At 46.5% G+C, this 230,686-nt stretch carries 223 protein-coding genes, 3 tRNA genes, 1 pseudogene, 1 CRISPR repeat array and 1 riboswitch (2 of these 229 only partly in view); of the genes and pseudogenes, 82 read left to right on the plus strand and 145 right to left on the minus strand.

Translation table 11 applies throughout. From position 1 onward, the window contains the following. Positions 1-286: the final stretch of a 2,3,4,5-tetrahydropyridine-2,6-dicarboxylate N-succinyltransferase gene (dapD, locus tag J9B83_RS00255; protein WP_211534665.1), read on the plus strand. The gene continues 749 nt to the left of window position 1, outside the view; only the last 286 of its 1,035 coding nucleotides appear in the window; the start codon falls outside the window, past its left edge; it ends in the stop codon at positions 284-286. A gap of 76 nt (positions 287-362) precedes the next feature. Further along, positions 363-707, plus strand: coding sequence for an ArsC family reductase (locus J9B83_RS00260; RefSeq protein ID WP_211534666.1), 345 nt, complete (start codon positions 363-365; stop codon positions 705-707). A gap of 22 nt (positions 708-729) precedes the next feature. Here J9B83_RS00260 and J9B83_RS00265 read toward each other — a convergent pair whose 3' ends face one another. Then, the gene (locus J9B83_RS00265) at positions 730-933 is read right to left on the minus strand and encodes a hypothetical protein (protein ID WP_211534667.1); all 204 of its coding nucleotides are present in this window, start codon (positions 931-933) and stop codon (positions 730-732) included. Positions 934-1,012: 79 nt separating this feature from the next. Between J9B83_RS00265 and dapE the strand changes: the two genes are divergently transcribed. The 4 genes from dapE to panD all read left to right on the plus strand — a co-directional run bounded on the left by dapE (position 1,013) and on the right by panD (position 3,282). Next, a complete protein-coding gene (gene dapE, locus J9B83_RS00270; protein WP_211534668.1) occupies positions 1,013-2,158 on the plus strand; it encodes a succinyl-diaminopimelate desuccinylase in 1,146 nt (381 codons plus the stop codon). 33 nt (positions 2,159-2,191) lie between these two features. After that, on the plus strand, positions 2,192-2,458 hold the full coding sequence (locus tag J9B83_RS00275; RefSeq protein WP_211534669.1) for a hypothetical protein: 267 nt from the start codon (positions 2,192-2,194) through the stop codon (positions 2,456-2,458). 4 nt (positions 2,459-2,462) lie between these two features. Beyond that, positions 2,463-2,840 (plus strand): hypothetical protein, encoded by a 378-nt coding sequence (locus tag J9B83_RS00280; protein ID WP_211534670.1) that lies wholly within the window; start codon positions 2,463-2,465, stop codon positions 2,838-2,840. Positions 2,841-2,901: 61 nt separating this feature from the next. Further along, entirely contained in the window at positions 2,902-3,282 is a 381-nt protein-coding gene (panD, locus tag J9B83_RS00285) for an aspartate 1-decarboxylase (protein ID WP_211534671.1), read from the plus strand. 108 nt (positions 3,283-3,390) lie between these two features. On the opposite strand, the gene tpx is transcribed toward panD, so the two are convergent. Both tpx and J9B83_RS15970 read right to left on the minus strand, forming a co-directional pair. Beyond that, the gene (tpx, locus tag J9B83_RS00290) at positions 3,391-3,888 is read right to left on the minus strand and encodes a thiol peroxidase (RefSeq protein WP_211534672.1); all 498 of its coding nucleotides are present in this window, start codon (positions 3,886-3,888) and stop codon (positions 3,391-3,393) included. A 36-nt stretch (positions 3,889-3,924) separates the two neighbouring features. Then, positions 3,925-4,419 carry a cold-shock protein gene (locus tag J9B83_RS15970; RefSeq protein ID WP_328797679.1) on the minus strand — a complete coding sequence of 165 codons (495 nt, stop codon included), beginning with the start codon at positions 4,417-4,419 and terminating at the stop codon, positions 3,925-3,927. 287 nt (positions 4,420-4,706) lie between these two features. On the opposite strand from J9B83_RS15970, the gene J9B83_RS00300 reads away from it, so the two are divergent. Then, positions 4,707-4,919: a SlyX family protein gene (locus tag J9B83_RS00300; protein WP_211534673.1), complete on the plus strand. Its 213-nt coding sequence runs from the start codon at positions 4,707-4,709 to the stop codon at positions 4,917-4,919. A gap of 11 nt (positions 4,920-4,930) precedes the next feature. Here J9B83_RS00300 and J9B83_RS00305 read toward each other — a convergent pair whose 3' ends face one another. From J9B83_RS00305 to cysM, 9 genes are all read right to left on the minus strand, one after another. After that, positions 4,931-5,725, minus strand: a complete 795-nt coding sequence (locus J9B83_RS00305; protein ID WP_211535107.1) for a class I SAM-dependent methyltransferase — start codon at positions 5,723-5,725, stop codon at positions 4,931-4,933. A gap of 77 nt (positions 5,726-5,802) precedes the next feature. Then, a complete protein-coding gene (locus J9B83_RS00310; RefSeq protein WP_211534674.1) occupies positions 5,803-6,603 on the minus strand; it encodes an undecaprenyl-diphosphate phosphatase in 801 nt (266 codons plus the stop codon). Positions 6,604-6,607: 4 nt separating this feature from the next. Continuing rightward, positions 6,608-7,315: a tRNA (adenosine(37)-N6)-threonylcarbamoyltransferase complex dimerization subunit type 1 TsaB gene (gene tsaB / locus J9B83_RS00315; RefSeq protein WP_211534675.1), complete on the minus strand. Its 708-nt coding sequence runs from the start codon at positions 7,313-7,315 to the stop codon at positions 6,608-6,610. 7 nt (positions 7,316-7,322) lie between these two features. Next, positions 7,323-7,979 carry an adenylate kinase gene (adk, locus tag J9B83_RS00320; RefSeq protein ID WP_211534676.1) on the minus strand — a complete coding sequence of 219 codons (657 nt, stop codon included), beginning with the start codon at positions 7,977-7,979 and terminating at the stop codon, positions 7,323-7,325. Between the two features lie 235 nt (positions 7,980-8,214). Further along, positions 8,215-10,845 carry a phosphoenolpyruvate carboxylase gene (gene ppc, locus J9B83_RS00325; protein WP_211534677.1) on the minus strand — a complete coding sequence of 877 codons (2,631 nt, stop codon included), beginning with the start codon at positions 10,843-10,845 and terminating at the stop codon, positions 8,215-8,217. Positions 10,846-10,955: 110 nt separating this feature from the next. Continuing rightward, positions 10,956-11,768, minus strand: a complete 813-nt coding sequence (gene mazG, locus J9B83_RS00330) for a nucleoside triphosphate pyrophosphohydrolase (protein WP_211534678.1) — start codon at positions 11,766-11,768, stop codon at positions 10,956-10,958. Then, a complete protein-coding gene (gene relA / locus J9B83_RS00335) occupies positions 11,765-14,014 on the minus strand; it encodes a GTP diphosphokinase (protein ID WP_211534679.1) in 2,250 nt (749 codons plus the stop codon). The genes mazG and relA overlap by 4 nt, the downstream gene beginning before the upstream one ends. Positions 14,015-14,030: 16 nt before the next feature. Continuing rightward, positions 14,031-15,374, minus strand: a complete 1,344-nt coding sequence (rlmD, locus tag J9B83_RS00340; protein WP_211534680.1) for a 23S rRNA (uracil(1939)-C(5))-methyltransferase RlmD — start codon at positions 15,372-15,374, stop codon at positions 14,031-14,033. 103 nt (positions 15,375-15,477) lie between these two features. After that, a complete protein-coding gene (cysM, locus tag J9B83_RS00345) occupies positions 15,478-16,371 on the minus strand; it encodes a cysteine synthase CysM (RefSeq protein ID WP_211534681.1) in 894 nt (297 codons plus the stop codon). A 421-nt stretch (positions 16,372-16,792) separates the two neighbouring features. On the opposite strand from cysM, the gene J9B83_RS00350 reads away from it, so the two are divergent. After that, positions 16,793-19,549, plus strand: coding sequence for a response regulator (locus J9B83_RS00350; RefSeq protein WP_236037026.1), 2,757 nt, complete (start codon positions 16,793-16,795; stop codon positions 19,547-19,549). Here the strand turns inward: J9B83_RS00350 and acpS are convergent. From acpS to glgC, 8 genes are all read right to left on the minus strand, one after another. Next, on the minus strand, positions 19,546-19,929 hold the full coding sequence (acpS, locus tag J9B83_RS00355; protein WP_211534683.1) for a holo-ACP synthase: 384 nt from the start codon (positions 19,927-19,929) through the stop codon (positions 19,546-19,548). The two genes, J9B83_RS00350 and acpS, sit on opposite strands and share 4 nt — an antisense overlap. Positions 19,930-20,035: 106 nt before the next feature. After that, positions 20,036-20,773: a DNA repair protein RecO gene (gene recO, locus J9B83_RS00360; RefSeq protein ID WP_211534684.1), complete on the minus strand. Its 738-nt coding sequence runs from the start codon at positions 20,771-20,773 to the stop codon at positions 20,036-20,038. 5 nt (positions 20,774-20,778) lie between these two features. After that, positions 20,779-21,687, minus strand: a complete 909-nt coding sequence (era, locus tag J9B83_RS00365) for a GTPase Era (RefSeq protein ID WP_211534685.1) — start codon at positions 21,685-21,687, stop codon at positions 20,779-20,781. Next, positions 21,680-22,363, minus strand: a complete 684-nt coding sequence (gene rnc / locus J9B83_RS00370) for a ribonuclease III (protein WP_211534686.1) — start codon at positions 22,361-22,363, stop codon at positions 21,680-21,682. The genes era and rnc overlap by 8 nt, the downstream gene beginning before the upstream one ends. 18 nt (positions 22,364-22,381) lie before the next feature. Beyond that, positions 22,382-23,206, minus strand: a complete 825-nt coding sequence (gene lepB / locus J9B83_RS00375) for a signal peptidase I (RefSeq protein WP_211534687.1) — start codon at positions 23,204-23,206, stop codon at positions 22,382-22,384. Between the two features lie 50 nt (positions 23,207-23,256). Next, positions 23,257-25,062, minus strand: coding sequence for a translation elongation factor 4 (gene lepA / locus J9B83_RS00380; protein ID WP_211534688.1), 1,806 nt, complete (start codon positions 25,060-25,062; stop codon positions 23,257-23,259). 181 nt (positions 25,063-25,243) lie between these two features. After that, entirely contained in the window at positions 25,244-25,876 is a 633-nt protein-coding gene (locus J9B83_RS00385) for a riboflavin synthase subunit alpha (protein WP_211534689.1), read from the minus strand. A 362-nt stretch (positions 25,877-26,238) separates the two neighbouring features. Next, positions 26,239-27,492, minus strand: coding sequence for a glucose-1-phosphate adenylyltransferase (gene glgC, locus J9B83_RS00390; RefSeq protein WP_211534690.1), 1,254 nt, complete (start codon positions 27,490-27,492; stop codon positions 26,239-26,241). Positions 27,493-27,585: 93 nt separating this feature from the next. Here glgC and glgA point away from each other — a divergent pair, with 93 nt between their 5' ends. Continuing rightward, entirely contained in the window at positions 27,586-29,019 is a 1,434-nt protein-coding gene (glgA, locus tag J9B83_RS00395) for a glycogen synthase GlgA (protein WP_211534691.1), read from the plus strand. A gap of 9 nt (positions 29,020-29,028) precedes the next feature. Here glgA and J9B83_RS00400 read toward each other — a convergent pair whose 3' ends face one another. Continuing rightward, entirely contained in the window at positions 29,029-29,856 is an 828-nt protein-coding gene (locus J9B83_RS00400) for a substrate-binding periplasmic protein (RefSeq protein WP_211534692.1), read from the minus strand. A 146-nt stretch (positions 29,857-30,002) separates the two neighbouring features. Continuing rightward, positions 30,003-32,195, minus strand: a complete 2,193-nt coding sequence (locus tag J9B83_RS00405) for a transglycosylase domain-containing protein (RefSeq protein ID WP_236037027.1) — start codon at positions 32,193-32,195, stop codon at positions 30,003-30,005. Positions 32,196-32,517: 322 nt separating this feature from the next. Here J9B83_RS00405 and J9B83_RS00410 point away from each other — a divergent pair, with 322 nt between their 5' ends. From J9B83_RS00410 to J9B83_RS00430, 5 genes are all read left to right on the plus strand, one after another. Continuing rightward, positions 32,518-32,847, plus strand: a complete 330-nt coding sequence (locus J9B83_RS00410) for a Rieske (2Fe-2S) protein (RefSeq protein WP_211534694.1) — start codon at positions 32,518-32,520, stop codon at positions 32,845-32,847. A 70-nt stretch (positions 32,848-32,917) separates the two neighbouring features. Next, positions 32,918-33,667 carry a molybdate ABC transporter substrate-binding protein gene (gene modA / locus J9B83_RS00415; RefSeq protein ID WP_211534695.1) on the plus strand — a complete coding sequence of 250 codons (750 nt, stop codon included), beginning with the start codon at positions 32,918-32,920 and terminating at the stop codon, positions 33,665-33,667. 11 nt (positions 33,668-33,678) lie between these two features. Next, a complete protein-coding gene (modB, locus tag J9B83_RS00420) occupies positions 33,679-34,377 on the plus strand; it encodes a molybdate ABC transporter permease subunit (protein ID WP_211534696.1) in 699 nt (232 codons plus the stop codon). Between the two features lie 16 nt (positions 34,378-34,393). Beyond that, the gene (gene modC, locus J9B83_RS00425; RefSeq protein ID WP_211534697.1) at positions 34,394-35,491 is read left to right on the plus strand and encodes a molybdenum ABC transporter ATP-binding protein; all 1,098 of its coding nucleotides are present in this window, start codon (positions 34,394-34,396) and stop codon (positions 35,489-35,491) included. Positions 35,492-35,540: 49 nt separating this feature from the next. Then, on the plus strand, positions 35,541-38,708 hold the full coding sequence (locus J9B83_RS00430; protein ID WP_211534698.1) for a DUF3427 domain-containing protein: 3,168 nt from the start codon (positions 35,541-35,543) through the stop codon (positions 38,706-38,708). A gap of 70 nt (positions 38,709-38,778) precedes the next feature. Here the strand turns inward: J9B83_RS00430 and J9B83_RS00435 are convergent, their stop codons facing one another. The 3 genes from J9B83_RS00435 to J9B83_RS00445 form a co-directional block, all read right to left on the minus strand. Then, positions 38,779-39,882 (minus strand): HNH endonuclease, encoded by a 1,104-nt coding sequence (locus tag J9B83_RS00435; RefSeq protein ID WP_211534699.1) that lies wholly within the window; start codon positions 39,880-39,882, stop codon positions 38,779-38,781. Then, entirely contained in the window at positions 39,879-40,481 is a 603-nt protein-coding gene (locus J9B83_RS00440; protein ID WP_211534700.1) for a class I SAM-dependent methyltransferase, read from the minus strand. The genes J9B83_RS00435 and J9B83_RS00440 overlap by 4 nt, the downstream gene beginning before the upstream one ends. Positions 40,482-40,671: 190 nt before the next feature. After that, positions 40,672-41,283 (minus strand): OmpW family outer membrane protein, encoded by a 612-nt coding sequence (locus J9B83_RS00445; protein ID WP_211534701.1) that lies wholly within the window; start codon positions 41,281-41,283, stop codon positions 40,672-40,674. Positions 41,284-41,565: 282 nt separating this feature from the next. Between J9B83_RS00445 and J9B83_RS00450 the strand changes: the two genes are divergently transcribed. Then, the gene (locus J9B83_RS00450; protein WP_211534702.1) at positions 41,566-42,444 is read left to right on the plus strand and encodes a carboxylate/amino acid/amine transporter; all 879 of its coding nucleotides are present in this window, start codon (positions 41,566-41,568) and stop codon (positions 42,442-42,444) included. An 88-nt stretch (positions 42,445-42,532) separates the two neighbouring features. On the opposite strand, the gene J9B83_RS00455 is transcribed toward J9B83_RS00450, so the two are convergent. After that, positions 42,533-43,252 carry a YccT family protein gene (locus J9B83_RS00455; protein WP_211534703.1) on the minus strand — a complete coding sequence of 240 codons (720 nt, stop codon included), beginning with the start codon at positions 43,250-43,252 and terminating at the stop codon, positions 42,533-42,535. Between the two features lie 358 nt (positions 43,253-43,610). Then, positions 43,611-44,765: a GGDEF domain-containing protein gene (locus tag J9B83_RS00460; RefSeq protein WP_211534704.1), complete on the minus strand. Its 1,155-nt coding sequence runs from the start codon at positions 44,763-44,765 to the stop codon at positions 43,611-43,613. A 374-nt stretch (positions 44,766-45,139) separates the two neighbouring features. Between J9B83_RS00460 and J9B83_RS00465 the strand changes: the two genes are divergently transcribed. Both J9B83_RS00465 and J9B83_RS00470 read left to right on the plus strand, forming a co-directional pair. Further along, positions 45,140-46,081, plus strand: coding sequence for a glucosaminidase domain-containing protein (locus J9B83_RS00465; RefSeq protein WP_211534705.1), 942 nt, complete (start codon positions 45,140-45,142; stop codon positions 46,079-46,081). Positions 46,082-46,224: 143 nt separating this feature from the next. Then, positions 46,225-48,141: a beta-ketoacyl synthase gene (locus J9B83_RS00470; protein ID WP_211534706.1), complete on the plus strand. Its 1,917-nt coding sequence runs from the start codon at positions 46,225-46,227 to the stop codon at positions 48,139-48,141. Between the two features lie 64 nt (positions 48,142-48,205). Here the strand turns inward: J9B83_RS00470 and J9B83_RS00475 are convergent, their stop codons facing one another. The 4 genes from J9B83_RS00475 to J9B83_RS00490 form a co-directional block, all read right to left on the minus strand. Continuing rightward, on the minus strand, positions 48,206-48,622 hold the full coding sequence (locus J9B83_RS00475) for a hypothetical protein (RefSeq protein WP_211534707.1): 417 nt from the start codon (positions 48,620-48,622) through the stop codon (positions 48,206-48,208). A gap of 44 nt (positions 48,623-48,666) precedes the next feature. Then, entirely contained in the window at positions 48,667-49,539 is an 873-nt protein-coding gene (locus J9B83_RS00480; protein ID WP_236037028.1) for an SDR family oxidoreductase, read from the minus strand. A 2-nt stretch (positions 49,540-49,541) separates the two neighbouring features. After that, positions 49,542-50,321 (minus strand): TatD family hydrolase, encoded by a 780-nt coding sequence (locus J9B83_RS00485; RefSeq protein WP_211534709.1) that lies wholly within the window; start codon positions 50,319-50,321, stop codon positions 49,542-49,544. A gap of 106 nt (positions 50,322-50,427) precedes the next feature. Further along, on the minus strand, positions 50,428-51,984 hold the full coding sequence (locus J9B83_RS00490; protein ID WP_211534710.1) for a phosphoenolpyruvate carboxykinase: 1,557 nt from the start codon (positions 51,982-51,984) through the stop codon (positions 50,428-50,430). Positions 51,985-52,486: 502 nt separating this feature from the next. On the opposite strand from J9B83_RS00490, the gene gndA reads away from it, so the two are divergent. After that, complete coding sequence (gene gndA / locus J9B83_RS00495) at positions 52,487-54,010, plus strand: NADP-dependent phosphogluconate dehydrogenase (protein ID WP_211534711.1); 1,524 nt, start codon at positions 52,487-52,489, stop codon at positions 54,008-54,010. A gap of 87 nt (positions 54,011-54,097) precedes the next feature. On the opposite strand, the gene J9B83_RS00500 is transcribed toward gndA, so the two are convergent. Beyond that, positions 54,098-54,817 carry an RNA methyltransferase gene (locus J9B83_RS00500; protein ID WP_211534712.1) on the minus strand — a complete coding sequence of 240 codons (720 nt, stop codon included), beginning with the start codon at positions 54,815-54,817 and terminating at the stop codon, positions 54,098-54,100. Between the two features lie 272 nt (positions 54,818-55,089). On the opposite strand from J9B83_RS00500, the gene J9B83_RS00505 reads away from it, so the two are divergent. Further along, complete coding sequence (locus J9B83_RS00505; protein ID WP_211534713.1) at positions 55,090-55,878, plus strand: inositol monophosphatase family protein; 789 nt, start codon at positions 55,090-55,092, stop codon at positions 55,876-55,878. Between the two features lie 100 nt (positions 55,879-55,978). On the opposite strand, the gene J9B83_RS00510 is transcribed toward J9B83_RS00505, so the two are convergent. From J9B83_RS00510 to J9B83_RS00525, 4 genes are all read right to left on the minus strand, one after another. Beyond that, entirely contained in the window at positions 55,979-57,016 is a 1,038-nt protein-coding gene (locus J9B83_RS00510) for a Gfo/Idh/MocA family protein (protein WP_211534714.1), read from the minus strand. A 73-nt stretch (positions 57,017-57,089) separates the two neighbouring features. Further along, entirely contained in the window at positions 57,090-57,758 is a 669-nt protein-coding gene (locus J9B83_RS00515) for a YceH family protein (protein WP_211534715.1), read from the minus strand. Positions 57,759-57,768: 10 nt separating this feature from the next. After that, the gene (locus J9B83_RS00520) at positions 57,769-58,566 is read right to left on the minus strand and encodes a sterol desaturase family protein (protein ID WP_211534716.1); all 798 of its coding nucleotides are present in this window, start codon (positions 58,564-58,566) and stop codon (positions 57,769-57,771) included. A 24-nt stretch (positions 58,567-58,590) separates the two neighbouring features. Then, positions 58,591-59,748: a MalY/PatB family protein gene (locus J9B83_RS00525; protein WP_211534717.1), complete on the minus strand. Its 1,158-nt coding sequence runs from the start codon at positions 59,746-59,748 to the stop codon at positions 58,591-58,593. Between the two features lie 318 nt (positions 59,749-60,066). Here J9B83_RS00525 and betI point away from each other — a divergent pair, with 318 nt between their 5' ends. The 4 genes from betI (at position 60,067) to choV (ending at position 63,925) form a co-directional block, all read left to right on the plus strand. Beyond that, positions 60,067-60,672 (plus strand): transcriptional regulator BetI, encoded by a 606-nt coding sequence (gene betI / locus J9B83_RS00530; RefSeq protein ID WP_211534718.1) that lies wholly within the window; start codon positions 60,067-60,069, stop codon positions 60,670-60,672. A 131-nt stretch (positions 60,673-60,803) separates the two neighbouring features. After that, positions 60,804-61,739 carry a choline ABC transporter substrate-binding protein gene (locus J9B83_RS00535; protein WP_211534719.1) on the plus strand — a complete coding sequence of 312 codons (936 nt, stop codon included), beginning with the start codon at positions 60,804-60,806 and terminating at the stop codon, positions 61,737-61,739. 143 nt (positions 61,740-61,882) lie between these two features. Then, positions 61,883-62,728: a choline ABC transporter permease subunit gene (gene choW, locus J9B83_RS00540; RefSeq protein WP_211534720.1), complete on the plus strand. Its 846-nt coding sequence runs from the start codon at positions 61,883-61,885 to the stop codon at positions 62,726-62,728. A 3-nt stretch (positions 62,729-62,731) separates the two neighbouring features. After that, entirely contained in the window at positions 62,732-63,925 is a 1,194-nt protein-coding gene (choV, locus tag J9B83_RS00545; protein ID WP_211534721.1) for a choline ABC transporter ATP-binding protein, read from the plus strand. Here choV and J9B83_RS00550 read toward each other — a convergent pair whose 3' ends face one another. The 3 genes from J9B83_RS00550 to J9B83_RS00560 are packed head-to-tail and all read right to left on the minus strand — an operon-like array spanning position 63,926 to position 65,632. After that, positions 63,926-64,339 (minus strand): OsmC family protein, encoded by a 414-nt coding sequence (locus tag J9B83_RS00550; RefSeq protein WP_211534722.1) that lies wholly within the window; start codon positions 64,337-64,339, stop codon positions 63,926-63,928. 39 nt (positions 64,340-64,378) lie between these two features. Further along, entirely contained in the window at positions 64,379-64,615 is a 237-nt protein-coding gene (locus J9B83_RS00555; RefSeq protein WP_211534723.1) for a thioredoxin family protein, read from the minus strand. A gap of 18 nt (positions 64,616-64,633) precedes the next feature. Continuing rightward, positions 64,634-65,632: a permease gene (locus tag J9B83_RS00560; protein ID WP_211534724.1), complete on the minus strand. Its 999-nt coding sequence runs from the start codon at positions 65,630-65,632 to the stop codon at positions 64,634-64,636. Between the two features lie 374 nt (positions 65,633-66,006). Here J9B83_RS00560 and J9B83_RS00565 point away from each other — a divergent pair, with 374 nt between their 5' ends. After that, positions 66,007-67,293 (plus strand): MFS transporter, encoded by a 1,287-nt coding sequence (locus J9B83_RS00565; RefSeq protein ID WP_211534725.1) that lies wholly within the window; start codon positions 66,007-66,009, stop codon positions 67,291-67,293. A 28-nt stretch (positions 67,294-67,321) separates the two neighbouring features. Here the strand turns inward: J9B83_RS00565 and J9B83_RS00570 are convergent, their stop codons facing one another. Then, positions 67,322-67,927, minus strand: coding sequence for a LysE/ArgO family amino acid transporter (locus J9B83_RS00570; protein ID WP_211534726.1), 606 nt, complete (start codon positions 67,925-67,927; stop codon positions 67,322-67,324). A 113-nt stretch (positions 67,928-68,040) separates the two neighbouring features. Here J9B83_RS00570 and J9B83_RS00575 point away from each other — a divergent pair, with 113 nt between their 5' ends. Together J9B83_RS00575 and galU are read left to right on the plus strand one after the other, a co-directional pair. Beyond that, positions 68,041-68,922, plus strand: coding sequence for an ArgP/LysG family DNA-binding transcriptional regulator (locus J9B83_RS00575; RefSeq protein WP_211534727.1), 882 nt, complete (start codon positions 68,041-68,043; stop codon positions 68,920-68,922). A 77-nt stretch (positions 68,923-68,999) separates the two neighbouring features. After that, a complete protein-coding gene (gene galU / locus J9B83_RS00580) occupies positions 69,000-69,836 on the plus strand; it encodes a UTP--glucose-1-phosphate uridylyltransferase GalU (RefSeq protein ID WP_211534728.1) in 837 nt (278 codons plus the stop codon). A gap of 146 nt (positions 69,837-69,982) precedes the next feature. On the opposite strand, the gene J9B83_RS00585 is transcribed toward galU, so the two are convergent. The 5 genes from J9B83_RS00585 to J9B83_RS00605 form a co-directional block, all read right to left on the minus strand. Beyond that, the gene (locus J9B83_RS00585) at positions 69,983-70,930 is read right to left on the minus strand and encodes an AEC family transporter (protein ID WP_211534729.1); all 948 of its coding nucleotides are present in this window, start codon (positions 70,928-70,930) and stop codon (positions 69,983-69,985) included. A gap of 117 nt (positions 70,931-71,047) precedes the next feature. Then, positions 71,048-72,058 (minus strand): ABC transporter substrate-binding protein, encoded by a 1,011-nt coding sequence (locus J9B83_RS00590; protein WP_211534730.1) that lies wholly within the window; start codon positions 72,056-72,058, stop codon positions 71,048-71,050. After that, positions 72,055-72,810 carry an ABC transporter ATP-binding protein gene (locus J9B83_RS00595; RefSeq protein ID WP_211534731.1) on the minus strand — a complete coding sequence of 252 codons (756 nt, stop codon included), beginning with the start codon at positions 72,808-72,810 and terminating at the stop codon, positions 72,055-72,057. The genes J9B83_RS00590 and J9B83_RS00595 overlap by 4 nt, the downstream gene beginning before the upstream one ends. Then, a complete protein-coding gene (locus J9B83_RS00600) occupies positions 72,807-73,595 on the minus strand; it encodes an ABC transporter permease (protein ID WP_211534732.1) in 789 nt (262 codons plus the stop codon). Before J9B83_RS00600 ends, J9B83_RS00595 begins: the two co-directional genes overlap by 4 nt. Before the next feature lie 4 nt (positions 73,596-73,599). Then, complete coding sequence (locus J9B83_RS00605) at positions 73,600-74,208, minus strand: YkoF family thiamine/hydroxymethylpyrimidine-binding protein (RefSeq protein ID WP_211534733.1); 609 nt, start codon at positions 74,206-74,208, stop codon at positions 73,600-73,602. Further along, positions 74,203-74,316: riboswitch (TPP riboswitch) on the minus strand. Its footprint overlaps the gene before it by 6 nt. A 157-nt stretch (positions 74,317-74,473) precedes the next feature. Here J9B83_RS00605 and J9B83_RS00610 point away from each other — a divergent pair. Then, positions 74,474-74,710, plus strand: a complete 237-nt coding sequence (locus J9B83_RS00610) for a ribbon-helix-helix domain-containing protein (protein WP_211534734.1) — start codon at positions 74,474-74,476, stop codon at positions 74,708-74,710. Continuing rightward, positions 74,703-74,993: a type II toxin-antitoxin system RelE/ParE family toxin gene (locus J9B83_RS00615; protein ID WP_211534735.1), complete on the plus strand. Its 291-nt coding sequence runs from the start codon at positions 74,703-74,705 to the stop codon at positions 74,991-74,993. The genes J9B83_RS00610 and J9B83_RS00615 overlap by 8 nt, the downstream gene beginning before the upstream one ends. 24 nt (positions 74,994-75,017) lie before the next feature. Continuing rightward, positions 75,018-78,771: direct repeats of the CRISPR family, unit length 29 nt; unit sequence CGGTTTATCCCCGTGTGCTCGGGGAACGC. A gap of 82 nt (positions 78,772-78,853) precedes the next feature. Here J9B83_RS00615 and cas2e read toward each other — a convergent pair. The 13 genes and pseudogenes from cas2e to J9B83_RS00670 all read right to left on the minus strand — a co-directional run bounded on the left by cas2e (position 78,854) and on the right by J9B83_RS00670 (position 90,718). Continuing rightward, positions 78,854-79,144 carry a type I-E CRISPR-associated endoribonuclease Cas2e gene (gene cas2e / locus J9B83_RS00620; RefSeq protein ID WP_211534736.1) on the minus strand — a complete coding sequence of 97 codons (291 nt, stop codon included), beginning with the start codon at positions 79,142-79,144 and terminating at the stop codon, positions 78,854-78,856. Between the two features lie 2 nt (positions 79,145-79,146). Further along, positions 79,147-80,067: a type I-E CRISPR-associated endonuclease Cas1e gene (cas1e, locus tag J9B83_RS00625; protein WP_211534737.1), complete on the minus strand. Its 921-nt coding sequence runs from the start codon at positions 80,065-80,067 to the stop codon at positions 79,147-79,149. After that, the gene (locus J9B83_RS00630; protein WP_211534738.1) at positions 80,067-80,885 is read right to left on the minus strand and encodes a KilA-N domain-containing protein; all 819 of its coding nucleotides are present in this window, start codon (positions 80,883-80,885) and stop codon (positions 80,067-80,069) included. Before J9B83_RS00630 ends, cas1e begins: the two co-directional genes overlap by 1 nt. 34 nt (positions 80,886-80,919) lie before the next feature. Further along, the gene (cas6e, locus tag J9B83_RS00635; protein ID WP_211534739.1) at positions 80,920-81,624 is read right to left on the minus strand and encodes a type I-E CRISPR-associated protein Cas6/Cse3/CasE; all 705 of its coding nucleotides are present in this window, start codon (positions 81,622-81,624) and stop codon (positions 80,920-80,922) included. 14 nt (positions 81,625-81,638) lie between these two features. Further along, complete coding sequence (gene cas5e / locus J9B83_RS00640; RefSeq protein ID WP_211534740.1) at positions 81,639-82,370, minus strand: type I-E CRISPR-associated protein Cas5/CasD; 732 nt, start codon at positions 82,368-82,370, stop codon at positions 81,639-81,641. A 4-nt stretch (positions 82,371-82,374) separates the two neighbouring features. Next, positions 82,375-83,535 carry a type I-E CRISPR-associated protein Cas7/Cse4/CasC gene (gene cas7e / locus J9B83_RS00645; protein WP_211534741.1) on the minus strand — a complete coding sequence of 387 codons (1,161 nt, stop codon included), beginning with the start codon at positions 83,533-83,535 and terminating at the stop codon, positions 82,375-82,377. 55 nt (positions 83,536-83,590) lie between these two features. Then, positions 83,591-84,094 (minus strand): type I-E CRISPR-associated protein Cse2/CasB, encoded by a 504-nt coding sequence (casB, locus tag J9B83_RS00650; protein WP_211534742.1) that lies wholly within the window; start codon positions 84,092-84,094, stop codon positions 83,591-83,593. A gap of 18 nt (positions 84,095-84,112) precedes the next feature. Continuing rightward, a complete protein-coding gene (gene casA, locus J9B83_RS00655) occupies positions 84,113-85,759 on the minus strand; it encodes a type I-E CRISPR-associated protein Cse1/CasA (RefSeq protein ID WP_211534743.1) in 1,647 nt (548 codons plus the stop codon). Then, positions 85,756-88,542 carry a CRISPR-associated helicase Cas3' gene (gene cas3, locus J9B83_RS00660; protein WP_211534744.1) on the minus strand — a complete coding sequence of 929 codons (2,787 nt, stop codon included), beginning with the start codon at positions 88,540-88,542 and terminating at the stop codon, positions 85,756-85,758. The genes casA and cas3 overlap by 4 nt, the downstream gene beginning before the upstream one ends. 131 nt (positions 88,543-88,673) lie before the next feature. Beyond that, positions 88,674-89,012, minus strand: a complete 339-nt coding sequence (locus J9B83_RS15690; RefSeq protein WP_456238170.1) for a hypothetical protein — start codon at positions 89,010-89,012, stop codon at positions 88,674-88,676. A 9-nt stretch (positions 89,013-89,021) separates the two neighbouring features. Further along, positions 89,022-89,171: pseudogene (locus J9B83_RS16130) on the minus strand (hypothetical protein); the annotation flags it as partial. After that, a complete protein-coding gene (locus tag J9B83_RS15695) occupies positions 89,120-89,482 on the minus strand; it encodes a hypothetical protein (protein WP_236037030.1) in 363 nt (120 codons plus the stop codon). The pseudogene J9B83_RS16130 and the gene J9B83_RS15695, both read right to left, overlap by 52 nt. Positions 89,483-89,524: 42 nt before the next feature. Continuing rightward, positions 89,525-90,718, minus strand: coding sequence for a methyltransferase (locus J9B83_RS00670; RefSeq protein WP_211534745.1), 1,194 nt, complete (start codon positions 90,716-90,718; stop codon positions 89,525-89,527). 191 nt (positions 90,719-90,909) lie between these two features. Between J9B83_RS00670 and J9B83_RS00675 the strand changes: the two genes are divergently transcribed. Next, positions 90,910-92,106 carry an amino acid aminotransferase gene (locus tag J9B83_RS00675; protein WP_211534746.1) on the plus strand — a complete coding sequence of 399 codons (1,197 nt, stop codon included), beginning with the start codon at positions 90,910-90,912 and terminating at the stop codon, positions 92,104-92,106. A 90-nt stretch (positions 92,107-92,196) separates the two neighbouring features. Here the strand turns inward: J9B83_RS00675 and J9B83_RS00680 are convergent, their stop codons facing one another. The 5 genes from J9B83_RS00680 to J9B83_RS00700 all read right to left on the minus strand — a co-directional run bounded on the left by J9B83_RS00680 (position 92,197) and on the right by J9B83_RS00700 (position 96,620). Beyond that, positions 92,197-92,811, minus strand: coding sequence for a UPF0149 family protein (locus tag J9B83_RS00680; RefSeq protein WP_211534747.1), 615 nt, complete (start codon positions 92,809-92,811; stop codon positions 92,197-92,199). A 60-nt stretch (positions 92,812-92,871) separates the two neighbouring features. Next, entirely contained in the window at positions 92,872-94,770 is a 1,899-nt protein-coding gene (parE, locus tag J9B83_RS00685) for a DNA topoisomerase IV subunit B (protein ID WP_211534748.1), read from the minus strand. Between the two features lie 127 nt (positions 94,771-94,897). Continuing rightward, complete coding sequence (locus tag J9B83_RS00690) at positions 94,898-95,476, minus strand: YqiA/YcfP family alpha/beta fold hydrolase (RefSeq protein ID WP_211534749.1); 579 nt, start codon at positions 95,474-95,476, stop codon at positions 94,898-94,900. 38 nt (positions 95,477-95,514) lie between these two features. Further along, positions 95,515-95,997 carry a DUF1249 domain-containing protein gene (locus J9B83_RS00695; protein ID WP_211534750.1) on the minus strand — a complete coding sequence of 161 codons (483 nt, stop codon included), beginning with the start codon at positions 95,995-95,997 and terminating at the stop codon, positions 95,515-95,517. A 2-nt stretch (positions 95,998-95,999) separates the two neighbouring features. Continuing rightward, positions 96,000-96,620, minus strand: a complete 621-nt coding sequence (locus J9B83_RS00700) for an NUDIX domain-containing protein (protein ID WP_211534751.1) — start codon at positions 96,618-96,620, stop codon at positions 96,000-96,002. Positions 96,621-96,671: 51 nt separating this feature from the next. Here J9B83_RS00700 and J9B83_RS00705 point away from each other — a divergent pair, with 51 nt between their 5' ends. From J9B83_RS00705 to pseF, 4 genes are all read left to right on the plus strand, one after another. After that, positions 96,672-97,259 (plus strand): DNA-3-methyladenine glycosylase I, encoded by a 588-nt coding sequence (locus tag J9B83_RS00705; RefSeq protein ID WP_211534752.1) that lies wholly within the window; start codon positions 96,672-96,674, stop codon positions 97,257-97,259. A 130-nt stretch (positions 97,260-97,389) separates the two neighbouring features. Further along, positions 97,390-98,385, plus strand: coding sequence for a UDP-N-acetylglucosamine 4,6-dehydratase (inverting) (gene pseB, locus J9B83_RS00710; protein WP_211534753.1), 996 nt, complete (start codon positions 97,390-97,392; stop codon positions 98,383-98,385). Continuing rightward, positions 98,372-99,580: a UDP-4-amino-4,6-dideoxy-N-acetyl-beta-L-altrosamine transaminase gene (gene pseC, locus J9B83_RS00715; RefSeq protein ID WP_236037031.1), complete on the plus strand. Its 1,209-nt coding sequence runs from the start codon at positions 98,372-98,374 to the stop codon at positions 99,578-99,580. Before pseB ends, pseC begins: the two co-directional genes overlap by 14 nt. Beyond that, positions 99,581-100,279 carry a pseudaminic acid cytidylyltransferase gene (gene pseF / locus J9B83_RS00720; protein WP_211534754.1) on the plus strand — a complete coding sequence of 233 codons (699 nt, stop codon included), beginning with the start codon at positions 99,581-99,583 and terminating at the stop codon, positions 100,277-100,279. It abuts the gene before it with no gap. Positions 100,280-100,297: 18 nt separating this feature from the next. Here the strand turns inward: pseF and pseG are convergent, their stop codons facing one another. The 23 genes from pseG to J9B83_RS00835 all read right to left on the minus strand — a co-directional run bounded on the left by pseG (position 100,298) and on the right by J9B83_RS00835 (position 125,551). Further along, positions 100,298-101,272, minus strand: a complete 975-nt coding sequence (gene pseG / locus J9B83_RS00725; protein WP_211534755.1) for a UDP-2,4-diacetamido-2,4,6-trideoxy-beta-L-altropyranose hydrolase — start codon at positions 101,270-101,272, stop codon at positions 100,298-100,300. Next, complete coding sequence (gene pseI / locus J9B83_RS00730) at positions 101,269-102,288, minus strand: pseudaminic acid synthase (protein ID WP_211534756.1); 1,020 nt, start codon at positions 102,286-102,288, stop codon at positions 101,269-101,271. The genes pseG and pseI overlap by 4 nt, the downstream gene beginning before the upstream one ends. Before the next feature lie 2 nt (positions 102,289-102,290). Further along, complete coding sequence (locus J9B83_RS00735; RefSeq protein WP_211534757.1) at positions 102,291-104,399, minus strand: motility associated factor glycosyltransferase family protein; 2,109 nt, start codon at positions 104,397-104,399, stop codon at positions 102,291-102,293. Then, entirely contained in the window at positions 104,389-104,682 is a 294-nt protein-coding gene (locus tag J9B83_RS00740) for a hypothetical protein (RefSeq protein WP_211534758.1), read from the minus strand. The genes J9B83_RS00735 and J9B83_RS00740 overlap by 11 nt, the downstream gene beginning before the upstream one ends. After that, positions 104,682-105,116, minus strand: coding sequence for a flagellar export chaperone FliS (gene fliS / locus J9B83_RS00745; protein ID WP_211534759.1), 435 nt, complete (start codon positions 105,114-105,116; stop codon positions 104,682-104,684). Before fliS ends, J9B83_RS00740 begins: the two co-directional genes overlap by 1 nt. A 39-nt stretch (positions 105,117-105,155) precedes the next feature. Further along, on the minus strand, positions 105,156-106,826 hold the full coding sequence (gene fliD / locus J9B83_RS00750) for a flagellar filament capping protein FliD (protein WP_211534760.1): 1,671 nt from the start codon (positions 106,824-106,826) through the stop codon (positions 105,156-105,158). Positions 106,827-106,864: 38 nt separating this feature from the next. Then, on the minus strand, positions 106,865-107,287 hold the full coding sequence (locus J9B83_RS00755) for a flagellar protein FlaG (protein ID WP_211534761.1): 423 nt from the start codon (positions 107,285-107,287) through the stop codon (positions 106,865-106,867). A 64-nt stretch (positions 107,288-107,351) separates the two neighbouring features. Continuing rightward, entirely contained in the window at positions 107,352-108,239 is an 888-nt protein-coding gene (locus J9B83_RS00760; RefSeq protein ID WP_211534762.1) for a flagellin N-terminal helical domain-containing protein, read from the minus strand. Positions 108,240-109,293: 1,054 nt separating this feature from the next. Beyond that, complete coding sequence (locus tag J9B83_RS00765) at positions 109,294-110,184, minus strand: flagellin N-terminal helical domain-containing protein (RefSeq protein WP_211534763.1); 891 nt, start codon at positions 110,182-110,184, stop codon at positions 109,294-109,296. Between the two features lie 287 nt (positions 110,185-110,471). Continuing rightward, positions 110,472-112,025, minus strand: a complete 1,554-nt coding sequence (locus J9B83_RS00770; RefSeq protein ID WP_211534764.1) for an HD-GYP domain-containing protein — start codon at positions 112,023-112,025, stop codon at positions 110,472-110,474. Positions 112,026-112,046: 21 nt separating this feature from the next. Next, positions 112,047-113,357 (minus strand): flagellar hook-associated protein FlgL, encoded by a 1,311-nt coding sequence (flgL, locus tag J9B83_RS00775; protein ID WP_211534765.1) that lies wholly within the window; start codon positions 113,355-113,357, stop codon positions 112,047-112,049. Positions 113,358-113,361: 4 nt separating this feature from the next. Further along, entirely contained in the window at positions 113,362-115,341 is a 1,980-nt protein-coding gene (flgK, locus tag J9B83_RS00780; protein WP_211534766.1) for a flagellar hook-associated protein FlgK, read from the minus strand. Between the two features lie 112 nt (positions 115,342-115,453). Next, positions 115,454-116,434, minus strand: a complete 981-nt coding sequence (gene flgJ / locus J9B83_RS00785; protein WP_211534767.1) for a flagellar assembly peptidoglycan hydrolase FlgJ — start codon at positions 116,432-116,434, stop codon at positions 115,454-115,456. 21 nt (positions 116,435-116,455) lie between these two features. Then, positions 116,456-117,544 carry a flagellar basal body P-ring protein FlgI gene (locus J9B83_RS00790; RefSeq protein ID WP_211534768.1) on the minus strand — a complete coding sequence of 363 codons (1,089 nt, stop codon included), beginning with the start codon at positions 117,542-117,544 and terminating at the stop codon, positions 116,456-116,458. Positions 117,545-117,586: 42 nt separating this feature from the next. Continuing rightward, positions 117,587-118,447, minus strand: a complete 861-nt coding sequence (locus tag J9B83_RS00795; protein WP_211534769.1) for a flagellar basal body L-ring protein FlgH — start codon at positions 118,445-118,447, stop codon at positions 117,587-117,589. 14 nt (positions 118,448-118,461) lie between these two features. Beyond that, a complete protein-coding gene (gene flgG / locus J9B83_RS00800) occupies positions 118,462-119,247 on the minus strand; it encodes a flagellar basal-body rod protein FlgG (RefSeq protein ID WP_211534770.1) in 786 nt (261 codons plus the stop codon). A gap of 46 nt (positions 119,248-119,293) precedes the next feature. After that, a complete protein-coding gene (flgF, locus tag J9B83_RS00805) occupies positions 119,294-120,037 on the minus strand; it encodes a flagellar basal-body rod protein FlgF (protein ID WP_211534771.1) in 744 nt (247 codons plus the stop codon). A gap of 188 nt (positions 120,038-120,225) precedes the next feature. Continuing rightward, complete coding sequence (locus J9B83_RS00810; protein ID WP_211534772.1) at positions 120,226-121,929, minus strand: flagellar hook-basal body complex protein; 1,704 nt, start codon at positions 121,927-121,929, stop codon at positions 120,226-120,228. Positions 121,930-121,942: 13 nt separating this feature from the next. Continuing rightward, on the minus strand, positions 121,943-122,647 hold the full coding sequence (locus J9B83_RS00815; protein ID WP_211534773.1) for a flagellar hook assembly protein FlgD: 705 nt from the start codon (positions 122,645-122,647) through the stop codon (positions 121,943-121,945). A 10-nt stretch (positions 122,648-122,657) separates the two neighbouring features. Further along, the gene (flgC, locus tag J9B83_RS00820; protein ID WP_211534774.1) at positions 122,658-123,107 is read right to left on the minus strand and encodes a flagellar basal body rod protein FlgC; all 450 of its coding nucleotides are present in this window, start codon (positions 123,105-123,107) and stop codon (positions 122,658-122,660) included. Between the two features lie 5 nt (positions 123,108-123,112). Continuing rightward, positions 123,113-123,505 (minus strand): flagellar basal body rod protein FlgB, encoded by a 393-nt coding sequence (gene flgB / locus J9B83_RS00825; protein ID WP_211534775.1) that lies wholly within the window; start codon positions 123,503-123,505, stop codon positions 123,113-123,115. Positions 123,506-123,721: 216 nt separating this feature from the next. Then, a complete protein-coding gene (locus J9B83_RS00830; protein ID WP_211534776.1) occupies positions 123,722-124,558 on the minus strand; it encodes a CheR family methyltransferase in 837 nt (278 codons plus the stop codon). A gap of 60 nt (positions 124,559-124,618) precedes the next feature. Then, a complete protein-coding gene (locus tag J9B83_RS00835) occupies positions 124,619-125,551 on the minus strand; it encodes a chemotaxis protein CheV (protein WP_211534777.1) in 933 nt (310 codons plus the stop codon). A 143-nt stretch (positions 125,552-125,694) separates the two neighbouring features. Between J9B83_RS00835 and flgA the strand changes: the two genes are divergently transcribed. The 8 genes from flgA (at position 125,695) to J9B83_RS00875 (ending at position 130,341) form a co-directional block, all read left to right on the plus strand. Further along, positions 125,695-126,387 (plus strand): flagellar basal body P-ring formation chaperone FlgA, encoded by a 693-nt coding sequence (flgA, locus tag J9B83_RS00840; RefSeq protein WP_211534778.1) that lies wholly within the window; start codon positions 125,695-125,697, stop codon positions 126,385-126,387. 112 nt (positions 126,388-126,499) lie between these two features. Next, entirely contained in the window at positions 126,500-126,814 is a 315-nt protein-coding gene (gene flgM / locus J9B83_RS00845) for a flagellar biosynthesis anti-sigma factor FlgM (protein WP_211534779.1), read from the plus strand. Positions 126,815-126,851: 37 nt separating this feature from the next. Further along, positions 126,852-127,331, plus strand: coding sequence for a flagella synthesis protein FlgN (locus J9B83_RS00850; protein ID WP_211534780.1), 480 nt, complete (start codon positions 126,852-126,854; stop codon positions 127,329-127,331). 38 nt (positions 127,332-127,369) lie between these two features. Beyond that, complete coding sequence (locus J9B83_RS00855; protein WP_211534781.1) at positions 127,370-127,816, plus strand: methyltransferase family protein; 447 nt, start codon at positions 127,370-127,372, stop codon at positions 127,814-127,816. A gap of 180 nt (positions 127,817-127,996) precedes the next feature. Then, on the plus strand, positions 127,997-128,566 hold the full coding sequence (locus J9B83_RS00860) for a sigma-70 family RNA polymerase sigma factor (RefSeq protein ID WP_211534782.1): 570 nt from the start codon (positions 127,997-127,999) through the stop codon (positions 128,564-128,566). Continuing rightward, complete coding sequence (locus J9B83_RS00865) at positions 128,563-129,324, plus strand: anti-sigma factor (RefSeq protein WP_211534783.1); 762 nt, start codon at positions 128,563-128,565, stop codon at positions 129,322-129,324. The genes J9B83_RS00860 and J9B83_RS00865 overlap by 4 nt, the downstream gene beginning before the upstream one ends. A gap of 256 nt (positions 129,325-129,580) precedes the next feature. After that, on the plus strand, positions 129,581-130,210 hold the full coding sequence (locus J9B83_RS00870) for an OmpA family protein (RefSeq protein WP_211534784.1): 630 nt from the start codon (positions 129,581-129,583) through the stop codon (positions 130,208-130,210). 54 nt (positions 130,211-130,264) lie between these two features. Further along, positions 130,265-130,341 (plus strand) — tRNA-Arg (locus J9B83_RS00875). Positions 130,342-130,358: 17 nt separating this feature from the next. On the opposite strand, the gene J9B83_RS00880 is transcribed toward J9B83_RS00875, so the two are convergent. From J9B83_RS00880 to J9B83_RS00910, 7 genes are all read right to left on the minus strand, one after another. Then, entirely contained in the window at positions 130,359-130,766 is a 408-nt protein-coding gene (locus tag J9B83_RS00880) for an OsmC family protein (protein WP_211534785.1), read from the minus strand. Positions 130,767-130,786: 20 nt separating this feature from the next. After that, entirely contained in the window at positions 130,787-131,602 is an 816-nt protein-coding gene (gene trpC, locus J9B83_RS00885; protein WP_211534786.1) for an indole-3-glycerol phosphate synthase TrpC, read from the minus strand. A gap of 20 nt (positions 131,603-131,622) precedes the next feature. Beyond that, a complete protein-coding gene (gene trpD / locus J9B83_RS00890; protein ID WP_211534787.1) occupies positions 131,623-132,663 on the minus strand; it encodes an anthranilate phosphoribosyltransferase in 1,041 nt (346 codons plus the stop codon). A 93-nt stretch (positions 132,664-132,756) separates the two neighbouring features. Next, positions 132,757-133,335 (minus strand): anthranilate synthase component II, encoded by a 579-nt coding sequence (locus tag J9B83_RS00895; RefSeq protein WP_211534788.1) that lies wholly within the window; start codon positions 133,333-133,335, stop codon positions 132,757-132,759. A 356-nt stretch (positions 133,336-133,691) separates the two neighbouring features. After that, a complete protein-coding gene (locus J9B83_RS00900; protein WP_211534789.1) occupies positions 133,692-134,435 on the minus strand; it encodes a DUF3726 domain-containing protein in 744 nt (247 codons plus the stop codon). 10 nt (positions 134,436-134,445) lie between these two features. After that, positions 134,446-136,155, minus strand: a complete 1,710-nt coding sequence (locus J9B83_RS00905; protein ID WP_211534790.1) for a hypothetical protein — start codon at positions 136,153-136,155, stop codon at positions 134,446-134,448. A gap of 186 nt (positions 136,156-136,341) precedes the next feature. Continuing rightward, positions 136,342-137,238 (minus strand): LysR family transcriptional regulator, encoded by an 897-nt coding sequence (locus J9B83_RS00910; protein ID WP_211534791.1) that lies wholly within the window; start codon positions 137,236-137,238, stop codon positions 136,342-136,344. A 93-nt stretch (positions 137,239-137,331) separates the two neighbouring features. Here J9B83_RS00910 and J9B83_RS00915 point away from each other — a divergent pair, with 93 nt between their 5' ends. The 6 genes from J9B83_RS00915 to J9B83_RS00940 all read left to right on the plus strand — a co-directional run bounded on the left by J9B83_RS00915 (position 137,332) and on the right by J9B83_RS00940 (position 145,272). Then, positions 137,332-138,777, plus strand: a complete 1,446-nt coding sequence (locus J9B83_RS00915; RefSeq protein ID WP_211534792.1) for an aldehyde dehydrogenase family protein — start codon at positions 137,332-137,334, stop codon at positions 138,775-138,777. Between the two features lie 12 nt (positions 138,778-138,789). After that, entirely contained in the window at positions 138,790-139,791 is a 1,002-nt protein-coding gene (locus J9B83_RS00920; RefSeq protein WP_211534793.1) for a dipeptidase, read from the plus strand. A gap of 69 nt (positions 139,792-139,860) precedes the next feature. Next, complete coding sequence (locus J9B83_RS00925) at positions 139,861-141,426, plus strand: BCCT family transporter (protein WP_211534794.1); 1,566 nt, start codon at positions 139,861-139,863, stop codon at positions 141,424-141,426. Between the two features lie 112 nt (positions 141,427-141,538). After that, on the plus strand, positions 141,539-142,546 hold the full coding sequence (locus J9B83_RS00930) for an Ldh family oxidoreductase (RefSeq protein WP_211534795.1): 1,008 nt from the start codon (positions 141,539-141,541) through the stop codon (positions 142,544-142,546). A 200-nt stretch (positions 142,547-142,746) separates the two neighbouring features. Next, positions 142,747-144,078, plus strand: coding sequence for a magnesium transporter (locus J9B83_RS00935; protein ID WP_211534796.1), 1,332 nt, complete (start codon positions 142,747-142,749; stop codon positions 144,076-144,078). 78 nt (positions 144,079-144,156) lie between these two features. Then, the gene (locus tag J9B83_RS00940) at positions 144,157-145,272 is read left to right on the plus strand and encodes a mechanosensitive ion channel family protein (protein ID WP_211534797.1); all 1,116 of its coding nucleotides are present in this window, start codon (positions 144,157-144,159) and stop codon (positions 145,270-145,272) included. Here J9B83_RS00940 and J9B83_RS00945 read toward each other — a convergent pair whose 3' ends face one another. Next, positions 145,273-145,953, minus strand: coding sequence for a phosphoglycolate phosphatase (locus tag J9B83_RS00945; protein WP_211534798.1), 681 nt, complete (start codon positions 145,951-145,953; stop codon positions 145,273-145,275). Further along, positions 145,953-146,624, minus strand: coding sequence for a ribulose-phosphate 3-epimerase (rpe, locus tag J9B83_RS00950; protein ID WP_211534799.1), 672 nt, complete (start codon positions 146,622-146,624; stop codon positions 145,953-145,955). The genes J9B83_RS00945 and rpe overlap by 1 nt, the downstream gene beginning before the upstream one ends. A gap of 88 nt (positions 146,625-146,712) precedes the next feature. Here rpe and J9B83_RS00955 point away from each other — a divergent pair, with 88 nt between their 5' ends. Beyond that, positions 146,713-147,699: a DUF3530 family protein gene (locus tag J9B83_RS00955; protein WP_211534800.1), complete on the plus strand. Its 987-nt coding sequence runs from the start codon at positions 146,713-146,715 to the stop codon at positions 147,697-147,699. A gap of 5 nt (positions 147,700-147,704) precedes the next feature. Here J9B83_RS00955 and djlA read toward each other — a convergent pair whose 3' ends face one another. Next, the gene (gene djlA / locus J9B83_RS00960; RefSeq protein WP_211534801.1) at positions 147,705-148,493 is read right to left on the minus strand and encodes a co-chaperone DjlA; all 789 of its coding nucleotides are present in this window, start codon (positions 148,491-148,493) and stop codon (positions 147,705-147,707) included. Between the two features lie 129 nt (positions 148,494-148,622). Between djlA and J9B83_RS00965 the strand changes: the two genes are divergently transcribed. The 8 genes from J9B83_RS00965 to J9B83_RS01000 are packed head-to-tail and all read left to right on the plus strand — an operon-like array spanning position 148,623 to position 156,618. Continuing rightward, on the plus strand, positions 148,623-150,875 hold the full coding sequence (locus J9B83_RS00965; protein WP_236037032.1) for an LPS-assembly protein LptD: 2,253 nt from the start codon (positions 148,623-148,625) through the stop codon (positions 150,873-150,875). Positions 150,876-150,877: 2 nt separating this feature from the next. Further along, positions 150,878-152,128 (plus strand): peptidylprolyl isomerase, encoded by a 1,251-nt coding sequence (locus J9B83_RS00970; protein WP_236037033.1) that lies wholly within the window; start codon positions 150,878-150,880, stop codon positions 152,126-152,128. A gap of 46 nt (positions 152,129-152,174) precedes the next feature. Next, entirely contained in the window at positions 152,175-153,194 is a 1,020-nt protein-coding gene (gene pdxA / locus J9B83_RS00975; RefSeq protein WP_211534803.1) for a 4-hydroxythreonine-4-phosphate dehydrogenase PdxA, read from the plus strand. Beyond that, entirely contained in the window at positions 153,191-153,991 is an 801-nt protein-coding gene (rsmA, locus tag J9B83_RS00980; RefSeq protein WP_211534804.1) for a 16S rRNA (adenine(1518)-N(6)/adenine(1519)-N(6))-dimethyltransferase RsmA, read from the plus strand. Before pdxA ends, rsmA begins: the two co-directional genes overlap by 4 nt. After that, positions 153,992-154,366, plus strand: a complete 375-nt coding sequence (apaG, locus tag J9B83_RS00985; RefSeq protein WP_211534805.1) for a Co2+/Mg2+ efflux protein ApaG — start codon at positions 153,992-153,994, stop codon at positions 154,364-154,366. Between the two features lie 9 nt (positions 154,367-154,375). Continuing rightward, positions 154,376-155,203 carry a symmetrical bis(5'-nucleosyl)-tetraphosphatase gene (locus tag J9B83_RS00990; protein ID WP_211534806.1) on the plus strand — a complete coding sequence of 276 codons (828 nt, stop codon included), beginning with the start codon at positions 154,376-154,378 and terminating at the stop codon, positions 155,201-155,203. After that, positions 155,200-155,517, plus strand: coding sequence for a thiosulfate sulfurtransferase GlpE (glpE, locus tag J9B83_RS00995; RefSeq protein WP_211534807.1), 318 nt, complete (start codon positions 155,200-155,202; stop codon positions 155,515-155,517). Before J9B83_RS00990 ends, glpE begins: the two co-directional genes overlap by 4 nt. A gap of 9 nt (positions 155,518-155,526) precedes the next feature. Further along, positions 155,527-156,618: a tRNA nucleotidyltransferase gene (locus J9B83_RS01000; protein WP_211534808.1), complete on the plus strand. Its 1,092-nt coding sequence runs from the start codon at positions 155,527-155,529 to the stop codon at positions 156,616-156,618. 14 nt (positions 156,619-156,632) lie between these two features. Here the strand turns inward: J9B83_RS01000 and folB are convergent, their stop codons facing one another. Continuing rightward, entirely contained in the window at positions 156,633-156,998 is a 366-nt protein-coding gene (gene folB / locus J9B83_RS01005; protein ID WP_211534809.1) for a dihydroneopterin aldolase, read from the minus strand. 1 nt (position 156,999) lies between these two features. Beyond that, positions 157,000-158,037, minus strand: coding sequence for a tRNA (adenosine(37)-N6)-threonylcarbamoyltransferase complex transferase subunit TsaD (gene tsaD, locus J9B83_RS01010; protein ID WP_211535110.1), 1,038 nt, complete (start codon positions 158,035-158,037; stop codon positions 157,000-157,002). A gap of 416 nt (positions 158,038-158,453) precedes the next feature. On the opposite strand from tsaD, the gene rpsU reads away from it, so the two are divergent. The 5 genes from rpsU (at position 158,454) to J9B83_RS01035 (ending at position 164,985) form a co-directional block, all read left to right on the plus strand. Next, positions 158,454-158,669, plus strand: a complete 216-nt coding sequence (rpsU, locus tag J9B83_RS01015; protein WP_009835737.1) for a 30S ribosomal protein S21 — start codon at positions 158,454-158,456, stop codon at positions 158,667-158,669. Positions 158,670-158,857: 188 nt separating this feature from the next. Beyond that, positions 158,858-159,304, plus strand: a complete 447-nt coding sequence (locus J9B83_RS01020; protein WP_211534810.1) for a GatB/YqeY domain-containing protein — start codon at positions 158,858-158,860, stop codon at positions 159,302-159,304. A 4-nt stretch (positions 159,305-159,308) separates the two neighbouring features. Further along, positions 159,309-161,309, plus strand: a complete 2,001-nt coding sequence (gene dnaG / locus J9B83_RS01025; RefSeq protein ID WP_211534811.1) for a DNA primase — start codon at positions 159,309-159,311, stop codon at positions 161,307-161,309. A 115-nt stretch (positions 161,310-161,424) separates the two neighbouring features. Next, complete coding sequence (rpoD, locus tag J9B83_RS01030) at positions 161,425-163,263, plus strand: RNA polymerase sigma factor RpoD (protein ID WP_211534812.1); 1,839 nt, start codon at positions 161,425-161,427, stop codon at positions 163,261-163,263. 315 nt (positions 163,264-163,578) lie between these two features. Beyond that, a complete protein-coding gene (locus J9B83_RS01035; protein ID WP_211534813.1) occupies positions 163,579-164,985 on the plus strand; it encodes a PhoH family protein in 1,407 nt (468 codons plus the stop codon). Positions 164,986-165,103: 118 nt separating this feature from the next. Here J9B83_RS01035 and J9B83_RS01040 read toward each other — a convergent pair whose 3' ends face one another. From J9B83_RS01040 to J9B83_RS15975, 4 genes are all read right to left on the minus strand, one after another. After that, entirely contained in the window at positions 165,104-165,727 is a 624-nt protein-coding gene (locus J9B83_RS01040) for a bifunctional 4-hydroxy-2-oxoglutarate aldolase/2-dehydro-3-deoxy-phosphogluconate aldolase (protein WP_211534814.1), read from the minus strand. Between the two features lie 19 nt (positions 165,728-165,746). Then, on the minus strand, positions 165,747-167,222 hold the full coding sequence (gene zwf / locus J9B83_RS01045; RefSeq protein WP_211534815.1) for a glucose-6-phosphate dehydrogenase: 1,476 nt from the start codon (positions 167,220-167,222) through the stop codon (positions 165,747-165,749). A 19-nt stretch (positions 167,223-167,241) separates the two neighbouring features. Continuing rightward, the gene (glk, locus tag J9B83_RS01050) at positions 167,242-168,216 is read right to left on the minus strand and encodes a glucokinase (RefSeq protein WP_211534816.1); all 975 of its coding nucleotides are present in this window, start codon (positions 168,214-168,216) and stop codon (positions 167,242-167,244) included. A 101-nt stretch (positions 168,217-168,317) separates the two neighbouring features. After that, positions 168,318-169,382 carry a sensor domain-containing diguanylate cyclase gene (locus J9B83_RS15975; RefSeq protein ID WP_211534817.1) on the minus strand — a complete coding sequence of 355 codons (1,065 nt, stop codon included), beginning with the start codon at positions 169,380-169,382 and terminating at the stop codon, positions 168,318-168,320. A 204-nt stretch (positions 169,383-169,586) separates the two neighbouring features. Here J9B83_RS15975 and J9B83_RS01060 point away from each other — a divergent pair, with 204 nt between their 5' ends. Next, a complete protein-coding gene (locus J9B83_RS01060; RefSeq protein WP_236037034.1) occupies positions 169,587-169,934 on the plus strand; it encodes a hypothetical protein in 348 nt (115 codons plus the stop codon). Here the strand turns inward: J9B83_RS01060 and J9B83_RS01065 are convergent. Further along, complete coding sequence (locus tag J9B83_RS01065) at positions 169,931-170,962, minus strand: DUF3080 family protein (RefSeq protein WP_211534818.1); 1,032 nt, start codon at positions 170,960-170,962, stop codon at positions 169,931-169,933. The genes J9B83_RS01060 and J9B83_RS01065 overlap by 4 nt on opposite strands. Here J9B83_RS01065 and J9B83_RS01070 point away from each other — a divergent pair. Next, positions 170,961-171,374 (plus strand): acyl-CoA thioesterase, encoded by a 414-nt coding sequence (locus J9B83_RS01070; protein WP_211534819.1) that lies wholly within the window; start codon positions 170,961-170,963, stop codon positions 171,372-171,374. The genes J9B83_RS01065 and J9B83_RS01070 overlap by 2 nt on opposite strands. Positions 171,375-171,474: 100 nt before the next feature. Here the strand turns inward: J9B83_RS01070 and J9B83_RS01075 are convergent, their stop codons facing one another. The 15 genes from J9B83_RS01075 to rlmE form a co-directional block, all read right to left on the minus strand. Continuing rightward, entirely contained in the window at positions 171,475-172,071 is a 597-nt protein-coding gene (locus J9B83_RS01075) for an LPP20 family lipoprotein (RefSeq protein ID WP_211534820.1), read from the minus strand. 130 nt (positions 172,072-172,201) lie between these two features. Then, entirely contained in the window at positions 172,202-174,310 is a 2,109-nt protein-coding gene (gene pnp, locus J9B83_RS01080) for a polyribonucleotide nucleotidyltransferase (protein ID WP_211534821.1), read from the minus strand. A 174-nt stretch (positions 174,311-174,484) separates the two neighbouring features. Then, complete coding sequence (rpsO, locus tag J9B83_RS01085; protein ID WP_211534822.1) at positions 174,485-174,754, minus strand: 30S ribosomal protein S15; 270 nt, start codon at positions 174,752-174,754, stop codon at positions 174,485-174,487. A gap of 111 nt (positions 174,755-174,865) precedes the next feature. Next, on the minus strand, positions 174,866-175,792 hold the full coding sequence (gene truB, locus J9B83_RS01090; protein WP_211534823.1) for a tRNA pseudouridine(55) synthase TruB: 927 nt from the start codon (positions 175,790-175,792) through the stop codon (positions 174,866-174,868). Between the two features lie 9 nt (positions 175,793-175,801). Further along, complete coding sequence (gene rbfA, locus J9B83_RS01095; protein WP_067013360.1) at positions 175,802-176,191, minus strand: 30S ribosome-binding factor RbfA; 390 nt, start codon at positions 176,189-176,191, stop codon at positions 175,802-175,804. A 12-nt stretch (positions 176,192-176,203) separates the two neighbouring features. Next, entirely contained in the window at positions 176,204-178,771 is a 2,568-nt protein-coding gene (infB, locus tag J9B83_RS01100) for a translation initiation factor IF-2 (RefSeq protein ID WP_211534826.1), read from the minus strand. Between the two features lie 26 nt (positions 178,772-178,797). Continuing rightward, positions 178,798-180,288, minus strand: a complete 1,491-nt coding sequence (gene nusA, locus J9B83_RS01105) for a transcription termination factor NusA (RefSeq protein ID WP_211534828.1) — start codon at positions 180,286-180,288, stop codon at positions 178,798-178,800. A gap of 27 nt (positions 180,289-180,315) precedes the next feature. Beyond that, complete coding sequence (rimP, locus tag J9B83_RS01110) at positions 180,316-180,777, minus strand: ribosome maturation factor RimP (RefSeq protein WP_211534830.1); 462 nt, start codon at positions 180,775-180,777, stop codon at positions 180,316-180,318. A gap of 254 nt (positions 180,778-181,031) precedes the next feature. Then, a tRNA-Leu gene (locus tag J9B83_RS01115) sits at positions 181,032-181,117 on the minus strand. A gap of 64 nt (positions 181,118-181,181) precedes the next feature. Further along, on the minus strand, positions 181,182-181,535 hold the full coding sequence (secG, locus tag J9B83_RS01120) for a preprotein translocase subunit SecG (RefSeq protein WP_211534831.1): 354 nt from the start codon (positions 181,533-181,535) through the stop codon (positions 181,182-181,184). Positions 181,536-181,538: 3 nt separating this feature from the next. Further along, a complete protein-coding gene (gene tpiA, locus J9B83_RS01125; protein ID WP_211534833.1) occupies positions 181,539-182,288 on the minus strand; it encodes a triose-phosphate isomerase in 750 nt (249 codons plus the stop codon). An 87-nt stretch (positions 182,289-182,375) separates the two neighbouring features. Continuing rightward, the gene (gene glmM / locus J9B83_RS01130) at positions 182,376-183,722 is read right to left on the minus strand and encodes a phosphoglucosamine mutase (RefSeq protein WP_211534835.1); all 1,347 of its coding nucleotides are present in this window, start codon (positions 183,720-183,722) and stop codon (positions 182,376-182,378) included. Further along, the gene (gene folP, locus J9B83_RS01135) at positions 183,722-184,555 is read right to left on the minus strand and encodes a dihydropteroate synthase (RefSeq protein WP_211534836.1); all 834 of its coding nucleotides are present in this window, start codon (positions 184,553-184,555) and stop codon (positions 183,722-183,724) included. Before folP ends, glmM begins: the two co-directional genes overlap by 1 nt. 24 nt (positions 184,556-184,579) lie before the next feature. Continuing rightward, entirely contained in the window at positions 184,580-186,514 is a 1,935-nt protein-coding gene (ftsH, locus tag J9B83_RS01140) for an ATP-dependent zinc metalloprotease FtsH (RefSeq protein ID WP_236037035.1), read from the minus strand. A gap of 69 nt (positions 186,515-186,583) precedes the next feature. Then, complete coding sequence (gene rlmE, locus J9B83_RS01145) at positions 186,584-187,204, minus strand: 23S rRNA (uridine(2552)-2'-O)-methyltransferase RlmE (protein ID WP_211534840.1); 621 nt, start codon at positions 187,202-187,204, stop codon at positions 186,584-186,586. A 99-nt stretch (positions 187,205-187,303) separates the two neighbouring features. Between rlmE and J9B83_RS01150 the strand changes: the two genes are divergently transcribed. After that, the gene (locus tag J9B83_RS01150) at positions 187,304-187,606 is read left to right on the plus strand and encodes a YhbY family RNA-binding protein (protein WP_211534842.1); all 303 of its coding nucleotides are present in this window, start codon (positions 187,304-187,306) and stop codon (positions 187,604-187,606) included. 135 nt (positions 187,607-187,741) lie between these two features. Then, positions 187,742-188,578, plus strand: a complete 837-nt coding sequence (locus J9B83_RS01155) for a hypothetical protein (protein ID WP_211534843.1) — start codon at positions 187,742-187,744, stop codon at positions 188,576-188,578. Between the two features lie 124 nt (positions 188,579-188,702). Here the strand turns inward: J9B83_RS01155 and erpA are convergent, their stop codons facing one another. From erpA to J9B83_RS01185, 6 genes are all read right to left on the minus strand, one after another. Then, positions 188,703-189,050 carry an iron-sulfur cluster insertion protein ErpA gene (gene erpA / locus J9B83_RS01160; RefSeq protein WP_110575191.1) on the minus strand — a complete coding sequence of 116 codons (348 nt, stop codon included), beginning with the start codon at positions 189,048-189,050 and terminating at the stop codon, positions 188,703-188,705. Between the two features lie 68 nt (positions 189,051-189,118). After that, the gene (locus J9B83_RS01165) at positions 189,119-190,705 is read right to left on the minus strand and encodes a peptide chain release factor 3 (protein WP_211534845.1); all 1,587 of its coding nucleotides are present in this window, start codon (positions 190,703-190,705) and stop codon (positions 189,119-189,121) included. 216 nt (positions 190,706-190,921) lie between these two features. Next, the gene (locus J9B83_RS01170; protein WP_236037037.1) at positions 190,922-191,836 is read right to left on the minus strand and encodes a DMT family transporter; all 915 of its coding nucleotides are present in this window, start codon (positions 191,834-191,836) and stop codon (positions 190,922-190,924) included. Between the two features lie 97 nt (positions 191,837-191,933). Continuing rightward, positions 191,934-192,641 carry a helix-turn-helix domain-containing protein gene (locus tag J9B83_RS01175; protein WP_211534847.1) on the minus strand — a complete coding sequence of 236 codons (708 nt, stop codon included), beginning with the start codon at positions 192,639-192,641 and terminating at the stop codon, positions 191,934-191,936. A gap of 63 nt (positions 192,642-192,704) precedes the next feature. Beyond that, on the minus strand, positions 192,705-193,409 hold the full coding sequence (locus tag J9B83_RS01180) for an SDR family oxidoreductase (protein ID WP_211534849.1): 705 nt from the start codon (positions 193,407-193,409) through the stop codon (positions 192,705-192,707). Between the two features lie 197 nt (positions 193,410-193,606). After that, a tRNA-Arg gene (locus tag J9B83_RS01185) sits at positions 193,607-193,683 on the minus strand. 174 nt (positions 193,684-193,857) lie between these two features. Here J9B83_RS01185 and J9B83_RS01190 point away from each other — a divergent pair. After that, positions 193,858-194,187, plus strand: coding sequence for a c-type cytochrome (locus J9B83_RS01190; protein WP_211534851.1), 330 nt, complete (start codon positions 193,858-193,860; stop codon positions 194,185-194,187). Between the two features lie 17 nt (positions 194,188-194,204). Here J9B83_RS01190 and rep read toward each other — a convergent pair whose 3' ends face one another. Together rep and J9B83_RS01200 are read right to left on the minus strand one after the other, a co-directional pair. Then, complete coding sequence (gene rep, locus J9B83_RS01195) at positions 194,205-196,253, minus strand: DNA helicase Rep (protein ID WP_211534852.1); 2,049 nt, start codon at positions 196,251-196,253, stop codon at positions 194,205-194,207. A gap of 93 nt (positions 196,254-196,346) precedes the next feature. After that, positions 196,347-197,858 (minus strand): YifB family Mg chelatase-like AAA ATPase, encoded by a 1,512-nt coding sequence (locus J9B83_RS01200; RefSeq protein WP_211534854.1) that lies wholly within the window; start codon positions 197,856-197,858, stop codon positions 196,347-196,349. Between the two features lie 102 nt (positions 197,859-197,960). On the opposite strand from J9B83_RS01200, the gene J9B83_RS01205 reads away from it, so the two are divergent. Further along, positions 197,961-198,182 (plus strand): TIGR02450 family Trp-rich protein, encoded by a 222-nt coding sequence (locus tag J9B83_RS01205; protein ID WP_211534856.1) that lies wholly within the window; start codon positions 197,961-197,963, stop codon positions 198,180-198,182. 21 nt (positions 198,183-198,203) lie between these two features. Here J9B83_RS01205 and J9B83_RS01210 read toward each other — a convergent pair whose 3' ends face one another. Then, the gene (locus J9B83_RS01210) at positions 198,204-198,443 is read right to left on the minus strand and encodes an accessory factor UbiK family protein (protein ID WP_211534857.1); all 240 of its coding nucleotides are present in this window, start codon (positions 198,441-198,443) and stop codon (positions 198,204-198,206) included. Positions 198,444-198,950: 507 nt separating this feature from the next. Here J9B83_RS01210 and glnK point away from each other — a divergent pair. The 4 genes from glnK to radA all read left to right on the plus strand — a co-directional run bounded on the left by glnK (position 198,951) and on the right by radA (position 203,711). Next, positions 198,951-199,289, plus strand: a complete 339-nt coding sequence (glnK, locus tag J9B83_RS01215) for a P-II family nitrogen regulator (protein WP_211534859.1) — start codon at positions 198,951-198,953, stop codon at positions 199,287-199,289. Between the two features lie 37 nt (positions 199,290-199,326). Next, positions 199,327-200,592 (plus strand): ammonium transporter, encoded by a 1,266-nt coding sequence (locus J9B83_RS01220; RefSeq protein ID WP_211534860.1) that lies wholly within the window; start codon positions 199,327-199,329, stop codon positions 200,590-200,592. Positions 200,593-200,768: 176 nt separating this feature from the next. After that, positions 200,769-202,298: a carbon-nitrogen hydrolase family protein gene (locus J9B83_RS01225; protein WP_211534865.1), complete on the plus strand. Its 1,530-nt coding sequence runs from the start codon at positions 200,769-200,771 to the stop codon at positions 202,296-202,298. A gap of 21 nt (positions 202,299-202,319) precedes the next feature. Beyond that, positions 202,320-203,711, plus strand: coding sequence for a DNA repair protein RadA (gene radA, locus J9B83_RS01230; RefSeq protein ID WP_211534881.1), 1,392 nt, complete (start codon positions 202,320-202,322; stop codon positions 203,709-203,711). Here the strand turns inward: radA and J9B83_RS01235 are convergent, their stop codons facing one another. From J9B83_RS01235 to J9B83_RS01245, 3 genes are all read right to left on the minus strand, one after another. Next, a complete protein-coding gene (locus J9B83_RS01235) occupies positions 203,712-204,017 on the minus strand; it encodes a DUF1289 domain-containing protein (protein WP_211534886.1) in 306 nt (101 codons plus the stop codon). A gap of 25 nt (positions 204,018-204,042) precedes the next feature. Beyond that, entirely contained in the window at positions 204,043-204,651 is a 609-nt protein-coding gene (locus J9B83_RS01240; RefSeq protein WP_211534888.1) for a COG3904 family protein, read from the minus strand. A gap of 128 nt (positions 204,652-204,779) precedes the next feature. After that, positions 204,780-206,270 (minus strand): CoA-acylating methylmalonate-semialdehyde dehydrogenase, encoded by a 1,491-nt coding sequence (locus tag J9B83_RS01245; RefSeq protein ID WP_211534890.1) that lies wholly within the window; start codon positions 206,268-206,270, stop codon positions 204,780-204,782. A gap of 158 nt (positions 206,271-206,428) precedes the next feature. Between J9B83_RS01245 and J9B83_RS01250 the strand changes: the two genes are divergently transcribed. From J9B83_RS01250 to J9B83_RS01265, 4 genes are all read left to right on the plus strand, one after another. Next, positions 206,429-207,334: a LysR family transcriptional regulator gene (locus J9B83_RS01250; protein ID WP_211534891.1), complete on the plus strand. Its 906-nt coding sequence runs from the start codon at positions 206,429-206,431 to the stop codon at positions 207,332-207,334. Positions 207,335-207,445: 111 nt separating this feature from the next. After that, the gene (locus J9B83_RS01255) at positions 207,446-208,558 is read left to right on the plus strand and encodes an efflux RND transporter periplasmic adaptor subunit (protein ID WP_211534893.1); all 1,113 of its coding nucleotides are present in this window, start codon (positions 207,446-207,448) and stop codon (positions 208,556-208,558) included. Positions 208,559-208,560: 2 nt separating this feature from the next. After that, a complete protein-coding gene (locus J9B83_RS01260; RefSeq protein ID WP_211534896.1) occupies positions 208,561-211,650 on the plus strand; it encodes an efflux RND transporter permease subunit in 3,090 nt (1,029 codons plus the stop codon). Positions 211,651-211,742: 92 nt separating this feature from the next. Further along, a complete protein-coding gene (locus tag J9B83_RS01265) occupies positions 211,743-212,723 on the plus strand; it encodes a LysR family transcriptional regulator (protein ID WP_211534897.1) in 981 nt (326 codons plus the stop codon). Between the two features lie 18 nt (positions 212,724-212,741). Here J9B83_RS01265 and J9B83_RS01270 read toward each other — a convergent pair whose 3' ends face one another. Further along, on the minus strand, positions 212,742-212,963 hold the full coding sequence (locus J9B83_RS01270; protein WP_211534901.1) for a DUF1653 domain-containing protein: 222 nt from the start codon (positions 212,961-212,963) through the stop codon (positions 212,742-212,744). A gap of 162 nt (positions 212,964-213,125) precedes the next feature. Here J9B83_RS01270 and J9B83_RS01275 point away from each other — a divergent pair, with 162 nt between their 5' ends. Genes J9B83_RS01275 through astB form a run of 4 tightly spaced genes read left to right on the plus strand, consistent with a single transcriptional unit; the run spans position 213,126 to position 218,097 of the window. Then, on the plus strand, positions 213,126-214,139 hold the full coding sequence (locus J9B83_RS01275; RefSeq protein ID WP_211534902.1) for an arginine N-succinyltransferase: 1,014 nt from the start codon (positions 213,126-213,128) through the stop codon (positions 214,137-214,139). Between the two features lie 21 nt (positions 214,140-214,160). Next, entirely contained in the window at positions 214,161-215,207 is a 1,047-nt protein-coding gene (astA, locus tag J9B83_RS01280; protein ID WP_211534903.1) for an arginine N-succinyltransferase, read from the plus strand. 32 nt (positions 215,208-215,239) lie between these two features. Beyond that, the gene (gene astD, locus J9B83_RS01285) at positions 215,240-216,721 is read left to right on the plus strand and encodes a succinylglutamate-semialdehyde dehydrogenase (RefSeq protein WP_211534904.1); all 1,482 of its coding nucleotides are present in this window, start codon (positions 215,240-215,242) and stop codon (positions 216,719-216,721) included. Positions 216,722-216,750: 29 nt separating this feature from the next. Then, positions 216,751-218,097 carry an N-succinylarginine dihydrolase gene (astB, locus tag J9B83_RS01290; protein WP_211534905.1) on the plus strand — a complete coding sequence of 449 codons (1,347 nt, stop codon included), beginning with the start codon at positions 216,751-216,753 and terminating at the stop codon, positions 218,095-218,097. Between the two features lie 100 nt (positions 218,098-218,197). Here astB and hepT read toward each other — a convergent pair whose 3' ends face one another. The 8 genes from hepT to cbiB all read right to left on the minus strand — a co-directional run bounded on the left by hepT (position 218,198) and on the right by cbiB (position 223,147). Further along, positions 218,198-218,641, minus strand: coding sequence for a type VII toxin-antitoxin system HepT family RNase toxin (gene hepT / locus J9B83_RS01295; RefSeq protein WP_211534906.1), 444 nt, complete (start codon positions 218,639-218,641; stop codon positions 218,198-218,200). Beyond that, a complete protein-coding gene (gene mntA / locus J9B83_RS01300; RefSeq protein ID WP_211534907.1) occupies positions 218,610-218,999 on the minus strand; it encodes a type VII toxin-antitoxin system MntA family adenylyltransferase antitoxin in 390 nt (129 codons plus the stop codon). The genes hepT and mntA overlap by 32 nt, the downstream gene beginning before the upstream one ends. Further along, entirely contained in the window at positions 218,996-219,328 is a 333-nt protein-coding gene (locus J9B83_RS01305; RefSeq protein ID WP_211534908.1) for a DUF1904 family protein, read from the minus strand. The genes mntA and J9B83_RS01305 overlap by 4 nt, the downstream gene beginning before the upstream one ends. A 54-nt stretch (positions 219,329-219,382) precedes the next feature. Then, positions 219,383-219,790, minus strand: a complete 408-nt coding sequence (locus J9B83_RS01310; protein ID WP_211534909.1) for a DUF2914 domain-containing protein — start codon at positions 219,788-219,790, stop codon at positions 219,383-219,385. Positions 219,791-220,021: 231 nt separating this feature from the next. After that, positions 220,022-220,519, minus strand: coding sequence for a xanthine phosphoribosyltransferase (gene gpt, locus J9B83_RS01315; protein WP_211534910.1), 498 nt, complete (start codon positions 220,517-220,519; stop codon positions 220,022-220,024). A gap of 41 nt (positions 220,520-220,560) precedes the next feature. After that, a complete protein-coding gene (cobU, locus tag J9B83_RS01320; RefSeq protein ID WP_211534911.1) occupies positions 220,561-221,085 on the minus strand; it encodes a bifunctional adenosylcobinamide kinase/adenosylcobinamide-phosphate guanylyltransferase in 525 nt (174 codons plus the stop codon). Further along, positions 221,082-222,176, minus strand: a complete 1,095-nt coding sequence (locus J9B83_RS01325; protein ID WP_211534912.1) for an aminotransferase class I/II-fold pyridoxal phosphate-dependent enzyme — start codon at positions 222,174-222,176, stop codon at positions 221,082-221,084. The genes cobU and J9B83_RS01325 overlap by 4 nt, the downstream gene beginning before the upstream one ends. Next, on the minus strand, positions 222,161-223,147 hold the full coding sequence (gene cbiB, locus J9B83_RS01330) for an adenosylcobinamide-phosphate synthase CbiB (RefSeq protein WP_211534913.1): 987 nt from the start codon (positions 223,145-223,147) through the stop codon (positions 222,161-222,163). The genes J9B83_RS01325 and cbiB overlap by 16 nt, the downstream gene beginning before the upstream one ends. Before the next feature lie 86 nt (positions 223,148-223,233). Here cbiB and J9B83_RS01335 point away from each other — a divergent pair, with 86 nt between their 5' ends. Further along, positions 223,234-224,715: a cobyric acid synthase gene (locus tag J9B83_RS01335; RefSeq protein ID WP_211534914.1), complete on the plus strand. Its 1,482-nt coding sequence runs from the start codon at positions 223,234-223,236 to the stop codon at positions 224,713-224,715. A gap of 36 nt (positions 224,716-224,751) precedes the next feature. Here J9B83_RS01335 and J9B83_RS01340 read toward each other — a convergent pair whose 3' ends face one another. The 5 genes from J9B83_RS01340 to J9B83_RS01360 form a co-directional block, all read right to left on the minus strand. Next, positions 224,752-224,934 (minus strand): hypothetical protein, encoded by a 183-nt coding sequence (locus tag J9B83_RS01340; RefSeq protein WP_211534915.1) that lies wholly within the window; start codon positions 224,932-224,934, stop codon positions 224,752-224,754. Next, on the minus strand, positions 224,918-225,508 hold the full coding sequence (locus J9B83_RS01345) for a zeta toxin family protein (protein ID WP_211534916.1): 591 nt from the start codon (positions 225,506-225,508) through the stop codon (positions 224,918-224,920). Before J9B83_RS01345 ends, J9B83_RS01340 begins: the two co-directional genes overlap by 17 nt. 140 nt (positions 225,509-225,648) lie before the next feature. Then, positions 225,649-227,019, minus strand: coding sequence for an MATE family efflux transporter (locus tag J9B83_RS01350; RefSeq protein ID WP_328797681.1), 1,371 nt, complete (start codon positions 227,017-227,019; stop codon positions 225,649-225,651). Between the two features lie 216 nt (positions 227,020-227,235). Continuing rightward, positions 227,236-227,532, minus strand: coding sequence for a type II toxin-antitoxin system RelE/ParE family toxin (locus J9B83_RS01355; protein ID WP_211534917.1), 297 nt, complete (start codon positions 227,530-227,532; stop codon positions 227,236-227,238). Between the two features lie 5 nt (positions 227,533-227,537). Next, entirely contained in the window at positions 227,538-227,795 is a 258-nt protein-coding gene (locus tag J9B83_RS01360; RefSeq protein WP_211534918.1) for a type II toxin-antitoxin system ParD family antitoxin, read from the minus strand. Between the two features lie 245 nt (positions 227,796-228,040). Here J9B83_RS01360 and J9B83_RS01365 point away from each other — a divergent pair, with 245 nt between their 5' ends. Together J9B83_RS01365 and J9B83_RS01370 are read left to right on the plus strand one after the other, a co-directional pair. Then, entirely contained in the window at positions 228,041-228,955 is a 915-nt protein-coding gene (locus J9B83_RS01365) for a lysine exporter LysO family protein (RefSeq protein ID WP_211534919.1), read from the plus strand. A gap of 452 nt (positions 228,956-229,407) precedes the next feature. After that, positions 229,408-230,109: an FKBP-type peptidyl-prolyl cis-trans isomerase gene (locus J9B83_RS01370; protein WP_211534920.1), complete on the plus strand. Its 702-nt coding sequence runs from the start codon at positions 229,408-229,410 to the stop codon at positions 230,107-230,109. Positions 230,110-230,187: 78 nt separating this feature from the next. Here the strand turns inward: J9B83_RS01370 and J9B83_RS01375 are convergent, their stop codons facing one another. Continuing rightward, positions 230,188-230,686: the final stretch of an O-antigen ligase family protein gene (locus J9B83_RS01375; protein WP_328797682.1), read on the minus strand. 755 nt of this gene lie beyond the right edge of the window; the window shows 499 of its 1,254 coding nt (coding positions 756-1,254); its start codon lies beyond the right edge, outside the window; its stop codon occupies positions 230,188-230,190.

A 230,686-nucleotide genomic window follows, 5' to 3' on the forward strand; every position in this document is an offset into this window, starting at 1 on the left:
TAACATTGTGATCGCCGTAGGTGAAAAATGCTTAATTGGCGCGAACGCAGGTATCGGTATCGGCCTTGGTGATCGCTGCATCGTTGAATCCGGTCTGTACATTACAGCTGGCTCCAAAGTGGCTGTACTAGACGAAAACAACCAAGTGGTTTCAACTGTGAAAGCACGTGAATTGTCCGGCCAGTCTGATTTGTTGTTCCGCCGCAATTCCGCCACTGGCGCCATTGAGTGCAAAACCAACAAAACGGCGATCGAATTAAACGAAGCCTTGCACTCTCATAACTAATGGCAAAGGCTAATCATAATTAACTTGTCATTACGCCATGTCATCCTTCTTGATGTGGCGTTTGAGGGAGCAAGATATGATCAAAATATATGGCATAAAAAGCTGTGACACCATGAAAAAAGCGTTCCGTTGGCTCGATGAGCACAAGATTGAATACGTTTTTCACGACTACAAAAAACAGGACTTGGAAGAATCAACCGCAAGCGCTTGGGTAGAGGCTCTAGGGTGGGAAAACGTCATCAACAAACGCGGTACAACCTGGCGCAAGTTAGACGACGAAACAAAAAATTCCATGGACGCCAAACAAGCCGTTCAAGTCATGCTGGCTCAAACGTCCATTATTAAGCGACCTTTGATTGTCGCGGGTGAAACCAAACTACTTGGTTTCAACCCAGATGAATACACTGAACACTTACTTTAATACTGCTAGCTTTAATATTTTTTTAGCGAGGTAGTGGTGTGTAGATAGTCGGTCTGTCAACGCGTCTTATTTGTGGTGCAACAGGCGTTACACTAGGCGTGTATCCGCCAGTTGTCACATCGGATTGAATCACCGGCAAAAAGTACGATTCTTGAATAACCGGCTCAGAAAACAAGCTGCATCCAGTTAAAAGCAAACCTAAAAAAACACCAACGCCTAATTTCATAACCCCACCTTTATATTAATCTCCTGTTATAGTAACGGAGTTTTTCATAAGGTAGCGAAAACTAACATAAAGGTAAAGAATGTCTGATTTATCTCCAACTCTCGACCTCGCCATTGACCTAATGTCTCGCCCTTCTATAACACCAGAAGATGCAGGCTGCCAAGACGTTATGATAGAGCGACTTAAAAACATTGGTTTTGAAGTTGAACTCATGCCGTTTGGCGAGGTGAAAAATTTTTACGCCAAACGCGGCCATTCAGGCCCAAATCTCTGCTTTGCCGGTCACACTGACGTCGTACCAACTGGCCCTGAAAGCGAATGGACAGTCCCCCCTTTCTCTCCTGAGATCATCGATGGCATTTTATATGGCCGTGGCGCAGCAGACATGAAAGGAAGCCTAGCGGCCATGGTGACGGCGGTTGAAGCCTTTGTTGCTGAACACCCTGATCACGACGGTCAAATCTCGTTTCTTATCACCAGCGACGAGGAAGGCCCTTTTGTCGATGGCACAACCCGTGTCGTAGACGCACTCATGGCTCGTAATGAAAAAGTTGATTGGTGTATTGTTGGTGAACCATCTAGCACTAAAACACTGGGTGACATCATTAAAAACGGTCGTCGAGGTTCGTTTAGTGGCGATTTAACGGTATACGGAAAGCAAGGACATGTTGCTTATCCTCACCTAGCGCAAAACCCTATTCATCTCGCCGCCCCTGCTCTGGATGAAATGGCTAATGCTCACTGGGACAACGGCAACGACTTTTTTCCGCCAACCAGCTTTCAAATATCCAACATTCACGCGGGAACAGGGGCAACCAATGTGGTGCCAGGCCAGCTAAATGCACAATTCAACTTCCGTTTTTCTTCCGAACTGGATTTTGACGCCTTAAAAGTTCGCGTCATCGAGATTTTAGAAAAGCACAATTTACGCTACGACATCGAATGGACGTACAACGGCCTGCCCTTTTTAACACGCCCTGGCGAGTTGGTGGACGCCATTGTCGATGCGATACAAGATACTGTGGATATCACCCCTGAATTATCCACATCAGGCGGCACCTCGGATGGGCGTTTTATTGCAAAAATGGGCACCCAAGTGGTGGAACTTGGTCCAATCAACGCCACCATCCATCAGGTGAACGAACACGTTGACGCTGAAAGTCTAAATCAATTGTCCTCGATTTATACACGTATTCTAAAAAACCTATTTGCCAACAACCAATAGAAAGATGAGCAGGCTCAATATCGCAGGTTTACCATGAGAAACGCCATTCACAAACTGGCCATGAAAATGGGCAACAACCCACGAGCCGCTTTGGTCAAAATGATTCAAGGCGGGCTGGTGTTTGTGTTTGGTGTGCTCATTCTGATGGTCGCAGATCGCGTTTTGCTTGAGTCGCTACAACAAGAAATTTTGGCACTCTTTGGGTTAATTCTTGCAGGCTTAGGTGTGATATGGACATTTGTGGGCTACTTGTCCATGAGCGTGTTGCGAATTTACCACATGATTAAAAAGAAGGATTAGCGCAATGCAACAAACAGACATCGAAATTTATGTATTGTCGTGCCCCACAGAAAACATTGTCGCTTGGCTAGCCAAGGCATTTACTTTAGTAGATACCAGCCAGCCCTCGTCGCTCTGTACCAAGCTCACGGTGTTATTAAACAATGCTAACATTGAAGTCACTATTTTAGAGCAAGCCGCTGGCAAGCGATTTACCTCAATCTGGTTTGACTCAGATAAGACGCCATGGAAAGACGATATGGCTTGTGCAAAACAGGCGTTTGATGCACTACAGTGCGAAGTTCGCTGTAACTTCCAAGGATGGGAAGAAGAAGGCGATCAAGACCCAGACCAATGGTGGCGAATCAATAGCCACGGCGAAGGGCCTTTTATTTGGACTTAACCGTTACCTCTGTCTTTCATTCACAGCAGGTCGACATACAATCATTCAAGAGACATTTTATATGAACATTACACTCCTTAAAGGCAAGCTTCACATGGCCAGCGTAACGCAAGCCGAGCTTTGGTACGACGGCTCATGTGCCATAGATAAAGACCTTGTGGAACTGGCAGGATTTAGAGAATTTGAACAAATCGATATTTACAACGTCGACAACGGCGAGCGTTTTCACACCTACGTTATTTTAGCCGAAGCCGGATCTGGTACCATTTCTATGAATGGCGCTGCCGCCCGTAAAGTACAAGTTGGCGACCGAGTAATTATCGCAGCCTACGGACAAATGGACGAAAAAGACGCGGATCAATTTGCTCCTAAACTGGTGTATTTAAACAAAGACAACAGTGTCGAGCGCACCACCAACACCATTCCTGTGCAAAAAGATTAACTCACCGTTCCCTAGAGCAGTCTATTTTCATACTAACTGAACGCAAAAAGCCCCTTCTGCTAACCAAAGCAGAAGGGGCTTTTTAATGCTTAAATCGTAATTTACAGATTAAGCTAAAGCCGCCAGTGCAGCTTCATAATTTGGCTCATCAGCGGTTTCTGCCACCTGCTCTGTGTAAATCACTTTGCCTGCTTCATCAAGAATCACCACTGCACGAGACAATAAGCCTTGCAGAGGACCATTCGCAAAAGCAAGGCCGTAATCATCACCGAAAGTCGAACGGAAGCTTGAGCCTGTATCAAGGTTATCAATGCCTTCAGCGCCACAAAACCGTGCAGCTGCAAAAGGCAAATCAGCAGACACACAGATCACATTGACGCCTTTATGCGCTGCAGCCGACTCGTTAAACTTACGGACAGAAGTTGCACAGGTTGGCGTATCTACTGAGGGAAAGATATTCAGCACTAATTTACTGCCACTGTAATCAGCCAATGTCGCTACAGACAAATCGGTTTTAACCAGCTCAAAATCGGGTGCAGCAGACCCAACGACAGGCAAACTGCCAACAGTGTCAAATGGGTTGCCTTTCAAGGTAACAGTTGTCATAAAAACCTCTAAAATAATAAATTTACGGCAGAGAGATTAGCCGCGAATGATGGATACGTTCTCAGCTTGCTTGCCTTTCTCGCCTTCAGTGACGTAAAAACGCACCAATTGACCTTCTACCAAAAAGCGACGTCCACGGCCGCGAATAGCGCGATAATGTACAAAAACATCGTCGCCATTTTCCATTGTCAAAAAGCCAAAACCTTTTGATGAGTTAAACCATTTAACCGTACCTTGTTCACGGTCGTCGTTTTCATCTTCCTCTTCGTCTTCTTGGTCATCATGGCTGTGACTTTGCGGCGAAGTAGCAACGGCGGATGAACGAACTTGGCTGACCATGGCGCCAACATATACAGACACCAGCACAAAACCAAAATACACAAGAAAATTTGTGCCAACTGACTCCCCTAAAACACCTGCAATAAGAAGGGGGACAACCAAAGCAATAACAAGACTGACAATAAAGGTGCGTAACGAAAATAAACCGGAACCAACAGAAGCCCCATTAACATTATCCTGATGATCATTCATAACAGTATTTCTCTTATTAAATTAAATATTAAAGTGAAGCGAAGCCATTTTTAAATTAGTAGACTTCGTGTAAGTACAAAAGATGAATAAATGAATTTTACTAAATTCTTTCTGAAATCAGCATGTGAAGCTAAAGAAGATAGTAGTAAGATACCCATCTTCTTTATGAGAGCAATTTTCACGCCACTCTTACACAGTAAAGACACTGTAATGAGTGTCCTTATTTGCCTACAATTACTCATAAAATATGAATTTAGCTCGCTTAGGTTAACACACAGAAGGCATCTATGAACACCTCACAAACAGACCAACGTATTGACGAATTAGAGATTAAATTGCAATTCCAAGAAGACACAATTGACAGCTTAAATCAGGTCCTTATTCGTCAGCAAAAGGACATGCTTTTAATGCAAGAAAAGTTGCTATTGTTAGGCAAGCAACTAGAATCTTATCGCCAACAACAGCCGATTCAAGACGGTGACCGTCCGCCGCATTATTAATGGCTTAAGTCTTAACTAACCACCGCGTCTAAAGACTTTAAAACATAAATATCAAAGCGACCAGATTTACCCTCCAGCTGATATGTCGGTTCTTGATCATTTAAAAAAGGCGCGCCTTTTGGTCGCTTCACCACCACACGATACTCGGCTAAAGACAAAGCGTAGGATAATAAGCCATCGGCATCCTCATCTTTTCCTACTAGATCACGAAAAAACGCCATCTCTTTCTTGGCGGCAGCAGAACCTTTGTCGGTATGTGGATACATAGGATCTAAGTACACCACATCAAACAATTCACTGCCTTCTATGCCCGTTATATCGGTTTCTAACAGGGTCATTTTCGACACGATACCAGACACCTCGTGATGCAATGACCCGCGATATAAACCATCTTTAAGCATGGCGCGCACAAATCCTACCCGCTCACACAGAGCAAGGGTACAGCCCAAACACGCCAACACAAAGGCATCTCGACCCAGCCCGGCAGTGGCGTCTAATACTGATAATTGGCTGCGTTTGTTAAGTCCAACGGCTTTGGCGATATCTTGGCCTTTTCCTCCACCAAAGCGGCGTCTGTGATCAACAGCCCCTGACGTAAAATCCACGAAAACAGGCTTTGGCGCTCCTTTGCCAGTTTTCGCCACAGCGACACCTTGCGATGTATTCAGCAGCAGATAGTCGTACTTCGACACCAATTTAATAGGGCCTCGCAAGAACACATAATCCAACTGTAAGCTTTGGGCTAACTTACGAGAATCCGCCTCTAAAAAACCATCCTCTGTCGCAACCGCAATCGAACTAAGCAACACTACTCTCTCCTGAAGAAACGAAAAAGCTCCCTATAAAGGAGCTTTTTCAGCAATAACATGAAAACACATTGCCATTAGATGTAAACAATACACAGTAAAATAGAGCCTAATATCAGCCTATAAACAAAGAATGGAAAAAAGCCAATCTTATTGAGCCATTTTAGAAACAGATAAATACACAGGTACGCACTGATCGCCGAAAGCACTACCCCCATAAAAATACCAACCCAGTCAACGACCAGGTTTGATGCCACCAGCTCCACCGACTTTAATCCACCCGCCGCAAGAATAAGCGGGATGGACAACAAGAAAGAAAACTTTGCAGCACTTTCACGGGTGAAGCCTAATGTGCGAGCTGCTGTCATAGTAATACCAGAACGGGATGTGCCGGGGATCAACGCCAATGCCTGTGCAAAACCAATAAAAAGCACACTTTTGATACCAAACTCAGCCTCTGACTTATCAGATGCACCAAAACGGTCAGATAACCACAACAGGACACCAAACCCGATGGTGGCATAAGCAATGACTTCTAAAGAGCGCAAATGCTCACTGATAAAGTCATCAAACAACACACCAGCAACACCTGCAGGCAAGGTCGCCAAACAAATCCACCAGCCTAAACGACTGTCGGATGTGGATTGACGCGACACAAGCGAGGCAAACCAGGCCACTATGATTTGTATAATGTCTTTTCTAAAATACCCGACAATGGCAATCAAGGTTCCCACATGCACCGCCACATCAAAAGCCAGCCCTTGATCTGGCCAATGCAGCAGTTGCGCAGGAAGAATAAGATGGGCAGAACTGGAAATCGGAAGAAACTCGGTCAATCCTTGAATCACCGACAAGAAAACTATGTGATACCACAACATGTGTTTAGCGCTTTCCTATGCGAGGGGCTTGTTTTTCCCAGCTAATTTCATCTCTTAAGTAAGTAGGAATCGCCTCATAAGACGAAACTGTCTGTCCTTTTTCAAGAGCAATCGCGGCGATTTCAGCAACGCAGGCGGCGCGAGGAGCGAGTTCCGTTAACACTTGTTGTGGGGGCTCAGGCAGCAAGGCACTTAGTACCTCTTCGTAACACCAACCCGATCCAACGCCATTAAAAGGGGTAGTAAACGCCGACAAAGCACCCGGTTTCACCACACATTCATCCACAACAGAGGTGATTTCATAGCGGCCATTGCCTTTATCCACATGATAACCGCCTAAATAAATCTCCCCCATTCGAGCATCTAATGCCGCTAGCCAATGAGCTTGACCGGTTTTTTGAAAGCCTTCTAACGCCAACGCTTCAAGAGTCGACACAGGAATAACCGGTAAATCCGCACCAAAAGCAAGCCCTTGTACCACGCCTGCACTGATTCTTAAACCAGTGAAAGAACCAGGGCCACGACCAAAGGCAATAGCGTCCACGTCGGACAGGGTAAGTCCAGCTTGCGCTAAAATCTGATCCACCATAGGCAAGATCAAATCGTTGTGAAGGCGAGGCGCCATGCGGAAATCTTCCAACACCACGCCATCTATATTCAACGCCACCGAACAGGCTGGCGTTGAGGTATCCAATGCTAAAATAACCGCCATGAACTACTTAAGCCTTTAAAGATGCCAATAGACTTTGTTTGATTTCGTTTAAATCGCCCACGCCGTTCACAGAAACGAATTTCGGCGCCGTTGCACTGTCTGCTTTCAACCAGTCTTGATAGTAACCAATCAAGGGAGCCGTTTGGTCATGGTACACACTCAAGCGCAAACGTACCGTTTCTTCGGTGTCATCGGCGCGCTGTACCAAGTCTTCGCCCGTTACATCATCTTTACCTTCCACTTTTGGCGGATTATAGACAAGGTGATAAGTACGGCCTGATGCTTCATGGACACGACGACCGCTCATACGCTGAACAATTTCTTCGTCTGCAACGCTGATTTCCACAACGAAATCAATGTCTACACCCGCATCTTTTAAAGCGTCCGCCTGAGGAATGGTACGAGGAAAACCATCAAACAAAGCGCCCTTTACGCAATCTTCTTGGGTCAAGCGCTCTTTTACTAAGCCAATAATAATGTCATCCGACACCAACTGACCGGCATCCATTACTTCTTTGGCTTTTAAGCCCATTTCACTGCCAGCTTTAACCGCTGCGCGCAACATATCCCCTGTAGAAATCTGAGGAATGCCAAACTCTTCCATAATAAATTGAGCTTGCGTTCCTTTACCAGCGCCTGGCGCACCTAATAATATTACCCGCATAATGAGTCTCCAAAAGACAGCGTTAAATGAATGAGCAAGGTTGACTGACACAGCAAATCAGCAACGTACAATAAGCACGATAGCAGGGTGCACAGATCGACCAATTGCAAACTTAAAATTGAATGGTCGCCAAGCATACCCAAGCCGTCATACTTTTTGCAAATTTACCTGCTCTTTTTTATTATTTTACTGTTCTATTTGAGCGTTTTTTGATCACACTCGTTGCAATCAGGCATTAGCCTGTGTTTTGCATGCCACTTGAAATACCCGCCATGGTGATCATCAAGGCTTTGTTCACCTCTGGGTTATCGGCGTCTTTACGGCTGCGGTACAAAAGCTCTGCTTGTAAATAGTGCAAAGGGTCTATGTATGGGTTACGCACATCAATAGATTGTCGTATGGTTTTGTTGTCTTCAATGAGACGATCTTGCTGTTTTAGCAGTTTCACCAACTCACTAACTTGTTTGAGTTTACTGCGCAACAAGCGTCCTAAGCCTTGTAAATCCTCACTGACCAAACGCTTTTCATAATACTCAGCAATTTCCGGTTCAGCTTTTGCTAATACCATGTCGAGCATGTCTAAATACGAACCAAAAAACGGCCACTCTTTGTGCATTTCTCGAAGCTTTTCAAGATTACCCGACTCCACACCTTGCTCAAGGGCGTTCTCAGCCCCCAACCAAGCGGGCAACATAAGACGAATCTGCATCCAAGCAAAAATCCAGGGAATCGCACGCAAACTTTCTACACCGCCATCCGAACGACGACGAGCGGGCCTTGAGCCGAGTGGCAACTTGGCCAATTCTTGTTCTGGTGTCGTGGCTCTAAAATATGGTACAAAATCTTCATGACCACGTACAATTGAACGATATTGATTCATCGCCACTTCTGCCATTTCGTCCATAATGGCACGCCATTCTTCTTTAGGCGGCTCATCAGGAATCAAGGTGGCTTCCATCACCGCCGAACAATATAACTCTAAAGAGCGTACAGCAATGTCTGGGATACCGAATTTAAAGCGAATCATTTCACCTTGTTCAGTTACTCGGATGGAGCCATTGACTGACCCTGGAGGTTGGGACAATATCGCCACGTGAGCAGGACCACCACCGCGACCCACAGTCCCACCTCGACCATGAAACAAGGTTAAATGAATACCATGTTTTTGACACAAACGCGTTAAAGCTTCTTGAGCTCGATATTGCCCCCATGTCGCGGCAATTTGCCCCGCATCTTTGGCCGAGTCCGAATAGCCAATCATCACTTCTTGGCGACCATCAATGTAAGATTTATACCAAGGAATAGAGAACAGCTGCTCGATAATGGGCTCAGCGTTGTCTAAATCCGCGAGGGTCTCAAACAAGGGCACGATTCTCATAGGGAAACTCACCCCAGACTCTTTCAGCATTAGCGCAACCGCCAAAACATCAGACGGCGCGCTGGCCATGGAAATCACATAAGAGCCAAAAGAGTTTTTCTGGCCTTGTGCGATCATCGCAAAGGTATCCAGCACTTCTCTCACTTCATCCGTCGGTGACCAATCCAATGGCAATAAGGGCCGCTTTGAATTCAGTTCGGTCAGTAAAAAGGCCTGACGCGACGCTTCGTCCCACTCGGCATAATCCCCCAAACCATAAAAGCGAGTAATGGCGGACAAGGCATCAATATGTCGAGACGCATCTTGGCGCACATCCAAGCGAACCAAGGTACTGCCGAAAGTAGCGGCACAACGAATCAAATCCAACAAAGAACCGTTGGCAATCACTTTCATGCCGCAGTCCATTAAAGATTGATAGCACAAGGTCAAATCGTCTTTTAATTCTTGAATAGATAAAAAAATCGGTTCGTCAGAAACAGGCTTGCCCGCCAAACTGTTTCTTGCCCAATTTTTAGTGGCGAGCATTTTGTTTTCGAGGTGTCTCAACACTTCCCGATAGGGCTGGGTGCTGTCACCAACACGTTTACGCAACGCCTCGTTGCACTGGGTCATGGAAAACTCAGCGCGCAGCACACTCAAGTCTTTAATGTATAAATCCGCCGCCATCCAACGAGCTAACAAGGTCACTTCACGTGTTACCTTGTGGGTAACATTGGGATTGCCATCGCGATCGCCGCCCATCCAGGTAGCAAAATGAATTGGCGCTAAATCCAGTGGTAAACGCTCTTCTTCGGTGTACTCGCTAAATTGTTCGTCCAATTGACGAAAGAACCGTGGTACCGCTTGCCAAAGTGACTGTTCAATCACAGCAAAGCCCCATTTGGCCTCGTCGACCGGCGTTGGTCGCTGATCACGAATCTCGTCGGTGTGCCATGCTTGGGTAATGATTTCTTTCAAACGACGAACGTGTTTGGTTTCTTCTAAGGGAAGAATATTGTCTTTATCTAGGGCTTCTAATTCATTGGAAATGTTGTCGTACTTGCGAATTAAAGAGCGTCGCACAACTTCTGTTGGGTGCGCCGTCAATACCAGCTCAATCGACTGAGATTGCAAGGACGCCAGCATTTGTTCGGCACTAAATTGACGTTTATCGAGTCGTGCTAATAAATCACCCACTGGGTTATGATAAACCCCTAAACTTTCATTGGTACGGCGACGATGGACTCTGTGGTATTGTTCAGCAATATTAGAAAGGTTAAGAAACTGATTAAACGCCCTAGCAACGGGGACAATTTCTTTATCGTCTAAGGCTTCTAATGCGGCAATTAAAGATGCAGGATCGCCAGATTGGCGCCCATCTTTGGAAAGTAATCGGATGTTTTCTACTTTTTCGAGAAATTCTTTTCCTAAATGGTTACTCATGCTCTCGCCAAGACAGTCTCCCAGCAACCTAACATTTTCACGTAATGACGCTTGTCGATCACTCACTTCACCCTCCTCATATTACTGATGGCACGTTATGACGCGCTTTTATTATTTGTCATGCAACCCAAACTGTTCACTCTAAAAAATACCACTACCTTATTAATTGCCGACCCTTATAAGCCTTCTCGTTTAGCCTGATCCCAATAGGCATCTAGCTCTGCTAACGAGCACTCAGCGAGCGTTTTACCTTGCATTGAGACCAGAGCTTCAATCCGACCAAAACGTCGACGAAACTTCACATTGGTTTTGTTCAATGCCACATCGGGCGACACACTAAAATGACGCGCTAGATTGCTGACCGCAAACAACACGTCGCCCATTTCTTCTTCAATATGAGGTCGATCTTGTTCTGTAATCGCTTCTTCTAGCTCATCAAGCTCTTCTCTAATTTTCGCGAACACGGGGCCAATATCAGACCAGTCAAAGCCTACTTTTGACACTTTTTTCTGAATCTTCACCGCTTGCATTAAAGCCGGCATAGAAGCAGGTATTTCGTCAAGGAGGCTTTGATCAAGAGTGCCTTTTTGTGCTTTTTCTTGAGCTTTTATCTGCTGCCATTGGGCAGAAATCTCAGCGTCACTTAAGGCTATCGGCTCACCAAAACGAGACATATCGCCTTCTGGAAACACGTGCGGATGGCGACGCAGCATTTTTTCTACAATGCCGTCTGCGATGTCATCAAAACTAAATCGCTGCTCTTCTTCTGCCATTTGCGCATAAAAAATCACTTGGAACAATAAGTCTCCAAGCTCTTCTTTTAAATGATCAAAGTCTTCCCGCTCAATGGCATCGAGCACCTCATACGCTTCTTCCAGCGTGTAAGGCGCGATACTTTTGTAGGTTTGCTGCTGATCCCATGGACAACCGTGTTGCTTGTCTCGCAAACAAGCCATTAGATGTCGCAATCGCGTGATGGCATCGCTCAAAAATCTCGCTCCCTAAAGACATTTAGCACATTGGGTAACTGGTTGATACGGTGTAATAACTTACTTAACACGCTCAGTTCGCCCACTTCAATAGTGAAGCGAATGCAGGCAGTGTGATTTTCCGTCGCCGATAAGGTATTCATCGACAACAGGTTCACCTTTTCATTCGCCAGCAATCCTGTGATGTCATTCAGCAAGCCAGTGCGGTCGTAGGCTTCCACCTGAATGTTAACCGGATATTGGTTATCCAACTCTTCGCCCCAGCTCACATCGATAATGCGCTCGGGTTCATCTAACCCCAGCTGGACAATGTTGATACAGTCTTGACGATGCACAGACACGCCGCGCCCAAGGGTAATGAAACCCACAATGTCGTCACCCGGAATGGGACTACAACACTTCGCCATTTGCGTCAGCAATTTACCAACGCCCACAATATGCACGTCGTTATCGGAGGATTTATGGAGACTTTTTCTCAGGCGAATCGGTCGCGATGTCGCCGTTTCGCCGTTAAGGTTGTAGAAATCGTCGATCACTCGCAACACGCGAGACAGCTGAATGTCGCCCGCTCCTAACGCCACATAAATTTCGTCGGCGTAAGAGAAGTTAAAGCGTGATGAGATAGCTTGTAAATCAATGCGATTGTCATCGATACCAAGGCGTTTTAACTGTTTGTCTAAAAGGTTTTTACCCGCCTCTAGGTTCTTTTCTCGATCTTCTTTGCGAAACCAGCTTTGAATTTTGGCACGGGCTCGGTTAGTTTGCACATACCCCAAGGTAGGATGCAGCCAATCTCGACTTGGCCCCCCTTCTCGGGTGGTCAATATTTCCACTTTGTCACCGGTTTTAAGCTGGGTAACCAAGGAGATAATCTTGCCATTGACCTTAGCGCCACGGCAGCGGTGACCAATTTCTGTGTGCACGCGGTAAGCAAAATCCACCGCGGTCGCATTGACTGGCAAATCCACCACGTGACCGTCTGGCGTGAACACGTAAATACGGTCTTGCTCTATGTCACTGCGAACCTGTTCTGACAAAGACTCCAAATCGCCCTGCACTTCATGGAAGTCCAGAATGGTTCTGAGCCATTGCAGTTTTTCTTCGTAACTTGAACTGTTCGAACTTAAATCCGTGCCCTTGTATTTCCAATGAGCGCAAACGCCAAGTTCGGCGTCTTCGTGCATTTTATGGGTACGGATTTGAATTTCCAGCGCACGACCTTTTGGCCCAATCACCGCGGTGTGTAACGACTGGTAACCGTTTGATTTTGGGTTACTAATGTAGTCGTCGAATTCTTGCGGGATAGGACGCCACAAGTTGTGCACAACACCTAATACGCCGTAGCATTCCATCGGCTCATCGACCAATATCCGCACGGCACGCACATCGTACACTTCATCGAAGCCGATGTTTTTGCGCTTCATTTTGCGCCAAATACTGTAGATGTGCTTAGCACGCCCCATGAGATCGGCGTGAATGTTAATGGCTTTTAAGCGCTCATCGAGCAAGTTAATCACATCGTCAATGAACTGCTGACGATCCAAGCGTTTTTCGTCTAACCAGGTGGCAATGCGCTTGTATTCAGAGGGGTACAGGTAGCGGAAAGACAGATCTTCCAATTCCCATTTAATGTGTCCGATGCCTAATCGGTGAGCCAGTGGCGCGTAAACGCTTTGCACTTCTAAGGCGACCGCAACACGACGTTCTTCGTTCTGAAATTTGGCTTCTTTGATGGCGCAGGCACGCTCGGCCAACTTAATCAGCACCACTCGAACATCATCAATGATAGACACCAGCATTTTGCGCAGAGACTCTAACTGATTGTCGCTGCGACCTAACACTTCAGCGGCGGTATCGGCGGTTAGGTTCTTTGAGACTTCGCCCATGCGAATCACGCCTTCAACGATCGAAGCCACCTTGCGGCCAAACATATCGGTCACACGGGAAAGCGGCAGCTGGTCTTCTCGAACAGCACGATACAAGGCCGCAGCTACTAAGGAATCTTGATCGGCGCGAAAGCCCGATAGAATCTCTACCATCTCTAAGCCGGCACGAAAGGTACTCGCTTGTGCGCCCCAGTAAGACGGTCGCGCGCATTGTAATTCGGCCTGACGCGCTAATTCACAAGCCATACGTAAAGGAACACGTGCACTGTCGTCAATTAGGTGGGAAAACTGTCCCATCCATGAATCGATATCGACCGTTCCATCCTCTAACACAGGGTGATCTTTTCTTACCGTTACCATTTATCCGCCCTTCAATTTACGTCTTTTTGTGCAATAACATCATGGTTTCTACATGGGACGTTTGAGGGAACATGTCCATCAAACCCACACGCATCACACGATATCCTTTTGCCACCAAATACTCGGCATCCCTAGCTAACGTAGAAGCATTGCAAGAAACATACAATATTTGCGCTGGGGCAATTTTTATTATGCTGTCTAAAAATTCCAGTGCGCCCGCGCGGGGTGGGTCTAACAAAATTTTAGTCACACCCGCTGTTAATAAGGTGCTGGCCGTAGTTTCCAACGCCGCTGGCTGCGTTAAGTCCGCCGCAATAAAGGTCGCGTTATCCACACCATTCATTTCGGCATTGCTTTGAGCCGACGCCACCATGCTGTCTTGCACTTCCACCCCAATGACCGATTTTGCGCTACGCGCTAGGGGCAAAGAAAAATTCCCTACGCCGCAAAATAGATCCAGCACCACATCGTCAAATTGAGGGGCCAACCATGCCATGGCTTGATCCAGCATTTTTTGATTCATGGCCGCGTTCACTTGAATGAAGTCCTGCGGGTGATACTGCAATCGCAGCTTATCTTCCCCATTGTTCACCTCATAGTAGCGCATCTCCTGTGACGCTAATTCGGCTCTGCTCAATTTTGGTGCTTGCCAATATAGCGCAATTTTCGCCTCATGTGCCCAATCTTGCCATTGTTTCTCTAGCTCATCGGATATTACTGAGGTTAAACGTACCAACACAGACACGCCCTTGGTGTCTTCAAGCAATTCAATGTGCCCCACGTTTGGCGCCAAAGGGTCGCCAGCCAGTGCGGTTTTTAACGCTAAGAATACCGTTTGAAGCGGCTTGGTCAGCACCACACAATGATCAATACTTATAATGTCGTTAGACGCTTTGCCACGAAAGCCTAATACCACCTCCCCTTTTACCATATTGACAGAAAGACGTGCGCGACGGCGATAGGCGGTTGAAGTATCCGACAAAGTTTCTAAAGTGTGGGTTCCCATCAGGTTGCGTAGCTGTCCTTGCAGCCAATCGCGCTTCGCTGACAACTGTTTTTCGTCGGCTAAATGCTGAAAGCTACAACCGCCACAACGGGTAAAATGAGGGCAAGGTGGGTCAACCCGATAAGGGCTAGGTTCGAGTAATCGTGTCATCGTCGCTTCATCGAAACGACGACCACTTTTGGTGACTTGAGCGTCGACGGTCTCGCCAGGCAAGGCCCCTTCAATAAAGGTGACCTTACCTTGCAAACGCGCAACGCCTTTTGCTTCGTGTGTCAAACCTTCTACTTGATAGGTTTGCACGGGGCCAATCGGCTGAGGTTTAACGGCTCGACGCTGGGATATTCTTCTTCTCAAAGGAGGCTCTCTTCTTCCTGAGTCTAGGATAAACGCGGCGCTATTCTATCCCATCTGTTTACAGAACTGTACGCGAAAGCCAACCTTAATGACTGTCGCGCCATTAACCATCAAAAATACCCGTGGATAAGTAACGATCCCCACGGTCACACACAATCGCCACAATGACCGCATTATTGAGTTTTTCCGATAACGCCATAGCCGTACCGACGGAGCCACCAGAAGATACGCCACAGAAAATCCCTTCTTCTTTCGCCAAACGACGCATGGTGGTTTCTGCGACTTCTTGTGACACATCCATCACACTATCAACACGGCTTTCGTCGAAAATTGTCGGCAAATAGGCTTTTGGCCAACGACGAATACCAGGAATACTCGCGCCGTCTTCAGGCTGCAACCCCACAATTTGGATCGCTGGGTTTTGTTCTTTCAAATAATGCGACACCCCCATAATGGTGCCAGTTGTGCCCATTGAACTAACAAAGTGTGTCACTGTACCCTGGGTTTGCTGCCAGATTTCTGGGCCTGTGGACACATAATGTGCATTGGGATTATCTTGATTGGCAAACTGATTCAACACAACACCCACTCCTTGGCCTTGCATTTCTTGCGCAAGGTCACGGGCTCTTTCCATGCCTTCTTCTTTGCTGACCAGATGCAATACCGCGCCGTAAGCCGACATGGCCGATTTGCGTTCTTGACTCATGTTGTCGGGCATAATCAGGTGCATCTTGTACCCTTTAATGGCCGCCGCCATCGCCAGGGCAATACCAGTGTTTCCACTGGTGGCTTCGATGAGGCTATCGCCCGGCTTAATATCACCACGCAATTCCGCTTGCACTATCATGTTAAGTGCTGGGCGGTCTTTGACCGATCCGGCAGGGTTCTGGCCTTCTAGCTTAAGCAAGATGGTGTTGCTTGGATTAGGGTTTATGCGCTGCAAACGCACCAAAGGGGTTTGACCAATTAACGACTCAATACTAGGATATTCGATCATAAAAAACTTCGTTGACATTGATGACTTAGAGAATGAAACTTACTGTTAATGTCTATTTAAGAACACTTATGCCAAACAGTACAATAAGAAAGGGTTATAAACTTAGTGTTGGTTTCAACATCAAGGCATTTTAGGGGTTAAAATGCGTATTCTTTGCTTATTTGTCGTGTTTTTTGCCCTCACCAGTTGCGAGAAACCTTTGCATAACACGGACACTATGAGCAATGCAGAACTCAGAGCACAGTGGCGCCAATGCGCTTACCTTTCCTCTCCATCCCACAGCGAACAACGTCAATGTGACCACTATGAAAAAGCATGCCAACTTAGAAAACACTCGGGCGACCTGGCCTGCTACTGACCCACTCATGCCTATGTGCTGCTTGTTACGATGAAAACACCTTTATTAAAAAAGCTCTCGACCATGAACGTGAGACAAACCTTATTCTGGTTCTTGTTCACGCCTGTTTTGCTGATCTCATTATTTGTCGGTATTTTTTTGCTTACTACGCGCTTTCACGACCTTGATCACAACCTACACGAGCGCGTGTCACACATTACCAAGCAAGTGGCCACCACCAGCGAGTACGCCATTGTATTTTCCGATCAAAATATGATGTACCGAATATTACAAAATGCCCTCAACAGCGACGACATCAATGGTATAAGGCTCTTTAACAGCGAGCAAAAACGCCTTGCCGAACTCGGTAAAGCCCCATCAATGCAAGACACTTTTTTTCCTGAAAAAACTCAATTGCGCGAAATAGATGGTTATCTGCAATCCATCAGCCCTATTTACTACACCAGTAATACACCAGACAGTGTGTTCGACATTAATTCGGGCTTATTCAATCCGGTCGATCAACGCAGCCTAATTGGCTGGGTGAAAATAGAAGCCAATACCGCCGCCATACAGATAGATAAGTACCAATACGCCAGCTTGGTGATTTTCATTCTAGTGCTGTTTAATACTGTCATCATCTTGGCTGCGTTTCGCCTTGCAACCTCGTTAACACAACCCATCGATAAATTGTCATCGGCATTAAACAAGCTAGTCAAAGGGCAGTTTTCCAACGTCAAGCTTATGACCCTGCCACCAGAATACGCAAGCCTACAAAAAGATTTACTCGACTTAACCGAACGCCTTGAAAATCACAATGAAGAATTGGTCAGTGGCATTGAGCAAGCCACAGAAGATATCCGTCGCAGCATGGACAGCATGGAAGAGAAAAGCGCCCAACTGCACATAGCCAATCGGGAAGCAATGGAATCGAACCGTTTAAAATCTCAGTTTCTAGCCAACATCAGCCATGAAGTGCGCACCCCTCTTAACGCTATTTTGGGCTACACCAAGACCCTACAAAAAGACATTGAAGATACCCAGCATCGGCTTTATATAGACACCATTGAGCAGTCCACCAACAGCTTATTGGCCATTATTGGCGATATTTTAGACTTCTCAAAAATCGAAGCCGGAAAACTCAGTCTTGAAAACAATCACTTTAATTTGAAGGCACTCATCGACGATGTGTACCAAATATTGAGTATTAACTTACTCACTAAAGAGAAACAAATTGATCTGGTTCCTGAATTTAGCAGCGACACCCCTGAATGGTTTGTTGGCGACAGCACACGGGTGCGTCAAATCCTCACCAATTTAATTGGTAATGCCATCAAATTCACTCATCAAGGCGCTGTACGTACCAAGGTTTCACTGCTTTCAAGCCATCAGCAAGATGTAACCCTGTCCTTCCAAATCATAGATACGGGAATAGGCATTCCTGAACAAAAAATCCACCGGCTTTTTAAACCCTTTTCCCAAGTAGACACCAGCACCACGCGGCAATTTGGTGGCACAGGCCTAGGCTTGGTGATCACCAAAAAGCTTGTCGAACAGATGCATGGTAAAATCGAAGTCAGCAGCGCACCTGATATAGGCTCGACTTTTCGCTTCACCATTAACCTGAAAAATTCCAATAAAAACGCACAAAGCAAAGTCCCCCTAGACTTTGAAGTGGCCTTACTCGAACCTAGTCTAACCTATAAAAATTATCTCGACCGTTACTTGCAAAGCATTGGTGTGCACTGCCAAAGCAGCAGCGATTTAGAACAGATGATTGCCTTTTTAAACCATCATCGCAGCAAGTTAGACTGCCTATTAATCAGTACCGTACCTGGTGAGCAAGGCATTATTGAAACTCGTGAATTGGTGACTTACGCCACCCAGCAATTCGGCATCCCTTGTATTCTAATGATTCAGCCGCCTGGTAAAATCACCCAATATCACGACCTAAAACATCTATGCCGTGACATTTTATTGAAACCTATTAGCCACGAGCGTCTTTATAAAGCGCTGCAACGCCTTAACGCCTCCGACCCGACAACGACGGCACCACAAAAAGCCATCAGCCCACCTTATGAAAAACTTAAAGGGCTAAGTATTTTGGCCGTAGACGATTCCCCAATTAATCTACAACTACTCAACCATTGGCTTACGCCGATTGGTGTCGACATCACCTTGGTATACAGCGGAAGACAAGCCCTAGACATGGCTGAGAGTCAAACGTTTGACCTAATATTCATGGACATTCAAATGCCAGAAATGGATGGTATGGAAACCACTCAACACTTACGTAAATTACCCAACTACCAAGACACGCCGATCATTGCGCTTACCGCTCATGCTTTGGCATCAGAGCAACAGCAAATACTTGCCAGCGGCATGAACGCGTATCTAAGCAAACCCATTGATGAAGAACTACTCCTACACACCATTGAAAAATGGTGCTCGTCGACCGAGACATTACAAGACCAAATCGACGCCAAACTCGTAAATATTTTTGACTTAAATAAAGCACTCACCATAGTCGATGGCAAAACCGACATAGCTAAAGAAATGTTTGACATGTTGGCGGATTCACTCGATGCCGAGAAAAAATTGATACTGCATCACCTTGAAAAGCAGGACACCAAAAAACTCATCGAAGTAGTACATCGCATTCATGGCGCTTCTAAGTACACAGGCACAGTGAACATAGCACGCCAAGCGGGCTTCTTAGAAACCCACTTAAAAGAATTGGGAATGGAAGACGTAGAAGGCGTTGTTGACGATTTCATCGACGCTATTGAAGAATTGCTGGCGAATCGCCAACTCATTCCATGGCCAGCGTTGTCTGTCTAAGCCCTCTCAAGCACCACAAACGCCTGAGCGTAGGCTTTTTCATCGGTTAGGCTAAGATGCCATGACACAGGGTAATCAAAGCGCTCAGCAATGCTCTGGTCAACCGTTAACACTGGTTGACCGCTAGGTAAGTTCGCTACAGAAAAATGCTGAAAACTGACCCCTGAACCAATCCCCGTTCCTAACGCTTTTACCGCCGCTTCTTTGGCAGCAAAACGTTTTGCCACGAACGCATTGGCTTTGTCTAAGCTCGCTAGTTCCAACCATCGAGCCTTTTCGTCCGGGGTAAGAATTCGGTCCACAAAGCGCTCACCCAAACGTTCAATGGATTGAGCTATGCGTGCAATATCCACCAAATCTGTGCCTATACCAATGATCACCTGTTTACCTCGTAATGTTGAATTATATGACTGACTTTTATTCAGTTGCCTTGTTTAAAGTAGGCTGGGATTAAATTAAAAAAATATTGAAAAAAAGAGAGTCGAGTTATAAAACGCGGAAAATAGGCACACCCAAATGCCGCTCCCCTTGAAAAGGTTGCGAAGGCAGCAATCGCCGTGACGCTATGGGTTTGCCATTCAATAGGCTATCGAGCCAATGGCGATGCAGCTCTTTCGCTAAGCTAAGCACTTGTTTATCTGTCCAGTGCCCCGTGTGGTACTTCATCGCCACTTGCCCTTCTACAAACAACATGGGCAGCTGCTTTGGAATGTCACCATAGTACGGCCGCAGGCCAAATTTATAATGAAACTGATACAACTGACGCGGCTCCAGTTCCTCGCCTCGTCCTGTGGACACCATATTAATGGACACACCCAGCTCCGAAAACAAACCCACTTCAAAACGACGCAACAAGGGCGCAATCGGCGCCCCCATGTACAAGCTTTGAATCAGCCACTCGTACAAGGTAAACATATCTGGCAGGGGTAAATTAGCTGGCAATAACTTTTCTAGCAATTCGTGTACATACAAGGCCGCGTACAGAGGCAGTCCTTCTAGGGATTTCGCCGAGGTCACGGATTCCAAGGAGGTCACGGTTTTCAGCTCTCCCCGCCCTGCACACTCGACTTCGTAGCACAAAAAAGGCCCAGGAATGACCCGAGCCTCTTTTTTGGGTAAGCGCCACACGCCTCGCATCAGACCTTGCTCAGGGGTTAATAAATCGAGCAAGATCTTATTGTCCTGAAATGGGCGAGTGTGAATCACATACGCTGAAACGCGCATCCCAGTTACTCTTCTTGATAGCCTAAACTGGCTAGGGCACGTTCATCATCGGACCAGCCAGAGCGCACCTTGATCCACAAGTTCAACATCACCTTGTGCTGAAAGAGATTTTCCATATCAATGCGTGCTTCTTTGCCGATCAGTTTGATCTTGTCACCACGCTCACCGATGATGATGCGTTTTTGGCCGTTTCTTTCTACCAAAATCAGCGCACTAATATGAATGGCAGACTCTTCGTACACAAACTCTTCAATCTGTACCGCCACTTCGTAAGGCACTTCTTGACCCAATTGACGGGTGATTTTTTCACGCACAATTTCTGCTGCCAAAAAGCGTGAACTGCGGTTGGTAATCTGATCTTCTGGGTAAAACTGCGTACCTTCTGGCATATAGCTTTCCACTAAGCGCTCTAGACGGTCAAGATTGTTATTACGCAACGCAGAAATAGGCACAATCTGAGCAAAGTTCATTCGCTCTGACAAGTTAGCTAAGCGGGGCAACAGGTCTTCTTTTTGGTCCAATTGATCTACCTTGTTCACCACTAAAATAACGGGGCAACGGGCGTGTTTTACTTTTTGTAAAACAGATTCATCTTCTTCCGTCCAGCGATCTGCGTCGATCACAAACAGCACCAAATCCACGTCTTTTAAAGCGGCGGCAGCGGTTTTGTTCATAATACGGTTAATGGCTTTGGCTTCTCCAAGGTGTAATCCTGGGGTATCCACATAAATCGCCTGCACATGACCTTCTGTTTTCACGCCCAAAATTTGGTCACGGGTAGTCTGTGGTTTACGAGAAGTGATGGATAACTTCTGCCCCAAAATATGGTTAAGCAGTGTCGACTTACCCACATTTGGGCGTCCAACTATGGCGATATAACCGCAGTGCGTTACTTCAACTTCAACGTCAGACATGTTTCTTTTCCAGTTTTTTCAAGGCTTTCGCCGCGGCGTTTTGCTCAGCAATACGACGACTGTTGCCCTTGCCTTCAATCGCTTCTTCACACAACTCAATAAAGCAATGCACATAAAACAATTGATCATGGGGTTCGCCAACAATGTTCACCACTTCGTATTGAGGCAAAGCATGCTTACGAGCTTGTAGGTATTCTTGAAGACGTGTTTTCGCGTCTTTTGTTACCACTTTTAACGAGGTTGCATCTAGACGCTCTTTGTACCACGCCAAGATGTGTTGACGACAAACATCCATACCGGCGTCTAAATACATGCCGCCAATAATGCCTTCCACCGTATCGGCCAAAATCGAATCACGGCGAAAACCACCGCTTTTCAACTCACCCGCGCCCAATTTTAAGTAGTCCCCAAGCTCAAATTCCCGCGCTAATTCCGCTAAGGTATCACCCTTTACTAAGGAGGCCCGCAAGCGGCTCAACTCGCCTTCTTTGGCTTTGGGAAAACGATGAAAAAGATCTTCCGCAATCACATAGTTAAGAATAGAGTCACCCAAAAATTCTAGGCGCTCATTGTTTTTCCCACCAAAACTACGGTGCGTTAGCGCCAGTTCAAGCAGTCCAAGGTCGGCAAAAAAATAACCAATGCGCCGACTCAGCTTCTGATACGATGAACTCAAAATTTCTCCAAAAAATACTTATTCAATCAAACCGTTATTTTTAAAACTTGGGATACTAAAAAAGTCATCCCAATGCAGCCACACGTAAAACGCACGGCCTTTCATATTCTCGTCTGGTACAAATCCCCAAAAGCGGCTGTCTGCGCTGTTGTCACGGTTGTCGCCCATCACAAAATACTGCCCTTCTGGCACCACCCACTCCCCTTCGTGCGGAGTAAAACGGAAGCTATTATAGATCTCGTGCTGAACATCGCCTAGGGTCTCACTGAACAATTCCACCGGTTCTTGATTTGGATTCAAAGACACGGGCAGTTTTGCCAATAGGGTTTTACTCACAGGCTCGCCGTTGACGGTTAATTGCTTGTTGCGATATTGAATCCTATCCCCAGGCACACCAATCAAACGCTTGATGTAGTTAAGATTAGGATCGAGTGGGTATTTAAATACCACAACGTCACCCCGTTCAGGCTCTGTGGTAGGAATAATCGTCGTATTCAACACGGGCAAACGCACCCCATAGTCGAATTTATTCACCAGAATAAAATCGCCTATTTTCAACGTGGGTAACATGGAGCCAGAGGGAATTTGAAAGGGTTCCACCACAAACGAGCGCAACCCAAAAATCACCGCAATGATGACAAAGTAAGACTTCACTTCCACTACAAAACGAGGTGTTTCGGCTAATCGTTGCTGAGCTTCTTTGTTAATCGCCTTACGTGCTTCTGGCGTCATATTCGCCAACACGACTTTACGTTTTGGGCGGTACACAATGCGATCGTATACCCAAAATACGCCCGTCACAAAAAAGGCAATGGCCAGTATCAACTCGAAATCAAAACTCATACATCATTTCTCCATCTGGGTGCGCCAAAGCGCGCCCATTGATTGCTTGATTAGCTGTCCAGTTGCAATACCGCAAGAAACGCCGACTGTGGAACTTCCACGTTACCGACTTGCTTCATGCGTTTTTTACCTTCTTTTTGCTTCTGTAAGAGCTTTTTCTTACGGCTCACGTCACCACCGTAACATTTCGCGATGACGTTTTTACGCAAGGCTTTTACCGTGGTACGAGAAATAACTTTCGCGCCAACCGCCCCTTGAATCGCCACATCAAACATTTGACGAGGAATCAGATCTTTCATTTTTTCACACAAGGCGCGGCCTTTGTATTGCACGTTGTCTTTATGCATGATCAGCGCCAACGCATCCACGCGCTCGCCGTTAATCAAGATATCCAAACGCACTAAAGGCGCAGGACTAAAATGTGAGAAGCTGTAATCCAAAGACGCAAAACCACGGCTACAGGATTTCAACTTATCGAAAAAGTCCATCACCACTTCGTTCATTGGCAATTCATAACGCAATTGCACCTGACGTCCCACGTAAAGCATGTCTTTTTGTACGCCACGCTTTTCCACACACAGGGTAATCACGTTACCAAGGTATTCTTGTGGTACCAAAATATTGGCTTCAACGATGGGCTCGCGCATTTCTTTGATGGTGCCTGGATCAGGCATTTTAGAAGGGCTGTCAACGTTGATAATTTCACCGTTATTCAACTCCACTTCGAACACCACCGTTGGAGCCGTGGTGATCAAGTCCAAGTTGTACTCACGCTCTAAGCGCTCTTGAATGATTTCCATGTGCAACATGCCCAAGAAACCACAACGGAAGCCAAAACCTAGAGCGTCGGAACTTTCTGGTTCGAAAAACAATGACGCATCGTTCAAGGTAAGCTTATCAAGAGCGACACGGAAATCCTCGTAGTCGTCTGAACTAACAGGGAATACACCCGCGTAAACCTGTGGTTTCACTTTTTGGAAACCGGCCAATTGCGGCACATCAGGGGTGACTACGTGGGTGATTGTATCCCCCACTGGTGCGCCATGAATGTCCTTGATCCCTGCAACCACATAGCCAACTTCACCGGCTTTGAGTATGCCTGTTTCTTTGCGTTTTGGCGTAAAGATACCCGCCATATCAACAGGGTGGGCCTGTTTGGTGGACTTAATGAAAATCTTGTCTTTTTTACGCAAGGTACCTTGCTTGATACGCACCAGCGACACAACGCCTAAGTAGTTGTCAAACCATGAGTCGATAATCAACGCCTGTAGTGGTGCATCTACATCGCCCTCTGGTGGCGGAATAGTGGCCACAAGACGCTCTAATACATCGTCTACGCCCATGCCGGTTTTTGCAGAGCAGGTCACGGCGTTCATGGCGTCGATACCGATGATCTCTTCAATCTCAGCACTTACACGTTCAGGCTCAGCCTGTGGCAAGTCGATTTTATTTAGAACAGGCATCACTTCAAGACCCTGCTCAATGGCGGTATAACAGTTAGCAACCGATTGAGCTTCTACACCTTGAGCGGCGTCGACTACCAGAAGAGCCCCTTCACAGGCCGCAAGTGAGCGAGACACTTCGTAGGAAAAGTCCACGTGCCCTGGGGTATCAATGAAATTAAGTTGATAGGTTTGGCCATCTTTTGCATGGTAATCAAGGGTCACACTTTGTGCCTTGATGGTAATGCCGCGCTCACGCTCAATGTCCATAGAATCAAGAACTTGCGCAGACATTTCGCGCTCGCTCAAGCCTTCACAGGTTTGGATAAAACGATCCGCAAGGGTGGATTTACCATGGTCAATATGGGCAATAATTGAAAAATTGCGTATGTGCTTAAGATTATTGGAAGACACTATTTACTCACACTTTAAAAGCGATATTTGGATGAAAACGGGCGGACTGGCCCGTATTCAGAATAGAAATTGGCGAGCATTCTACCGAAAATCCGCCAAGGACTCCATTTATTTCAGAAGAGGAAGACAATCGACTTGTCTCTATTCAGCGCATCTTGTCACCTGGTCTTAGCCATGGGTTTTACGGAAGCACAATGCCACGCTCTTTAAGAATACGTTCCACTGTATCAACGGTGGCTTGAGTGTGAGCGTCTATTTCAAGGTTTACCTTATCGCCAAGCGATAAATACCCAAAGGTCGTCAGTCGGAGCGTTTCTGGAATCAAAGACACTTCCAACCAATCGTCGCCAATGTCACTGATGGTTAGACTGGAACCGTTCAGACCAACGTATCCCTTGTTAAACAGGTAACGTCTCGCGTCCACTTCGTGCTGTCGATCGGTGGTGAAGCGGATATGCACGCTTTCTTCTATTTTCTCGATACGAGATACGGATACCGACGTCATAATATGGCCGGACATCACATGGCCGCCCACTTCATCGCCCATTTTCGCGGCGCGTTCAAAGTTAACCAGATCACCCGCTTGCAACATGCCAATGTTCGTTAATGCCAAAGTAGTGTCAATCACGTCAAAAGTCAGCACATCGTGACCAATTTCAGATACAGTGAGACAAACCCCATTGATCGCCACACTGGCGCCCAGTTGTTGGCTCAACATAACGCCCGCTGGAAAAGTGATTTCTAAGCGTTTATTACGACCCACATCACTGGCCGATTGAACTTTTGCTGTGCCTTGCACAATACCCGTAAACATACAATGTCCTCATGGATAGGCGAAAATACGCACTATTAAATCAAATACGAGGCGCTCATTCCAAGACTGCAGAAGAAATGAACACCTATGATGGAAGCGGCACAACGACTGCCGTTGCGTAAGTTATCATAGAGTCACTAATAGGGTTATCCACAGGTTACGGGGATAACCCCTGCGCCTCAAAATAAGCCTTCAATCACTAAAAAAATACTATCTTACTAATGCGACCAAATTACAGGTTTTCAAGTCAATGAAGCAGAAGCGCAAGTTATTTCGCATCTTGTGCCGAACAACCACTCAATCATTACGGCCCATAAAAACAAAAAGCCACCCTTCGGCAGCTTTTTTACACTCGATCACGGTTATTTTGCCAAGGCTTCGATCATTTCTTGGGTTACCAAGGTAATACCGTCGCTATTACGATAAAAACGCTCCGCATCAGCAATAGGATCTTCCCCAATAATGGTGCCTTCTGGAATGTGGCAATCTGAATCTACTACCACCTTAGTTAAACGGCAATGTCGACCAATGTCACCACGCGGCAAAATTACCGATTTGGTCACCTGAGAATAGGAATTCACTCGTACGTTATTGAACAATATCGATTGATCCACCGTCGAACCCGATACAATGCAGCCCGCCGACACCACAGAATTCAATGCCGTACCGATGCGCTCTTCGTAGTTGTAATTGAATTTGGCAGCGGGTCGCTGATACTGCATGGTACGAATCGGCCATTCTTCGTCATACAAATCCAGCTCTGGGACAAGGCGTGTCAAATCCATGTTGGCTTCCCAATACGCTGTAAGTGTTCCCACATCGCGCCAGTATGGATCTTCAGGATAACTAGGGTTACCAATCACACTGCGGGAAAAGTGATGGGCTTTGATCTTGCTGCGCCCCACAAACAACGGGATTAAATCTTTACCAAAGTCATGGCTTGAATCGTCGTCACTGGCGTCGGAGCGCAAGTTCTCTGACAGGAATTTGGTGTTGAAAATATAAATTCCCATGCTCGCCAAAGCCACATTTGGCTTACCTGGCACAGTAGGCGGATTCGATGGCTTTTCTTCAAACGCGATGATGTTGTCACCTTCATCCACGTGCATAATGCCGAACTGATCCGCTTCATCAATGGGCACTTCGATGCAGGCCACGGTTACGTCAGCACCACTTGAAATATGGTCTTCTAACATAACGCTGTAATCTTGTTTGTAAACGTGATCGCCCGCCAGAATAAGAATATATTCGCTTTCTAAGCCATCGATCATACTCAAGTTTTGGTACACTGCATCGGCTGTGCCACGATACCAATCGCCACCCGTTTGCTGCTGAGCCGGCCACAACTCGATAAACTCGTTAAAGTCTGAGCGTAAAAAATTCCAGCCTCTTTGTATGTGCTGGTTCAGAGTATGAGAGCGATATTGCGTTAACACGGCAATGCGACGCATGCCCGAGTTAATACAATTCGACAAAGGAAAGTCGATAATTTTGTATTTACCCGCAATTGGAACTGCGGGTTTAGACCGGTTGTCTGTTAATTGCTTTAACCTTGAACCGCGTCCACCGGCCAGAATAATGGACAAAGTTTTCATGCGCGCCGTATTTAGATCCATGTGATGCCCTTAAAATTTTTATCAACACACTCTTTTCGAAGTTCCATTTAGGTATACTCTTATCATATTTCCAAATCAATAAGATGACTAATAATGAAAATATTGTTTGCTGCCTCCGAAATATACCCACTTATTAAAACTGGTGGATTAGCCGATGTTGCCGGCGCACTCCCTGTGGCGCTGAGAAAAAAAGGCCACGATGTCAAACTTATTATGCCCGCCTATCAAGGCATACTTCAGAAGGTAGCGCCAATTCAACTCACGATCAACTTAGGAAACCCATTTGGCGCAGGCGATTTACTCTTACTTGAAACCCATATTCCCCAGAGTGACACTCCCATTTGGCTGGTCCAATGCCAATCTTTGTTCGAGCGCGAAGGCGGCCCTTACGCCGATAAAAACGGCAATGACTTCCACGACAACCATCTGCGTTTTGCCGCGCTATCATGGGCTATCGCTCGGATAGCGCAAGATGGCAAGCTGATAGATTGGCAAGCCGATCTTGTTCATCTAAACGATTGGCAAACGGGATTTACCGCCGCTTATTTAAAAAGCTGGCAACAAGCTCACCCTCCCATTGTAACCACAGTTCATAACTTGCGTTACAACGGAAGTTTTGACATGGGTCAATTCTCAGAGACTCAATTGTCGCCTTCCTTGCTTTCTATGCATGGCATGGAATTTTATGGCCGTTTCTCTGCGCTCAAAGCAGGCTTAGTGTACGCCGATGCCATTACCACGGTAAGCCCAACCTACGCCCGCGAAATTCTCACACCAGAATATGGTGACGGACTGGATGGCACATTAAAAGCGCTAGAAGGCAAACTCGTGGGTATTTTAAACGGTGTGGATTACGAGCAATGGTCCCCAGACCAAGACCCTCTGATTCCTCATGCCTACCAGATTAACAATATTGAGCAAAAGCAAGCCAACAAGCTGGCCTTATTGCAAGAAAACGGCTTATCGGATGACTTAACGCATCCGATATTCGGCATTGTCAGCCGCCTCACCGAACAAAAAGGCCTGGATCTTGTGTTAGCAGCCATGCCATCTTTGCTGGAAAAAGGCGCACGTCTCATCGTACTCGGTTCGGGTGACAAAGCACTAGAGTCCGGTTACCAAAGATTACAAGAAAATTACCCCACACAAGTCTCGGTTCGCATCGGGTATTTTGAGGATTATTCTCATCGCATTCAGGCAGGCATCGACGCGTTATTGATTCCGTCTCGCTTTGAACCCTGCGGACTGACACAGCTCTATGCTTTAAAATACGGCACCTTGCCAGTAGTTAGACAAACAGGTGGGCTGGCAGACACCGTCTTTGAAGAAGGCGATCAAGCGAACGGTTTTGTGTTTCAAGACGCCACCAGCGAAGCATTGGGTGCGGCGATGGAACGTTGTATGGATGCTTTTTATAACACCGATCAATGGCGTAAAAAACAAATTACGGCCATGCAACAAGATCACAGTTGGGAAGCCGTTACAGACCAATGGACAAACCTATATCACTCTCTATTTACTGCTTAGTACGAGAGCTTAGTTTAATAAAGAACGGCTGTGCGCTTCCCAGGCATCAATGCCAAGTTGCATGGCTCGTTCGTGAAAGCCTTCGTTAGACATAGCCGCCAACGCCTCGGCAATCTTCTGCTTCACTTGGTCGTTATTGCACATAGAGCGCTTAGACATGGTCAAATACAAGCCTTCTGAACTGATGTCGGGCGACACAGCAACAATATCCTCCGACAACCCCAATAAGCTTGCATAAGCTGACGCAGGATTCTTTTCATACAAGACATAATCCACACGCCCAGTAGCCAACATACGTAATGCTTGGGACACACTGGCGACCGACAAAATACTTAAATGCCGCTCAGCGTAATGATCAAAGTCTTGACCAAAGCTGTTGTTGATAACGGTCACCCCTAAGCGGTTTTTTAGATCTTCCTTGCGATGAAAAGGAAAAGGGTTACGTTTGTTTTGCCAGACAACGCTCGAAGTTTGAAGCATGACAGGCATAAAATAATCCATGTAACCACTGCGTATGTGGGTGTAAAAAGCGCCGGCCATTAAATCTACACGACCATTCTCCACCTCACTTTGCGCTCGAGACCAAGGGCCAACATGAGCCAACTGAATGTCGATTCCTGTGCGACGAGCTAACTCATCCATAATGATTCGATTCACACCCTCAAGCTGTGAAGAATCCTTGTTTTCACGCCACAAAAAAGGCGGATACTCTGAATTTCCAGACGCAATTAAAGTACGACACTGAGATTCAGATGGCTCTTCGTCGTCTGTTACCGCATGGGCGTTGAAGGAAATAGCCGCCAACACACAGCAAAGTAATGATATCTGTAACCTCATACTTGGTTACCCCCTAGCGAATAATATGGCGTTGACTGGCTGTTTTAAATCGCCACCAACACACGTTAACGCTTTAACCGAATATCAGAGGCTATCTAAGAAGCCAACTATTATCAATGCTGTTTTGTCCGTTACGATTAATAAACTTAGAACCCCCAGAAACAAGAACGGCTGTCTTTTGGCTGTGTGCCCTGAATAAACGTTAGTGTTGTTTTACCTTCGCATCGCTCTGCCGCTATTTCAAATGATTCATCCAACACATCGTGTCGAACCGCGCCTTTTGGCAAGGTGCTTGGCAACGAGCGCTGCGGCACCGCTTGAGTAAAATCGATCCACACTTTCTGCGCGCCGCTGCTGCCAGTAATGCTGAGCGGCACATTGTCGTCGTCACCTAACCAGATAGTGGTGGAATAATCTCCTGTAATACCTATGTACCAGCTGTCTTTTTGCTGATTAGTCGTGCCCGTTTTCGCGGCAAAATTGAGCCCAGGAAACGCCGCCTGTGCCGCACGAGCTGTGCCTATTTTGGGTGTTTTTGTCATGCCATCTAAGGTGACCGCCAACAGGGCGTCGGTAAAAGGCACGCCTTTGTTGTGATTAAAGCGTTTGAGCAGTCGATCTTCTTGATCCATCACCGCCAATACCACACCTAATTCACTGCTTTTACCTTGGGAAGCGATCGGCTGATATAAGCGAGACACTTCAAAAGGCGACAGTTCAATGGCACCCAACGCCACGGCTGGCAGCATGGTGAAAGGTCGTTTCACCCCCAATTGTCTCAGCGTGTCGCCCACTCGATCAAAGCCAATTTGCGATGCCAAAGACACGGTCGCCAAGTTGTAAGATTTAGCCATGGCTTCGTATAAATGCACCACACCATGGGTGCGACGATCGTAGTTTTCCGGTTCCCACGTTTGTCCGCCCACATTAAAACGCAATCGTTTATCCTCAATTTGAGTCCACCAGGTGTAGCGCCCTGTCGCCAGGGCAGACAAATACAAGGGCGGCTTGACCAAAGAACCAATAGGACGAACCGCGCCTAATGCTCGGTTAAATCCCGTGTAGTAATCGCCACTTGAGCCAACGACGGCTCGCACTTCTCCCGATGAACGATCTGTTACCACCATAGCGCCCTGCAAACCGGACAATTTTCTATCACGTTTTTCCAGCAATGCCACTTGGCGTTGCATGGCCACACTCGCCGCCTGTTGCGCTCGAATGTCCACACCCGTGTAAATGCGCAAGTTTTTGGTGGCCAAGGTGGTTTCGTCAAAATCGCGGGACAATTGCATGGCCACAAGATCCAAATAGTCTCCGTAAATTGAGCGTTGTTTTTTCTTATTAGCCAAACGAATGGGCTGTTTAATCAGACGATTGTAGTCCGCCTCCGACAGTCGGCCTTGGTTTTTCAGCACGCCTAAAACAACATTGCGTCGGTCTTTCGCGCGATTAGGGGAGCGTTCTGGGTTGTACAACGACGGCCCTTTAACCATGCCGACAAGCAGCGCAAATTCGTCTATATTTAATTCATCCACAGGGCGACCAAAAAAGTGCTGGCTCGCAGCAGCAAAACCATGCAATGCACTGTTACCCAATTGCGCAAGATACACTTCATTAATGTAAGCCGTGATGATGGCTTGTTTAGAATAGTGGTACTCCAATAGCACACTCATCACCACTTCGGTGAGTTTGCGGGTGTAGGTTCGCTCTGAGCTCAGGTACATATTTTTCACCAGCTGCTGAGTTAAGGTCGAACCCCCTTGACGTCTCGACCCCTGAGTAAAATTCACCACCACAGCACGAGCAATGCCCGTTAATGAAATGCCCCAATGCTGATAAAAATCCTGATCTTCCACCGCCACCAGCACATCCATTAAGGGCTGAGGAATGTCTTCGTAGGTTAAAATTTGTCGGCTTTCGGTGTTACCACCATAAAGATAACCAATACGTTGCGGTTCGACTTTGGCCTCCGCGATTGCATCTCCGTTCAACGACTCAATGCCTAATCGACCATTTTCAAACGAAAAAATGCGCCTTTCACTTTTATGAAAACCCAAATGATCGACATAAGAGCGCAAATGCGCGCTGACTTTGGTTTGGCTCCGTGCCGCCCAACCTACTTTTTGGCTGTTACGACCAAACCGGTAGCCGGCGTCTTCCAGCACTTTTTCTAAATCTTGTTTTTTCCAAGGCGCGCCACTCACCAACGCAATCGGCGCACTGTAGACTTCGGATGGCACCTGCCATTTTTGCCCTTCAAAACGACTGACCACTTGACCGTTCAACCACCATACCCAGCCAGCAAAAGGCAGGCTGGCAAGCAGTCCAAGTATGAACATCCATTTGAAACAGGCACGAAAAAACCGCTTCAATAATGAAGGCTTACGCGTTTTTTTCTTTCTAGGCGACGATTTACGCGGCGACTTACTCGGTGATTTTGCTGGGGGTCTTTTAGGCATAGTGAGTAAGTATAGGGAGCTTATACGGGGCAAGCAACGATGAAAAAATAACTGACTGAATTCTTACATATTGACTCACTTGTCGTTGCGCCTTAGAGTGTTTTGTTGACATATTTTGTACGTAACAAGCCAAACGCATCTGATCACAAACATTGACGCCTTAACGAAACAACGTCAGCATGACAATAAAAGTGGTAATCACGTGTTTAAAAAGTACCTTATTCCCAATGCACAAAATTTGCCCGAAGGCACAGCGTTTACTGTTGAAGCCGAAAAATACAGTTTTTTAGTCACCAAACAACAAGGCCGTATTTTTGCCTATGAAAACCTATGCCCCCACCAAAATAAGCCGCTAAACTGGTCGACTGACAGTGTCATCGACGACGAAGGGGATTATTTGAAATGCCATCACCATGGCGCGCTTTTTTCTATCACTGACGGCACCTGCATCACAGGGCCGTGCCAAGGCCGTCATTTGAGAAAAGCCACCGTAGGCATGGAGAAAGGCGATTGTTACTTACTGCTGCCTTGAGTCATCTGGACGTTTGGCGGTGCATTTTTATGGATATCATATTGAGTGAACACACTTAGGGAATACCACCATGTTTACCACCAGCTTGCGTCTGATTTTTTGCTTAATCACCTTCAGTCTTCCCCTTAAACTGCTGGCGGCTGATCTTAGCGTGGCTGTGGCGTCTAACTTCATTGTTCCCATTAAACAATTAGCACAAGAATTCGAAGCCGAAACAGGGCACACCTTGCAACTGTCTTTTGGTTCTTCTGGTAAGTTCTTTGCGCAAATCAAGAATAACGCACCATACGATTTGTTCCTCTCGGCAGACTTGATAAAGCCCCATGTGTTAATCCAAGAACAACTTGCCCTACCAGAAAGTTTATCTATTTATGCGAATGGTAAATTGGTGCTCTGGTCTGTTAACCCCATCGAAGGCAACACCTTAGAAAGCGCGCTACTCAAAGCCAACCGCATCGCCATTGCCAACCCCAAGTTAGCGCCCTATGGCAAAGCCGCCGAAGAAGTACTCACCCGCTTATCGGCGTGGAACGACACCCAGCGCAAGCTTGTGCAAGGGGAAAGCATTGGTCAAACTTACCAGTTTGTTTACTCACAAAACGCCAATGTGGGTTTTGTCGCTCTATCTCAAGTTCTTAGCGGCAAAACAAAAGGTCATAGCGTTTCAGTGCCAACATCTTTGTACAATCCTATTCATCAGGGCGCCGTTATTTTATCTCGCTCTAAAAAAATTCCTGAAGCAACGGAATTTATGGCATTTTTGCTGCGTCCAGACATTCAAGCTAAAATTGTGACCTTTGGCTACGCCGAAACCAAATAGGCCAACCAAAGATGTTCCTTAGCTCAGCCGACCTAGACGCCATTGTACTGACACTGAAACTTGCCAGCGTGGTCACGGTATTGCTGATTCTGATCAGCACGCCCATCGCATGGTGGTTAGCCAGAACCCAGTCTTGGCTTAAAGGTCCAGTTAATGCCATTGTCGCCATGCCTCTGGTGTTACCGCCGACGGTATTGGGCTTTTATTTGCTGATCTTTCTTGGCCCTCAAGGCGCCATGGGACAAGCGTTAAGCAAACTAGGCATCGACCCTTTACCCTTTAGTTTTAACGGTTTAGTGGTGGCCTCTATGTTGTACTCCCTGCCGTTTGTGGTTCAACCCATCCAAAATGCCTTTGCTGCCATCGGCAAGCTTCCACTGGAAGCCGCGGCGACACTGCGTTCTTCCCCTTGGGATCGTTTTTTGCACGTGGCTTTGCCCTTAGCAAAACCTGGCTACGTGAGTGCTGCTGTATTAGGATTCGCTCACACGGTAGGAGAATTTGGTGTGGTCTTGATGATTGGCGGCAATATTCCCAATGAAACGCGGGTTATTTCGGTACAAATTTATGACCATGTGGAAGCACTGGATTACTCACAAGCGCACACTTTGTCTCTTCTGATGATTGCCTTTGCTTTTGTTGTCTTGGCCTGTTTATACAGCGTGCAAAAACGACAAAAAAACTCAGCCGCTGCCTCTTCTTTTTTATGACAAAAAGCATACGCCCATGAATACACCCAACAAGTCTCTACAGGTTCGTCTTTCACAGCAACATCTTAAGCAATCGACGTTTTCACTTGAGGTGGATTTGACGCTGCCTAATCGTGGCGTTACCGCGTTATTTGGCCCTTCGGGTTCTGGTAAAACCACTCTGCTGCGTTGTATTGCTGGCCTTGAAACCCAGCAACAAGGAGACATCTCCCTTAACGAGGTCGTCTGGCAATCCCCCACGCACTCACTGCCAGCCCATAAACGCCCAATAGGCTATGTGTTTCAAGAGGCCAATTTGTTTCCTCACCTCACCTCTGAAGAAAACCTGCAATTTGCCGTGAAACGCGCCGACACTGAACAGTCGGTCATCACTTACGAAGACGTGGTCAGCCTGCTTAATATAGCCGCCATTTTGCCTCAATATCCACATCAACTATCCGGTGGTGAGCGCCAACGAGTCGCCATGGCGCGCGCTTTATTGGTTCAACCAAGGCTCTTATTGATGGACGAGCCGTTATCCGCGCTGGATGATGGTTTAAAACAAGAAATCCTGCCTTATTTGGAGCAGATCTGTCAGCGCGCTCAAATCCCCATTATCTATGTGAGTCACGCCTTAGACGAAGTGATTCGTTTGGCCGATTACATCGTGGTGTTAGAAAAAGGGCGTGTGATAGAACAGGGCGAAAAGTACACTTTACTGGGTCGGTTAGGGACGTCTTTTTCTCGCCATCAAGACGCCAGCGTGGTGGTGTCGGGCACGGTGACACAACAAGCGGCGCAATGGGGCTTGTCTTGGCTGACACTCAACGATCAAACCATCGCCTTTAAACAGGGAAAAGAACAGATCGGCGATTTGGTCAGCGTGCGCATTCAATCCAGAGATGTGAGCCTCTCGTTAAGCAAGCAAGACGATTCCAGCATACTCAACCGTTTAACCGCCACGATTGACGATATGGATAACGACCCAAAAGACACCAGCATGGTCATGGTACGCCTGCTCGTGGGAGACACGCCGATTCTCGCGCGTATAACCGCCCTATCGGCACATAACTTGGCGTTACACAAAGGCCAAACAGTTATCGCACAAATAAAATCCGTCGCCCTGTTACGCTAGGCGTGCTTTAACGGTTTATATTTAGGTGAAAAAATTAGGGAGTGACTGAATGGAACAGGTAGGGATTTACGAGCAATTAATTACTCAGGTTATTGAAAAGAACCTCAATCGTGATCAATTTTTTGTTGGCGAACGCCAGCTAGAGTCCGCCGAGGCGGCTACTTGGCTCTCGCGTTTTCTCGGTAAGCTTGTTGCCCACTCCATCGACGCCATTCCCCAATCTAACGAACGCCTACAAGAACAAATCACCCTTGCCAATAACCTAGTGCTCTGGCTAAAAGACCATATAAAAGATGATGAGCTGATCTGTGAAAACCTCATCGACAGTCAAGGACGCATATTAACCGCCCTGTTTAATACTAACAATCCAATCGCGGCTAATTTAAAGGACTACACGAGCGATATTTTCCCGCTAACAGGACTCACTCAAAGCGAACTGTTCAGCGGCGCCAATGCAGGTATTTCCCTCGAAACCGAGATCAAGCGTGAGATCAAATCCGCTGACACCATTTACTGGCTGGTTTCATTTATTAAATGGACTGGCCTGCGAATTTTTCAGCACGAATTGGAAGAATTCACCAAAAGCGGCAAACAACTAAAAGTCATTACCACCTCTTATATGGGCGCGACTGATGCTAAAGCGGTGGAGTTTCTCGCCAGCCTGCCCAATACAGAAGTAAAGCTGAGTTACAACAATCAGCAAGAGCGCCTGCATGCAAAATCGTATCTCTTTATGCGCGATACTGGATTCCACACTGGCTATATCGGCTCATCAAATTTATCCCATTCTGCGCTGACCAGTGGCCTTGAATGGAACCTTAAAATCACAGCACAAGAAATTCCGCACATCATTGCCAAGACCAAAAGCACCTTTGAAACCTATTGGCAATCTCCTGACTTCGAGCGCTTTACCGGCGAAGCAGAAAGCAAAGAAAAGCTCAGAACCTCATTGAATGAACAACGCGGCATTGGCCAATCAAACCATCAGTTTTACTTTGATATCACGCCTAAAACACACCAACTAGCGATTTTAGAAAAACTCAGCGCAGAACGACAAGTTCACCAACGATTCAGAAATCTAGTGGTGGCGGCCACTGGCACCGGTAAAACGATTATCTCGGCATTCGACTTTAAGCGAGTGTATGACGCCAAACCCAATGCTAACTTTTTGTTTGTTGCTCATCGTGAAGAGATTCTTAAACAAGCACAAAATGCTTACCGTGGGGTACTCAAAAACAATGACTTTGGTGAGTTATGGGTCGGCAACTACCAACCTCAAAGATACAACCAATTGTTTGCCTCCATTCAAACTCTAAACAGTCAACTTACCGCACTAAAACTCAGCAAGGATTACTACGATTACATCGTCATCGACGAAGTACATCACGTGAGTGCGGCTAGTTATCGAGACGTCTTAGCGCACTTTACACCACACATATTACTCGGCTTAACGGCGACACCTGAACGACAAGACGGCGCCAATATATTAGATGACTTTTGTGGTGTGATCGCCGCAGAAATTCGCTTACCAGAAGCCATTAATCAGCGTCATTTATGCCCATTCCAATACTTCGGTCTAGATGACGACACAGATTTAAGCCAAGTCACATGGCGCAACGGTCGTTACGACATTGCTGAACTGAGTAACCTTTATACGGGTGAGAATCATCGCGCAACCAAGATAATTAGCAGCCTGAGCGACATAGTCACCAATGTTGAGCGCATTAAGTCTCTGGCATTTTGTGTCAGTCAAAAACACGCTGAGTTTATGGCGGCTAAGTTTAACCTTGCAGGTATTCATGCGGATGTTCTGACCAGTAAAAACACCAATGAACGTTCACAGAAACAACAAGCATTGCGCCAAGGGAAAATACAAATACTCTGCGTGGTGGATATTTTTAATGAAGGGGTCGATATCCCAGAAGTGGACACCCTGTTGTTTTTGCGACCAACAGAAAGCTTAACGCTGTTTTTACAGCAACTAGGCCGTGGCCTTCGTCTGCCAGATAACGCTGGTTTATCAGCCAATTCTAAGCAGTGCTGTACCGTTCTCGATTTTGTGGGTAATGCCCGTGCTGAGTACGATTTTGCCAGTAAGTTTCGAGCACTCATTGGTAAAACTAACCAACCCCTTAAAACAGAGATAGAACACAACTTTCCTCACTTGCCATTGGGTTGTCGAATAGAGCTGCAAGCACAAACGCAAAAGACCATTTTGCGCAATATCCAACAAGCCATTAACAGCAAGAGACGCTTACAACAGCTTATCCATGCTTACCCTCAACACACCAACGAAACACTCACGCTAAGTAACTTTTTGCGCCTTAATCCACAAGTCAGTCTCGAAGACATTTATAAACCCAAAGAGAAAAAACTAGGTGGTTGGCATTGGCTAAAAGGTGATGAGATACCAGCTGAACAAGCCGATGTGTATGCGGCCTATTACCGAGCAATCAATACTCAGTTACTTGGTTGTGACTCCCTAAGCTATTTGCAGTTTCTAATTGAACTGTCTCGCCATAATTTCGACTTTGTGAAGACGCCTCAAAATAATCAGTTTGCTCTAATGGCCCATTACAATTTCTGGGACAACACAGGAAATACATTTGGTTTCGACACTCTTGAGCAAAGCTTACGAGCTTTGATCCACCCAGCACTGCAACAGGAACTAGAGCAAGTAATCAGCTTGCTCATTCAACGAATTCACCAACAAGAACGCGACCTCGCCTGCTTGCCCAATCACGCGATCAAATTGCACAGCCGCTATACGCGACAACAAATACTCGCCGCATTTGGCGCCCACTCATTTGAGAAGAAATCCACCGCCCGTGAGGGTGTTTTAGAACTCAAAGAACAGAACCTAGAATTGTTATTTGTTACACTGAATAAGTGTGAAAAGACCTATTCGCCAACGACTCTGTATCACGACTACGCCATTAGCCCGACCCTGTTCCACTGGCAGACTCAAAACAGCGCCCGCCCAGAACACGGCCGCGGCCTAAGCTACATTCAGCATCGCCAAACAGGCAAAACGATACTGTTGTTTGTACGCGAACAAGGAAAGGATGAAAACGGCAGAACCATGGGGTTCGTGAACTATGGCGAAGTAAAATACCAAAGCCACAGCGGCAGCCAGCCGATGAACGTAACGTGGGAATTAACCCACCCCATGCCAAGTGAAATGTGGCATGAGGCAGGGAAATTGGCGGTTGGATAACCTTTTGTAGATTATTAACGAATCCAATTCTGTTTTTTCTTATTTTTTAACAACACCTATATATCTCAACCTAAACCTCATACCCAGCAGGCTTTTCTGCCACTAATCCAATCGGTTCGAACTCTTGTTGCGCCACGACGGCTTGTTCAAATTCATTTATCCCAAGCCAGAGTTTGGCGTTGCTGGATTCTGCCACTTGATACGCCCAGTTGCTGACGGCAAGTGAGGTGTCTGCATTACAGTGAAAGTAGCCGCTAAGTTCTTGGGTAATGGTTTGGTTGTGGGTCACTAGGTTCTGTTCTTGCCAGTGGGCCCGGTGTATTGGCGCGGCAAGAAAGTCTCGCTTGTTGTTATTGCAGGTACGATGAGCGGCGACAAAATTGTGGCCAAGATCGTTGGCGTAACGAGAGAACGGAATAAAGTGATCCACTTCTACGTCACCTTTCATCGGTTTACGACAGTAAAAGCATTGGTTGGTCTGCAGCTCGATTAACACAGGTTTGGCTTTCGTCAGGGCGTTGCGGTCTACGCCAAATAAGAATTCTTGTAGCTGGCTTTGGCGGCCAATTAATACTTGGTTGTGTTTAATACTTTGGATCTTTTGTAGCCATGCATTTTTTGCAAGATAGACAACAAGGTCGTAAAAGCGCCTAAAACAACTGGCGATGCCCGGATTTAGCCTTATGTATTTGGTTTCTCTGCCTAAGCCAAAAAGCTGATGAGGGTATAAGAAGCATTCTTCTTGTCTGGCCAGTATTTGCAGTCGCCACAATGGGCCCGTTTTAAGTGTGTGCATCGCGGCGGTAAAGGCGGGTTTATAGAGTGGACTTTGCTTGAGTTGGCGCATGTTGCGAATGTTGTTTTGTTGGCATTCAAACAAGACACTGATTACCTTGGATTGTGCACCCGTGTTCTGCTTAAGTAAGGCGCTTTCCCCAGTATGCTCCGCTGAAAACGGCATGGCGTGATGCCAATACAAGCTTAGAAGTTTGTCTGCCAATGCGGGCAGCTTTATCTCTAGTGTGTTGTTATCTGATAAAGGGCTCTGCTCCACGCACACATCGGCGATGGCGTGTAACAGGGCAAATTTATAGGTAGCGCTAAAGTCCCCTTCCACCAGCATCCGCTGTATGTAAGCGATAAAGTCTAGTTGCTGCTGGATGGCGTTGATCATTTGTCTGAAGCCGCTTTGATCAAAGCATTTAGCCAGATTTCATGTTCACGGCCCGGTCGTTGATCGGCACTTTGCCAATGCTTAATTAAGCTGAGCTTGGGGCAGGCGTGGATTAAGTCATTTAATCCATCTTCGTCTAGGTCAGTGAATTCACGCCCATTATCAAACCGTTCGCTTGTGCCATATTTAAACGACACATATAAAACCCCATCGGGTTTTAAGGCATTTTGAAGGTTAATAAAGACCGCAGGAAGCTCGTCTTTCGGGACGTGTAATAAGCTGGCGCAGCACCAAATGCCATGATATTGGTTGACGCTATCCAACTGCTGAAAGGTTTTTACCTCGACGGTTTGTTGCAGATGTTGGCTGGCCAACGCCGCCAGCTCTTCGCTCGCATCAAAAGCACTTACACAAAAGCCTTGTTGTTTGAAATAAGCGGCATCACGAGCGGAACCACAGCCTGCGTCTAGAATGTGACCATTTGCTGGTATATTTGGTAAAAATTCACGATAAAGCGCAGACATGTCAACCTGAAGGGTTGAGTCGCTGAAGTGTTGGGCGTTTTGATTGTAAAACGTAAGCGTTGGATTCGACTTCAAACTGACCGCTCCTTGGTGTCTTTGCTCACTGTGCTGCACACAATAATATCTTTTGAATTAACCTGAGTTTCCCACAGCCTTGTGGTTATTACTATGTCATATGAGCTGACATTTGTAGACAAAAAAACAGTATAAAAAAGGCCTTGGTGCGAACACCAAGGCCTTCAAATAGCAAGGTCATTAAAACCGATTAAAAAGTGTAACCCACGCTCGCCATGAAGGTCAGAGGATCGATGTCAGTCTTGATCGCATCCATACCAGTTACGTGAACGTCTGTGCTGATGTCCATGTACCACAAGGAAGCATTGGCAAACCAGTTGTCTGCTACGTTTACGTCTACACCCACTTGAGCTGCCAAACCGAAAGAGTTATCCAAGCTGATATCATAAGTTGCCAAATCACCTTTGCCTTCTTCATCGAAGAAAATAGTGTAGTTCAAGCCTGCGCCAACATAAGGACGCACCTTGCTGTCAGCTTGACCAAAGTAGTACTGCGCCATGACAGAAGGTGGCAAGTGAGAAACTTCTGCCACTTCTGATCCGCCTAAAGAAACGGAATGAGTGAAAGGTGTCGCCGCTAATACTTCCACACCAAATTGATCGGTTACCATGTAGGTAAGCGTCAAACCAATTTGCGTGTCATTATCCAATTCAAGTTCGCCGCTGGTACCAACCTCATCGCTGCTTTCATTAGGCATAACCGTCGCAAAACCTGCGCGAACAAAAATATCACCGGCATCATGAGCCAAGGCAACGGAAGAACAAAGAGCAGAAATAAGGGCAACAGGAAGTATAGCTTTCATCATCGATTCCTTTTTAGGTCAGTAAGTACGTCTGTGGGGCAAAAGGTATCAGGAAATTTTTGAAAACTATTAACCTAGATCAAGGTTTGATGACAGCCATGTCAGCATCGAAAGACACCAATGGGATAGGTCAAGAAAAGCGTAAAAATCTAAAAATAATACACATTCAATACGAGCCAAAAATACACATTAGTAAACCATTAAAAATATGTAAGTAAACTGTTTTACCATTGTGTAAGAAATCGGTAAGATCGGCGGGTATTTTTTCTGGAAGCTTTTAACATGCCAATACTCATTGCCGTCACACTTTTGTGGGCGTTTTCATTTAGTTTAATTGGGGTTTACCTCGCCGGTCAGGTAGACGCGTGGTTTTCTGTGCTGATGCGTGTCAGCTTAGCCACACTGGTATTTTTGCCCTTTCTAAAATGGCGTCAGATTGAAGCCAATATCGCCATCAAGTTAATGGTGTGTGGCGCTTTGCAGCTTGGCATCATGTATGGGTTTTACTACCAATCTTTCTTGTACTTGTCCGTACCAGAAGTCTTGCTGTTCACTGTGATGACACCGTTATACGTGACTTTAATTAACGACATGCTGGATCGTCGGATCAACATTGGCTTTGCGGTCAGTGCCTTAATCGCTATTTTGGGTGCGGTGGCGATCCGTTACCAAGGGGTCGATGAAGGCTTTATTAAAGGTTTGTTGATTGTACAAGGAGCGAACCTTTGTTTCGCCGCTGGCCAAGTGGGTTACAAGCGCCTTATTGCCAAACAACGACCCGATTTGCCACAGCGTACCGTATTCGGCTGGTTCTTCTTGGGGGCTTTAGCAGTGGTCATTCCTTGCTATTTAGCCCTTGGCAACCCAGACAAACTGCCAACCACGTCTCTGCAGTGGGGCATATTGACCTACTTGGGCGTGGTGGCGTCTGGCTTGGGGTATTTTGCTTGGAACAAGGGCGCGACCTTGGTCAACATTGGCACCTTGGCGGTGGCAAATAATTTGCTGATTCCGGCCGGTATTATTGTCAACGTGGTGTTTTGGAACAGAGATGCCGATATTTTACGCCTCAGCATTGGCGGTGGCATTATTTTACTGGCATTGTGGGTGAACGATAAATTCAACCAGCGACTGAACGCCAAGGCGCAAATCGCCAGTTAACCTGCTCTTTTCTTAGAGTAAATCCACATAAAAGCGCGAACTGATTATCCATCAGATCGCGCTTTTTTTTGTAGATTTTGCTGCTCTATTATTCCACTAGCCAAATACGAAACGCTTTTTTGGCGTCGTTATCGGCTTTTTGAAACCAAAACTGCCCCATTTCAAATTGAATGTTAGACATATCTGGTTCGCTAGATTTATTCTCCATCCATATGCGCAATGCTTTGCGCGTGGCGCTGTCGGATTGGTTGTACCAAAATTTCAACATATCCAACGCCACATCGTCCGTGGTTAACGCCGGAGCAGGCACAGGCCCAGCTTTAACAGGATCTGGCGCCAGAGCCGCTAACTTAGCGACCTCTTCGCGATAATCTCGAGTATTCTGGAAGCCAGACTGCGCCTCTAATGCTTGTTGCTGGTAATTCACCGCTTTGCCCGTGGTATTGTCTAAAATCGTAAATTCAGGCTTTTGCGCGTTCGCTTCCGCTTGTCTTTTATTGGCAATATAAGGGGCTTTAAGTGTCAAGGAGGTGTTTTCTTCAAACTGTAAATTCAACACCACAGGTTCAGATTGAAACTCTTGAGTATCGTCACCGATACGCAATAATTTGTTAAAACGCACCACAATTTGATGCTCACCCGCGTCCACATCGACTTTAAAATCGTTGCCAAATTGTCGCGAGCTTTCTAAGTCGACATACATGATCTCATACGATCTTGGCACGTCGAATGTGGCCGCTACAGCGGGCATGGCCAACACACTCGCGCACAAGGCACTCCATGCTACAAAACGATTTTTCACCTTCATCAAACGCTCCTATCATCCTTTGGAATATGGCAGAAGAATGTAGCATATCGTTTTGTTGAATAAGCCTGCGAAAACAGGCTTAGAAGACGGTTACTTGATTTTGTCTTTTTTCCGAAGGTCGATAGGTTAAAAAGCGGGCATAAAAAAAGGGAGCCGAAGCTCCCCATTTCCCCTCGTAACAGAGACCTCAATGACTATAGGCATTCATCATTTAGGCTAACTGTTACACCACGTTGGCACCGTGATTGAGCGATGAGACGACCCCATCCGCTGCAATGTTCTTTGATAATTCAGACATTATAAACAGCTCATTGAGCAGTGCAATAGATAACTGACCGATCGTACAGTTTTTTTACTCTTATGAAGAAATAGGTGAAGGAGAAGTCGACACCCGATTTCGGCCTTTCTTTTTTGATTGGTAAAGAGCGTCGTCAGCGCGCTTGAGTACTACCTCTGGCGACTCCCCCGCCGACGAAAACGCCACCCCAATACTGACTGTCACACTGACGTCTATGTCTTGTTTCTTTTTGGGATCAAACACTTCGACCAGTGCTTCTTCAATATTTATTCTTAAATCATCGAGGGTTTCTTTCGCCTGCGCTAATCCTTTGCCTCGAAACACCACAGTGAACTCTTCGCCACCATAACGAAACGCTTTGCCAGCGCCAGAAAAATGCATCAATTGATAAGCCACATTTTTAAGTACCTTGTCTCCCATGTCGTGACCATAGGTGTCGTTAAACTTCTTAAAATGGTCTACGTCGACCATGGCAAGAGCGTACTCTTTGGGTAAGCCAACCAAATGCTCGTTTAAAGCGCGCCGACCGGGGAGTTTCGTCATGTCGTCCACGTACGCCATGCGATGGCTTTCGAGTAGTAAAAACCAAACCCACAGTAAAAATTGCGCCGACAAAAGGGTATCAAACTGCACCGAAGAGGAGGCAAAATGACTGATGATCAGCAGGCTTAATATGCTGATCAAGCCGCTAGCTCGAAAAGCATCACCACTTAACCACCAAGCCGTGCCAATGGTGCCCACGCTGATCAGCAAGGCCGCACCAAGCAGTACATTAGACCAAGTGTATGAGGTATATAGAAAAGTCGCGTCCAAGAAGGCAAAAGACACCCAGCCGCGCTCAATCGCATAACACCAGGTAATCAGCATGGAAATAAATAAGCCACGGTTTATCGCGTAGCGATTAAAAAAGCCCCGTTCAGGAATCAGCCCAAGCAAGGCAATACAGCAACAAGACACCACCAAATACGCGGTGAAAGACGCCGCCTGACCAAACTCGCCATGCAGTTTGGGTACCAATAAGAGGCACACCAAAATCAGCACTCGGCCTTTGTTAAAATGCCAGGCTAGCAAGATCGCAATGCCTGCCAGTATAAAGGGCATAAAAGGCAATAGACTAAACCACAAAGGCGGCAACAAGCCGACGTACAAGCTTCCATAAACACTCAGCAGTAAAATACAACAGGGTACAAACAAGGAGCCTAAGCGTTCACTCATAGAAGATAATATCCGTCGAATCATTCGATTAAATAGGGTAAGTCGTTCATGTTACGACAAAACATAATCAAGGGGAAACGTCCATCAAATGGCCTTTTTTGGTGATAAACCAGCATAAATGTCAGGCTCTGGAATCTGTCAAGAAGAAGCTAATGCTTTTAGGTATCACTGTAGAAAATGGAACGAATATGCCTTTTACACGTCAATATAGGCGTAAAAAATGGGGTAAATACATGCAGCTTTCTCGATAACCTATTAAACTGACGTTTGTTTGAGGATAATGATACAAATTTTTTACTTTAACGGTTTTGCCTACGGGTCACCTCGCGGGCAAGACCGGCAAAAAATATAACTCTTTTGATTTGTGGTTGTTTATGGAAAATAAAATACTCTGGATTGTTTCTATCGCGTTGATATTCATTTTGTGGATAAAAGCGGGACCCTTAAAAGACGAGCAAGAAACGCCCCAAAATGTGCCCAAACAAAGTACAAATCAAGAAAAGACCAAATCAATAGGCACAGTTCAAGCCAATAAAGTCGAAAAGAACAAAACACAGCCCGCTGAGCAAGACTCAGGAGATGCCACAGCGGATGAGAAAAAATACTATAAATCGCATCCTGTTAACAAAAACACCCCCGACTTTACGGCTATTACCGATGTAAAAGCTCGCAAAAAGGCCTTTTTTGATTTTTTAACGCCATTTGTAAATGAAAAAAACAGTTTAATTTTAAAAGATCGTGAGCGACTGTCCGCTTTATTAAAGAGCAACAAAGCACTGTCGGCTAAGAATAAGAAATGGGTCTCTATGTTGCGTAAAGACCATAGATTGGATGTTCTTGAGTCGTACACAAAAGACGATTTAAACGCGCTACTTAACCGTATGGATATCATCCCTGTATCGCTTGTTTTAGCTCAAGCTGCCAATGAATCGGCTTGGGGAACATCACGTTTCGCCACTCAAGGTAATAATTTCTTTGGGCAATGGTGTTTCCGCAAGGGATGTGGCTTGGTGCCAGAGTCAAGAGACAGCGATGCCGACCATGAAGTGCGTAAATTCAATGACGCACGAGAGTCCGTCTTCGCTTATATCGATAATCTAAACACCAATGCCGCATACAAAAAGCTGCGGGCGATTCGATTAGACATGCGTAGCAACAAACAAACTATCTCCGGCTTAGCACTTGTGCATGGTTTAGAACATTACTCAGAACGTGGACAAGCCTATGTGGAAGAAATCGAAGGGCTTATCAACTACAACAAGTTATGGCGCTTCAATCGTAACCCACCTACTGCAGAGTCACAGCCTGCACAGTAATGCACACACCTTGCGTTAAAAGAATATGCATTAAATACCCGTTATTGTTACGAAATTCCTTTTTCTGGGGGGTAGCTAAGCGCTAGCCCCTTCTTTACAATACTCTGGTATTTTTTTCCCACTCATAGAACGAGGAAATTCAATTGGCCCGTTTACCTGTTATTGTTGGCTTTGGCGGAATCAATTCGGCTGGTCGTACTTCTTCACATCAAGCATATCGTCGAATTGTTTTTGATCTTCTGCCGAACGCCATTCAGCAGGATGTTTTATTGGATCTTGCCACTATTACCAATACGGCCGAACATAAAAATGGCCTTTGGTACACTCGCAGTGGCGAAGCATTAGACGCCGCCTCGTTAGTCGATAGCATTGGCGAGTCTTTATTGGCTCGTACCCTTATCCGTCGTATTCATCCCGACCTATTCGATGTTGATCATGTTGTCTTACACAAATCTACCTCCCTGCATTCCGACAACCCAGATGAAAAGCTCAGCTTCACCATAAAAACGCGCTCTTTACCCAGCGATCGTCCGACTAATTGGCAGGTGACAGCTCTGTCTGACACCCTAAGCCAGGTCGAAGTTGACGGCACACTAGAAGCCTTTATCAAAGACACACGTTCTTTGTCAGTTAAGGCAGCAGGGCAATTACCGACAGGCTTTGATCCGTCTAAGCTTTACCAGAGCCGTAACCATCCCCGCGGCTTACAGATGACGGTCTACGGCGCGTCAGATGCGATTAAAAGCAGTGGCATCGATTGGGAAACCATTCGTAGCAAGGTCGCCCCTGATCAGATGGCTGTGTACGCAGCGAACTCAATCGGTCAAATGGACGATCTTGGGTTTGGCGGCATGCTCAAATCGGCTTTAATGGGCAAACGCACGACATCGAAACATTTACCATTGGGCTATGCTCAAATGCCAGCCGACTTTGTAAACGCTTACTTACTTGGCAGTGTTGGTAATGTAGGCACTTCTATTGGTGCTTGCGCCACTTATTTTTTCAATTTAGAAAAAGCCGTAGAAGGCATCAAATCGGGTAAATTCCGTGTTGCCATGGTGGGTGGCAGCGATGCGCCTATCACGCCAGAGATCATCGAAGGTTTTCGAACCATGGGCGCATTGGCAGAAGACACAGCTCTTTTGGCGCTGGATCAAATAACCAACCAAGCCGAACCTGACCACACACGAAGTTGTCGCCCTTTTGCCCATAACTGTGGTTTTACTATTGGTGAGTCCAGCCAATGGACCTTGCTTATGGACGATGCCTTAGCCATCGAGTTGGGTGCACAAATTTTTGGCGCCATCCCAGTAGTGTTCGCTCACGCTGACGGCCATAAAAAATCCATTTCAGCACCGGGTATTGGCAACTATTTGACCATGAGCAAGGCCATGGCTTACCTACAAAACATCATTGGTAACGAAGGTTTAACCCAGCGCACCTTTATTCAAGCCCATGGCACCAGCACGCCACAGAATCGCATCACGGAATCTCACGTGCTGAGCAAAGCTGCCACGAGTTTTGGTGCCACTGATATACCAGTTGTGGCGATGAAAGCATTTCTTGGTCATTCTCAAGGCACCGCCGGTGGCGATCAGCTGCATTTGTCTCTAGGCGTCTGGAAGGATGGCATATTGCCCGGTATTACTACCTCTCATGCCATTGCTGACGACGTTTACCAGGATGGTTTGTCTTTCCAACTTAAGCACCAAAATTATGGCAAGGACTATTTTGATGCCGCTCTACTGAACTCTAAAGGTTTTGGTGGTAACAACGCCACAGCGGTTTTGCTGTCGCCCAAACAAGCAATGACCATGCTAAGCAAACGCTACAGCAGCGAACAGATGAGCGAATATCAGGCTAAAAACACAGCCGTCGTTGCCACAGCAGAGGAGTATAACCAAGCCATGATACGAGGCGAAATGCTGCCTGTGTATAAGTTTGGCTTTAATGTTTTAGGCGGAGAAGAACTCACCATTACCGACAAGGAAATTCATCTGCCAGGTTACGAACTTGCAGTGAACATTGATGTGGAAAATGAGTTTCAAGATCTGAAATAATCGCACCGTATCGCAAAACGAAAACCAACGTCTGACAATCTGTTCATTCGTTGGTTTTTTTGTTTTAACTTTTAAAAATTAGCCGAGAAGAAGGCCATAAAGGCAAGATTATCGCTGCCAATAGCGCACTAATGGCACCAAACGACAGCAGATAAAGAGCATCGGAGCTATTCATATTTAAATGCACCGCAATGAAAACAAAATTAGGCAATACGGCAAACAGCCAAGTCCCTATTACTAAGAAAAAACCACCAGCAGATGATTTACCCCTTGTTTTCACTAACAGCCAAGCCGAAAAGAACACATACACAAAGGCAGCACAAGCGACCAGCAAGACAATATTTACAGGGGGTTGGCTTAATCCATCTCCTAATAAGGAGCCTGCAGACAAGGACGCTGGCATAGATGCATACCAAGCCACACCCACTGCCAACTGCAAAAAGAAAACCAATAAAATTGCCTTCATATTTATCTTGTTCACACTCACTCCCGCGTTGCTTGTTAATCCTCGACTAGACCGTTTTATTAACTTGCTTGATACAATTCTTTGACTAAATTACGCAATTTAGAACGCCATGGGCGCTGTTTAATACCAAAATGATTAAACACTCTCCGGCACGATAAAGACTGTCTGCGCATCACCATAACTTCCTGAGCTTCTGGGAATTCATCACCAATTGCTTCCACTTCCACTTGTGCCTTAGGATCGAATTGGTTTGAGGTAGCCACAATGGCTTCCACTAAACGCAACCAACTGATTTCTTCCGCACAACAATAGTGGTAAACACCCGTATTTTGAGCGCCATAATGACCTTGATTCACCATGGATAAAATCACTCGAACCAAATCAGACACTGGCGTTGGACTGCCGATCAGATCATCTTTGTAAGCAAGGTTTACGCCATCCTGAATCAAACCAAGGGTTCGACAAACAAAGTCGTCCCCCTTACCGCTAAACAACCAGCCCGTGCGCAATACGATATTTTGTGGCTGCGCTAGCACCAAAGTCTCAGCCTCAATCAATGCTTGCGCATAAGGCTCTGTGCTATCGGGTGTGTCGGTTTCACTGTAAGGTGCGCCCTTATCACCCGCGAAGACTCTTGCACTACTGAGCATAATCAAGGGGGCTTTTTCTTGTTCACTCAAATAGCGCAAAGTAGACAGCAGTTTTCTGTAATCACTTTGTAGAGCATGACGCAGGCTCAAAGCATCAATGATCACATCAAATTCCATGGCTTCCAGTTCCGCTCGACGGCTTTCGTTCAATAACAAGGCTTCATCTGGGCACAACCATTCAAATTCTGTTTTGTTTTTGGACAACGCCAGTAACGACGACCCTACTTCTGTACCGCTTCCTAGAAGAAGAATACGAATCGGATCATTAATATTTTTTGTCATGTTCAAAATAAGACCTCATTCCACTTAGGAAACACTCTTAATAGATTATCATACGTCTGAGCAGCAACCTGTTCGACGCTTTCGCCTCGAATTTCAGCCACACTTTGTGCAACCAAAGGAATCGACAGCGGCGTGTTGAGCTGACCCTGAAACCCACTCAGCGGCATATCAGGGGAATCGGTTTCCAATACAAAAGCCGAATGATGCAGGGCCGCTAAAACGCGCTGGGCTTTTTGAGCTCTTGGATAGGTAATAGTACCACCAACACCAAGCACAAAACCAAGATCTACAAAACGTTCCGCTTGCACCAAGCTGCCGTTAAAAGCATGAATAACGCCGCCCGACTTAAATCCAGTCTCTCGTAAACATTTCAACACCAAGTCATAACTTTTACGAGCATGGACAATTATTGGTAAAGATAAGGCTTTTGCCACTTGGAGCTGGCGACGGAAATAATCCATTTGCACCTTAATCTCGAACGCTCCAGGCCAACAGTCGATGCCGATCTCGCCAACGGCAATCGCCCCATAATGCTCACATTGGTCGCCCAGACATTCAATCTGATCCAAAGTAGCGCTCGTTAAAAAGTACGGATGCAGACCATAAGCCACTCGCCAAGATGAATACTGCTTTGCTAAGGTGGCGAGCCGTGACCAACGGTGAAACTCAGTCGCAGGAACCAAAAATTCAGCGACCCCTCTCTCATAGCAACGGGACATGAGTTCATCTCGCTGAACATCAAACACGTTAAAATCAAGGTGACAATGGCTATCAATAAACATACACAAAAGACTACAGGATTTACGCAAAGATGCGATGAATTATAAACAGACGGACAAAAAAAAGCCGCGCTATTTCAGCACGGCTTTTCATTTTTAGAATTGAAATTTAAAGTGAAGGACCTGCTTTAACGATAGCGTCAGAAACAGTATCAAATTTCTTAAAGTTATCAACGAATTGAGCGATAAGGCCTTTCGCTTGCTCTTCGTAAGCCGCTTGATCAGACCATGTTTTACGTGGATTCAACAGAACGCTGTCAATACCAGGCACTTGCGTTGGAACATCTAGGTTTACGTCGTCTAAATGCTCAGTTTCTGCATTTACCAACACACCAGATTGAATCGCAGAAATCACCGCACGAGTCGTAGGAATACTGAAACGCTTACCGCCTTTACCATGAGCACCACCTGTCCAACCTGTGTTCACAAGGTAAACTTTGCTACCAAACTCTTCGATGCGTTTGATCAAAAGGTCCGCATACACATCTGCAGAGCGTGGGAAGAAAGGCGCACCGAAACAGGTTGAAAAGGTCGACTTAATGCCCGTTCCTGCACCCACTTCGGTAGAACCAACCAAAGCTGTGTAACCACTCAAGAAATGGTAAGCCGCCGCTTCTTTAGACAAGATAGACACCGGAGGCAGTACGCCAGTCAAGTCACATGTCAAAAAGATGATTGCATTTGGCTCGCCTGCGCGGTTGTCATCGGCACGTTTTTCAATGTGTTCACGTGGGTAACCAGCACGGCCATTTTGGCTCAAAGACGTGTCTGCGTAATCGGCAACACGTGTTTCTGGATCTAAAACAACGTTTTCAACGATGGTTCCGAACTTGATCGCGTCCCAAATAATTGGCTCATTTTTTTGAGAAAGGTCGATGGTTTTTGCGTAGCAACCCCCTTCAATATTGAAGACCGTACCTTTACCCCATCCGTGCTCGTCATCACCAATCAAGAAACGCTCTGGGTCAGCAGATAAGGTGGTTTTACCTGTACCTGACAAACCGAAAAACAGAGTCACGTCTTCTTCTGTACCAACGTTAGCGGCACAGTGCATTGGTAATACATCGTGCGCTGGCAGCAAGTAGTTCTGCACAGAGAACATGGCTTTTTTCATTTCACCAGCGTAACGCATGCCGGCGATAAGCACTTTACGTTCTGCGAAGTTTAAAATCACACAACCGTCAGAGTTGGTACCATCACGCTCTGGCTCACATACAAAGTAAGGAGCATTTAAAATCTGCCATTCGCCTTTGCTCGCTGGATTGTAAGTCTCTGGGCGAATAAACAAATTACGACCAAACAACTGATGCCAAGCTGTTTCAGTGCGCATGATAACTGGCAAATAATATTCATCACCAGCACCCACATGCAGGTCAGAAACAAATGATTCTTTAGTGTTTAGATACGACTCGACACGGTCCCACAACGGTGCAAACTTGTCTTCTGGAAAAGAGCGGTTTACAGGGCCCCAATGAATACTGTCTTTGCTGGATGCTTCTTCTACAATGAAACGATCCATAGGAGAACGACCCGAACGAGCACCGGTTTCAACAACAAGTGCGCCATTATCAGCAAGCACGCCTTCGTCGTTTTGCAGTGCTTTCTCAACTAACTGTGGCGTTGTTAGATTTTTATGAATACGAGTTACATCTGATGCGGAGTTCATGTTACTAAATCCTCTGAACTATAAAGATTGTCTGGTCATTTTTATTATTGTGCGAGTTTTTTTAAGGTGAAAAGAATAGTAACAAAACAATCTAAGAAAAAATATTGTTATAACAGTATGTTATTTTATTACTATATTGAAATTAACAAATACAACTTAAGTGGCTGATAAATATATATTTTATTTTAAAATAGGAAGGGATTCGTAATTTTTTAAAGTATTTAGCTCATCATATTCGCATTTTATTGTAGTTTTCTTTCTATTTTGAAGGGTTTCTACTAAACAGGAAACTTATTACTCTTTTTAATGAAATAGTCGGATATAACGCCGCTCTACAATTTCCTTAAAAAAGCCTTGCTAAATCTACGGTTTCTATTAAAAAACATCAAAAAAACACATCTTTTTGAACTTTTCTGTCTCCTAGCATGCTCTGAATGACAAAGCTTCATGGTAAGATTCTTTCTTGAATTTTCCCCCATTTTCAAAAGGTTGATCTATATTTATGTTAAACGCGAATCAGAATTGCAATATTGGATTTGTCGGCCTGGGTGTCATGGGTAAAAACTTGGCCTTGAATCTAGCTGACCACGGCTACCGAGTTGCAGGTTTTGATCTTGACACACATAAAGTACAAGATGTTTTACACACTGAGGAAGCCGAACGCCTCGACAACACAGCGCCTGCACGTATTATTGGCTGCTCAAATTTAGAAGACATGCTGTCCAGCCTTGTAAAGCCCAGAGTCATTGTGGTCTTAGTTCCTGCAGGCAAGCCTGTAGACGCTGTGTGCCATAATTTAATTGCAGCAGGACTCGAACCCGACGACATAGTGGTCGATTGCGGTAACAGTCAATGGACAGACACCATTCGTCGCGAAGCCGAATACAAAGAAAAATTCAAATTCTTTGGCACCGCCGTATCCGGTGGTGAAGTAGGCGCTCGCTTTGGCCCTTCTTTGATGCCTGGTGGTGATGCGGACTCATGGAAGTATCTACAGCCAATGTGGGAAGCCGTAGCGGCGAAAATCGGTAAAGACGGTCAACCAATTGTGAGCAACACACCAGGCAAGCCCGTTACCGAAGGTGAACCTTGTACGGCATACTTGGGGCCAAATGGGGCAGGTCATTACGTGAAAATGGTGCACAACGGCATTGAATACGCCGACATGCAGCTTATTTGCGAAGCTTATCACCTACTTCGCTCTTTGTTGGGTTACGAGCCAGAAGAAATCGGCAAACTGTTCGCAAAGTGGAACCAAGGCATTCTAAACAGCTACTTGGTTGAAATCACCGCAGACATTCTTCAGCAGTACGATCACGCCACTGGCGCACCCTTAGTAGACATGATCCTAGACAGTGCCGGACAAAAAGGCACAGGTCGCTGGACATCCATCAGCGCCACTCAAATGGGCGTTCCTGCCGGCATCATCAGTGAATCCGTCTACGCACGCGCCTTGAGTACACTAACCAGCGAGCGTGAAATAGCGGCAGGCAAACTGACCGCTGATGTGGAAAGTGGTGAAATTGAAGCCGCCGACGTAGAGAAAGCCATTGAAGAAGCCCTGTACTGCGCCAAAATTTGCGCCTACGCTCAAGGTTTTCAATTATTGCGTGCGGCTCAAAAAGAATACGATTGGGTACTGAACTTCAGCACGATTGCAAAAATCTGGCGAGGTGGCTGTATTATTCGCGCGTCTTTCCTACAAAAAATCGCCGATGCGTTTGACGAAAATCACGAGCTTGAAAACTTACTGCTGAACGATTACTTTGCCGACGCTATGGACACAAAACAAGCAGGCCTTCGTAAAGCCGTTGTTTTAGCCGCCCAATCTGGCATTCCAACGCCCTCTTTCTTCTCTGCCTTGGCCTACTTCGACGGTTACCGCTCTGAAGTCTTACCAGCTAACTTGCTGCAGGCTCAGCGCGATTACTTTGGCGCGCACACTTACCAGCGAGTAGATGCAGAGCCAGGTCAGAAATTTCATACTTTCTGGCAAGAAGAAGGTCGACCAGAACGCAAAGTCTAGCCACGCACTGGCTCGACAGTAAAAAGACAAAAAAGGCGCGAAATACTGAAGCATTTCGCGCCTTTTTTTATGACTAACGTTTCAGCGCTATTTCATTTTCTTTTCCATCGAGGTCAACATACCTCTGAGCATGCCAAGCTCTTGCTGATCTAAACGTGAACGCTGGAACAAGCGGCGAAAACGCGTCATCACCTGCATCGGCATTTCTGGATCTAAAAACTCCGTTTGCACTAAGACTTTCTCGAGGTGCTCAAGCAAGTAATCAATCTGCTCCACATTCGCGGCAGGCACATCCCATTTGCTCGCCACCACAGGAGCGTCTTTCATTAGCAGGGATTTCATTCTAAGTTCGTAAGCGATCACTTGCACCGCTGCGCCTAAATTCAAGGAACTAAAAGTCTCAACCGATGGAATATGCACATGATAATTACAACGCTGTAATTCTTCGTTTGTCAGCCCTCTGTCCTCTCGACCAAACACAAAGGCCGTAACCAAGCCTTCATCAAACACCAAATCCGCGGCTTGTCTTGGGTCGACTAATGGCCAAGGAATATTGCGCTCGCGTGCACTGGTACCAATCACCAATTGGCAATCACCAAGCGCTTCTTCTAGCGTGTCTACCACAACGGCATTATCTAGAATATCCGTTGCACCAGACGCTCTACTCACGGCTTCATCGCTTGGATATTGCTTGGGCGCGACCAAGTACAGGTCAGCCAATCCCATGTTTTTCATAGCACGCGCCGCGCCACCAATGTTGCCGGGATGCGAGGTATTCACAAGGACAATTCTTACTTTATTCTGCATTTTAAAAGGTACCCATTAGAGCGAACATATAATCCTAGCCATCTTAACAGATATTTTTCACAAAGCCGTACACTGGTCAGTTTTTCACCAAAACTTCACTGGTAATACCAAGGCCATTAGGCTAGAATTCGCGCTCTTAATTTGGCATCCGGTTTTGTTTTTCTTATAAGAGTAAAGAAAACGGGGTGCACGCTCTTTAACACTTTATTTGGCAACCTGTCGTCTTGCTGACGGCATGTGCATTTTAATGACAGAATAACTGACGGTAAATTATGCAACCTAGAATCAATGTCGCCCTAAAAGCAGCCCGTTCCGCTGCGGAATACATCATCCACTCGCAAGAGAAATTGCTTTTCGATAAAGAGCAAGGTCAATCCGCTGAACAGGTTTACCAAACCGTTTGTTCAGGCGCAGAACGCAGCATTGTTTATCACCTTGAAAAAGCGTATCCAGCTGACACCATCACCACTCGCTTGCAAGGCACTGTACAAAACGGCGAAGAAGGCGAATGGATCATCGATGCGATTCAAGGACAGCATTTATTTTCTCGCGGCCTAACAGGCAACGTTATTACAATGAGCTACCTAGTTGCCGGTAAAGTGGAGCACGCACTTGTGCTTAACCCTCACACAAAAGATGAGTTCTACGCCAGTAAAGGTCGTGGTGCTTACTTAAACAATTCTCGTATTCGCAGCACCTCAGCTCGCACCCTAGACAATGTTACTGTTGCAGCGCAATTCCCTGCGACCGACCGTCTTGCACCTTATTTTTCAGGTCAATTTGCTGTTTTAACTGATATTGCCGAAAAAGGCGCGCGCGTCGTCATGCAAGATGCACCTGCACTTATGCTCGCTAACGTAGCCGCTGGTCGTCTTGATGCGGCTTGGGGTATCAAGCTACAGGAGTGGGAAATGCAAGCACCATTGTTCATCGCGAAAGAAGCAGGCTGCCTATTCGCAGGCTTTGATGGCGCACCAAGCCTAGAAAAAGGCGATGTACTATGCGCCTCACCTCGTTTATTTAAAGTACTATTACCGACGTTGAACAAACACCTAGGTTAATCATTTGCTTCAAAAAAGACGCTTTTCCGGTGTGGGAAAGCGTCTTTTTTGTTTCTAACTCTTTATTTTATTTCTAACTATTGTACTTCGCGCATTGACTTTAATGTTTGTGATGGCTGTGCTCGTGATGATGGTCGTCTACATCAAAATCTGGCTGCTCTTCACCTGGGTAATACAAACCAATGTCTTGACGCACTTCGTCCAGCGTTGCAATTAATTCTAAACTGTCTTGCCAGCTGTAATTCGGGCTTTGTAACAGACCCTCTTGTAAACAGCGATTCACTTCGTCCGCTTCAAACTGGTAGCCATTGCCTGGGAAATCAAACGTCACTGCACGCTCTGCCCCTTGTGCCGTCACCATTCGGCACGATTTGGCCTTAAACCATTCAGAGTCCAATTCAATGTAACCTTTTGAGCCAGACAATACGGCTCGATTTGGATTACAGGAAATCAAAGACGCATCCAAAGATGCTAACTTACCGCTCTCCCAGCCCAGCAAGATCTGTTCAAATACGTCCACGTCTGTGTCGCCGATGACCGCTTGGTTTTGCACAAAATCTGGTTTACCGAACAACAACTGAGCCAAAAAGACAGGGTAAATGCCGATGTCCAATAAAGCGCCACCGCCCATTTCAATGTTCAACAAACGATGGTTGGGGTCTGTCGGTGCGAGGAAATTCAAACTCGCCTGTAAACTGTTCAAGGTACCGATTTCGCCTTCTTCAACCCATTCGATAACCTGCTCAACAGCGGGATTAAATCGTGTCCACATGGCTTCCATTATGAAGACATCGTGCTCAAGTGCCAGATCGTACAAGATTCGAGACTGGGCTTCGTTGATGGTCAAAGGTTTTTCACACAACACGGCCTTGCCGGCCAAAATACAAGCCTTGGCTAAGTCGAAGTGATGAACGTGGGGAGTAGCGATGTAGATAACATCCACTTCGTGGCTGTTAATAAGGGAAAAATAGTCAACAAACGCCCACTCTATGTCGAACTTTTCTGCAAAGGCATCGGCCGATGCCTTGTTACGGGACGCCACCGCACACAATTCACCCGCCTTAACGTGGCTAAAATCGCTGGCAAACAAATGTGCGATCTTTCCGGTTCCAATAATACCCCAGCGTACCTTCTTCATAACTTTCTCCCCGTAGCGATCGTAAATAAACATGAGCGGCTAAAAACGCCGCTAAGTCTGACGGCAAAGCAGATTATAGTCTACTGGCTTTTTCAAGCTGTTGAATTCGCTCGTTTAACACATCAACCTGAGCTTCTAGTTCTCGTACTTTTGCTTCCAATTGCTGAGTATAATCCGCGCTACTCCCTGTCGATGATGGCTCGCTCCAGGTTGCGGTTATGCGTTCTGACTCGGTGCAAAAACACTCTTGATAACGCTGCTCTCGCTTACCCGGTTCCCGTGGCAATTGGCAAACATAAGGCCCGCCTGTTTTGCTTTGAAGAGACGACAAAGCCGCTTCGACGTCTTCACGGGATGAAAAACGATGTAATCGACCGCTCCGTGAGCGTAGTTCACCTGGGGTTTGTGCACCACGGACAAACAACAAGCACACCACGGCGGTTTCCGCGGGTGACAATTGCAAATCGGAAAATTCCGTATTGCAAAAACGATGTTGATACTTACTCACCCGACTGTGAGACCCAGAAATTTCTGTGACCAAGCCTCGTGATTCCAGTGCGTCTACCGCGTCTTGCACTTCTTGTTCTGTCAGTTGAGTGACCGGGTCGCGATTGGATTTTTGATTACAGGCATTGACCAAGGCATTTAAGCTTAGCGGATAATAATCTGGCGTGGTGATTTCCTTTTCCATTAAGCAGCCAATAACACGCATTTCAATGCTATTAATCTGGTGATAGCTCATCTTTTTATTCCTATTCGCTTTTACGAGACTTCTTAAAATTTTTCAGCGGCATCAACAACAAATCGCCCAGGGTATTTGGCTGGTATGCTTTCGTACCTGGCATGCCAATGTTTAGACCTTCGTCTCCATTCATGGCTTCTGGTCGTTTGCTGCCAAAAAACGCGTCCCAAATACTCAAGAAAAAGCCGTAATTGCTGTTGGCTTCTTCGCTGATTCTAGAATGGTGAATACGGTGCATATCAGGCGTCACCACCAGCACCTTCACCCACTTTTCAAGCCGTGGCGATAACCTGACGTTGGTGTGATTGAACATGGCAGAGGCATTCAGCAACACATCAAAGATCAATACCGCCTCGACCGGAATGCCAAATAGCCACACAGCGGTAGCTTTGATGCACAACGACATAACAATCTCAACAGGGTGAAAACGAATCGCCGAACTCACGTCTAATTCAGGGTCTGAATGATGAACCCGATGCAAACGCCACAGCAAAGGCACGCGATGGAATAATCTGTGCTGCCAATAAATCAGACAATCAAGCAGCAGAATACTGATCAGCACCAGCGCCCAAAGCGGCAACCCTAGCTGAGTCAGCCAACCTTCTCCTTGATTAGATAAGGCGACAATAGACAGCAACACAGGTTGAATCAGACGCACACACAAGGCACCCAACATCAATAAAATCAGGTTATGACGCCAACGTTGCCGCCATTGCAATAAAGTACCTCTCGGTGAATACCACTGCCAGGCCATTAACGAGCTAAACGCCACCAAAAAAATACTGATACGAAGGCTAAAATCAATCATGCGTTCCTACTGTTAAAACGTATTTTACCCAAGACATTCTCTGTTTTTCAATGCGCTTTCAATACGCTCAATGGCGTTTAGCAACACAGAACGCGGGCAGCCAAAATTCAATCGCACAAAATTGCCATCGCCAAAGTCTGCGCCATTAGAAACGCCAACTCCTGCTCCGACAAAAAAATCATACGGGTTATCCAAAGACAATGCTGATACATCAATCCACGCCAAATAGGTGGCTTCTAAATGTGCCATTTTTAATGGTGTGGCTGCCAACCGCTGCGACAACAGATCTCTGTTCCCCGCCAAATAAGTCAACAAGGCTTGATGCCATTCCTGTCCTTCTTCATAGGCCGCAGTCGCCGCCACCAGACCAAGCATATTCGCAGACGGAATCAACCCCATGCGCCCTTGATCAAACTGATTGCGCAGCGCTGTGTTTTGGATCACTGCAAAAGCATAACCTAATCCAGCCGCATTAAAGGTCTTACTTGGTGCCATTAAGGTAATGGTTCGATTCGCTGCATCGGCGTTTAGGCTTGCAAATGGTACGTGTGGAACCGCGTCTAGGATGAGGTCACAATGAATTTCATCGCTGATCACCACTAAATCGTACTTTTCGGCCAACGTATGGATGCTCAGCAATTCCGCCTTGGTGTAAACCGTTCCGCCAGGATTATGGGGGTTACACAGCAAAATCATTTTGCTTTTGGGGTCAGCACAGGCCGCTTCGAATTGCGCCATATCTGGCACCCAACGGCCTTCCGTTAATTGCATATCCACGTTAAGAACATGGCGCCCTGTTAGGGCTGGCGCCTTAGTAAGGTGATAATACACAGGGCCTGGCACCACAATGGAATCACCTTCATCAGAAAAAACTCGCACACTGAGATGCAAAGCACAAACAAGTCCAGGTAAATGCACTAAATCGGCAGGAGAAATCAACCAGTTATAACGAGTGGATACATGCACTTGAATAGCACTTTCGAGTGCTTGTGGCGTTTTGGTGTAACCAAACACCCCTTCTTCAACCCGCTTAGCAAGGGCTTTTTTAATGCAATCTGGCGAGTCAAAATCCATATCCGCCACCCACATGGGAATCACTGTCTCAGGAAATTTAGACCACTTATCACTGTGGCTGTTCGTACGATCGATAATGGTGTCAAACGTCGGAAAAGAGGCGTCCACTGAATATTACTCCCATGATAGTTTTGTATTTCCTAGTAAACATAATATCGCCGCTAAACTCCAGCCATAATACATCAGAAACGTCTCAGCAGAGTGGGATATAATGATACCTAGATGCGAGAACACCACACCAGTGACCTATTTCAGTCTATCTCACAAAATATGTAAAAATAATTCAAACCTTAAAAACTCTATTATTATCATACAGTTAAACTACTTAGAACACTAAGTTTTAGTTTTGTCAAGGGTTGACCTAAATCACACAATCAACCTAGTATGGTTTTAATTAAACAGCTGTTTAATAAAAAGGATCAAACAATGCCGAAAGTAGGAATGCCCGCAATACGAAAACCTCAGCTCATCGAGGCCGCAATCAAAGCCATCGACAAATATGGTTTTGCGGGGGCAACGGTCAGTGTTATCGGCAAAAAAGCCGGTGTGTCACCTGCCATTATCAACCATTACTTTGGTGGTAAAGACGGTCTATACGAAGAAACGATGAAAAGCTTAATCCGAGAATTTTTTGACATTTTGGCATCGGAGGCCAGCAAAACAAAAAATCAGTCGGCCCAACAGAAAGTCATGGCCATTGTGAGCGCTGGCTTTAGTCAGTCACAAACGCACCCTCAAGTCGTCAAAGCTTGGATGGGATTTTGGGCATCGGCCATGCATAAGCCATCATTGTTTCGATTGCAAAATGTCTATTCTCGACGTTTGAATACAGCATTGGTTTGTGCATTAAAAGAAGAATTTGCGCCCCAAAAAGCACGCAATATTGCGCTTACGGTAGCGGCACTTATCGACGGTATGTGGTTACGAGGGTCGCTAGCGGGTGGTATCGACAAAACAACGTCGGCCAAGCAAATACAAGATTATTTAGACTTGGTGTTTCAACCACAAGTTGAGACATTGCTAACACACTAATATTTACCATTGTGGAGCTGGCGACAATACACGCTAGGCTCACTGTTTTAGGAGTTCACGTTCAGTACTGGATCGCCAGCGCTGTATTTGCTCATTCATTTTGAGTTCAAAAAAGAGAAGAGGATAAGGGTATGACAAACAAGGCAATAAAAACGGCACTCGCCATCAGTTTAGCCAGTGTAACTGGACTGAGTATGGCGGCAGATTGCTCCACGGTGCGTTTCTCCGATGTGGGTTGGACAGACATCACAGCTACCACAGCCGTCGCCAGCAATCTGGTAGAAGCACTAGGCTATGAGGCCAAAACTCAACTATTGTCTGCTCCTGTTACCTACACTTCTCTTGCCAATGGCGACATCGATGTCTTCCTTGGTAACTGGATGCCCACCATGCAAGCCGATATTGCACCTTACCTAGACGCTGGGACAGTTCAAGATCTTGGCCCAAATCTAGTAGGCGCGAAATACACTCTGGCCGTTAGCAAGAGCGCATTTGATGCCGGCGTGACCGATTTCGCCGACATTGCAAAATTCAAAAAAGAATTCTCTGGTCGTATTTACGGCATTGAACCGGGCAACGATGGCAACCGCATCATTCAAGATATGATCGATTCCAATGCCTTTGATCTGGGCAATTTCAAACTGGTCGAATCCAGCGAAGCGGGCATGTTGTCTCAGGTGAGCCGCAACGCACGTCGCGATAAATGGATCGCCTTTTTAGGCTGGGCACCGCACCCAATGAACGCCAATTTTGATATGGAATACTTGTCCGGTGGCGACGATTACTTTGGCCCCGATTTTGGTGGCGCCAACGTGCACACAAATGTTCGTCAAGGCTACTTAGAGCAATGCCCTAACATGGGCAAGCTGATCACCAATCTTAACTTCTCTTTACCAATGGAAAACGAAATCATGGGCGCAATCTTAAACGATGGCGAAAAACCCCATGCGGCGGCAAAAGCTTGGTTAAAAGCCAACCCGGCTGTACTTACCACTTGGCTTGAAGGCGTTTCAACGGCCTCTGGCGGCAACGGCTTAAACGCAGTGAAGTCTCATTTAGGCCTGTAATCACAGTCTAAACAGCAGCCTAAATAGTTGTTGATCTCCCTTAACAGGCTAGTAAATAACGCGTATTCCTACTTCATATGGAATGCGCGTTCACACACGAAAACAGTACCCAGCTTAGGTACACACATCAGGAAAATACCTATATGAATTGGCTGACGGATAATAAAATCCCTCTTGGCGATTGGATGGAAAACTTTGTCGATTGGCTCGTGACAGCAGCGTCGGTGTTTTTCGATTTTATCTCCTTTACCCTAGAAACCATGATAGTCACCATGGTAGACGCAATCGATGCCATGCACCCAATTGCGGTGATTGCTGTTATTTTGGTCGGCGTATGGTTTCTGCATCGTCAAATAGGTTTGCTTATTTTTATCGCCGCCGCCTTGCTACTCATCATTAACATGGGCTACTGGATAGAAACCGTTCAGACCCTGGTACTGGTCATTTCTGCCACCGCCATCAGTGTCTTGATTGGCGTACCCATTGGTATCGCCGCCGCTCACCGCCCTTGGTTGTACACCACCTTGCGCCCTATTTTAGATTTAATGCAAACCATCCCCACTTTTGTGTACCTTATTCCTACGCTGATTTTATTCGGTTTGGGTTATGTTCCAGGGTTGATTTCCACCATCATTTTCGCCATCGCCGCCCCCATTCGTTTGACCTACCTTGGCGTTAGCAAGGTGCCCAAAGAATTGATCGAAGCCGGCTTGGCATTTGGGTGCACCCGTACCAAACTGCTTTATAAGGTCGAACTGCCTGCCGCCATGCCAAACATCATGGCCGGTATCACCCAATGTATTATGTTGTCTTTGTCCATGGTGGTTGTTGCCGCTTTGGTTGGCGCCGATGGGTTGGGCAAGCCAGTGATTCGCGCACTGAACACGGTGAATATTTCCCAAGGCTTTGAAGCTGGTATCGCCATTGTATTAGTGGCCATCATGTTGGATCGAATCTGTAAGTCACCCAATTCCAAGAGTGAAGGATAATTTATGGCTGTGGTAACCATTGAAAACGTCGATATTGTCTTCGGTGACAATCTAACCAAAACCTTACCCTTAATGGATCAAGGTCACAGCCGAGACGAGATTTTAGGCATAACAGGCGACGTGGTTGGTGTGCAAAATGCCAACATCGAAGTCAACGAAGGGGAAATTTGTGTCCTGATGGGGTTATCCGGCTCAGGCAAATCCACCCTACTGCGCGCAGTTAATGGCTTAAATAAAATCGCCCGAGGCCGCTGTCTAGTAAGAGACGGTGATGACATGGTCGACATGGCAAAATGCGACGATGCTACTCTTAGACACATGCGTACCCATAGAGTGTCCATGGTGTTTCAAAACTTTGCCTTGATGCCATGGCTCACTGTACTGGAAAACGTCGCTTTCGGCTTAGAAATGCAAGGCATGCCCAAAGCTGAGCGACTGGAAAAAGCTCGCGAACAACTCAAAATGGTCAGTTTGGATCAATGGGCCGACAAAAAACCCGACGAACTATCTGGCGGCATGCGTCAACGGGTTGGTTTGGCCCGCGCCTTCGTGATGGACACCGATGTTCTGCTGATGGACGAACCTTTTTCCGCTCTCGACCCCTTAATTCGCTCGCAACTGCAAGACGAATTGATCGAGCTGCAAAAACGCCTCAATAAGACCATTATTTTCGTCAGCCATGATCTTGATGAAGCGCTCAAAATCGGTTCTAAAATCGCCATTATGGAATCGGCTAGAATCATTCAGGAAGACGAACCCGAGCAAATTGTGCTGAATCCAGCAACGGAATACGTGGAAAAGTTTGTCGCGCACACTAATCCGTTGAACGTGCTGTGCGGACGATCCTTAATGACGCCATTGTCAGCGCTTTCTGCGGCCAACGGGCGTTTTGTTATTGATGACGATACTTGGATGGAGCTGAATAACGGCGAGTTAGTATCTGTTGAAAATCAACAAGGGGAGCTTCCAACGCTGCGTTGGTCAGCCGATCAGGTCATCACCAAGGTGCCGAACAATACGGTTTTCATTGTGCCCGCTGATATCAGCATGCGCGATGCCGTAGAGCTTCGCTATCATTCTGATGGCTTTTTAATCTTAGAAGACAAAGGCAAATGCATCGGCATTATGAACGACCATAATATTTACCACGCATTATTGGGCAAACATTTTGGTCGTGAAGACAATAGCGCTGACTGATCAGTCAGCGCGGGTTAGCGTGCCGGTTAATTCGGTACCGGGTGCAATGGTGTTGTACACGGTGCCAAATTTGCGCACATTGTCATGCAACAGTGCTAGGCGCTGATCAGACTCTGAAGTTTTTACCTTAATACTGTATTCCATCGATTCCATCTTCGGTGGCGCGTCCTGTCGAACGCCATGAATCTCCACTTCTAGTCCCTGTAGATCAAACTTCAAAATAGGCGTCACGCGTTCAATTCCTTTGATAATGCAGGCCGCAAGTGCCCCCATCAATAACTCGGCGGGGTTGAAGGCGTCTTTTCGACCTTGCAAATCCGTGTCTATTACCAAGCCTGCGTCTTTGCATGACAAGGTGCTGCCATGGGCATCCACACGACTGGCGTTCACTTTAAATGTCATTTTATTGGTCATCGGCGTTGTCCTAATCCTATGAAAAGAAAAAGAGCGGCCTTATTTCGCCAACCACTCTTTGACAGAAGCTTCTTGTGGTACAGAACCTGTGTGAACCAAGACTTCATCGATCACGACCGCAGGAGTGCTCATCACGCCATAAGACATAATGGTCTGCGGGTCGGTTTCTTTGGATACCGTCACCGCCACACCTTGTTCCGCGGCAACTTTCTCGATCAACTCGGCGGCTTTTTTGCATTTAGTACAACCACTACCTAATACTTTGATAATTTTCATTCTGTTTTCCTTAATCCGTTATAAAAATGGGGTGAAGAAGTTAAATAACCAACCCACTAAGGTAAATGCACACAACAACATAACAAACAAGATTGCCAAGAGTTTCCACTGCATCACTTGTTTCAACAAAATAAACTCAGGGAAACTCGCCGCTACGGTACTCATACAAAAAGCCAGAGTAGTACCGATTGGCAAGCCATTGACGATCAAGCTCTCCATCACTGGTATCACCCCAGTGGCATTGGAGTACAAAGGAATACCCAACAATACCGCCGCTGGCACAGACCACCATTGGCCATCGCCTAAATGTTCTTGAATCCAGCCATCCGGCACAAAACCGTGCAAAGCCGCACCTAGACCAACCCCAACAATAACCCACTTCCACACACGACCAAAAATCTCAAAAGACTCGTCTTTAGCAAATTGATGACGCTCTTGCATGGTCATTTTAGGCGTTTCTACTGGAATAGTACCTGCCGCCGGAGCAGAATTTTGGCCTCTTTCTAAGGCTTTTGCAGCGAATGACTGCAACCAGCGCTCAGCTCTGATCGCATCCAAAAACACACCACCTAAAATCCCCACACCCATGCCGATGATCACGTAAAGCACGGTGAATTTCCAACCGAGTAAACTCATCAACAAGAGCACGGCCACTTCATTAATCAAGGGCGAGGTAATCAAAAACGCCATGGTGATACCGACCGGAATACCCGCTGAGGTAAAACCTAGGAACACCGGAATACTCGAACAGGAGCAGAACGGTGTGATCGCACCGAAGCTTGATCCCATAATATAACCCACACTCCTGTGCTTACTGGCTAAATAGTCCCGCACGGTTTCCACATTTAACGATGCTCTCAATAACGCAATCACATAAATCATCAACACCAATAGGGCAAAAATCTTGCTCACATCTTCGATAAAAAAATGTACCGCATCGCCCAGTTTTGTCTGCGCCGACAAACCCATAACACCGTAGGTTAACCAGCTCGCAAAATCCCCAAAAATCCCTAACATGATAACAACCCTATCCACCTAACAAGATGGTTGTGTGAAACCTTATTGAAAAAACAATATATACTTAAAATCATATATGTTCATTGACATATGTACTGTTTTTCTAAATTAGTCGCTTTTTATCCTATTCCTGTTTGCTAATCGCTCGAAGCACATAACATGGCTTTTTTTTACTTTAGTGACATTTATCCATCCAAAAAAATCGCCTTATATGATGAAAATGTCACAAATAAATGTCTTTTCATCTGCTACCTTTTATTGGGTCGATTAGTGATTGCATTCAAAAATTCAATCGGTATAGTCTGCCGAAATAATGACCAATCCCAGACATTACTCGATTCGCCCTTCTCTCTACGCGCAATAAAGGACACAACATGTTAAAGCAAACCCTATTTCCAATCTGGAGTCTGCTCATAGGTATCGCCATCTTAACCATGGCAAGTGCCTTACAAAGCTCACTGATCGGTATTCGCGCCTCGATTGAAGGGTTTAATACCACGGCCACGGGGTTAATCATGTCGGCCTATTACTTGGGCTTTATTATTGGTTCCCTTTTAGTGCCAAACTGGGTGAAAAACGTCGGTCACATTCGTGTTTTTGCGGCGGTCGCTTCCTTGGCTTCTATTACTATCTTGATGCAGTCCGTGGTGGTCAACTCTTGGTTCTGGATGCTGATGCGTATGGGCACCGGCTTGTGCTACGCCGGCCTATTTATTGTCACTGAAAGCTGGCTCAACGACATTGCCACCAATAAAACCCGAGGCCGCCTGTTTTCTATTTATATTATCGAAATTTGGGCAAGCCAAACCCTCAGCCAATTCTTACTGAACTTATCGTCCCCTAGCGGCTATGGCTTGTTTATATTGACTTCTGTGCTGATTTCTTTGGCGGTTGTACCTTTATTGTTGGTTCGTACGCCATCGCCGACCATTAATGTTCCAGAAAAACTCAATATTCTAGGGCTAATCAAAACCGCGCCCTTGGGGGTAACCGGTGTAACCATTGCCGGTTCCACCGCAGGGGCAATACTTGGCTTGGGAGCCTTGTACGCCAAAAGTATTGGTATGGGAATTGGTGAAATTTCTTTGTTTATCGGTGCCAGTTACGTTGGCGGAATGATTCTACAGTGGCCGATTGGTAAATTATCCGATCGTCAGGACCGTCGAGTCACCATTTTGTGGGTGGGTGTTGTTGGCGCTATCTCGGCGTTTATCGTGCCGCTTGGCAATAGCATGAACAATCAAATCGTAATGATGATAGGTATGTTTTGTGTTGGTGCGTTCACCTTCCCCATGTATTCGTTGGCGTCGTCTCACATGAACGACCAATTAAGACCAGAGCAAATCTTATCGGCCAGTAGCGGTATGATTCTGCTAAATGGTCTGGGGGGAATTTGTGGGCCGCTTGTCGCTGCTGCACTCATGGACACCTTGCGCATCGATGCTTTATTTTGGTTTGTTGCCTCGCTCAATATGTCCGTTGCCTTGTTTGCAATGTATCGCATCAAGCATCAACCAGCCATGATCATCGAAGAGCAAGGGGACCAAATCCCAGTGGCGCTAACGGTCTCTTCAGTAGCAACCGCAGAGATGTTGGTCGAAGCCGATACTTCATCGGCACCTGAAGAAGAAAAACCGCACGAAGTGGAAATCAAACTCTAACGTCTACAAGCCGCCACACAGCTTTTAATCACAAAGGTTGTGTGGCGATTTTCAAAGCGATGCTCCAAATAAGAAGCGCGTTTATACGATTGAACCAGCGCCAAAAGGCCGCTTTTTCAAGCCACTTTGCACACAATCGCCCCACCAAGGCTAGGGTCAAAAACCATACCGCAGACGCCGTTGCACCACCGAGCACAAACGACCATTTATCCTCTTGCCATTGATTCGCCAAGCTGCCCATAAGGATCATGGTGTCTAAATAGAAGTGCGGATTCAGCCAAGTGACCGCAAAGCCCATTACACATAATGGCCACAGAGCGAGGCGCTTCCCCGCTTGCTCCAAAATCAAATGTTCTTCTTGAAACGACGCACGCCATTTGCCAAGAGCAAACCACACCAAAAACGCCACCCCCGCCCATCGGGACACCGACAATAGCCATTCGTGACTTTGTAAAATCAGCCCCAAACCAAAGGCGCCCAAAGCAATGGAAATCCCATCGCTAAGAATAAACAGCAGCGCGATCGGAAAGGCATAATGGCGCTTAAGCGCTTGCTCTAGCAAAAAACTATTTTGCGCCCCTACAGCGACAATTAACCCACCACCGGTAATGGCGCCACTCAAAAATGCCAACATGGCGGTTTCCTTATAATGAAATTTGGCTTGATCTTACGCGACGCAGTCTTTACATTAAAATTAATTAAATTAAAACTACATTAGTAAAAATTATATAAGAACTCGATCGACTCATGATGGATTACAAAGCACTCACCAGTCTGCACGCCGTGCTCACGTTTCAAAGCTTTGACAAAGCCGCGCAAGCGCTAAATTTGACCCAGTCTGCCGTATCACAAAACATCAAACGCCTAGAACAAGAATGCGGCCGCCCCTTATTAATTCGCGCCAGGCCTGTGGTTGCCACGCCACTGGGAGAGCAAATGCTCGCTCATTTCAATAAAGTCACTTTGCTCGAAGAGGGCTTACGAGAAAGCATTGAAGGCAACCAAATCAGACAACCTTTGCGCATCGCGGTGAACAACGACACTCTGGCGACTTGGTTCACTGATGTTATTCAAGAATTTTCCTACCAAAATGACAACCGGCTGCACATTAAAGCCGCCGATCAAAACCAAACCCGAACCTTATTACAAAGCGGCCAAGTGGTCGCTTGTCTGAGCCAAATCGGTACACCTGTGGCCGGAGGCGATTCAGTTTTTCTGGGCAATATGAATTATGAGCTGGTTGCAACGCCACACTTTATTGAACACTATTTACACAACGACCTCAGCCCCGAATCCATTCTACAATCGCCCTCTTTAATCTATGACGAGCATGACGAGCTTTGGGCTCGCTACCAAAATGAATGCCTAAAAAGCCAGACGCAAGTAAACAACAGCCACTGGTACCCCTCATCCCACGGTTTTGTCGAGCTGGTAATGGGTGGCACAGTCTGTGCTTTAGTCCCTAGTGTTCAGGTGAAACAGAAAATAAAAAGTAAGAAATTGGTATCCCTGCTGCCAAACACCCGTCTTGCCTTGCCTCTTTATTGGCATTGGTACAAACTTAGCTCCCCTGTATTGGACCGGTTAACGCAGGTGATACGAACTGTCACACGAGATGCTCTATACTAAATGCATCAACCGAAAACAGATTGGCCATGTCGTGTTAGTAGACGGCCACTTAACAAAGCCATTTTTAAGGAAAAATTATGATTCGCAAATGTCTATTCCCTGTTGCTGGTTATGGCACCCGTTTTTTGCCGGCCACCAAATCCATGCCAAAAGAAATGCTTCCTATTGTGAACAAGCCTTTGGTGCAATACGGCGTTGAAGAAGCCGCCGCTGCCGGACTGGATAACGTCACCTTTGTAACAGGTCGTGGTAAACGCGCCATCGCCGACCATTTCGACATCAGCTACGAGCTAGAACATCAAATTTCCGGCACTAACAAAGAAAAATACCTCGACAGCATTCGTCACCTAATCGACAACGTAAACTTCTCTTTTATCCGTCAAAACAACATGTTAGGCCTTGGTCATGCTATTCTAACTGGCGAATCTCTTATCGGTGATGAAGCTTTTGGCGTGGTGCTGGCCGATGACCTTTGCTTTGGTGAAGACGACGGCGTGATGGCGCAAATGGTGAAGCTTTACAACCAATTCCGCTGCACCATCGTTGCGATTGAAGAAGTACCAGAAGACGAAGTGCACAAATACGGCGTGATCAAAGGCGAATCCATGATGGACGGCTTATTCCGCGTAACCGACATGGTGGAAAAACCTGCCAAAGAAGACGCGCCTTCTAACTTGGCGATCATTGGTCGATACATCTTAACGCCTGATATCTTTGATAAAATCCGCAACACACCGCCGGGTCGTAACGGCGAAGTGCAAATCACCGACGCCATCTTGCAGCAAGCGACCGAAGGCTGTGTGTTAGCTTATCAATTCAAAGGCAAGCGCTTTGACTGCGGTAGCGTGGACGGCTTCGTAGAAGCCACCAACTTCTGCTACAAAAACCATTACAAAGACCCAACAGAAGCTTAATTAGAAACTGAATGTATTTACACTCTTCCTTGCACCAAAAAAGTGCAAAATAGAGTTTGCATTGTCAGAAAACAAAAATGCCGTGCTCGTATTACACCAGCACGGCATTTTTTTATGGCTTACCTTGAGTGAGTATGCTCTCAGCGTTAACTCAAATACAGCTGACTCAACCACACACTCACTGGCACAGTCACCACCGACAACAAGGTCTGCAGCGTGATATACGCCGACATCCGCTCTGCATCTCCGCCCAACTGACGCGCCAACGCATAGCCAGATGTCGCTGTCGGTACCACCGCAAAAAGTACGGCCACTAAAGCAGGCAAACCATGCACACCAAACCACCAGCAAAGCACACCGATTACTAAGGGAAACACCACAAAACGCGCCAACGCCGACATCACAAAGGTCATGCCCACAGAGCGAATCGTCTCAAAACGCACACTGGCGCCCACTGCCAACAGCACCAATGGCAAAGCCGCCTGTGACAACATACCAATCACATCCGACACCAAGACAATCGGTGTCCAACCCAGCAAATTCAAACCACTGCCCAAGGCAATCGATACAATCAGCGGATTACGAATCAAGGCACCGCTGACCAAGCGCGGTAACGACAAGGTTCGCGTGCCATCTTCGCCGGTCGGCCCATGCATCAGCACCATGGAGACCACCAAAAACACATTGATCGATGGAATCAACACAGACGCGCCCAGCGCCGCCAATACCAAGCCCTCGTCGCCGTATAAACTGCCCGCCAGCGCCAACACAATAAAAGTATTAAAACGCACACCCGCCTGCAGCATAGAAGATGCCGTCGGCGCTTTTACCTTTAACCATCGAGCAGAAGCAAACACAAATAAAGAAGCCGCCACCAAAGACAGCAACAACACCAGCGCATAGGTTGGCAACATGGGGTTTGAAAAATCAATTTGCGAGGTCTTATGAAATAAGAGCGCAGGAAACAGCACCCAATAAGACAGCTTATCCACACCTGACCAAAAGCCATCCATAGGGAAACGCCAGCGCTGACAGACAGCGCCGACAACCAACAGCAAAAACACAGGCAAAACAGTAAGAGAAAGGGAAAACACACACGCTCCTTAGAAGCCGCCGTCTATTTCATCGATAGACTGAAAATAGCAATACCAGAACGCATTTTAGTGTGTCGTTACGTAAACTTACAATAAGCGATTAGCTTATCTTATTCATTAGTCCACTTTTATCGATAAATACTGGTTTGTATACCAAGTAGACACATTCGGCATCTTCGTCAATAGCGACGCATTTTCATCACGAAGAATGCCCGCTTCAAACAAAAATCGCGTCATATTGGTGAACATATCGCCATCAATCAAACCGACGGGCTCTCCCGCATCTTGGAAAAAGCCACCCGCGACAATCGCCTTCATAGACGCATGAATCAGTTCAGGATTCGACAACATGCCTTGAGTTTGGTCGATCAATATCTGTGCCGCTTCTTTAGGCTGATTGGCCGCAAACGCATAGCCACGCTGAGCTGCTTGCACAAAAGCACGGGCGGTTTCAGGGTTGTTTTTCAGCCAAGTGCTGTTGCCACCCAAAAATGTGGTGTGTTGATCTGGCACTCCGTAGTCCGCATAAGTAAACGCACGACGAGGACGATTCAACAACATAGAATTCACCCCTTCCCATGTATTGACTTCCAAAGTGAAATCCACACGTCCATTGGCCAAGGCCTCGTACGCCGACGTACCCAAGGTGACCGTATCAAACTCCCCTTTTCCACCATCGTTTTTGATCATGGTAGAAATCAGACCATTTTCCCAAGCGCTGCCAAAACCCGCGTAGATTTTTCCATTCAAATCCGCCGGACGCTGAATGTCTTCGCGCTCGCCATTAAACACCAAACGCCCTGTTTCGTGCTGAACGATGGCCATCACCGCCGTCGAATTTGCCCCTGTGGCACGTTGGCTGTAAAAACCGATCGCACTGAGCACGCCAAAATCGGCAATGCCCGCGGCGACCAAGGTGCCAGAAGAGGTGTCCGTGTAAGGCAAAATATCCACATCCAAGCCCGCTTCTTCAAACCAGCCTTTGGATTGCGCCACATACAAACCCACATGGTTGGTATTGGGCGTCCAGTCTAGGGCAACGCTCACCGGCGTGTTCGCCATCGTAGGCAAAGCAAAAACCACCAGCATAGACACCAGCGCTTGTTTCATTGAGATCATGGTTTTCATCCGTTCTGTCCTGTTTGTGTGAGAAGAATAGTCAGTAATTGCGCTTCTAGCGCATAAGAAGAGTCGGGGATAGGGCTGCCCATTCGAGGTCGAGGCGCGGGCACCGTCACCTCGGCAATAATGCGCGCAGGCCGCGCCGACAACACATAAATCCGATCCGATAAGGCAACCGCTTCGCGAACATCGTGGGTGACCAACAAGGTACTCCAGTGGGCTTTTTGCCATCGCGCTTCAAACCAGGTTTGCATTTGCGTTCGTGTTAACGCATCCAAAGCACCGAAAGGTTCGTCCAACAATTGCACCGCTCGACCTTGCGCCACAGTACGCAACAGCGCCGCCCGCTGGCGCATTCCACCAGACAGTTGCGCCGGATAATAATGCTCAAAACCCGCCAAACCAAATTCGTCTAACAAGGGCGATACCTGAGCACGAGCCTCTTTACGCGACACACCCTGCACTTCTAACCCGAGCGTGACGTTGTCGAGAATTTTCCGCCACGGCATCAAAGCATCTCGTTGGGGCATAAAAGAAAACGTCTGCTTGCCTGGTGTTATCGGCTGACCGTGACAACAAATGCGGCCACCGTATTGATCGAGGTCACCAGTCAATAAACGAAAAATCGTCGATTTTCCCGCGCCAGACGGCCCAAGAATCGACACAAACTCGCCTTCTTTCACATGCAAACTGATGTTTTCCAACACCTTGGTATCGCCCAAGGTCACACTAACCTCTTGCATATCAAGCACCGTCATTGGCCTTCTCCCGCATCGCGCCAACGCAACAACTGGCGCTGAATCAACACTGATACGACAAACAGTAACAAGGTAAGCATCGAACTGATCACCACCGCGGCCAACACCAAATCAGGTCTGAAATTGTTTTTTGCGTTCAAAATCACAATGCCCAATCCGGCCCGCGCGCCCACGTACTCGGCGAAAATCGCCGCTACCACCGCATAGGTAATGGAAATACGCAGTCCCGCAAAAAAGTATGGCATCGCTGAAGGCAACCTAGCGGAGCGAAACACTCTGACGCGAGACGCCCCCATGGACCGCAATAGGCTTTCAATATCAGAATCGGTAGAGTCATACCCGTCAACTAAAGCGACCAACATAGGAAAAAACGTCACCAACGCAATGAGGAGTATTTTGGGCGTCAAATCGAAGCCAAACCAGAGCACCACCAAGGGCGCAATGGCGACCAAAGGCAAGGTCTGACTGACGACAAAAATAGGGAACAAAGCTCGTCGCACCCGTGGCATAAAGTCCAACAAAATGGACAAGGCAAAGGCGACGACCAGAGAAAGAGAAAAGCCCGCTAACGTCGCTTGAATCGTTGGAGTGGTGTTTTTCCACAACATCTCACGGTTCAACCACATTTGCTCCAACACACGGGACGGCGCAGGCAAAATCAGCGGAGAAATCTGCGACACATGGACGTAAATTTCCCAGATAACAAAGGCACTGAACACACTCACCACAGCAGGAACACTGCGAGCCCACATCTTATTCATACGATGGGGCGAAGACACACTCATAAAGTCAGCGTTTAGAAGGGCTGTTGGCCGATACGGTTAAATCGATCGTCACATGCCCGTTCGCCGGGCCAAACTGACAAAAAGCCTGTTGCAAGGTCGCAAACACCGCCCCAGCGTCGCCGGTTAAACGAGTACAAAAATGTTTCGACTTATAAAAAGTGCCGCTTTGCTTCAAAAAATCAATACAGCCCATAATCTCAGCCATATGATCGCCATTGCCCATCACATAAAGGGAAAATTGCGCGTCGGCAACTTGCCCCATATCCGGCGCAAGACGCAACGTTTCCAGAGCATTCGCTTGGCGCTGCGCCAAAGGCTCGGAAGGATTCGCCAAACAAGAGGTATCGCAAATCGGATCGTCAGGCTCACCCGGGCAACCACGAGACAAGGTGGTACGCAACACCAGATGATGGCCAGACGCACTGGCAGCACAATACAAATCTCTAAGAGCGGGAAATAAGACTTCAGGAGGACCAACAATAAGCGTTGAGATATCGTCGGTTTCAATGCGTAACTGGTCTCGATAAGGATCGAGTGCACTGAGTGATTCTAAAATAACACCCACAAAGCCATCGGCCATGGGATAAAGAGAGACTTGAGCCCCTGCAAACATAACAAAACCTTCTTACTACGCTGGCATTACCCAGATCAGTTTTGAGGGACAGCAGACTTGGCGTCTACATCTCAGCCGCGACAACACGCAGCACCCCTGTGGTGGGCAGTACTATGCAACAACCCACAAACAAAATGCAAGGCACAAGATGAAATGAACGTATAAAAACGAAGGCCTTCCCACAAAACCAAATTATTTTTGAACATTATTAAACACACCATTGTGGTGTATTTTTGCTGCACATATACACCAAGAGACAATAATCATGGCACGTCAAAGTACCACTCTCAGCTCATCTAACGACAACTGGCCACAGCAACAAGTCACCTCCGGTGCCGAATACAGCAACAAAAGCGAGTTAATTAACGAACTTATCCGCCATGCCAGACGTGCTGAGGCTATTAACAGCAAACTCGCCACCGCGGAACAATCTGGCTTTAGTGAGCAAAATGCCGAAGAGATACTGCAAGAGTTTAAACAGGGCCTAACAAAGCATGACTGAATATCGGATATCAAACGCAGCCAAAGAAGATTTGCGCCGCATTTATGTATACGGCGTTGAACAATTTGGCGAGGCATTGGCTGACGAATACTTTCACACCTTTTTTGCCACCTTTAAAAAAATCGCCCATCATCCCTACTTATACCAATCCATTGACCACACAAGACCTGGCTACCGCCGCTGCCCTTGCGGCGCAGACAACATCTACTACCGAATCAAGGACGATACCATTGAAATAATGGCCATACTTGACTCGCAAGATACGCTTTCGGGGCTAAGCTGAAACTTGTGTGACAATTTCGGCCAACTGTTTATCCCCGTACGCTTGGGGAACGCGTTTCGCCCGTGCTTGTCTGCGCCGTGTAAACCGGTTTATCCCCGTGTGCTCGGGGAACGCTCTTCAGATGTAAGCAATCGCCCGTTACCCACCGGTTTATCCCCGTGTGCTCGGGGAACGCACGTCTTACCTATTCGGCACAGGTGCCATTGCCGGTTTATCCCCGTGTGCTCGGGGAACGCCATAGCCATAGCAGAACTAATAGCCGCCTGACCGGTTTATCCCCGTGTGCTCGGGGAACGCCGAGAACCCAAAGTCTAGCCCGTGATATGGCCCGGTTTATCCCCGTGTGCTCGGGGAACGCGTCCGAACAGTTCCAATCTCGCCGTTTCGGTGCGGTTTATCCCCGTGTGCTCGGGGAACGCGTAATAGTGATTCTATTAATGCTATTGGCCACCGGTTTATCCCCGTGTGCTCGGGGAACACGCATCTTTGATCATTTTTGACGCAACCATCAACGGTTTATCCCCGTGTGCTCGGGGAACGCCCGACCAACTCGCCGTTTTTTTGGATTGCGTACGGTTTATCCCCGTGTGCTCGGGGAACGCTATCCAACAACCTAGGTCGCTGCGATATATTCCGGTTTATCCCCGTGTGCTCGGGGAACGCATGACCAGAGCAGACTACCAGCCTGCCCAATTCGGTTTATCCCCGTGTGCTCGGGGAACGCTGTTTTTGTTGGTTCGTCATTAAATTACGCGGCGGTTTATCCCCGTGTGCTCGGGGAACGCCATGGTTAAGTCTGGGCTAGACTCGGCTGATGCGGTTTATCCCCGTGTGCTCGGGGAACGCGCACAAAGGCTATTGTACAAGCCGAGGATATGAGGTTTATCCCCGTGTGCTCGGGGAACGCCAATGGCCGCCGTGCATGGTGAATCACCGTAACGGTTTATCCCCGTGTGCTCGGGGAACGCAGCAACACCAGTAGAAACCATTTCACGCAAAGCGGTTTATCCCCGTGTGCTCGGGGAACGCTAAATGACGCCGCCTAAGCCGATGCCTGTGCCGCGGTTTATCCCCGTGTGCTCGGGGAACGCGACTATTGGCAATGGCTTCCACTTCTTTCCGTGGGTTTATCCCCGTGTGCTCGGGGAACGCATCGTTATCCAGGGTTGTGATGATGCGGCCGTCGGTTTATCCCCGTGTGCTCGGGGAACGCGCGTGAATGCGTATCTGCGCGAGCTAAAAGCGCGGTTTATCCCCGTGTGCTCGGGGAACGCTTCTAAGTACGTTTGCGAAGCGGCGGTTACGGCGGTTTATCCCCGTGTGCTCGGGGAACGCATACTTACTAATGTCTGCTTTTAGCGCATACGCGGTTTATCCCCGTGTGCTCGGGGAACGCTCATCAATCACTAGCACTGTCAAAACGAACCCCGGTTTATCCCCGTGTGCTCGGGGAACGCGTATTCCAGTGGCCGGATTTGATAACCTTGTGCGGTTTATCCCCGTGTGCTCGGGGAACGCGTCCGTTTTAGCCTGGAACGACGCCAAAGCATCGGTTTATCCCCGTGTGCTCGGGGAACGCGAATGAGTATAAATTTCAGTAGGTTAAGCATCCGGTTTATCCCCGTGTGCTCGGGGAACGCTTATTTTCCGTTCTCGTTTGAACAAAGACTATCGGTTTATCCCCGTGTGCTCGGGGAACGCGACACCACAGCAACCGCAGGCACAGCCACAATCGGTTTATCCCCGTGTGCTCGGGGAACGCGCTTTGACTTTTGATGTTTTTACGAGTCTGTACGGTTTATCCCCGTGTGCTCGGGGAACGCCCTTGTTAATCTCTGCCGCCAACCCGGACAAACGGTTTATCCCCGTGTGCTCGGGGAACGCTCAGAAAGCTAAGCGCGCGAGAAATTGCTTCACGGTTTATCCCCGTGTGCTCGGGGAACGCGCGCCACGTTCTTCTGCAAATCTGTATCGAATACGGTTTATCCCCGTGTGCTCGGGGAACGCTCTGCGTCCGTCATCTGGGTAATCCCTAAACGCGGTTTATCCCCGTGTGCTCGGGGAACGCACGACTATTCACGTCCTACGACAGAGCTAGAGCGGTTTATCCCCGTGTGCTCGGGGAACGCATCATTCCGCGAGCGCGTTTGTAATCGCTGGACGGTTTATCCCCGTGTGCTCGGGGAACGCAAACGGAATGGCTCTTAGGTCGCTTGCTGTGCCGGTTTATCCCCGTGTGCTCGGGGAACGCACTGATAGAAGATACCCCTCCAATTCCCACAGCGGTTTATCCCCGTGTGCTCGGGGAACGCCGTAATAATTAAAGTCGTAGTTACCAACATCGCGGTTTATCCCCGTGTGCTCGGGGAACGCTTCTGATACCAGTTTACCCAACGCCATGGCCGCGGTTTATCCCCGTGTGCTCGGGGAACGCCTGGTGTTAGGAAGCGATGTTGGTAACTACGACGGTTTATCCCCGTGTGCTCGGGGAACGCTCAGCCGCCACCGAAAAAAGCCCCTTTACGGCCGGTTTATCCCCGTGTGCTCGGGGAACGCTGAAGCTGAATACCCTAATATGACTAACATCTCGGTTTATCCCCGTGTGCTCGGGGAACGCGTTGCAGTACAGAGATAAATCATGCAAACAAACGGTTTATCCCCGTGTGCTCGGGGAACGCGACGAATGTCTTGCGCCACACAATTTACGCCACGGTTTATCCCCGTGTGCTCGGGGAACGCTACTGGAGCTAAGCTCAAGCCGCTAATCCATGCGGTTTATCCCCGTGTGCTCGGGGAACGCTTAAAAGCTGGCGCGGTGACAATTTAATTCGTCGGTTTATCCCCGTGTGCTCGGGGAACGCGCTGACCAATTGCTGTTCGGGATACTCCATGCCGGTTTATCCCCGTGTGCTCGGGGAACGCTTTTTGGCTTTTCAACATGAATTCTTTTCATCCGGTTTATCCCCGTGTGCTCGGGGAACGCTGTAGCCGCTGGCATTAACAGTCGAAATTTGACGGTTTATCCCCGTGTGCTCGGGGAACGCACAACCATGTTGGCACGGTAATCAAGGTCAGACGGTTTATCCCCGTGTGCTCGGGGAACGCGAAACATATCGGCCTTTTTCGTCTTGTTTGGCCGGTTTATCCCCGTGTGCTCGGGGAACGCACCCTTATACGCTTCAATATTCCAGAAGTAGCCGGTTTATCCCCGTGTGCTCGGGGAACGCGCCTCTTGATGTTACGAGTTTGTAGCCTTTACCGGTTTATCCCCGTGTGCTCGGGGAACGCTATTCTCCCCGCTTGTGCTTTTCAGTAGTTTCCGGTTTATCCCCGTGTGCTCGGGGAACGCCAGCAGAATTACTATGATGATAAGATTTTTCACGGTTTATCCCCGTGTGCTCGGGGAACGCCAACCAGTTGCTAATACCAAGAACTAACTCAGCGGTTTATCCCCGTGTGCTCGGGGAACGCCTTGGTTTAGTGCGGCCAGCGTGCTGTCGGCCACGGTTTATCCCCGTGTGCTCGGGGAACGCTTTTCAACAACGCGACAAATGCGACCAATTAGCGGTTTATCCCCGTGTGCTCGGGGAACGCTTCTGAGTGTTACGAGTTGCTCAAATCCGTTCCGGTTTATCCCCGTGTGCTCGGGGAACGCGGCTATTCAAGCGGCATTTCGTTCGAACTCGGCGGTTTATCCCCGTGTGCTCGGGGAACGCCATAAAACTCAAGAGAGGCCAAAATGAAACAAACGGTTTATCCCCGTGTGCTCGGGGAACGCTCTAAATGTATACTATTGTTCTATAAAGAGAAATATCCTGTTTGAATTTCTACCAACTTTTTAAGGAGCGATATTACAGTATTCATTCATTATTCGGCGTGAATGTAACCAGCCTCAATCCATCTAAATCGATGGGCATTCTTCGATTTTCACCATAAGAGATAAAGTCAAAACCAGATTCTGTGTTCGTTGCCCATGCCATTACTATATTGCCGTTGTCTGCTAAAACTTCTACCTGTTCCCAGATCATTTCGCGGACTCGTCTGGTTACATCACCCACATACACACCTGCTCGAATTTCTAGAAGCCAAACAGCTAAACGCCCTCTTAAGCGAGGAGGAACACCTTCGGTTACCACGACTAACATGGCCATAATTATTTACTCCTATGGCCACTATCGCCAAAAGATTTTGGCTCTGGAATAGCGGGTGGCTGTGAGTCTTCTGGTGGACTAGGCGGTTCTATTTCCCCTGCTGCAAGTACTTCTTCTATAAGAGGTATCAGTCGTTTTAATACTTTTTCAGTTCGAAACACTTCTCGACAAGCAACCCTTACATCATGATCAGGCTTATGTGGTGACTTAGCCGCAATTCTAAAAGCAACAGGTACAACCGTTTCAAACTTGATTAAATCTGCAATATCGTAAACAAAAGAAAGGGGCTTACCTGTATGTAAAAAACCAATCGCTGGGGCGTACCCTGCTGCCAATATAGCCGCCTCGGTCACTCCGTATAAACACGAAGTTGCCGCACTCAAGCATTGATTTACTTTATCGCCTGCTTCCCAATCTTTTGGGTCGTAACGACGGCCGTGCCACTGGACGTTATATTGCTTAGCTAACATTTGATAAATTTGTCTAACTCGCGCTCCTTCTATACCACGCAATTGATCAACACTTCGCCTGTTGGGCGCTTCGCCAAAACGAATCTCAAACATTTTACGAACGACTTTTAGCCGTAGCGATTCATCCAAAGCAAGCTGTGCTTGATAAAGTAATTTATCTGATCGAGCGCCGCCCGGTTGGCCTGCAGAGTACAATCGAACACCAGCCTCTCCAACCCAGATAACTAAGGTGCCAGCGGTTGACGCCAGTTTAATAGCCGCATGGCTAATTCGCGTGCCTGGCTCCAACATTAAACAAGCGATCGATCCAACGGGGATGTGCATTCTCTCGCCGTTGACCTCATCGATCACAACAAAGGCACCATCACGTACGTCAATTCGCCCCATGCCGACAAAGATCATAGAGTTTCGGTCTTTTATAGGAATAGGCTTTAACGGTATAAATCCAGCCATTATTCTCTCTGAGATAAAAGCGTTGTGTCATTAGCCGTCAAAATTCCCATTTGACGAATGGCTAATGCATTGAGTTTAACAACTCGCTCTGATTGAGAAACACCTTGCTCTATAAAGTGCGCGTTAAGTGATTCGAGATTTGCAAGACAGACTAATTGGTGAACGTTGGCATGATCACGAAGATTACCCTTCAATGATGGATTGATCTCTCGCCACTGTTTTGCCGTGACACCAAACAGAGCCACATTTAATAAGTCTGCTTCACTGGCATAAACAAACTGAATTTGTTGTGACGTTAGGGTATCTGGAATAAGGTTTTCTTTGATGGCATCGGTATGAATAAGGTAGTTAACTTTTGCTAAATTACGTCGTATATCCCAACCAATATGTTGATATTCTTGCTCTTTAAGACGCTGAAATTCTTTAATCAGGTACAGTTTGAACTCGACAGATACCCAACTTGCAAATTCAAAGGCAATGTCTTTTTGTGCATAAGTGCCGCCATAACGACCCGCTTTGGAGATCAAGCCAATAGCAGAGGTTCGCTCGCTCCATTGCTTAGATGTCAGGGTGAAGCTGTTGAGCCCGGCCTGTTTTTTAAAGTCCTCGAATTCGAGGACTTTAAAATCAGGGTTATTCAACTGCTCCCAAATACCCAGAAACTCAACAGTATTTCGATTACGCAGCCAGTTGCCGATGATGTGCGCGGCTCTGTCATTTCCTTTGTATTTGGCGATATCGGTGATACAGATATATTCATTACCATCCTTGGTAGTGGTTGATATTGTGTGGTCCAATACTTGCAGTTTGGGGTTCATGGCATCTTCCTTGAGTGAGTTGTTTGTTTCATGGTTATAGTCGGCGGATTAACATCAAACCGCAGCCGAAGGCTTTGGCTTTGCCGATTCCATGAAATAGGAGATTTCCGAAGAGTTCAGGGTTAACAACTTCTAATGCACCCGAAAAATCTACCGTACTAAAACGAATTCCCTTTTTATCTGCACGCTGCTGCAAATAGCCATCAACGCGCAATTGTTTTCCATCTTCTGCATCAAGCAAGCGAAAACCGCAAGTTTCTGCGCGTCGAGCAAACCAGTGTGTGCAAGACTCCTGCACCAAGTCATATAACAATGGCTTTTCAGTATCGGCATCACTCCAGTCCGACCAGCGATTTAATCCGCGCTCTGCGAGCAACTGTTTTTTTCTGTGCATCACCACATCATCACGGCGCGATTTGCCATCGGCAGTGTGCGTAACCACTGGATTAACACGCAAATCAAACGCAAATTGCTGCCCTTGACTAAGTTGCGGATTAAATGGTTTTACTTGCACTTGCCAAGCCGATGAAATTGCAACAGGTTCACGAGATGACAATAGATAAAAACCGGGCGCGTTGTTTTCTCCATCGCGTCTACGAAACAAAAAATCGCGTTGGGTTCCAGCTTCCGCAGGTAAAAATTTCCACAACCACTGATGCTGCTCATACGGCCCTTTAGCCCATTCAATGGCGGCTTCGCGCTCCATGCCTGGAGTTGGCGTTATCAAACTAAAATACATGTTATAAACTCCTGTTAGACAAGTATTGGCTGCGCAAGCAAAGCAACAAATTCAGGGCGATCACCAAATTGCCAATTCGCACGCGACAGCAACCGGTCTTTGCGAACCATTTGCAAATCCTCTTGCACGCCAGCGTTAATACCTGCGCCCCAAACCAGCCGTTCCAAAGGCAAAACCACTTCGCCTGATTGCTCCGCCAACTGACAACGATAAGCTTCCATTGCCTGCAAGGCATTTTCAGCCGCAATAACCTGTGGCCATAAAGGTGACGATGGTGGGCAGGTTTTACGGCCGAGATAAAGCACAAACTTTGGTTGCTGAATTGCAAGCGCCAAGCTTTCCAAAGAAATTACAGAGTCGGTTTTAGTTTGCACTGCAACCAAACAAGCAGCATCTTGGCGATAATCGCGCGACGATAGAATCGTATTAAGCTTTTCTTTTGGCATATTAAGTTCATCACGGCGAGTTCGGTGCGAGCGATTTTTTAACGACACTCTGCCCGGTACTTGCGCGGTTTGATAATCACGTAATAACCGCCCTGCACTTTGAACACCAATCGCAAAACTTAATTCGGCTCGTAAAATTTGATGCTGATCTTCATCACTACGATCAATACCTAAGGACGCAGCCAACAAACCAATTAATGCAGATTCACTGGGGTAATTAGCGCTAGGGCGATATTCGCCCACAGCAGTTTCACCCCACGCCGATAAAGGTGCCTGCAATTGAAAAATTAAATAGTTCATAGGGTTATTCCCCTATGAAGGTTATTAATTTTTCAAGGCTGCCTTCGCCAGTTTCTACGTTAAACGATTCGCGCGCTTCGGCACATTTGCCATACACGGTGTCGAAATTAGTAACACGCTTAGTTAGTTCTTTAACCGCACGCTCCAACATATCTGCACCCGTTACAGGCTTTAAAAATGCTTGAGCCAACGAACGTGGCTGTTGGTCGCCCTTCTCAGCTAACACATAAGCCGCATAAGCGCGGGACGCAAAACTATTTTGTTTTCCTGTTGGCGATACTTTGGTAGCCGCGTTAACCAATGCATGTAGGGATTGTTTGGTTAACTCTGCGTCATCACCCAAATTGCTTTGCAACAATTCACGGTTAATACACACATACAAATAAAATACGCCAGCGCCAAAGCCCGCTTCACCGATATGCGCGGAGCCAGAGTCTTCATCGCCATTATTTAAGTCATCTACAGCGGTAAAATAATCGTCTTCAACAGCGACTTTGTGAATGGTTATGGCATGGGCGACTTGTACGGCGGCTTCAAAACCATAAGAAGGAACAGATGCAAGCATTCTTCCAAAGAGTGCAATGTCGGTTGCCGTAGAATCTTTAACAAGAAGAATATCAGCCAACGCTTTGGATAAAGTAGAGTTACCTTTTTTCTTATCACTTGCCTTGTCACGCTTTTTTATAAGATCTGCAACAGCGTCTACAACGTCATTAGCAGTTCCGTTTTTTATCCAAGCAGAAAGATCTTTAATAAATGCTATTAATTTATTTATCTCAGCAGGTGAAACATGCACCAATTGCCCAGAATTTAGCGCCTTATCGCTACCATCATCTTTATCACCCTCTGGTGCGCCATATGCCCTAATAATATCGCGCGACCACTTTCTAGCAGATTCTTCATCAACACCACCATCGATTAATCCCTTATAAATCCATTCAGCACCAATTTGTTTAGTTCTTTTCCCTAACATTTCATCTTTTGTACCCGGCAAAGCGCTAATAAACTCATCTGATGTACGCCATGCACGCTTCAAGCTTTGCGACGAAATGCGCAAGCGGTTGGCATCGCCAACAATAGCGGTTTTAGGGCGACCAGTATCATCGCGGTTTAAATTTGATGGTGGGTAGCTCACTAAAAGGTGCAACTGAATAAAACGTGACATATCTATCTCCATTTTTTGAACTGAAAATTTTAACTAGAAAGTTATTAACTAAAAATTAGGCTTGAGCTTTGGCTGGCCAGCGGTAGGAATATGCCCATTCTTTTTTGGTTTTATCGCCCCAATGCAACAAATCACTGGCAATTTGATGAACATTCGCTTGGTGCCCAATAATGGGTAGGGCGCGGCGCAAACTTAAAAACACATCGTCCAGTGTGGGCGCTTCCAGCAGCCGCCGAAACCGAAGCACCGAAAATGCGGGGCGCTCGCCTTCAGACATAATCTCTGCCAACTTGCGACCATCATTCGATTTAACATGCGCCAACAAACCCACAATTGCTGATAAGCGCTCGTTTTGCCAAGGTGCCGCATCTTCCGGCCACCCAGAACTTAAAGCTTGGCGATAAAACCGCTGATAAGCAGCAGTTAAAGCCACAGCCGTTAAATTATGAGCTCGGCGTAACTCTGCCCTTGTTCCTTTATCGTTCTCTAAACCCTGCCACCATCGCAAAAGCAAGTGCCCTAGAGCCGCTTCTGGATGAAACGAAATTTTTTCGCTCATACTTTTCTCCTCACAGCCTTAGGCTGCATCCTGTTTAGATTTTTTTGTTTTTTTGGCTGCCTTGGCAGTTTGTAGTTTTAAGGTTTCTTTTAATTTGTCGCCTCGTAAGCTTGCACATAAACGGTTATAAGCTTCTGCGGTGCGGCGTGGGTTTTGTTGTGCAATGGGTGCAGCGCCAACTAAATCAGCATCGAACAAGCGAATGGCGGTTTTAATTAAAAGATCGCGCCATTGTTCACGTAATGAAGTAAAAACAATATCTTCATCTTCTTCTCTCGCCTGATCGATCAGTGAGCGTAGCAGCTGATAAAAACCATTTTCAGTTTGTGACCAAAAGCTAGCATCTATAAAACTGTAATCACCTCGGGCGTCCAAACTTCCATCTGCTTTTCTTACAAACCAAGAGGACTTGACCGCATCACGCAATAAAAATGAAGCTAAATCAGCAGCTTCTAGCCAACGTTGAATCTCTCGTTGAACAGCATTTAATTCATCCTTATTTTTTTCTGATAAGCCATAAAGCGGCAGCGTAGATTCATACCAGCAGCGCGCTTTCATGCTGTCCATGTCATAGCCAAAAGCGTAAAGGCGACATTGCTTACCCTTTAAGCGTTGCGACTCTAAAACATAGGAAACTATGGATGCTGGCTGAACATTCTTTTTATTACCTTGTAAACCCAATGACCATGCTAGCCAATGCTTGTAGCCAATTCCACCGGGTTGCGGATGAAGCGCTAACATTTCGCCCGGTTTATTTTCATAATAAGGTGATAACGGATGATTCCAGCCACCTTTGTAATTGAAGCCCTTAGCTTTAGTAATATAGCGATCTACCAATACGCCAGACTGACGACCACAACAATCACAATCGCCGACAAAAACATGTTCTAAATCCAAACGAATTCGTCGAGGTGTACCCCAAAAGTTATGCGCGGGGTGAACCTGTATGGGTGTTAGCTGCCCGCCTTCCAGTTGAAGAACATTCATTGTCTTCACCCAAGGAAAACTATATTCAAGCTCTGTTTTTGTCGCATCTCCATTAACGGCCAAAAAATCTGACTGCCTCTTAATATTTAACCAAATCGTTTGCCATAAAAAATGTGAGTCACCCGCAAGAAGAATCGTTGTCAACGGGCCACCACCACGGATAGAGGTATTGTGCCCCTGCCCTCCACTTGGAGCGTTTACTTGCAAGGTAAATAATGCAGTTGCTGTACAGGACAAACAAAGCGCGTTAACAGTATCGCGTTTTACGAAATGGTCTTTGTTTTCTTTTAAGGTATTCTCTCCCGGAGCATCAATCAGCAATCCAGATATAGGATTAAAATCCTTTTCCTTAACACCCTCAGTTCTGAGGCTAAAATCCTGCATAAACCTTGCGCCATCGCCGTCAAAAACAAAGGCTTCGCGCACTAGTTCAAACCACTGTTGTAACTGTTCGGTAGTTGGCGGTTGTTCATTCCATTGCTTCCACTCAATTTCAGAATCCATCGGCGTAGTGGTTTGCACCAAACCAATTAAAAATTGAATGAGTGCGCCGTTAAAATCTGGGCGGCGGGCATCCAAAGCAACAATCGTTGGGTCTGTTATTTGCAGCGGTGTAATCCAATCCTGTTCGCCATTTGACCTGCGTACTGGAATCCATGCTTCATCTAATAAATTCATTCACTCACTGCTCCTTTGTAATTATTTTCACTCACCATTTGTAAACCTGTTTGCACACTATATTCCCATGTTAATAATTGCGCGGCTTTGTTTAGATCTGATGTCCACGCCTGCGCAACCCAGTTACCGCTTGAATTTTGCTCAAGTGGTAATAACAATGACCACTTACCTTTGTCCGGTAAACTTTCTAATGCACGGTTGTATTCAACCAATTGATTGACTGTAGCGGGCAATTGAGCTTTGGCCATTAATCGCTCGGTAATTTTTACCGTGCTATAAGCCCACGAATGATTGCGCTTTACCCAAGGCACTAACCGCTCATTTTCCCAACGCGCCAAAACTACATTAATGCTCTGTTCACCTAACCGCGAAGGTGTTTTGGCTTCACTCCACCAATCCATTACATCGCCACGTTTATAGCCAGACACCAGCGTAAGCGTATTATTTTTTGCATGGCTGGCATCGGCCATTTGTTGGCCTTGCACCGTTAAGTTTGCTTGCTGTAAACCTTTGGGAATTTGCGAGTCGTCACCAAAAACCGATTCGATTAAATGTCGTGCGTCATGGGGCATGGTAAAACTACCGGATTGCAATGCCTTAGCGGTCAACCAAAGCTGGCCGTGATCGGGATAGACAAAACCTGCTTTAGGCAATACATCTTGTACCCAGGCTGCCGAAGGCTCGTTTGTCCACGCGGGGGCATAAACCCATAAACAAGGTTCACCACGTTGGTCAGCCGCACCCTCTGCCAATAACCGATTACCTTGTACATCTCTACTATGACGACGCAACCGCCCTGCTCTTTGTACCAATCGATCAATAGGTGCAAGGTCAGACATGAGTAAATCAAAATCTACATCCAATGATTGCTCAATAACTTGCGTCGCAATAACTAACCGGCCTTTACGCAACGCATGAGTGCTGGATTTTCCAAATTTATGAAGTACTAATTCCTCTGCATCCAACCGATCACTCAAACAAAAACGCGCATGAAATAAAGTGATATTCGCAGTAGGGATTTCATTCGTAAATAACGTATGAGCCTCTAATGCATCCGCGATGGTATTGCGAATCCAACATACACATTGCCCTGCATTCAATGCGGCTAGCACTGCATTTTTCACTTGAGCCATATCATGCTGATAATTCACTGCAACTGTACGAGTTACCGCTTCGCGTGTAGCTAAAGGTTCTTGATGTAACTGATTTGTGTTTATTGCTTGCCACCAAGTGGCTAGTGGATAGGCTTGCTCAGAAATTACTGGGCACAAAGCATTACGACCTTTGGCGTAGGCACCCAACAACTTCTGTTTCATATGCACAGGCAAAGTAGCAGATAACAAAATAACGCTGCCGCCAGCACGTGCATGAAACTCTAGTAAAACTTCTAATACCCCTTGCATGTAGGCGTCGCATGCGTGAACTTCATCCACAATTAACACCTTGCCAAACAAGCCCAATAGCCGAAGTGATTGATGTTTACTATGCAATACACCCAACAATGCTTGGTCTATAGTTCCCACGCCAACTTGAGCAAGTAATGCACGCTTATTGTGATCAGCAAGCCATGCGGTGCAGCGTGCGCTGGCCGTTTCGTCTTTTTGCTCAGAATCATTTTCTGGTTTGGATGCCTGAATAATTGTTTTAGCAAAATCATCCACTAAATTACGGCTACCATGTGCCAAAACCAAATTGGCGTCATCCACAAACAGTTTTGAGTAGACATTGGAAACGCGTTCATACATCGCATTTGCAGTCGCCATTGTTGGTAAAGCCACAAAAAACCCATCGGTATTACCTGATTCCATCAAACGATAAGCCAAGGTAATGGCTGCCTCGGTTTTACCTGCACCTGTTACATCTTCTAGCAGAAATATTTGCGGCGTTTTTTGGATATCGACCTTAATTGCCCATTGCTGTAATGGAGAAGCTGTATGAATAACAGGAAAAAGATCGTTAAAACTTAGGCCTCTTTTTATATCACTAGGCACCACACCACTCTTGGCGAGCGCTTTTTTGGCATTTACTTGTGCTTCGGCCCAATACTTTTGCATAGGAATCGCTTTACCTTGATAAGGGAAATAATCAGTATTTGACCCCAACCAATCCGCTAAAACTGCGACACCCGTAAACCACCAAGACAATGCTTTGCTGATACTTTCAAATTGAATAGGAGTTAACTGTAAGCACAGTTCTTTTGCGCCGTCAGTTAAAAATAATGTCTGCAACTCTTCCGTAAATGCCTGAATTGCCTTGCGGTCTTTTTTGCTGAAATAATCATCGCTTGGACTATTAGATGGTGAAGCCTTTGGAGGTTGACCGTGGTGCCCGGTTACCGCACGCACCCAGCAATCCAAACTACTTTGTTGACCATCGATAAACCAACCATCATCAATAACTTGATCAGCAAGCCGATCATTCCAATACCACTGCCCTAATGAATCATGACGCTCACTATAAGGTTTTTCTGAATTAGGCTCGCGACCTTGCAGTTGCTCGAACAACTCCGGCTTTTGAGATTGAAAAGCTTCGCTAAACTTACCCAAATCATGCAGAGCCAACCAAAACCCAGCCCAATTTAGCCAATCTTCTCTACTACAATCCAATTGCTCACAAAAGAAGCGACTCAATGAATCGTGTTGTGATAGATATTCCACACCCACAGCTGCTACATCGAGACTGTGATAAGGAAGCAAGTGATAAGAATCCCCTTTAAAGTCTAGCTCTTGCTTTTGAGCCTTACCCCAGTAGTAAAAATACGACGCTAGTGTTGTTTCTTGCATATTCCCTCTCGCTCTCATTGTTCAGCTAACTTGCACTTTGCCGCACTCTTCTGGTTTCAACAATCCTGTGGTTTTACACAGGTAAAAAAACTTTACAGGTGTTGGGCGGTTTTCCGTTTAAACGGCGTTTTTCAGTCGTATAGCCATTGTTTTATGTCGGTATAGTTTACACAGACGAGTTGTTGGGCCTGTGGGTTGGCTTCGAGCATTTTGGTTTTAATCTGTAAATCATCAAGGGTGTATTTCACTAGAGCGGCGCGGGTGGTGATGCGCAATTGGCCGTCGGTCATGCCGTAATCGTTTTCTAAAACTTGTTTTTGCTTACTGGTAAGACGCGTGTCAGGGGCCAAGATCAAACTGACTTGGGTGTTCCAAAGCGTATCCTGATCTTGTGTTTGAACAGCTGGATCACCATCGTAAGTGACACTTTGAAAGCGGCTGAGGACAAAGTCGAGATATTGATCACGCAAAGCACAATAAGCTCGAACGTGCCAGCGATTGGCGGTTTTAACAAAAGAATGGGGATAAAGAAGGCGACCTTGTGGGTCGCTGCTGGCGACCGATAAGTATTCACAATCTAGGCTTTCAGTAATGGCCGCATCACTTGAGGAGAAACGAAGCGCGGCAATGGGTTAATACAGTATTGGGAACGCTGGGTGGGTTCTTGGAAAAAGGTAGGAATACGGCCAAAGTTCAGCCACGAAAAATATTCATCTACAGTTTGATCAATGAACTGTGGAGCAAAGTCGTCGGTAACCTGATAGGCTTTTTGGGTGGCATCATAAGTTAACGCATTAGGGTAATCTGCTTGATATTGCGTCAGTAAATGACTCACACTTTGCCGCGTGAGGCCGAGCGCTGTCATTAGGGGTTTGGTGTTAATCTGCCCTTCCCAAAAGGCGATAAGTTCGAGCATCCAGTAGCGTTGCGCTGTGTCCATTCATTCGCATCCTTGACGTTTCGCTCCAATGTAGCGCACTTTTTAACCAGTGCCAAGTCGTGCCCGTATCATCCAATTTCGGGGGGTGAGGCTCTTGTCACAAAAAGTGCCTATGTCAACGCGGTAGCCATTTTCTTCTAGAAACATGGCGCGATCGAGGACAAGCCATTGTTCTAATGCCGGACGAAAAAGCTGGCTGATGGCTTCGAGTTTTTGCACTTGCTGATAGCGTTGCTCGCCAATGGTTTCAAAGCTGTCACAGGGCACCTTGTTCAAGAGTGCCGTGAGTTGTTTTTGTTCAGCGGCCCATTGGCAAAACCCGTTAAAACCTTGAGTTAACAAGGCTTTTTGAATGGAGGGAACCGGTAAATAATCGTCCTGTTGACGAGCGATGCGTTGCCACGCATCAAAGCCCAAACGATAGGTAAGTTCGAGCTGTTTTAAGCGCTGTTCCCGCGCACCTGCGGTGGCCACTTCTTTGACCGCCAATTTAAGGTCAGCCTGTCGTAATATCAAATTTGATTGCTTCCCGGTATTGGATAAAGGTTGATAATGAGCGTCTTTAGTGAGGTGATAACAACAAGGCGACACGCATAATTTCTGGGTCTTCGCATCGACCGCTTGCTCTAGCAACACCTTGTGTAGATCGCCACAGGCGTGCAATGCCACTACGCAATCGGCGTCGTGTAATGCGGCTTGACCTTGATTTTTTAGCACATCGGCGTGGGTAAAGGTTTGCGCTAGGTTAAGTCGTTTGGCTTCTTGCTCGCCTGCATCACACAAAGTTTTTTGCCATTCTAAGCTGTGCACGGGATTCGAGTGTTGAAAGGCAATCAACTTACCCAAATGTCCTTTTCCCGCACACCACTCCACATAGTGGGACGCTCTTGGTGTGTGGCTGGCAAAAGCTTGGATTTGCGACCATTTTCGCCCTTTCACACCGGTCGCCAAGTAACTGGGCGTATCAGGCAAAACTTGTTCTGGCGTTAACGGGTTGATCTGTTGGGGTTGATAATCACGAAAAGCAGCGAGACTTGGGCACAGACGACACACCTCATCATAAAAGTGCGACTCTTGTATTTCGCTCTCATCAAGAGATTCAAGATACATCGCTAAAGCGGGGTAATTCGCTTGCCAGGGGACATCCAGTATCGCAAAGGTGTCAAATTGCCACAAGGCACTATGCTCTTGTAGCCAAGTATCCAGCGTGTGAAAACGATGTAGAAACGGAGTCATAAACAGCCAAGTTATTAGGAAGAAAGTAGGTGTCTTTAATTCTTTACAGTATCGACGAGATTTCCCCTGTCATTACATTGTATTTTGTCATAAAAACGGCAAAATGAAGGCACTATTTAAAGATCGTTTTCAAACATCGACCTCGTTTCAGTTATCTCGCTGGAACACTCAACAAGGACTCCGTACTCATCATGTTCAAACATCTTAGCGCTGTTGCTGGCGACCCGCTTTTAGCTCTTATCATGGCTCACAAACAAGACCCAAATCCAAAGAAAATCGATTTGGGTGTGGGTGTTTATAAAGACGATAATGGCCATACGCCTATTCTAAATACCGTCAAAAAGGCCGAAGCCATTTTGTTGGAACAAGAAGACTCTAAGAGTTATTTGGGTATTTTTGGTGCGACAGAGTTTGAACCTATCATTCAAGATTTACTGCTCGGAGAAGATAACGAGCTCATCACTTCGGGCCGTATTCGCTCCACGCAAACCCCTGGCGGAACAGGTGCGTTAAAAGTCGCAGCGGATTTTATCAGCGCGAATCTAGCCGAAGCCCGCCTTTGGGTCAGTGACCCTACCTGGGGAAATCATAAGTCGATTTTTGACTCCGCCGGTGTGGAAGTAAAAGATTACCCTTACTACGATCCTGAGACCAATGGCCTGCGTTTCGACGACATGATGGCCACGCTAAAAGCCGAAACCAAAGCGGGCGATGTGTTGTTGTTGCATGCTTGCTGCCATAACCCAACCGGGATTGATTTGCAATTCGACCATTGGAAAGTGATCACAGATTTTGTTAACGAACGCGGCTTGTTGCCGCTTGTTGATGCTGCCTACCAAGGCTTTGGTGACGGATTAAACGAAGACCTTGCGGGTCTGCGCCACATGGCGGCCAATGTACCCGATATGCTCATTGCCAATTCTTTTTCGAAGAACTTTGGTATTTACCGTGAACGTTGCGGTGGTTTGAGTGTGATAGCCGAATCCGTCGGCGAAGCCGATGCCGCCTTATCGATTATTGGCCAAGCAATTCGTGCTAACTATTCCATGCCGCCCGCTCACGGTGCCGCTGTGGTGTACACCATCATGAGCAGCCCAGAACTCAAAGCCGAGTGGGAATTGGAAGTGGCCGCGATGCGTGATCGCATTAATGGTTTGCGTGAGAAATTGGTCGCAAAATTAGCGGCGTCTGGCGTCAGTAAGGATTTCAGCTTCATCAAGGATCAAAGAGGCATGTTTTCTTATTCTGGTTTGACCTTAGAACAAGTTCGTCAGTTGCGAAATGACTACTCCATTTACATTGCTGATACGGGTCGTATGAGCGTGGCAGGTGTGAGCGATGCCAACATCGATTATTTATGTGAGAGCATTGCCAAAGTAGTTGGCTAAATCGCTCGGGGGTCGCACTGTCGATATAAAAAAACGTGACTCAAAAGGTCACGTTTTTTTTTGCTTATCGTCCGAAGCTCAGCGCACAAATTAATGCAAAATACGGCTTTCTGACATCTGGCTGGCTGCTTTGATTTCAGGATGAAAATGCTGCACCAGTCGCAAAATAGAGGGCTCTAAATTGTCTCGCCAAAAAGTCACTTCCGCCTCGACCATGCCTTCCAGTTTATCCCAACCCGCTTCCGTGCCAAACAAGCGAACCGGCGCCAACACTTCATCAAAAAAGTGGCGATCACCACCTATACCTAAGCCAATCAATTTCGCCCCACGAACAAAGCCAACGCACCATTCTTCAACTAACAAGGTGTGTTCGCCATCCACTTCTTGTTCTAAATACACAGGGTAAAAATCCCCAAACAACAGGCTGTTCATGGTTTCCATGTACATGATCAACACCAAGCTTAAAAACTCATCTTCTTGCTCAGTGGATTCCCAAGCCGGTTGATCTTCATCGGCGCCCCAAATGGCGTTTAACCACACATCGGGTTCTAATTCCTGTATGGAACACCCAAGCGCCGTCAAAAAACCATCTAGCTCAGATACACACATCAAGGAACGGTCAGTGCCAAATGACAGTAGATAATGGTCAATTTTTTCGTACAGCACTTCTTCGCTGATGATTTCGTCGTCTTTGTCTTCAGACATTCATAGGTTTCCATTTCATATTAAGAGGTTGGCGATGCTCTATTTTGTAAGACGCCAAGATCAATCCACAATCGCTAAATTGCCATAGGTTTCTAGCCAACTTTTCCGGTCTCCGGCGCGTTTTTTAGATAATAACTTGTCCAGCAATTCGTCGGTATCGGGTTTATCTTCCATGGTCAGTTGGATCAAACGACGGGTATCCGGTGCCATGGTGGTTTCGCGTAATTGCGATGGGTTCATTTCACCCAAGCCTTTGAAGCGTTGCACATTGGGGGTGCCACGTTTATTTTCAGAAGCGATTTTATGCAATGTGATGTCTTTTTCTTCGTCGTCTAGAGCGTAATAAACTTCTTTGCCTAAGTCGATGCGGTACAAGGGCGGCATGGCCACAAACACGTGACCACTGTTGACTAGGGCCGGAAAGTGGCGCACAAACAAAGCACAAATCAGCGTCGCTATGTGCAAACCATCTGAATCAGCATCGGCTAGAATGCATATTTTTCCGTAACGTAAACCACTCAAATCTTCATCGCCCGGGTCTACGCCCAGCGCCACAGAAATATCGTGAATTTCCTGAGAGGCTAACACCTGGTTAGAATCCACTTCCCAAGAGTTAAGGATTTTACCGCGCAAGGGTAAAATGGCTTGGAAGTCTTTTTCACGGGCTTGTTTGGCTGAGCCGCCAGCTGAATCCCCTTCCACTAAAAAGAGTTCACTGCGGGACGAATCCTGACCTGAACAATCGGCTAATTTACCAGGCAAAGCAGGGCCTTGAGTCACCTTCTTACGCACTACTTTCTTGCTGGCTCGTAAGCGTTTTTGTGCACTATTAATAACAAGGTCGGCAATTTTTTTGCCGTCTTCCACATGGGAGTTCAACCAAAGGCTGAATGCGTCTTTTACCGTCGCCGAGATAAAGGCTACGATCTGACGAGACGATAAACGCTCTTTGGTTTGACCAGAAAATTGTGGCTCTTGAATTTTTGCAGACAATACATAACTACACCTATCCCACACATCTTCTGCCGTTAGCTTAACGCCTCGTGGCAATAAGTTATGGAAGTCACAAAACTCACGAATGGCTTCTAATAACCCTGTTCGCAAACCGTTAACATGTGTACCACCTTGCGCTGTTGGAATCAGGTTTACGTAACTTTCGGTGACCAATTCGCCGCCTTCTGGCAGCCATTGCACCGCCCAATCCACACCCTGTGTTTTTTCGTTTAAACCACCAATAAAAGGCTCATCTGGCAGCAACACAAACCCTTCGTTAGCCAAGGCCAAGTAATCTTTTAGACCATCTTGGTAGAACCATTCGTCACGAACTTCTGTTGTGCCACTTTGATCAATAAACACCACATGCAGGCCTGAACAAAGAACCGCTTTGGCTTTTAACAAATGTTTAAGGCGTGACAAGGAAAACTTCGGGCTATCGAAGTATTTGGTGTCGGCGGTGAACTTCACCTTGGTACCGGTGTTCTTTTTACCGACAGTACCGATTTCTTTCAGCTCTGAGGTTTTAAAGCCGTTTTCAAAGCCAATGTGATATTGAATACCGTTGCGACGCACCCACACTTCCAAGGACGTCGATAAGGCGTTCACTACAGACACGCCCACACCGTGTAAACCACCGGAAAACTGGTAATTATCGCCAGAAAATTTGCCACCAGCATGCAACTTAGTGAGGATCAACTCCACACCAGACACCCCTTCTTCAGGGTGAATATCGACAGGCATGCCGCGGCCATTGTCTTCCACGCTCAAGGAGCCATCTTTGTATAGAATCACTTCGATGCGATCGGCGTGGCCGGCTAGGGCTTCGTCCACTGAGTTGTCGATGACTTCTTGACCAAGATGGTTAGGGCGTGTGGTGTCTGTGTACATCCCCGGGCGTTTTTGAACCGGTTCTAAGCCGCTGAGAACTTCGATCGATCCAGCGTTGTATTCTTTTGCCGACATGCGTGTGGTTTCCAATGTGATCGCGCCATGAAAAGGATTCGCTCATGGCGTTTGAGTGTAAATGCAATGGCACAGAGTCTATCACTGGTTTTGCATCCTGTGAAATGCTCTAGTGAATGCGTCTTGCCTAGTCGGTGGTTATTTGAGCAAAGCGCAAAATCTCAGGGATAAAACGCTCGAAATCAACGAATCTATGGTCGCCATTGGGCTCTTGTGTTAACCGAGCAACATGGGGAAATGCTGCCAGCGCCGCACGGTAATCCAATACCTCGTCACCTTCTTGGATCATCAGCCAATAGCGTTCAGGTGTAGGCTCGACAACCAAGGCGTCTAGTTCCGCCATGTGTGCTGGCGTTAATTCATACACTTCTTGTGTATAAGGGTTTTCTTGATGGCCGAGATGATGAGTCAGCAAACTAGGGGCTTGAACGGCAGGGTTCACCAAGATAGCATTTAGCTGATACTTTTCCGCTAGATAACCGGCGTAAAAGCCACCCAATGAACTGCCAATTAAGGTCACACCTTCCGATAGATTGGCTTCAATTAAGGCTTCTAACTGCTGAATCGCTTTCGCAGGTTGCCAAGACAATCGTGGCGATATAACCGCCTGAGGCAAGCCCATTTTCGCCACGGCTTCTACCAGTACATTGGCTTTGTGAGAACGTTCTGAACTATTAAATCCGTGGATATAAAGAAGTACTGGCATGCAAACTCACTGTTAAAATGACGACCTTAACGCAAAGGTTAAGCAAATTGAAAAGACAATCGGTGATTCAAGCGATGCCCATGCTTCAAGCAAAGCTCTAATAAATCCGCCAATTGCTGATTCAAACGAAACTTTTCATCGCGATGCAGCATGGCATCATTGGGGTAAGGATACACACCACTGTAATGGCGATGTCCGTCGGTGATTTCTGCAATACCCACATCGTGATACAGGCGCACCGTAAGCGACAAGGTGGTTTTGAAAAGCAACTTAGTTTGGGTTTCAGGGCCAAATTCCAGCTTCATTTCCGAGGTAAAACGGCTTTCTTTACCCAAGGTCAAACGCAGTCGGCTTTCTTGGTCGCCCGAGGTGTGCACAGCAAATTGCCAGGTATCCATTTCCTCTTCGCCACGAATCAATCGGTTCACACGACGATAGTTCAGCTCGCCCAATTGTTGCAAACTAACCAAATCTGGCACGTATTGGCGGTTCTTTTTCAGTGAATAAGACGTGTCGGCCATAATCAGCTGCTCCAGCGCGCCAATAAATCGGCTTTATTCAACGCAAACCATTGTAACGCCATAATGGTGCTGGCATTTTCAATGTCATGTTTCAGCAGTTCAACCGCCTCGTCTGCGTCCAGCAAATGCAATTTAATGTCTTCGTTTTCATTGTCTAAGCCATAAGACTGGGTCAGATCCACTTGGTTGGCATCAAATTCACCGACGTACATGCGCAAGTATTCCATCAATCCACCGGGAGACGGCACAAACTTAAACATGTATTCCAAGCGCTTTACGGTCACACCCGCTTCTTCGAATGATTCTCGACGTGCCACCTCTTCGTCACTTTCGCCCTCTTCGACCATACCTGCCACGACCTCAAGCAACCATGGCGACTCGCTTCGTATGACCGCGGGACGAAACTGTTCGATCAGCAGTATTTTGTCCGCAACAGGGTCGAACAAAAGCACACAGACAGCATCGTTGCGCACCATCATTTCCCGCTGCATGGGTTTGCTCCAGCCGCCGTTGAACTGGCGATGACGCAGTGTCAATTTGCGCATTTCAAAAAAGCCTTTATAAAGACACTCGTCTTTTAAAACTTCTACGTCTTCTTTGCTATAGGTCGGTTTAAAGGTCATAGTCTCTCGTCTTAAGAACTTAATAGTATCTCGTTTTAACAAGGTTATTTTATGGACACAATACGTTGCGCTTGGTGTTTAGGATCCCCTGAATACATCCAATATCACGATACCGAATGGGGAAAGCCCGTTTACGACGATCATACATTGTTTGAGTGCATTGTGCTCGAAAGCGCCCAAGCTGGCCTCAGTTGGATCACCATTTTACGCAAACGTGAGGGCTACCGGGCACTTTTTCATAATTTTGACCCAGTCAAAGTCGCCGCTATGGACGAAAACGACGTGGCACATTTAGTAGTCGATGAACGCATTGTTCGCCATCGCGCCAAGATAGAAGCGACGATTAGCAACGCCAAAGCGTTTTTGAAAATTGTCGATGAATTCGGTTCTTTTAGTGACTATTACTGGGCATTTAGTGGTCATGAAATCATCGATAATCCACTAAAACATCACACCGATGGCCCAGCAGTGACCGAGCTGTCCACACGCTTCGCCAAAGACTTAAAAAAACGCGGCTTCAAATTTCTCGGCCCCACCACTTGTTACGCCTTCATGCAGGCCACCGGCATGGTCAACGATCATATTGAGTCCTGCGTAGCGCGACAACTCACAATAAAAGTACAACAAGGGAATAGTTGATTTCATTAATGTTTTGTCAAAAAAGGTCGATACCTTAGAAGCATTCTTTGTACAATTATACTTTTCATAATCCTATTAACGACAAAGAGTTAACGTCCACACTTTTCACCCTTTGGCTTGGTATAACAACATGTTCAACAACAAAAGCATCCTGATTACAGGCGGTACCGGTTCCTTTGGTCGCCAGTATGTCAAAACACTCTTGGCCAATTACCAACCCAAACGCCTGGTGATTTACTCCCGCGATGAACTCAAACAGTATGAAATGCAGCAAGATTTTGATGCTCCTTGCATGCGTTATTTTATTGGTGATGTGCGCGACAAAGACCGCATGACGCAAGCCATGCGCGATGTAGATTTCGTCATTCACGCCGCGGCATTAAAGCAAGTGCCTGCCGCCGAATACAACCCGATGGAATGCATCAAAACCAATATCCATGGGGCGGAAAATGTTATTGCCGCCGCCATCGCTAATAACGTCGAAAAAGTCATTGCTCTCTCCACCGACAAAGCCGCAGCGCCTATTAACTTGTATGGGGCAACAAAACTCGCTTCCGACAAGCTGTTTGTGGCGGCCAACAACATGGTTGGCCAAGGTCGTACACGATTCTCTGTGGTACGCTACGGCAATGTGGTTGGCTCTCGAGGCTCTGTGGTGCCATTTTTCCAAAAACTCGTGACCGATGGCGCAGAATCCATTCCCATCACTCATCCAGACATGACGCGTTTTTGGATCACCTTGCCCATGGGCGTGGATTTTGTGTTGAAAAACTTCCAGCGCATGCACGGCGGCGAGATTTTTATTCCTAAAATTCCGTCGGTACGAATTTTGGATTTGGCCGCGGCCTACGCGCCTCATTTGCCCACTAAAAACGTCGGTATTCGCCCTGGTGAGAAACTTCACGAGGTCATGTGTCCTGCCGACGATTCCTACCATACCTACGAATTTGAACATCATTATGTAATTTCACCGAGCATCAAATTTTATCAAGACGACATGGATTTTGGCCACAGCCGATTGAATGAAACAGGCACCTTGGTCGAGCCAGGCTACGAATACCAATCGGGCAATAATCCGCACTTTTTAAGTATTGAAGAGATTTTGACCTTCGATGACGCACATTAAGAAGCACGCTGAATTGATGAACACTGATTTCATCCCTTACGGCCGCCAAGCCATTAGCGAAGACGACATTGCCGCTGTCGTGGACGTGTTACGCTCTGATTTTTTAACCCAAGGACCTTGTGTTGAGACCTTTGAACAGGCGGTTGCCAAAAAAGTAGGCGCTCACTTCGCGGTTGCCGCCAACAGCGCGACCTCGGCCTTGCATCTGGCCTGTTTGGCACTAAGGGTGACTGAGGGCGACCGCGTTTGGACATCGCCCAATACCTTTATTGCGTCGGCCAACTGCGCCCGTTATTGCGGTGCCGAGGTCGATTTTGTCGACATAGATCCACGAACTTATAATTTGTGTGCCGACAAGCTGGCGGAAAAACTGGCGCTCGCCAAGCTCAATAACACACTGCCTAAAGTAGTGATTCCAGTGCATTTTGCTGGTCAATCTTGCGACATGCAGGCCATCCACCAATTATCGCAAAAATACGGCTTCCGCATCATCGAAGACGCATCACACGCCATTGGGGCGACTTACCAGCAGACGTCTGTTGGGAATTGTCGGTACAGCGATATTTGTGTGTTTAGTTTCCATCCGGTGAAAATCATCACCTCGGGAGAAGGCGGCATGGCGTTGACCAATCAGCCTCAACTTGCCAAACAGATGCGCACCCAGGCTCATCAAGGCACCACCAAGTGCGCCGATGAACTGACCCAAGCACCCGGGGATTGGTATTACGAACAGCACACCTTGGGATTCAATTACCGCATGACAGAAATGCAGGCGGCACTGGGCTTGTCACAGTTGGCAAAATTAGACGACTTTATTGCCCAACGCCACCAGCAATTTGCCTTGTATGCTGAGCTATTAAGGGCGTTGCCCATCACTTTACCGTATCAGTCCAACGATGGCCGGTCGTCATTGCACTTGTATCCAATATTGTTGCCGAAATCGCATATATCGGCGCGTAAAGCGGTATTCGATGCCCTAAGATCAGCGAATATTGGCACGCAAGTTCACTACATTCCGGTGCACACTCAGCCCTATTATCAAGCGCTAGGCTTTGCCTGGGGCGATTTTCCCATCGCGGAAGACTATTACCATAGCACCCTAAGTTTGCCGATGTTTGTGGGTCTGACACCCGCACAACAAGGTTATGTGGTGGCGGTGTTACAACAAGCTTTGGCTGAACAAGGAATACGGTAAATGACTCGTGTGGCTGTTATTCCCGCTCGTGGCGGCTCCCAACGCATTCCGAAGAAAAACATCCGTTTACTTGATGGCAAACCCCTGATTGCTTATTCCATTGAAACGGCCTTGGCGTCTGGCTTATTTGATCGCGTTATTGTCTCCACGGACGACACCAATATTGCCCGCATCGCCAACGAATACGGCGCTGAAACCCCGTTTTTACGCCCTGCAGATTTGGCTGACCATCTAACTGGCACCACACCTGTGATGCAGCACACCTTGCAGTATTTGAGCGACCAAGGTGAGTCGCCCGATGAAGCCTGTTTGATTTACGCCACCTGCCCTTTATTGACCACAAGCGATTTGCAACAAGGCCACGCATTACTGAAAAACACCGCTGGCTTTTGCTTTTCCGCGACGACCTTTGCTTTCCCCATTCAGCGCGCTTTGCACATCACGTCCAATGGCGAACTAGCACCCATGTTCCCCGAGCACATTCAGTCGCGCTCGCAAGATCTGGTGGAAGCCATTCACGACGCAGGACAGTTTTATTGGGCACGCACGCAAGACTGGTTCGACAAGACGATTTTTGGCTCCCATTCAACGCCATTGATGCTACCAAGGCATCGCATTCAGGATTTGGACACAGAGGAAGATTGGCTGCGACTCACGCAAATCATGCTGCTAAAAAAAGCCTCAGACTTACATTGCTAAAACCTACATCGCTCAGATCTACATAGATAAGGTCACACGCCTAGCCACACGCTCTGCACCTAGGCTATCGACGAGACTCAAGGCGGTATGGCGAGCCGTTTCTTGCCATGTATCGTCCCGCCATTTTGCCATGACTTTTTCAACCAAGGCTTCCACCTGAGACAGTCGCTCATGTTCCGACAAGGTGTCGAAACGCACCGAGTCGCACCAGCCCAGAGGTAGGTGTTGCTGCAAGGAACGCGTCTGATTGTCGGCGACTTGAGCGAAAATCGTTGGCACGCCACAACAGGCTAATTCGAATAAAGTGCCTCCTGCCGCAGAAATCGCCATCTTCGCCTGCCCCATTAAAGGCGTGACGTCGGACAGACCTTGCGCCAAAGCAATTGTATGATGTTGGCAAAAGCGTTTTACCGCATCGGCATTTTTCGCGCTGGCACCCAACAAGACTTGAATCTCTGTCATCAAAAAGCCACGAGTTTTGAGCGCTTGCAGAATCGGCAAGGTCAACGCCAGCGGATCTGTGCCACCAAGAGTAATCAATAGTTGGTTTGAGGCATGGTTAAATTGAGTAGATCGAGCTAGAAATTCAGGTCGCAACAGAGCGTATTGGCTGCCGATAAGTGGGTTTTCTACTTGAGATGAGTATACTTCGTGAAGAGGGTTCAACACCCATTTGGCTGAAAAGTCGCCACGATCATTCATGTCGTCCAGCACCAATAAATTGGGTTGAGCCTGATGCAAGGCGGTAATGTCGTCGGCACGGTATCCGTAATGATCTAGAATAACCAAATCAGCGTTTTGCGCGAGAGCGATGCACTCTTCTTCTTGGTCGATCAGGTAATCATCGGTTGCGGCAAACGCTTGATAACGACGATCGACAATAAAGCGACATTCCCAACCGAGCTGAATAAAAGCATGGGCCAGCGCTTGGCAACGCACCCTGTGGCCCATGCCGATGTCGACAGACGCGTCAGCACGAATCAGGGCTTTCACGCCATCATATCCCAGGCCAAAGGCTGACCTTTTTGCACATCAATGGACAAGGTTTTCCCTAGCACCTCAGACCAGTGCTTTGGCGCCAAACCGAAGGAAGGGCGAATGATTTGCAGGTGCGTTTCGTTTAAAACCGTGCCAGCCGGTAGATCCGCTGCCACATAGATCGAGCGACGATACTTCTTCGCGGCTTGCTCGGCATCCGAGCCGCCATAAGCGACAGTGCCGAGGGCTTCTTTTGCTGCGCGACACGCCGCCACCATAGCTTTCATTTCAGCGGGTTCCATGGAAAACGCGGCGTCAACGCCACCCGCGCTGCGATCCAGCACAAAGTGTTTTTCAATCACGGTTGCGCCCAATGCGGTAGCCGCTACGGCCGCTCCTAAACCTTGTGTATGATCCGACAAACCTACCTGACAACCAGTACGCTGAGCTAAATCGGCCATAGTGACAAGATTAGAATCGGCTATTTTCGCTGGATAAGTGCTGGTGCATTTGAGCAATGTCAGCGGGTTGTCGCCGATGGCTCGAATGGTCGCTACAGCCTCTTCGATCTCCTCAAACGTCGCCATGCCGGTAGACATGATAATCGGCTTTCCCGTCCGTGCGACCGCTTGAATCAGTGGGATATCGGTCATTTCAAACGAGGCGATCTTATACAGCGGCACATTAAGAGACTCTAAAAACGCCACGGCGCTTAAATCAAAAGGCGAACTAAAAGCCACCAGCCCTAACGACTCAGCCAGTTCAAATAACGGCTTATGCCACTCCCATGGCGTCGAGGCTTTCGCATATAAATCGTATAGGTTCTCGCCGCGCCACAGGCTATCGTCTTCCGAGACCATAAACTCACCATGACGGATGTCCAGCGTCATGGTGTCGGGGGTGTAGGTTTGTAACTTGATGGCGTCGACACCCGCATCGGCTGCAGCGTGAATCATGGCTTTCGCCAATTCAAAATCTTGGTCGTGATTACCGGATAACTCGGCAATAATAAAAGGCGTTTGTGAGAACATAATTAGCCGTTGTAAAAATTAATAAGGTGATTGTTACCTTGATCGACGTATTCTGATGCTTGACGCAGCATGCTTGGCATTTCTTCTAAAAATTCACACCAAGGGGTGAATAAATGCCGCGCCCGCGCAACGGTTTCCGCTTCGTCTTGATATTTGAAAATAAACTGCACAATCAAAAACGCTGAGTAGGTAAAGGAACCAATCAATAGGTCATAAATATGGCGGTGAACACTGCCTTTTAAAAAGTAGATTTGGCGATGATGCGACCACAACAAATCACACACCTGCTGGCGAGTGGTGATGCTGTCATCCCAACCTTGCTGCAGTGTTCGGCTGATTTTACAGAAGTCGTCGACCGAGATCAGTGCATCGGCGCTTTGACCAAGCAAAGAAGCTGGCGCCTCGGTAAAGAAAGCTTGCTCTAACAAATCGATGACTTTGTTATGGTCTACGATTGGGTCCATGATCAAGGCGTCTTCGATTTTAAGTGGGGTTACGCCTTCTATCTTTGCCCCGTCAGATAAGTTAAAGCTGGCGAAATTGCGGCGCTGATTTAGCTGTCGCGTCATGGCTTCGAGCTGCACACGGGACGCATCCATAATGCCAGTCGCGAACACAGTACCGCCAAAGTTACCTTCTCGTTCTACTAATTTGGCATCATGAAAGGTTTGAAAGCCAGATTCTTTGCCGTCTTTGTAGTAACCGCTGTGCACCGAGTGATGACTACCCGTTTCTTTAAAGCCATTGTCCACTCCTAAGTAATAGAGGTTATTAAAGCCAAATAAATGCACATATGACAGGGCTAAATTCGCCACAATGGGATTGCAGTAATTCAGCTGAACATACTCTTTCGTGTCGTCGTGGGAGCGGGCTTGATTGAGCATCAAGGAAGTTATCGCTTCTCCCGGTTTCATCGCCATGCCAGAACGCTTGAAACAATCAAAAAAGCCGGGGTGCATCACGTTAACAGACAAGCCCCAAATTTTATCGAGGTAGTCTTGATCGATGAATTTGAATTTATCCACAGTGAGTTTTAGCCGTTCGATATCGACATGAATATCTGGGGTGACGCCTAATTTTCTCAGCGTATTAATGGTCGATCCACAGCACACAACCAACACTTGATCGCGTACGGCTTTGACCAGTTCTATGCCTTGATCAAGAGAGGGCCCGTTACCCAAAATAAACACCGGCGTATTTGTAACCCATTTAGGCAAGGCGTTATGCCCGGGAAAATGCGCGACTTTTGTTTTTGTTAGTGACTTTAGACCTTGAGCAATACCGATCAAAGCATCATCAAAAAAACCCCAACCCATCACTTGGCGTGCATAGTGCTTTTTAAAATATTCGACAGCAAGATTATTTTCTGGGCTGCTGTAACATACGTGCAACATGGTTTCTGGCGCCATGTAATAGCCATTTTGTTCTAACTGATGCAAATATTTTTCAGTGAACTCTTCCGCCCCCACACCTAAGAAAAAATGGATAGTGCGCCCGTCGCGGTTAAATGTCTCAAGTATGCTTTCCCATTCTATGGCAAAGAGAGAATAGTAGAAAAAATCTAAATCGCGTTCATATAAATACAGATGTTTAATATCGCGCTGAGCTAGAATCATCTCTAATTGATAACCGAACTCTATGCCAAACAGAATGGTTGAACCAACAAAATCAGGCCAACCCTCTTGAGGTTTTAGCCCCTTCGATTGCAAGGCAATTTGATCCAACATCTTGTTGCTATAGTGAACATGCCGACTTGGATGATTATCGGTTCGGTCTAAATTCAACAGGGTTCTATTAGGCTTGCAAAAGGCGTCAGCGACTTTTTTGGCGGCCTGTTTTTTAGGCGCAGTGGAGAAAAGTGGTACTCCGACATCTTCTCGATATAGGTTAAGCTCACCACTTTCTTCCATATAAATATGGCGCTTTTGCGGTTGGTAATCTTGGAAAGACTCAAAAATATGCGGCATAACTTGAGAAAAAACCGCCATGTTTCGAACATAGCGCTCTGTTAATGCCGAGTCATTTTCTCTTAGCCGTTCGGTGCCTCGTTCAAATAAAGAAAAGAAGGCTTCAGCTTGTTCTAGTGAAGGAGAAAAATCCTCATTTTGCATACTTTACGCCTTTGTACTTACTCACACCCTTACGGGTTTTATGGGTCTGATAGAGCTGCTGTTGCAGCTCAGCGTGAACATTACGAATCAAAGTGTTGGCCGCTTGGTGAACGGCAATGAAGTGACGTATTTTATCGTTGTCTGCAGGGTTAGATTGAGGCGTTATCGAAAGAATGAACGCGTCGTTGGCATCACAAAGCTCTTGTATGGCGTCTACGTCTTGGTTATCTACACTCTGTTCTAATGTCGCGCTTAATGCCATTAAGCGAGACACATCAAACATTAAACTGCCCCTACTCGAGCTTCATTTTGATTTGCGTAGGCCATTTGCTTGTCAGCTGGGGAGATCTTATCCCATGCGCCTTTAATTTGCAGAATCAACGCCATGACATGATCAATAACCTTAGTATCTTTAGACACACTGGCCTCGGTAATTTGCACCACCATATAGTCGTATAAAGACTCAAGGTTGTCGACCAATTCAGGGTTAGCATCACGGTCGAGAGCGTCTCTTAAACCATTGATAATCTGAACAGCTCGTGTCAATGAATCAGCCTTGCCTGCAAAATCACCACGTTCAATACAACCTTTCCCCAAGGCAAGCTTTTCGAGTGCGCCCTGCATCAATAGCTGAATAACTCGGTGAGGATCGGCAGATGCTAAATCAGACTTAAGTGAGTCTTTTCTGTAGGCTTGGATCCCTTTACTTTTGTACATAGACAACCCCATTACTAAATATCGATCGATTTAAACCGTTTACAAGTTAGACAATACGGAATTTAAATAGCCGCCTTGAGCGTTCATATTCGCCAGACGAGAATCCAAACTTGTAAACTTGGAACGCAATGAGTCTTCATACTTAATCATTCGATCTTCGTACGCCTCTAGCGTCCCTTCTGTACTATCTATCGACCGACGAACGGAATCCTTTAATGAATTTGTCATTCCATTTGAGCCAGTATAGTTGGAAAGTAAATTATCTAAAGATTGGGCCAACCCTTCTTCACCGGCAATGAGTGGTGCAATTTCACTGTAACCGCGTTGCATGGCATCGTTAAAAGTTGCGCTGTTAAACTCCAACATGCCTTGGTTATCCATTTTGACACCCAGGTCAAAAACAGAGGTAAAAGTACTGGTATTACCATGACTGGACATCAATTCTGTCGATAAAGACGACTGAAGATTACGAATCATGCTGTTACCATTTAACACTGCACCTTTGTCAGTACTTTGTTGAAGTAAGCCAACTAGGTCGTTATAAGAAGCGATAAATTCTTCGATGGTTTCTTGTACGGTATTCTTATCAAAGCTGATATCCACCTTGGTGGCTTTTTCGGTTGTCGCTAATGCCTCGATAGATAAACCCGCAACGGCTTCGTCAAACGTGTTGCTATTATTACGAATTTGTATTCCATCTACCGTGATAATGGCATCTTGAGCCTGATCCCCTACGGGAGTGAACATACCAGAAAACACACCTTCTGTTGCCAGTCGATCGAGCGATGTGGTCGCTGCTAACGTCGCTGTTCCGTCTTCGACCATCTCGTCTTCGTTGCTTACTATGTCATTTTCTACATTGAGCGCGGCAACATCGGCATCCTCTATACTCGCTTCATCCGTATCAACTTCCTCATCGGCAGGAATGGGCCCGTCGTTGGCAAAATCCACGTCGTCGCCTTCAATGTCTAAAGGGTCGCTTTCGTCGACAATGTCTGATTCTTCAGCATTAATTTCTTCCACAACTTGTTCGTCAGGAAGCTCTTCAACAGCGGCCTCTTCGTTAGAGCTTTTTTCAATGACGTTGCCGTCTTCATCTAAAGTGGGAGTGGAGTTAATGATACGAAGAGAATTACCAGCGCCCTCAACGGAAGAGGTGGCGGTAAAAAATAAGTTGCCGTTCCCGTCATCCACTAAATTTGCAGAGACACCAAAATTATCTTCCGAAGTGTTAATTTGGTTACGAAGTTCAGATAAGGTCGTACCCGCTTTTACTGCGATAGAAAATTCACTATCACCCGCCTTGAAGGTAAGCTCGGCATTTGTGTTTGAGACAACATCATCAGGGGAGGAAAATAAACCTTGAGCGGACATCACTCGGCTGCCTTTAGCTAACTGATTGACATCAATAGAGTAGGAACCATTTGAAGCGGTATTGTCAGTAGTAATCGAAAGAACTTCTTCACCCTCTGTCTGAGCAATTTTGGCATCGCGACCAGTAAAAAGATCATCGTCATTAAGTGCTTGAACAGTCGATTTAAAACCGTCAATAGCTGAGCCAACCCGACCTAATGCCGATAGCTCTGCTTCATAGCCATCTAGTTTATTTTGATAAAGTTTGACCTTGGTGTCTCTTTGAGCGCTCACCATTTCTTTAACAAGGGACTCCAGATCTAATCCAGACCCTGCACCTAATGAGCCAACCGACATACTTTATCTCCTAACACTTTACTGCTCTAAAAATCGAATCAAACCTCACTGTTTACCAAGGTGCCCTTGATATCACTGAGTTGATTCATAATAGCATCGATTCTATCAGACATTTTCAAAAATTCTTCTGTGGGAATCTGCCTCACGACATCACCCGTGGTTTGGTCTAACACTTTCACTATATTTTGATCTTGATCTTCCGACATTTCAAACGTAAGACGAACATTAAGCTGTGCCATTTTTTGATTGACGGTTTCTACATCGCTTGGCTCTATAACGACCTGAGATGAGGGAGATTCAGAGTCTTGATTATCTTTTTCTGCTTTATTTGCGTCTTCCGTGTTTTGCACGACTTTGGCATTTTGTTGGCGTTGTGCGGCAAAGTCATCCGCGACACGCAACTCGGGCTTCAAAGAATAGGTCATACCCTGCTTAGAAAAATCACTGGCATTGATGGTCATATCAGAGTTCCTCCAAGTAGACAAAAGCCAGGACAGTGTCCCAGCTTTTCGCTACCACTAACGCTTAGCCTAGTAAAGACAAGGCGGTTTGTGGGCGTTGGTTTGCTTGCGCCAAAATAGAAGAGCTAGCTTGTTGAAGAATTTGAGAGCTGGTTAGCTTAGCAGTTTCTTCAGCAAAGTCAGTATCACGGATACGAGAACGCGCTGCCGATACGTTTTCAGTAATATTACTTAAGTTGCTGATGGTAGAACCAAAACGGTTCTGCACCGCACCCAACTCAGAACGCTTAGAGTCAACTGCTGCAATCATTGTGTCTAGTACATCAATCATACTTTGCGCATTCGCTACAGTAGATACAGACGCTGTTGACTGACTAACCTGTGGCGTTGTCGCAGAGTTTGCAGACAAACCAGACATGGTAAAACCACCATTCCCAGCGTAATCAATAGAGTTTGCTGCACCGCCTGATGCTAATGTAAAACTTATGGTTTGGTTAGAATCCGCACCTACTTGATAGACACCATTATAAGTACCATCTAATAGATTTTCGCCACCAAAGGTTGTATCGGAAGCGATACGGTTGATCTCAGTAGACAACTGCTCAACTTCTTGTTGAATCGCAACACGATCTTTATCAGAGTTAGAGCCGTTCGCAGACTGAATAGATAAGGTCCGCATACGTTGCAGCATATTAGTGGTTTCATCTAACGCACCTTCCGCCGTTTGCGCCAATGAAATACCATCATTTGCATTTCGTACAGACTGATTTAGACCATTGACCTGAGAAGTCAAGCGGTTAGAGATAAGTAAACCCGCCGCATCATCAGACGCACTGTTAATACGCTGACCTGAAGACAAACGTTCAAAGGAAGTATCCAAAGAATTGGCTGAGCCCATCAATTGGCGCTGAGCGTTCATTGATGACGTATTTGTATTTACATAAAGAGCCATTATAGCCTCCTAGTTTCATTGAACTCTGCAAAAAGCAGATCGTGTAAAGTTTTCGGCCAGAAACTGAAAACCTTTAGTTAATTCGGCATTTTTTTTCCATGAAAAGGAAAAATAACGCCAAAAACATGGCAAATTAATGCCTAACTAATTGTTCTAAATAGACTTTAGATCAATTGGAAACTTCAAAATTATTTTTAAAATCATACTTTTTTCTGCTTATCCGCACTAAAAACATAGAATTTAAGAGACAAACTACCTCTACTATCAAAAAAACAGGAAAAACCATCATTTAAAATAACACCCCAACAAAAGCCACAATTAAAAAGGCAATAAACAGCCACAAACAAAGGCAACACTCGGCCAAATCATGACAAATCACTGCCGGCTCTAGTCAACAGAAATACGTTCTGTAAAACAGAATCCAATGATGCCGATCTTAAAAAGACCATTTGATTAACCCAAACAAAACCACAACCCAAAAGCAGATCGATTTTCAGCCAAGTAGACGCGTATCTGGAGCACCAAATATCGAATAACTAGATAGGCAAATCTCTTCCGCAAAAACACGGCCACAGAAAGGAGCTAAAATAAGACACTCCCAATGCCACACTTTTAACGAAAAATAGAAGCGCCTTCGTGCACGGTCAAAACCGTCTAATGACACTGCCTATAGCAATACCGCCTTTGTTTCGCTCGTTCAGATCGAGCCTTGCTGTTACTCTTTAAAATAAAGTCGTCTGGCACTTCCTCTTATACTTTTGTCGATTGAGTTCATTCACTACTCGTCATACCGTTCACATTTTAAAAGCTGATCTCAAAGCGATTGGCTTTGACATAAGCCTCTTTTTTTTTTGTGATTATTGATCACAATAAACAGCGCCTACAGCACAGAAATGCTGCTCCCCCCTATTTTTTGGGCAAAAAAAAGCCAGGTGACAACCATCACCCGGCTGAAAAGGCACCTCTAGGAGAGAGAAGTTGCCTATGCTCCGAGAAAAACTCGAATCACTTATAACTAACCGCCTATAAATGCGATCATTTAATAGTTAATTTATTAGCCTCCCAGTAGAGACAAAGCTGTTTGTGGACGCTGGTTCGCTTGAGCAAGAATGGTGCTGCTTGCTTGTTGAAGTATTTGTGAACTAGTCAAATTCGCTGTTTCTAATGCAAAGTCAGCGTCACGAACACGAGCTCGAGCGGCCGAAACATTCTCAGAAATATTGCTTAAGTTGTTGATTGTGGAACCAAAACGATTCTGTACCGCACCCAATTCAGCACGCTTAGAGTCTACAGCGGCAATCATAGTATCCAGAACATCAATCATACTCTGCGCATTAGCAACACTTGATATAGAAGCCGTCGACACACTAACTTGAACTGTCGTTGCGGAGTTTGCTGATAAACCTGACATTGTGAAGCCACCATTGCCAGTATAATCAATTGAGTTATTAGAACCGCCGGACTCAAGTGTGAAACTGATGGTTTGGTTTGAATCTGCACCAACCTGGAAAACACCGTTAAAAGTACCGTCTAGTAAGTTCGAGCCACCAAATGTGGTTGTGTCGGCAATACGATTGATCTCTGTTGACAATTGCGCCATCTCTTCTTGGAGTGCAATACGATCTTTTTCAGAGTTCGAACCGTTCGCAGATTGAATAGACAAGGTACGCATACGCTGCAACATATTGGTGGTTTCATCTAGCGCGCCTTCGGCTGTTTGCGCCAAGGAAATACCATCGTTAGCATTTCGCACTGATTGATTTAGACCATTAATTTGCGATGTCAAACGATCAGAAATTTGTAGACCCGCTGCATCGTCTGCCGCACTGTTGATGCGCTGACCAGAAGACAGGCGTTGAAAGGAAGTATCAAGGTCACGAGCAGAGCTAGCAAGAGAGCGCTGAGCACTCAAAGAAGACACATTAGTATTAACGTATAAAGACATTTTTCTCTCCTAAAAACAAATATAAATGAGACAACCTTTTGATTTAATTAGTTATTTGGTTTTTGTCTCTTATTAAAGTTATCGACACCTTAGTGATGATCTTTAATGTTTTTTTCATTTTTTTGAGTGGCTTTAATCATATTATGCCCTCTAAAAAAATGTTACAGAGGCTTATCGAACCTAGATCCCAGAACTTTAAGAATTTATTGTATAAAACTCAAAATAATATGAACTCTGCACGATATTGTTAGTTTTTAGAGTGTAGAAGAGATTAAAAGCAGGGAAGGTTAGGAAATGTGGTTAATAAACTGTAAACCAAGTTGATGGGGATTTACTTCTTTTTCAATCTTTATGTCTGTTCTCAAGCCAGACACTTTATTTAATTCAATATCAGAGGATTCAATAAAGGCCTTATTCGTCATGCTGTACACCTGTCTAACCAAACATGGTTGAAGCTCTTTGTTGAGGGTAAGGACGAATCCAACTCGACCGTTTGAAAGCAAAACACAGGAGCCGACAGGAATCTTGCCTATATGCTTTAAAAAGACGGACAATAACTTTTTATCGAACGCCAGCCCAGATTCTTTGTGCATTCTTTGAGTGGCTTCAGTCGGGCTCATTGAAGGCTTATGAGTTTGCTCTGATGTCATGGCATCGTAAGCATCTATAATCGCTGCTATTTTTCCATACACCGAGATTTCACTGTCTAACTTTCCTGCTGGATACCCTGAACCATCTATTTTCTCATGGTGATCAGTTAACATTTGATGGACCGCTTTTGGAACCGCCTCACATTTTTGTAAGATCTGTTCCCCAAACTGAATATGCTTGCGAAATAAATCAAATTCACTGTCGGTCATCTTGGTTGTTTTAGTGATCATGGCCGCGGGTAAACGAAAGCGCCCAAGGTCAATCAAAAGCGCACCTAAAGCAATAACTTCAACGTAAGAGCTTGACAGTTTCATCGCTTTTGCAAAGTAAATACCCAGAACTGCCATGCCAATAGCATGTTGCTCTAAGTAAATAGAGGCGTTTTTTATATGTCGTATTGCCATAATAGAGAAATTATTACGTGTATGAGACTCAATCATACGTCGGCAATAGAGTACTAAAGATGAAATCTCTAATGATTCACCACGTTTAAATCGCTCGACTTGCCGAGCAATCAGCTCGTGGCCTTCTGCAAATAATTTGAGTGCGGTTATGGTTTCATCATCAAAAGTCGTTGGTGTTAGTGCTACGGAAGATTTGGCTTTGGAAGAGGTCTTATGTTTATCACCTTGTATGTCAGGTGTGCTTTCATTCAGTGTCGGCTCAACGAGTTTAATCCCTGAAGCATTACCATTAATTTTATCTATTCGAGCTTTGTAGCTTAGAATATATTCACGAGTATGTTCATTCAGCTCTTGCCTAAAGTAGCGAAAAAGGCTGTTCCCCTTAGTGTACTTTTCCCGAAATTCTTTAGTGTTCAAGTCTGGAGTTAGCTTTCTCAAACTTTTGACAGAACGGCCTGTTGCAATGGAAAGACACAGAATTAAAAAACGTTCTTGCGCATCATACAGGCGCTCTTTTTTTGAATTGAGTAATTTGTCGTATGAAAAATAAGGATCGAAGGGTAAAAAAGAGGAATCCAAGACTGTCGCCAGTAAATCAAAAATAACTTGGCGCACTGCCACAGCGACAATTCGTTCCTTGCGACCGTGTATTTTTACCAGATTCTGCACCCGCTTGTTGGCGTACACTTCTTCTTTGATGCCTAAAATATCGAGTATTTCATCGACATCAAAATACCCAACATTAATGTCAGCCCCAAAGCAGGACTCAATTTTAAATGCTGACATTGTGTTCCTTATTATTCAAAATTACATTTTATTAAACAGGGATAAATTACTAATGCGTGTGAACACCTGCTGAGAAGCGTTCAAGGCGGATTCGTTCATAGACAACTCTGTTGCCGCTGCCGCAAGATCTAAACCACCAATGCGGTCTTGTGCAATCACATTGGATAACTGATTGGCCGAACTAAAGTCTTCACGCTGTTGAAGTGTATTCAGTCGAGCCCCTACAGACGATCGACCTTCACTCACCGAACGCTGGGTATTATGAATGCTCACTGTGGCGTCTTGAAAAGCTTTTGAGCGATCTTCCGAAGTAGAATGGCGATCTTGCAACACCTCAAGGGCGTCATTAATTTCATTCAATACATTGTCACGCCTTGGCGGATCTAACACCAATCCAACGCTCGCTCCTGGCTCCCCTCTCATGGTCACTGACATACCGTTAAAATTAATAGGTTCACCCGCCGTATAGGAACCCGATGCCATAACCTCACCTTGACTATTGGTGATATTAAATACGCCTGGCGTTCCGTCGAACTGCATACGTCTAGCTTTGTCGTCAGCAGAATCCGCTTGCAGCACCGCCAAATTTACATCAGGAAGCGTACCTTCGGCCGCACCAACCGGTAAAGTGGTAATCACAAACAGGTTATCGGCTGGATTCGTTGGATTAAAATGGTCGTCCATAAATTCATTAAAATCCCCTTGATTCTTCACCTGTGCCGACAAGCTCACATCACCGGCTAAACGCTGAGATGAAAAAGTACGGTTTGTCCAAATATCTTGGAATAGCGTTTTACCCGAATCAGTAACCGGAATTTTCATGTCGTCTGAGATTTGAGCGTACTTTATCCCCTCATTACCAGACCATTGATAGCGCCCTTGACTATCTAAAGTAAAAGGCGGACTTTTTGTGTCAGTACCGGCAAAAATATAACTGCCATCGGCACTGCGTGAATTCATCAGTTCCGCCATGGATTCGGTAATCAAAGACACTTCCTGAGCAATCGCTCCAATGTCCTCATTGGTATTAATATTGTTTTGAGCCTGAATAAACAAGGTGCGCACTTCATCTAAAGAGTCATGCAGACTTTCCAATGCCACTTCTTGATACTCTAAGTTGCTGGTCGCCATACTGATGGCGTCATCGAAACGCTTTAACTGACTATTGCTGCCTTCGTACATCATTAACTGGCTAGCACCAACTGGATTATCGCTGGGCTTAACAATGCTGGTTTGCGCGGTAATTTTGTCTTGAACGGTGAGCATTTTCTCATTAGCTTGCGCAATGGCTCTGCTCGATTGCCCGTAAATTAAGTTATTTGTTACTCGCATAACGCTACCTCATAATCCCTAACAGTGTCTCGAAGGTGGTGCGCGCTGCCGTCACAACCTGAGCCGATGCCGAATATGATTGCTGATATTTTAAGAGGTTCACCGCTTCTTCATCCAAACTCACCGCTGATAAGCGATCCCGTCGATTAGCACTGTCGTTCATGATTACTTCACTAGACGCCGCATGACCCGCTATTTCTGCGGTTTTCGTTCCCACATTGGCAATAAGCCCCGCGAACGATTTGGTCAAGCTGTCTTTCCCTTCGACTAAAGGCGCACTTTGTAAATTCATCAACGCCAAGCCATTAAAGTTATCAGAAGGGCCAACTAATTCGGTACTCATGGAAAACTCATCGCCTATTTGAGGATTTGATGACAAAGAAACATCAAACCCTGCTTTATCCGCCAGACCCGCTTGCTCCAATAAATTACTGTATTCAAGTGCGTTATTGACCGTTGCGATATCAGATCCTGCTACATCACGCACTACATAAGAATTAGGCGATGTAAAATAGATGCTGTGTGGCGCGTTCGGGTATAAGGAGCCGTCTGATGAAAACGCCGACGCATCCGCTCGCGTATTGTTCACTGACGACAAACTTATTTTTGCTTCTGACAAATTATCCGAATGAGTCGACACACCAACAGGTGCGCTCAACGCTAAGTCATCACCGTTTTTTGCTCGCATACTCAAATTCGCTGCCGCACCTTCGGTAGGAGTGAAGCGAAAAACATCATCAACAGTAATGGTATTTAGTGCGGAGACTTTAATATCAAGACCCAATTCATCGAGTTTGACATAACCGTCTTTATCCGCCGTCATATTAACAGGATCGTAGAGAATCTCTGGACCAGTCGAGCGACCGTTTATATCAAATCGTTTAATGGTAAAACGATTTTCATCGGTTTTGGACAGCTCATAAGTGTCTTTGGTTACTTTGGCAGACTCACCGGCAGAAACACGAACCGATATATCCGCTAACTTTTTTTGGCTTTCCGCTTTTGTGTGAATGGCGATCTCGCCAAGTGACAGTAGATCTTTACCAAATTGGCCGTTTGCATCTAGACCTTTGGCATTTTGTGTGTTCATCGCATCGGTGATAGAAATCGCATGCTGACCAAGAGTACGATCAGCATACACACTAAATTCGGCATGATAATCTAGCAGGCCACCCACACTACCGCCAAGATCGTCGGTTTTTACAACCACATCATGATCACCAAAGTTGACCGCCAACTGAATACTTTTCGGATCCATGGCGTTTTCTACCACCTTAAGCTCTGGAGCACTTTGATCCATTACAAGAGGCTGACCATTCGCCAAAGACACTGTCATCAAGCCTTTATCGTCAAACTGAGTACGAGCAGTAACAAACTCAGAAAGTTCTTTCGCCAGCTGCTCTTGCTGGTCGCGTAGTTCATTTGCCGGCGAAATAGATTGCCCTTCTTCTCGCATGATCTTCTTGTTTAAATCCGAAATTTTACTAGTAATAGCGTTAATTTCTGTCAAAGAAGAAGACAACTGCTCGCCAACTAAATCTTCTTGACGCGTCACCAAGTTCGATAAGGTTTTGTATTGACCCACTAAATTACTCAGACTGGCGTGGGCAAGTTGCCGCAAAGACGAAGAAGTGGGGTCATCGTTTGCCGCTTGCAGGGCATTAAAGGTTTTATCTAAATATCCAGTCAAAGCAACACTGTCTTCGGATAGCAAACTATCTGACGCTGTCATCATCGAATGAAAGGTGTCGTAATAGGAAAATTCTGAAGTATCTGATCTGATTTGCGCACTGACAAAATTATCCACAAGGCGAGCAGTATCACGAACAAGAACACCTGAGGCACCAGGGGAACTGACTGTATCGGTTCTTTGACGGCTGTAACCCTCAGTATCCACATTGGCGGTATTCTGACCTGTCGTATTAATACGAGCATTACTGGACTGCAATCCAGATAAACCAATTGAATATAAATTTGAGCCCATTGCTCATTCCCCTACACCATGTGTCTAAAAATACGCCAGTGCCAATAATAAATGATCGACTTAATAGGTGTTATCGACCCTCAACACAAAAACTTTACTCACCGTTTAGCGCTTACAGCTTGTTGAGCCAAGGCCCAGACACAATGCTGTCAATTTTCTCAGCGTAATTTGGGTCAGTAGCATAACCGCCTTTTTGCAATGAAGAAGTAAACACCGAAGCATCTTTGCCAGAGCGAAGCGCTTCTTGATAACGATCACTGGTTGATAAGAAATCGGCGTAATCTTCAAAGCTCTGGGCAAAAGAATCGTAAGCACGGAACGCGGCTTTTTCACGCTTGGCGACTCCATCTCGAAATTCCAGAGTATTCACCACAGCGCGGTCACCTTGCCAACGGTGATCGGCCTTAATGCCAAACAGATTAAAACTTGCCGTGCCGTCTTCCTTGGCAATTGGGTACTTCCCCCAGCCGGTTTCTAATGCCGCTTGGGCCAATACGGCTTTAGGGCTTACGCCCAACTTTTCGGCTACCCGCTCAGCGTGTGGCCAAAGGTGCTCAACAAACTCATCTGGCCCATCAAACACCACCGACAAGGCCGATGGTGTGGTCGCTTGTGCCCTCGCTGCATTATCTACCGGAGTAGCGCTTTTTTGCATAGATTCAACCAATTCGGTCGACGCTCGGTGCGCTAAGGCTTGGATTCGTACCAAATCTTGTTTGGCCACCTGATTGAGAAAATCCGTATCGCCTCGCTCTTTCGCACCGGCGGAACTGATGTGATTTTGTTGCTGAGCTTGATATTGTCGAATAAGCGCGTCAGATAACCCAATCCCACCCGATTTCGCCATACTTTGGGCCATCTGGGAGTCCATCATTTCTTGATACTGTTTGGTTTGCGCACTGGAAAACAAACCACCGCCAATAGCGTCGTTGGTACTGCGCATATTCTTCAACAGCATATTAATAAAAATAGACTCAAACTGTTGCGCTACATCTTTTATGGCCGAATCTGGATCTTGTTGTGCCTTGGTCTTCAGATCCGTTAACGTCGAAAAATCGGCAAAAAAGTCTTGTTTTGAAGGAATAGAGTTCATTGTTAACCTTGTTTTAGCGAATCATATCACCACTAAATCTGCGTTAATGGCGCCCGCTTGTTTTAACCCTTCTAGAATCGCCATCACATCCCCAGGTGCTGCGCCGACTTGATTCACCGCTCGCACTATGTCATTCAACGAAGCACCTGGATCAAACACAAACATGCGTCCGCTGTCGGGAGTAAATTCAGCTCCTTGACGTGGCGATATAATGGTTTCACCGCCTGTCACTGTACCATCTTGTCCAACAACGGGTGGGACTTCTTTAATCGTTACCGTTAAGCTGCCATGGGTAATGGCGGCTGGAGACACTTTAACATGCTGACCGATAATAATAGTGCCAGTTCGAGAGTTCACCACGATACGCGCACGTTCTTCGGCGACTTCTACTTCTAAATTTTCGAGAATAGATAAGTAGGTAACACGCTGACTTGGATCACGTGGTGCCGAGACACGAATGGAAGTGGCATCCAATGTGGTGGCAACACCCGGCCCCAACAAATTATTAATGGTATCCGATACCTGTTTAGCCGTCGTGAAATCAGGGCGATTAAGGTTAAACGTCAGCGTGTCTCCGGTATTAAAACTGCTCGGCACGATTCGCTCTACGCTAGCACCATTAGGAATACGCCCTACCGTTGGCACATTGACCGAGTTGCGCGAGCCATCGGTGCCATTTGCACCAAGACCACCAACCACAAGATTCCCTTGCGCAATAGCATACACAGCCCCGTCTGCCCCTTTTAGCGTGGACAACAACAAGGTACCACCACGCAAGGCACTGGCATTACCAATCGACGATGCCGTCACATCAATTTTTTGGCCGGGTTTAGAAAATGCTGGCAAAGTGGCCGTTAAAGACACCGCGGCGACGTTCTGGGAAGACGCCGTCACGCCATCTGGCAAGGTCACACCAAAACGCGACAACATGCTCGCAAAGCTCTGATTAGTAAAAGGCGTACTGTCCCCAGTACCATTCAAACCGATGACCAAACCATAACCAAACAATTGGTTCTCTCTAACGCCTTGCACACTGGCAATGTCTTTTAAGCGCTCTGCTTGCGCGGCAAAAGAAAGAAGGAACAACACCATCAGCGTTATGTATTTCATTAGGTCACCTGTCGAGCGCTAAACACTCATTAAATCGTTAAATTAGTAAGGCATATTACCGGAATTCAGCAAACGACTCACCCAACCCTGCTCACTGCCGGCGGCCACTTCGCCTGTACCTGAATAGGTAATACGAGCGTCTGCCACACGTTCTGAGTCAACTGTATTGTCCGGTGAAATATCTTGTTTTCGCACCACACCTGAGAAACGAATGTATTCATCGCCTTGATTGAGGCGAAGCCATTTTTCACCACGAACCGCCAGTTGTCCGTTGGGGTAAACGCGCAAGACCGTTACCGAAATGGTGCCTGTCAAACTGTTGTTTTGGTTTGCCGAAGCATTACCTGAAAAATCGGTACCTTGTTGTGGCAAGATCGTATCCACCAGCAATTCTTGTCCCAACACCGTTGGGTTTTCAAGGGTCGCCGACGAAGACTTAGACACAGTTGCCGCATTTGCCTTAGTTGACGCCGTGGTTTCATTTAAGTTTATGGTTAAAATATCCCCCACTCGGCTGGCTTTTTGGTCACCAAAAAACACATCGCCCATGTTAGCTTGGTAGATCCCCCCTGTTGGGGCTTGAGAAGCATTCATACCATTTGGGTAAACCGGCGCATAGTAGGGATCATCTGATTGAATCGAAGAGCGCACGTCTGGGCCATTTAATGGATCATTCGGATCCGGCACAAAGCCTTTACGCACTACTTCTTCTGGCGCTACTTCTTCCTCTTCTTCTGGGGCTTCCTCTTCCTCTGTTAATGCGTCAGCCACTGCATCAACCGCCGCACCTGCTGCGCCTGCCGCCGCGGCATTTGCCACCGCCTGCTCATTCACATCCCAAGAAAGGCAACCTGATAGGCTGACACTCAATAACATTAATAACGCAATTTTTATTTTCATCATTATTCACACGCTATTTATAGCTGCTGAATCGCGAAACTCATCATACCATCGGCTGAAGAGATCACTTTAGAGTTCATTTCATAAGCTCTTTGGGTGGTAATCATGTTGACCAATTCTTCAATCGAATTCACGTTAGAGGCTTCCAACATGCCCTGAGCAATACGTCCTAGGGAATCCGTACCGGGTACGCCCACAACTGGTGGCCCACTGGCATTGGTCTCTGTATATAAATTCTGCCCAGCGGCATTCAACCCTGTCGGATTAATAAAACCCGCTATATTAATCGCTCCAACTTGCTGCGCATCAGCGTCCGCTGTTTTTCGTACCGACACCAGACCATCTTCCGATATCATAATCTCAACTGAATCAGGGTCAATTTGAATACCAGGCTCAACAACCAAGCCACCCGATGTAACAATTTGACCTTGGCTATTCAGCTGTAAACTGCCATCACGCGTGTAAGCAATGCTGCCGTCTGGCTGCAGTACCTGCAAAAAACCCTTACCTTGAATCGCAATGTCCAACTGACGGTCTGTCATGTTGTAATCGCCGTTGGAGAAATCTTTTTGCGTCGCTCCGACTTTAACACCTGTGCCAAGCTGTAAACCGGAAGGCAATTCAGCATTTTGTGCACTCAAGCCGCCAGGCGCTCTGACCGCTTTGTACATAAGATCTTCAAACACCGCTCGATCTTTTTTGAAGGCGGTAGTGGAAACGTTTGCCAAGTTGTTGGCCACGACATTAAGCTGCTTGTCCATCGCGCTTAAACCCGTTTTGCTGACCCATAATGCTGAATTCATAAAAGCCTCTTTTTAATTCGGTTGTTCGTTGTCTATGGTTCTATGTTTACGATGTGCGCTGTAAGATGCGCGCTGATGAATCGGCATTATTGCGAATGGAATCCATCATCTTCACATTCATTTCAAAGCGTCGCGCTAAGTTCATCACATGGGTCATTTCTTCCACTGCATTAACGTTGCTGCCTTCTAAGAAGCCGCTGGCAACTTTAACATTAGGGTCGGGCGCGAAAATTTCACCATCGCGGGAATGTATCAAGCCATCTTCTTCTTTGCGTAGATTCTCTTTATCTGGGTTCACTAATTTGATTTGATTTAGAACCGCCACTTCATTGCCCGCTCCGCCTTCAGGCACAATGGAAATCGAGCCATCTGCGGTAATGGTGATGCTGTCGGAAGGCGGAAGAAAAATAGGGCCGCCCATACCGGCCACCGGCAAACCGCGTCCTGTTACCAGCTGACCTGCGGCATTAATTTGAAAATCGCCGGCACGAGTATAAGCTTCTTCACCACGTTCATCGTACACGGCGATAAAACCTTCACCTGCAACGGCTACATCTAAATTTCGACCGGTTTGTATCATGTCGCCTTGGGTATAACGTGTGGCGGGATTTTCTGTCATCGCGTACACGCGACTCGGATGATAATCGCCATAAACCGGCATAGCGCGAGCTTGTTCAAAATCGGAACGAAAGCCTGTAGTGCTAACATTTGCCAAGTTGTTCGCGTGTATTGTTTGAGCATTCATGGTTTGCACGCCACCACTCATTGCTAAATATAAAGCCTTATCCACGATCATCCTCCCAACAGATAAACCATCACAAAATACATGTAATAACTCGTACACTTTTTAACGAGTTATTTTATTGTTGTTTAGTTACTATCAAGAAACGTACCAACTTCGAAAAGCCCTCAAAAAGACAAAAAAAAGCCGAAGCAGCAAAGGGCTTCGGCTTATCAACTTCTCTCTCCAGAAAAATCTTAACGCAGATTTATAATCGTCTGAGTAACGGTATTTTCCGTCTCTAGCGTCTTACTGTTGGCTTGATAATTACGCTGCGCCTCAATCAGGGCAACCAATTCAGAGGTTAAGTCCACATTGGACTCCTCTAACGCTCCCCCTGCAATTTTACCCAAGGTACCTGAATTAGGACGACCAATATCCGCAGGACCAGAAGTTTTACTGGCCAACCAGGCAGTATGACCATTCGGCACCAGACCGTCAGTGCTATCAAAAGTGGCTAAGGCTAACTGGCCAAGTGTTGCCGTTTGTTGGTTGGTATAGTTTGCCACTAGTAAACCATCACTATCAAAAGACACACCTTGTAACTCGCCCGCAGAAAAGCCATTTTGCTCAAAGGAATCGGTATTATCAATCGCGTATTGGGTTGAGCCTGCAAGATCTAAAGGGGAAATTCTCCCTCTATTGGTTGGATCAAGCCCTCTTACCTCAAGGTTGATTGGTTGTTCTTCACCCAGCGGCGGAATACCACGGTAAGTTCCCATCAAATTACCTGCTGAATCAAATGTTACAGAAGTGTTACGCTCAAGATAACGTACCTCCTCTCCGTTCATTGGATCTATAAACGTTTCTTCACCGTCCATGGTCACACGCATTTCGTAAGTGTTATTTTCACCTTGCTTGATAAAGTAATACCCCAAAGTGTGAGATTCACCCAAAGAATCGTATATGGTTCTGGTATTACCGTAAGAATAAGAATCAGGATTCAATGGGCTAAAGGCATCACGTGCCGAAATCCGAGAATCACGAACATCTTCGGATGCAAGAGTCGATGTGATCGCAGCGCCACCTAACGTTCCAGTAACTGATAGCGGCGTTGCTAAACTTGTTCCCGTAGAAATATCAACGGCATTGGGCTCAGTCGCTCCCATGTACAGAAGCTGATAAGGCTCTTCTTCAATACCATCACCGTTGTAATCCTGCCCACCCTCAGCGGAGTTATAGGTGGCGTAAGTGTCCCCTAAGAATTTTGCGCCAGTGTCGTCAGTCACATTACCGTCTACTGTCGCGTGGACCTTGTAAGTGTTTGGCAAATCACTTTTAGCGTAATAATAAGTCACTATGTGTGAGCCGCCATTGGCGTCTTGTATACCTTGAGTTTGGGTAAAATTATAGGTGTCAGGATCGGCTGGATCAAAATCCATTCGCATCACCGGCGGCACATCTTCAGTTTTAGAGTCTAAGTTCACGGTCAAACTCATGTCCGATGTGGCTTCAGGAGGGATTCGTTCAGTTGGAATTTTTAGATCCTCTAGATTTCCGCCCACAACGCCGTCTACGGCATTAAAACCTTGGACATTATTGCCTGAATTGGTCACTAAGAAGCCGTCTTCATCTAACTTGAAATTACCCGCTCGTGTGTAGGAATTCGTCACACCAGCATCAACAACAAAGAAACCGCCGCCATCAATGGCCAAATCTAGGTTGCTGTCTGTATAAGACAAGGTACCTGATGAAAACTGTTGTGATACGCCACTGACACTCACACCCGAGCCGATGCTGTTGCCGCTGCCGGCTCCCAATACACTCGTATTGTAAAGGTCATCGAATTCAATACGCGACTTTTTAAAGCCGGTGGTATCGGAGTTAGCAATGTTATTACCTGTCACACTTAAATAATCAGCCGACGCTTTAATGCCAGACAGCGCTGTATTGAATCCCATAATTTTTCCCCAACTACCCTAATATTTCTAATTCGTTTGTCAGTTTGATCTTGCCGTGATTTTCCACGTTCAACACGGTACCGTTTTCACCATTAATAGTGACGCCTTGTATGCGTGTCGGTATGCGCGTACTTAATGCAGAAGTTTCACCTTTATCATTAATAAAGGAGGCGGCAAAACGATATTCGCCAGCCGGCAAAGCCTTTCCTTCGTCATCTAGTGTGTCCCACTTGTATTCGTCGCTACCTAACTCAGCAGTACGCACCAGACGGTTATTTTCATCGTAAATTTTCAAGGTCGCCGACTTAGACGTTTCTGGAATAAGCGTGCGTATTTGCACCTCGTCAACTCCTTCGGCCACCTTGGTTTTATTACCTTCCATTAATATGGACTTGCCAACCAAAGTCGAAGCACTTAACGCTTGGTTAGAGGTCAACGAAGTCGCCATATTTTCTAGCTGATCCGAAATACTAGTCAGTCTTTCCAATGAGCTAAATTGCGACATTTGCGCCACCATGTCGTTGGTATCTTGCGGCGCCGTCGGATCTTGACCTTTTAGCTGCTCTATATACAGCTTCAAAAAGACATTCTGATCCGCTAAAGCGGCATTACTTTCTTCCACATCTGGCTTTTCAATGCCGGCTTTGGACTTCGCCGCATCAGTACCATATTGGGAAATCAGCCCACCAAGACCTTTAGTGTCCGATATATTTGCCATGTATTAGCTCCTATGACTGCCCAAGCGTGAGCATTTTCTGCATCATACTTTTAGCGGAGTTCATAATTTCTACGTTTGTCTGAAACGATCGAGAAGCGGACATCATATCGGCCATTTCTTCCATCGGATTGACATTGGGGTAAAAAACATACCCGTCATCATTTGCCATGGGGTGATCAGGTTCATACCTTGGTTGCAAGGGCGCATCAGATTCGACAATACCATCCACTTTCACACCAACACCTGCGCCACTGTTATCTGGACTAACATTATTCCAACCATATTCACCCATGCTATCGTTCATCATTTGGGAAAACACCGGCTTACGTGCACGGTAGGTTTGATCAACTGAACTGGCGGCACTGTCTACGTTGGCCATATTGCTTGCAATGGTGTTCAAGCGCACAGTTTGCGCACTCATTGCCGATCCAGAGATGGTAAATATGTTACTTAAAGACATAATCATTAATTCCCAGTAAGCGCTTTTTTCATGCCGCTGATCTTACGATCCAGTAACATAAAGCTGGTATCAAACTGCATGGAGTTCTGAGCGTATTCCGCTTGCTCTCTTTGCATATCGACAGTATTGCCATCTAATGAGGGCTGATTGGCATTGCGAAAAAGTAAGCCTTCAGGTTCACCCGAAAAACCTTTTGTCGACATATGACGAGAATGCGTTCCAGCAAGGGGCAACTTGCCACTTTCGTCATTAAAAATAGAATCAAAGGAAATATCTCTTGCTTTGTAATTTGGGGTATCCGCATTGGCTATGTTGTTTGCCAACACTGCCGCGCGCGCACTGCGAAACTGCACCGTCTTGTCATAACCCGCAAATGCATTTTCAAAAGATATCGCCATGTCACCCTCAATGATTCGTCGTATTGTTACTGTACAAACAACAAAGCAATTATAGTGCCAAAATAAAAATCCAATGAAATCAATAACTTGCTTAGACGGAAGACAGAAGTGGCAAAAAGCGGCAACGAGCTTTAACACAATATAAGAAGGGAAAACTAAAAAAGCCCATCTGACGGATCAGTGGGCTTTTATGAAATCGAAACAAAAAAACGAACGCTATCGAGGTTTCGCCTTGTAAACAATACCTGGGTGGCATTGCACAATATCAAAGTAATCAGACAAACCACTTAAGGCCTCTGATCCCCCCAAAAACAAATATCCACCCGGCTTCAAAGCCGCGTGCATTCTTTTTAAAATATCTTGTTTGAGTTCCACCGTGAAATAAATTAGTACATTTCGGCAAAAAATTACATCAAACTTGCCCAACATAGAAAACGATTCAATCAAATTTAAATGCTTAAACTCAACACGAGCACTCAAGGCTGGTTTTATCTTCCACGTTGAGTCGTTAATTTTTTCAAAATAACGGCGCTGTAAATCAGGACCAAGACCACGAGCAATAGCAAGACTGTCGTATTCACCCTGCTTCGCGTGCTTTAAGATGTTAGTACAAATATCCGTCGCGACTATTTTCTCGCCTGCTTTTAGCGCACCAGGACGCGTCGACTTAAACTCTTCAATCACCATACTGATCGAGTAAGGTTCTTGACCTGTTGACGAAGCTGCAGACCAAATCCTAAGAGGTGCGCTGGTCATTTCTGGCAAAACTTTTTCTTTGAGGATAGTAAAAGGGTGAACGTCCCGAAACCACAAGGTTTCGTTCGTTGTCATAGCGTTGATGACTTCTTCCTTTAACTTAGCGCTGCCGATTCTCTCTAACGCATCAACAAGTTGCTCAATTCGAGAAAAGCCTTCTCGCTCTAATACCTTACCAAGACGACTGGCGACCAAATATTGCTTATTATCACTCAGAGAAATACCACACACCTTTTGCAGGTAATCTCTGAACCGAATATAACCATTTGGCGTTATTGCATTTGTACTACTGAGCATCACAACTCCATAAGTGACGGACACAATAAAACTGAGCCCGATACGTCCACTGCTTAACCATTATTCATCAGATTGTACATGCACGGTTTCTATCGCTAATCGAGCCAACTCGTCAGGCTGGAATTTCGCCAAAAAGCCATCAGCACCCACTTTCTTCACCATGGCTTCATTAAATACACCACTTAGTGACGTGTGTAAAAGAATAAATAGATCTTGTAAACGGCTGTCGTTACGAATCGCCGTCGTGAGCGTGTAACCGTCCATTTCTGGCATTTCAATATCAGAAATAACCATTGAGAACTCTTTGGTGACGTCTTTACCTTCTGCCACTAAAGATTGAAGGTAATCTAATGCTTCGCGGCCATCGCACAACACAGTTGTTGCAAAACCTACCTGCTCCATACAACGCTTGATTTGCTTTCGCGCCACAGATGAATCGTCAACAATAAGAATATGGTGTTTTTGAGCATTTTCTGTCACACCAGCGTTGACGATACCATCTGAAATATCTTGGCGAGTCGGTGCGACTTCCGAAAGAATTTGCTCAACATCGATAATTTCGACCATTTCTTTGTCAACCTGACACACCGCCGTTAAGTAGTTGTCATTTAACAAACCTTTTGGTGGCGGCTGAATATCGCTCCAGTTCATGTTGACGATGCGCTCAACGCCTCGCACTAGGAAACCCTGAATGCGACGGTTGTATTCGGTGATAATAACGAAACACTGGCTGATGTTTTCCATAGGACTTGCGCCCGTTGCCAACCCTAAATCTAAAATAGGGATGGTGCCACCACGAATATGTGCAACGCCACGCACAACCGGTGAACTATGAGGCATGGTTGTTAGTTTAGGGCACTGCAATACTTCTTTCACTTTAAATACGTTGATACCGTAAATTTGCTTACCATTCAGGCGGAATAACAGCAATTCAAGTCGGTTCTCTCCTACCAGCTGTGTACGTTGGTTAACAGTATCCAAAACTCCAGCCATATACGCCTCCAAAATGTCTTAGCACTACTCTGAGGTTTTCCCTCAAAATTGTTAAAATGTTTCATCCAATGATAAAGTGATTTCCAATAATTTACTAACTATCTTACCTATAACGACAGATTAATCATTGAAGAGAGTCAATCATGCGTATCACAAGGCTTGTTGTAGCCTTTTTCTGTGTTCAAGCGGGTTTTACGTTTGCCTTGTCGACTAAAGAGCACATCGATCAGTTTATCCGCCAAACGGAAATTCCGCGCCTGACAGAAATATACCCAGATGCAACCATAGAGATCACACTCAATAACCTGGCAGCGCTTAATTATTTGCCTGCATGCGACAGCCAATCACTCAGTGTTGTCAACCAAAGACCCGATGCAACGGGTCGTACCAATTATGAAATTCGCTGCGACACACCCATTTGGAAATCTTATGTTCCCGTTACACAATCTATCACTATTCCAGCCGTGAAAAGCAGCCGCCCTATCAGTCGTGGGCAAATAATAAACCGTACTAATACCGACATTGGAGACGTAGAGATATCCACACTACGCGGCAGTGTATATACACCAAAAACCCCCCCTTATGGCTTAATCGCTTCGCGCAATATCCGCATCAACACCGTCATCACGGATTCCCTCACCAACCAGCCAGATCTGATAAAAAAAGGCGACGTGGTGCTCATTACCGCAAGTAGCGGCAGCATTACGGTAAGAATGAACGGCATCGCATTAGAAAGCGGCATTAAAGGCCAGCAAATACGCGTCAAAAACACCAGCTCTGAACGAATTGTATACGCCAAAGTTGTAACTGACAGTGAGGTTCTTGTAAACTATTGACGTAGATTCAATCGGCCATTTTAATATCGTTTTTTGTCGTGCTTTTTATTAAAGTTTCGATGGATCGAGCCGACAACATAGACAGGCAAATCATTAAAGGGCGGAAAACCCAATGGCAATACAATTTACAGGTCTATCGAACCAAGGCAACATCAACAAAAGCGAACGCTTTCAAAAAGACGATGTAGCAGGTAGAACACCAGAGAAACAAGACACCATTCAAAGTGGCGGAACCCTTGCGGAAGATACCGTAAAGTTGAGTGGTACTGCACAAACACTACAGAGCCAACAATCAAAAATCAGTGATCTTCCAGAAGTAGATATGGATAAAGTCGAGCAAATTAAAAATGCTATTGCTGCAGGTGAATATAAAATCGACACTCAAAAGCTAGCAAGCAATATGGCGTCGATGGATTCTTTATTCTGATCGACTCTCTTAGTTTTGCCACTAACCGGCACACCTTATGATTCCACTTGCCCCTGTATTTGAAAGAAGCAAAGCCATATTACAACGCCTGTCTGAGCTTCTTGATGAAGAACGGTTTGCTTACGGTAAACTAGACACCGACATCATCGTCAGCCTATCCAAACAAAAGCAAGATTTACTCGACGAAATGAACCAACTTAATGAGAAACGCATCAACATTCTCATTAAATTTGGCGTTGTCGATAAAAGAAGCCCTTCAGAAGACGCCTTCAAGCAATGGCTGGCGCAGCAAGACAGCACCATGGATGTCATCCGCTTATTAATGCAAGAATGTGAACAATTACTTAAGCACTGCAAAGTGAAAAACAACACCAACGCCAGAGTGCTCAACACATTGCAGAAGCGTAATAAGTACCTGTTTGAGTTGCTGCAAGGCCACAGCAGTAAAAACAAGGTGTACACTTCGAAGGGATCGACTCGCCCTATTAGCAGCAAACAAACGTTAGGTCGGGCTTAATAGATTATAGAGAAAAGCGCTTTGAAGAAAGGATGACTATGCTTCACTTGAAAATCCCACCACCCGTTATTTTTGTTTTGTCTGCGGCGAGTATGTTTGCCCTATCTGACTTTGAAGTGAAACTAGCTATGTGGCGCTTAATCAGCAGTACTGCACTTTGGGCCGTGGCATCCGTCATTGCTCTTGCGTCCATATGGTCTTTTCTTCAAGCGAAAACAACGGTCAACCCGCACCACCCCCACAAATCCAGTACGCTGATTGTCGCCGGTATTTTCTGTTACTCTCGTAACCCTATGTACCTATCTCTTGTCGCACTCTTACTTGGTTGGAGCTGCTTACTTTCCGGCTATTGGAACCTGTTACCCATTGTCGGGTTTATTGCTTACATTCACTATTTTCAAATCAAACCGGAAGAAGAAGTTTTAGCAAATAAATTTGGCAAAGAGTATCGAGACTACATAAAAAAAGTGCGTCGCTGGCTATAAACAGGTTGAAAACCTGAACTGTACGGCCGTTACTCATCGTAACAGCAATAGTCATTTTTTCATTTTATAATGGCCAGATGATGGCATAACACTGCATCAGTCGAGCAGAAAGCCTTTTTGTGAGTGAAATACCATAGAGCAACACTCATTTTTCATCCATGTCTTATACGTGCCTGCCTTATGAATCAACCCAATCTGCCTGAGCAACACACAAGTGAGTCATTGAGTCGACTTCTGAACCAAGTCGCTCAAAAAGACAAACACGCCTTTTCTGTATTATACGAAGCCACTCATCGGAAACTTTTTGGTGTTGTTTACCGTATCTTAAAGCATCAGGCATTATCGGAAGAAATATTGCAGGAGGTGTATCTTAAGATCTGGGACAAAGCCTCTAGTTACAGCGCCAGCGTTGCGTCGCCTATGACATGGATGATCACCATTGCCAGAAACAGAACCATCGACGAAGTAAGACGTAATCAGATACCCAGCAGTGAGGAAGACGTAGATTTTGACGCCATTCCAGACGACTCAATGATGCCCGATGAGACATTTTACAAAAGTCGAGAGTTAGTCAAGTTAGAAGCCTGTTTAGATGGGCTTGATTCCCCTCGTGCAGAAATGATTAAAGCCGCTTATTTAGAAGGCCTCTCTCGCCAAGAACTTGCTGAACACTTTCATCAGCCAATAGGAACCATAAAAACCTGGCTTCATCGCAGCATAAAACAGCTGCAAGGGTGCATGACGTTATGAACAAAGACGACGAAGTAAATATTAACCTACAAGCAGCAGAATATGTGCTTGGCACACTCGACAAAGCAGAACGCGCTTTTGTGGAAAACGCACGCCTGAACCGTCCAGAACTCCAACAAGCCATTAATCAGTGGCAAGGCTATTTCTCAGGGCTAAACGACTACAGCACAGAAGCAACCCCAAGAAGCGAATTGTTCAATGATATCTTGGCAAAGCTTGATCAACAGGATAGCAATTTAGAAAGTACGCCTAACATCACCACAGCAATGGCTGCAGATAATATTATTGACTTACAAAGCATACGCAGGAAACTCAAACGCTGGCGACTAATAGCCATTAGCACCTCAGCCATTGCAGCGTGTTTGGCTGTTTTTATGGTCGTCAAACCACCTGTTACCTTAAATGGCCAAAGCAATGCTCCTTTTGTTGCTGTGTTTCAAGCGGATGATAGCCAACCGGCTTTTATTATGTCATTGGATATAAACACTCAGCAGCTGACTGTCCGTCCCGTCATGGCACAGGAACAAGCAGGTAAAACCTATCAGTTATGGATCAAATCTGACGATATTGGCCCTGCACCTAAATCGTTAGGTTTGCTTACCAATGTGTCCGCACCAATACAAAAACGCATTGGCTACGAAGCTGGAGTGATTCGTAACGCAACTTTTGGTATTAGCGTTGAACCCATGGGAGGATCACCAACGGGCTCCCCAACGGGGCCTGCTATTCATGGCAAACTTTACCCTACCGCCCTGTAACTCACACTTTTGCCTGTGTCTTTGCGCTCTTATCATTTCATTACAAAGACACATGTAAACCCAGTTTTGTTAACACAGTTACAAATGTCGCTAAAATGTATCTGTAAAAACTAAGCAGGTAACATACGCCTTACAAAATCCTATTTTTAATGTAACAAGACTACAAAAAGCTCATAGGCCTCATGTAAAACTCCTCTTAAAATATTACTCATAGTTTGAATAGATAAAAATAAAGAGACAAAGAGAGGTACACACTATGAGCATTTTCATCAAAACACTAAGCACATTGACGATTTTTCTTACGTTAAGCGGCTCTATTGCGGCAGAAAGCTTGTACAGCAACAACCCTCAATCTCGCATTATGGACTCAGACACGGATGGTGTCATCGACGCCCGTGATGTCTGCGCCAACACTATTCCAGGCACGGCTGTGGACAATTATGGCTGCAATAAAATCACCGAAAAACGCCTCACAGTGCAACTTAACGTACTGTTTGATTCCGGTGACGCTCAAGTAAAACCACGCTTTTATTCTGAGTTAAGAAAACTAGCGGTTTTTTTACAAGACAACCCAGCTACCTCCGCCGTCATTGAAGGTCATACAGATAACACAGGATCGAATGAAGCAAACCGCTCTTTGTCACAGCAACGCGCTGATGCCATTGCAGATGTGTTAGTGGACAGCTTTAGAATTCACCAACACCGCATCAAAGGCATTGGTTACGGTGAAAACAACCCTGTTGATACAAACGAAACAGAAACCGGCCGTAAGAACAACCGTCGTGTCGTCGCTGAAGTCTTCGCCAAACAACAATCACAACCGCAACGTTGGACAGTATTTAGCGTTGATAAAAACCAAAACGTCGCATTGAATAACCAGTACTAATTTTATTCAACGTATTCAATTAGATAGTGCTTGCTGATATGATAGATTTATTGTGTCCCCGTAGCTCAGCTGGATAGAGCAATCCCCTCCTAAGGGATAGGTCGCAGGTTCAAATCCCGCCGGGGACACCAAAATTTAAAGTTAGCAGTTATTCTACTTCAACCAATTCGTAGCTATGTAGGATTTTCACACCACCTTTTTCCAACATCAAAGACGCTGAGCAGTATTCTTCTGCGGACAGTTTCACCGCACGAGCCACGACGCTTTCTTTTAACTTACGACCTGTTACCACAAAGTGCACTCGAATCTCGGTGAACACGGCAGGCACCGCATCGGCACGATCGGCGTCGATTTGCGCGACACAAGAAACGACGTCTTGGCGTGATTTTTTAAGAATGCCAACCACATCATAAGAAGTACAGCCGCCTAACCCTGCTAACAAAAGCTCCATCGGTCTTGGCCCTGCCAATTGGTTTCCGTCGATCTCGACTTTAAACCCCGACCCTGTTTCAGCAGTAAAATGCACATCTTCTTGCCAGCTCACACTTGTTTTCATAACGTCACCTTACCTATTATTTAAGACTGAAACATTTCTGATAATTTTTCACCTGGGTTTTCTGCACGCATAAAAGCTTCACCAACGAGGAACGCGTGAATGTCTTTTTGGCGCATCAAGGCAACGTCTTCACGGGTATGAATACCGCTTTCGGTCACAATAAGACGATCAGAAGGCACATGGTTCATCAGCTCAAAGGTGTGATTCAAACTTAATTCGAACGTATGCAGATCTCGGTTATTAATGCCCAGCAGTTCGGTTTTTGTGTATTCAAGGGCCAAATCTAATTCTGGACGACTGTGTACTTCCACCAGCACATCCATGCCTAAATCACTGGCCATATTGTCCAGCTGCTGCAATTTTTCACCACTCAAACAAGCAGCGATAAGTAAGATGCAATCAGCACCAATGGCTCGAGCTTCTAACACCTGGTATTCGTCGACAATGAAGTCCTTACGAATCACCGGCAATTTACAAGCGCCACGGGCTTCCACGAGAAAGTCTTCGTGACCTTGGAAAAAGTCACTGTCCGTCAACACAGACAAACAGGCCGCGCCGCCTTTTTCGTAAGATTTAGCAATATCAGCGGGCTTAAAAATTTCTCGCAGCACGCCCTTACTCGGTGACGCTTTTTTGATCTCAGCAATGACACCAGCTTTACCAATAGCAATTTGATGGCGAAGCGCTTGAGCAAAGCCACGCGGGGCATTATGAACATTGGCCACAGACGCCGCGACTTCTAGATTTCCATATGGCGTGTGCGCTTTGCGCTCGGTAATTTCTTCGTATTTACGAGCTACAATATTCTTTAAAATAGTCGGTGTTTCTACTTGCATTGCGCTACCGCTCCTATTGATTACAATGAGTCTGAACTCATAAAACAACGTGTAAAACTGGCCAATTCCGACATTTTCACCTTAGCTGTGCCGCCACCAATCACGTCTTCTGCGATGGTTACGCCTTCTGCTAGGCTGTCGGCAATGCCAGACACATAAATGGCTGCCCCCGCATTGAGTGCTACAATATCTCTGGCTGGGTTGATCTTGCCTTTGCCTTCTAGGGCGGTTTTGATCAACGCCAAACTTTCTGCCGCATCGCCCGCTTGTAACGACTCTATAGACTGCAAAGGAATACCAAACTCTTCTGGGGAAATCGTATATTCGGTGATATCGCCGTCTTTAAGCTCGGCCACAAAGGTTGGGGCGGCAATACTGATTTCATCCAAACCGTCTTGAGAATGAACCACCATCACATGCTCACTGCCCAAGGCTTTTAGCACCTCAGCAATAGGGCGTACCCATTTTTGATCAAACACCCCCATCACTTGGCTTTTCGCATTCGCAGGATTCGTTAAAGGACCAAGTAGGTTGAAAATGGTGCGTGTTGCCATTTCTTTACGAGGTCCCATAGCGTGCTTCATGGCCGAATGATGATTAGGCGCAAACATAAAACCTAAGCCGATTTCTTCGACACACCGACACACTTGCTCAGCATCAAGGCCAAGGTAAATGCCCGCTTGCTCCAGCACATCGGCACTGCCCGACTTAGACGAGACTGAACGACCGCCGTGTTTCGCGACCTTGCCGCCAGCCGACGCCACCACAAAAGCCGATGCGGTGGAGACGTTAAATAGACTACCGCCATCGCCTCCGGTGCCGCAGGTGTCGACCACGTGCTCAAGATCTAAGGTCACTTTACTGGATAAGGCTCTCATTACCTGCGCCGCCGCGGTAATTTCTTCAACGGTTTCGCCTTTCATGCGTAAGCCAATTAAAAACCCGCCTATTTGCGACGGTGTGGCTTTTCCCGTCATGATGTCTGTCATCACGGCTTGCATGTCGTCACCACTCAAATCTTGGCGCTCAACCACAGCCGCAATCGCCTGTTGAATATCCACCCGCGTCTCCTATTTTTTTAAACCTTGTCGGTTAAAACCCGGCTTGTTAATACTGTGACTATTAATACGGTGTGTATTAACAGTGTAAGAAATTTATCGTGATAAGAAATTGGCTAGCAAGGCATGTCCGGCCTCGGTCAAGATGGACTCGGGATGAAATTGCACCCCTTCCACGTCCAGCGTTTTGTGCCTAAGCCCCATGATCTCATCGTTCTCGCCAGCGTCGTTTCGACTCCATGCGGTGACTTCAAGACAATCTGGTAAATCCTCCGACGACACCACTAACGAATGGTATCGCGTCGCCGTTTGAGGGTTAGGTAATCCAGAAAAAACCGAGGTGTTATCGTGATAAATCAGCGATGTTTTGCCGTGCATGACATTTTTAGCACGAATTACCTTGCCACCAAAGACTTGCCCAATACTTTGATGGCCTAAACAAATACCTAAAACCGGAATACGACCAGAAAACGTTTCAATCGCCGCCAAAGAAATCCCCGCTTCATTAGGCGTACAAGGCCCTGGGGAGATCACCAAGTGAGAAGGCGCAAGACGCTCTATTTCATCAAGAGTGATTTCATCATTACGAAACACCTGCACATCCGCCCCTAACTCACGAAAATACTGCACAAGATTGTACGTAAAGGAATCATAGTTATCGATCATAAGTAGCATGTAAGCTTTATCTCGTTGTCTTCATTAATTTTTTATTTAAAACAAGTTAACGCTTGCCCCTCACGATTTCCTGTTGTGCCATTGAGTGGACAAAAGGTCGTTGATTAAAAATTAAGGTGGAAGCAAATCAATAACTAAAAAAGGACATGAATAATGACACTCGGATATTTTATCACTTAATAGAAGCCTTTCACATTAGCTTGAATAGGTTCTGGTGGACTAATAAAGGTAAGACATTTGTTTAAAACAAAACACCAACTTTCCCGCCGTCTATTTAAGCGGGTCGGTTGATGCTTTTCTGCTTGGGGAATGGTGTGAAAAGAAAGGCACTTACAACTTAAATAATGGCTGAGCCGCTACCCTGCTCCTAAGCTAGAAAGTAGGCTGTTCTCGACCAAGATTCCCGCTCCTATGCGGTTTATGTCTTCCCAAAGCGCTTCAGTGATATCGATGCCTTGATTGACACTCTGGGTTTTGTTTTCTTCTACTTGGCGCGCTGAAATATGATAAGCCTTTCGATTACCATAGGAATTTTGCAAAGACGAGGTCAGATCAACACGAGAACTGCAGACGATCGTCAGGGACTGAAGATCGTCCCCATCGGTATGCAAATTAGTCAACGCTTGGCTATAACTCGGATATCTGGCATTCGCTTTAATCGCCGCGGTATGTTCAGTGACAGACGAGCCTTGGTTTTTCCAGTACGCCACTACACTGATGCCACGACGTCCACAATCCGTTAAGGCCTTCAAAATGAACTTTCTATTATGACAATTGTGAACCGTGATGGTCGCGATGCCGGTTTCCAACGCTTTTGCATGGGCAAGATCCACCGCGGCGGCAATGCAATTGAGTGCGCTGCGTCCATGACTATTAATCACCGCAGAGGTTTTGTCCTCATAAATAACCGTACTCAGAGGCTTGTCGGAGTCTATTTTGATGTATGGCAAGGCATTCAGAAGCTCTTGTAACCCATCTAAACCATGTTTTTCTAGCCACAAAACCATGTTGCTTGCGTCTTCATAGTTTCCCACAAAATATTCAGAAGCCTGAAAGCAGCGCTGCAGAGCACTTTTTAACTCATTCATTGATATGTGCACGAAACGTCTCCTATTGTTTTGGTGCCAAAGGCATAAACCAATCATCATTAAATGTACCGCCGATATCCTCTAGTAAAGGGGCACCCTGATACATGGTGTTTCGAACCCACAACTTCGACCGCGGATCAAATTTACTGACACCAAAAAACGCCAGTTTTGCTCTCAATAAATGCATAGGTAAGACATTTCGGTCTAAAAGATTGCCCTGAATGTCTCCGTACATGCAACGATTCATGCTTTGAATGCGTCTTACGATGCCTCGCAATTTAGGCGCGGCGACCATGAATCTGGCCGTTGTGTGTTCGGGGTTTTCCGCCACATAGGCACACAGTTGGTCGTAACATTTACGCACCGCGTAACCGACCCCTAACGCCATCTGCTTACTTTTACCCTGCTCTTTTTCAGCATTGCCTAGTCTCGGTTCCATTTTGTCTTCGGAGCGATACCAAAAGGTTTCTTTTGCACCTTCTTTGGTAAAATCTATATCCAATGCCCAACGATAACTCTGCTCGATCACTTCTTTTAAGGTTTGCACCGGCATCACAGGGTCAAGGTCTAAAAACTCTTCTTCGCAATGATGGTCTTCCAAGTCGTCTACTAACTCTGGATAAAGCTCTAGCAAAATCGATACGAGCAACTCTTGTGTTTGCAAAGAGCAATGCGCTTCTGACCAAGACATAAGCGAATCCCAACTACTTACCTGCTGATGCTCGCTGCTTTGAAGTGCACTGAGCTCTTTTACCACTTGCAGATTATTTTGCGTTTGCCATTCGTCCTCGGTTTTGGTTTCTTGCGTGTGCTGAATACAGCGCGACAGGAGTTCTTCAAAATGACGTTGCACTCGGTGATCGATATAGCCCAAGGTTCTGACTCTTGCCAGCCCAAGTTCTCGCATGGTGATCCACTGATTAATTAACACAGGATGGTTCACTAAATAGGGCGCCATCCCTAAGCCTGTTGAATTACCAATACCAAAATAGCGCTTAATATTTACATCCATAGGCGTAAAGGTTGTGGCAGATTTATGCTGGGCGATATGCTCGGCTTGAAAGAGGCTGAAGTTGCGTATCATGAAACACACAAACATTTCCGCAGAAAAGGGTCGTTCGAAATCTGGCCAGTTATGTTTCACTTTTTCCCAATCGGCCATACCCAGTTTGCCGCTACCATACACAGCCGTGGTGCGATACAAGTAGCCAATATCGGTGATTTTCTCTATGTCAGGCTGCTTTCCAGATGCAAGTTGATCGACAACGTAATCAAAATTTCTGGCACTGCGATTGGCGCGGGATAATACAAATACTCGAGAGTCGACCCTACCCGCTTCTTGTTTTGGCACGTTCTGGCGCAGTCGCTCAAGATAAACAGAATCCACCTCGCCTTCTACCAAGGCCATGGTTAAATCCCATTTTGTCGCGATAACACGATCGTTTCTTTCATCACTGGATAAGTAATTGGAAAAAATCACGAAGCTAAACACACCATGGGACGCTTTGATCCTATACACAAAGGTACCGTACCCCTCATGATCAAGATCAACGAGACTTGCGCTTATTTGCCAGCGCTCTCGCATTATGCGTCGCACAAGAATACGCATAAAACTCAAGCGACTTTGGTGCATCGAGCCCAATCGCTCCAGATTCATTACCAAATCAGGGCTTCGAAGCGGTAACGCATTACTCCCCCTAAGCGCTGCTCGGATCGTTGCAGAGGTTGTCATGATGTGTTCCTTTTATGTGATTCATCATTGTGTCGTGACGTTTATGATGGATTTTTTAAACTCTTTTTTGTCACTATGATTTGTCTGATTATAGACAACGACCTGCATCATCCTTCAAAGAAACACACGGAATCAAATCAAAAGCACCTATCGTTTGATAAGAAACCCTTATTTTATGTATTGGTATTATAAGGTGCCCATTTTTTCGATGGTAAAATCCAGAAAGGCCTGTGCTGGAGGGGTTAACGATTTGTTTTTTAAAAGCACTATACCAAGACGACGCACCACTTGAGGCTCGGCAAGGGGAATGAAGCGCAATGTGGTGCTGTCTTGAGGAAAAGCGTACCAGGGCAAGGTCGTAATACCCAACCCTGCTTCGATCATGGCAATCAGAGAAATCATGTTGGACACATAAAATTGCGACAATCCCAATAAGGCGCTCGCATCGCTGTCTTCCAGCAATCGAGACGTCCCATTATTAATCAACCTATGGGATGTTAACTCTTCCCAGCACAAGGATGATTTCTGTGCTAACGGATGATCGATTGGACAAACAACGCCGATCTGATCCTGCCAAATAGGAATAAAATCCTTATCGCTGTGCTCTTCTTGATGAAATAAGTGGGCAATACCAAAGTCCACTTTTTGAGTCTCTACCATTTTCAGCACAGCTTCTGAATTATCATCAAAAAAGCTCACATGCAGGTCCGGTGTATGGGTAATAAATTCTTCAAGCAATTCGGGTAACACGCGACTGGCAATAGACGGAACCGAAGCAATTCGTAGGTGGCCGGCTTTGTGTTCAGACAACAACCTCATGTCTTCAGCGACCCTATCATGATGCTTAATAAGCTCTTTGGCTTTGGGTAAAAAATACAAACCAAATGGCGTCAGCTCTGCTTTGGCCGTTTTCACATTACGTTTCTCAAACAAGCTTTCACCTAACTTGGTTTCTAAATCCCTAATGGAAAGAGATATGGCAGGCTGAGTACGATGGGCTTTTTCCGCCGCCGCATGAAAGCCTTTCAACTCAGTAACCCACACAAAGTGGCGCAATTGAGTAATTTTTAAGTCTGGAAACATAATAAGAAACTCTTATCGGTTAATATTATTAATTAATTTTTGTTATGTAAAAATACCCCCTATTATTAATTCAACTTAACTTTGGAGGTCAATATGTCTGGTTCAATTTTTTGCAATTTCATCGCTGGTGAATGGGTAGAAGGAAACAAAGGCGCTGTGAACAACATCAGCCCAGCTGACAGCAAGGATATCATTGGGCTTTATGCACAAGCAGACCAAGCGCAAACCGAAGCGGCTATCAGCGCCGCCAAAGCGGGCCAGCTGGAATGGCAAAAAAGTGGTTTAGAACAGCGCTACTCTGTTCTTATGGCCATTGGCGATGAACTGATTGCCCGTAAAGATGAATTGGGTGAACTCCTAGCCAGAGAAGAAGGGAAAACCTTGGCTGAAGGTGTGGGCGAAACCTATCGCTCCGGCCAATTTTTCCACTATTACGCAGCCGAAGTGCTACGACAAATGGGAGAAACCGCCGATTCCGTTCGACCTGGTGTTGACATCGAAACCCGCAGAGAGCCCGTTGGCGTGGTTGGCATTATCACCCCCTGGAACTTCCCAACGGCCACAGGCGCGTGGAAAATCGCCCCCGCTTTGGCCTTTGGTAATGCCATTGTGTGGAAGCCAGCAAACCAAGTGCCGGCTTCAGCATGGGCATTAACAGAAATCATTTCCCGTCAAAACCTCCCTGCTGGCACCTTTAATCTGGTGATGGGTCCAGGCGCTGAAGTGGGCGATACCATGATTCACTCAAAAGGCATAAATGCGCTTACCTTTACCGGCTCCCTAGAAACCGGTCGCAAGGTCGCTGCTGCAACCGCAATGAACTTGGTGAAATGCCAACTTGAAATGGGCAGCAAAAATGCCTTGGTGGTGCTGGATGACGCGGATTTAGACAATGCTGTTGAGTGTGCCGTTGGCGGCGCTTTTGGTGGCACAGGCCAAAAATGCACCGCGTCTTCTCGTTTAATCGTTACAGAAGGCATTCATGATCGTTTCGTTGACGCCATGATTGAACGCATGAAAAAGCTTGTTGTTGGCCATCCTCTTAAAGCAGGCGTTCACATTGGTGCCGTAGCAGATGCTCGCCAGATGGAGCAAAACCTAGCCTACCTAGCGTTAGCGAAAAAAGAAGGTGGCACCCTAGCCTACGGCGGCGACACACTTAAAGAAGATACCGATGGCTTTTTTATGCAGCCGGCGTTGTTCACCAACACCACCAATCAGATGACCATTAACCGCGAAGAAGCCTTTGCTCCTATTGCTTGTGTCATCAAGGTGAAAGATTACCAAGAAGCATTAGACACCCTCAATGATACCAACTTTGGTTTAACCGGTGGCATCTGCACTACCTCATTGCATTATGCAACTGACTTCAAGCGCAACGCAAAAACAGGTTGTGTCATGATCAACTTACCAACGGCCGGCACCGACTACCATGTTCCCTTTGGTGGCCGCAAAGACTCAAGCTTTGGTCCTCGTGAACAGGGCACTTACGCCAAAGAATTCTACACCATCGTTAAAACGACCTATATTCGCGCATAAAGGAGCCGCATCATGAATCATGCCTTTCATAACGACCTGATTGTGATCGATGGTTTACAGTATTCGAACTGGAGTAGAGAAATATTCAAACAGTTGCATGAAGGTGGCGTCACCATGGTTCATGCCACCATTGTTTATCATGAGAAAACACAAGAAACGCTTAAGCGCGTTGCAGAATGGAATCGTTTATTTGAAACCAATGCGGATCTTATTATGCCGATTCGTAGCACCGACGATATTCGCTTGGCAAAGCAATTAGGCAAGGTTGGCGTTATGTTCGGCGCGCAAAACTGCTCACCTATTGAAGACGATATCGGCATGATCGAAGTCATGCGTGAGCTCAATATGATGATCATGCAGCTAACCTATAACAACCAAAGCCTGCTGGCATGCGGTTGTTATGAGGCAGAAGACAGCGGCGTTACTCGCTTTGGCAAACAAGCCATTCGTGAAATGAACCGCGTCGGCATGGTGATCGATATGAGCCACAGCGCAGAACGCAGTACGCTTGATGCCATAGAGATTTCTCAGCGCCCTATCGTTATCTCACACGCCAACCCATTAAGTTTCCACCATGCGAAACGTAATAAATCCGATACCGTACTCAAGGCCCTGGGCGAATCTGGCGGTCTGTTAGGCTTCAGTCTTTACCCTTTTCATCTGAAAAATGGCCCAGATTGCACCTTGAATGATTTTTGCGACATGGTGGCCAGCACGGCGGATTTAATGGGCATCGATCACATCGGCATTGGTACAGACCTATGCCAAGAACAACCTGTCTCCGTACTTGAATGGATGCGTAATGGAAATTGGTCAAAAGAAATGGATTATGGCGAGGGATCAAAGTCCAACGCAGACTGGCCAAAACCATTGAGTTGGTTCCGCGACAGTCGCGATTTTCCAAATATTACCAATGGGCTGCTTGATCGTGGTTTCAACAAAGATGAGGTCGCCAAAATCATGGGGCTAAATTGGTTGAACTTCCTCGATGATGCACTAAAGCCGATTCGCTAATCAATGCAATCGCATTCAAAGGCAATACGTTTCTGACTTTCAGATAAACCAACGTTTCAGGAGATAACTATGAAGAGTGCAAAAGAGGCAGATCTACCCAACAATGACGACCAAGCAAGCCGCACATCCGGCTTGCTTTATGGTGTCGACTTACCCGTTTTTTTCATCAGCGCAAGTGTCGTTTCCTTGTTTTGTATTGTCGCACTGTATGATATCAATCTGTTATCTACGTGGGTAAACAGCGCTTTTGTCACCTCAACAAAGTACTTCGGAGCCTATTGGCAGGTATTGTTGTTACTGACCTTTGTGATTGGTTTATTTCTCAGCTTTGGTAGAACCGGAAGAGTCGTTCTAGGTGGATTAAAAGCCCCTGAAATCTCTACCTTTCAGTGGATTTCTATCATCATGTGTACCCTGCTCGCCGGTGGCGGTGTGTTTTGGGCCGCAGCAGAACCAATGGCGCACTTCACGTCTCCTCCTCCGTTATTTGGCGGTGAAGCAGGAACCATAGACGCCGCCTACAATGCACTAGCGCAAAGCTTTATGCATTGGGGCTTCCTCGCTTGGGCTATTTTGGGCAGCCTGACTGGCATAGTGTATATGTATCTGCACTATGAAAAAGGCTTACCGCTAAAACCTCGTACACTTTTGTACCCTGTGTTTGGCAATCGCGTCATGACAGGGCCATTTGGTGCCATTGTCGATGCTTGCTGTGTTTTAGCCGTTGTGGCGGGAACCGTGGGGCCAATTGGCTTTCTGGGTTTACAGGTCAGTTTTGGCTTGGAAAAGCTGTTTGGTATTCAAAATGACTACTCAACTCAGCTGTTCATCTTGATTGCCCTGATTGTGATTTATACTCTTTCTGCGGTGTCTGGCGTGGCAAAAGGCATCCAGCTGATGAGTCGAATCAACGTCATTCTTGCGGTCGCACTTATGGCGTTTATTCTTTTATTTGGCCCAACCAGTTTTATTATTGATGGCTACATTCAAGGCTTTGGTCTTTATCTAGATAACTTCATTCCTATGGCTACCTTTCGTGGCGATCCAGGTTGGTTGAACTGGTGGACGGTGTTCTTCTGGGGTTGGTTCCTTGGCTACGGCCCTCTTATGGCGATGTTTGTCGCTCGTATTTCTCGTGGTCGTACCATTCGCGAAATGATTATATTGGTGTCCGTTGTTGCCCCCATCATTACCTGCTTTTGGTTCACGATTGTAGGCGGTAGTGGATTAGCCTTTGAACTAGAAAACCCAGGCGTTATTTCCGAACCCTTTACCGGCTTTAACCTACCAGCGGCGCTATTGGCCATCACAGAACAGCTACCGATGGGCTTTTTAATCTCAGTGCTATTTCTAATCCTTACCACCATTTTTGTGGCAACCACAGGCGATTCCATGACCTATGCCGTGTCTATGGTGATGACAGGAACAGATCATCCCAAAAGTTCTATTCGTGTCTTCTGGGGCATTATTATGGGAGCAATGGCGGCCATTTTAATCTCGATTGGCTCTGGCGGCATTTCCGCTTTACAGTCTTTTATCGTCATCACGGCCGTGCCGGTTTCTTTGGTCTTGTTACCTTCTTTATGGACAGCGCCACAAATAGCCAAAAAAATGGCCAACGACCAAGGTTTATAACACCTAAAAAACACCGTTAACATCAGCTTAGTACAGCGTGATGTTAACGGTTTGTAGAGTGAAACCCTGTATTTTCGGGCCATTTTTCCCACTTCAGACATTAGAGAAAACAATGATTGATGAAAAAATACTTGTCTCATTAAAAGACATTGAACAAAACACAACGCAAGCTCTAATATCCCATGGCGCAGCCCCTTGGGTGGCAGCGGAGGTCGCAAAAGCGGTCAAACAAGCGGAAGCAGAAGGCAATCTTATATGCGGTCTGTTTTATTTAGACAGCTATTGCAAACAACTGGCGTCAGGCAGAGTGAAGGGTGCTGTTGATCCCATTGTCAGTCAGCCAAAAGGCTCAGCCGTTAAAGTCGATGCGCAACTGGGCTTCGCGCAAGCCGCTTTTGCTAAAGGCTTTGATAAGGCCGTTGAGTTGGCCAAATTAAACGGCACAGCGTCGTTGGCAATTTGTCATTCGCATACCTGCACGTCTATGGGCTATTTTACCGAGCAGATCGCAAAAGCCGGCTTGATCGGCATAGGTATGACCAACGCACCTGCTTGTGTGTCGCCTCCTGGCGCATCGAAAGCCGTGCTGGGCACCAACCCAATTTCTATGGCGGTTCCATCAAAAGAAGGCGGTGTCGCGTTTAAATTTGATCAGTCAACCAGTGCGATTGCTATCGGCAAAATTCGTATTGCCGCAGCGGCAGGTGAAAAAATTCCTTTTGGTTGGGCTGTCGACAAAAACGGTGAACCGACTGACGACCCAGTCGCAGGGCTAGAAGGCTCGCTGGTTTCCGCTGGTGGCTATAAGGGTTATGGATTTGGCTTAATGGCAGAAATACTGGCCGCGGCAGTGACTGGATCCAACAATAGCGTTGACGCGCCCGCACTTAAAACCACGGAAGGTGCGCCACACGACCTTGGTCAGTTTTATTTTTTACTCGACCCCACCCTGTATTCAGGTGATGCTTTTTGGGAAAGGTTAGAAACGTTACAACAAGCGGTAAACAGCCAAGAAAATGCTCGCCTACCAGGCTCACAGCCAAAAGAAGTCACAGAGGTTTTGATCAGCAAAACCTTATGGGATTCTGTTCTTAATAACCTGTGCCCAACGTCTACCTAGGCCCACAAAGAGCCCCATCCCCTTGTCTATACACCAACAGAACACCAGTGGTGTATAGACAACTCGCTTTGAACAGCCACAAAGCCAAACGACCAAAACAGCGACAAATAAAGACAAGACTGTGCGAATAACACGCGTATCCGCACACCACAAAGCATGTTATCTTTACCTTAATTTTTGTACTGTTTTAAGGATGCCCCGTGCACAGTCAAGTCGCTGATCTTATCGAAACCCTCATTCAAGACGAACTTTCTCCTGAGTCTGTTAATAGGGCTATTTCCGAACTGACTCCTGACGATGTGGCACTGGCGCTTGAGTCCATCCCACTGACCCAACGCCGTCAGGCTTGGGAAAATATCAAACACGCCAACCGTCTCGATATTTTGGTCGAAATGCGTGGTGAGTCTCGTCAGCTGTTACTTAAAGAACTGGACGATACAGAAATCGAAGCTTTATTCACGGATGTTGACGCTGAAGACCTGCTCGAAATCACCGACTCCTTACCGGACCGTCTGGTCGATATCGCGCTCAATCAGATGGACAACAAACAGCGTGAATACTACCAACAAGGTATTGTTTACGACGACGATGTCGTCGGCCGTTGGATCGATCACGAACTGCTCATTGCGTCCCAATCCATTCGTATTTCGGAAGCCATGCGACTGTTCAAAAAGCACATTCCGGATTACACCGACATGATCTATTTGGTGAATCGCACCGGCCGCTGGGTAGGCTGTGTCAAATTCGATCAACTGTTTAAAGCTCAAGGCCACGAGCCTATCTCCAGCTTGATCGACGAAGACTGTACCTTTATTCATGCCGATTCAGATTTGACCAAAGCGGCGGAAACACTAGAGCGCTCGGCCCTTTCAGCCCTGCCGGTGGTAGACGACAACCATATTTTGCTCGGTCGCTTTCATGCCGGTCTGGCCATGGAAACCTGGCGTTTGGAACACGAAGCACAACAGATGTCGACGGCCGGTTTGAACGAAGAATCTGACTTATTCGCGCCGGTTCAACGCAGTGCTGCCACCCGTGGTATCTGGTTAGGCATCAACTTACTGACGGCTTTTCTGGCGTCGGCGTTTATCGGAATTTTTGAAGGCACTCTGCAGCAGGTCGTGGCTTTGGCCGTGTTGATGCCTGTCGTGGCTTCTATGGGCGGCATTGCCGGTAGCCAAACGCTTACCCTGATAGTACGGGGCTTGGCGCTTGGGCAAATCACCCGCAGTAACTTAAAATCTCTGCTATCAAAAGAGCTTAAAGTGGGCGGGCTCAATGGTATTTTGTGGGCGATTGTCATTGGTGTGGTTACCCTCTGGTGGTTCGAAAGCCCCATGTTGGGCGCGGTCATCGGGCTGGCCATTATTGTTAACATTATTATGGCGGCGTTGTCTGGGGTGTTGATTCCCGTGCTGCTCGACAAGCTGCGCATTGACCCAGCCTTGTCCGGCTCGGTGATTTTAACCACGGTGACCGACATTGTTGGCTTTGTGGCCTTTTTAGGCTTGGGTACTTTATTGCTCATCTGATCAAAATTACTCTTTCAGCAAAGCAGCAGTAATAACGAAACACTCTTAACATTTAATAGACAGAAATAGAGAAATCGAATGAATTGGGAAACAGTACAAGTGTATTTAGGCCTGGGCGACACCTCTATGCACTGGGTCGTTCGGGTTTTTTTGATCGTTTTAGGCACTTCAATTGTCAACTTTATTGTGACTCGTACCCTATTTCGACTTAATGAACAGCTCGAAAAAACCAAAACACCTTGGGATAATGTTCTTATTAATGCAGCAAAAAAACCCGTTGGTGCTTTTATTTGGTTAGCGGGTTTAAGCGTTGCGGCTGAAATATCAGGCAAAGAGCTCGACCCCGATTTTTCGTCGTTAATTCACTCTATTCGAGAAGTGGGCGTCATTGTTCTGCTCACTTGGTTTATTTTGCGCTGTATTTCAGAAAGTGAAAAAGCCCTAACCACTTCTAGCAAACTCGCCACTAGAATCGACTACACCACCGCCAGCGCGATCAGTAAATTGTTGCGCGCCTCTGTGGTCATCACATCGGCTTTGGTCGTTTTGCAAACAATGGGCTACAGCATTTCTGGGGTCTTGGCCTTCGGGGGGATCGGTGGTATTGCCGTAGGTTTTGCAGCGAAAGATTTGCTTGCCAATTTTTTTGGTGGGTTAATGGTGTACCTAGATAGGCCCTTTGCCATTGGCGACTGGATTCGCTCACCTGATCAAGACATCGAAGGCACGGTAGAACACATTGGCTGGCGTCAAACACGTATTCGGACTTTTCAAAAACGCCCGCTGTACGTGCCTAACTCGACTTTTTCATTAATTTCTGTGGAAAACCCATCGCGCATGACCCACAGACGCATCAATGAAACCATTGGTGTACGCTACGATGATTTCAGTTTGCTGCCGACCATTTTGGCCGACATCAAGAAAATGGTCGCCGATCACCAAGACCTAGACACAAACGAAACCTACATGGTGAATTTCAACCAGTTTGGCCCTTCGTCGTTGGACTTTTTCATCTATGTGTACACCAAAACCGTAGACTGGCGCACCTACCATAATGTGAAACAAGATGTGCTTTTCAAAGCCATGCAAATCATTGAAGCGCACGGCGCCGAAGTCGCTTTCCCAACGCACACGGTCCACATGGCAGACGACAGCCGTATGACACTGTCGCCTGAAAGATTACTCACTAAATAATTAGACCAGCAACTCAGCCAAATCGTCCATCAAGACATCGGCGCCCAATGCGGCTAGATCGATGCCTTGATGGTAACCATAAGTCACCAAGGCGCATTTGAAGCCCGCGTTTTTCGCGGCGTTGAAATCAGTGATGGAGTCGCCAACCATCAGGCATTTTTCAGGCAAGGCTTCGATAGATTCACTGCAGTACAGCAGTGGCATAGGAGACGGTTTTTTCTCTTCGAGCGTATCGCCACCAAGTAACCAGCCAAACTGTTCCGTCAGTTCAAAATGATCCAATATTGGTTTCACAAACACACTGGGCTTGTTGGTGATCAAAGCAACCGGCACACCGTTGTGTTTTAAGGCTTTTAACAAGGCTTTCACATTCGGGTATAAGGTGCTTTTGTCGGTCAAATGTGCTCGATAATGCAGCAAGAAAAGACGATACGCTTCTTCGTGCAAACCAGCATCTAAATGAGCCCATTCCAAAGCCTGATCAATCAGTTTTGTCGCTCCAAAGCCTATCCAGGTGCGCACACGTTCTTCGCCTGCTAAAGGCGCGCCCAGTTCTACCAAAAAGGCATCTACCGCCCCCGCAATGTCAGGCACACTGTCCACCAGCGTACCATCAAGGTCCAAGCACACCAGCTCAGGCCAGCCCTCAAACCAAGTCGAAAAGTAACGTGGTGTTTTCATTAGCGTACACTCGCTAATTCTTTGCGCATGGTATCGATCACCGCTTTGTAGTCGTCTTTACCAAAAATAGCGGAGCCTGCTACAAAAGTATCGGCACCGGCTCGGGCGATCTCAGCAATGTTCTTTTCACTGACGCCGCCATCCACTTCCAGACGAATATCGTAACCGCTGGCATCAATCAGAGCACGGGCTTCACGCAGTTTGTCCAATGTACTTGGAATAAAAGACTGACCGCCAAACCCTGGGTTCACCGACATCAGTAACACCATGTCGACTTTATCCATCACATGCTTCAAGTAATGCAAAGGCGTCGCTGGGTTAAACACTAGACCCGCTTTACAACCACCGTCACGAATCATCTGCAAAGAACGATCAATGTGCTCACTGGCTTCTGGGTGAAAGGTAATAATAGAAGCACCCGCCTCGATAAAGTCGCCAATCATGCGATCAACGGGCTTTACCATCAAATGCACATCAATGTCCGCCGTCACGCCATGCTTGCGCAGAGCTTTACAGACCATAGGCCCAATGGTTAGATTGGGGACATAATGATTATCCATTACATCAAAGTGAATAATATCCGCACCTGATTTTAGTACGTTGTCGACCTCTTCACCCAGTCGAGCAAAATCGGCAGACAGGATGGAAGGGGCAATGAGAAAATCATTCATATCTAACTCCAGCAGTGACACAATAAAGGCATTAAAATCAAACGTAGCCCCTATTTTACCAAGGCCTTTAATAGAAGTATTGAAAACAATGAAGAAAATTCGCCCGCTACTTTGTGCCTCTCTCGCCTTGAACTGTTTGGCTACTTCAACCATGACTTGGGCAGAAGAAGCCGGTACGGCGGTCCCTTCAACCAATGACAGCGACTCGCTTTATGCGTCCCCTCAACCCCAAAAAAGTCGTCTTGAAGCATTAACATCCTCTTTGTCTATTAGACGTCTCGACCACCAAATACAAACGTTAAACGCCGACGACACCCCTTTTCTTGCTCTTTATAAGGCCTCTGAAACCTCGTCGACCCAAGGCTGTGTGATTCTGTTGCATGGGGATAATCAACACCCAGATTGGCCCGATGCCATCGCGCCACTGCGCAATGCCTTACCCCAATACAGCTGGTGTACCTTTTCCATTGAAGTGCCCGATATTATCAAACGAGGACAAGCTATTAACACAACAGCCACGGCTGACAAAGAGGAAGGAGGAGAAGACACGGACAACGCACAAACGCCCACAGAGTTTGAACTGCCAGATCAAGCGGCGATTTTCGCCCGCATTCAGGCCACTATAGAGCAAGCTAACGCTCAAGACATGACGCAACTGATATTGTTAGGCTATCGAACCGGCGCCAGTTACGCGCTGACCTTTACGGCGCAAAACCCAGACGCTACTCGGGCATTGGCGTTAATCGATATCGATGTGCCAAAACAACAAAACACCGACCCCGTATCAGAATACGAACTGGCTCAACGCATTCGTCGCGTTAATCAGCCGGTTTTGGATTATTACGTGATGCGTTCGGGCAGCGAGCAATTTGCTACTTGGCGACAACAAGCCGCGAATCAAAGAGTGGCCGACAACGCCACTTACCTTCAATTAGACGCCTTGCCAGTTCCCTTATCGGGTGAGGAAAATAAAGCCACGCTGATTCAAACGGTACGAGGCTTTTTGAAACAACAAACAACACAAATCAATCAACGCAACACCCTTCCCAGCGTAGAAAAAGGGCTTTTTTATTGACCATATTACTTGCGGGTGTTCTTGATCAGCTCGTAAGCTGATTGGATTTCTTGAGTGCGCTCTTTGGCCAGTTCGATCATCTCGTCCGGTAATCCTTGCGCGCTGAGTTTGTCTGGGTGGTTTTTGCTCATCAGACGGCGGTAGGCTTTTTTGATGTCAGCGTCGCTCATGTCTGGCGTAACGCCCAGCGCTTCATACGCTGCTTTGAGCAGATCTTTCGACCCCATGGCATCGGCCGTAGAATAGCCTTTTCTAAAGTGCGCTTGCTGTTTCACTTGCGCATGCAAGGTTTCAAACTCGGCGACCGACACACCCAAATGGGCGCAAACGTGAGACACAAAAGATTTCTCTTCCACGCTAAAATGACCATCAGCGTAAGCCGATACTAAGAGCACTTCGATCAGGGTGCGAGTCAAGTCACCAGGGCCTACCACGGTTTTGAAATTATCCAATACGGTGGTGAGATCAAAATTGGCCGACTTCCCTTCGATGAAGAGTTTTTTCGCTTGATCTTGCGCCGCTGGCGACAACAGTAATCGCTGCATAACCGACTGCGCCAATTGAATTTCTGCTTCAGAAACTTGACCATCTGACTTGGCCAACCTTCCCATCAACAAAAACAAGGTGCGGAAAAAGGTTTCTTGTTGCTGACGAACATTAGCACGACCACGAGCACTGCCAAAAGCACCGCCCGACTGCTTTCTATCGATGAAATTACCAATTATAAAGCCAACAATGGCACCAAAAAAACCGCCTAAGATGTAGCCTAAAATGGCGCAAACAATTTTCCACATAAAGATATTTCTCCAGAATCGGTAGCCCCTGCAGGCCTGCTTAGATTATCATTTGTCGTATCACGTGGAACCGCTCGTAAAGGCAGTATCCGATTCGGACAATAATTATTGATGATAAGTATACCCTGCATGGTTAAGCATTTACGCACCTACGCCTTATTTTTTCAAAGTCTTTGCATTCTACCTGTTGCACAAGCGCAAACCAATCAATGGGACTGGACGCCACGCGCTTCCCTCTCCACAGAGCAACAATCGCAACTCAATCAATACTGCCAAGGCGCTTACCTCGATCAATGGACCTCCACCAGCACCAAAGAAACCAAACTCGAAGCCGATCTGATTTTTCGAGACAACAAGGGCGTGGTTCACCTAGAAGGTAATGCTGAAATCATCCAGCCATTGTCGACCCTCTCGGCCAACACCATAGACGGCATTCCGGATGACTACTATCGCGCCACCGGCGATGTCACCGTTCGCAGTAAAGATCAGCTTATTCGCAGTACAGACGGTTATATTTCCAACAACAGCAATCAGCCGACAGTATTTAATAACGCTAGCTTTTTAAATCATTCCTCAGGCGCTCGCGGCCAAGCCGATTTACTACTGCGCCGCCAAGATGGCGTGGTGTTTATCGAAGAAGGCTTTTTCACCACCTGTGAACCCAACGAAGAAAGCTGGGCACTGTACGGAAGCTCGATTGAACTGGACACCAATGAAGGCTTTGGTACCGCCAAACACGTGCAAATTCGCATTGCCGACGTACCTATTTTTTACTTCCCTTGGCTTAGATTCCCTCTTGATAACACCCGACAAACTGGCTTTCTTTTCCCTAGCTTTGGTTACTCTGGCTCCGATGGATTAAGCCTTTCCACACCGTTTTACTGGAACATAGCGCCAAACTACGACGCCACTTTCACGCCTCAATTAATTCAAGAAAAAGGCGCGGGGATGGATGTAGAACTTCGCCATCTGGGGTCTTACGGTGAAACCACTTACGAGCAGTCGACCTTTTTTGATGACGACGAAGGCGAACAGACCTTACTTAAATTCGCCAGTGACCAGACCTTTAACTCGCATTTCAGTGCCGGTGTTTTGTACGAAAGCAACCCCACCGAAGACCTTTATCCAGAAGCCAACAGTACCTCTATCGGTGAAAAAGACGATTACGAACGCAGCGTTTACGTCAGTGCCAATAACGGCAACCTCTTAAATAAAGTCACCTATTTAACGTACCAAACACCGGATGATGATAACGACAAGCCTTTTGAATGGTTACCACGACTGGACAGCTCCTACCAATATACTCAGTCGTTTTTTGAGTACGACATTGACGCTCAATACACGGATTTTTATGATCCAGCAGAAGACGATTTTGATGGCCAGCGCACGGTGTTAAATCAAGATATTTCGCTCGATTTTAGCAACGCATGGGGCAGTATCTCACCGGGTGTATTGGCTCAATACCGTGATTACGACATCAACAGCTACACCACAGATCCAGACAGCACTACCTCTATCAGCCATTTTTCTACCTATCTAGATTCGTCGGTCACCTTCGAGCGCAGCTTTGTTCACAACGACAGCGTTTGGCGTCAAACACTGGTGCCGAAGCTCAGCTATTTGCATTCTCCCTATGAAAATCAAGACGACATCCCTGATTTTGATGCCAGCGAGCCGACCATGACTTACTCGCAAGCCTTTAGCCATACGCGCTTTAATGGTAATGACCGAATTGGCGACACCGAGCAGGTCACCCTAGGGGTAGAAAGCCGTCTGTATGATGCAAACAATAATGAAAAATGGGCGTTTAAAGCGGGTCAAATCTATTATTTAGAAGACCGTTATGTTGATATTGATGACGACTCAAGTACAGATTCGCCCGTCGACGACGCCAACCAAAGTGATTTATTAACATCGGTCAGCTACAGCGGCAATCGTTACACACTCACCACCAACCTTAATTACAACCTAGGGGACGATGAAATCAACCTAGCGCAGTTGGTGGCGTCTATGGAGCCCGTGGACGATGTGAAAGTAAATTTGAGCTACCTGTATTCGATTAACAACACAGATTCAGACGACGACGCCAAACAAGCTAGCCTTGGCTCGGTGTTGCCGTTAAACCAAAATTGGAGCCTGTTTACCCAATACACCTACGATTTTCTACTGGAAGACTCGACCAAAGAAATCGTTGGTCTAGGGTATGAAAACTGTTGCATCAAGGTATCATTCAGCTACCAAGATTGGCTCGACGATGACGATGTCTCAGACCGAGGCATCTTTTTACAATTTACCCTACGTGGTTTAAGCACGGCTGGTACCGCAAACAGCGAATCCAGTATTGCCGACACCTATTGGAACCAAGGAAACGTTGGATACTAACCATGAAGTTGCTTTCTTTATTACCCATTTTTTTTATGGCCCTAGTGCCGTTACACACGCTTCACGCCGCGCCCGTTAAAATTGATGGCATCTCCGCCATTGTCGACTCCACTCCAATTTTAGAAAGCGACATTCAAAGCCGTTTTCAGATCGTCAAAGACCGCATTCCTGGCGGCATAATGACGGACAACGTCCATCGCCAAATTCAAAACCAAATGATCGATGAGCTACTACAAGCCAATTACGCGCGCAAAGTGGGCATGAGAGCGTCTTCGACAGAAGTGGACAACGCCATTCTTGGCGTGGCTAAAAACATGAAATTGGATCTACAGGGTCTGAAAGATGTATTGGCGAGTAAAAACATCGACTATGGCCGCTACCGCCAACAAATCGAACAAGAAATTCTCATCAACAACATCAAACGAGACATCATTCGCAAACGCATCGTGATCTCAGAACAAGAAGTAGACGACTACCTCACCTCAGACACCAGCATCACCAAAGAGAAAGACGAAATTCACCTGCGTCACTTGATTATCCGTGCCAGCAACACAGAGCAGGCTCAGGCTAGAATTCAACAAATCGCGGACACTATTCAAACGGAAGACGATTTTATTGAGCAAGCCATTGCACATTCAGACGGCTCTTTTGCCATCGAAGGCGGCGACTTGGGCTGGCGTCCAATTAACCAATTACCACCGTTGTTTGTTCGCGCCTTTGAAGGCCAAGACGGCCCTCTGATTGGCCCCTTACAAAGTAATGCCGGCATGCACTTGTTGTGGGTGATCGAAAAACGCTCTCCCAATGTCACCTTGCAGCAACAAACCAAAACTCGTCACATTCTGGTTCGCGCTAACGAAATTCGTAATCTAGAGCAAACCAAAGAATTGGCCGATGATTTATACAATCAACTGCAAAACGGTGCCGACTTTGCTCAATTGGCAAAAGAATACAGCGAAGACCAAGGCTCGACCATCCAAGGGGGTGATCTTGGCTGGGTAACACCCGGCACCATGGTGGCTGAATTTGAAAACCAAATGGATCAAACTAACCTAGGCGACATCAGCAAACCGTTTAAAACCCAGTTTGGCTGGCACATTCTGCAGGTCGAAGGCCGTCGTGAAGCAGACATCAGCGACAAAGTGAAGCGCGCCAACGCAGAACGTGCGTTAACCGCGCAAAAACAAGATTTGGTCTTGGGCAATTGGCTGGATGAATTACGCGCCGACGCCTTCATTGATATTAAGAAATAACACTTTTTATCCGTAAAAAATGAAAAAACAGCACAAAGAGGATTTCATGGTCAATCAACCGCATAAGGCTTCACCAATCATCGCGATTACTTCAGGCGAGCCTGCCGGTATTGGCCCTGACATCATTCTGAGCGCACTGAGCGAAACTCAATTTGAGGCCCGCTTGGTGGTACTCGCTGACCCACAGCTGCTGGCGGATCGCGCCCTCGCGTTGGGTATAGAGATAAACATCGCCTGCCTTGAAGAGGCGAGCCAAGTCGGCGAGCATCAGCAAGGTACTGTTTGCGTACTGCCGATTCCGCTCGCGACACCAGCAAAAGCCGGGGAACTGGATGTGGCCAACGCACCTTATGTACTCGATACTCTGCGACAAGCCGGAGAAGGCTGCATTGCAGGCCGCTTTGACGCCATTGTCACACCGCCCGTACATAAAGGGGTTTTGTGCGACACAGGCGTGCACTTTTCAGGTCATACTGAATTTTTCCAAGCACAATGTCAGTCCCCTCATGTGGTAATGATGCTGGCCACTGAGGCCATGAAAGTTGCCTTGGTTACGACTCATTTGCCTTTAAAAGACGTGTCTGACGCTATTACGGAACAAAGCATCAGTCGAGTGGTTCGAGCGCTGCATCAGGATTTACAGGCACGTTTTGGCATTGCACATCCGCGCATTTTAGTTTGTGGACTGAATCCTCACGCAGGGGAAGACGGCCATTTAGGCAAAGAAGAAATTGAGGTCATTACGCCGACGCTCGACGCCTTGCGCCAAGAAGGCCTCGATCTTATCGGCCCCTTGCCAGCCGATACCCTTTTCACACCAAAGTATTTAGACCACGCAGATTGCGCCTTGGCCATGTACCACGATCAAGGTCTACCTGTGCTAAAATATTCTGGTTTTGGTAACGCCGTTAACATTACCCTCGGCTTACCCATAATACGAACTTCTGTCGACCACGGCACAGCAATCGATTTAGCTGGCACAGGCAAAGCACACAACGGCAGCCTGAAAGTGGCCATTCAACATGCTATTAACATGGCAAATAACGCGAAAAAGTTTTCTAAATGAGCAAACCACAAGGCCATAAGGCCAGAAAAAGATTCGGTCAAAACTTCCTTCATGATCATGGTGTAATTCGTCGTATTGTGGCGTGCATTGGCCCTAAAAAAGGCCAACGCCTTGTCGAAATCGGGCCAGGTAAAGGCGCGCTCACCGAAGGCATCATCAGCGTCACTGAGCGCATGGATGTGGTGGAACTCGACCGCGATTTGATCCCTATTCTAAAAGTGAACCTATTTCGTTACCCAGACCTCACGGTTCACGAAGCCGACGCCATGAAGTTTGATTTTCGATCTTTGAAAACTGACGAGCAGTCTATTCGAGTAGTGGGCAACCTGCCTTACAACATCTCAACGCCGCTTATTTTTCACCTGTTAAGCCAAGCCGACGTTATTGAAGACATGCATTTCATGTTGCAAAAAGAAGTGGTTGACCGCTTAGCGGCGCGTCCAGGCGACAGTCTTTATGGACGTTTGAGTGTGATGGCGCAATATTACTGCGCCGTAGAATCTCTGTTTATTGTCGGGCCAGAGTCCTTTGACCCTGCGCCTAAAGTGGATTCCGCCATTGTCAGAATGACGCCTCACAAAGTCTTGCTGCATCCGGTGGACAACGTTAAAAAGCTCGAAGACATGGTTCGTGTTGGCTTTCAACAACGCCGTAAGACCTTACGCAACAACTACAAAGGAGTGCTGGACAATGACGACTTCGCGGCTTTGAGCATCGACCCGACTTTGCGCCCAGAAAGACTCGACGTGGAAGACTTCGTTCGCATCACGAATTACGTGCTTAAAAAGGAAGCTTAAATGCAAAAATACGATGTCGTCGTTTCAGTTCGTACTGAATATTTGGCCAAACAGTCAGCGCCAAACGAATCTCGCTATGTATTTGCTTACCACATATCCATCACCAACTGCGGAACAGAAGCGGCGAAATTGCAAACTCGCCACTGGGTCATTACCGATGGCAACGAACACATTCAGGAAGTGAGAGGCAACGGCGTCATCGGTGAATACCCCTACTTAACACCCGGCGAATCCTTCCATTACACCAGCGGAACTGTCATGGAAACCGTGGTAGGAAGCATGCAAGGCAGCTATCGATTTATTGCCGACGATGGTATCGAATTTGATGCACCCGTACGCCCTTTTACCTTATCTGTTCCTAACCAAGTACATTAAGGCACTCTCATGGCAACCTATGTTATTGGCGACTTACAAGGTTGCCTAACGCCGCTGATGCAGCTCTTACAAGAGATTGAATATCAGCCGGAACAGGACACTTTATGGTTCGCAGGCGACCTGATTAATCGTGGTAGCGAATCCCTAGAAACCCTGCGCTTTATCAAGTCTCTTGGGGATAAAGCCGTAGTCGTATTGGGCAATCATGATCTGCATTTGTTGGCGGTGTCCCATGGTCACGGCAAGCTGAAAAAAGGCGATACACTGGTGGATATTCTCACCGCCGCCGACCGTGATGATTTGATGGACTGGCTGTGCCACCAACCCTTGCTGCATTTCGATGCCTCTTTAAATGTGGTAATGACTCACGCAGGCATTCCTCCCTGCTGGGATCTGGTCACAGCGCAATCCTTAGCAAAAGAAGTAGAAAGCACCCTTCAATCCGACCAAGTTGATGATTTTTTTGCCAACATGTATGGTAACAAGCCGAATTTATGGAATGACGCCCTAACCGGTCAAGATCGCTTACGAGCCATTACTAACTATTTCACTCGTATGCGCTTTTGTAATCCGCACAGTCAGCTCGATCTTAAATCAAAAGAAGGCGTCAATACGGCGGCCAACGGCTACGCGCCTTGGTTTACGTACCCAACGCAATTGCCTGAACCTTGCCATGTGGTGTTTGGTCACTGGGCCGCTTTAGAAGGCATCACTCAGCAAGACAGGATACACGCATTGGACACGGGTTGCGTTTGGGGAGGAAGTCTCACGGCATTGCGCCTTGAGGACAAACAACGATTTAGTACACCTTGCACCATTAACCGGAAAGAAAAATGACCTATACTTGTATCGATATTGCAGACGCTTTACCCATCATTGAAAACAACGCCAATATAGTCGACATTCGCGACCTAACCAGCTTTCAAACCAGCCACATCACCAACGCTAAAAACCTGACCAATGACAACGTACAAGATTTTATTGATAACAACGATAAAAATCAGCCTGTGGTTGTTTGCTGCTACCACGGCAACAGCAGTAAAGGCGCAGCAGAATACCTCGCGGCTCAAGGTTTTTCTGAAGTTTATTCGCTAAATGGCGGTTTTAGCCAGTGGAGCGTTATGTTTCCAGACCAATGTGAAATGGGCTAACACAATCTCATGAACGCAGCTTATCAGGTCTATTTGGTTGGTGGTGCCGTAAGAGACAAGCTACTTGAACTGCCTGTTGTTGACCACGACTGGGTAGTCACAGGCGCCACACCAGAGCAACTGGAGCAACAAGGCTATCAACAGGTAGGAAAGCAATTTCCGGTTTTTTTACACCCAAAAACCAAAGAAGAATATGCCCTAGCTCGCAAGGAAAAAAAGCAAGGCGAAGGCTACACTGGGTTTATTTGTGATTTTTCCCCAGACATCCGTTTAGAAGAAGATCTGGCGAGACGAGATCTCACTATCAACGCCATTGCTCAAGACAGCCAAGGCCAGCTAATTGACCCTTTTCAAGGGCAACAAGATTTGCACAACCGCTGCTTGCGCCACGTGTCAGACGCCTTTGTCGAAGACCCATTACGCGTATTGCGTGTTGCTCGCTTCGCCGCACGATTTCACGCATTTGGTTTTCATATCGCACCTGAAACACTGGCCTTGATGCAGACTATTAGTGCGTCAGGGGAGCTTGCCGCACTGAGCGCAGAACGCGTCTGGAAAGAACTCGAAAAAACATTGAACACACCTTATAGCGATGTTTTCTTTCGTGTATTAAACGAAGCCAATGCCTTGCCCGTGCTGTTTCCCGGCTTCGTTTGGCTAGACGCCTCTCAGACACAGGATGAACAACTTACTCTGACGCCAGCACAGCGCTGGGCCAGATTAACTCAGCACACGCCATTAGCTACATTGAGTGCACTACACGATCATTTGCGCACCCCAAACCAGTTTAAAACGCTGGCAGAACAAGTTCGAGACTTTCTTGAACACCAACACATCCCTATGAATGCATTGCGCTGGGAAGATTGGCTTAGCCGTGTTCATGCCATAAAAAAACCTCAACCCTTTTTAATACTGGTCGAGGTTTTAAGCAAATTGACACACACAGAAATACAAGACTGGACCGCCCTGCGTAACGCCATCAGTAAAATTCAAGCGGCATCCTTGATCAAACAAGGTTTGAGCGGCGCCGAATTAGGACAAGCTATCAAGCAGTCCCGTGTCGAAGCGCTGGACGCCACTTTATCGCCCTTTATTAACTAACTCTGTATTTTTTATTAGTACATGATGGCCGATTTACGATGGATTTTTACGCCCACAGCACGAGCAGCAGGCACAGCACCGGGTTTACGCAATGTCAGCGTCACCGCATTGAGTTTAAAGTCGACAATAAGCTCATCGACCAGATTTTCTGCCAAGGTTTCGATCAATTCGAACTGACGCTCCGCACAAAAGCGCAAAATATGATTCGAGATAGCCTCATAATCGAGTGTTTTCGACAGATCATCCGTCGCGGCGGGAACGCGATTATCGTGCTCCATCTCTAAGTCAAACACTAATTCTTGTTGAATCTCTTTTTCCCAGTCGTACACACCAATCACGGCTTGGGCTTTTAAACCTTCGATAAATACTAAATCTTTCATATTAAGACGCCTTCAGTGGAGGTAATTCAGACAAAGGCCAACGACCTCGAATGGACAAATTTAGACCAGAAGACTGACCATTAAGCAGACGCTGGGCACCGGCATAGGCAATCATGGCACCATTATCAGTACAAAACTCTGGACGCGCATAGAAAACATGGGCTTGAATTTTCTTCAGCTGACTTTCCAGTTGTTCGCGCAAACGCTGATTAGCACTCACACCACCAGCAATAATAAGCTGCTTCAATCCTTCGGCTTCTAATGCGCGACGACACTTGATCACCAAGGTATCGACCACCGCGGTTTCGAACGCTAACGCGGCGTCAGCTTTGAATTGCTCATCGCAACGATTTTCATCAAGCGCGGCATGTACAGACGTCAAAAAAGCCGTTTTTAGACCACTAAAACTGAAATCCAAACCAGGGCGATCCGTCATCGGACGGGGGAATTTTAATCCCGACTTAGCGTTACCTTGCTTTGCCAATGCCGCAATCTGAGGGCCACCTGGATAAGGTAAACCGATCATCTTAGCGGCTTTATCAAAGGCCTCACCGGCGGCATCGTCTAAAGATTGCCCCAACAATTTGTACTCACCGATACCATCGACACGAACCAATTGGGTATGTCCGCCAGACACCAATAAAGCAATAAACGGCATGGCGGGCTGAGACTCTTCTAACATGGGCGCCAACAAATGACCTTCCATATGATGAACCCCAAGCGCCGGAATGCCCAACGCATAAGCCATGGCACGACCAATGGTTGCCCCTGCCATAAGCGCCCCCACTAACCCTGGGCCACTGGTAAAGGCGATAGCATCTAGGTCGGTTTTTTTCATACCCGCTTCTTCCAGCACTTCGTCGATCAAGGGTAAGGTTTTGCGTACATGATCCCGCGAGGCCAGTTCTGGTACCACGCCACCGTATTCCGCGTGCTGAGCGATCTGTGAATAAATTTTGTGCGCCAGCAGGCCCTTGTCTGTATCATAAATGGCGATGCCGGTTTCATCGCAAGAGGTTTCTAATCCCAATACTTTCATCAGAATAATCTCATCAATAATGTGCGCGCATTGTACCTTATCTGCCCTCTTCAATGCAGCGTGAAACGCCACTTGATTCCATTTACCGGCAAATCTGATTAGACAACACAAGACAAAGTGATTATAATGCGCGCGTTTTAAATGTTTAAATTAAAAGGCAGGTGATTTTTTCGTTTGGCGCATCGCTTCCATTGCAAGCAAAGATGTTGATTCAAACACCCTCTTAAAAAATGAATACCGTTACAGACGCGACAAGAGTCTGTTCAGGGTTGGGCTTAGCCCAGAAAAATCGATTCGTCATTGAATCTCACTCTGTTCAACAAAAGCGCGCTGTGAAAGCCCTGTGAATACGGGTATAGTTCACGCCGTTTTTGTGAATGCTTAAACTTTAAAAAATTAATATTGAAGGTAATAACATGCCAGCTGTAAAAGTAAAAGATAACGAACCATTTGACATCGCTCTACGTCGCTTCAAACGCTCTTGTGAAAAAGCAGGCGTTTTGGCTGAAGTTCGTCGTCGTGAATGCTACGAAAAACCAACCACTCTTCGCAAACGTGCTGCTGCTGCTGCCGTTAAACGCCACGCGAAGAAAGTATCTCGTGAGCAGAAGAAATTCCAACGTTTGTACTAGGCCGACTTGCCCATTGGCAATTTGATCTACGCAAAAGTTTGCCTAAACACCTAGATGTTTAAGCGCAGAAAAGCGGCTAGTTTATGACTAGCCGCTTTTTTTTGCGGTGCTTTTTGATAATGTACTGCCTAAACAAGATTCACCAGTCACTAAACAAGACACCCTAACAAAGACCAAAGAGGCTCTTCATGTCAGATTTAAAAAAACACATCTCAGACACCCTAAAAACCGCCATGCGTGCCAAAGAAAAACAGCGCGTTACAGTCATTCGCACCATTTTATCTGAATGTAAAAAAATCGAAGTAGACGAGCGTATTGAACTTGATGACGCCCGCGTACTAGCGGTTCTAGACAAAATGAACAAGCAACGCAAAGACTCTTACAAACAATTTATCGATGGTGGCCGTGATGACTTAGCCGCCGTCGAGCAAGAAGAAATGACCATCATCAGCGAGTTCCTACCCACACCATTGACCGACGACGAAGTAGGCGAGATCGTAAAAGCCGCTATTGCACAAACAGGCGCCAGCTCTATGCAACAAATGGGCGCAGTGATGGCCATCGTTAAACCTCAAGTGCAGGGCCGTGCCGACATGGCGCAAATCAGCAAACAAGTAAAAGCACAACTAGGTTAATACCATGGCGGGACGCATTCCTGATCAGTTTATTGACGAGCTCTTAGCTCGAACCGACCTAACCGATGTGGTTGCGTCTCGTATTAGTTTAAAAAAAACCGGGCAAAACTACAGTGCCCTGTGTCCTTTTCATAACGAAAAAAGCCCTTCCTTTAGCTTAAATCCAAACAAGCAGTTTTATTACTGTTTTGGCTGCGGTGCTGGCGGCAACGCCATTTCCTTTGTCATGGAATACGATCACCTTGATTTTGTTGACGCCATAGAAACACTGGCTAAAGACGCTGGTATGGAAGTGCCTCGCGAACAAGGTGCACCGGATCGTTATGAGCAAAATGCCGAGTTATTAAAACGCTTATCTGAGAGTTCGCAATTTTATCAGCAGCAACTCACCCAGCACCCCGATAAGAAAAAAGCCACTGATTATTTATCGAAAGATCGCGGTTTATCGGGCCAAATCGCTAAAGTATTTGGCTTGGGTTATGCGCCACCTGGCTGGGACAACTTACTCAGAGCGGTTGGCACACGGGCAGAAAGCCAAGAACAACTTTTACTGGGCGGCATGCTCATCGAAAAGAAAGACCAACAAGGTCAATATTACGATCGCTTCCGTGATCGTATTATTTTCCCTATTCGCGACTCTCGCGGTCGCGTTATTGCGTTTGGCGGTCGCGCCTTTGGCGATGAAAAGCCCAAATACCTTAATTCGCCCGAAACCCCTGTTTTCCAGAAAAGCCAAGAGCTGTATGGGCTGTTTGAAGCCAAGCAAAATACGCCGATTTTGGATCAGATTCTTGTCGTCGAAGGCTATATGGATGTCATTGTGCTTGCTCAGCATGGCATCACCAACGCCGTTGCCACATTGGGTACCTCGGTCAACAGTCAGCACATCCGTAAGCTGTTCAAATTAGTCAGTAAAGTTGTGCTCTGCTTTGATGGCGACAAAGCCGGACGCGCGGCGGCCATTCGAGGCCTTGAAGCCTCTTTGCCTGTCATGCAAGATGAAAAGCAAATTCGTTTTCTGTTTCTACCAGACGGAGAAGACCCTGATTCTTTGGTTAGAAAAGAGGGAAAAGAAGCCTTTAACCATCGCCTTGAAGACGCCTCTTCCTTGTCTCATGTTTTATTCGAACACGCTCGCAACCAAGTCACACTAGGCGATGAAGAAGGCGAAGCGCAATTCGCCCGTAATGCCATGGAAATGATACAGCAAATCCCTAATGAGCTGACGTTTCGCTCGGTGCTTATTCGTCAGCTCAGTGAACAGTCTGGTATCGACAAAGAAACCCTAAGTAACACGGTATTTAAAACTCGCCGACCAGCGCCCAGTACATCGGCTGATTCATACCCTACACCACAAGCACCCCATAATAACGATGAACACCCAAACCTAAGTCACTATGCCGATGAGCCCCCTGTTGGGGAGTATGACGATTATCAGTCGTCTGCAGAACTTCCTTCTGCTTCAACTTACCAACACGCAACGAGCAGCATTAAAAAGCCGTTTGTCAAAAAGCCTTTCTCTGGTAAAAATGGCAAATTTTACAAAGATGAGCCCGCCCCGTTACCACCTGCCGCGCCAAGCATTGGCCGCATCAAACAAGCTTCTTTATGCTTACTCCTACACCCTCATATTGCGCAAAAAATTGACCTGCCTGACCCTATCGTTAACCAAGCCAACGAAGACTTACAAGTTTTTTGCAAACTGTGGAGATACTTCGCAAAACACCCTAATAAAAACACGGGACATTTTTTAGGTGAGTCAACAGATAGCGCCACTATCGCCGCTGTTTACGCATTATTGAACCATAAAGATGCTGCAACGAAGCAAAAAATAGACAATGCACACCAAGAAGTTCTCGACATGATTTCCATGATGGAAAAAAATCTTGGTTTAAATAGCAGCATCGCACGGTTGAAAAGCAAAGGTAACGAGTCCATTAAGGATACTAGCAGTAAGCAAGAACTCAGAAACTTGATGGATTTAATTAGGCAAAAAAAACATTGATATTTGCTTAAAAATCAGTCAAAAAATAACGGATTTGGTGGATGATATTGATTAATTTTGGTATAATCCGCGGCTTGCTAAACTCCCAAATGAATTTCTAACGATAGGTTGTCGAATGCCAGACACTCAACAGTCACGTCTCAAAGAGCTGATCTCCAAGGGTAAAGAACAAGGTTACCTCACTTTTGCTGAAGTTAACGACCACCTCCCAGATGACCTTTCAGACCCGGAGCAAGTAGAAGAAATCATTGCCATGATCAATGACATGGGCATTACGGTTTCTGAAATTGCACCAGATAAAGATAACCTTCTTATGGAAGAAGGTGACTCTACCGATGAAGCAGCGGCGGAAGAAGCCGCCGCAGCGCTTGCTGCGGTAGAAGGCGATATTACTCGCACAACAGACCCTGTTCGCATGTACATGAGAGAAATGGGAACCGTTGAGCTTCTAACTCGTGCAGGTGAAATCGCCATTGCTAAACGCATTGAAGAAGGTACCCGTGAAGTCATGGCAGCAGTGTCTTACTTCCCAGGTGCGGTAGATGTATTGCTTGATGCTTATGCGAAGGTACAGGAAGAAGAAGGTCGTCTCAGTGACATATTCAGTGGTTTCATCGACGGTGATGGCGAGGAACCCATTTTTGAAGAACTCGCTGTTGAAGAACCTGTTGTTGAAGAAGATGCGCTAGACAGCGATGACGACGATGATGATTCAGACGATACCGAAGAAGAAACGGACAACGGTCCTGACCCAGAAGAAACCGCCCTTCGCTTCAACGATATTGCACGTATTTACAACGAGCTAAAAGTCTTGCTTGAGACGAGCAACCGCCAAGATCCTGCGGTGCAGAGCAAACAAGAAGAACTCAGTATCAGCTTTGCTCCAATAAAGCTTGTGCCTAAATTGTTTGATGAGCTGGTTCATCGTGTTCGTTCGCGTATGGAAAAAGTTCGCGATCAAGAACGTCTTATTATGCAAGTGTGTGTTCGTAAATCTGGCATGCCACGCACTGAGTTTTTGAAACGCTTCCCAAGCAATGAAACGAACCAAGAATGGTTGAAAGAGCAGATCGAATCTGGTGCAAGCTATTCGGCTATGTTGGAAGAGAACGAAGCTGAGTTCATGCGTAGCCAACGCAAACTGCGTGCTGTAGCCAAAGAAACCGGTCTAACCATCGCAGAATTGAAAGAGATTAACCGTCGTATTTCTATCGGTGAAACTCGAGCTCGTCGTGCCAAAAAAGAAATGGTGGAAGCCAACTTACGTTTGGTAATTTCGATTGCGAAAAAGTACACCAACCGTGGTCTGCAATTCTTGGACTTGATTCAAGAAGGCAACATCGGTTTGATGAAAGCGGTAGATAAGTTTGAATACCGCCGTGGTTACAAGTTCTCTACCTACGCTACGTGGTGGATTCGTCAGGCGATTACTCGCTCGATTGCTGACCAAGCTCGTACCATACGTATTCCTGTGCACATGATTGAAACGATCAACAAATTGAATCGTATTTCTCGTCAGATGCTACAAGAAATGGGACGCGAGGCGACGCCGGAAGAGTTAGCAGCACGCATGGACATGCCAGAGGATAAAATCCGTAAGGTATTGAAAATCGCCAAAGAGCCTATCTCAATGGAAACTCCTATCGGTGACGACGAAGACTCCCATTTGGGTGACTTTATCGAAGACGATGGTGCCGAGTCTCCAATCGACATCGCTACTATTGAAGGCTTACGTGAGTCAACGACCATGGTATTGGCAGGCTTAACCGCCCGTGAAGCCAAGGTATTGCGTATGCGTTTTGGTATCGATATGAACACGGATCACACACTTGAAGAAGTGGGTAAGCAATTTGATGTAACCCGTGAACGTATTCGCCAAATCGAAGCCAAAGCCTTGCGTAAATTGCGTCACCCAAGTCGCTCTGAGCATTTAAGAAGCTTCTTAGACGAGTAATTGTTTACTGGCTTTACTAAGAAACCGCTGCTTTGTCAGCGGTTTTTTTATGCTTAAGATTTACCTAAGCGCCATAAAAAACCTTTTTAGAACAAGCATAAGCAACAAAACTGTCATACACTCTTATTAGAGTATGGATAAAGACAGTGAGGCAAAGCTTGCTACAAAACCATAATCACTACCCTCAATTTTTCCACTACACGCTTTTTTCATCTAATCGCGATACGCCTGCTTTCGCTTGTTACACACCACGCACTTCGTTCGTTTTTTCCTTTTTCAAAAGAGTCTTCATGTTGACAACAGGAGTTATTCCCTATGAAAAAAATCTACGTTCTTGATACCAATGTTTTACTACACGACCCGCTGGCTATTTACGCTTTTGCAGAGCATAAAGTGGTCATTCCTATGACAGTGCTGGAAGAGTTGGACGTTATAAAGGACAGAAGAGACAAAGATGTCAGCCGTGAAGCTCGTGTCGCCATCAACACCATTGACAAAATTGTGGGTGACGCTTCGCCACGAGATTTGCAGGCGGGTGTTCCCATAAGCATGTTAGCCAACGAATCAGACGAAGCGGGCAACAAGCGCAGCGAAGGTACTCTGGCTATTTTTCCTGATCAACAAATTACTCTGACGGACAACATCCCCTTTTTGAACGGCAACCATGATCATGCCAACGACAACCGCATCATTAATGTTGGGCTTAGCCTACAAGCTACACATCCGCGAGCTTCTGTTTGCCTCGTCACGAAAGACATTAACATGCGAATCAAGGCAAAAGGCTCAGGGCTAGAGCGCGTAGAAGACTACCGAAAAGATCGCGTACTGGACGATTTAGACCTAATGACCAAAGGATATATTCATTTTGAAGACAGCTTTTGGTCGACCATTGATAGCGTGAACACTGAGGCACATGGTCGTCATACCGTTCATGTGATTGATAAAACGCGTTTACCCAACTTGTACTTAAATATGTTTGTCATCGACGATGAGGATTTTATCGGTTTTGTGGTGAATATAGATCAACAGCATGTGTATTTATTGGATGTAAACAAACAGCATTTAATGAATCAAAATTTCTGGGGCATTTTGCCTCGCAATTTAGAACAAGCCATGGCGTTTTATCTGCTTCGTCACGATAACTCAGACATGATGGTAATGACAGGCCCTGCCGGTTCCGGTAAAACGCTACTGGCCCTCGCCTACGGCCTTCATGTGACAATGGAAGAAAAACGCTTCAACAAAATTATTGTCGCTCGATCAACACCGCCTATGGCAGAAGACATTGGTTTTCTACCTGGCACAGAAGAAGAAAAAATGGCTCCTTGGCTGGCGGCATTTGATGATAATTTAGAGATATTGCATGGTGCTGATGAGCATTCTTTTAGCAGTATCGATTACGTTAAACAAAAAGCCAATATCCAGTTTAAGTCACTCAACTTCATGAGAGGACGCTCTTTTAATAACGCTCTTATCATCATAGATGAAGCTCAAGGGCTGACTCAGTTCCAGCTAAAATCCATCGTTACTCGAGTGGGTAGCAACTCGAAAATCATTGTCCTTGGCAATCTCGCCCAAATAGACAATAAGTACATCACCCCGCTCACCTCAGGCCTGACTTACTTGGTCGAAAAATCAAAAGACTTTAAGTATGCCAGCGTTATGCACGTTAATGGCATAGAACGCAGCCGACTTGCCGAGTTCGCAGAGGAAAACCTGTAAGGCCAGATGATCAGCATTTAGCTATTGCTTTAAGCAACAAAAAAGGGAAAGACCGAGGTCTTTCCCTTTTTGAATCTCACGTTAGCCTGCTCTACTCTATCTTGAAAATAGGTTTACTCTAGGCAACAGACTTAGCCAATTCAGTAATTTCGTCCCACTTCCCTGCTTTCACAAGGTCTGTCGGCACAATCCAAGAGCCACCAACGCACAACACGTTAGGCAATGCCAAATACTCACGGAAATTATCCGCGCCAATGCCGCCTGTTGGGCAGAATTTAATGTCTGGCAAAGGACCTCCGAATGCTTTCAAGGCTTTAACGCCGCCATTCACTTCAGCAGGGAAGAATTTAAAGCGATCGTAACCGTATTCCATGCCCAAAAGAATATCTGAAATCGTTGCCACCGCAGGCAAATAAGGCACATCGTATTCTTTACCAACAGCCAGTAAGTCTGCCGTCATACCTGGGCTAATAATAAACTGAGAGCCCGCCTCAATCGCTTGGATATATTGCGCACGGGAACATACGGTACCGGCACCAACAATCGCTTCTGGCACCTCTTTACGAAGCGCAGTAATGGCCGCTAAACCTGCCGGAGTACGCAAGGTCACTTCAAGCACAGGCACGCCACCAGCAACTAAGGCTTTGCCTAATGAAACCGCTTGCTGAACATCATCCACAACAATAACAGGAACCACTTTGGTAGCAGTCATGACCTGTTCGGCAGTATAAGAAGTCGTCATTATGTTTTCCTTTTATTGCTTAATAATCGTGCCAGTTACGGCCATCTTTAATAGGTAATGCCATTGAAGCGGCAGGGCCCCATGATCCAGAAGCGTATTCTTTTGGACGCTCGCTGGTTTGGCTCCACGCCGACATAATACCGTCGACCCATTTCCATGCAGCCTCTACTTCATCGTAGCGCATAAACAAGGTGGCATCGTTGCGCATTACGTCCAGCAACAAACGCTCGTAAGCCTCTGGGCTGCGTTTATCATTAAAGGCTTCCGTGAGACTTAAATTCAAATCCACAGGCTGAAGGTTCATGCCTTCACTGGCACCTGGTACTTTATTCATCACGGTTAACGAGATTTTTTCTTCTGGCTGCAAACGGATAATCAACTGATTGCGTTGCAACTGACGATTACTCTCATCACTGAAAATACTGTGCGGTACCGCCTTGTATTGAATTACAATTTCAGAATAACGCTGCCCCAAACGCTTACCAGTACGCAAATAAAACGGTACACCTGCCCAACGCCAATTATCAATATCGGCGCGTAATGCCACAAAGGTTTCAGTTCTGGAATTCGGGTTACTGCCTTCTTCGTCAAAGTAACCTTTTACATCTTTACCCTTGATCATGCCTTTAGCGTATTGGCCACGAACTGTCTTGGTATAAGCATTTGCTCCTGCAATAGGACGCAAGGCTTTTAATACTTTGATTTTTTCATCACGAACAGAATCGGCGTCCATACGTCCCGGTGGCTCCATGGCCACCAAACACAACAACTGGATCAAGTGATTTTGTACCATGTCACGCATGGCACCAGCATTATCGTAATAACCCCAACGCCCTTCTACACCCACAGTTTCCGATACGGTAATTTGCACGTTATCGATGTGAGCACTGTCCCAAAGAGGTTCGAACAGGGTATTACCAAAACGAATCGCCAACAGGTTTTGTACGGTTTCTTTGCCTAGATAGTGGTCAATACGAAACGCTTGCTGTTCGTTGAAGTTCTTCATTACTTCATCGTTGATGGCACGAGAAGACATCAAATCTCGACCAAGCGGCTTCTCCAAAACCACTCGCATGCGCTCGGCATTTAAGCCATGAGACGCTAACGATGAACATATTGAGCCAAATAGATCCGGTGAGGTAGCAAGGTAAAAAACCACATCGCGATTATCACCACCAATTTGATGATCGTTTAATCGGGAAAAATCGGTCTCTTGTTGAGCATCCACAGACACATAACTAAGGCGCTCTTTGAATCGTGGCCATGTTTTTTCATCGCCGACGCTAGAAGGTACAAACTCATCAAGCGCCGCACGAATTTTTTCTTGGTATTCTGCGGTGCTGACTTCTCGTCGTGATGCACCAATAATACGCGTTGTTGGAGCAAGCAAACCATCCATATCCAAATGGTACAAAGCAGGCAGAAGCTTGCGCATAGCAAGATCACCACCGCCTCCAAAAATTACAACGTCACAGGCTTTTAAACTGGCCTTCATTCTTCATTCTCCAACTAAACTAGGCTTTCGATACGAGATAAGAGGCATAACATGCACATCCCATCAGCCCTGGGTATTCTGACATCACGACAAACGTCGGAATGGGTGAAACAAACGCTTTCATACGGCCTTTGTCTTGCATGGCATCGCGAAAGCCACTTTTTAGAATTTCTTGTAAATAGCGAGGCACAATGCCCCCAGCAATATAAACACCACCACGGGATTCCACAGACAGCACCAAATCACCGATAACACGCCCTAGGAAAACAAAAAACTGCTCTAAGGTCGCTATTGCTATCGGGTCGTTACCGGCTTTAAGTGCTTCGCCAATTTCTGGTGCGCTGAGACGTTTTTCAATACCTTCTTGCCAAGCAAGTGCCTCATAAATATTTTCAAGCCCCATTCCAGATAAGACTCGCTCGGCGGACACACGATGATGACGTGCTCTTAGAAATGCCAGAATCTGGTCTTCCACTTCGTTGCACGCTGACAAATCAACGTGCCCACCTTCACCTGGTAATACAATATTCGGACCATTATCCTGAGGGACAACACAGGAAACACCTAAGCCAGTGCCTGAACCGACCACCCAAGAGGGTGCTTTAAGGTCTACCTCAGAGTGCTCACCGACCACCACAACATCGTCTGGCGTGAGAATTTCCAAGCAATGACCAACAGCGTCAAAATCATTTAACAATGCCACGGCTTTGTTTTCGCCAAAATAAGATTGTATTTCGGCTCGAGTAAACTGCCATGGATTATTCGAAAAGCGAATCACAGCTTGATTAACAGGACCTGCAATGGCTAATACGACAGCTTCAATATCTTTCATATCAACACTGCAGTCTTTTATGTAGTCTGCTGCGGCATCAAAAAAATTGCTGTAATTAGCACAAGAAAAGACTCTGACTTCTAAAGGCACGAACTGATGAAGGGGAACCAAAGCAAAGCGCGCATTAGTACCACCAAGGTCGGCAATTAAAGCATGGGACATAAAGGAACCCTATGTGATTTTTTGAAATTTTACAACAAAATACAGCTAAAAAATACCGATAGGTAAAAATTAAACCATTATGATGTAATTTAATTACATCATTATCTAAGCTTGTTTAGAAACTTAAAGACTTTTGTCGGTACAGATCGTTTTCGATTATTTTTGTATTTGTAGAGGCGTTCGTCAGCAATCTTCAGCAAGTATTTGTAGTTGCTCGGCGCGTCAGAAATGACACTAGCACCACCATAACTAATAGTAATAGGTACAAGATTAGATTTATACCTCAACGGATTCGATTGCAGGTATTCTTGAATGGATTCCGCCACCAATAAAGCTTGCTCGTAACTCTTTCCAGGCATCACAAAAATGAATTCGTCGCCGGCAAAGCGAAACGCCAAACCTTGTTTGTGCACGTATTTTAATAAGCGTTTAGCAATGTATTCTAGTACCTCATCACCACAATTGTGGCCCAAGGTGTCATTGATCGATTTGAATGCATCGCAATCAATGAAAACCACAGTCAAATCACGGTGTTGTGTTTTTGAACGTTGAAACTCTCGATCAAGCATTAACTCAAGCTGACGTCGATTAAGTAAGCCGGTCAGTGGATCTCGCGTGGCTAGGTATTCTAATTTTTCTCGTGCTGTTACATTACTTAAGCAGATAGAAATTTTTATCGCCAATTGATCCAGTAAAAAAGTGTCTTTTGTATCTGCATCGTAACGCGTGCTATCGGCATCCGCCTGACAAAATAATCCCACTAATTCGCCGTCTATGGTTAGAGGTGAAATCGCTACAGAAGACACAATATCGCGATATACGGAGGGAATAATTTCCCAGCACTGGCTAAGATTGGTGTTCAACAAAATGGTTTTATTGCTGGACTTCATTATGTCAATCATGGCGCGACGACGAGTAAACAACACTCGGTCTCGCAAGTCTGGCATTTTTTCTAGACTTTCAATCAGGTGAGATAAAGGGGCTTCGTTGATCAAATTTACCCAAACATAGGGCACATTGAAGTGCTTTTGTACTTCCTTGGTTAAGGTTGAGACAAATTGATCACAACGTCCAATCGAAAGAATACAACGCTCGATTTCAAAAAACTTACGCGCAATTTCTTCGTTATGTCTCACATTATCAATCAATTCATTAATATCATGCATGCACTCTGCCCTATCGCACCCTTGTCTCGCAGGCTCTACTCTCACAAAACGTCCACTTACTAAACAAGATAACCAACTTATGATGCACTCATAGTACGATGCTTAATCAGTTTGAGCCACACATTGAGAGCAAATTGCTCGCTATCGATGCAAATAGTTGCCTGTTTTCGTTAAGAAAAAACTCACCGTGCCGATAGATTGGTCATGGACAACATCACAGGCACTAAGATGAATATTAGAGACATTGTTGAAACTCAGGTCACCCAGAGTAGCCAAGCGGGCAAAGCGGTGTCTGGCAATGCACACTTTGCTTTGTTGATGAGTTTGTTTAGTCAGCCAGGTCCAGCGATTATAGACACACAGGATACGTTAAGCGCCCATCAACCCCATGCCCTCACGCGCCCCATGCAATTTTCACACAGCATCAGCGACAACCCAGTAGCAAACATTGCATTACTAAAAGCGCTGAGTTTAGAGCCTCTCGCTGAGGGTCCAGCTTACCAATACGATGCGGTAGAAAACTTAGAGCAACAAATTAGTCTTCGAGTCTAGTCATTCGGATAAATAGACACAGCACAGCGACCAAAGAGATCACTCCACTGCCTTGCATGATATTGTGACGCCGCTTGATAGCGCCTCCACACACTGTCAGCATGTGTTAATGAGAACTGATCGAGAAAAACCGCCATGTCTTTGCTTAAAGGCGAGCTAAGATCAGCCAATTGATTTAATAGCGGCAACACTTGATAAGCACTTTGATTGATTCGCCCCATGTAAGGTTGAATACTTTGCACGTAATGCACTTCAAACTGCTGTTTTAGATACGTCATGGGCGCACCGCACACTTGCGTGTCTAACGCCGCAACGCCTTTTCCAACCAACTCTAAATACCGCGTAAGTTGAGCCAAAGAATACAGTAGTCGCCCTGCGTACTCACTGTTCATCAGCACTTTTAAGTCCTCTTCAAACACAGAATGGGGTACTGCAGGCAGGCTCTGTACATTCAACCCAATGTCGACTAAACGCGTCAAACTGCTCAATAATTCTTGTTGTTCCGCCGTAGAGAAGGTGAGCGGGATAAACCCGTTGGATAGACTAAAAAACGCTTCACTTTCTGCGCCATTAAACACGGCGTTACCCAGTGCTTTTGGCAATTCCTCACGTTTTTGTTCTGCAACTGCAGCAAGCTCTTTAGATAACGCCGCGTCTGTTATTTCGCACGATTCAATGGCACGAATAATGTCGAGCTCATACAAAAAGCGCTGACTGTCTGGCATGACTTTACCAAGGATGCTGTTTTTCTGGCCGGCCACAAACCCCACATCGCATTGCTGCAATGATAAAAAATCTAACAAGCCGATATCAAACTGTGTGAGCGCTTGTTGTCGATAACGAGAGGTAGGCAAACTCACTGGCATCACTTTTGCTTCAGGAGTCAGTGAAAGAAGCGCAGAACGATTTAAATCTGTCAGATATTGTGACAAAACCGCTTCTGCCTTAAAACGCACATCACAACCACTCATTGCTGCGAGTATAATGCCGCACAACAGAATCCATGAGAAAAAAGGTCTTATTAACATGAACAAGCTACTCATCCAAAAACGCGAAGAACTTTCTGAAACTCGCGTTGCAAAAATGGTCTTCCCAGCCACAACCAACCATTACGACACTTTATTTGGTGGTATTGCTCTGAAATGGATGGACGAAGTGGCTTACATCGCCGCAATGCGCTTTTCCCGAAAAACCATGGTGACTATATCAACGGAACAAATAGATTTTAAACACCCTATTCCTTCCGGTATTTTAGTGGAACTCATTGCCCGCGTTGTACACGTCGGTCGCACATCTTTAAAAGTCGAAGTGAGCATCTTTTTAGAACAACTAGACAGTGACGACAGAACAAAAGCGGTGACGGGGCATTTCAACTTTGTTGCGGTGGACGATGTCACACGTAAACCTACCCCCATATTCAATGAAGAAGTTACGGCTTAAAAGCAACATCAGATTGCATTAAACACACATCATTCAAAAATAGCGACCAGTGGCGTATTTTGAAGCCACTGGTCGTGATTGATTCACTCGCTTGGCGCTATTAATTAGTGCGCTTAGCAATCTCTGCGGCTAACTCATCAAAGCTCTTTTCTGACTCAAGCTTTTGGAATAACGCCGCTTCATTTCTCATGGATGAACGCAGAATACTTTCAGCGGCTTCTTCCGCTTCTGCAGGGTTCAACCCAACAAGAACCACCAAACCGCCTGTCGGCGTTGGCATTTGTCTGATTACTTTAGAACCAATCAACTCTTGCTCTGTAACTTGTTTAGTCACCACAGTATTAACTCGATCGACCGTTTCCGCATCGCCCGCGCCTGTGGTTTCCACATACTGTTTCACCATGTTTTGCAGGTCGAGGTTCAGCACTTGCGCCAGCTCAACTCGAGCCGCCGTCGCCGCCATTTGTTTCATGTAGTTTGGACCTGCCGCTGATTTTTCACTGTAACCTACAGCCGACAAAGCCACCCCATCCATTGGTGCGCCACAGACCCAGCTTGGCGCCGGTTGGTTGGAACCATCAGCAAACACACAATCCGGAATCGCAGCAACAGGCGCAGCGGGTGTGTTCAACACTTCTTTACTACATGCCACTAAGGCGATACTTGTGACCAGTAAACTAACCAGTTTAAATTTCATCTTATTCCCTTTCGTTAAAACCCTTGTAAAAAACTATTGCGGTATAAATTTAGTGTAATGCACAGATCCTAATTAAACACAAAAAAGGGCGCTATATATAGCGCCCTTTACAATCAAATTACACGAGTCATTACTCAGTGTAAGATGCTTTTTCTTCTTCTGTCACATCTTTCATAGACAACTTGATACGGCCACGCGCATCAACATCTAATACTTTAACGATAACGTCTTGACCTTCTGAAAGGAAGTCAGTCACAGCACGGATACGCTCTTCAGCGATCTGAGAAATGTGAACCAAACCATCTTTACCTGGCAAGATATTAACGAAGGCACCAAACTCAGCAAGGCGAACCACTTTACCTTTGTAAAGTTTATCTACTTCAGCTTCTGCTGTGATTTCGTGGATTTTCAGCAAAGCGGCATCAGAAGAGGCTTTGTCAGCCGCGTAGATACGAACCGTACCGTCGTCATCAAGGTCAATAGACGCACCCGTTTGCTCAGTAATGGAACGAATCATCGCACCACCTTTGCCGATAACGTCACGGATTTTTTCAGGATCGATTTTGATTGTCGCCATAGATGGCGCATTTGGAGACACTTCAGGACGAGCATAACCAATGACCTGAGCCATTTCGCGAAGGATGTGTTTACGCGCTTCCATTGCTTGGCTTAGGGCGATATCCATGATTTCTTCATTGATACCTTCGATTTTAATGTCCATTTGCAGTGCTGTGATACCTTCTTCGGTACCCGCTACTTTAAAGTCCATATCGCCAAGGTGGTCTTCGTCACCCAAGATATCGGTTAGTACAGCAAAACCATCGTCTTCTTTGATCAGACCCATGGCAATACCAGCCACTGGTGCTTTAAGAGGAACACCTGCGTCCATCATAGACAAAGACGCGCCACATACAGACGCCATTGAGCTTGAACCATTTGATTCAGTGATCTCAGAGACGATACGAATGGTGTATGGGAATTCATCTTCAGATGGTAATACGGCTTGAACACCACGACGTGCTAGACGGCCATGACCGATTTCACGACGACCGACACCGCCCATACGACCACATTCACCGACAGAGTATGGAGGGAAGTTGTAGTGCAACATGAAGCTGTCTTTGCTTTCGCCAGCCAAACCATCAGACATTTGCGCATCACGGCTAGTACCTAGAGTACAAGTCGCAATCGCCTGAGTTTCACCACGGGTGAACAAAGCCGAACCGTGAGTTTTGCTCAACAAGCCCACTTCCACGTTGATTGGACGAACGGTTTTGTTATCACGACCATCGATACGTGGCTGACCGTCGATAACACGACGACGTACCGTACGTTTCTCAAGTTTCGCAAAAGCACCAGTTACGTCAGCTTCTGAGAATTCACCTTCTTCAGTCACTAGCGCTGCAACCGCTGCTGCACGTACTTCGCCTAGTTTCGCGTAACGAGCCATTTTTTCGCTGATACCGTACGCTTCTTCGATTTGTGCTGCGTAGCCTGTTGCTAGTGCTTCAGTTAGTGAAACATTAACCGCTTCAGCTTCCCATTCCCAACGAGGCTTAGCGCACTCAGTTGCGAACTCAGAAATTGCCGTGATAGCCGCTTGCATTTCTTTGTGTGCGTAAAGTACCGCACCTAGCATTTCGTCTTCGGTAAGCTCTTGCGCTTCAGACTCAACCATTAGGACGGCGTCTTTTGTGCCCGCAACAACCATGTCTAGCAAAGAACCGTCTAGATCAGCGTAGCTTGGGTTAAGAACGTAGCCAGACTCATCGTTGAAGCCAACACGTGCTGCACCGATAGGGCCATTGAATGGGATGCCAGAAATAGTCAAGGCAGCAGACGTTGCCAACATAGCCGCGATGTCAGCGTCTAGGTTAGTGTTAGTCGACATAACAGTACAAACAACCTGTACTTCGTTCATGAAACCTTTTGGAAACAATGGACGAATAGGACGGTCAATAAGACGAGAAGTCAGTGTTTCTTTTTCAGAAGGACGACCTTCACGTTTTAAGAAGCCACCTGGGATTTTACCAACTGCGTAAGCACGCTCTTGGTAATGAACAGATAATGGGAAAAAGTCTTGACCAGGTTTAGCTGTTTTTGCGCCAACAACGGTCGCAAGCACTTGTGCATCACCAATAGTACAAAGTACCGCACCCGTTGCTTGACGAGCAATGCGGCCGGTTTCTAGTGTTACGGTATCGTTACCGAACTGGAAAGTTTTTGTCGTAATACTCACACGTATTCCTTTTCATTTAAAAAATTCTTCTCCCAAAGACCTCTTTTAAAGCCAGTACTCATATATGTTCTTTGTGTTTCACGGTTAGCTGCGAAAAAACACATATGAAGTACAGGCTGTCCCTTGGGAGGGCAATAAAAAAGGGCCATAATGATTTATGGCCCTTCTTCAGTCTTAGCGACGTAGACCTAGTTTTTTGATCAAACTAGTGTAACGAGCTGCATCTTTACGCTTTAGGTAATCCAACAATTTACGACGTTGGTTTACCATGCGGATTAAACCGCGACGAGAATGGTGGTCATGGATATGAGCTTTAAAGTGACCTTGAAGACCTTCGATGTTCTTAGTCAACAATGCTACTTGAACTTCAGGAGAACCAGTGTCACCTTCCGCTACTTGAAACTCTTTAACCAATGCTGCTTTTGATTCTGCAGTTAATGCCATAATCTTTATCTCCGATGTAATATGCTATTTAAAAATAAAGGATAGCCGAGCATATTTTCAGTTATCCTAGATGAGCAAGTTTACCACTCTTTTTCGCAGAACTCACTGCTATTATAGAGAGAACTCACTGGTATTCACCAATCGATAAGGGCGCAGATTCGCGCCTTTTATTTGGCCTAATCCTAAAAATCGCTGGGTACCATGGTCGAACATTCTGACAACTGTCTCATTCTCCAACGGCACAGGGCTTGATACCGTACGGCCAAACATCATATTAAGCGTGTCTGCCTCAGGTAGATCCACCTTTTCGAAATGCTCCACAGCAGTATCCATAGAGATCAAGTGGGAATCTAAAGCCTCATAACCTTGCTCCGCAATGACTTCAAACTCTTCTAATGTCATCATATTTTCCGGCGAATACCCTGCCGTGGAAATCCGATGCAAAGAATAAAGATGAGCGCCACAACCGAGGGCCTCGCCTATATCCTCACCAATGGTGCGAATATAAGTGCCTTTAGAGCACTGAATATCGAGCGTTATCGTATCTTGTGTTCGCGACACCAAGGTCAAATCAGAAATAGTCACATGACGACGCTTGCGCTCAATAACAATACCTTGGCGGGCATATTCGTAGAGAGGCTTGCCTTCGTGTTTTAGTGCGGAGTACATAGGTGGGATTTGTTCTATTTCACCACGAAATCGATCTAACACGACCTCCAGTTCAGCATCACTTAATGAAGGTATCGACTCTTCGGTTAGAACATCGCCTTCACGATCACCTGTTGTGGTGCGTTTTCCCAACTGAATGCAGGTTAAATAACGCTTATCGGCATCCAATAAATATTGAGAAAACTTGGTTGCATCACCCAGACACAAGGGCAACATACCGGTTGCTAAAGGGTCAAGCGCCCCAGTGTGACCCGCTTTTGCCGCTTGATAGAGACGACGGACACGCTGTAACGCTTGATTGGAACTTAATCCTATTGGCTTATTCAGTAGAACAATACCGTCTACTGAACGCCATTTTGCCTTTGTCATACGAACCTTTTACTCGCCTTCGTTACCGTTTTTGGTCTCATCATCACGAATCGCTTCGTCAATCAGAGCCGACATGCGCGAGCCATTAACGACACTTTGGTCATAATGAAAACGCAAATGCGGCATAACACGAAGTTTCACTTCTTGTGCTAAACGACGACGCAAAAAGCCTTTCGCACTGTCCAGTGCCGCTTGGTTTTCAGCCAGCACTTCTGGCTGATCGTCTTTGCCTAAAACAGTGTAATAAATATCCGCATAGCCTAAATCTTTGGCTACACGCACTTCATTAACTGTTACCAACCCCAAACGCGGGTCTTTTACTTCAAACTGGATTAAGGACGCCAGCTCCTTTTGGAGCTGGTCACCAATCCGACTAGTACGACTAAATTCGCCTGCCATGATCTTGCCTTATTAAAGCGTACGCGCTACTTCGACGGTTTCAAAAACCTCGATCTTATCGCCTACTTTGACATCGTTGTAGTTTTTCACACCGATACCACATTCCATACCACGGCTTACCTCACTCACGGCGTCTTTAAAGCGACGCAATGACTCAAGTTCACCTTCGTAAATCACAACATCATCGCGCAATACACGAATCTGCTTGCTACGATAAACCGTGCCTTCAATTACCATACAGCCCGCAATCAAGCCAAACTTAGGTGAACGGAAGATATCACGCACTTCAGCCGTACCCTTGATGTCTTCACGAAGATCCGGTGACAACATACCAGACAAGGCGGATTTCACGTCGTCGATAATGTTATAGATGATGCTGTAGTAACGAAGGTCGATACTTTCGCGCTCAATGAACTGCTTAGCAGAGGTATCGGCACGAACGTTAAAACCAAAGATAACCGCATCAGAGGCCAAAGCCAAAGTAGCGTCGGTTTCCGTAATACCGCCTACACCGCTAGACACAACGTTCACTTTAACTTCGTCTGTGTTCATGTCTGTTAAAGACTTGATCAAGGCTTCAAGTGAACCACGTACGTCAGCTTTTAATACTACGTTTAGAGTGCGAACTTCGTCTTTGCCCATTTCAGAGAACAAGTTCTCCAATTTAGCAGAATGTTGACGAGCAAAGCGTACTTCACGGTATTTGCCTTGGCGGAAGTTAGCTACTTCACGAGCTTTACGCTCATCCGCAACGACGATGAATTCTTCACCGGCTTCTGGTGTACCATCAAGACCCAAGATCTCAACTGGAATCGAAGGACCCGCAGCATTGATCGCTTTGCCTGTTTCGTCCAACAAAGCACGAACACGACCCATTTGAAGACCGGCCAATACGATATCGCCTTTCTTCAAGGTACCGTTTTGTACAAGCAAGGTCGCAACCGAACCACGACCACGGTCAAGACGCGCTTCCACCACCACACCTTTGGCTGGTGCACTAGGAACGGCGGTCAATTCCAATACTTCTGCTTGAAGCAATAAGGCTTCCAACAGCTCATCAATACCTTCGCCCGATTTAGCCGATACGCCAACGAACTGGATGTCGCCACCCCATTCTTCTGGCACAACTTCTTGAGCAACCAATTCATTTTTAACGCGATCAATGTCCGCGCCTTCTTTGTCGATCTTCGTCATGGCAACAACCATAGGTACGCCCGCTGCACGTGCATGCTGGATCGCCTCAATGGTTTGTGGCATAACGCCGTCGTCTGCGGCACACACAAGAATCACGATATCAGTAGATTTAGCACCACGAGCACGCATGGAGGTAAACGCCGCGTGTCCAGGTGTGTCTAGGAAGCTAATCATGCCATGAGGTGTTTCTACATGGTAGGCACCAATGTGCTGGGTAATACCGCCAGACTCGCCAGCCGCAACACGTGTCGTACGAATGTAGTCAAGCAAAGAGGTTTTACCATGGTCAACGTGACCCATTACAGTTACCACAGGGGCGCGTTTGATCGCTTCACCTTGGTAGTCAATCGCTTCGATCATGTCGTTTTCAACGGCATTTTCATCGATAAACTTCACTGTATGGCCCATTTCTTCCACTACTAAGGTGGCCGTATCACGGTCAATAGTTTGGTTGATGGTCGCCATAGCACCCATTTTGAACATGATCTTGATAACTTCAGCGCCTTTCACCGCCATTTTCTCAGCAAGATCCGCTACCGTAATGCTTTCAGGTAAAGCCACTTCGTGAATCATTTTGGCTGTCGGCTTCTGGAAACCATGCTCTTGTTTAGACGGTTTCTTACCTTTACGACCAAGTTTACCGCGACGGGTAAATTCGTCTTCATCATTTACGTTAACGCGCGTATTACGTTTGTTATCTGGGTTAACACGACCACGAGGTTTGTCTTTGTCATTATCGTGTCTTGCTGGACCCTTTTTGCCTTTCGGTGCCACGGTGGATTTTTTATTATCCATTGCTGGTTGAGAGACTTTTTTAGACGCTTTAGGCTTCGGTGATTCCACGGGTTGTGCCGCTCCTGTATCGGAAACATACTGCTCCGTTTCATTGACCGCGCCAGCATCCGCTGCGGCTGCTTTCACCGCTGCTTCTTGACGCGCTTTTTCTTCAGCTTCTGCTTTCGCTTTCGCTGCCTTCTCTTCTTCTTGCTTACGCTCAGCTTCTACACGAGCCGCTTCTAACGCGGCACGCTCTTGCTCTTCTGCAAGACGCTTCGCGAGCATCTCTTCTTGTTTACGTGCTTCTTCGCTAATTTCATCGCGTTTCACGTAAGTGCGTTTTTTCTTCACAGCAACGTTAACTGTTTTACCGCCATCACCGCGAGACAAGGTGCTATTTGTCTTGCGCTGTAAGGTAATGCGTTGACTGCCTGATGCTTCTTCGCCATGTTGACGTTTTAAGTAATTCAACAATGTTTGTTTTTCTACTTCAGAAACTTCTTGGTCTGCTCTTGTTTGAGGTAAACCAGCGTCTTTCATCTGAGTTAGTAGCTTATCAACTGGTGTATCCACCACTTGAGATAGTATCTTTACGGTTTGAACTGTCATTAAGTTCCCCCTTATGTACTCAGATTTTATTCAGATTCAGCAAACCAAGGCGCACGAGCTGTCAATATTAGGCTCCCTGCACGCTCTTCTGTCATACCGTCTACTTCTAGCAATTCATCAACTGACTGTTCGGCTAAGTCTTCCATGGTGATTACGCCCATTGAAGCCAAAACAAGAGCAAGATGATTGTCCATCCCGTCCATTTCCAGTAAATCAGCGGCTGGCTTAGCGCCTTCTAGTTGCTGCTCAGCCTGAAGCGCTTGATTCAACAAGGCTTCTTTTGCTCTTGAACGAAGTTCGGTGACTAAATCTTCATCAAATCCGTCAATATCTAACATTTCTTCCATTGGGATATAGGCCACTTCTTCTAATGAAGTGAATCCCTCTTCAACCATCTGAATGGCCAGATCGTCATCAATATCCAATCCGTTCACAAAGACATCGATCCATTTTTGTGACTCTTCTTGCTGCTTAGCTTGCGCATCTTCGCTGGTCATGACATTTAATGCCCAACCAGTCAAAGCAGAAGCAAGGCGAACATTCTGGCCGTTACGACCGATCGCTTGAGCCAGGTTGTCACTCTTCACAGCAACATCCATGGAGTGAGCGTCTTCATCAATAACGATAGAATCCACTTCTGCAGGCGCCATAGCATTGATAACAAGCTGCGCAGGATTATCATCCCAAAGTACGATATCCACTCGCTCGCCATTCATTTCATTCGATACAGCTTGGACTCGTGCACCACGCATGCCCACACAAGCGCCAATCGGATCAATACGACGATCATTGGTCTTCACCGCAATTTTAGCTCGTAAACCTGGGTCACGAGAAGCACCACGAATATCGATAACCTCTTCAGAAATTTCTGGCACCTCAAGACGGAACAGCTCGATCATGAATTCAGGTGCATTACGCGAAAGAATCAATTGCGCACCACGACTGTCTTCACGAATTTCTAGCAACAGGGCACGAATTCGATCATTCATTCTGAAGCTTTCGCGAGCAATAAGCTGATCCTTTGGCAGGGTCGCTTCGGCGTTTTCACCAAGATCAATAATTAAACTATCGCGGGTGACCTTCTTCACTTGACCGTGAACTAATTTGCCCACTTTTTCAGTGTACAGAGCTACCATTTTCGCACGTTCTGCTTCACGTACTTTTTGTACAATCACTTGTTTGGCCGTTTGTGCCGCGATACGACCAAACATTTCAGACTCTACTTCTTCTTCGTAGATCTCACCGATACCAACACCAAGATTTTGCTCTTCAGAATCGTCTATGGTCAATTCCGATGCAGGTGCAGAGTAATCTTCGTCTGCAACAATATTCCATTGACGGTATGTTTTGTAATCACCAGTACGTTGGTCGATAGAAACACGAATCAACGCGTCTTCTTCAAAACGGCGCTTGGCAGCACTTGCTAAGGCAATTTCAACAGCTTCAAAAATGATTTGTTTTGGCACATCTTTTTCGTTGGAAACCGCTTCTACTACCAAAAGAATTTCTTTGCTCATCCTTTTAGCCTCTCTTTAAGGTTATTTTTAAAATTGTGGAACAACGTTTGCTTTATCAATTAAATCGATAGGCAACAAGTATTCTTCTTGGTCTACTCGAATCACAATATCTTCGCTCTCAATACCCATAAGCTGCCCTTTAAACTTTCGACGACCATCAAAAGGAACACGCAAACGCAAAGACACAATAGAACCAACGTAGGCTTGATATTGCGCCAAACTAAACAAAGGGCGATCCAAACCTGGTGACGACACTTCTAGGTTGTATTCGCCCGTAATGGGGTCTTCAACATCTAGAATAGAACTGACTTGACGGCTTACTCGAGCACAATCTTCAACGTCAATGCCTTTCTCGTCATCCGTTTCTATAAAAACACGAAGCACAGAGTCTTTACCTAATGAAAGGTACTCCATCCCCCAGAACTCAAACCCTAATCCTTCAACGACTGGTCGAATAAGTTCTTCTAAAATCGTATATTTTGCTGACAATCGTTTTCTCCGAAAACTTATTTTATAAAACGCAGAAACAAAAAACGGGCTCAAGGCCCATCTTCATTTTGAACAGTACAAGGGTACAGATAATAAAAAACCCCATATAGGGGCCTCAAACACTTGCCTCAAAACTTGAGGAAGTACCCTTCTAACGAAGGCTATTGCTCTGACACTCATTGCACATCGGTGGAAAAACCCATCTCTGCTCAATATTCCAGCATCATACACACAAAACGACATTAGTTCAAGATTGGTGCGGATGGGGGGACTCGAACCCCCACGAGCATAGCTCACCACCCCCTCAAGGTGGCGCGTCTACCAATTCCGCCACATCCGCAAATCTTTTCACTCAAATGTCAGGGCATAATCAAATCGTACACCCAACACGACAACACAAAAATCTATTCTGTTACCGGCAAATCCGATGTACTTCTCTGGTTCGTACCTAAATCTGGTAAATCAACAGAGCCATCTACTTGAGTGGCTGATGGCACGAAATCCAAAGCACCTGATACACTTTTCGCTTGTTCACTAGCAAAAAAAGCCAAACCAAAACTTGTTAAGAAGAAAACTAAAGCAAACACTGCTGTCATCTTCCCAAAAAAACTACCGCTGCCTTGACTACCAAACACAGTTTGAGAAGCACCACCACCGAAAGAAGCGCCGGCATCAGCACCTTTACCTTGCTGCAATAGAACAAGCGCAATAATAGCGATTGCCGCTAGCACATGCAAAACTAAAATAAGTGATTCCATCAATTAACCTGCTGCTTTTACTATCTCTAAAAATTCTTTTGCATCGAGTGATGCACCACCCACAAGAGCACCATCTACATCAGGCATTGCAAACAATGCTGAGCTGGTTGACGCTTTTACGCTGCCACCATACAAAATCTGTACACGCTGCGACACAGTATCTGACATTGCAGCCAAAAACGCTCTTATTGACTGGTGCACTTCTTGCGCTTGCTCTGAACTTGCCGATAAACCCGTCCCTATTGCCCAAACTGGCTCATAAGCAATCACAAGTTTATCAAAAGATTCAATTCCAATAACATCAATGACTGCTTGAAGTTGTCGCGTACACACTTCAAGCGTCTTATCTGACTCACGCTCAGATAAGGTTTCACCTATACATAACATAGGCGTTAGCCCACTATCTAAAACAGTTTTTACTTTAGTGGCAACTAAATCGTTTGTCTCAGCGTACAAAGAGCGACGCTCTGAGTGCCCCAACAAAACATATTTCACCCCAAAGTCACTTAACATAGAAGTAGAAACTTCCCCAGTATAAGCACCTTTTTCTTCTTGGCTGACATTTTGAGCAGCCAACACCAAATTACTCTCTGCAATTTTATTTGATACGGCAGAGAGGTAAGGAAATGAAGGAGCAACAACCACTTCCGAATTAGAATCTTTCATCTTTAATAAGCCATCTAACAAGACATTAATGGACTCTAAAGAGCCATTCATTTTCCAGTTACCGGCTACTATCTTTTGACGAATCATATTCTAACCCCTAAATTCGAGGCGCTCATTCTATGGAATGAGCGCTATTGTTTCAAGCATTTATTTGGCTACACTTTCAAAAGAACTTTATTCCGCAATTTTTGATGCAACAACTGCTTCCACTTCAGACACAAGATAGTCTACAAGTTCGTCTACGGTTTTATCGTCTCGACCTTCGACCATCACACGAATCAGCGGCTCGGTTCCAGAAGCTCTCAGCAATACGCGCCCCAACCCATTGAGTCGCTCGTTAGCAACAGCGATGGCTTTTTGCAACGCAGGCTCTTCATTGGGCACAAAACGCTTTGCAACACGAATATTTTTAAGCTTTTGAGGAAATTTCACCAACCCTTTCAGCAGCTCATCTAAAGACTTACCCTCTTCCACCATGGCTCTTAACACCTGAAGCGCTGCTACGATCCCATCCCCTGTCGTCGTAATAGATCGACATACAATATGACCCGATGGCTCTCCGCCTAACACCCAGCCATGTTGCATGAGTTTCTCGTTTACATAACGATCCCCTACTGCGGCACGACTAAAACCAATCCCGGTTTCTGAAAAAGCCAATTCCAGGCCAAAGTTACTCATCAGTGTGCCAACAACACCACCACTAAAGCGACCCGTCTGCATCAAATGGTTTGCAATGATATAAAGAATGTCGTCGCCATCACGAACCACGCCGTTGCGATCAACCAATATCAGCCGATCTCCATCACCATCTAACGCAATACCGATATCCGCTTCTTCAGCCAACACATTCTTGCGAAGCAGTTCAGGCTTAGTCGCGCCACTAAACTCGTTAATATTTAATCCGTCTGGGTTTACACCAATGGAGATAACTTCTGCACCGAGCTCTGAAAACACACGAGGCGCAACGTGGTAAGTCGCCCCATCGGCACAGTCAACGACTATCTTTAAGCCACTTAACTGCAAACCAATGGGAAACGTGCCTTTACAATACTCGATGTAACGCCCTGCAGCGTCATCAATGCGGCGAGCTCGGCCAATTCGATCCGAATCAACAACAACCATTGGTTGCTCTAAAAAATACTCAATGCGCTCTTCTAGTTCATCTGAAATCTTGCCGCCTTCTGCAGAGAAAAACTTAATGCCGTTATCAGTATAAGGGTTATGAGAGGCACTAATGACAATACCTGCGCTAGCTCTAAAAGTACGAGTTAAGTACGCGATGGCAGGCGTAGGCATGGGGCCAACCAGTCGAACATCCGCACCTGCCGCCACAATACCGGACTCCAATGCGGATTCGAACATATATCCCGATACTCGAGTATCTTTGCCTATAAGGATCTTTTTATCGCGTTCTTTAAACACTTGCCCGGCAGCCCAGCCCAGTTTAAGCATAAACTCTGGTGTTATCGGGGTCGTTCCCACTTTTCCACGAATTCCATCTGTACCAAAATATTTACGCATTAACCCTCTCTCTCAATCCGATACATGAGCTCAAGCATCTCTACATGAGACTTCACATCATGCACTCTAAAAATTCGTGCGCCTTTAGCATAAGTAGCTGCATTTGCGCCCATTGTGCCGTACAACCTTTCACTTACCGGTGCGTTCAACACATCGCCAATCATGGTCTTGCGGGAGACACCAATCAACACCTCAAAACCTAAATCGCGAAAATGACGAGTGTGTTTCAAAAGACTTAAATTATGAGCTAACGTTTTTCCAAAACCGATGCCTGGGTCCAGCAAAATAGCGGATCTGTCTATACCGACAGACTCACAAGCAGACACGCGAGACAACAAGTAATTCGTCACCTCATCCACCACAGACACATAATCTGGTTGATGCTGCATGGTTTGTGGGGCGCCTTTCATGTGCATCAGACAAACCGGCAAATTAGTCATAGCAGCCGCTTGCAAAGCACCCTCGCGCTCAAGCGCACGAACATCGTTTATCAATCCAGCACCCAATTTAGCACCTTGTGTCATAACATCTGCTGTACTGGTATCGATCGAAACAATAATATCAAAACGCTGCTTTATGGCTTCAATAACAGGAAGGACGCGATCAAGCTCTTGCTGAACACTGACTGGCTGAGCACCTGGGCGAGTAGACTCTCCACCAACATCTATAATGCTAGCACCTTCGCCAATCATTTTTTCGGTTTGAAAAAGAGACGCCTCTAGAGACGAAAAAGACCCGCCATCTGAAAACGAGTCTGGAGTGACATTCAATATCCCCATCACTTGGGGGCGGGACAAGTCGAGCGACTTGTCCCCAAACAACATTAAGGACATAAAATAACAGAATCCTATTTTTTGTTATTCGCTAACCGGTTTAGCGGCTGGCTCCACACCTTCACCTGCGTCAGTCGCATCTACAACCACTTCCGCGTCTGCGTCATCCGATTTAGGTGCATTACCTTTATCAGACCAACCTTCAGGTGGAGACGGTTTTTTGCCATCCATAATTTCTTTAATTTGCTTGGCATCAATCGTTTCGTATTGCATCAGGGCTTCAGCCATAACATCTAACTTAGATCGGTTATCCTCAAGAATCTGAGTCGCTGTTTTGTAGCATCGTGTAATGATGTCTTGAACTTCAGAATCAATAGTTTTACCAGTTTCAGGTGAGAAATAGTTAGCTTTACTTCCCGTAGGACCAGAAATATAGCTACCACTGTTGTCGTCTTCTTCGTAAGCAAACGGCCCAAGTTTTTCAGACAAGCCCCATTTGGTCACCATGTTACGAGCAATACTGGTCGCACGTTCAATATCATTGGATGCACCGGTAGATACCCCATCAAAGCCATGTATTAACTCTTCTGCGATACGACCACCATACAAACTACATACCTGACTTTCTAAGCCAATCTTACTAACACTGTATTTGTCCTCTTCAGGCAAATACATGGTCACACCCAGAGCACGTCCACGAGGGATAATCGATACCTTATAAACAGGGTCATGTTCTGGCACTAAATAACCAATAATGGTATGACCGGCTTCATGATAAGCGGTATTGAGCTTCTCTTTTTCGCTCATTACCATGGTCTTGCGTTCCGCACCCATGAGGATTTTGTCTTTCGCCAACTCAAGCAATTCCATGTTCACCAAACGACGATTAGAGCGAGCAGCAAACAACGCCGCTTCGTTAATCAAGTTTGCTAAATCCGCACCAGAGAAACCTGGCGTACCACGAGCAATGTTTTTTGGCTCAACATCGTCATCACAAGGTACTTTGCGCAAATGCACTTTAAGAATCTGTTCACGACCACGAATATCAGGCAAACCTACTTGCACCTGACGGTCAAAGCGACCAGGACGCAATAATGCAGGGTCTAATACGTCAGGACGGTTAGTCGCCGCAATAACGATAATACCTTCATTGCCTTCAAAGCCATCCATTTCAACCAATAATTGGTTCAACGTCTGTTCGCGCTCATCGTTACCGCCGCCCATACCGGAACCACGATTACGACCTACCGCATCGATCTCATCGATAAAAATGATGCAAGGTGCATGTTTTTTCGCCTGCTCGAACATATCACGAACACGAGACGCACCCACACCCACAAACATTTCCACAAAATCAGAACCAGAAATGGTGAAGAATGGTACCTTCGCTTCGCCAGCAATGGCTTTTGCCAACAAGGTTTTACCTGTACCTGGAGGACCGCACATCAAGATACCACGAGGAATCTTACCACCTAAGCGCTGAAACTTACTTGGCTCTCTAAGGAAATCAACCAGCTCTTCTGTATCTTCTTTTGCTTCATCACAACCAGCTACATCAGCAAAAGTTGTTTTAATCTGGTCTTCAGGTAACAAACGCGCTTTGGATTTACCAAAGGACATAGGGCCGCCTTTACCACCGCCACCACCTTGCATTTGACGCATGAAAAACATGAAAATGGCAAGAATAAGAAGGATAGGAAAACTAGCAACCAGCAACTGTGTCCAAATGCTTTGCTGTTCAGGCATACGGCCTTCAACAACGACATTGTTGCTTAGCAAGTCGTCCATAATTTTTGGATCAGCCGCCGCAGGACGAACGGTTTCAAACGTATCACCACCAGTACGACTACCACTAATGGTATAGCCATCTACGATAACTTTCGCTATACGACCATCCTGCACTTCTTTCACAAATTCGGAATAAGAAATCCGATTTGTATCAGGCGCAGTGTTAAAGTTATTGAACACGGTTAGCAGCACAGCAGCAATGACCAACCACAACAGTATATTTTTCAGCATATCGTTCAAGAGCACACCTCTTAACGGTTATTTAAAATGTTACTGGCTATCATACCAGAACACGTCCTATTAACCTTTGTATTGTCTTCCTAATAAGTAAACTTCACGACTTCTTGCTCGTGATGCATCTGGTTTACGCGTAATCACTGACCCAAACTGGGCTCTCATGGTTTTAAGGTACTCTTCAAAACCCTCCCCTTGAAACACTTTCACCAAAAAATTTCCACCTGGACGCAACACTTGTGCTGCCATATCCAAAGCAAGCTCTACCAGATACATGGCTTGTGGCTGATCAGAAGAACTGTTACCACTCATATTGGGGGCCATATCTGAAATTACAAGATCTGCTTTCTCTTCGCCAATTTCAGCTAAAATAGCTTCGTACACATCTTGCTCTGTAAAGTCACCCTGAACAAAACTGACGCCTGGTAGAGGCGCCATTTCCAAAATATCTGAAGCGACAATCGTACCTTTGTCACCGACCAGTTTCGCCGCGACCTGAGACCAACCACCTGGCGCAGCACCTAAGTCTACAATACGCATAGCAGGACGAAACAGTTTATCCTTTTCATTGATCTCGATAAGCTTGTAACTGGCTCGGGATCGGTAACCATCTTGTTGGGATTTTTTGACATACGGATCGTCAAAATGTTCCTTCATCCAATTATTACTACTTTTTGATCTTGCCACGTTTTCATCATACCTAAATCAGTCAATATTCCGCTATAATATCGCTTAACCTCTTAAGCCTCCAATAAAGAGGGTCAACTAATATGAGAAAATTTAACTATGAGCCTTACAAACGCCCAAAAAAAGCAGTATCGCCTAATCGGACACGCACTTAATCCAGTCGTTATGATTGCGGGCAATGGATTAACAGAAACCGTGCAGGTCGAAATAGACCGAGCTCTTGAAGATCACGAATTGATCAAGGTGCGTATTAGCATCATGGATCGTGACGTTCGCACTGCGCTTATTGCTGAAATCAGCAAAATCATGAAATGTGAAACCGTGCAAACCATTGGTAAAGTAGCGCTTTTTTATCGTGCGGCGTTAGAACCCAACCCAAAACTGTCTAATTTACTTCGCTAAGCCGTACATCAGCCATCGGCACAAAAACGAAACAGCATGATGAGATAGTCTTTTTTGATTAAAAAACAGACTATCTCTAAATTCTTAAGCAGATCAGCCGATACCTTAAAAAGCCCATTTTAAGGAGTCGTAATCATGATTTTTGTCGAGGCGATTAATAAAACCATTACCCAGCCTAATGGGAAAAAATGGCTAACTAAAAATAAATATCGCCCAGCTGGCCACCATCAAGACTCGGTTGAGCTCAGCTCTGCCGCCCATGAAGTGAAAGAAATATTTCTTGATAGCGAAGAAAGCACTCCCTTAACCGCTTCATCTAGTATTTTTGCAAATCTGGTCGAGCACGTGCTTAGTCATGTTTTTAACGACAGCCTACACCTTCATTCTCCTGAAGAACTGATGTTAGATCAGAAAAGCTGGGCTTTATTTCTACAAGTCCCTCCTTCTAATGAAACCAACAACAAGTCACCAAGCTACCTGACACCGGAAGGATATAAGCCGCCTATATCTAAGCAGCTTATTTTTCACATTCCAGTGAAGCCTTTTTACGGCAACACATTAGACATGACCTTGTTAATGTCATCCCACAACGGCTCCCCTAAACCACCCGAGTTCTTTGCGACCCACCCCAAAGAAACCACACTGCCCATTTTACGAACGCCATATTCTCCAGAATTTCTTGCCCAGCAAACCAGTCATTTTCATATTTTTCTCGACCAAGATGGAGAGCCCGACCAATTATCTCCCCTTTATAGTCATGTAAACCAAAGTCGACTCACCGAACAAAATACATCCCCTAATATCACAGGTCTGAGAGTGTGGCGTGCCAAAAAAAATATTCTTACCCCGGCGGTATTAGGTGATAACCGCATTGGCTTATTATTTGTTGGTCACTATTCCCCTTTAACGGGCAACACCATCAGCGAGGAAACTCGCTCAAGGCAAGCCAACAACCTTTACACCAAAGCCTAAAACCATCTGGCCAAATTCTTATTACTAAAAGTAAAGATTTCTTTCAGTTTTCATGGGCATAAAAAAAGCCTCTCACCATCACTGGTGAAAGGCTTTTATTGTCTGAAATTGCTTAACAAGAAAATTAGATGCTAAAGCTCGCACCACAACCACAGGTTGAAGTGGCGTTAGGGTTTTGCACCACAAAACGAGAGCCTTCTAGATTCTCTTTGTAATCCACCTCTGAACCTACAAGGTACTGAAAGCTCAACGGATCGACAACCAAGGTCACACCATTGCGCTTTACTTCCGTATCGTCTTCTTGATGTTCTTCGTCAAATGTAAAACCGTATTGGAAGCCGGAGCAACCACCACCGGTTACATAAACACGTAACATCAACCGATCGTTTTCTTCTTCTTCGATCAAAGATTGCAGCTTTGCTGCTGCCGCATCGGTAAACTCAATAGGATCAATCGATTCAACCATACTCATTTCAACACCAATAAACTATTTTAATAGATGGATTATCTGCTTATCCTAGTATTTTAGTCAAGTATTGATCAATGCTCACGAGTAGAACGGAAGCGAACCTGAGGCCACTTTTCTTCCGCCATCATTAAATTTACTCGCGTTGGCGCCAGATACGTTAAATGACCGCCGCCATCAATGGCCAAATTATCGCGGCATTTATTTTTGAATTCTTCAAACTTCTTAGGGTCGTCACACTCTACCCAACGAGCTGTGTTCACATTGACAGGCTCATAAATGCATTCCACCTTGTATTCGTCTTTCAAGCGGTACGCGACCACTTCGTACTGCAATTGCCCCACCGCGCCTACAATGAGTTCATTGTTACGCTGCGGCATAAACAGCTGAGTAGAGCCTTCTTCTGACAATTGCTGAAGGCCTTTTTGTAGCGCCTTCATCTTCATCGGATCTTTTAAACGTACGCGACGGAACAGCTCTGGGGCGAAGTGAGGAATACCGGTAAATTTTAGCTCTTCGCCCTCAGTGAAGGTGTCGCCGATCTGAATCGTACCGTGGTTGTGCAAACCGATGATATCGCCAGAAAACGCTTCTTCTACACCTTCTCGGTCACCCGCCGTAAAAGACACAGCATCCGTTACCTTAATATCTTTTCCAAGACGACAATGACGCATCTTCATGCCACGTCGATAAGTGCCTGAACAAACACGCATAAAGGCAATACGGTCACGGTGTTTTGGGTCCATATTGGCTTGAATTTTAAACACAAAGCCAGAAAACTTCTCTTCTAAAGCGGAGACTTTGCGGCCGTTAGTATCACGATCAATCGGAGACGGCGCCCATTCAACGAACCCATCCAGCATTTCTCGAACACCAAAGTTAGACAAAGCCGTACCAAAAAATACCGGCGTTAGCTGCCCCTCAAGGTAAGCCTCTAATTCGAACTCATGACTCGCACCGCGCACTAACTCTATCTCGTCGACATAGGCTTCCCAGTCATCACCCAGCAAGGCTTTGGCTTCATCTGAATGCAAACCTTCGATACGAACATCGTCCATCAAGGTATGCCCTCGACCCCGAACAAACACATGAATGGTGTCTGTATACAGGTTGTAAACGCCTTTAAAAAAGTCGCTCATGCCAATTGGCCAAGTAATCGGTGCCGCTGCAATTTTCAGCACACTTTCCACTTCGTCTAACAAATCGATTGGATCACGAATATCGCGGTCCATTTTGTTAATAAACGTCAAAATCGGCGTGTCGCGAAGACGACAGACATCCATCAACTTAATGGTTCGATCCTCTACCCCTTTGGCACCATCAATAATCATCAACACGGAATCGACAGCGGTCAGCGTACGGTAAGTATCTTCCGAGAAATCTTCGTGCCCAGGGGTATCCAGCAAATTAACCATACGGTCTTTGTAGGGAAACTGCATCACCGAAGAGGTGATCGAGATACCACGCTGCTGCTCCATTGCCATCCAGTCGGATGTGGCATGCTTATCACCCTTGCGCCCTTTAACAGAACCTGCGGTTTGAATGAGCTGCCCGAGTAATAGTAGCTTTTCGGTAATGGTGGTTTTACCGGCATCTGGGTGCGAGATGATAGCAAAGGTGCGTCGAGTGTTGATTTCGTTGATAAATTCTTGGTTTGCCATGTATAAGTTCTTTTAGTTTGTACTCGGATCTGTACACTTTTTTGGAAGCACTTTGTAAAATCAGTTCTTCGTGGGGTGTTGTCCGTCGTGTGAATTATAATCGGCGACTATTCTCGCTGATCTCAAGGTTATACACAATCACAGATACACCAACGACTGAAACAAGACGAAAACACCCTAGTCTAAAGCACCTTTCAAGCGTAAAAACTGAGACCATTAACCTTTGGCTTGCAACAGTAAACACACCATGATCAAAACAATGCCAATCCAGCCAAGTACTGGAATAAACTCCCCCACGACAATCACAGCCAATGCGGCTGCCACCACAGGTTCAAATAAAGTCAGAACGTTGGCATTACTGGCTTTGACATAGCGCAGGCCAAAACCAAAAGCGATGTAACCCAAGCACATAGGAACTAATGCCATGTAGCTGACTACCAAGATATTAGTAACAGAAGAAAACAAGTTATCGCCGGTGAAAACCAAAGTCGGTAACAGCAACATCGCTCCCAAGCCAAAAATAATACCCATGGCGCTTTGCGAACGCACACCGTCGCTGATCATGGCTTTTGCTCCCCACGAATAGCCAGCATACGTTAGCCCTGCGAGCAGCCCCAACATAACCCCCACTTCTCTAGAATTTAATGTTGTATGAGCTTCTGCAGAAGGTTCACTGAACACCAGTAGCGCAATACCAATGAGCCCAATAACCAAACTCATTAACCAACGCCGAGAAACCATATTATGTTTGCTAAATAGACACTCTAATAGCACTGAAAAAAATGGCGCTGAAGCGATGGAAATCACCGTACCTATGGCCACGCCGGCCAATTGCATCGACGAATAAAATGTCAAGGGGTAAATAGCAAGCGCCAAGGCACTTAACACAATATTGGCTTTATGTTGGCGCAAACGACAAACATCCAGCCCAAAGTGCCTAACAGCCAAGCAGGCTTGAATCACACCACCAACGCCCATAGAAAAAGCACCGATGGCCAAAGGACTAATGTTTGGCGCAAAACTCGCAACCGTACCCGTGGTTCCCCATAGAACAGCGGCAAACAAGATAGACAAACTGCCATATTGATATTGTGTTAATTGAAACATCGCCATAATAACCTTACTGTTCATGTACACTCGATGAAAAACTCTAGTCAAATAATAACTAACAAAAGAGTAGGAGTATTTGCAGAAAAGACGTAAAAACAGTCTGGACAGACGATTTAAGTCAAGCTCTTGAAAAAGCCCGTGGGGAAACACCAAAATACAAAGAAAAACGACGACTAAACGCGGATAAATCGGTATAACCGACTTTTTCAGCAATTAAAACAACAGGCCAGTCAGTGTGCGTGAGTAAAGCCTTCGCCTTCTCCATACGTTGTTGAATAATATATTGATAAACACTCAAGCCTACACATTCTTTAAAGCGCTTTTTAAACTGTGTAGGGCCCAAAAAAGCCGCGGCTGCAAGCACTTCAATACTGAGCGATTGATCAAGTTGCTCTGAGATAATTGTCTGCGCAGAACGAATACGAGAGTCCAGTGCTCCTGTTGTGTCTTGCTGCTCTAGCAACTGATAAAACATAGTAGCTACTAAAAACTCGAGACCGCTATCAACTTGATGTTCAAGTTGTTTCTCAACAAAATATAGAAAGCTCAATAAAGGCGGGGATACCGTAAAAACAAAAGACGTTGTTTTTACTAAATGCATAGGCAGCGCATTCATATCAGCAACAATAAAACGCGCCGCCTCATCGGCTTTAAAAACATGAGTGACACCCGCTGGAATCACCACACACTCTCCCACCATTACCCGATTCAGGTGTTCACCCATATGAATGCTGCCTTTTACCGGCAAAACCAATTGATGGTAAGCATCATGAGCATGGCGATTCAGCTGCTTGGAGTAAGCACGGATACTCAAATTAATTGTCATAATGGCGCTATAATCATGATAAATAAGCAGGTTATCACATGCGCTTTCGATAAGCCGTCTAAGTTACACCGACTTAGTCACACCACCATCCACGCGAAGGCTTTGCCCAGTAATATACGCCGCATCATCTGATAATAGAAAAGCTATTGTATTAGCAATTTCATCAGACTTACCATAACGCCCCATAGGCACCATATCACGGCGCGCTTCTAGCTCAGGTAAACTGTCAATCCAACCTGGCAACACGTTATTCATACGAACATTATTTACCGAATAATCATCGACAAAAATCTTCATAAAACTGGCCAATCCCGCACGAAAGACGGTGGATGTCGGGAAAGTAGCCGTCGGCTCATTCACCCAAGCCGTGGAAATATTCACGATACTGCCGCCACCTTGAGCAACCATAATAGGTGCGACAAGTCGAATGGGGCGAATAGCACTAAGCAAATACACTTCCATACCGAGGTGCCAATCCTCATCGGTGATGTCCAATATTGGGGATCTAGGGCCATGTCCGGCGGAATTAACAAGCGCATCAATTCGCCCCCATTTCTCCATGGTCAAATCAACTAAACGCTGTATATCATTCTCAGATTGGTTAGAGCCGGTCACACCGATCCCGCCTAACTCGTTCGCTAACGCCTCCCCCTTTCCAGACGAAGAAAGAATCGCAACATGATACCCTTCTTTTGCTAATTTGCGCGCCGCAGCGGCTCCCATTCCGGAACCACCAGCCATAATCAATGCTACTTTTTGACTTGTCATACTCTGATCTCCTATGTGTTGGAAAATCAGTATGGCGCATAGACAACCAAATTTCGCGCGATAAAAACACTTGAACAGTGTAGAAAAACTACACCCTAAATAGCAAAAGTACTAGGCAAATCATGGTCATTCAGACAACAACAAAAATAAAAGTGTGCTTGAAAGCAGTACAAAAGAGTGGATAAGTAAAAGGAGAATGGTACGCCCGAGAGGATTTGAACCTCCGGCCTTCGCCTCCGGAGGGCGACGCTCTATCCAGCTGAGCTACGGGCGCATGTGATATCACAATATAAGTCTGGAACGACTTAAGGTGCGTATTCTAAAGGAAATCACTCAGGATTCCAGTGCTTAATGACACAAAGCATTAGATAATGGTGTTTTTCTTTTACGGGCAAGGTGAGTTATAGAGCACTGTGCCAGTTCACTTTCTTTTGGTTTGGAGTATGGGATGTTTTTTGCGGCGACGCGTTTAAAAAAAGTAGTTCTTGGATTATTTGCTTTCACGCTGCTAACTCTTAGCAACATGGCCAATGCCGAGCGCTCCGGTGAAAAAATATTTTACACTTACTGTGTGGCATGTCACATGAGCGGTGTAGCTGGCGCACCAAAATTAGGCAGCCGTGCCGATTGGCAACCTCATGTGGATAAAAGTATGGAAACCTTACTTAAAAATTCGATCAGCGGCATCAAGGCGATGCCACCACGGGGCATGTGTTCTAATTGTACTGACGAGGAAATGCAAAGCACCATTCAATTTATGATCGACAGCACCAAATAATCCGTTTATTAAACTGGCTAACCATTCAACATAGCTTTGAGTGCCGATAACGACGCCTGCCCGCGCTCTTTTTTGGCACTTTCTCCTTCATCGCCACGCCCTTCCCAAACCAAGTCTTCCTCTGGCAATTCGTCTAAAAAGCGACTCGGTAAACAGTCAATCTCCTCACCGTATTGGCGACGTTTTGCTGCCATGGTAATGCACAAGGTTTTTTTCGCACGAGTAATGCCCACATACGCCAGTCGGCGCTCTTCTTCAATGTCGTCATTTTCGATGCTATTGCGATGGGGTAACAACTCTTCTTCACAGCCCAACAAAAACACATGGGGGTATTCAAGCCCTTTAGAAGCATGAAGCGTCAGCAGCTGCACCTTATCTTCGTCTTCCTCTTCTTCCTGACGCTCTAACATATCGATCAATAGCAACTTGCTAATCGCCTGATCTAACCCGGCGGTTTCATCGTCTTCCCACGCCGATTCCATCATGCGCTGGATCGAATCTAACAAAAATCGCACGTTTTCAATACGACGATCGCCCGCTTTAGAGGAGGAAGTTTGTTCTTGAATCCAGCCATAATAATCCATGTCATGAATCATTTGTTCAATCACAGGCACAGGCGACGCCCCTTCTAGGCGCTGTCGCAAAGTGGACATCCAATGTTCAAACTCTCGTAAACTTTTCAGTGAGCGACCAGATACTGTTTCATCTAGCTCTTGATAGCCCGAAGCTTCAAACAAGCTGATACCACGTTCTGTGGCTAAATTCCCGACCTTTTCCAAAGTCGCAGGGCCAATTTCACGACGGGGCAAATTCACAATGCGCAAAAACGCATTATCGTCCGATGGGTTCACCAAAAGACGCAAATAGCTCATCAAATCTTTGATTTCTGCTCGAGCAAAAAACGACGTGCCACCGTTCATCTTGTAGGGGATACGGTACGCTTGCAGCTTGATTTCCAACAATCGTGCCTGATGGTTACCGCGGTATAAAATGGCAAAATCTCGGTAAGGAATCTCATGACGCAAATGACGGGACTGAATCTCGGCGGCCACTCGTTCTGACTCGGCGTCTTCGTTGCGCGTCACCATAATACGAATCGGATCGCCCACTTCGTGGTCACTCCACAAGGCTTTATCGTGAATGTGGGGGTTATTGGCAATGAGCGTATTGGCGGCTTTTAATATGGTTTTGGTGGAACGGTAATTTTGCTCCAATTTGACTAACTTGAGCGTCGGATAATCCACCGACAGACGCTCTAAATTCTCAGGGCGCGCACCACGCCACGCATAAATAGACTGATCATCGTCCCCCACTAAGGTAAAGCAACAACGAAAACCCGCCAACAGGCGAATTAGTTCGTACTGGCTGGCGTTGGTGTCTTGGCACTCGTCCACCAGCAAATAACGCACTTTTTTCTGCCAGCGATCACGCAATTCTTGATCCGCCATCAACAAGCTCACTGGCAATAAAATCAGATCGTCAAAGTCCACCGCATTATAAGCGCGTAAATAACGCTGATATTGCACATACACCTGCGCCGCCAGCAAAAACTCTTCCGTATCGGCATTGGTCATAGCTTCTTGGGGCGTGGTCAGATCGTTCTTCCAGTTCGAAATCGTATGCTGACAATAAGCCGCAGAATCCATTTGACCGTTGAATTCTTTGTCTAAAATTTCTTTTACCAAGCTCAAGGAGTCTTGCGCATCAAACAGCGTGAAGCCTTCTTTTAAGCCAGCGCGACGAAACTCTTTACGCAAAATTCGCAAGCCTAAATTATGAAAAGTTGAAATACTCAAACCGCGGCTTTCCGACTTAGACAGCATGCCTACTACCCGCTCTTTCATCTCACGCGCGGCTTTATTAGTAAAGGTAACCGCAATAATGCTACTGGCCTTAAAACCACAGGTTTGAATCAAATAAGCGATTTTCGTCGTAATTACACTGGTTTTTCCCGACCCAGCACCAGCCAAAACCAATAACGGCCCATCAATCTTTTTCACCGCATCAAGCTGACGCTCATTCAAATTACGCAGACGTTGGGAAATAGACGGTAAAGACTGACTCATGGAAAAACCTGGCTCACAAAGCGATAAAAAATCAGCGCTAAGTGTAACCGACAATACGCCTTGTCGCACGACCGCAATAAATAAATGCGTGCCTCAAGACGACACAGCCGTTGCTAAGGTTTTTTCCATTTTTCGATAACTTAACGATTCCATCAGGTGCGCTCGAGTCACGGTTGAGTCGCTCAGGTCGGCTAGGGTCAGGGCGACTTTTAAGACTCGATGATAAGCACGGGCTGATAATTTGAGTTTTTCTAACGCTTGTTGCATGAAGCGTTTGTCCTCGTCGCTGAGGGCGCAGATGCTTTCCAGTTGTCGGCCACTGAGCAAGGCATTCTGTACACCTTGCCTTGCGCGTTGCCGTTCTACGGCGCGCTCTACTCGCTTGCGAACGCTGGCGCTGCACTCACCTTCTTCTTGCGCGTTGACGAGTATGTCTGATGGCAAAGGCGGCACCTCTACGTGCAAATCAATACGATCTAAAAAAGGCGCGGAGAGTTTTTTAAGGTATTTTTGACTGGCGCTGGATTGGTAGTAATCTTGCCCACCACTGTAGGCTTCGTTGCTTGCGTTCATAGCAGCGACCAGTTGAAATCGAGCCGGAAACGTCACCTGACTGCGCGCTCGGGAGATATGAACCTCGCCATTTTCAAGAGGTTCGCGCAGTACTTCGAGGACTTTACGGTCAAATTCAGGCAATTCATCTAAAAAAAGCACGCCACAGTGCGCCAAAGACGCTTCGCCAGGTTTAGGAATCGACCCACCGCCTACCAAGGCTGCAGCCGAACAAGAATGGTGCGGCGAGCGAAAAGGACGTTCCGACCAATGCCAATCTAGCCCCATTTTTCGACCCGCGACGGATTGCACCGATGCCACAGCTAAGGCTTCTGCTTCGGTCATCGCGGGCATAATACTCGGCAAGCGGGACGCCAGCATGGTTTTGCCCGTTCCTGCAGGACCAATAAACAACAGGTTGTGTCCCCCCGCCGCCGCGACCTCTAAGGCGCGTCTTGCTTGATACTGACCTTTCACATCGCGCATGTCTTTATGGTCCAGTGGCAGCGGCTCACTGGGTTTAGACACACACTCAGGCAAAGTCGTTTGTTTGAGTAAGTGGGCGGTTACTTGCGTTAGATGCTTGGCAAAGACGGCGTTACTTTCTACTAGCGACGCTTCTTGCTGATTGTCTTCTGGCAAAATCAGTTGTCGATTCGCTTGGTGACAAGCAATCGCCGAAGGCAGTAACCCAGGTACGCCACGAATATCGCCCGATAAAGCCAACTCACCAATGAACTCTATGTCGCGTAACTGAATGTCTCCCAGCTGCCCCGACGCCACCAGCACACTGATCGCAATCGCTAAGTCGTAACGCCCGCCTTCTTTGGGCAGATCCGCTGGGGCCAAATTAATCGTGACTCTTCTGGTGGGAAACTCAAAGTGGCTGTTGATAATGGCGCTGCGAACCCTATCTTTCGATTCTCGAACAGCAGCTTCCGGCAGGCCGACAATATTTAACGAGGGCAAACCATTGGATATGTGGGTTTCTACTGTTACTAAAGGGGAAGACACGCCAACACGGGCGCGACTGTAAATCGTGGCTAAACTCATGATCACTCCTTGATCGTTTCCTGTCATCCTAGTGGGCAATCCGGCTCACTCTTTTTCACGTATTTAAATACACTGATGTTACACGCACAATGAGAGCTTATTATGAAACCCCATCGCATTAATCCCAATAAACTATTGCTGTCTAAATGGACATCAACCACGCCCAAACAAAAAGAAAAACACTTCATCGTGACCAAGCTCATTCGCGATGAAAACGATCTAGTAGTCGATTGTCTTGTAGAAGCAGTGATCAACCGCCAACAATATCAACTGCCTTGGCAGACACTCACCTCACCAGAAGAGTGGCTGCAAGGCTGGAAATAACGCTGTCGGTTTGCTATCTATTTAGTCGTATTGCTCTAGTTCGTTCAAGCGGGCTTCGAGCAAAGCAAGTTTTTCACGGTACTTAGCCAGCATGGCAGCTTGCACTTCAAATTCTTCTCGTGTCACCAAGTCCATCTTACTCAAGGTATTGCGTGCCACTTCATGGAGCTGAGACTGGATTTCTTCTTTTGGTAATTTACCAAGCGTTTCTGCTGCTTGCTCTAATCCTGTGCCTAACTGTTTTATAAATTGATCAATCATGTGATTCTCATCCGAGCCTAATACAATATAAGTACAGTATAGAGACCCAACCACGTGCTAGACAAGCCATCTATGTTACCTTGCCTTTTGAGAAGCGCCATCTGATAGCACTCGCATTTAAAGATAAGATCATAATTGCCTCTTTTTTGTGCGCACACCTGAAAGCGCCCCTACAAAATACGCTAATACAAGCAGGTTAACGAGGAAAAGCAACTATGCACTTTGATTAGACTTTTTCACGCCAGAGCAATGAGATAAAGGCTTTCCAAAGAATAACTCGTCTCGCGCGCACTTTAATCGCACCAAGTTGACGCAACGCACAAGCAAGTCACACCAATATGCCGCACTAAATCAGCCCGGTGGATGCACTCTGTTCTTTCATAAAGCCAACAATATCCTGACAAAGCCCGTATTCTCTAGGCGTGCACACTTATGGCACGCATATTGAATAAAGCTATTCACCTGCGATACGACAATAAATACTGACTTTTAAAGGAGACAGTGGGTATGAAGCTTATTACTGCCATCATCAAGCCATTTAAACTCGATGATGTTCGAGAAGCACTTTCTGAAATCGGTGTTCAAGGGATCACCGTAACAGAAGTGAAAGGTTTCGGACGTCAAAAAGGCCACACGGAATTATACCGTGGCGCTGAATACGTAGTGGATTTTTTACCTAAGGTAAAAATTGAACTTGCCATTGCAGACGACATGATTGACCAAGTGGTCGAAGCCATTACAAGTGCTGCAAACACCGGCAAAATTGGCGACGGTAAAATCTTTATCGTTAACCTTGAGCAAGCGGTTCGTATTCGTACCGGTGAGACTGGCGTAGAAGCCGTTTAGTCACGGCTGACTCATAAAAGCCTTAGGGGGGCGAAACATGCAAGATCAAATTTTTCACTTACAATATGCAATGGACACCTTTTACTTCTTGGTGTGCGGTGCGCTGGTTATGTGGATGGCAGCTGGATTTGCCATGTTGGAAGCAGGTTTAGTACGTGCTAAAAACACCACTGAAATCCTGACCAAGAACGTGGCCTTGTTTGCCATTTCTTGCATCATGTACCTAGTTTGTGGCTACTCTGTCATGTACGGTGGCGAGTGGTTCCTTTCTGGTATCCAAGACGTTGACGTTGCATCTACTTTGACAGACTTTGCTGGTCGTGAAGGCGGCTTTGAAGGCGGTTCAATTTACTCTGGCGCATCTGACTTTTTCTTCCAAGTTGTGTTCGTTGCAACCGCCATGTCTATCGTATCCGGCGCCGTTGCTGAGCGTATGAAGCTTTGGGCTTTCTTAGCGTTCGCTGTGGTAATGACTGGTTTTATCTACCCAATGGAAGGTAACTGGACATGGGGCGGTGGTTCTGTTTTCGGTATGTTTAGCCTTGGCGACCTTGGTTTTACTGACTTTGCCGGTTCCGGTATCGTACACATGGCTGGTGCTTCTGCCGCTCTAGCTGGTGTTATCGTATTGGGCGCTCGTAAAGGTAAATATGGTCCAAACGGCGAAGTACGCGCTATTCCTGGTGCTAACCTACCTCTAGCAACGCTAGGTACTTTCATCCTTTGGATGGGTTGGTTCGGCTTCAACGGTGGTTCTGTATTGAAGCTTGGCGATATCGCTAGCTCAAATGCGGTTGCCATGGTGTTCTTGAACACAAACGCAGCAGCAGCCGGTGGTGCCATTGGTGCGCTTATCTTGGCTCGTATCCTATTCGGCAAAGCTGACCTAACCATGCTTCTTAACGGTGCATTGGCTGGTTTGGTTGCTATTACAGCCGGTCCTGATACACCAACCGCTCTAGGCGCTACGCTAATTGGTGTTGTTGGTGGTCTGATTGTTGTGGTTTCTATCTTGACGCTAGACAAACTTAAAATCGATGATCCAGTGGGCGCTATCTCTGTTCACGGTGTAGTTGGTCTTTGGGGCTTGCTAGCTGTGCCACTAACTAACGATGGCACAACCTTCGGCGGACAAATCGCTGGTGCATTGACCATCTTCGTTTGGGTATTCGTAACAAGCCTTGTGGTTTGGTTGATTATCAAAGCCATCATGGGTGTTCGTGTTAGCGAAGAAGAAGAATACGAAGGTGTGGATCTTTCTGAATGTGGTATGGAAGCGTACCCAGAATTCAGCAAAAAATAATCTGATCGTTTAACCTCTTGGTTAAAGTACAGAACCCTCGCCTCGGCGGGGGTTTTGTTTTTTTGAAGACGGAGTATTATTCCACCCTACCAATCAAGCATGCACCGAGCGACTCACGCTAAGCTGCCGCACACAATAGCCATGCCGATACGACTCAGCAGAGGACACCGAACACCATGATAGAAGATTTACATTTAACCATTCGTAACCTCACCAACAACGATTACGAACAAGTCAAAACTCTGATGGACAAGGTGTATCACGATATTGGTGGTTCTTGGCCTGAACATACTATTCACCAATTGATCAAAGATTTTCCAGAAGGCCAAATTTGCCTCGAAGACCACGGTAAAATCGTAGGTATCGCCCTATCGGTACAGGTCAGTTATCAGCGTTTCAGTAACCCGCATACCTACGATGATTTAGTCGATCAAAAAGAAAATATCTTAAACGACGCCATGGGCGATGCCATGTATGGGCTAGATGCACTCATCGCACCAGAGTACCGCGGCTACCGCCTTGGACGACGCCTCTACGAAGCGCGAAAAGAACTTTGTCGCCAACACAATTTGCGCGCCATTTTGGCCGGCGGTCGTATCCCGAATTATCACGAGCATGCCCATGAGATGAACCCAGCCGAATACTTAGAAGCGGTTCGCGAACGTCGAATATACGACCCTATCTTGACCTTCCAGCTGTCAAACGACTTTCAAGTCACTCGCCTACTAAAGCGCTACATGCCAGAAGATGAAAAATCCCAAGGTTATGCAACACTATTAGAGTGGAAGAACATCTTTTTTGAACCCGACACTAACGTTATCCGCTCCCGTAAAACACAAGTGCGTATCGGTGCGATCCAGTGGCAAATGCGTGAAGTCGAAAGCGTCGATGAGTTACTCAAACAAGTGGAATACTTCATTGATGCCGTGTCTGATTACAAAAGTGATTTCGTACTGTTTCCTGAATTTTTCAATGCGCCTTTAATCGGACTCAGCCCAGATCAAAGCAACCAGACCGAAGCCATCCGCTTTTTGGCTAGTTTTACAGAGCGCTTCAAAAATGAAATGAGCCAGTTCGCGGTGGGTTACAACATCAACGTCATCACCGGCTCCATGCCCGTTATCGAAGACGACATTGTGTATAACGTGAGTTATTTGTGTCGCCGCGACGGCACCGTTGAAGAACAAAAGAAAATCCACATCACGCCACACGAACGTCGTGATTGGGTCATTCAAGGGGGCAACGAAATACGTGTCTTTAACACCGACGCAGGCCGTGTCGGCATCTTGATTTGCTACGATGTGGAGTTCCCAGAGCTAGGTCGTTTATTGGCCGAGCAAGACATGGACATTTTGTTTGTACCTTTCTGGACAGACACCAAAAACGGCTACCTACGCGTACGTCGCTGCGCTCAAGCCCGCGCCATTGAAAACGAATGTTACGTGGTAATTTGTGGTAGTTGCGGTAATTTACCGCAAGTCGAAAACTTAGACATTCAGTACGCTCAAAGCTCGGTATTTTCACCGTCTGACTTCTCTTATCCACATGATGCGGTCATGGCTGAAACTACGGCAAACACTGAGATGATCATGTTCTCTGATTTGGATTTAGACAAGTTGAAATTGACTCGAAGCGAAGGCTCCGTAAATAACTTAAAAGATCGCCGTACAGATCTTTATGCCCTAAATTGGAAAAAACAACCGTAAACAACAGAAAATAGGACGACCATGGCCAAAGCAAAAACCGCCTTTGTCTGCAATGAATGCGGCGCAGATTACGCAAAATGGCAAGGACAGTGCTCGTCTTGTCAGGCGTGGAATTCACTGTCTGAAATACGCTTAACATCGGGCAAAACTTCTGCTCGCGTGGCTGCCAGCCAGGACCCTCGCTATCAAGGTTACGCGGGGGCGGTAACTGGCATTCAGAATTTATCGGACATTGACCTAGGCGATGTGCCTCGCTTTAGCTCAGGCGCCAAAGAATTCGATCGTGTACTCGGCGGCGGTTTGGTTCCTGGTGGCGTGGTATTAATCGGCGGCTCACCTGGCGCGGGCAAAAGTACGCTTTTGTTACAAACTATGTGCTGGCTTGCTGAACAACAAAGCGCTCTATATGTGACAGGTGAGGAGTCGCTGCAGCAAGTCGCCATGCGTGCTCAACGCCTGGGCTTGCCGACGCAAAGTCTAAAAATGCTCTCAGAAACCAACGTAGAAGCCATTTTAACCATTGCTCAACAGATTAAACCCAAGATCATGGTCATTGACTCGATTCAGGTCATGCATCTCGACGGCGTCGAATCCGCGCCAGGTAGCGTATCGCAAGTACGTGAAAGCGCGGCGGTGTTAACGCGTTTTGCCAAACAAACTCAAACCGCCGTTTTACTGGTCGGTCACGTCACTAAGGACGGCACGCTCGCGGGGCCAAAAGTGCTTGAGCACATGGTAGATTGCTCGGTCTTACTGGAGGGCTCAGAAGATTCTCGCTTTCGCACGTTGCGCGGTATGAAAAACCGCTTTGGCGCCGTCAACGAATTGGGCGTATTTGCTATGTTGGAAAATGGCCTCAAAGAGGTCAAAAACCCCAGCTCGATCTTTCTAAACCGCAGCAGTCATCCCGCGGCCGGCAGCTTAGTCATGGTCGTTTGGGAAGGCACCCGTCCCTTGCTGGTGGAACTGCAGGCTTTGGTAGATGATTCGGCGCTTGGCAATCCAAGGCGCGTCACCGTAGGATTTGATCATAACCGTTTGGCCATGTTGCTCGCGGTGTTGCATAAACACGGCGGTTTACTGACCTCGGATCAAGATGTGTATCTCAACGTGGTCGGTGGCGTCAAAGTGCTGGAAACCAGTGCCGATTTAGCCGCCATTGCCGCGGTGGTATCGAGCTTTCGTGATCGAGTATTACCACACGATCTCGTTGTGCTGGGCGAAGTGGGCTTATCTGGGGAAATTCGCCCTGTGCCATCGGGTCAAGAGCGCATCAGCGAAGCCGCCAAACACGGCTTCACTCGCGCTGTGGTACCCAAGGCTAATTGTCCGAAAAAGCCCATAGAAGGTATGAAGGTCATTGGGGTCGATCGACTATCGGAAGCGTTAGACGCTATTTTTGAAAATGGATGATTATGGAAAGGCGTCTTTCGTGGTGAATAAATCAGCCTCTGGTGATTCTTGGATACCGTCAGCGTCCATACCATAGGGCAAGGCTTTGGCGGAATCGGCAGCCAAACGATCTTGTCGAGCTTTAAGCAGACGCGCCCGACGCTGTTTGCACAGCTCCAATACATGATGGCGCGCTTCATTGCTTAAGGAAAACCAATGAAAGCGCTCTTCTCGACTGCGTAAACAGCCTTTGCAAAAACCTTTGGCGCTGTTTTCACACACACCTCGACAGGGGCTTTCTATGGCAAACAATTCTATTTGTTCCATCTAGCCTCCTGTTTATTCACTCACATTATTGCGTGGCTAACCGAAAATCATAGGTTTCTTCTGGGGATAAAAAGTACACTCTTTCCGCGGGCGCGGCATCCAGTGAGAACCAATAGAACCGCTCCGGCACGCCCATTTCCAAGTAAAAATTCACATACACAGCATGCACAGGGTCGGCAATATTCAGATTTTCGGCTCGGGTTAAAGAGCCATCAGACCAAGCATGCACACCCACACCAGCCCCTCCGCCAATGGTGCGATTCACGCCCCCTAAAAATAAATCGACGCCGCCAGACAACACATAGCCTGTTGGCGCAATATGGGTATTTAGCCCTAAGCGACGAATAAGACGAGCGCCCTCCATGGTCGCCTGCTGATCAACCGAGCCTGGTACATCCACCAGCACCAGATCAGTAACATTTGGATACGCTTCTATTAGATCACTCAACTGTGCGGCCAAATCACTGCCCAGCACACCAAACAAATACGCCACGTTGCCTTCCACCTCGGCACTAAAAGAACCATTTACATCCTCTTGCTGCGGCTTACTCGATGAAGCACAGCCAGACAACACAAGCACTACAAGGCATAACAGCCATGGCGAAAGAGCGAAGTTCCATTTTTTGCAGTTCATCACAGGCTCAATACAGGAAAAGAAAACATCATAGCATTGAGAAATACGAGGTCAAAGAAAGGATGGCCGCTCATCGAAGATGAACGGCCATTAAACAAACTCAAAACAAGGTCACTCGTGTGAGTAAATTAAGATGGAAAAGCGAAGCTCTTACCTTCACGAACGCCAGCGGAAGGCCAACGCTGAGTAATGGTTTTGCGCTTAGTGTAAAAACGCACCGCGTCAGGGCCGTAAGCATGTAAATCACCAAACAAAGAGCGTTTCCAGCCACCAAAGCTGTGATACGCCACTGGCACAGGCAGTGGCACGTTGATGCCAACCATGCCCACTTCGATGTGATCTGAGAAGTAACGCGCCGCTTCGCCATCGCGAGTAAAAATGCAGGTGCCGTTGCCGTATTCGTGGTCGTTGATCAGCGTCATGGCTTCTTCCATGGTTTCCACACGAACCACTTGCAACACAGGGCCGAAGATCTCTTGCTGATAGCTGTCCATCTCTTTAGTGACGCCATCGATTAGCGTTGCGCCCACGAAAAAACCATTTTCATAGCCAGCCACCTGTGGATAACGCCCGTCTACGACCACTTGAGCGCCTTGAGACTCGGCGCTGTCGATAAAACCCACCACCTTGTCTTTGTGTTCTTGAGTAATCACGGGGCCAAAGTCGTTGTTTTTATCGGAACATTCGCCGACTTTTAATGGTTTCATGGCATCTGCCATTTTGCTAACCAAGGCATCGCCAGCTGCTTTACCCACGGCAACCGCAACCGATAACGCCATACAACGTTCGCCGGACGAACCGAATGCCGCGCCCAATAGTTGGCTAACCACGTTATCCATGTCGGCATCTGGCATGACGATGGCGTGATTTTTTGCGCCGCCCAATGCTTGGCAACGTTTGCCATTGGCGCTGGCTTTGCTGTAAATGTATTCCGCAATCGGAGTTGAGCCAACAAAGCTCACGGCTTTAACACGCTTATCTTCCAACAAGGTATCCACAGCGACCTTGTCACCGTTCACCACGTTAAACACACCTGCAGGTAAACCCGCTTCATGCAGTAATTCAGCAATAAACAAGGCGGTGCTTGGATCACGTTCCGATGGTTTTAAAACGAAGGTGTTACCGCAGACAATCGCCATAGGGAACATCCAAAGCGGCACCATCGCAGGGAAGTTAAACGGCGTAATACCAGCCACGACACCCAAAGGCTGAAACTCACTCCACGAATCGATGTTAGGACCAACGTTTTTGCTGTATTCGCCCTTTAACAGCTCAGGAGCACCACAGGCGTATTCCACATTTTCAATTCCGCGTTGTAACTCGCCAGCGGCATCGTGGCAGATTTTACCGTGCTCAGCACCGATCAACTCACAGATTTTATCTGAATGTTTTTCCAATAAAGCTTTGTAGTTAAACATGATACGTGCGCGTTTTAGGGGCGGTGTATTGCGCCACTCTGGGTAAGCCGCTTGCGCTACTGCAATGGCTTCTTCAACCGTTTCTTTGGAAGCGATCGCCACTTTTTTTGCCACAAGGCCGGTTGCTGGATTGAATACGTCCTGAGTGCGCATGGCTTCTTGTGAAGTCTGTCCACCAATGAGGTGCCCGATAATGTCCATAAATGCTCCTTCTAACCTGTCTAAAAGTCTGTGTGAATAACGATGATTGACACTACTATGCCAAGGGGAATAGATTATGAAAAGCCGAATCTATTAACGCTTAGTTAATCCATTAGTTAACTATCTTTTCTATGAAATACGACCAGTAAGGGCCTATGATGAAAAAGTTTCAAAGCCAAGTCAGCGATGCGGATCTGCGCATTTTACGCATTTTCAGAACTGTCGTGGAATGCGGCGGTTTTTCCGCCGCCGAAGTCGAACTGAACATCAGTCGAGCCGCCATCAGCATCGCTATTTCCGACTTGGAAACGCGCCTTGGTTTTCGTTTGTGTCAACGGGGCCGCTCGGGGTTTTCCCTCACCAATGAAGGCAGTCAGGTGTACGACTATACTTTGCAACTGCTGTCGTCTATCGAAGATTTTCGTACTAATATCAATGCTTTGCATCAACACTTGAAGGGTGAACTGAACATCGGCATCACAGATAATCTGGTGACGCTGCCACACACCCGTATCACCAAAACCTTAGCTGGGTTAAAAGACAAGGGCCCGCAGGTCACCATTAACATTCGGATGATACCACCCACCGATGTGGAGCGTGGCGTGCTCGATGGCCAATTGCATGTGGGCATAGTGCCGGATTTAAAAATCCTCAGCGGCTTGGATTACCATCATTTGTATGAAGAAGAATCCAAACTTTATTGCAGCAATACCCACCCATTATTTGACCACGATGACAGCGCTTTGACTCTGTCGTCGTTAAAAGACTTTGATGCCGTACTACCCGCTTACGCGCAAACACCCGAGGTGAAAGCTCAGCACCAACCCCTAACCGCCACAGCCACGGCGACCGACCGAGAAGGCATCGCCTTTTTGATTCTGACCGGACGTTATATTGGTTTTTTGCCAGACCACGTGGCTTCGCGATGGATACGAGACGGCCGCATGCGGGCCATTTTGCCCGCCGACTGTCACTACATTACGCAGTTTTCTGCCATCACCCGCAAAGGCGCGCGAGCCAACCTTATTCTGGAAACATTCCTTAAAGAACTCGAAAAAACGTAAGATATGACAGATTAATTATATCTTTCATATATATTTAAAAGTTCATATCTATAATCAGGAGATATAAAATAGATTCATCTAACTATATCCTATTTATTTACGGAGAAATGAATGACCCCCCCTAAGCGCACCAGCACACTCATCGGTTTGACGCTCACCGCGTCTTTATTTATCGCCGGCTGTTCTCCGAGCGAAGAAGAAACCGTGGTGGAGAAAGAAATCATCCGCCCCGTCAAACTAATCACCATAGAAGCCACGGATGCGGTGAATATTCGACGCTTCCCTGCCGAATTAAAAGCCAGTGAAGAAGCGGACATTGCGTTTCGTGTTGGTGGCCAGCTTATGGAACTGAAAGTTGTTGCGGGACAACGGGTGAAAAAAGGCGATTTACTGGCGGTGTTAGACCCGACCGATTTCAAATTGCAGGTCGAATTGGCTCAAGCGAACCAAAGCCTGGCTGACGCGCAATTCAAACGTATTCAAAATCTATTGCGTCAAAACGTCACCACACAAGCCCAATACGACTCTACCAAAGCCACGTTAGACCAAGCCAACAACGCCTTGCAAACAGCCAAAAATCAGCTTAAATACACCAAGGTGTACGCGCCGTTTAGTGGTGTCATCTCGTCAGTATCGACGGAAAACTTCCAGTATGTCAGCGCTGCGGCTACTCTTATGCACATGCAAAACATCGACGATTTAGACATTGAATTCCAAGTGCCTGAGAGCTTGATTGTCAGTATAAGATCAACCAATTCCGATTATCGACCTAATGTGGTGGTTGATGTCGCACCAAGTGAACCTCTAACGGGTGTGTACAAAGAACACAACACCACGCCAGACGAAACCACAAAAGCCTACGATGTCACCTTAGAGCTGATTCGCCAAACGTCCTCTCAACTGACGTTATTACCCGGCATGACAGCCAATGTCGACATCGATTTAAGCCGTTTACTAGGGCAGAAAAAACACGTGACCGTGCCCGTTGAAGCGGTACTGCGTCGTGAAGACACCACCACCGGTCAATCCAACAGCACCGTTTGGGTTTACAACCAAGACACTCAGCAAGTCAGTGCCCGCGTGGTAAAATTAGGCGTTTTGCAAAATAATCAGATTGAAATACTGTCTGGCCTTAATATTGGTGACCAAGTTGTGGCGGCAGGCGTCAGTAGCTTAACGGACAGCATGCATGTTCGTCCTTGGACTCGCGAGCGTGGCCTATAATCATGGATATCGCTGCTTATTTCATCAACCGTAAAGTTACCAGCTGGATGATTACTCTGATCTTGTTGATCGGCGGTACCATCGCATTTACTAACCTTGGCCAACTAGAAGATCCTGAATACACCATCAAGGATACCTTGATCATCACCTATTATCCTGGTGCATCGCCGGAACAAGTAGAAGAAGAAGTCACCTATCCAATTGAACGTGAACTGCAAAATTTACCTTATGTGGATAAAATTACTTCTTCCTCAAAAGCGGGATATTCAAAGGTTCAGTTAACGGTCAAAGACATCTACCGCGCCGACCAACTGAAACAAATTTGGGACGAAGTGCGGAAAAAGATCAGAGACATCACCGGCACCTTCCCAAGTGGTGTGGGTACGCCCATCGTACTAGACGATTTTGGTGACGTGTACGGTGTTATGCTCGCTATTAACGGCGAAGGCTACCCGTACAAAGATCTAGAAAACTACGTGGACTATGTGAAACGCGAGCTTGTCTTAGTAGATGGCGTAGCCAAAGTGTCCGTTGCTGGCGAACAAGACGAACAGGTGACGATTGAGATTTCGCGCTCCAAGTTAACCAACATGGGCATCGCACCGAGTCAGTTACAGTCTTTATTGGCTAACCAAAACAGCGTATCCAACGCAGGTCGCGTTAAAGTCGGCAGTGAATACATTCGCATCAGTCCAACAGGGGAATTCCAAGACATCTCCGAACTGGAAAACCTCATCGTTGGTACGCCAAGTAATGGCAAGCTTATTCGTCTGCGCGATATTGCCACAGTAAAACGTGAGTACGTCGAGCCGAAAACCCACATTGTTAACTTTAATGGCGCCAAATCTTTACTACTTGGGATCTCTTTTTCCTCCGGTGTCAACGTAGTGAAAATTGGTGAAGCGCTGGAAAATCGTATCGAAGAGCTACAATACCAACAACCTGTTGGCTTGAGTATGGAGCCGATTTATTTCCAGTCTAAAGAAGTGGATCGTTCTGTGTCTAACTTCTTGCTGAACCTAGCCGAAGCCGTCGGCATCGTTATTTTAGTGCTTTTGGTATTTATGGGGATTCGCTCAGGCATCCTGATCGGCATCATTTTGCTGCTGACCATTTTGGGCACCTTCATCGTGATGGATTATTTCCACATTAACCTACAGCGAATCTCGCTGGGGGGCTTAATCATCGCCCTTGGTATGCTGGTGGATAACGCTATCGTGGTGACCGAAGGGGTACTCATTGGCTTGCAGCGCGGGTTAACGAAAGTTCAAGCCGCCAGCGCCGTGGTCAAACAAACCAAATGGCCATTACTGGGCGCGACCGTAATCGCTGTTACAGCCTTTGCGCCAATTGGCTTGTCACCGGACTCCGTTGGGGAATTCGTTGGCTCTTTGTTCTATGTTTTGTTGATATCGCTCTTGTTGAGCTGGTTAACCGCCATCACCTTAACGCCGTTCTTTTGTGATTTGTTTTTCAAAGATCGTATTGCCAACGGCCAAGATGGCAGCACAGAAACAGACGCGGTAGATCCTTACAAAGGCTTTATCTTTACCGGTTACAAATGGTTGCTCGACAAAGCCATTCACTACCGCTGGTTAACGATTGTGTTATTAATTGGCAGTTTGTTCAGTGCCGGTTGGGCATTCCAGTTTGTCAAACAGTCTTTCTTCCCGCCTTCAACGACCGCAATGTTCTACATGGACATTCAAATGCCAGAAGGCACCCACATTGAAGATACTTATGAAACCGTTGAAAAGATCGAAGCAGATCTATTAAAAGACCAACGCATTGAAGATGTGACCTCTACCACAGGTCAGGGCGCGCTTCGTTTCATGTTGACTTACAACGCAGAGCAAACCAACTCCAGCTACGCGCAGTTTATTGTACGTACCAGTTCAACCGATCTTATTCCGGATTTGTTGAGAGACCTGTACTACAAAATGCAAGAAGAATACCCAGAGTTAGATGTGAAACTGCAACGCTTGCAATTAGGCCCCGCCACAGGTGCGAAGTTAGAAACACGCGTCAGCGGCCCAGACCCTAAAATGCTGCGTCAGTTTAGCGCTCAAATCAAGGAGATCTACCGTGCTGATGGCGGTCTTGAAAACATCAAAGACGATTGGCGTCAGCCGGTTAAAGTACTGCGACCTCTGTTTAACGACGCCCAAGCACGACGCCTAGGCATCAGCAAAACCGAGCTCGACGACGTACTCTTGACCAACTTCACCGGCTTGCAAATTGGCTTGTACCGCGAAGGCACCGATCTATTGCCGATCGTTCGTACCGCACCAGAAAACGAGCGCGTATCGATTGATCAAATTCGTGACTTGCAAATTTACAGTCCAGCAACCGGCTCTTACGTGACCTTATCGACCTTGGTGTCCGGCTTTGAAACCGTGTGGGAAGATCCGATCATTGAGCGTCGTGATCGCAAGCGCACCATCACAGTGATGGCAGATCCGAATATTCTTGGCGATGAAACCGCCATGACGATTTTTGGACGCACCCGTGGCGCGATCGAAGCGATTGAGTTACCGCCTGGTTACACCATGGAATGGGGTGGTGAATACGAAAGCAGCACAGATGCGCAAGCCAACATTTTCAAGGCCTTGCCAATGGGCTACTTGTTCATGTTCATTATTACCATCTTGCTGTTTAACTCGGTTCGCGTGCCATTGACGATCTGGTTCTGTGTGCCTTTGGCCTTGATCGGTGTGTCGACGGGCTTATTAGTGATGAACACCGCGTTTAGCTTTATGGCGCTCCTGGGCTTCTTAAGTCTATCGGGCATGATAGTGAAAAACGGCATCGTACTGGCCGATCAAATAAACTATGAGCTTGAGCAGGGTACAGAAACCTACGAAGCCATTTTTAATTCGGCGGTCAGTCGTGTTCGCCCGGTTTGCATGGCGGCCATTACCACGATTTTGGGCATGGTTCCCTTGCTGTACGATGCGTTCTTTGAAGGCATGGCGGTGGTGATTTCCTTCGGATTAGGGTTTGCCACTATTTTAACCTTGATCGCTGTGCCTGTGTTTTATGCCATCTTGTTCCGCGTAAAATACCGTCGCTACCACGACTTTACTAACTAACTGGCTAAGCGTTATCCGCTCCACCATTACCCCGCGTTTTATCGAAACAAGATAAAACGCGGGGTGTTCGTTCGCTAATACATGAGAACACTATGCATCTGGACGACATTTTAAAACTGGACATCAAGTTACTTGTCGCTTTCGTGACCATCATGGAAGAAGGCAGCGTGTCGCGCGCAGCAGAAAGACTGAGAGTAACGCAACCGGCTCTCAGTAAAAGCTTGCAACGACTCAGGGATATTTTCAAAGACTCCCTGTTCACGCGCCAAGCTTACGGTTTAAGCCCAACAGCACGGGCGTCGGAACTGCACGATATGATTCAGCCGATACTCAGCTCATTATCAGATCTAATGAGCCCAAACACATTGGATTTAAAAAACCTGAGTCGACGCTTTAAATTACGGGTCGACGAAGGAGATTTAGAGAATTTCATTGAGCCTCTGTTAGCTTCACTACAATATCAGGCACCAGGAATCAAGCTATCCATTACCTCTTGGGGCGATTCACAGCTTGATGAAATGGTGTCCGGCAATGTTGATCTTGGCATCATGCGTATCGACGAAACCCCAAGCAACATTCGCAGCAAGTTAATTGGCTACATGGAAGCCTGCATCGTGCTTAGCGAGGCGCATCCTTTGTTCCACCAAGACGAAGTAACCGTTTCGGAACTACTGTCCAACAAGGTGGTTACTCACCATCTACGCAGTAACCGCAATACCTCGTTTATCAAAACGGAGCAGAAGCTCAAGCAGCGCGGCTACAATATAGAGCCCGACATGGAAACAGACAGCTTGATGGTGGCCATGCAAGCGGTAAAACGTGGCATGGCTTTGGTGACATCGCGCTCCATCGGCGATTTATTTTTGCAAATGACCTGTGAAAAGATGCACTTTTATCCGGTTAAAATCCTGCCCATTCCAAAAGAAGTGGTCGAGCTTGACGAATACAATTGCCGTCACCCTATTCACATTTTTTGGCATGAACGCTTTAATAACGATCTTGCTCACCGCTGGTTAAGAGAGCAAATTCTGTACTTCATGAGAGAATCACCCTGGATGCATCCTCCTGCCTAATATCACCTGATCTGCGTTTTATCCTGCGTCACGTTCGGCTCTAAGCCAATCAAAGCGTGGGATGCTTTCGCCATTGATCATCACAGACTCTTCAAACATACTCAGCGGTCTTGCCCACCAGCCAAACTTCCCATACAAGGCTTGATAGATCACCAACTTTTCTTCGGTCTCGCTATGAGTGGCTACACGTTCTACCCAATACAAGGCCCCTTTATAATGCTGATACACACCTTGCTTCATACTAAACCTCTCAATACTTTTTAAAATTCGACCAAATTAGCCAATATTCACAATAATCTGTCGCCAATACGAAAGTCCGGCGCTTACCCGCCCTGACAAACTCAGTAATAATAGCCCTATTGTCGTTATTCACTTTTATGTTGGTTACAACAGAGAATCTTTATGTACCTAGTTCGCCCTGTCGATTTTGCCGATTTACCTGCTCTGGAGCGCCTGGCGCAGCAAGCAGGCATTGGCATTACAAACTTTCCGGCTAACCGAGAACGTTTAAACGACAAAATTGCCTCTTCACGTCGCTCATTCCAAGCCGACGTAGTACAACCAGGCGATGAATCCTACTTGTTTGTTCTGGTTGATACCAGCAACAACGACATTGTCGGCTGCTGCGGCATAGACGCTATGGTCGGCGTTGATACGCCTTTCTACAGTTACCGTATAGATGAAGTGGTGCACGCATCGCCACAGTTGCAAATTCACAACCGTATTCCGGCGCTGTTTTTATGCCACGATTACAGCGGCACCAGTCGTCTCATTGCTTTAGTAGTTGATAAAGCCCACCAGAACCCCATCGCTATGTCTTTACTATCCAGAGCACGTCTGTTGTTTATCGCCCGCTATCCTGAGCGTTTTACCAAACGCCTGTTTGCGGAGTTACGTGGCGACAGCGACAAGCAGGGCTACTCGGCATTCTGGAATGCCTTGGGCAAGCATTTTTTCTCTATGGATTTTAAAAAGGCGGACTACCTTTCTGGTGTCAGCAACAAAAACTTCATCGCTGAACTCATGCCACGCTACCCGATTTACGTGCCGACCCTGCCAGAAGAAGCCCAAGATACCATCGGTGTGATTCATGACGACTCAGGCCCCAGCGCCGATATTTTATTAAACGAAGGCTTTGAATTTCGCGGTTACGTAGACATTTTTGACGCAGGCCCGAGCATTGAAGCCAAGACAGACATATTGAACACCATAGTCCGCCAAACCTCAGGTAAAGCACTGAGCTTGACAGACAAACCCAAAGGGCCCATTCACCTAATCGCCACTGGGCATCTAGAACAATTTCGCGTCACCGCCGCCCCCGCTGAACCACAAGTCGCTGGGCTCGCATTAGAAAAAATCACCCAAGATAACTTGGGGATCTCATCAGGCAGCCGTATCCAATGGATTGCCTTATAAACTCACGAGAGGAACACAATCATGATGGTCATCCGTCCCATTTGTCACAATGACCTGAAGTCGCTTTATCGACTGGCTGAAAAAACCGGCATTGGTTTTACCTCTCTGGTCAACGACGAAGCCGTTTTGCAGAAGAAAATTGCTGGCGCAGTACGCTCATTTGCCAAAGAACAGGTTACTACGCCACACAACGAAGATTATTTAATGGTGCTTGAAGACACCACCACGGGAGATATTGTCGGCACCTGCGGCATTTTGGCGACCGTTGGCCTAGACGAGCCATTTTACAGCTATCACCTTGGCACCATTACTCATGCTTCACGAGAGCTAGGTGTTCACAATGCTGTGCCGACGCTGATTTTAAACAACGATTTCACCGGTTCGAGTGAAATTTGCACTCTGTTTTTAGAAGAAGATTATCGTCATTCTAAAAATGGCCAATTGCTCTCCAAAGCGCGTTTTATGTTTATGGCGCAATTTCCTGAGCGCTTTACCGAAAAAGTCTTCGCTGAAATGCGCGGTGTCAGTGATGAAAACGGCGTGTCACCCTTTTGGGAAAGCTTAGGGCGTCACTTTTTCTCGATTGACTTTAAAGAAGCCGACGAGCTTACGTCTCAAGGCAGCAAGCAATTTATCGCCGAATTGATGCCGAACAACCCTGTTTACGTCAACTTGCTGCCCCAAGAAGCCCGCGATGTGCTGGGCAAAGTACACGAAAAAACCGCACCGGCTCGTCGCCTATTGGAGCAAGAAGGCTTTCGTTATGAAAACTACGTGGATATTTTTGATGGCGGCCCAAGTTTAGAAGCCAGAGTACAAGACATTCGTGCGGTGCGTGACAGCCGACTGTGCCTCGTCAATATTCGCCCTACGGACGACAAGCCCAACGAGGGCAATTATTACCTTGTCTCTAATGCCAAGGTCGCCGATTTCCGTTGCATCTTGATTCAACGTACCAGCCCGCTTGGCAGCGCTCTGACGCTGACCCAAGAAGAAGCCGATTGCCTTTGTGTCACCCACAAAGAGCCGGTGCGCATTGTCGAATTGTCTTCGTATTCACGACATTGAACGCACTGAACACACTTTAACAAGGAGCCATTATGACGTCTCTACAACAAGCACATTACATCAATGGACACTGGATCGCCGGCGCAGGCTCGTCGTTTCAGTCGATCGATCCGGCCGACGCCAGCCTCGTTTGGGAAGCCGTCAGTGCCAGTGGCGAGCAAGTAGATCACGCCATTCAAGCGGCCCGAGCGGCTTTTTCTGCGTGGGCAAATCGCCCACTGGAAGAACGCGTAAACATCATTGAAGCGTTCGCCGCCTTAGTAAAAGAGCACAGCGAACAGATCGCCACGCTAATCAGCCGCGAAACAGGCAAGCCCATTTGGGAAACCCGCACCGAAGCCGCCGCCATGGTTGGTAAAGTGACAATTTCGCAACAGGCTTACCATGAGCGCACTGGTGAAAAAACCACGCCCATGCCCGGCGCCACAGCACGTTTGCGTCATCGTCCCCATGGGGTTGTTGCGGTATTTGGGCCCTATAATTTCCCAGGGCATTTGCCTAACGGCCACATAGTACCCGCGCTGATCGCGGGTAACACCATCGTATTCAAACCGAGCGAACAAGCGCCCGCCACCTCAGATTTGATCATTCAATTGTGGCAACAAGCTGGCTTGCCAGCGGGTGTACTTAACCTAGTGCAAGGCGAACGAGAAACCGGCGTGGCGCTGGCTAATCACCCAGGTATTGACGGGCTTTTCTTTACCGGCAGCCCGCAAGTTGGACATATTTTACACAACGACTTTGCCGGGCATCCGGGGAAAATTCTCGCGCTGGAAATGGGCGGTAATAATCCGCTCTTGGTATCGGAGCAAGTTGCTGACCAACGCGCAGCCGTGCACGAAATTATCCAGTCCGCGTTTATTTCTGCGGGCCAACGTTGTACCTGCGCCCGACGCTTATTGTTACCCAAAGGCGCCGTCGGCGACGGGATTTTGCAATCGCTCATCACCGCGACCAAGAACCTACTGATCGATCGATTCGACGCCGAGAAGCAACCCTTTATGGGGCCAATTGTTTCGGCACAGGCCGCTGATGGCTTGCTGCAAGCTTACCAAAAGCTCCTCGACTTAGGAGCTACACCGCTGGTCGAAATGACACGAGGCGAGGCTCATACTGGCTTCGTCACGCCAGGCATTATCGATGCCACGGACATGCTCGATACTCTGCCCGATCAAGAATACTTCGGCCCCTTGCTCACTGTGATTCGTTACGATTCGTTAGACCAAGCCATGACCATTGCCAATAACACGCGCTTTGGTTTATCCGCAGGTATTTTGTCCGACGACGCAGCGGAGTATCAGTGGTTTTTGCAACACAGTCGCGCTGGGATTATCAACTGGAATCGCCAAACCACCGGTGCGTCCAGTAACGCACCTTTTGGCGGCACCGGCGCCAGCGGCAACCACAGAGCAAGCGCTTATTACGCGGCGGATTACTGCGCCTACCCTGTTGCCAGTATTGAGGCCGACAGCCTAACCATGCCGGAAACATTAGGCCACGGCTTAACCTTATAAACCCGCTAACGACAAAAAGAGAGACAACAATGAGCACAGCGACAGAAGCCAATTTTGATGGTTTAGTGGGACCCACCCACAATTACAGCGGCCTATCCTTTGGTAATGTCGCGTCTTTGAACAACTCTGCCCGCGCGTCTAACCCCAAAGCAGCTGCCAAGCAGGGCTTAACCAAGATGAAGGCCCTCACCGACATGGGCTTTGTGCAAGGCGTGCTTGCGCCACACGAGCGCCCTCATATCCCAACATTACGACGCTTGGGCTTTAGTGGCAGCGACGCACATATTTTGCAACAAGCCGCAAAGCAAGCACCCAAGTTACTGGCCGCCGTCAGTTCGGCGTCTTGCATGTGGACCGCCAACGCGGCCACTGTTTCCCCCAGTGGCGACACCAGCGACAAACGAGTGCACTTTACGCCTGCCAACTTGGTGAACAAGTTTCACCGCTCGATAGAGCACGAGACGACTGGCGCGATTTTGCGTGCTACCTTCAACAACGAGCGACATTTCGCCCATCACCTTGCTCTGCCAAGCGTTGACCAATTTGGTGACGAAGGTGCGGCCAATCACACGCGGTTTTGTGACGGTTATGGTGAACAAGGGGTGGAATTTTTCGTCTATGGAATGGAAGCTTTCAACAATAATGCGCCGCGTCCGACTAAGTTCCCGGCACGTCACACTTTAGAAGCCTCGCAAGCGGTGGCGCGTCGTCATGGCTTATCGCCGGATCAAGTGGTGTACGCGCAACAAAATCCCGCCGTCATCGACGCGGGGGTATTTCATAACGACGTAATCGCCGTCGGCAATCGTAATGCGCATTTTTATCATCAAGAGGCGTTTTTAGACACGGCAAAAATGCGTGATGACTTGCTCGCTGCATGGGGCGATCGTGACTCGACATTGCATTTTATTGGAGTGCCCAGCGCAGACGTCTCGGTGCAAGACAGCATTCAGTCTTACTTGTTCAACAGCCAATTGTTGAGCCGTGGCGACAACGACATGATCTTGGTGGTGCCAGGAGAATGTGAAAACAACCCAGCCGTGTGGGCGTATTTGAATAGTTTAATAGCGGGTAATTCACCGATTAACGAAGTAAAAGTCTTCGACCTAAAACAAAGCATGAGCAACGGCGGCGGCCCCGCTTGCCTTCGTCTTCGCGTCGCCTTAACCGAGGCTGAACGCCAGGCCATTAACCCGTCCACCTTGATGAATGATGCCCTATTCGAGCGCTTAAACCACTGGGTCGACAAACATTACCGCGACGAACTGCACGAAAAAGACCTCGCCGACCCCATGTTACTCATCGAAAGCCGCAACGCGTTAGACGAACTGACTCGCATACTCAACCTTGGCAACGTCTACGAATTTCAGCGGTAAATTGAGTGTGAAACTTAACTGTGCTCAAAAATAACTAAACAGCTAAAAGGTCACACCCTCTTAGCTGTTTAGCTGTTTAGCTGTTTAGCTGTTTAGCTGTTTAGCTGTTTAATAATGCTGTGGTCACTGTTCGAACGTAATCGTGGATTAGGTGGTATTTCTTCTGTTTAAGCACCACCTGAATAAGACTCCAATCAAGATTTAGGTAATCGTGAATAATGGCATTTCGCATTCCAACCGCCCCGCGCATATCGACTATGTCCGGTTTCGTAATGGCCAGCCGCTCATACACTCTTTCAATGCTTGCTCTGGCTTCTGCAGGAACCGGTTTGTTTTGTGCTTTGAGATAATGCTTAGAACAACCAATGGCGGTTTCTACGATCACTTGCAAGCTACGCTCTGATGCAGAGCGTTCGTTAAAGGTCAGTGGCCTTTTAAGCGCTAAATCACTCAACTCATCTAGTCCACAAAGGTGCTGCTCTATTTGCTCTATTAATGCAAATACATAAGGCTCATAGGGGCTGTCTGTGTCTTTTGTGCTCATAACGGAATGCTTCCCATAAAGCCCACACTCGGCTTTGTTCTGAATGTAACCTTAATGATTCTCGACAATAAATAACGTTACCATCATTAATGACAGAATAAGCCAGCGCCGTGGGGACTTGATTAATATCGACAACTGAAATCTTTTGAGACGTTTTCTGACTCCAATGATAGGCCAGCTCATCATTTGGATAATCATGTTTTTTCAACGCTGTGAAATCATAAGCCACGGCAAGATCGTAATCACTGTCTTCCTCAGCATTGCCTTTTGCTCGAGATCCATACAACCAGACCACTTTAATCTCTGGTTGTTCTTTTGCCAGTTTCTCAAGCAGGGCCAATGTCAGTGACTGACTCAAAAGTGTTCGCCGTTTTCGTAGTAGTCTTTGCCTTGTAGGTCGTGGAATAAGACAGTGATGTCTTGCCCACTTTCCACAAGGGGACGCACCAGATCTTCTATCACAAGAGCGACTTTGCGCTTGATTTCATCGCCTCGATCAAACCACAACACGTCAAAGAAGGGGTACGCAGGGGAAGCTCCGCCCACCGCGAGGTAGGTGGTGGCTTGAAACTCTAGAGTAAAATGCGAATTGGGGGTGTCGGTAAGTTCTGCAAGGTTTTCGATCAAGATGTCGGCGATCGATTCTAATTCGTCGAAGGCTAACCCACGCACACGTAAATGAGGCATAAAAATCCTTAGCTATCAGCAAAAATAACGTGAAAAAACGCACTGACGGCGCGCTTAGTAGTCGTCTACATAATCAAATGAATGACTTTCAATGACTTGATCGTCCAGCAAGATGTCTACACTCCATTTACCATCAAAGCCTGGCATAAGGCGTTTGCTTGACCAGACACGCCAGCGGTCGCCACCAATATCAAAAGCGATTTCCGCTTGCTCTTCACCGTCTAATGTCCATCGATGAACCACTTGCCCACCAGACATATCGCGTAAATCAGTAAAGAAGTACACCCGTTGGATTTCGCCGTATTCAACCTTGATAACAGAGCCAACATTATCGATTGGCTCTCGGTCAATAACATCGGTGGTAAATTGAGCTCGGGCCACCGTGCCTTGAGCAAAGGCAGGTAATATCGTCGTCGACAACAAAATACTGGCAAAAACGAGTCGAGTTAGCATTTTCAACATAATAGATTCCTACTGTCATACAGACTTTGTGGCCGCATCCTACCACGATCTGTTAAAAATTTATCCGTTGACGATCGTCGCCATCGCACGGTTAAAGAAAGATCTAATCATAAATTTAGCTGACAAAGGCGCAAAAGGAACGAAAAAAATCGTATGATTTTGAAATACCTTGCGTACCTTTTGTATGGAACAAGATGACTTATGTTAACTCGCTCGACTCATAGGCCAAGTTTACTTTTCTTGGCGATTAGCAAGCGGCGTCGAAAAAGTGTATTCCATGTCCCAAGGGAAACGAATCCAGGTATCTTGGCTCACTTCGGTAATAAAAGTATCGACCAATGGCTTGCCCGCTGGTTTGGCATAAATCGTCGCGAAGTGGGCTTTTGGCAACATTTCACGGACTTTCGCCGCAGTACGACCTGTATCGACTAAGTCATCCACCAAAATAAAGCCTTCACCATCGCCTTCCACGCCTTTTAAGACGTTTAAATCGCCTTGCTTCATGGCGCCTTGTCCTGCTTCACCATCTTTATAGCTAACAATACAAATGGTGTCGATTAGACGAATGTCCATTTCACGGCACAAGATGGCCGCTGGCACCAAGCCACCACGGGTAATGGCGATAATGCCTTTCCAAGGGCCTTGTTCTAGCAAACGCCAAGATAAAGCACGGGCATTACGGTGCAACTCTTCCCAAGATACAGGGAAATCTTTTGAATACGGGGTCATACAAGCTCCTAGGCTTTGGCGATTTACAATAAAGTGGGGATTTACAATAAAGGAGGAGATTTTAGCGGCATAGGTAGGCCGGCCGCAACTAAAGTTACCCGATCGGTCAATGTCGCCAAGGCTTGATTCATCGCGCCGGCTTCATCGCCAAAGCGCCGCGCCAGAGCATTCATCGGCATAATGCCCAAACCCACTTCGCTGGACACCAACACCAAATCGCCTTTGAACTCGGCCACAACGCGCAGCAAATCTTGCTTTTCTTGCTCTAAACGCGCTTCGTCCTCCAAGCAGAGTAAGTTGGTTAACCACAAGGTAAAGCATTCCACGATCACCGCTTGCTCTGGTGAATTGAGTGAATCCAATACCTTGGCAAGCGCTAAGGGTTCTTCGATTAATTTCCATTCAGAAGGACGACGCGTTTGATGCAGGCTAACGCGTTCAGCCATGTCTTCATCCCAAATTTGCGATGTGGCCACATAACACACAGGCTTATCACAAGCAGCAATTTGCGCTTCGGCGTAGGCACTTTTACCACTGCGTACGCCGCCTAATACTAGATGTTTCATGCTAAATCTCGCCCTCCTACGCCCTTTAATAAGTCAATTAGAGCGCTGTTCAAGGCGTCCATTTCATTGAGCGCTGGCATAGCCACGCGAATCCAGCCTTCTCCTAAACGTACGTGCACGCCTACTTTATGTAACCAATCGAACACCTGTTTGCCATATTCTGAATCGACAAACCAGGTGACAAACAAGAGGTTTATCGCGCTGTCTTGGGAATCAAAAATGGTATTGAATTTAGGCATGATGCGCTCCACAAAAGCCGCTTGGCGCACCTTAAGATTATCTAAAGCGTGAGTTTGCCACGCCGTATCCGCCAGTGCCAAGGTCACCAGATGCAAACTTGGCGTTGCCACCGGCCACGGCCCCAGCAAATTATTCAGCGCGTTTTGCCAACGAGGATGACAAAACACAAAACCCACTCGCGCACCAGCCAAGCCAAAGAATTTACCCACAGAGCGCAGCACAAACAAAGACTCGCTCACATCGGACGAAGGCAAAGTCATCAAGACACTGCGTTCAGGACAAGGGTCAATAAACGCCTCATCGACGACTAAATGCGCACCTTGTTGCTCGGCGTAAGTAATCAATTGCGTCAACATATCCGACGTCGCCCACTCTCCGGTGGGGTTATTCGGCTGAATCACCACGGCTACCGCCCAAGACTGGTTTAATAACTCGCTCAGCTCGTCGTAATAGATCAGATCGTAGCCCCATTTTTGCCAAGCAAACGCGTGTTCTTGGTAACCGATACGTGGCACAAAAGCCCTTAACGGAGTAACGAATTCCGTGGTCGCTAAGCTGTGCTTTAACAGCACGGGCAAACATTCAATGATGTGCTGAGAACCCGCACCAATCGCACTAGGCCGACGGGAAAAATAACGCTCGGCCTGATCAAGCAAGGTGTTTTGATCCGGTAGATCCATCCACAAACGGGCATCGAAAGCAGGCACCGGCCAAGGTTCACGATTGCACGCTGAAGACAAATCCAACCAGTTGAGTGCCTCATCACCGGCTTCGCGCTGCCAACGCGCTAAATCACCACCGTGCTTCGGTGGTGTGCTTTCTAATAAAGACGATTTTAAAACAACAGCCATAGCACTGCCCCCCACAAATACACGCTTTTATCCACCAGCAAAATCGCCTCTTTTAGATGTTTTGGTTTGGGCGCATCGCCGTCGGCGTCACCCAAAATCGGTCTGGTTTCCATTTTACCAAAGTACGGCGCTTCGCCGCCTAACTTTATGCCTAGTGCCCCTGCTCCCGCCGCCATCACAGGGCCAGCATTGGGGCTTTTCCAACGGGCAGATGGCTGTTTTGCGCTACGAATGGCACTCTTCCAGCGCCCACACGCCGCGTAGGTGTATACCACTAATCGCGCCGGCACATAGTTTAATACGTCGTCTATACGGGCGGCGCACCAGCCAAAATGCAGCAACTCGGTCGTTTTATAGCCCCACATAGCGTCCAAGGTATTCGCCAAACGGTACAAGAGCACCCCAGGCGCACCGAGCAACATAAACCAAAAAATCGGCGCAAAAATCGCGTCGCTGCCGTTTTCCAGCACAGATTCAATACCTGCCTTGGCCACCGCGCTGTCGTCTAGATTTTGTGTGTCACGGCTCACAATGTAACTCACCGCCACACGAGCCTCGTTGAGTTTATCGTCGGTCAACGGCGTTGCCGACAAGGGTTGATAAATCGCCAACGCGTGTTCGCGCAGACTTTGCCAACCAATGGCAAAGTACAACACCAACACAGACACCACATTATCAAGCCAACCGGGCAAACACCAAAACACCGCCAGTAACATCGCGACCCAAGGTAATACCGCTAGTAGCCAAGCCAGCACACCAACGAGACGTTGACGAATCAGGCTTGCGTCGGTGGGTATTTGCAATTGCTGTCGGCACAGGTCGACCCAGCGACCAAACCAAATAAGCGGATGCCAGCTTTTTGGCTCGCCCAACAAACGATCCAACACTAAGGCCGCCACCAGCATAAGCCCTGTGTGGGAAAGATCGCCAAAGAAACCGTTAAAAATACTGTCTAAAATAGAAAGGGTCATGAATATAGGTCGTTTTTTCACGTCATAGGGGAAGAAGGTAAGGTAAAATTCTATCACCTAATTGATTTGAAGCGTGATACCCCTGAATGACAGCCTTTAGTTTAATGGTGCAAGGCACCACCTCAGACGCCGGAAAAAGCACTCTCGTCACGGCCTTGTGTCGATTATTGGTACGACGAGGTATCTCGGTAGCGCCTTTTAAACCGCAAAATATGGCACTGAACAGCGCCGTAACGCCAGACGGCAACGAAATCGGCCGCGCCCAAGCCGTACAAGCCTACGCCGCTGGCCTTGAGCCCCATGTTGACATGAACCCCATTTTACTCAAACCTAATACCGACACCGGCGCACAAGTCATTATTCAGGGTAAAGCGATTGGCAACATGAACGCCGTTGGCTACCACGAATACAAAAGCGTCGCCAAAGCCGCCGCACTAGAATCCTATTACCGACTCGCCGAGCAATACGACGCGGTGATGATTGAAGGCGCCGGCAGCCCGGCGGAAATCAATCTGCGCGCGCGCGATATCGCCAATATGGGCTTTGCCGAAAGCGTCGATTGTCCGGTGATCATCATCGCCGATATCGACAAAGGCGGCGTGTTTGCCCACCTCGTCGGCACGTTAGACCTGCTCAGCCAAAGCGAACAAGATAGGGTGATTGGCTTTGTAATCAACCGCTTTCGTGGCGATATTAGCTTGCTACAATCTGGGTTGGATTGGCTCGAAGCGCGCACTGGCAAACCCGTGTTGGGCGTGTTGCCCTATTTGATGGGGTTTCATTTGGAATCAGAAGACGCGGTCACCAAAAGCCCACTGAAAACCGACAACAACGCCTTGCTGCAGGTGGTTATTCCGATTCTACCCCGCACCAGCAACCACACCGATTGGGACGCCCTGCGCTTGCATCCTAACGTGCAAGTCACCCTCGTGGGTGCTAACGAGGCGATTCCATCAGCGGATTTGATCATTCTGCCCGGCAGCAAAAGCGTGCAAAGTGATTTGGCGTTTTTACGACAACAAGGTTGGGAAGCGCATCTAAATAAACACCTAAGATACGGCGGAAAAGTCATGGGGATTTGCGGTGGTTTTCAGATGCTTGGCGATACCTTAAGCGACCCGCTCGGCTTGGAAAATCAACACGCCAACACCCAATGTGCAGGCTTTGGTTTGATTCCCATGGACACCGTATTGGAGAAAGACAAACAGCTGAAACAACGTCATGGCACGCTGGCGTTTGAACATGACACAGCAAAAGTTACCGGCTACGAAATACACTCAGGGGTCTCGCGTTTTTCCAGTACGGTTACGCACTTCAGCGTTTTAGAAAATGGCGAAAAAGAAGGCTATATGTCGCCCGACCAACAAATCATCGGCACTTACCTGCACGGCGTCTTCGATCATCCAGACGCCCTTGCGGCTCTACTACGCTGGGCAGGTGCTGAGCAAGCCGACACCTTCGACTACGACCAACTTCGCGACAGCGAAATCAACCGCCTCGCCGACAGTGCTGAACAACACATGAACATCGACGCACTGATCAAACAGTGCCGAGATTTTCACCATTAAACGTCGGATAACGCCTCGTACGTTGGCTCATACGGCCTACGATTTGGTTGACTCTGTTGTCATGGTTGCTATCGAAAAGTCTATACGTTGCACTTCTCCTTTTGTTGCTACAACAATATATTGACCCAATGCTTTTTTACGACGTACAACACGACTAACCGCTCTTTTTAAATGACGAACACGATCAAAATTAGGTTGGTAATTATCTTGATTCTGCATAATGTATTAACTCCATAAAATAGGTATAAAGCTCTTTTTCGTTGATGATCAATTGGCCTTGTTTTCGCTCAAATATCGACATCGGCTCTTGGTTTTCATTGTACAGGCACTCTGCATAATTAACTTGCTTAGAATAATATCTGTAGAAATTTACTAAGCTTTTGGGGAATCTTCGCTCTATGTCTTCACTTGGTATATTGTGTCCACCATGTTCAACGCGCTCTATAACTCGTTGTTTTGATACTTCTGGAGAGCTTACTAACAAATAAAATACCGATACCAACCAACCTGACTCTCGCCATTCTTCTATATGCTTTAAATAACGTAAACCAGACAGTGTTGTCTCAAAAGCAAAGCTTGTATTGCCCGAAGACAAGCCACGAAGCCTTTGTAAAAAAATACGTGCTGCTTTGACATTGGCTTTTTGTGGATCTTCTGGCGATATTTCTCTCGCAATCTCATCAGCATTTAGGTAATGCTTAATAATTCCCTCGTCTATTAAACCTAATGCAAAGGTTGTCTTACCAGCACCATTCGGGCCAGCAATAATGAAAATTTCTTTTACCTTACTCATCGACATTGATTCCTATCTTTCACGAACACGCTCAACATCAAACAATATCAAATTGAATATCACTTTTATTGAAATTTTGAAAGGGGATTACCCGCACTATTAAACGTCGGATAAAGTCACGACCGATCCTTTGGTTTTGGTTAAGCCACTTCCCGTGGCGAGGCAATGCGCTTGCCTTCAAAGCGACGTAGTACGATCTGGAAGCGAACGATGAGTATGGCCGCCAGTACGGTCAAGCCTGCGCCTAAGCCAATGTAAAAACCACGTAACGACAAGGTTTCCGCCCAAGGGCTGTAGTGTGACAACCAAAAACCAAAGGGCATGCTAAAACCAAATAAAGACACGGCAAAGGCGATCATGGTCGAGCGGGTTTCACGAAAGCCACGCAGCGCACCGGTAAACACGGTTTGTAGCATGTCGGGGAATTGGTAACAGGACGAGATTAACAAAATGCTCGCCGCCAACGCTACGACTTCGGCGTTGTTGCTGTAGATATATGGAATCTCGTTATGAAAGGTTTGCGTGATGACAAAGCAAGCTGTCACATAGCCTAATCCCAGCCAAACGATCACGCGAATACGTTTTCGCACCCCGCTCACGCCTTCGTTCGACATAGCTTTGGCCACCACAATCGCGGTGACAGCGCTCATTGCCATCATCGGGGTAAACAAGAAAGAGGTGTACGACATGACGATTTGTCCGCCGCCCAATGCCAAATCCCCAAACGACGATATCAACCAAGTCATCGATGAAAACAAGCCCACTTCAAAGGCAAAAGCAAAACCGGCTGGCGCGCCCACGCCCAACAAAATGCCGAATTTGCGGGTATAACGCCATACAAGGCGGGTAAATAAAGGTTTTTTGTTAATAAAGCGATCGTAAACGAAAAACATCGACACAGCCAAATACAAGGACAAGGCCGACGCCAAAGCCGCACCTTCAACACCCATTTCAGGAAAACCAAACTTGCCGAAAATCAGCACATAGTTAAACAAAATGTTCAGTACCAAACCGGTACTGGCAACGAATAGGGGAAAACCAGGACGACCCGCAGCTTCAAATAAATTTTTGTAGGCGGTCATTAACGCCAGCATCGGCAGGGCGGGCGCAAAGATATACAAATAAGACACAGCGACACGTCGGGTTTCTTCTTCCGTTGCCATCATAGAAGCAAAAATCGGCAGAATAAACACCGCCACCAGACTAGCAACCAACCCTAACACCACCGACAAGCCCACCGCTTGGGACATGTACAGGTTCACCAGCTTTGGCTGTCGACCATGCAAATGGCGAGTAACCAGCGGCGTAAGCCCGAACGTCACCCCAATCATAAAGCATCCCACGGGCAGCCATAAACTAGATGCCAATCCCACCGCTGCCAAATGCAAGGCACTGTAATGCCCTAACATAATAGTATCGACCACACTGATCGACAGCTCTAACGTCATGGTTAACACCATGGGGAACAACAAATGCAGCACTTCTTTTAGAACAGGAAAACGCTTAACCACACATCACCGCCGACTATCCGTAGCTATTAATAACGACTCATGCAAAGACGCACAAAACAGCCGAGCAATTTACCACCGATCAGACAACAATGCACTTAGCTTGTCTCTTGGTCTAAAAAGCTCAATCTTTCCTTAAACATACAATGACTTTATTACTGAATGTGTCTAACTGCAGGTAATGGTAATAGAAGAGTGGAGATCTGAATATACGTCGTATTAAAAGTGTCGCTGTGGGTCTTGGCGGCTATGTAGTACACGGATAATTTCTACCGTATTTGATGTGACTCTGTAAAATATAGAATGGCTTTTAATAGGTAGGCTTCTGGTGTCTGATAGAAGATCAGAGCGGTCCACGCCTATTAGAGGACACTCGGTAAGTCTCCAGAACTGTTCTTTTATATTCTCAAGATAGCGCTCGGTCTGGGGTTGTCCCAATTGCCGCAGCCCGTACTGATAGATATCTTTTAGGTCAGTTTTAGCGGCAGAGGCTATAACGAGCTGATGAACTGGCATGCGGCTTAAGCCTTTATGTCGTCGAACAGTGTGTCTAAAGCAGATTTTGATTCAATAGTAATGCCTTCACAGCGATCTAGCTGATCAGTACCAATTTTTAGCTGTTCGCGTAAACGGGCCAATTTCATTTCGTGTATCCACTCTTCATGTGTGTCCATAAAGCGCAGGGCGTCACGGATCACTTCGCTGGCATTATTGTATAGGCCACTTTCCACTTTGGCTTTAACACGAGACTCTAGTTCGCTAGTCAATGACACGTGCATAGTTAACTCCAAGGATAAATATTCATACAGATTATGCTAGATTCAAATACAAACATTGTCAATGTATGTATTAATTGGCGATATAGGCGACTATTGAATTGATGAGTAGGAGACACCAAAGCGATGTGAAGCAAGACTTATGCTTGCCTTGTATTTCATGGCAAATACCTTGAAAATGCCGTTTTGTTATTTTCATCCCGATAATATTTACTCTTCATCGACTTTTTCAAGGAAGATCTCCTGATATGACCATTCTGATCACGCTCGGCCCTTTGTTAATTGCGCTGCTATTTGGCTATTGGGTCAATATCAAAGTATTCACTCCACAGCGGGTGGCAAAAGGCTTGGAGCAGTTGGTGTACCTCATTTTGGGTCTGATAGGCTTTAGCTTGGGCGCGCTAGACAATTTGGCAGCAAAATTACTGGTTGCAGGCTATCAAGCCATTGTTTTTTTCACTCTGGTCAGCGTGTTTAGTTTGGCTGGTTTGTACCTCAGTGGCTTGCGATTTGGCGGCACTCACGCTGAGCACTTGGCTCAAGGGCCGTCAGACAGCAAATCACACGCGCTGATGGACGCCGTAAAAACCCTCGCTTGGGTCGTCGGTGGCGTTCTCCTAGGGCTGTTCGCCAAAGATTGGCTCACCGGTGTAGATGAACTGGTAACCGGTCTTCTATATGTGTTGTTGTTTCTTGTCGGTTGTCAGTTACGCCAAGGCAATCACCGCCTGCGTAAACTCTTTTTGAATGTGCAAGGCGTGATTATCGCCGTGGTCACCATAGGCACCACACTCTTTGCTGGCTGGGTCGGTAGCCTGGTGTTGGGTCTTAGTTGGAATCAAGGACTGGCTGTGGTATCCGGTTTTGGCTGGTACAGCTTATCGGGGATTTTGATCACTGGTTTGGGCGATCCAGTGCTTGGCACTACGGCTTTTTTGTTGGATCTAGGACGAGAAATTCTCGCCTTAAGCCTAATCCCCTTTTTGGCTCGTCTTAACAGCCATATGTCAGTAGGCTATTCTGGTGCAACCGCGATGGACTTCACCCTGCCCATGCTCGGTAAATTTCATGGCGCGCAAATCATCCCCGTGTGCATCGCCAGCGGCTTCATTATGAGCATTTTAGTGCCGATATTGATTCCCTTATTAATGGGAATCAAATAAGGCAACCGTCAGCAAATCGTCAAGGCGCTCAATTAAACACCGACTCTTTCGCAAACACCGTCATGCTTGTGTAAAAGCGATTGTCGGGCAAAAGCGCTACCGCCTATTCTTGATTCACGCATTGTGCTTTGTGGAATCGATCTATTTTTTGGAACGTTTCTAGTGCTAATTATTTTAGTGCTAAACAAAGTGTGCAGGTGAAGGGGTCGCTTTGGTAACGCACTAACATTAAATTGGTATAAACAACCTAAAGTATGTTAGAAAACGTATGTTACAAAGAACCAACGGGATCTGATTTTGCAAAGCACAAGGCGTATACCTTTGTTCATGCTCTGTTTTTGCCCCATCAAACGTTGAATTACTGACTTAGTAAGGCCGTTTGCGAATCAAACTCCGTCTTAATGCTTTACATCACAGATGTGATACACCAACAAATAATGGAACGCTTTTTTATGAAAAAAACTCTTATCGCGGCGCTGGTCATGTCCTCTGTTTCTTTTGCGCACGCTGACAACAGTGACATTACGTTAGATTCAAAAGAACAACGCCTAGGTTACAGTATCGGCACCATGTTCGGCTCACGCATGACAGAAGACTTCTCTGAATTAGACATGGACACCTTCATGGCAGGCTTTCAAGACGCCTTTGCCGGTAAAGAAGGTCAGATGACCATGGAAGAAGTGACACAAACAATCCAAGCTTATCAACAAGAGCAAATGCAATTAGCCCAAGCAGAGCAAGAAAAAGCATCAGCGGCCGCCAAAGAAGCCGCAACGGCTTGGTTAGCTGAAAAAGAAGCTGAAGATGGCGTGATGAAAACCAATACAGGCTTATTGTACAAGGTCATCACCAAGGGCGAAGGCGAAAACCCAACACCACTGGACACAGTAGAAGTGGATTACGAAGGCAGCCTGATTGACGGCACCGTATTCGACAGCTCCTACCAGCGCGGCGAGTCCATCAGTTTTCCGTTAAATGGCGTGATTCCAGGCTGGACAGAAGGCTTGCAACTTATGCCAGTAGGCTCTAAATACGAGCTATATATCCCAGCTGATTTAGCTTACGGCCCTGGCGGCACAGGCCCAATTCCACCAAATTCCGCACTAAAATTTGTTGTCGAACTGCACAACATTATTAGAGAGGAAGAGAAGTAATCTAAAATTAAAAACAAAAATGGCTGTCGTTGAAAAATGACAGCCATTTTTTTGGTTCAATAATCAATTCATAATAAATCAGACGCTAGACTCTTTTTCTAACTCTTCACGCTCCGCCCAACGCAACGCCGCCCAGAAAAATACGATCGGAAAAGCGTACATCATCACGCCTATGTTGTGCATAAACATACTCTGCGTCAGAGCAAAGTCCATGTAACACATAGGAATTAAGGCGCCAGCAATAGCATAAGAACGAACTCGCCAATTGTCTTTGTAGTTGTGAAGCTTACGCAAGAACAGTTTCATCGGTACCAAATACACCATCAACAATAAAAGCAAGCCGACTAAACCACGCGTAGATAACGCATGGAAATATTCATTGTGTGCGTGATCGTAGGGAACCGCATTAATGTTAATACGACCTTGATCGGCCAGTTCTCTTTTAATAGGCTGCACCTGACTGGCTCCTACACCAAATATAGGAGACTCTTGAAACATATGAATTGAGGCTTTCCACATATCAAAACGAGTACCTACCGAAGTGCCTGTTTTTGTACCATCTAAATATTGATCAATG

This window comes from Marinomonas vulgaris (assembly GCF_018145875.1).
Classification (GTDB): Bacteria; Pseudomonadota; Gammaproteobacteria; order Pseudomonadales; family Marinomonadaceae; genus Marinomonas; species Marinomonas vulgaris.

Bases quoted from the DNA above. Each gene is read 5' to 3' on its own strand.
- cas3 (WP_211534744.1), bottom strand. From the start codon at position 88,542: ATGCAAGAAACAACACTAGCGTCGTATTTTTACTACTGGGGTAAGGCT.
- J9B83_RS01340 (WP_211534915.1), bottom strand. From the start codon at position 224,934: ATGCAGAATCAAGATAATTACCAACCTAATTTTGATCGTGTTCGTCAT.
- zwf (WP_211534815.1), bottom strand. From the start codon at position 167,222: ATGAAGGCCAGTTTAAAAGCCTGTGACGTTGTAATTTTTGGAGGCGGT.
- tpiA (WP_211534833.1), bottom strand. From the start codon at position 182,288: ATGATTCGTCAAAAGATAGTAGCCGGTAACTGGAAAATGAATGGCTCT.
- J9B83_RS01210 (WP_211534857.1), bottom strand. From the start codon at position 198,443: ATGATTGATCAATTTATAAAACAGTTAGGCACAGGATTAGAGCAAGCA.
- J9B83_RS00880 (WP_211534785.1), bottom strand. From the start codon at position 130,766: ATGAAAACAAGTGTGAGCTGGCAAGAAGATGTGCATTTTACTGCTGAA.
- J9B83_RS01365 (WP_211534919.1), top strand. From the start codon at position 228,041: ATGACCATTCTGATCACGCTCGGCCCTTTGTTAATTGCGCTGCTATTT.
- J9B83_RS01345 (WP_211534916.1), bottom strand. From the start codon at position 225,508: ATGAGTAAGGTAAAAGAAATTTTCATTATTGCTGGCCCGAATGGTGCT.
- J9B83_RS00915 (WP_211534792.1), top strand. From the start codon at position 137,332: ATGTCTGGTTCAATTTTTTGCAATTTCATCGCTGGTGAATGGGTAGAA.
- J9B83_RS00675 (WP_211534746.1), top strand. From the start codon at position 90,910: ATGTTCAAACATCTTAGCGCTGTTGCTGGCGACCCGCTTTTAGCTCTT.
- J9B83_RS00565 (WP_211534725.1), top strand. From the start codon at position 66,007: ATGTTAAAGCAAACCCTATTTCCAATCTGGAGTCTGCTCATAGGTATC.
- J9B83_RS01070 (WP_211534819.1), top strand. From the start codon at position 170,961: ATGAACAAGCTACTCATCCAAAAACGCGAAGAACTTTCTGAAACTCGC.
- J9B83_RS00630 (WP_211534738.1), bottom strand. From the start codon at position 80,885: ATGAACCCCAAACTGCAAGTATTGGACCACACAATATCAACCACTACC.
- J9B83_RS00680 (WP_211534747.1), bottom strand. From the start codon at position 92,811: ATGTCTGAAGACAAAGACGACGAAATCATCAGCGAAGAAGTGCTGTAC.
- J9B83_RS01225 (WP_211534865.1), top strand. From the start codon at position 200,769: ATGATAGAAGATTTACATTTAACCATTCGTAACCTCACCAACAACGAT.
- cbiB (WP_211534913.1), bottom strand. From the start codon at position 223,147: ATGACCCTTTCTATTTTAGACAGTATTTTTAACGGTTTCTTTGGCGAT.
- J9B83_RS00550 (WP_211534722.1), bottom strand. From the start codon at position 64,339: ATGACCAATAAAATGACATTTAAAGTGAACGCCAGTCGTGTGGATGCC.
- J9B83_RS01270 (WP_211534901.1), bottom strand. From the start codon at position 212,963: ATGAAGCAAGGTGTGTATCAGCATTATAAAGGGGCCTTGTATTGGGTA.
- era (WP_211534685.1), bottom strand. From the start codon at position 21,687: ATGTCTGACGTTGAAGTTGAAGTAACGCACTGCGGTTATATCGCCATA.
- J9B83_RS00860 (WP_211534782.1), top strand. From the start codon at position 127,997: ATGAATCAACCCAATCTGCCTGAGCAACACACAAGTGAGTCATTGAGT.
- J9B83_RS01220 (WP_211534860.1), top strand. From the start codon at position 199,327: ATGCAAGATCAAATTTTTCACTTACAATATGCAATGGACACCTTTTAC.
- J9B83_RS00450 (WP_211534702.1), top strand. From the start codon at position 41,566: ATGCCAATACTCATTGCCGTCACACTTTTGTGGGCGTTTTCATTTAGT.
- rpsO (WP_211534822.1), bottom strand. From the start codon at position 174,754: ATGGCATTAACTGCAGAATCAAAAGCAGCATTGGTTAAAGAGTTTCAA.
- J9B83_RS00310 (WP_211534674.1), bottom strand. From the start codon at position 6,603: ATGTTGTGGTATCACATAGTTTTCTTGTCGGTGATTCAAGGATTGACC.
- casA (WP_211534743.1), bottom strand. From the start codon at position 85,759: ATGAATTTATTAGATGAAGCATGGATTCCAGTACGCAGGTCAAATGGC.
- J9B83_RS15975 (WP_211534817.1), bottom strand. From the start codon at position 169,382: ATGCATGATATTAATGAATTGATTGATAATGTGAGACATAACGAAGAA.
- astA (WP_211534903.1), top strand. From the start codon at position 214,161: ATGATGGTCATCCGTCCCATTTGTCACAATGACCTGAAGTCGCTTTAT.
- folP (WP_211534836.1), bottom strand. From the start codon at position 184,555: ATGTCCTTAATGTTGTTTGGGGACAAGTCGCTCGACTTGTCCCGCCCC.
- recO (WP_211534684.1), bottom strand. From the start codon at position 20,773: ATGCGCGTTTCAGCGTATGTGATTCACACTCGCCCATTTCAGGACAAT.
- J9B83_RS00850 (WP_211534780.1), top strand. From the start codon at position 126,852: ATGATTCCACTTGCCCCTGTATTTGAAAGAAGCAAAGCCATATTACAA.
- cas5e (WP_211534740.1), bottom strand. From the start codon at position 82,370: ATGAACTATTTAATTTTTCAATTGCAGGCACCTTTATCGGCGTGGGGT.
- J9B83_RS00385 (WP_211534689.1), bottom strand. From the start codon at position 25,876: ATGTTTACGGGTATTGTGCAAGGCACAGCAAAAGTTCAATCGGCCAGT.
- astD (WP_211534904.1), top strand. From the start codon at position 215,240: ATGACGTCTCTACAACAAGCACATTACATCAATGGACACTGGATCGCC.
- J9B83_RS00275 (WP_211534669.1), top strand. From the start codon at position 2,192: ATGAGAAACGCCATTCACAAACTGGCCATGAAAATGGGCAACAACCCA.
- J9B83_RS00965 (WP_236037032.1), top strand. From the start codon at position 148,623: ATGGTTAAGCATTTACGCACCTACGCCTTATTTTTTCAAAGTCTTTGC.
- J9B83_RS01190 (WP_211534851.1), top strand. From the start codon at position 193,858: ATGTTTTTTGCGGCGACGCGTTTAAAAAAAGTAGTTCTTGGATTATTT.
- tsaD (WP_211535110.1), bottom strand. From the start codon at position 158,037: ATGAAAGTATTGGGATTAGAAACCTCTTGCGATGAAACCGGCATCGCC.
- J9B83_RS00430 (WP_211534698.1), top strand. From the start codon at position 35,541: ATGGAACAGGTAGGGATTTACGAGCAATTAATTACTCAGGTTATTGAA.
- J9B83_RS00490 (WP_211534710.1), bottom strand. From the start codon at position 51,984: ATGAACTCCGCATCAGATGTAACTCGTATTCATAAAAATCTAACAACG.
- J9B83_RS01180 (WP_211534849.1), bottom strand. From the start codon at position 193,409: ATGACAAGTCAAAAAGTAGCATTGATTATGGCTGGTGGTTCCGGAATG.
- J9B83_RS01250 (WP_211534891.1), top strand. From the start codon at position 206,429: ATGAAAAAGTTTCAAAGCCAAGTCAGCGATGCGGATCTGCGCATTTTA.
- J9B83_RS00835 (WP_211534777.1), bottom strand. From the start codon at position 125,551: ATGGCTGGAGTTTTGGATACTGTTAACCAACGTACACAGCTGGTAGGA.
- radA (WP_211534881.1), top strand. From the start codon at position 202,320: ATGGCCAAAGCAAAAACCGCCTTTGTCTGCAATGAATGCGGCGCAGAT.
- J9B83_RS00815 (WP_211534773.1), bottom strand. From the start codon at position 122,647: ATGGCAAATATATCGGACACTAAAGGTCTTGGTGGGCTGATTTCCCAA.
- apaG (WP_211534805.1), top strand. From the start codon at position 153,992: ATGCAAAAATACGATGTCGTCGTTTCAGTTCGTACTGAATATTTGGCC.
- J9B83_RS00400 (WP_211534692.1), bottom strand. From the start codon at position 29,856: ATGAGGTTACAGATATCATTACTTTGCTGTGTGTTGGCGGCTATTTCC.
- J9B83_RS01325 (WP_211534912.1), bottom strand. From the start codon at position 222,176: ATGGCTGTTGTTTTAAAATCGTCTTTATTAGAAAGCACACCACCGAAG.
- glmM (WP_211534835.1), bottom strand. From the start codon at position 183,722: ATGCGTAAATATTTTGGTACAGATGGAATTCGTGGAAAAGTGGGAACG.
- astB (WP_211534905.1), top strand. From the start codon at position 216,751: ATGAGCACAGCGACAGAAGCCAATTTTGATGGTTTAGTGGGACCCACC.
- J9B83_RS01175 (WP_211534847.1), bottom strand. From the start codon at position 192,641: ATGACAATTAATTTGAGTATCCGTGCTTACTCCAAGCAGCTGAATCGC.
- J9B83_RS00760 (WP_211534762.1), bottom strand. From the start codon at position 108,239: ATGGCTCTTTATGTAAATACAAATACGTCATCAATGAACGCTCAGCGC.
- J9B83_RS00575 (WP_211534727.1), top strand. From the start codon at position 68,041: ATGATGGATTACAAAGCACTCACCAGTCTGCACGCCGTGCTCACGTTT.
- flgG (WP_211534770.1), bottom strand. From the start codon at position 119,247: ATGAATTCAGCATTATGGGTCAGCAAAACGGGTTTAAGCGCGATGGAC.
- J9B83_RS00460 (WP_211534704.1), bottom strand. From the start codon at position 44,765: ATGAGTGAACGCTTAGGCTCCTTGTTTGTACCCTGTTGTATTTTACTG.
- rpoD (WP_211534812.1), top strand. From the start codon at position 161,425: ATGCCAGACACTCAACAGTCACGTCTCAAAGAGCTGATCTCCAAGGGT.
- J9B83_RS01240 (WP_211534888.1), bottom strand. From the start codon at position 204,651: ATGAACTGCAAAAAATGGAACTTCGCTCTTTCGCCATGGCTGTTATGC.
- dapE (WP_211534668.1), top strand. From the start codon at position 1,013: ATGTCTGATTTATCTCCAACTCTCGACCTCGCCATTGACCTAATGTCT.
- J9B83_RS15695 (WP_236037030.1), bottom strand. From the start codon at position 89,482: ATGGACACAGCGCAACGCTACTGGATGCTCGAACTTATCGCCTTTTGG.
- rbfA (WP_067013360.1), bottom strand. From the start codon at position 176,191: ATGGCAGGCGAATTTAGTCGTACTAGTCGGATTGGTGACCAGCTCCAA.
- J9B83_RS00670 (WP_211534745.1), bottom strand. From the start codon at position 90,718: ATGACTCCGTTTCTACATCGTTTTCACACGCTGGATACTTGGCTACAA.
- trpC (WP_211534786.1), bottom strand. From the start codon at position 131,602: ATGCAAGTAGAAACACCGACTATTTTAAAGAATATTGTAGCTCGTAAA.
- gpt (WP_211534910.1), bottom strand. From the start codon at position 220,519: ATGACCCCGTATTCAAAAGATTTCCCTGTATCTTGGGAAGAGTTGCAC.
- gndA (WP_211534711.1), top strand. From the start codon at position 52,487: ATGTTAAACGCGAATCAGAATTGCAATATTGGATTTGTCGGCCTGGGT.
- J9B83_RS00510 (WP_211534714.1), bottom strand. From the start codon at position 57,016: ATGAAGAAGGTACGCTGGGGTATTATTGGAACCGGAAAGATCGCACAT.
- rpe (WP_211534799.1), bottom strand. From the start codon at position 146,624: ATGAATGATTTTCTCATTGCCCCTTCCATCCTGTCTGCCGATTTTGCT.
- hepT (WP_211534906.1), bottom strand. From the start codon at position 218,641: ATGAGCACAAAAGACACAGACAGCCCCTATGAGCCTTATGTATTTGCA.
- parE (WP_211534748.1), bottom strand. From the start codon at position 94,770: ATGTCGGCAAAAGAATACAACGCTGGATCGATCGAAGTTCTCAGCGGC.
- J9B83_RS00920 (WP_211534793.1), top strand. From the start codon at position 138,790: ATGAATCATGCCTTTCATAACGACCTGATTGTGATCGATGGTTTACAG.
- J9B83_RS00910 (WP_211534791.1), bottom strand. From the start codon at position 137,238: ATGTTTCCAGACTTAAAAATTACTCAATTGCGCCACTTTGTGTGGGTT.
- J9B83_RS00505 (WP_211534713.1), top strand. From the start codon at position 55,090: ATGCAACCTAGAATCAATGTCGCCCTAAAAGCAGCCCGTTCCGCTGCG.
- rpsU (WP_009835737.1), top strand. From the start codon at position 158,454: ATGCCAGCTGTAAAAGTAAAAGATAACGAACCATTTGACATCGCTCTA.
- cobU (WP_211534911.1), bottom strand. From the start codon at position 221,085: ATGAAACATCTAGTATTAGGCGGCGTACGCAGTGGTAAAAGTGCCTAC.
- J9B83_RS00735 (WP_211534757.1), bottom strand. From the start codon at position 104,399: ATGCAAAATGAGGATTTTTCTCCTTCACTAGAACAAGCTGAAGCCTTC.
- J9B83_RS00705 (WP_211534752.1), top strand. From the start codon at position 96,672: ATGGACACAATACGTTGCGCTTGGTGTTTAGGATCCCCTGAATACATC.
- J9B83_RS00895 (WP_211534788.1), bottom strand. From the start codon at position 133,335: ATGCTACTTATGATCGATAACTATGATTCCTTTACGTACAATCTTGTG.
- infB (WP_211534826.1), bottom strand. From the start codon at position 178,771: ATGACAGTTCAAACCGTAAAGATACTATCTCAAGTGGTGGATACACCA.
- rsmA (WP_211534804.1), top strand. From the start codon at position 153,191: ATGAGCAAACCACAAGGCCATAAGGCCAGAAAAAGATTCGGTCAAAAC.
- nusA (WP_211534828.1), bottom strand. From the start codon at position 180,288: ATGAGCAAAGAAATTCTTTTGGTAGTAGAAGCGGTTTCCAACGAAAAA.
- betI (WP_211534718.1), top strand. From the start codon at position 60,067: ATGCCGAAAGTAGGAATGCCCGCAATACGAAAACCTCAGCTCATCGAG.
- glgA (WP_211534691.1), top strand. From the start codon at position 27,586: ATGAAAATATTGTTTGCTGCCTCCGAAATATACCCACTTATTAAAACT.
- J9B83_RS00930 (WP_211534795.1), top strand. From the start codon at position 141,539: ATGATTGATGAAAAAATACTTGTCTCATTAAAAGACATTGAACAAAAC.
- J9B83_RS01335 (WP_211534914.1), top strand. From the start codon at position 223,234: ATGACAGCCTTTAGTTTAATGGTGCAAGGCACCACCTCAGACGCCGGA.
- J9B83_RS00280 (WP_211534670.1), top strand. From the start codon at position 2,463: ATGCAACAAACAGACATCGAAATTTATGTATTGTCGTGCCCCACAGAA.
- J9B83_RS00855 (WP_211534781.1), top strand. From the start codon at position 127,370: ATGCTTCACTTGAAAATCCCACCACCCGTTATTTTTGTTTTGTCTGCG.
- J9B83_RS00810 (WP_211534772.1), bottom strand. From the start codon at position 121,929: ATGGGATTCAATACAGCGCTGTCTGGCATTAAAGCGTCGGCTGATTAT.
- J9B83_RS01260 (WP_211534896.1), top strand. From the start codon at position 208,561: ATGGATATCGCTGCTTATTTCATCAACCGTAAAGTTACCAGCTGGATG.
- djlA (WP_211534801.1), bottom strand. From the start codon at position 148,493: ATGTGGAAAATTGTTTGCGCCATTTTAGGCTACATCTTAGGCGGTTTT.
- folB (WP_211534809.1), bottom strand. From the start codon at position 156,998: ATGAAAGATTTAGTATTTATCGAAGGTTTAAAAGCCCAAGCCGTGATT.
- glgC (WP_211534690.1), bottom strand. From the start codon at position 27,492: ATGGATCTAAATACGGCGCGCATGAAAACTTTGTCCATTATTCTGGCC.
- J9B83_RS00350 (WP_236037026.1), top strand. From the start codon at position 16,793: ATGAACGTGAGACAAACCTTATTCTGGTTCTTGTTCACGCCTGTTTTG.
- pdxA (WP_211534803.1), top strand. From the start codon at position 152,175: ATGGTCAATCAACCGCATAAGGCTTCACCAATCATCGCGATTACTTCA.
- cas1e (WP_211534737.1), bottom strand. From the start codon at position 80,067: ATGGCTGGATTTATACCGTTAAAGCCTATTCCTATAAAAGACCGAAAC.
- flgJ (WP_211534767.1), bottom strand. From the start codon at position 116,434: ATGAACTCTATTCCTTCAAAACAAGACTTTTTTGCCGATTTTTCGACG.
- J9B83_RS00300 (WP_211534673.1), top strand. From the start codon at position 4,707: ATGAACACCTCACAAACAGACCAACGTATTGACGAATTAGAGATTAAA.
- J9B83_RS00455 (WP_211534703.1), bottom strand. From the start codon at position 43,252: ATGAAGGTGAAAAATCGTTTTGTAGCATGGAGTGCCTTGTGCGCGAGT.
- secG (WP_211534831.1), bottom strand. From the start codon at position 181,535: ATGGAATCACTTATTTTAGTTTTGCATGTGCTAGCGGCAATCGCTATT.
- erpA (WP_110575191.1), bottom strand. From the start codon at position 189,050: ATGAGTATGGTTGAATCGATTGATCCTATTGAGTTTACCGATGCGGCA.
- flgK (WP_211534766.1), bottom strand. From the start codon at position 115,341: ATGGGCTCAAATTTATATTCAATTGGTTTATCTGGATTGCAGTCCAGT.
- J9B83_RS01205 (WP_211534856.1), top strand. From the start codon at position 197,961: ATGAAACCCCATCGCATTAATCCCAATAAACTATTGCTGTCTAAATGG.
- glnK (WP_211534859.1), top strand. From the start codon at position 198,951: ATGAAGCTTATTACTGCCATCATCAAGCCATTTAAACTCGATGATGTT.
- J9B83_RS01150 (WP_211534842.1), top strand. From the start codon at position 187,304: ATGAGCCTTACAAACGCCCAAAAAAAGCAGTATCGCCTAATCGGACAC.
- glk (WP_211534816.1), bottom strand. From the start codon at position 168,216: ATGTCCCATGCTTTAATTGCCGACCTTGGTGGTACTAATGCGCGCTTT.
- cysM (WP_211534681.1), bottom strand. From the start codon at position 16,371: ATGATCGAATATCCTAGTATTGAGTCGTTAATTGGTCAAACCCCTTTG.
- flgB (WP_211534775.1), bottom strand. From the start codon at position 123,505: ATGGCGATATCTTTTGAAAATGCATTTGCGGGTTATGACAAGACGGTG.
- J9B83_RS00590 (WP_211534730.1), bottom strand. From the start codon at position 72,058: ATGAAAACCATGATCTCAATGAAACAAGCGCTGGTGTCTATGCTGGTG.
- J9B83_RS01275 (WP_211534902.1), top strand. From the start codon at position 213,126: ATGTACCTAGTTCGCCCTGTCGATTTTGCCGATTTACCTGCTCTGGAG.
- J9B83_RS01165 (WP_211534845.1), bottom strand. From the start codon at position 190,705: ATGGCAAACCAAGAATTTATCAACGAAATCAACACTCGACGCACCTTT.
- J9B83_RS00605 (WP_211534733.1), bottom strand. From the start codon at position 74,208: ATGTTTGCAGGGGCTCAAGTCTCTCTTTATCCCATGGCCGATGGCTTT.
- fliD (WP_211534760.1), bottom strand. From the start codon at position 106,826: ATGTCGGTTGGCTCATTAGGTGCAGGGTCTGGATTAGATCTGGAGTCC.
- J9B83_RS01075 (WP_211534820.1), bottom strand. From the start codon at position 172,071: ATGAAATTTAAACTGGTTAGTTTACTGGTCACAAGTATCGCCTTAGTG.
- rep (WP_211534852.1), bottom strand. From the start codon at position 196,253: ATGAGTCAGTCTTTACCGTCTATTTCCCAACGTCTGCGTAATTTGAAT.
- modC (WP_211534697.1), top strand. From the start codon at position 34,394: ATGAATACACCCAACAAGTCTCTACAGGTTCGTCTTTCACAGCAACAT.
- pseI (WP_211534756.1), bottom strand. From the start codon at position 102,288: ATGTTCTCACAAACGCCTTTTATTATTGCCGAGTTATCCGGTAATCAC.
- J9B83_RS01265 (WP_211534897.1), top strand. From the start codon at position 211,743: ATGCATCTGGACGACATTTTAAAACTGGACATCAAGTTACTTGTCGCT.
- J9B83_RS00925 (WP_211534794.1), top strand. From the start codon at position 139,861: ATGAAGAGTGCAAAAGAGGCAGATCTACCCAACAATGACGACCAAGCA.
- J9B83_RS00615 (WP_211534735.1), top strand. From the start codon at position 74,703: ATGACTGAATATCGGATATCAAACGCAGCCAAAGAAGATTTGCGCCGC.
- J9B83_RS01020 (WP_211534810.1), top strand. From the start codon at position 158,858: ATGTCAGATTTAAAAAAACACATCTCAGACACCCTAAAAACCGCCATG.
- J9B83_RS00755 (WP_211534761.1), bottom strand. From the start codon at position 107,287: ATGACCATCAATGCCAGTGATTTTTCTAAGCAGGGTATGACCTATTCT.
- J9B83_RS00695 (WP_211534750.1), bottom strand. From the start codon at position 95,997: ATGGCCGACACGTCTTATTCACTGAAAAAGAACCGCCAATACGTGCCA.
- J9B83_RS01255 (WP_211534893.1), top strand. From the start codon at position 207,446: ATGACCCCCCCTAAGCGCACCAGCACACTCATCGGTTTGACGCTCACC.
- modB (WP_211534696.1), top strand. From the start codon at position 33,679: ATGTTCCTTAGCTCAGCCGACCTAGACGCCATTGTACTGACACTGAAA.
- J9B83_RS01355 (WP_211534917.1), bottom strand. From the start codon at position 227,532: ATGCCAGTTCATCAGCTCGTTATAGCCTCTGCCGCTAAAACTGACCTA.
- J9B83_RS01310 (WP_211534909.1), bottom strand. From the start codon at position 219,790: ATGTTGAAAATGCTAACTCGACTCGTTTTTGCCAGTATTTTGTTGTCG.
- J9B83_RS01035 (WP_211534813.1), top strand. From the start codon at position 163,579: ATGAAAAAAATCTACGTTCTTGATACCAATGTTTTACTACACGACCCG.
- J9B83_RS00445 (WP_211534701.1), bottom strand. From the start codon at position 41,283: ATGAAAGCTATACTTCCTGTTGCCCTTATTTCTGCTCTTTGTTCTTCC.
- J9B83_RS00500 (WP_211534712.1), bottom strand. From the start codon at position 54,817: ATGCAGAATAAAGTAAGAATTGTCCTTGTGAATACCTCGCATCCCGGC.
- tpx (WP_211534672.1), bottom strand. From the start codon at position 3,888: ATGACAACTGTTACCTTGAAAGGCAACCCATTTGACACTGTTGGCAGT.
- pseB (WP_211534753.1), top strand. From the start codon at position 97,390: ATGTTCAACAACAAAAGCATCCTGATTACAGGCGGTACCGGTTCCTTT.
- J9B83_RS01065 (WP_211534818.1), bottom strand. From the start codon at position 170,962: ATGTTAATAAGACCTTTTTTCTCATGGATTCTGTTGTGCGGCATTATA.
- casB (WP_211534742.1), bottom strand. From the start codon at position 84,094: ATGAGCGAAAAAATTTCGTTTCATCCAGAAGCGGCTCTAGGGCACTTG.
- J9B83_RS00595 (WP_211534731.1), bottom strand. From the start codon at position 72,810: ATGACGGTGCTTGATATGCAAGAGGTTAGTGTGACCTTGGGCGATACC.
- J9B83_RS00740 (WP_211534758.1), bottom strand. From the start codon at position 104,682: ATGTTTGATGTGTCTCGCTTAATGGCATTAAGCGCGACATTAGAACAG.
- J9B83_RS00770 (WP_211534764.1), bottom strand. From the start codon at position 112,025: ATGTCAGCATTTAAAATTGAGTCCTGCTTTGGGGCTGACATTAATGTT.
- cas7e (WP_211534741.1), bottom strand. From the start codon at position 83,535: ATGTCACGTTTTATTCAGTTGCACCTTTTAGTGAGCTACCCACCATCA.
- J9B83_RS00955 (WP_211534800.1), top strand. From the start codon at position 146,713: ATGAAGAAAATTCGCCCGCTACTTTGTGCCTCTCTCGCCTTGAACTGT.
- glpE (WP_211534807.1), top strand. From the start codon at position 155,200: ATGACCTATACTTGTATCGATATTGCAGACGCTTTACCCATCATTGAA.
- J9B83_RS01155 (WP_211534843.1), top strand. From the start codon at position 187,742: ATGATTTTTGTCGAGGCGATTAATAAAACCATTACCCAGCCTAATGGG.
- J9B83_RS00700 (WP_211534751.1), bottom strand. From the start codon at position 96,620: ATGACCTTTAAACCGACCTATAGCAAAGAAGACGTAGAAGTTTTAAAA.
- truB (WP_211534823.1), bottom strand. From the start codon at position 175,792: ATGACAAAGGCAAAATGGCGTTCAGTAGACGGTATTGTTCTACTGAAT.
- J9B83_RS00515 (WP_211534715.1), bottom strand. From the start codon at position 57,758: ATGAGCTATCACCAGATTAATAGCATTGAAATGCGTGTTATTGGCTGC.
- J9B83_RS01000 (WP_211534808.1), top strand. From the start codon at position 155,527: ATGAACGCAGCTTATCAGGTCTATTTGGTTGGTGGTGCCGTAAGAGAC.
- J9B83_RS00485 (WP_211534709.1), bottom strand. From the start codon at position 50,321: ATGTTTATTGATAGCCATTGTCACCTTGATTTTAACGTGTTTGATGTT.
- J9B83_RS00465 (WP_211534705.1), top strand. From the start codon at position 45,140: ATGGAAAATAAAATACTCTGGATTGTTTCTATCGCGTTGATATTCATT.
- J9B83_RS00830 (WP_211534776.1), bottom strand. From the start codon at position 124,558: ATGCTCAGTAGTACAAATGCAATAACGCCAAATGGTTATATTCGGTTC.
- galU (WP_211534728.1), top strand. From the start codon at position 69,000: ATGATTCGCAAATGTCTATTCCCTGTTGCTGGTTATGGCACCCGTTTT.
- pseF (WP_211534754.1), top strand. From the start codon at position 99,581: ATGACTCGTGTGGCTGTTATTCCCGCTCGTGGCGGCTCCCAACGCATT.
- flgC (WP_211534774.1), bottom strand. From the start codon at position 123,107: ATGTCTTTAAGTAACATATTTACCATCTCTGGATCGGCAATGAGTGCG.
- J9B83_RS00520 (WP_211534716.1), bottom strand. From the start codon at position 58,566: ATGATTGATTTTAGCCTTCGTATCAGTATTTTTTTGGTGGCGTTTAGC.
- J9B83_RS01245 (WP_211534890.1), bottom strand. From the start codon at position 206,270: ATGGACATTATCGGGCACCTCATTGGTGGACAGACTTCACAAGAAGCC.
- lepB (WP_211534687.1), bottom strand. From the start codon at position 23,206: ATGAGTTTTGATTTCGAGTTGATACTGGCCATTGCCTTTTTTGTGACG.
- J9B83_RS00905 (WP_211534790.1), bottom strand. From the start codon at position 136,155: ATGACAACCTCTGCAACGATCCGAGCAGCGCTTAGGGGGAGTAATGCG.
- cas2e (WP_211534736.1), bottom strand. From the start codon at position 79,144: ATGGCCATGTTAGTCGTGGTAACCGAAGGTGTTCCTCCTCGCTTAAGA.
- J9B83_RS00535 (WP_211534719.1), top strand. From the start codon at position 60,804: ATGACAAACAAGGCAATAAAAACGGCACTCGCCATCAGTTTAGCCAGT.
- J9B83_RS00555 (WP_211534723.1), bottom strand. From the start codon at position 64,615: ATGAAAATTATCAAAGTATTAGGTAGTGGTTGTACTAAATGCAAAAAA.
- choW (WP_211534720.1), top strand. From the start codon at position 61,883: ATGAATTGGCTGACGGATAATAAAATCCCTCTTGGCGATTGGATGGAA.
- J9B83_RS00790 (WP_211534768.1), bottom strand. From the start codon at position 117,544: ATGAAATACATAACGCTGATGGTGTTGTTCCTTCTTTCTTTTGCCGCG.
- J9B83_RS01170 (WP_236037037.1), bottom strand. From the start codon at position 191,836: ATGAACAGTAAGGTTATTATGGCGATGTTTCAATTAACACAATATCAA.
- dnaG (WP_211534811.1), top strand. From the start codon at position 159,309: ATGGCGGGACGCATTCCTGATCAGTTTATTGACGAGCTCTTAGCTCGA.
- J9B83_RS01305 (WP_211534908.1), bottom strand. From the start codon at position 219,328: ATGCCTCATTTACGTGTGCGTGGGTTAGCCTTCGACGAATTAGAATCG.
- J9B83_RS00570 (WP_211534726.1), bottom strand. From the start codon at position 67,927: ATGTTGGCATTTTTGAGTGGCGCCATTACCGGTGGTGGGTTAATTGTC.
- J9B83_RS00435 (WP_211534699.1), bottom strand. From the start codon at position 39,882: ATGATCAACGCCATCCAGCAGCAACTAGACTTTATCGCTTACATACAG.
- J9B83_RS15970 (WP_328797679.1), bottom strand. From the start codon at position 4,419: ATGAATGATCATCAGGATAATGTTAATGGGGCTTCTGTTGGTTCCGGT.
- relA (WP_211534679.1), bottom strand. From the start codon at position 14,014: ATGGTAACGGTAAGAAAAGATCACCCTGTGTTAGAGGATGGAACGGTC.
- J9B83_RS01235 (WP_211534886.1), bottom strand. From the start codon at position 204,017: ATGGAACAAATAGAATTGTTTGCCATAGAAAGCCCCTGTCGAGGTGTG.
- adk (WP_211534676.1), bottom strand. From the start codon at position 7,979: ATGCGGGTAATATTATTAGGTGCGCCAGGCGCTGGTAAAGGAACGCAA.
- J9B83_RS00480 (WP_236037028.1), bottom strand. From the start codon at position 49,539: ATGACAAAAAATATTAATGATCCGATTCGTATTCTTCTTCTAGGAAGC.
- J9B83_RS01360 (WP_211534918.1), bottom strand. From the start codon at position 227,795: ATGCACGTGTCATTGACTAGCGAACTAGAGTCTCGTGTTAAAGCCAAA.
- J9B83_RS00940 (WP_211534797.1), top strand. From the start codon at position 144,157: ATGAATTGGGAAACAGTACAAGTGTATTTAGGCCTGGGCGACACCTCT.
- J9B83_RS00970 (WP_236037033.1), top strand. From the start codon at position 150,878: ATGAAGTTGCTTTCTTTATTACCCATTTTTTTTATGGCCCTAGTGCCG.
- flgA (WP_211534778.1), top strand. From the start codon at position 125,695: ATGCGTATCACAAGGCTTGTTGTAGCCTTTTTCTGTGTTCAAGCGGGT.
- modA (WP_211534695.1), top strand. From the start codon at position 32,918: ATGTTTACCACCAGCTTGCGTCTGATTTTTTGCTTAATCACCTTCAGT.
- panD (WP_211534671.1), top strand. From the start codon at position 2,902: ATGAACATTACACTCCTTAAAGGCAAGCTTCACATGGCCAGCGTAACG.
- J9B83_RS00870 (WP_211534784.1), top strand. From the start codon at position 129,581: ATGAGCATTTTCATCAAAACACTAAGCACATTGACGATTTTTCTTACG.
- J9B83_RS00265 (WP_211534667.1), bottom strand. From the start codon at position 933: ATGAAATTAGGCGTTGGTGTTTTTTTAGGTTTGCTTTTAACTGGATGC.
- choV (WP_211534721.1), top strand. From the start codon at position 62,732: ATGGCTGTGGTAACCATTGAAAACGTCGATATTGTCTTCGGTGACAAT.
- J9B83_RS01040 (WP_211534814.1), bottom strand. From the start codon at position 165,727: ATGACGACTTCTTATACTGCCGAACAGGTCATGACTGCTACCAAAGTG.
- J9B83_RS00260 (WP_211534666.1), top strand. From the start codon at position 363: ATGATCAAAATATATGGCATAAAAAGCTGTGACACCATGAAAAAAGCG.
- J9B83_RS00795 (WP_211534769.1), bottom strand. From the start codon at position 118,447: ATGATGAAAATAAAAATTGCGTTATTAATGTTATTGAGTGTCAGCCTA.
- flgL (WP_211534765.1), bottom strand. From the start codon at position 113,357: ATGCGAGTAACAAATAACTTAATTTACGGGCAATCGAGCAGAGCCATT.
- J9B83_RS00560 (WP_211534724.1), bottom strand. From the start codon at position 65,632: ATGTTAGGGATTTTTGGGGATTTTGCGAGCTGGTTAACCTACGGTGTT.
- J9B83_RS00405 (WP_236037027.1), bottom strand. From the start codon at position 32,195: ATGTTCATACTTGGACTGCTTGCCAGCCTGCCTTTTGCTGGCTGGGTA.
- J9B83_RS01060 (WP_236037034.1), top strand. From the start codon at position 169,587: ATGGACAACATCACAGGCACTAAGATGAATATTAGAGACATTGTTGAA.
- ftsH (WP_236037035.1), bottom strand. From the start codon at position 186,514: ATGCTGAAAAATATACTGTTGTGGTTGGTCATTGCTGCTGTGCTGCTA.
- J9B83_RS00865 (WP_211534783.1), top strand. From the start codon at position 128,563: ATGAACAAAGACGACGAAGTAAATATTAACCTACAAGCAGCAGAATAT.
- J9B83_RS01200 (WP_211534854.1), bottom strand. From the start codon at position 197,858: ATGAGTTTAGCCACGATTTACAGTCGCGCCCGTGTTGGCGTGTCTTCC.
- pseC (WP_236037031.1), top strand. From the start codon at position 98,372: ATGACGCACATTAAGAAGCACGCTGAATTGATGAACACTGATTTCATC.
- J9B83_RS00990 (WP_211534806.1), top strand. From the start codon at position 154,376: ATGGCAACCTATGTTATTGGCGACTTACAAGGTTGCCTAACGCCGCTG.
- cas6e (WP_211534739.1), bottom strand. From the start codon at position 81,624: ATGTATTTTAGTTTGATAACGCCAACTCCAGGCATGGAGCGCGAAGCC.
- tsaB (WP_211534675.1), bottom strand. From the start codon at position 7,315: ATGGCGGTTATTTTAGCATTGGATACCTCAACGCCAGCCTGTTCGGTG.
- J9B83_RS00765 (WP_211534763.1), bottom strand. From the start codon at position 110,184: ATGTCTTTATACGTTAATACTAATGTGTCTTCTTTGAGTGCTCAGCGC.
- J9B83_RS00690 (WP_211534749.1), bottom strand. From the start codon at position 95,476: ATGCCAGTACTTCTTTATATCCACGGATTTAATAGTTCAGAACGTTCT.
- J9B83_RS01370 (WP_211534920.1), top strand. From the start codon at position 229,408: ATGAAAAAAACTCTTATCGCGGCGCTGGTCATGTCCTCTGTTTCTTTT.
- fliS (WP_211534759.1), bottom strand. From the start codon at position 105,116: ATGTACAAAAGTAAAGGGATCCAAGCCTACAGAAAAGACTCACTTAAG.
- J9B83_RS00600 (WP_211534732.1), bottom strand. From the start codon at position 73,595: ATGAGTGTGTCTTCGCCCCATCGTATGAATAAGATGTGGGCTCGCAGT.
- J9B83_RS00610 (WP_211534734.1), top strand. From the start codon at position 74,474: ATGGCACGTCAAAGTACCACTCTCAGCTCATCTAACGACAACTGGCCA.
- J9B83_RS00945 (WP_211534798.1), bottom strand. From the start codon at position 145,953: ATGAAAACACCACGTTACTTTTCGACTTGGTTTGAGGGCTGGCCTGAG.
- flgM (WP_211534779.1), top strand. From the start codon at position 126,500: ATGGCAATACAATTTACAGGTCTATCGAACCAAGGCAACATCAACAAA.